The 230,686-nt window shown below is 70.1% G+C and carries 185 protein-coding genes, 1 tRNA gene and 22 pseudogenes (2 of these 208 only partly in view); 108 read left to right on the top strand and 100 right to left on the bottom strand.

The features are described 5' to 3' along the window. Positions 1-218 carry the final stretch of a potassium channel family protein gene (locus tag ACMXN5_RS31630; RefSeq protein ID WP_439678322.1) on the top strand. The gene continues 577 nt to the left of window position 1, outside the view, so 218 of the gene's 795 nt are visible here — the last part of the coding sequence; its start codon lies off the left edge, out of view; the stop codon is at positions 216-218. Between the two features lie 585 nt (positions 219-803). Here the strand turns inward: ACMXN5_RS31630 and ACMXN5_RS31625 are convergent. Then, positions 804-1,664: a hypothetical protein gene (locus ACMXN5_RS31625; RefSeq protein WP_439678321.1), complete on the bottom strand. Its 861-nt coding sequence runs from the start codon at positions 1,662-1,664 to the stop codon at positions 804-806. 777 nt (positions 1,665-2,441) lie between these two features. Continuing rightward, positions 2,442-2,753, bottom strand: coding sequence for a hypothetical protein (locus ACMXN5_RS31620; RefSeq protein ID WP_439678320.1), 312 nt, complete (start codon positions 2,751-2,753; stop codon positions 2,442-2,444). Positions 2,754-3,484: 731 nt separating this feature from the next. On the opposite strand from ACMXN5_RS31620, the gene ACMXN5_RS31615 reads away from it, so the two are divergent. After that, on the top strand, positions 3,485-4,399 hold the full coding sequence (locus ACMXN5_RS31615; RefSeq protein WP_439678319.1) for a hypothetical protein: 915 nt from the start codon (positions 3,485-3,487) through the stop codon (positions 4,397-4,399). 1,134 nt (positions 4,400-5,533) lie between these two features. Here ACMXN5_RS31615 and ACMXN5_RS31610 read toward each other — a convergent pair. The 3 genes from ACMXN5_RS31610 to ACMXN5_RS31600 form a co-directional block, all read right to left on the bottom strand. After that, on the bottom strand, positions 5,534-6,562 hold the full coding sequence (locus ACMXN5_RS31610; RefSeq protein ID WP_439678318.1) for an IS3 family transposase: 1,029 nt from the start codon (positions 6,560-6,562) through the stop codon (positions 5,534-5,536). Further along, positions 6,559-6,942 (bottom strand): hypothetical protein, encoded by a 384-nt coding sequence (locus ACMXN5_RS31605; protein ID WP_439678317.1) that lies wholly within the window; start codon positions 6,940-6,942, stop codon positions 6,559-6,561. The genes ACMXN5_RS31610 and ACMXN5_RS31605 overlap by 4 nt, the downstream gene beginning before the upstream one ends. Before the next feature lie 352 nt (positions 6,943-7,294). Further along, positions 7,295-8,110, bottom strand: coding sequence for an NAD(P)H-binding protein (locus tag ACMXN5_RS31600; protein ID WP_439678316.1), 816 nt, complete (start codon positions 8,108-8,110; stop codon positions 7,295-7,297). Between the two features lie 85 nt (positions 8,111-8,195). Here ACMXN5_RS31600 and ACMXN5_RS31595 point away from each other — a divergent pair, with 85 nt between their 5' ends. Beyond that, positions 8,196-8,618 (top strand): winged helix-turn-helix transcriptional regulator, encoded by a 423-nt coding sequence (locus ACMXN5_RS31595; protein WP_439678315.1) that lies wholly within the window; start codon positions 8,196-8,198, stop codon positions 8,616-8,618. 525 nt (positions 8,619-9,143) lie between these two features. Here ACMXN5_RS31595 and ACMXN5_RS31590 read toward each other — a convergent pair. Further along, a complete protein-coding gene (locus ACMXN5_RS31590) occupies positions 9,144-9,389 on the bottom strand; it encodes a hypothetical protein (protein ID WP_439678314.1) in 246 nt (81 codons plus the stop codon). A 152-nt stretch (positions 9,390-9,541) separates the two neighbouring features. On the opposite strand from ACMXN5_RS31590, the gene ACMXN5_RS31585 reads away from it, so the two are divergent. Further along, positions 9,542-10,168, top strand: coding sequence for a DUF7691 family protein (locus ACMXN5_RS31585; protein WP_439678313.1), 627 nt, complete (start codon positions 9,542-9,544; stop codon positions 10,166-10,168). A 455-nt stretch (positions 10,169-10,623) separates the two neighbouring features. Here the strand turns inward: ACMXN5_RS31585 and ACMXN5_RS31580 are convergent. Beyond that, a pseudogene (locus ACMXN5_RS31580) lies at positions 10,624-10,755 on the bottom strand (RNA polymerase subunit sigma-70); the annotation flags it as partial. 1,549 nt (positions 10,756-12,304) lie between these two features. Between ACMXN5_RS31580 and ACMXN5_RS31575 the strand changes: the two are divergent. After that, positions 12,305-12,529: pseudogene (locus ACMXN5_RS31575) on the top strand (ArsR/SmtB family transcription factor); the annotation flags it as partial. Positions 12,530-12,902: 373 nt separating this feature from the next. Here the strand turns inward: ACMXN5_RS31575 and ACMXN5_RS31570 are convergent. Then, entirely contained in the window at positions 12,903-13,319 is a 417-nt protein-coding gene (locus ACMXN5_RS31570; protein WP_439681449.1) for a hypothetical protein, read from the bottom strand. 356 nt (positions 13,320-13,675) lie between these two features. On the opposite strand from ACMXN5_RS31570, the gene ACMXN5_RS31565 reads away from it, so the two are divergent. After that, entirely contained in the window at positions 13,676-14,299 is a 624-nt protein-coding gene (locus tag ACMXN5_RS31565) for a hypothetical protein (RefSeq protein WP_439681448.1), read from the top strand. 213 nt (positions 14,300-14,512) lie between these two features. Here the strand turns inward: ACMXN5_RS31565 and ACMXN5_RS31560 are convergent. After that, positions 14,513-14,734: pseudogene (locus tag ACMXN5_RS31560) on the bottom strand (hypothetical protein); the annotation flags it as partial. An 84-nt stretch (positions 14,735-14,818) separates the two neighbouring features. Then, positions 14,819-16,069 (bottom strand): MFS transporter, encoded by a 1,251-nt coding sequence (locus ACMXN5_RS31555; RefSeq protein ID WP_439678312.1) that lies wholly within the window; start codon positions 16,067-16,069, stop codon positions 14,819-14,821. An 85-nt stretch (positions 16,070-16,154) separates the two neighbouring features. On the opposite strand from ACMXN5_RS31555, the gene ACMXN5_RS31550 reads away from it, so the two are divergent. Both ACMXN5_RS31550 and ACMXN5_RS31545 read left to right on the top strand, forming a co-directional pair. Then, complete coding sequence (locus ACMXN5_RS31550; protein WP_439678311.1) at positions 16,155-16,481, top strand: ArsR/SmtB family transcription factor; 327 nt, start codon at positions 16,155-16,157, stop codon at positions 16,479-16,481. A gap of 785 nt (positions 16,482-17,266) precedes the next feature. Then, complete coding sequence (locus ACMXN5_RS31545) at positions 17,267-17,761, top strand: TetR/AcrR family transcriptional regulator C-terminal domain-containing protein (protein ID WP_439678310.1); 495 nt, start codon at positions 17,267-17,269, stop codon at positions 17,759-17,761. A gap of 233 nt (positions 17,762-17,994) precedes the next feature. Here the strand turns inward: ACMXN5_RS31545 and ACMXN5_RS31540 are convergent, their stop codons facing one another. Then, positions 17,995-18,126 (bottom strand): hypothetical protein, encoded by a 132-nt coding sequence (locus ACMXN5_RS31540; RefSeq protein ID WP_439678309.1) that lies wholly within the window; start codon positions 18,124-18,126, stop codon positions 17,995-17,997. 547 nt (positions 18,127-18,673) lie between these two features. Further along, a pseudogene (locus tag ACMXN5_RS31535) lies at positions 18,674-18,823 on the bottom strand (SDR family oxidoreductase); the annotation flags it as partial. Between the two features lie 230 nt (positions 18,824-19,053). Here ACMXN5_RS31535 and ACMXN5_RS31530 point away from each other — a divergent pair. After that, the gene (locus tag ACMXN5_RS31530) at positions 19,054-20,481 is read left to right on the top strand and encodes a hypothetical protein (RefSeq protein WP_439678308.1); all 1,428 of its coding nucleotides are present in this window, start codon (positions 19,054-19,056) and stop codon (positions 20,479-20,481) included. 883 nt (positions 20,482-21,364) lie between these two features. Here ACMXN5_RS31530 and ACMXN5_RS31525 read toward each other — a convergent pair. Beyond that, entirely contained in the window at positions 21,365-22,567 is a 1,203-nt protein-coding gene (locus tag ACMXN5_RS31525) for a transposase (protein ID WP_439678307.1), read from the bottom strand. Positions 22,568-23,184: 617 nt separating this feature from the next. On the opposite strand from ACMXN5_RS31525, the gene ACMXN5_RS31520 reads away from it, so the two are divergent. Further along, positions 23,185-23,556, top strand: a complete 372-nt coding sequence (locus tag ACMXN5_RS31520) for a VOC family protein (RefSeq protein ID WP_439678306.1) — start codon at positions 23,185-23,187, stop codon at positions 23,554-23,556. A 43-nt stretch (positions 23,557-23,599) separates the two neighbouring features. Here the strand turns inward: ACMXN5_RS31520 and ACMXN5_RS31515 are convergent, their stop codons facing one another. Both ACMXN5_RS31515 and ACMXN5_RS31510 read right to left on the bottom strand, forming a co-directional pair. Next, positions 23,600-23,869: a hypothetical protein gene (locus ACMXN5_RS31515; protein WP_439678305.1), complete on the bottom strand. Its 270-nt coding sequence runs from the start codon at positions 23,867-23,869 to the stop codon at positions 23,600-23,602. A gap of 76 nt (positions 23,870-23,945) precedes the next feature. Further along, positions 23,946-25,151 carry a hypothetical protein gene (locus ACMXN5_RS31510; RefSeq protein ID WP_439678304.1) on the bottom strand — a complete coding sequence of 402 codons (1,206 nt, stop codon included), beginning with the start codon at positions 25,149-25,151 and terminating at the stop codon, positions 23,946-23,948. 580 nt (positions 25,152-25,731) lie between these two features. Here ACMXN5_RS31510 and ACMXN5_RS31505 point away from each other — a divergent pair. Together ACMXN5_RS31505 and ACMXN5_RS31500 are read left to right on the top strand one after the other, a co-directional pair. Continuing rightward, a protein-coding gene (locus tag ACMXN5_RS31505) for an IS3 family transposase (protein ID WP_439678303.1) occupies positions 25,732-26,981 on the top strand; the annotation gives its coding sequence in 2 pieces (ribosomal slippage) (positions 25,732-26,011 and positions 26,011-26,981; 1,251 coding nt in all). A gap of 843 nt (positions 26,982-27,824) precedes the next feature. Continuing rightward, positions 27,825-27,980 (top strand): hypothetical protein, encoded by a 156-nt coding sequence (locus ACMXN5_RS31500; protein WP_439678302.1) that lies wholly within the window; start codon positions 27,825-27,827, stop codon positions 27,978-27,980. Positions 27,981-28,109: 129 nt separating this feature from the next. Here ACMXN5_RS31500 and ACMXN5_RS31495 read toward each other — a convergent pair whose 3' ends face one another. The 3 genes from ACMXN5_RS31495 to ACMXN5_RS31485 form a co-directional block, all read right to left on the bottom strand. Next, positions 28,110-28,499: a hypothetical protein gene (locus ACMXN5_RS31495; RefSeq protein WP_439678301.1), complete on the bottom strand. Its 390-nt coding sequence runs from the start codon at positions 28,497-28,499 to the stop codon at positions 28,110-28,112. A 368-nt stretch (positions 28,500-28,867) separates the two neighbouring features. Continuing rightward, positions 28,868-29,179: a hypothetical protein gene (locus ACMXN5_RS31490; RefSeq protein ID WP_439678300.1), complete on the bottom strand. Its 312-nt coding sequence runs from the start codon at positions 29,177-29,179 to the stop codon at positions 28,868-28,870. A gap of 152 nt (positions 29,180-29,331) precedes the next feature. Further along, positions 29,332-29,649, bottom strand: a complete 318-nt coding sequence (locus tag ACMXN5_RS31485) for a hypothetical protein (RefSeq protein ID WP_439678299.1) — start codon at positions 29,647-29,649, stop codon at positions 29,332-29,334. Between the two features lie 220 nt (positions 29,650-29,869). Here ACMXN5_RS31485 and ACMXN5_RS31480 point away from each other — a divergent pair, with 220 nt between their 5' ends. Together ACMXN5_RS31480 and ACMXN5_RS31475 are read left to right on the top strand one after the other, a co-directional pair. After that, the gene (locus ACMXN5_RS31480; RefSeq protein WP_439678298.1) at positions 29,870-31,309 is read left to right on the top strand and encodes a hypothetical protein; all 1,440 of its coding nucleotides are present in this window, start codon (positions 29,870-29,872) and stop codon (positions 31,307-31,309) included. Positions 31,310-31,575: 266 nt separating this feature from the next. Continuing rightward, positions 31,576-32,269: pseudogene (locus ACMXN5_RS31475) on the top strand (IS5 family transposase); the annotation flags it as partial. 161 nt (positions 32,270-32,430) lie between these two features. On the opposite strand, the gene ACMXN5_RS31470 reads toward ACMXN5_RS31475, so the two are convergent. Then, positions 32,431-33,666: an IS701 family transposase gene (locus ACMXN5_RS31470; RefSeq protein WP_439678297.1), complete on the bottom strand. Its 1,236-nt coding sequence runs from the start codon at positions 33,664-33,666 to the stop codon at positions 32,431-32,433. Positions 33,667-33,800: 134 nt separating this feature from the next. On the opposite strand from ACMXN5_RS31470, the pseudogene ACMXN5_RS31465 reads away from it, so the two are divergent. From ACMXN5_RS31465 to ACMXN5_RS31440, 6 genes and pseudogenes are all read left to right on the top strand, one after another. Next, positions 33,801-34,804: pseudogene (locus ACMXN5_RS31465) on the top strand (IS5 family transposase). Positions 34,805-34,994: 190 nt separating this feature from the next. Continuing rightward, positions 34,995-35,384 carry an effector-associated constant component EACC1 gene (locus ACMXN5_RS31460; protein ID WP_439678296.1) on the top strand — a complete coding sequence of 130 codons (390 nt, stop codon included), beginning with the start codon at positions 34,995-34,997 and terminating at the stop codon, positions 35,382-35,384. Positions 35,385-35,393: 9 nt separating this feature from the next. Further along, a complete protein-coding gene (locus ACMXN5_RS31455) occupies positions 35,394-36,758 on the top strand; it encodes a caspase, EACC1-associated type (protein WP_439678295.1) in 1,365 nt (454 codons plus the stop codon). A 327-nt stretch (positions 36,759-37,085) separates the two neighbouring features. Next, entirely contained in the window at positions 37,086-37,298 is a 213-nt protein-coding gene (locus ACMXN5_RS31450; protein WP_439678294.1) for a hypothetical protein, read from the top strand. After that, positions 37,288-38,304: an ATP-grasp ribosomal peptide maturase gene (gene tgmB / locus ACMXN5_RS31445; RefSeq protein WP_439678293.1), complete on the top strand. Its 1,017-nt coding sequence runs from the start codon at positions 37,288-37,290 to the stop codon at positions 38,302-38,304. Before ACMXN5_RS31450 ends, tgmB begins: the two co-directional genes overlap by 11 nt. After that, a complete protein-coding gene (locus ACMXN5_RS31440) occupies positions 38,301-39,500 on the top strand; it encodes a methyltransferase domain-containing protein (RefSeq protein ID WP_439678292.1) in 1,200 nt (399 codons plus the stop codon). The genes tgmB and ACMXN5_RS31440 overlap by 4 nt, the downstream gene beginning before the upstream one ends. A gap of 218 nt (positions 39,501-39,718) precedes the next feature. On the opposite strand, the gene ACMXN5_RS31435 is transcribed toward ACMXN5_RS31440, so the two are convergent. From ACMXN5_RS31435 to ACMXN5_RS31425, 3 genes are all read right to left on the bottom strand, one after another. Next, a complete protein-coding gene (locus ACMXN5_RS31435) occupies positions 39,719-40,141 on the bottom strand; it encodes a hypothetical protein (protein WP_439678291.1) in 423 nt (140 codons plus the stop codon). Positions 40,142-40,371: 230 nt separating this feature from the next. Beyond that, positions 40,372-40,542, bottom strand: a complete 171-nt coding sequence (locus ACMXN5_RS31430) for a hypothetical protein (protein WP_439678290.1) — start codon at positions 40,540-40,542, stop codon at positions 40,372-40,374. Between the two features lie 668 nt (positions 40,543-41,210). After that, positions 41,211-41,813, bottom strand: coding sequence for a TetR family transcriptional regulator (locus ACMXN5_RS31425; RefSeq protein ID WP_439678289.1), 603 nt, complete (start codon positions 41,811-41,813; stop codon positions 41,211-41,213). 97 nt (positions 41,814-41,910) lie between these two features. Between ACMXN5_RS31425 and ACMXN5_RS31420 the strand changes: the two genes are divergently transcribed. Together ACMXN5_RS31420 and ACMXN5_RS31415 are read left to right on the top strand one after the other, a co-directional pair. After that, the gene (locus ACMXN5_RS31420) at positions 41,911-42,762 is read left to right on the top strand and encodes an SDR family oxidoreductase (RefSeq protein WP_439678288.1); all 852 of its coding nucleotides are present in this window, start codon (positions 41,911-41,913) and stop codon (positions 42,760-42,762) included. 1,344 nt (positions 42,763-44,106) lie between these two features. Next, on the top strand, positions 44,107-44,265 hold the full coding sequence (locus ACMXN5_RS31415; RefSeq protein WP_439678287.1) for a hypothetical protein: 159 nt from the start codon (positions 44,107-44,109) through the stop codon (positions 44,263-44,265). Between the two features lie 39 nt (positions 44,266-44,304). On the opposite strand, the gene ACMXN5_RS31410 is transcribed toward ACMXN5_RS31415, so the two are convergent. The 4 genes from ACMXN5_RS31410 to ACMXN5_RS31395 all read right to left on the bottom strand — a co-directional run bounded on the left by ACMXN5_RS31410 (position 44,305) and on the right by ACMXN5_RS31395 (position 48,293). After that, the gene (locus tag ACMXN5_RS31410) at positions 44,305-45,177 is read right to left on the bottom strand and encodes an IS3 family transposase (RefSeq protein WP_439681316.1); all 873 of its coding nucleotides are present in this window, start codon (positions 45,175-45,177) and stop codon (positions 44,305-44,307) included. A 129-nt stretch (positions 45,178-45,306) separates the two neighbouring features. Then, positions 45,307-46,560, bottom strand: a complete 1,254-nt coding sequence (gene ltrA / locus ACMXN5_RS31405) for a group II intron reverse transcriptase/maturase (RefSeq protein ID WP_439678286.1) — start codon at positions 46,558-46,560, stop codon at positions 45,307-45,309. 582 nt (positions 46,561-47,142) lie between these two features. After that, the gene (locus tag ACMXN5_RS31400) at positions 47,143-47,433 is read right to left on the bottom strand and encodes a transposase (protein WP_439678285.1); all 291 of its coding nucleotides are present in this window, start codon (positions 47,431-47,433) and stop codon (positions 47,143-47,145) included. Positions 47,434-47,801: 368 nt separating this feature from the next. After that, a complete protein-coding gene (locus tag ACMXN5_RS31395) occupies positions 47,802-48,293 on the bottom strand; it encodes a hypothetical protein (RefSeq protein WP_439678284.1) in 492 nt (163 codons plus the stop codon). A gap of 354 nt (positions 48,294-48,647) precedes the next feature. Here ACMXN5_RS31395 and ACMXN5_RS31390 point away from each other — a divergent pair, with 354 nt between their 5' ends. Next, the gene (locus ACMXN5_RS31390; protein ID WP_439678283.1) at positions 48,648-48,836 is read left to right on the top strand and encodes a hypothetical protein; all 189 of its coding nucleotides are present in this window, start codon (positions 48,648-48,650) and stop codon (positions 48,834-48,836) included. Between the two features lie 442 nt (positions 48,837-49,278). Beyond that, the gene (locus tag ACMXN5_RS31385) at positions 49,279-50,202 is read left to right on the top strand and encodes an NADP-dependent oxidoreductase (RefSeq protein ID WP_439678282.1); all 924 of its coding nucleotides are present in this window, start codon (positions 49,279-49,281) and stop codon (positions 50,200-50,202) included. 174 nt (positions 50,203-50,376) lie between these two features. Here the strand turns inward: ACMXN5_RS31385 and ACMXN5_RS31380 are convergent, their stop codons facing one another. The 3 genes from ACMXN5_RS31380 to ACMXN5_RS31370 are packed head-to-tail and all read right to left on the bottom strand — an operon-like array spanning position 50,377 to position 55,668. Then, a complete protein-coding gene (locus tag ACMXN5_RS31380; protein WP_439678281.1) occupies positions 50,377-53,232 on the bottom strand; it encodes an ATP-binding cassette domain-containing protein in 2,856 nt (951 codons plus the stop codon). Further along, the gene (locus tag ACMXN5_RS31375) at positions 53,229-54,275 is read right to left on the bottom strand and encodes an ABC transporter permease (RefSeq protein ID WP_439678280.1); all 1,047 of its coding nucleotides are present in this window, start codon (positions 54,273-54,275) and stop codon (positions 53,229-53,231) included. The genes ACMXN5_RS31380 and ACMXN5_RS31375 overlap by 4 nt, the downstream gene beginning before the upstream one ends. Positions 54,276-54,303: 28 nt before the next feature. Next, positions 54,304-55,668: an ABC transporter substrate-binding protein gene (locus ACMXN5_RS31370; RefSeq protein WP_439678279.1), complete on the bottom strand. Its 1,365-nt coding sequence runs from the start codon at positions 55,666-55,668 to the stop codon at positions 54,304-54,306. Between the two features lie 991 nt (positions 55,669-56,659). On the opposite strand from ACMXN5_RS31370, the pseudogene ACMXN5_RS31365 reads away from it, so the two are divergent. After that, a pseudogene (locus tag ACMXN5_RS31365) lies at positions 56,660-56,973 on the top strand (helix-turn-helix domain-containing protein); the annotation flags it as partial. A 461-nt stretch (positions 56,974-57,434) separates the two neighbouring features. Here ACMXN5_RS31365 and ACMXN5_RS31360 read toward each other — a convergent pair. Both ACMXN5_RS31360 and ACMXN5_RS31355 read right to left on the bottom strand, forming a co-directional pair. Beyond that, the gene (locus ACMXN5_RS31360) at positions 57,435-57,776 is read right to left on the bottom strand and encodes a hypothetical protein (RefSeq protein ID WP_439678278.1); all 342 of its coding nucleotides are present in this window, start codon (positions 57,774-57,776) and stop codon (positions 57,435-57,437) included. 77 nt (positions 57,777-57,853) lie between these two features. Next, complete coding sequence (locus ACMXN5_RS31355) at positions 57,854-58,087, bottom strand: hypothetical protein (RefSeq protein WP_439678277.1); 234 nt, start codon at positions 58,085-58,087, stop codon at positions 57,854-57,856. A 464-nt stretch (positions 58,088-58,551) separates the two neighbouring features. Here ACMXN5_RS31355 and istA point away from each other — a divergent pair. The 4 genes and pseudogenes from istA to ACMXN5_RS31335 form a co-directional block, all read left to right on the top strand. Further along, positions 58,552-60,179, top strand: a pseudogene (istA, locus tag ACMXN5_RS31350) (IS21 family transposase). Next, positions 60,176-60,976, top strand: a complete 801-nt coding sequence (istB, locus tag ACMXN5_RS31345) for an IS21-like element helper ATPase IstB (protein WP_439678276.1) — start codon at positions 60,176-60,178, stop codon at positions 60,974-60,976. Before istA ends, istB begins: the two are co-directional and overlap by 4 nt. 34 nt (positions 60,977-61,010) lie before the next feature. Next, positions 61,011-61,637: a helix-turn-helix domain-containing protein gene (locus ACMXN5_RS31340; protein WP_439678275.1), complete on the top strand. Its 627-nt coding sequence runs from the start codon at positions 61,011-61,013 to the stop codon at positions 61,635-61,637. A gap of 256 nt (positions 61,638-61,893) precedes the next feature. Further along, a pseudogene (locus ACMXN5_RS31335) lies at positions 61,894-62,430 on the top strand (transposase); the annotation flags it as partial. A 637-nt stretch (positions 62,431-63,067) separates the two neighbouring features. On the opposite strand, the gene ACMXN5_RS31330 reads toward ACMXN5_RS31335, so the two are convergent. Beyond that, positions 63,068-64,248 (bottom strand): IS3 family transposase gene (locus ACMXN5_RS31330; RefSeq protein ID WP_439678274.1). Its coding sequence is split into 2 segments (ribosomal slippage): positions 63,068-63,984 and positions 63,984-64,248, totalling 1,182 coding nucleotides; the frame shifts between segments, so codons are not numbered across the junction. A gap of 766 nt (positions 64,249-65,014) precedes the next feature. Here ACMXN5_RS31330 and ACMXN5_RS31325 point away from each other — a divergent pair. The 3 genes and pseudogenes from ACMXN5_RS31325 (at position 65,015) to ACMXN5_RS31315 (ending at position 66,915) form a co-directional block, all read left to right on the top strand. Further along, positions 65,015-65,410: a hypothetical protein gene (locus ACMXN5_RS31325; protein WP_439678273.1), complete on the top strand. Its 396-nt coding sequence runs from the start codon at positions 65,015-65,017 to the stop codon at positions 65,408-65,410. Positions 65,411-65,425: 15 nt separating this feature from the next. Further along, a pseudogene (locus ACMXN5_RS31320) lies at positions 65,426-65,979 on the top strand (DUF2716 domain-containing protein). 393 nt (positions 65,980-66,372) lie between these two features. Beyond that, positions 66,373-66,915: a hypothetical protein gene (locus tag ACMXN5_RS31315; RefSeq protein ID WP_439678272.1), complete on the top strand. Its 543-nt coding sequence runs from the start codon at positions 66,373-66,375 to the stop codon at positions 66,913-66,915. A gap of 300 nt (positions 66,916-67,215) precedes the next feature. Here the strand turns inward: ACMXN5_RS31315 and ACMXN5_RS31310 are convergent, their stop codons facing one another. Then, on the bottom strand, positions 67,216-67,353 hold the full coding sequence (locus ACMXN5_RS31310) for a hypothetical protein (RefSeq protein WP_439678271.1): 138 nt from the start codon (positions 67,351-67,353) through the stop codon (positions 67,216-67,218). Between the two features lie 1,458 nt (positions 67,354-68,811). On the opposite strand from ACMXN5_RS31310, the gene ACMXN5_RS31305 reads away from it, so the two are divergent. The 3 genes from ACMXN5_RS31305 (at position 68,812) to ACMXN5_RS31295 (ending at position 71,454) form a co-directional block, all read left to right on the top strand. After that, positions 68,812-69,672: a matrixin family metalloprotease gene (locus tag ACMXN5_RS31305; RefSeq protein WP_439678270.1), complete on the top strand. Its 861-nt coding sequence runs from the start codon at positions 68,812-68,814 to the stop codon at positions 69,670-69,672. Beyond that, entirely contained in the window at positions 69,650-70,396 is a 747-nt protein-coding gene (locus ACMXN5_RS31300; RefSeq protein ID WP_439678269.1) for a ricin-type beta-trefoil lectin domain protein, read from the top strand. Before ACMXN5_RS31305 ends, ACMXN5_RS31300 begins: the two co-directional genes overlap by 23 nt. Positions 70,397-71,076: 680 nt before the next feature. After that, complete coding sequence (locus ACMXN5_RS31295; RefSeq protein WP_439678268.1) at positions 71,077-71,454, top strand: hypothetical protein; 378 nt, start codon at positions 71,077-71,079, stop codon at positions 71,452-71,454. A 77-nt stretch (positions 71,455-71,531) separates the two neighbouring features. Here the strand turns inward: ACMXN5_RS31295 and ACMXN5_RS31290 are convergent, their stop codons facing one another. Together ACMXN5_RS31290 and ACMXN5_RS31285 are read right to left on the bottom strand one after the other, a co-directional pair. Further along, positions 71,532-72,077, bottom strand: a complete 546-nt coding sequence (locus ACMXN5_RS31290) for a phosphotransferase family protein (RefSeq protein WP_439681315.1) — start codon at positions 72,075-72,077, stop codon at positions 71,532-71,534. Between the two features lie 140 nt (positions 72,078-72,217). Further along, complete coding sequence (locus tag ACMXN5_RS31285) at positions 72,218-72,652, bottom strand: hypothetical protein (protein WP_439678267.1); 435 nt, start codon at positions 72,650-72,652, stop codon at positions 72,218-72,220. Positions 72,653-73,318: 666 nt separating this feature from the next. Between ACMXN5_RS31285 and ACMXN5_RS31280 the strand changes: the two genes are divergently transcribed. Together ACMXN5_RS31280 and ACMXN5_RS31275 are read left to right on the top strand one after the other, a co-directional pair. Further along, entirely contained in the window at positions 73,319-74,698 is a 1,380-nt protein-coding gene (locus tag ACMXN5_RS31280; RefSeq protein WP_439678266.1) for a replicative DNA helicase, read from the top strand. A gap of 356 nt (positions 74,699-75,054) precedes the next feature. Then, on the top strand, positions 75,055-75,255 hold the full coding sequence (locus tag ACMXN5_RS31275) for a hypothetical protein (protein WP_439678265.1): 201 nt from the start codon (positions 75,055-75,057) through the stop codon (positions 75,253-75,255). Positions 75,256-75,503: 248 nt separating this feature from the next. On the opposite strand, the gene ACMXN5_RS31270 is transcribed toward ACMXN5_RS31275, so the two are convergent. Beyond that, the gene (locus tag ACMXN5_RS31270) at positions 75,504-76,322 is read right to left on the bottom strand and encodes a hypothetical protein (RefSeq protein WP_439678264.1); all 819 of its coding nucleotides are present in this window, start codon (positions 76,320-76,322) and stop codon (positions 75,504-75,506) included. A gap of 1,198 nt (positions 76,323-77,520) precedes the next feature. On the opposite strand from ACMXN5_RS31270, the gene ACMXN5_RS31265 reads away from it, so the two are divergent. The 5 genes from ACMXN5_RS31265 to ACMXN5_RS31245 all read left to right on the top strand — a co-directional run bounded on the left by ACMXN5_RS31265 (position 77,521) and on the right by ACMXN5_RS31245 (position 89,832). Further along, complete coding sequence (locus ACMXN5_RS31265; RefSeq protein ID WP_439678263.1) at positions 77,521-77,793, top strand: hypothetical protein; 273 nt, start codon at positions 77,521-77,523, stop codon at positions 77,791-77,793. Between the two features lie 286 nt (positions 77,794-78,079). Beyond that, positions 78,080-79,387, top strand: coding sequence for a DNRLRE domain-containing protein (locus ACMXN5_RS31260; RefSeq protein ID WP_439678262.1), 1,308 nt, complete (start codon positions 78,080-78,082; stop codon positions 79,385-79,387). Then, positions 79,384-79,929: a hypothetical protein gene (locus ACMXN5_RS31255; RefSeq protein WP_439678261.1), complete on the top strand. Its 546-nt coding sequence runs from the start codon at positions 79,384-79,386 to the stop codon at positions 79,927-79,929. The genes ACMXN5_RS31260 and ACMXN5_RS31255 overlap by 4 nt, the downstream gene beginning before the upstream one ends. Before the next feature lie 222 nt (positions 79,930-80,151). Further along, entirely contained in the window at positions 80,152-89,235 is a 9,084-nt protein-coding gene (locus ACMXN5_RS31250) for a LamG-like jellyroll fold domain-containing protein (RefSeq protein WP_439678260.1), read from the top strand. Between the two features lie 15 nt (positions 89,236-89,250). Next, on the top strand, positions 89,251-89,832 hold the full coding sequence (locus tag ACMXN5_RS31245; protein WP_439678259.1) for a hypothetical protein: 582 nt from the start codon (positions 89,251-89,253) through the stop codon (positions 89,830-89,832). A gap of 126 nt (positions 89,833-89,958) precedes the next feature. Here the strand turns inward: ACMXN5_RS31245 and ACMXN5_RS31240 are convergent. The 3 genes and pseudogenes from ACMXN5_RS31240 to ACMXN5_RS31230 form a co-directional block, all read right to left on the bottom strand. After that, positions 89,959-90,042: pseudogene (locus tag ACMXN5_RS31240) on the bottom strand (IS5/IS1182 family transposase); the annotation flags it as partial. Between the two features lie 188 nt (positions 90,043-90,230). Beyond that, complete coding sequence (locus tag ACMXN5_RS31235; RefSeq protein ID WP_439678258.1) at positions 90,231-90,905, bottom strand: TniB family NTP-binding protein; 675 nt, start codon at positions 90,903-90,905, stop codon at positions 90,231-90,233. Positions 90,906-91,297: 392 nt separating this feature from the next. Continuing rightward, complete coding sequence (locus ACMXN5_RS31230) at positions 91,298-91,747, bottom strand: hypothetical protein (RefSeq protein ID WP_439678257.1); 450 nt, start codon at positions 91,745-91,747, stop codon at positions 91,298-91,300. 632 nt (positions 91,748-92,379) lie between these two features. Between ACMXN5_RS31230 and ACMXN5_RS31225 the strand changes: the two genes are divergently transcribed. The 4 genes from ACMXN5_RS31225 (at position 92,380) to ACMXN5_RS31210 (ending at position 98,426) form a co-directional block, all read left to right on the top strand. Next, positions 92,380-93,540, top strand: a complete 1,161-nt coding sequence (locus ACMXN5_RS31225) for a methyltransferase domain-containing protein (protein ID WP_439678256.1) — start codon at positions 92,380-92,382, stop codon at positions 93,538-93,540. A gap of 333 nt (positions 93,541-93,873) precedes the next feature. Continuing rightward, positions 93,874-94,491, top strand: coding sequence for a hypothetical protein (locus tag ACMXN5_RS31220; protein ID WP_439678255.1), 618 nt, complete (start codon positions 93,874-93,876; stop codon positions 94,489-94,491). Next, positions 94,488-96,419 (top strand): hypothetical protein, encoded by a 1,932-nt coding sequence (locus ACMXN5_RS31215; RefSeq protein ID WP_439678254.1) that lies wholly within the window; start codon positions 94,488-94,490, stop codon positions 96,417-96,419. The genes ACMXN5_RS31220 and ACMXN5_RS31215 overlap by 4 nt, the downstream gene beginning before the upstream one ends. A gap of 63 nt (positions 96,420-96,482) precedes the next feature. After that, a complete protein-coding gene (locus tag ACMXN5_RS31210; RefSeq protein ID WP_439678253.1) occupies positions 96,483-98,426 on the top strand; it encodes a hypothetical protein in 1,944 nt (647 codons plus the stop codon). 426 nt (positions 98,427-98,852) lie between these two features. On the opposite strand, the gene ACMXN5_RS31205 is transcribed toward ACMXN5_RS31210, so the two are convergent. The 7 genes and pseudogenes from ACMXN5_RS31205 to ACMXN5_RS31175 all read right to left on the bottom strand — a co-directional run bounded on the left by ACMXN5_RS31205 (position 98,853) and on the right by ACMXN5_RS31175 (position 107,311). Continuing rightward, entirely contained in the window at positions 98,853-99,689 is an 837-nt protein-coding gene (locus ACMXN5_RS31205) for a hypothetical protein (RefSeq protein WP_439678252.1), read from the bottom strand. A 235-nt stretch (positions 99,690-99,924) separates the two neighbouring features. Next, positions 99,925-100,692 carry a DUF559 domain-containing protein gene (locus tag ACMXN5_RS31200; protein ID WP_439678251.1) on the bottom strand — a complete coding sequence of 256 codons (768 nt, stop codon included), beginning with the start codon at positions 100,690-100,692 and terminating at the stop codon, positions 99,925-99,927. Between the two features lie 1,120 nt (positions 100,693-101,812). After that, positions 101,813-102,934, bottom strand: a complete 1,122-nt coding sequence (locus ACMXN5_RS31195; protein ID WP_439678250.1) for a methyltransferase domain-containing protein — start codon at positions 102,932-102,934, stop codon at positions 101,813-101,815. Then, entirely contained in the window at positions 102,934-103,065 is a 132-nt protein-coding gene (locus tag ACMXN5_RS31190) for a hypothetical protein (protein WP_439678249.1), read from the bottom strand. Before ACMXN5_RS31190 ends, ACMXN5_RS31195 begins: the two co-directional genes overlap by 1 nt. A gap of 877 nt (positions 103,066-103,942) precedes the next feature. Continuing rightward, positions 103,943-105,145 carry a protein kinase domain-containing protein gene (locus ACMXN5_RS31185; protein WP_439678248.1) on the bottom strand — a complete coding sequence of 401 codons (1,203 nt, stop codon included), beginning with the start codon at positions 105,143-105,145 and terminating at the stop codon, positions 103,943-103,945. 103 nt (positions 105,146-105,248) lie between these two features. Beyond that, positions 105,249-105,886, bottom strand: a pseudogene (locus ACMXN5_RS31180) (IS5 family transposase); the annotation flags it as partial. 21 nt (positions 105,887-105,907) lie between these two features. Continuing rightward, positions 105,908-107,311: a tetratricopeptide repeat protein gene (locus ACMXN5_RS31175; protein WP_439678247.1), complete on the bottom strand. Its 1,404-nt coding sequence runs from the start codon at positions 107,309-107,311 to the stop codon at positions 105,908-105,910. A gap of 225 nt (positions 107,312-107,536) precedes the next feature. Here ACMXN5_RS31175 and ACMXN5_RS31170 point away from each other — a divergent pair, with 225 nt between their 5' ends. From ACMXN5_RS31170 to ACMXN5_RS31160, 3 genes are read left to right on the top strand one after another with little or no spacing between them, the layout of a single operon-like run. Then, positions 107,537-107,737, top strand: coding sequence for a hypothetical protein (locus tag ACMXN5_RS31170; RefSeq protein WP_439678246.1), 201 nt, complete (start codon positions 107,537-107,539; stop codon positions 107,735-107,737). Then, positions 107,730-108,713: an ATP-grasp domain-containing protein gene (locus ACMXN5_RS31165; protein WP_439678245.1), complete on the top strand. Its 984-nt coding sequence runs from the start codon at positions 107,730-107,732 to the stop codon at positions 108,711-108,713. The genes ACMXN5_RS31170 and ACMXN5_RS31165 overlap by 8 nt, the downstream gene beginning before the upstream one ends. Then, positions 108,710-109,540 (top strand): hypothetical protein, encoded by an 831-nt coding sequence (locus tag ACMXN5_RS31160; RefSeq protein WP_439678244.1) that lies wholly within the window; start codon positions 108,710-108,712, stop codon positions 109,538-109,540. The genes ACMXN5_RS31165 and ACMXN5_RS31160 overlap by 4 nt, the downstream gene beginning before the upstream one ends. A 554-nt stretch (positions 109,541-110,094) precedes the next feature. On the opposite strand, the gene ACMXN5_RS31155 is transcribed toward ACMXN5_RS31160, so the two are convergent. Further along, positions 110,095-111,582 carry a S1 family peptidase gene (locus ACMXN5_RS31155; protein ID WP_439678243.1) on the bottom strand — a complete coding sequence of 496 codons (1,488 nt, stop codon included), beginning with the start codon at positions 111,580-111,582 and terminating at the stop codon, positions 110,095-110,097. Between the two features lie 32 nt (positions 111,583-111,614). After that, the gene (locus ACMXN5_RS31150; protein WP_439678242.1) at positions 111,615-111,902 is read right to left on the bottom strand and encodes a trypco2 family protein; all 288 of its coding nucleotides are present in this window, start codon (positions 111,900-111,902) and stop codon (positions 111,615-111,617) included. A 625-nt stretch (positions 111,903-112,527) separates the two neighbouring features. On the opposite strand from ACMXN5_RS31150, the gene ACMXN5_RS31145 reads away from it, so the two are divergent. Further along, on the top strand, positions 112,528-112,731 hold the full coding sequence (locus ACMXN5_RS31145) for a hypothetical protein (RefSeq protein WP_439678241.1): 204 nt from the start codon (positions 112,528-112,530) through the stop codon (positions 112,729-112,731). 40 nt (positions 112,732-112,771) lie between these two features. Here the strand turns inward: ACMXN5_RS31145 and ACMXN5_RS31140 are convergent. Further along, positions 112,772-113,952, bottom strand: a protein-coding gene (locus tag ACMXN5_RS31140) for an IS3 family transposase (RefSeq protein WP_439673378.1) whose coding sequence is annotated in 2 segments (ribosomal slippage) — positions 112,772-113,688 and positions 113,688-113,952 — 1,182 coding nt in all. Because the reading frame shifts where the segments join, the coding sequence is not laid out codon by codon here. Positions 113,953-114,062: 110 nt separating this feature from the next. Between ACMXN5_RS31140 and ACMXN5_RS31135 the strand changes: the two genes are divergently transcribed. The 4 genes from ACMXN5_RS31135 to ACMXN5_RS31120 all read left to right on the top strand — a co-directional run bounded on the left by ACMXN5_RS31135 (position 114,063) and on the right by ACMXN5_RS31120 (position 117,845). After that, on the top strand, positions 114,063-115,334 hold the full coding sequence (locus ACMXN5_RS31135) for an AAA family ATPase (protein WP_439678240.1): 1,272 nt from the start codon (positions 114,063-114,065) through the stop codon (positions 115,332-115,334). Then, a complete protein-coding gene (locus ACMXN5_RS31130) occupies positions 115,334-116,191 on the top strand; it encodes an HNH endonuclease (RefSeq protein ID WP_439678239.1) in 858 nt (285 codons plus the stop codon). Before ACMXN5_RS31135 ends, ACMXN5_RS31130 begins: the two co-directional genes overlap by 1 nt. 389 nt (positions 116,192-116,580) lie before the next feature. Beyond that, positions 116,581-116,745 carry a hypothetical protein gene (locus ACMXN5_RS31125; protein WP_439678238.1) on the top strand — a complete coding sequence of 55 codons (165 nt, stop codon included), beginning with the start codon at positions 116,581-116,583 and terminating at the stop codon, positions 116,743-116,745. A gap of 185 nt (positions 116,746-116,930) precedes the next feature. Further along, the gene (locus ACMXN5_RS31120) at positions 116,931-117,845 is read left to right on the top strand and encodes a protein-L-isoaspartate O-methyltransferase family protein (protein ID WP_439678237.1); all 915 of its coding nucleotides are present in this window, start codon (positions 116,931-116,933) and stop codon (positions 117,843-117,845) included. A 1,048-nt stretch (positions 117,846-118,893) separates the two neighbouring features. Here the strand turns inward: ACMXN5_RS31120 and ACMXN5_RS31115 are convergent. Both ACMXN5_RS31115 and ACMXN5_RS31110 read right to left on the bottom strand, forming a co-directional pair. Continuing rightward, entirely contained in the window at positions 118,894-120,216 is a 1,323-nt protein-coding gene (locus ACMXN5_RS31115) for an ATP-binding protein (protein WP_439678236.1), read from the bottom strand. A 1,207-nt stretch (positions 120,217-121,423) separates the two neighbouring features. Next, a pseudogene (locus ACMXN5_RS31110) lies at positions 121,424-121,516 on the bottom strand (helix-turn-helix domain-containing protein); the annotation flags it as partial. A gap of 8 nt (positions 121,517-121,524) precedes the next feature. Here ACMXN5_RS31110 and ACMXN5_RS31105 point away from each other — a divergent pair. Continuing rightward, a complete protein-coding gene (locus ACMXN5_RS31105; protein WP_439678235.1) occupies positions 121,525-121,839 on the top strand; it encodes a hypothetical protein in 315 nt (104 codons plus the stop codon). Between the two features lie 67 nt (positions 121,840-121,906). On the opposite strand, the gene ACMXN5_RS31100 is transcribed toward ACMXN5_RS31105, so the two are convergent. After that, positions 121,907-122,092: a hypothetical protein gene (locus ACMXN5_RS31100; RefSeq protein WP_439678234.1), complete on the bottom strand. Its 186-nt coding sequence runs from the start codon at positions 122,090-122,092 to the stop codon at positions 121,907-121,909. A gap of 315 nt (positions 122,093-122,407) precedes the next feature. Between ACMXN5_RS31100 and ACMXN5_RS31095 the strand changes: the two genes are divergently transcribed. The 3 genes from ACMXN5_RS31095 to ACMXN5_RS31085 all read left to right on the top strand — a co-directional run bounded on the left by ACMXN5_RS31095 (position 122,408) and on the right by ACMXN5_RS31085 (position 124,108). After that, positions 122,408-123,049, top strand: a complete 642-nt coding sequence (locus ACMXN5_RS31095) for a hypothetical protein (protein WP_439678233.1) — start codon at positions 122,408-122,410, stop codon at positions 123,047-123,049. 227 nt (positions 123,050-123,276) lie between these two features. Beyond that, positions 123,277-123,879, top strand: coding sequence for a DUF2716 domain-containing protein (locus tag ACMXN5_RS31090; protein WP_439678232.1), 603 nt, complete (start codon positions 123,277-123,279; stop codon positions 123,877-123,879). Further along, entirely contained in the window at positions 123,767-124,108 is a 342-nt protein-coding gene (locus tag ACMXN5_RS31085) for a hypothetical protein (RefSeq protein WP_439678231.1), read from the top strand. The genes ACMXN5_RS31090 and ACMXN5_RS31085 overlap by 113 nt, the downstream gene beginning before the upstream one ends. A gap of 11 nt (positions 124,109-124,119) precedes the next feature. On the opposite strand, the pseudogene ACMXN5_RS31080 reads toward ACMXN5_RS31085, so the two are convergent. Then, positions 124,120-124,260 (bottom strand): annotated as a pseudogene (locus ACMXN5_RS31080) (IS21-like element helper ATPase IstB); the annotation flags it as partial. Positions 124,261-124,274: 14 nt separating this feature from the next. On the opposite strand from ACMXN5_RS31080, the gene ACMXN5_RS31075 reads away from it, so the two are divergent. The 3 genes from ACMXN5_RS31075 to ACMXN5_RS31065 all read left to right on the top strand — a co-directional run bounded on the left by ACMXN5_RS31075 (position 124,275) and on the right by ACMXN5_RS31065 (position 126,459). Continuing rightward, complete coding sequence (locus ACMXN5_RS31075) at positions 124,275-124,445, top strand: hypothetical protein (protein WP_439681447.1); 171 nt, start codon at positions 124,275-124,277, stop codon at positions 124,443-124,445. Between the two features lie 366 nt (positions 124,446-124,811). Beyond that, positions 124,812-125,027, top strand: a complete 216-nt coding sequence (locus ACMXN5_RS31070; RefSeq protein ID WP_439678230.1) for a hypothetical protein — start codon at positions 124,812-124,814, stop codon at positions 125,025-125,027. Positions 125,028-126,057: 1,030 nt separating this feature from the next. Beyond that, entirely contained in the window at positions 126,058-126,459 is a 402-nt protein-coding gene (locus ACMXN5_RS31065) for a hypothetical protein (RefSeq protein WP_439678229.1), read from the top strand. Positions 126,460-126,517: 58 nt separating this feature from the next. On the opposite strand, the gene ACMXN5_RS31060 is transcribed toward ACMXN5_RS31065, so the two are convergent. Then, entirely contained in the window at positions 126,518-126,931 is a 414-nt protein-coding gene (locus tag ACMXN5_RS31060) for a hypothetical protein (RefSeq protein ID WP_439678228.1), read from the bottom strand. A 501-nt stretch (positions 126,932-127,432) separates the two neighbouring features. Here ACMXN5_RS31060 and ACMXN5_RS31055 point away from each other — a divergent pair. Together ACMXN5_RS31055 and ACMXN5_RS31050 are read left to right on the top strand one after the other, a co-directional pair. Beyond that, positions 127,433-130,267, top strand: coding sequence for a hypothetical protein (locus tag ACMXN5_RS31055; protein WP_439678227.1), 2,835 nt, complete (start codon positions 127,433-127,435; stop codon positions 130,265-130,267). Positions 130,268-130,777: 510 nt separating this feature from the next. Beyond that, positions 130,778-131,452 carry a DUF6000 family protein gene (locus tag ACMXN5_RS31050; RefSeq protein ID WP_439678226.1) on the top strand — a complete coding sequence of 225 codons (675 nt, stop codon included), beginning with the start codon at positions 130,778-130,780 and terminating at the stop codon, positions 131,450-131,452. Positions 131,453-131,608: 156 nt separating this feature from the next. Here ACMXN5_RS31050 and ACMXN5_RS31045 read toward each other — a convergent pair whose 3' ends face one another. The 14 genes from ACMXN5_RS31045 to ACMXN5_RS30980 all read right to left on the bottom strand — a co-directional run bounded on the left by ACMXN5_RS31045 (position 131,609) and on the right by ACMXN5_RS30980 (position 155,594). Continuing rightward, positions 131,609-132,442, bottom strand: coding sequence for a transposase family protein (locus ACMXN5_RS31045; RefSeq protein ID WP_439678225.1), 834 nt, complete (start codon positions 132,440-132,442; stop codon positions 131,609-131,611). Between the two features lie 73 nt (positions 132,443-132,515). Continuing rightward, complete coding sequence (locus tag ACMXN5_RS31040) at positions 132,516-132,689, bottom strand: hypothetical protein (protein WP_439678224.1); 174 nt, start codon at positions 132,687-132,689, stop codon at positions 132,516-132,518. A gap of 168 nt (positions 132,690-132,857) precedes the next feature. Next, positions 132,858-132,983 (bottom strand): hypothetical protein, encoded by a 126-nt coding sequence (locus tag ACMXN5_RS31035; protein WP_439678223.1) that lies wholly within the window; start codon positions 132,981-132,983, stop codon positions 132,858-132,860. A gap of 911 nt (positions 132,984-133,894) precedes the next feature. After that, a complete protein-coding gene (locus tag ACMXN5_RS31030) occupies positions 133,895-135,295 on the bottom strand; it encodes a hypothetical protein (RefSeq protein WP_439678222.1) in 1,401 nt (466 codons plus the stop codon). Positions 135,296-135,338: 43 nt separating this feature from the next. Then, positions 135,339-136,691, bottom strand: coding sequence for a hypothetical protein (locus ACMXN5_RS31025; protein ID WP_439678221.1), 1,353 nt, complete (start codon positions 136,689-136,691; stop codon positions 135,339-135,341). A 19-nt stretch (positions 136,692-136,710) separates the two neighbouring features. Continuing rightward, entirely contained in the window at positions 136,711-138,093 is a 1,383-nt protein-coding gene (locus ACMXN5_RS31020; protein ID WP_439678220.1) for a hypothetical protein, read from the bottom strand. 5 nt (positions 138,094-138,098) lie between these two features. Continuing rightward, complete coding sequence (locus ACMXN5_RS31015) at positions 138,099-141,746, bottom strand: hypothetical protein (RefSeq protein WP_439678219.1); 3,648 nt, start codon at positions 141,744-141,746, stop codon at positions 138,099-138,101. Continuing rightward, positions 141,743-144,142 (bottom strand): hypothetical protein, encoded by a 2,400-nt coding sequence (locus ACMXN5_RS31010; protein WP_439678218.1) that lies wholly within the window; start codon positions 144,140-144,142, stop codon positions 141,743-141,745. The genes ACMXN5_RS31015 and ACMXN5_RS31010 overlap by 4 nt, the downstream gene beginning before the upstream one ends. Then, complete coding sequence (locus ACMXN5_RS31005) at positions 144,139-148,497, bottom strand: DUF6603 domain-containing protein (protein WP_439678217.1); 4,359 nt, start codon at positions 148,495-148,497, stop codon at positions 144,139-144,141. Before ACMXN5_RS31005 ends, ACMXN5_RS31010 begins: the two co-directional genes overlap by 4 nt. 49 nt (positions 148,498-148,546) lie before the next feature. After that, complete coding sequence (locus ACMXN5_RS31000) at positions 148,547-150,052, bottom strand: hypothetical protein (protein WP_439678216.1); 1,506 nt, start codon at positions 150,050-150,052, stop codon at positions 148,547-148,549. 1,510 nt (positions 150,053-151,562) lie between these two features. Continuing rightward, positions 151,563-153,386: a TniQ family protein gene (locus ACMXN5_RS30995; protein WP_439678215.1), complete on the bottom strand. Its 1,824-nt coding sequence runs from the start codon at positions 153,384-153,386 to the stop codon at positions 151,563-151,565. Between the two features lie 5 nt (positions 153,387-153,391). Beyond that, positions 153,392-154,642, bottom strand: a complete 1,251-nt coding sequence (locus ACMXN5_RS30990; RefSeq protein ID WP_439678214.1) for an AAA family ATPase — start codon at positions 154,640-154,642, stop codon at positions 153,392-153,394. Continuing rightward, positions 154,639-154,962 (bottom strand): hypothetical protein, encoded by a 324-nt coding sequence (locus ACMXN5_RS30985; RefSeq protein WP_439678212.1) that lies wholly within the window; start codon positions 154,960-154,962, stop codon positions 154,639-154,641. The genes ACMXN5_RS30990 and ACMXN5_RS30985 overlap by 4 nt, the downstream gene beginning before the upstream one ends. After that, positions 154,959-155,594: a hypothetical protein gene (locus ACMXN5_RS30980; protein WP_439678211.1), complete on the bottom strand. Its 636-nt coding sequence runs from the start codon at positions 155,592-155,594 to the stop codon at positions 154,959-154,961. The genes ACMXN5_RS30985 and ACMXN5_RS30980 overlap by 4 nt, the downstream gene beginning before the upstream one ends. Between ACMXN5_RS30980 and ACMXN5_RS30975 the strand changes: the two genes are divergently transcribed. From ACMXN5_RS30975 to ACMXN5_RS30965, 3 genes are all read left to right on the top strand, one after another. Beyond that, the gene (locus ACMXN5_RS30975) at positions 155,587-155,733 is read left to right on the top strand and encodes a hypothetical protein (RefSeq protein WP_439678210.1); all 147 of its coding nucleotides are present in this window, start codon (positions 155,587-155,589) and stop codon (positions 155,731-155,733) included. The two genes, ACMXN5_RS30980 and ACMXN5_RS30975, sit on opposite strands and share 8 nt — an antisense overlap. A gap of 418 nt (positions 155,734-156,151) precedes the next feature. Further along, positions 156,152-156,643: a hypothetical protein gene (locus tag ACMXN5_RS30970; RefSeq protein WP_439678209.1), complete on the top strand. Its 492-nt coding sequence runs from the start codon at positions 156,152-156,154 to the stop codon at positions 156,641-156,643. A gap of 192 nt (positions 156,644-156,835) precedes the next feature. Next, positions 156,836-157,153, top strand: a complete 318-nt coding sequence (locus tag ACMXN5_RS30965) for a hypothetical protein (protein WP_439678208.1) — start codon at positions 156,836-156,838, stop codon at positions 157,151-157,153. A gap of 95 nt (positions 157,154-157,248) precedes the next feature. Here ACMXN5_RS30965 and ACMXN5_RS30960 read toward each other — a convergent pair whose 3' ends face one another. Continuing rightward, on the bottom strand, positions 157,249-157,773 hold the full coding sequence (locus tag ACMXN5_RS30960; RefSeq protein WP_439678206.1) for a DUF6283 family protein: 525 nt from the start codon (positions 157,771-157,773) through the stop codon (positions 157,249-157,251). A 760-nt stretch (positions 157,774-158,533) separates the two neighbouring features. Next, positions 158,534-158,659 (bottom strand): hypothetical protein, encoded by a 126-nt coding sequence (locus ACMXN5_RS30955; protein WP_439678205.1) that lies wholly within the window; start codon positions 158,657-158,659, stop codon positions 158,534-158,536. A gap of 155 nt (positions 158,660-158,814) precedes the next feature. Between ACMXN5_RS30955 and ACMXN5_RS30950 the strand changes: the two are divergent. Both ACMXN5_RS30950 and ACMXN5_RS30945 read left to right on the top strand, forming a co-directional pair. Beyond that, positions 158,815-159,033: pseudogene (locus ACMXN5_RS30950) on the top strand (DUF2716 domain-containing protein); the annotation flags it as partial. Beyond that, entirely contained in the window at positions 158,975-159,367 is a 393-nt protein-coding gene (locus ACMXN5_RS30945) for a DUF2716 domain-containing protein (protein ID WP_439681314.1), read from the top strand. The pseudogene ACMXN5_RS30950 and the gene ACMXN5_RS30945, both read left to right, overlap by 59 nt. Before the next feature lie 57 nt (positions 159,368-159,424). On the opposite strand, the gene ACMXN5_RS30940 is transcribed toward ACMXN5_RS30945, so the two are convergent. Then, positions 159,425-159,859 (bottom strand): hypothetical protein, encoded by a 435-nt coding sequence (locus ACMXN5_RS30940; protein WP_439678204.1) that lies wholly within the window; start codon positions 159,857-159,859, stop codon positions 159,425-159,427. Between the two features lie 313 nt (positions 159,860-160,172). On the opposite strand from ACMXN5_RS30940, the gene ACMXN5_RS30935 reads away from it, so the two are divergent. Then, a complete protein-coding gene (locus ACMXN5_RS30935; RefSeq protein ID WP_439678202.1) occupies positions 160,173-160,469 on the top strand; it encodes a hypothetical protein in 297 nt (98 codons plus the stop codon). A gap of 623 nt (positions 160,470-161,092) precedes the next feature. On the opposite strand, the pseudogene ACMXN5_RS30930 reads toward ACMXN5_RS30935, so the two are convergent. From ACMXN5_RS30930 to ACMXN5_RS30920, 3 genes and pseudogenes are all read right to left on the bottom strand, one after another. Next, positions 161,093-161,662 (bottom strand): annotated as a pseudogene (locus ACMXN5_RS30930) (DUF6368 family protein). A 736-nt stretch (positions 161,663-162,398) separates the two neighbouring features. Beyond that, positions 162,399-166,691 carry an nSTAND1 domain-containing NTPase gene (locus tag ACMXN5_RS30925; RefSeq protein WP_439678201.1) on the bottom strand — a complete coding sequence of 1,431 codons (4,293 nt, stop codon included), beginning with the start codon at positions 166,689-166,691 and terminating at the stop codon, positions 162,399-162,401. A 49-nt stretch (positions 166,692-166,740) separates the two neighbouring features. Continuing rightward, complete coding sequence (locus ACMXN5_RS30920) at positions 166,741-167,091, bottom strand: CU044_2847 family protein (RefSeq protein ID WP_439681313.1); 351 nt, start codon at positions 167,089-167,091, stop codon at positions 166,741-166,743. A 1,091-nt stretch (positions 167,092-168,182) separates the two neighbouring features. Here ACMXN5_RS30920 and tap point away from each other — a divergent pair. Together tap and tpg are read left to right on the top strand one after the other, a co-directional pair. Beyond that, positions 168,183-170,396, top strand: coding sequence for a telomere-associated protein Tap (tap, locus tag ACMXN5_RS30915; RefSeq protein WP_439678200.1), 2,214 nt, complete (start codon positions 168,183-168,185; stop codon positions 170,394-170,396). Position 170,397: 1 nt separating this feature from the next. Beyond that, positions 170,398-170,969 (top strand): annotated as a pseudogene (gene tpg / locus ACMXN5_RS30910) (telomere-protecting terminal protein Tpg). Between the two features lie 210 nt (positions 170,970-171,179). Here the strand turns inward: tpg and ACMXN5_RS30905 are convergent. Further along, the gene (locus ACMXN5_RS30905; RefSeq protein WP_439678199.1) at positions 171,180-171,449 is read right to left on the bottom strand and encodes a hypothetical protein; all 270 of its coding nucleotides are present in this window, start codon (positions 171,447-171,449) and stop codon (positions 171,180-171,182) included. Between the two features lie 72 nt (positions 171,450-171,521). Between ACMXN5_RS30905 and ACMXN5_RS30900 the strand changes: the two genes are divergently transcribed. From ACMXN5_RS30900 to ACMXN5_RS30890, 3 genes are read left to right on the top strand one after another with little or no spacing between them, the layout of a single operon-like run. Continuing rightward, complete coding sequence (locus ACMXN5_RS30900; RefSeq protein ID WP_439678198.1) at positions 171,522-171,728, top strand: hypothetical protein; 207 nt, start codon at positions 171,522-171,524, stop codon at positions 171,726-171,728. Beyond that, a complete protein-coding gene (locus ACMXN5_RS30895; protein ID WP_439678197.1) occupies positions 171,721-172,665 on the top strand; it encodes a hypothetical protein in 945 nt (314 codons plus the stop codon). The genes ACMXN5_RS30900 and ACMXN5_RS30895 overlap by 8 nt, the downstream gene beginning before the upstream one ends. Before the next feature lie 2 nt (positions 172,666-172,667). Then, positions 172,668-173,528 (top strand): hypothetical protein, encoded by an 861-nt coding sequence (locus tag ACMXN5_RS30890; protein ID WP_439678196.1) that lies wholly within the window; start codon positions 172,668-172,670, stop codon positions 173,526-173,528. Positions 173,529-173,711: 183 nt separating this feature from the next. Here ACMXN5_RS30890 and ACMXN5_RS30885 read toward each other — a convergent pair whose 3' ends face one another. Continuing rightward, a complete protein-coding gene (locus ACMXN5_RS30885; RefSeq protein ID WP_439678195.1) occupies positions 173,712-174,104 on the bottom strand; it encodes a hypothetical protein in 393 nt (130 codons plus the stop codon). A gap of 309 nt (positions 174,105-174,413) precedes the next feature. Here ACMXN5_RS30885 and ACMXN5_RS30880 point away from each other — a divergent pair, with 309 nt between their 5' ends. Then, entirely contained in the window at positions 174,414-174,938 is a 525-nt protein-coding gene (locus ACMXN5_RS30880; RefSeq protein ID WP_439678194.1) for a DUF1877 domain-containing protein, read from the top strand. Between the two features lie 225 nt (positions 174,939-175,163). Here the strand turns inward: ACMXN5_RS30880 and ACMXN5_RS30875 are convergent, their stop codons facing one another. Together ACMXN5_RS30875 and ACMXN5_RS30870 are read right to left on the bottom strand one after the other, a co-directional pair. Beyond that, the gene (locus tag ACMXN5_RS30875) at positions 175,164-176,069 is read right to left on the bottom strand and encodes a hypothetical protein (protein ID WP_439678193.1); all 906 of its coding nucleotides are present in this window, start codon (positions 176,067-176,069) and stop codon (positions 175,164-175,166) included. A gap of 399 nt (positions 176,070-176,468) precedes the next feature. Next, positions 176,469-176,945 (bottom strand): hypothetical protein, encoded by a 477-nt coding sequence (locus ACMXN5_RS30870; RefSeq protein ID WP_439678192.1) that lies wholly within the window; start codon positions 176,943-176,945, stop codon positions 176,469-176,471. A 78-nt stretch (positions 176,946-177,023) separates the two neighbouring features. On the opposite strand from ACMXN5_RS30870, the gene ACMXN5_RS30865 reads away from it, so the two are divergent. Then, positions 177,024-177,911 carry a hypothetical protein gene (locus tag ACMXN5_RS30865; RefSeq protein ID WP_439678191.1) on the top strand — a complete coding sequence of 296 codons (888 nt, stop codon included), beginning with the start codon at positions 177,024-177,026 and terminating at the stop codon, positions 177,909-177,911. A 94-nt stretch (positions 177,912-178,005) separates the two neighbouring features. Here ACMXN5_RS30865 and ACMXN5_RS30860 read toward each other — a convergent pair whose 3' ends face one another. The 3 genes from ACMXN5_RS30860 to ACMXN5_RS30850 all read right to left on the bottom strand — a co-directional run bounded on the left by ACMXN5_RS30860 (position 178,006) and on the right by ACMXN5_RS30850 (position 182,376). After that, positions 178,006-179,127: a methyltransferase domain-containing protein gene (locus tag ACMXN5_RS30860; RefSeq protein ID WP_439678190.1), complete on the bottom strand. Its 1,122-nt coding sequence runs from the start codon at positions 179,125-179,127 to the stop codon at positions 178,006-178,008. Positions 179,128-179,886: 759 nt separating this feature from the next. Then, positions 179,887-181,218 (bottom strand): cytochrome P450, encoded by a 1,332-nt coding sequence (locus ACMXN5_RS30855; RefSeq protein ID WP_439678189.1) that lies wholly within the window; start codon positions 181,216-181,218, stop codon positions 179,887-179,889. A 126-nt stretch (positions 181,219-181,344) separates the two neighbouring features. Then, a complete protein-coding gene (locus tag ACMXN5_RS30850) occupies positions 181,345-182,376 on the bottom strand; it encodes a polyprenyl synthetase family protein (RefSeq protein ID WP_439678188.1) in 1,032 nt (343 codons plus the stop codon). Positions 182,377-182,739: 363 nt separating this feature from the next. On the opposite strand from ACMXN5_RS30850, the gene ACMXN5_RS30845 reads away from it, so the two are divergent. The 4 genes from ACMXN5_RS30845 (at position 182,740) to ACMXN5_RS30830 (ending at position 184,659) form a co-directional block, all read left to right on the top strand. After that, positions 182,740-183,216 (top strand): DUF4259 domain-containing protein, encoded by a 477-nt coding sequence (locus tag ACMXN5_RS30845; RefSeq protein ID WP_439678187.1) that lies wholly within the window; start codon positions 182,740-182,742, stop codon positions 183,214-183,216. Between the two features lie 61 nt (positions 183,217-183,277). After that, entirely contained in the window at positions 183,278-183,487 is a 210-nt protein-coding gene (locus ACMXN5_RS30840) for a hypothetical protein (protein ID WP_439678186.1), read from the top strand. 2 nt (positions 183,488-183,489) lie between these two features. Continuing rightward, a complete protein-coding gene (locus tag ACMXN5_RS30835) occupies positions 183,490-184,290 on the top strand; it encodes a hypothetical protein (protein WP_439678185.1) in 801 nt (266 codons plus the stop codon). An 84-nt stretch (positions 184,291-184,374) separates the two neighbouring features. Beyond that, positions 184,375-184,659 carry a hypothetical protein gene (locus ACMXN5_RS30830; protein ID WP_439678184.1) on the top strand — a complete coding sequence of 95 codons (285 nt, stop codon included), beginning with the start codon at positions 184,375-184,377 and terminating at the stop codon, positions 184,657-184,659. Between the two features lie 223 nt (positions 184,660-184,882). Here the strand turns inward: ACMXN5_RS30830 and ACMXN5_RS30825 are convergent, their stop codons facing one another. Beyond that, entirely contained in the window at positions 184,883-185,185 is a 303-nt protein-coding gene (locus ACMXN5_RS30825) for a helicase associated domain-containing protein (RefSeq protein WP_439678183.1), read from the bottom strand. Positions 185,186-185,293: 108 nt separating this feature from the next. Here ACMXN5_RS30825 and ACMXN5_RS30820 point away from each other — a divergent pair, with 108 nt between their 5' ends. From ACMXN5_RS30820 to ACMXN5_RS30805, 4 genes are all read left to right on the top strand, one after another. Beyond that, positions 185,294-185,635: a hypothetical protein gene (locus ACMXN5_RS30820; protein ID WP_439678182.1), complete on the top strand. Its 342-nt coding sequence runs from the start codon at positions 185,294-185,296 to the stop codon at positions 185,633-185,635. A 65-nt stretch (positions 185,636-185,700) separates the two neighbouring features. Then, entirely contained in the window at positions 185,701-186,510 is an 810-nt protein-coding gene (locus tag ACMXN5_RS30815; RefSeq protein WP_439678181.1) for a hypothetical protein, read from the top strand. Between the two features lie 232 nt (positions 186,511-186,742). Beyond that, positions 186,743-187,288, top strand: coding sequence for a hypothetical protein (locus ACMXN5_RS30810; RefSeq protein ID WP_439681446.1), 546 nt, complete (start codon positions 186,743-186,745; stop codon positions 187,286-187,288). 139 nt (positions 187,289-187,427) lie between these two features. After that, positions 187,428-187,613: a hypothetical protein gene (locus ACMXN5_RS30805; RefSeq protein ID WP_439681445.1), complete on the top strand. Its 186-nt coding sequence runs from the start codon at positions 187,428-187,430 to the stop codon at positions 187,611-187,613. Positions 187,614-187,641: 28 nt separating this feature from the next. Here ACMXN5_RS30805 and ACMXN5_RS30800 read toward each other — a convergent pair. Continuing rightward, positions 187,642-188,037: pseudogene (locus ACMXN5_RS30800) on the bottom strand (DUF6283 family protein); the annotation flags it as partial. A 234-nt stretch (positions 188,038-188,271) separates the two neighbouring features. On the opposite strand from ACMXN5_RS30800, the gene ACMXN5_RS30795 reads away from it, so the two are divergent. Then, a complete protein-coding gene (locus ACMXN5_RS30795) occupies positions 188,272-189,009 on the top strand; it encodes a MerR family transcriptional regulator (protein WP_439678180.1) in 738 nt (245 codons plus the stop codon). A gap of 855 nt (positions 189,010-189,864) precedes the next feature. Here ACMXN5_RS30795 and ACMXN5_RS30790 read toward each other — a convergent pair. Together ACMXN5_RS30790 and ACMXN5_RS30785 are read right to left on the bottom strand one after the other, a co-directional pair. Then, on the bottom strand, positions 189,865-190,584 hold the full coding sequence (locus ACMXN5_RS30790; protein ID WP_439678179.1) for a hypothetical protein: 720 nt from the start codon (positions 190,582-190,584) through the stop codon (positions 189,865-189,867). A gap of 407 nt (positions 190,585-190,991) precedes the next feature. Next, positions 190,992-191,069, bottom strand: a tRNA-Met gene (locus ACMXN5_RS30785). A gap of 278 nt (positions 191,070-191,347) precedes the next feature. Here ACMXN5_RS30785 and ACMXN5_RS30780 point away from each other — a divergent pair. Further along, positions 191,348-192,661: a PIN domain-containing protein gene (locus ACMXN5_RS30780; protein WP_439678178.1), complete on the top strand. Its 1,314-nt coding sequence runs from the start codon at positions 191,348-191,350 to the stop codon at positions 192,659-192,661. On the opposite strand, the pseudogene ACMXN5_RS30775 reads toward ACMXN5_RS30780, so the two are convergent. Then, a pseudogene (locus ACMXN5_RS30775) lies at positions 192,615-192,929 on the bottom strand (hypothetical protein); the annotation flags it as partial. The gene ACMXN5_RS30780 and the pseudogene ACMXN5_RS30775 overlap by 47 nt on opposite strands. Between ACMXN5_RS30775 and ACMXN5_RS30770 the strand changes: the two are divergent. Next, positions 192,829-193,095, top strand: a complete 267-nt coding sequence (locus ACMXN5_RS30770; RefSeq protein WP_439681444.1) for a hypothetical protein — start codon at positions 192,829-192,831, stop codon at positions 193,093-193,095. The pseudogene ACMXN5_RS30775 and the gene ACMXN5_RS30770 overlap by 101 nt on opposite strands. Before the next feature lie 447 nt (positions 193,096-193,542). On the opposite strand, the gene ACMXN5_RS30765 is transcribed toward ACMXN5_RS30770, so the two are convergent. Then, on the bottom strand, positions 193,543-194,901 hold the full coding sequence (locus ACMXN5_RS30765) for a transcriptional regulator (RefSeq protein WP_439678177.1): 1,359 nt from the start codon (positions 194,899-194,901) through the stop codon (positions 193,543-193,545). Positions 194,902-195,118: 217 nt separating this feature from the next. Between ACMXN5_RS30765 and ACMXN5_RS30760 the strand changes: the two genes are divergently transcribed. From ACMXN5_RS30760 to ACMXN5_RS30730, 7 genes and pseudogenes are all read left to right on the top strand, one after another. Continuing rightward, the gene (locus ACMXN5_RS30760) at positions 195,119-196,060 is read left to right on the top strand and encodes a TauD/TfdA family dioxygenase (protein ID WP_439678176.1); all 942 of its coding nucleotides are present in this window, start codon (positions 195,119-195,121) and stop codon (positions 196,058-196,060) included. Then, positions 196,057-196,362, top strand: a pseudogene (locus ACMXN5_RS30755) (FAD-dependent oxidoreductase); the annotation flags it as partial. The gene ACMXN5_RS30760 and the pseudogene ACMXN5_RS30755, both read left to right, overlap by 4 nt. Next, positions 196,289-197,458, top strand: coding sequence for an NAD(P)/FAD-dependent oxidoreductase (locus ACMXN5_RS30750; RefSeq protein WP_439681312.1), 1,170 nt, complete (start codon positions 196,289-196,291; stop codon positions 197,456-197,458). The pseudogene ACMXN5_RS30755 and the gene ACMXN5_RS30750, both read left to right, overlap by 74 nt. Then, a complete protein-coding gene (locus ACMXN5_RS30745) occupies positions 197,455-198,414 on the top strand; it encodes a phosphopantetheine-binding protein (protein WP_439681311.1) in 960 nt (319 codons plus the stop codon). Before ACMXN5_RS30750 ends, ACMXN5_RS30745 begins: the two co-directional genes overlap by 4 nt. An 84-nt stretch (positions 198,415-198,498) precedes the next feature. Continuing rightward, on the top strand, positions 198,499-199,005 hold the full coding sequence (locus tag ACMXN5_RS30740) for an NUDIX domain-containing protein (protein WP_439678175.1): 507 nt from the start codon (positions 198,499-198,501) through the stop codon (positions 199,003-199,005). 48 nt (positions 199,006-199,053) lie between these two features. Beyond that, a complete protein-coding gene (locus tag ACMXN5_RS30735; RefSeq protein WP_439678174.1) occupies positions 199,054-200,157 on the top strand; it encodes a DegT/DnrJ/EryC1/StrS family aminotransferase in 1,104 nt (367 codons plus the stop codon). Next, on the top strand, positions 200,154-201,311 hold the full coding sequence (locus tag ACMXN5_RS30730) for a Gfo/Idh/MocA family protein (protein ID WP_439678173.1): 1,158 nt from the start codon (positions 200,154-200,156) through the stop codon (positions 201,309-201,311). Before ACMXN5_RS30735 ends, ACMXN5_RS30730 begins: the two co-directional genes overlap by 4 nt. 363 nt (positions 201,312-201,674) lie before the next feature. Here ACMXN5_RS30730 and ACMXN5_RS30725 read toward each other — a convergent pair whose 3' ends face one another. Then, on the bottom strand, positions 201,675-201,953 hold the full coding sequence (locus ACMXN5_RS30725) for a hypothetical protein (RefSeq protein WP_439678172.1): 279 nt from the start codon (positions 201,951-201,953) through the stop codon (positions 201,675-201,677). Between the two features lie 578 nt (positions 201,954-202,531). On the opposite strand from ACMXN5_RS30725, the gene ACMXN5_RS30720 reads away from it, so the two are divergent. Then, the gene (locus ACMXN5_RS30720) at positions 202,532-203,977 is read left to right on the top strand and encodes a replicative DNA helicase (protein ID WP_439678171.1); all 1,446 of its coding nucleotides are present in this window, start codon (positions 202,532-202,534) and stop codon (positions 203,975-203,977) included. Positions 203,978-204,623: 646 nt separating this feature from the next. Continuing rightward, positions 204,624-204,782 (top strand): hypothetical protein, encoded by a 159-nt coding sequence (locus tag ACMXN5_RS30715; protein WP_439678170.1) that lies wholly within the window; start codon positions 204,624-204,626, stop codon positions 204,780-204,782. Between the two features lie 320 nt (positions 204,783-205,102). Here ACMXN5_RS30715 and ACMXN5_RS30710 read toward each other — a convergent pair whose 3' ends face one another. From ACMXN5_RS30710 to ACMXN5_RS30690, 5 genes are read right to left on the bottom strand one after another with little or no spacing between them, the layout of a single operon-like run. Further along, a complete protein-coding gene (locus tag ACMXN5_RS30710; RefSeq protein ID WP_439678169.1) occupies positions 205,103-205,420 on the bottom strand; it encodes a transposase in 318 nt (105 codons plus the stop codon). Further along, positions 205,404-206,780 carry an IS30 family transposase gene (locus ACMXN5_RS30705; protein ID WP_439681310.1) on the bottom strand — a complete coding sequence of 459 codons (1,377 nt, stop codon included), beginning with the start codon at positions 206,778-206,780 and terminating at the stop codon, positions 205,404-205,406. The genes ACMXN5_RS30710 and ACMXN5_RS30705 overlap by 17 nt, the downstream gene beginning before the upstream one ends. Beyond that, positions 206,719-207,456 (bottom strand): IS3 family transposase, encoded by a 738-nt coding sequence (locus ACMXN5_RS30700; protein WP_439678168.1) that lies wholly within the window; start codon positions 207,454-207,456, stop codon positions 206,719-206,721. Before ACMXN5_RS30700 ends, ACMXN5_RS30705 begins: the two co-directional genes overlap by 62 nt. Then, entirely contained in the window at positions 207,453-207,794 is a 342-nt protein-coding gene (locus tag ACMXN5_RS30695) for a transposase (protein WP_439678167.1), read from the bottom strand. Before ACMXN5_RS30695 ends, ACMXN5_RS30700 begins: the two co-directional genes overlap by 4 nt. Before the next feature lie 53 nt (positions 207,795-207,847). Beyond that, on the bottom strand, positions 207,848-208,468 hold the full coding sequence (locus ACMXN5_RS30690) for a TetR/AcrR family transcriptional regulator (RefSeq protein WP_439678166.1): 621 nt from the start codon (positions 208,466-208,468) through the stop codon (positions 207,848-207,850). A 180-nt stretch (positions 208,469-208,648) separates the two neighbouring features. Between ACMXN5_RS30690 and ACMXN5_RS30685 the strand changes: the two genes are divergently transcribed. Both ACMXN5_RS30685 and ACMXN5_RS30680 read left to right on the top strand, forming a co-directional pair. Next, positions 208,649-210,097, top strand: a complete 1,449-nt coding sequence (locus tag ACMXN5_RS30685; protein ID WP_439678165.1) for a purine-cytosine permease family protein — start codon at positions 208,649-208,651, stop codon at positions 210,095-210,097. Further along, positions 210,094-210,954, top strand: coding sequence for an MBL fold metallo-hydrolase (locus ACMXN5_RS30680; protein ID WP_439678164.1), 861 nt, complete (start codon positions 210,094-210,096; stop codon positions 210,952-210,954). The genes ACMXN5_RS30685 and ACMXN5_RS30680 overlap by 4 nt, the downstream gene beginning before the upstream one ends. Positions 210,955-211,148: 194 nt before the next feature. Here the strand turns inward: ACMXN5_RS30680 and ACMXN5_RS30675 are convergent, their stop codons facing one another. Together ACMXN5_RS30675 and ACMXN5_RS30670 are read right to left on the bottom strand one after the other, a co-directional pair. Continuing rightward, the gene (locus tag ACMXN5_RS30675) at positions 211,149-212,348 is read right to left on the bottom strand and encodes a sensor histidine kinase (protein WP_439678163.1); all 1,200 of its coding nucleotides are present in this window, start codon (positions 212,346-212,348) and stop codon (positions 211,149-211,151) included. Positions 212,349-212,374: 26 nt separating this feature from the next. Beyond that, positions 212,375-213,031 (bottom strand): response regulator transcription factor, encoded by a 657-nt coding sequence (locus ACMXN5_RS30670; protein ID WP_439678162.1) that lies wholly within the window; start codon positions 213,029-213,031, stop codon positions 212,375-212,377. Positions 213,032-213,201: 170 nt separating this feature from the next. On the opposite strand from ACMXN5_RS30670, the gene ACMXN5_RS30665 reads away from it, so the two are divergent. From ACMXN5_RS30665 to ACMXN5_RS30640, 6 genes are all read left to right on the top strand, one after another. Further along, entirely contained in the window at positions 213,202-213,741 is a 540-nt protein-coding gene (locus ACMXN5_RS30665) for a hypothetical protein (RefSeq protein ID WP_439678161.1), read from the top strand. Positions 213,742-213,743: 2 nt separating this feature from the next. Next, complete coding sequence (locus ACMXN5_RS30660; protein ID WP_439678160.1) at positions 213,744-214,874, top strand: peptidoglycan-binding protein; 1,131 nt, start codon at positions 213,744-213,746, stop codon at positions 214,872-214,874. Next, a complete protein-coding gene (locus ACMXN5_RS30655) occupies positions 214,871-215,605 on the top strand; it encodes an ABC transporter ATP-binding protein (RefSeq protein WP_439678159.1) in 735 nt (244 codons plus the stop codon). Before ACMXN5_RS30660 ends, ACMXN5_RS30655 begins: the two co-directional genes overlap by 4 nt. After that, entirely contained in the window at positions 215,602-216,804 is a 1,203-nt protein-coding gene (locus ACMXN5_RS30650) for an ABC transporter permease (RefSeq protein ID WP_439678158.1), read from the top strand. The genes ACMXN5_RS30655 and ACMXN5_RS30650 overlap by 4 nt, the downstream gene beginning before the upstream one ends. Positions 216,805-217,215: 411 nt before the next feature. Continuing rightward, entirely contained in the window at positions 217,216-218,331 is a 1,116-nt protein-coding gene (locus tag ACMXN5_RS30645) for a PucR family transcriptional regulator ligand-binding domain-containing protein (RefSeq protein ID WP_439678157.1), read from the top strand. Beyond that, positions 218,270-218,899, top strand: a complete 630-nt coding sequence (locus tag ACMXN5_RS30640; RefSeq protein WP_439678156.1) for a PucR family transcriptional regulator — start codon at positions 218,270-218,272, stop codon at positions 218,897-218,899. The genes ACMXN5_RS30645 and ACMXN5_RS30640 overlap by 62 nt, the downstream gene beginning before the upstream one ends. Positions 218,900-218,965: 66 nt before the next feature. Here ACMXN5_RS30640 and ACMXN5_RS30635 read toward each other — a convergent pair. After that, positions 218,966-220,393 (bottom strand): annotated as a pseudogene (locus tag ACMXN5_RS30635) (4-aminobutyrate--2-oxoglutarate transaminase); the annotation flags it as partial. Positions 220,394-220,589: 196 nt separating this feature from the next. Between ACMXN5_RS30635 and ACMXN5_RS30630 the strand changes: the two are divergent. From ACMXN5_RS30630 to ACMXN5_RS30620, 3 genes and pseudogenes are all read left to right on the top strand, one after another. Then, entirely contained in the window at positions 220,590-222,095 is a 1,506-nt protein-coding gene (locus ACMXN5_RS30630) for an aldehyde dehydrogenase family protein (RefSeq protein ID WP_439678155.1), read from the top strand. Continuing rightward, complete coding sequence (locus ACMXN5_RS30625) at positions 222,092-223,270, top strand: CaiB/BaiF CoA transferase family protein (protein WP_439678154.1); 1,179 nt, start codon at positions 222,092-222,094, stop codon at positions 223,268-223,270. The genes ACMXN5_RS30630 and ACMXN5_RS30625 overlap by 4 nt, the downstream gene beginning before the upstream one ends. Positions 223,271-223,316: 46 nt before the next feature. Next, positions 223,317-224,491 (top strand): annotated as a pseudogene (locus ACMXN5_RS30620) (acyl-CoA dehydrogenase family protein); the annotation flags it as partial. 106 nt (positions 224,492-224,597) lie between these two features. On the opposite strand, the gene ACMXN5_RS30615 reads toward ACMXN5_RS30620, so the two are convergent. The 3 genes from ACMXN5_RS30615 to ACMXN5_RS30605 form a co-directional block, all read right to left on the bottom strand. Beyond that, positions 224,598-226,334, bottom strand: coding sequence for an amidase (locus ACMXN5_RS30615; RefSeq protein ID WP_439678153.1), 1,737 nt, complete (start codon positions 226,332-226,334; stop codon positions 224,598-224,600). A gap of 132 nt (positions 226,335-226,466) precedes the next feature. After that, positions 226,467-227,492: an agmatine deiminase family protein gene (locus ACMXN5_RS30610; RefSeq protein ID WP_439678152.1), complete on the bottom strand. Its 1,026-nt coding sequence runs from the start codon at positions 227,490-227,492 to the stop codon at positions 226,467-226,469. Positions 227,493-227,576: 84 nt separating this feature from the next. Continuing rightward, a complete protein-coding gene (locus ACMXN5_RS30605; protein WP_439678151.1) occupies positions 227,577-229,064 on the bottom strand; it encodes a purine-cytosine permease family protein in 1,488 nt (495 codons plus the stop codon). Between the two features lie 273 nt (positions 229,065-229,337). Between ACMXN5_RS30605 and ACMXN5_RS30600 the strand changes: the two genes are divergently transcribed. Next, on the top strand, positions 229,338-229,994 hold the full coding sequence (locus ACMXN5_RS30600) for a TetR/AcrR family transcriptional regulator (RefSeq protein ID WP_439678150.1): 657 nt from the start codon (positions 229,338-229,340) through the stop codon (positions 229,992-229,994). A gap of 440 nt (positions 229,995-230,434) precedes the next feature. On the opposite strand, the gene ACMXN5_RS30595 is transcribed toward ACMXN5_RS30600, so the two are convergent. Then, positions 230,435-230,686: the 3' portion of a hypothetical protein gene (locus tag ACMXN5_RS30595; RefSeq protein ID WP_439678149.1), read on the bottom strand. It continues 144 nt past the right edge of the window; 252 of the gene's 396 nt are visible here — the last part of the coding sequence; its start codon lies off the right edge, out of view; the stop codon is at positions 230,435-230,437.

Genomic DNA, 230,686 nt, shown 5'->3' with positions numbered 1-230,686 from the left:
TCGGCATGATGGGCGTGGTCACCGCCACCATCGCCACCCGGTTGATTCTCCCCGAGCAACAGGCCGAGGAACGTCTCGAATACGCCCGCCTGGAGAAACGCTTGCGGGGCATGGAAGAGCAACTGCGACGCCTGAACGATCGTTTGGATACACGTGCCGAGCCCGATTCCGTCGTCGACGTACCGGCCCGACGGTCGGACCACCCCTCCGGGCAGTGAAGGTGGGCGTCGAACCGCCTGTCGGTTGTCCCGCACCGGAAAGGCGCGGTCTGTTCGGGTGAACTCGCCGCTGCGCGTGGACGCAGCCGTCGGTCGATCGGTACGACTGGCCAAAGCCGACCGATTCGCGGATGGGGAGTCTCGAACTGTCCGAGCAGCCTGGAACGTCCGGGCGGGCTCGTGCCGCTGTCGCCGGTGCGGGGGGAGAGGGTCCGGACGGCGCCCCATCAAGCGGATGCCCAGGAAAGAGTGCCGGACCCGCGAGCGGCCCTCCACGGTTGCCCGCGTCCGTTCGTCGTCGCCGTCAGCGGGCCGCGCGTTCTCCGCGTCGGCCGATGCCGTGCAGCGCAGAGTCGCGTCCGCGGTGTTGGACGCCGACCAACCCTTCGTCGACTTGATCGCGCGTTTGGATCGGCTGCTGCGGTTGCCGTTGACGTCCACGACACGGCTCGCCTGGTATCCCCGGCTGACAGAACGTGCCCAGGAGGCGCGGCGATTCTCCGACTTGACGCCGCGTGAGCGGCAGTACGTTCGCCGGAGCGCGTTCGCGCGGGCGCGTTGACCGATCGGGGGACTCCTCGACAATCAGCGAGAGTGCTCGGACGGACGATGTCCGCGCACGGCACGCCACCGTGATCGGGTCTGCTCGACGATGTCGTCCCACTGGTGCCGGACCTCGTCCTGCGACGGGCGTCGGCCCTGGCGAATGCCCACGAGTTCGTCTCGTACCTCCCGCCCCAGGGCCGCCGAGGCGACAAGGACGAGCATGGCACCGAAGAGAAGCGTGGCCATCCCGAAGACCGCACCGGCCGCGCCGTGGCGGGAGACGTAGGAATCGAACAGGCGCGGCAGGTAGACGGTGGCGACCACCGAGTAGGCCGCGATCACGACGGCCGCGGAGACGGCGAACGGAAGCAGGGTCGCGGGGGCGAGCCGTTTCGCGGAGAGGATCCAGCCGCTCCAAACGAGGAACGCTGCGGACGGCGGCACCTCGCAGACGGCGGCCGCCAGTCCCAGGGGCGTCCCGCCCAGGACCACGTAGAGCCACCCGATGGCCGCGGTGTACAAGCTGAGCACGCAGATCCACCACAAACCGTTGCGCGTGTTGCGCACACCCAGCGGTTTCAGCTCCCAGGCCTGTTCGAACAACCGCTGCATCGTTCGGGAGAAGCTCAGCGCCGAGATCGCCACGAACATCGTTCCGAAGATGCCGACACCGGTTGTGGCATCGGTGGCGAACACCGACCGGACGGCGTCCGCACCTCCATCGGTGAGTCCGTAACGATTGACGATCCGGTCTCCGGCCTCACTGCCGAAGACCGTGCCGCTCATCACCGTGAGCGGGATCAGCGCGGTCAGCGCGCCGGAGGCCAAAGCCATCGAGCGGTCGAAACCCGCGATCTTTTGGAACCGGTTGACCACACGCAACATGAATGCCGGACGCAACCAGAACGTCAGCGTCCTGATGAGCCGCTCGCGGCTGTTCTCCGCCGTCCCGGCCTCCGGTAATCAAGGGTTGTATGTGGCTAAGCGAGCATAAATGGACTTTGCGAGTAAAACGGGTAGCGACACTGGAACGACGGGTCGGCGTTGACGGGCCGCCGTGATCGTCGGTCGACTGCGGCGCCCGAGGGCCGGTCCGTGGGCACGGCACCGCCCCACGCGCAGGCCGAAGCGAGTAGGCACGGGTGGGTGGGAACACGCGGACGAGGGTGTGCAGCGCGGCGGGACGAGGGGTGCACACGACCGGTGTGTGCAACGGCCGGTACGACTCGCCCCGTGAGATCGCCGGCCCCGGTCGCGTGCCGAGCCGCTCCACGATCGCTGACCAACCGACTGAAGCACGGCCGCGTGCGCGCGTGCCGCGATGCGGCCATCGCTACCCGCGCCGAACTTCGGTCCGAAGCCACCCACACCTTCGAACCCGCCGGAATCCGATTCGGCGACATCGACCAGCACCCGCGCCGCCGTCGCGACGCGCCGTCCAACCCGGTCCGGACAGGCATCCAGGGCTTGGCCCTGCTCTTTCGACCACTCTTGTCCGTCCGCGGCTGACGCTACCTTCGACACGAGGTCCTGGTCCGGGCCCGAGAGCGCCAAGACCGGCTTGGCATGGAAGGCCACGCCCGGGCCGGGTATGGGACGAGAGCGAGTCCGCGACATCGAGGGTCCCGATGTCGTGGGTCGCCGCCGTCGGCGGCGCACGGTCGAGTGGTCGGGGTATCAAACGGCGGCGAGCGTGGTCAGGAGTGTGTCGGTGCGCAGCCGGAGTTCGGGTGTGTCGGCCCCGGTGACCCTGACGGAGGTTTCCTCGCCGCCGACCGCGTGGGCGAGCGCGACGACGAGAGTGCCGTTCGCGCCCACGAGCGGGTACGTGTACCACCGATCCGATGCCTCGTCGTCGGTGTCCTCGACGCCGACCTCGACGGTTTCCCAATCCCTGCCGTCGAACGCGTAACCCACGTAATGCGACAGCAATTCCAGGAACGCGCGCAGATTGCGCCCCCAAATCCATCCACCGACCGGCTCGCCCACCCGTGCCCCCTCGTCCTGGAGAGAACAGCATGACAGGCGGGCCGGGGGCGGCACCGGCGACGACCGGGCGATACTCGCATGTCGTAGACGAACTCCTGTCGATCCGGTCGGACGGCGTCCGGCGTTTCCTGCGTCGCTGGTACGGCACCGCGCCGGGCGAGAGCGACCTTCCTGTCGACGCCGGCCCTCGTATACCGACCGAACTGGTCGAGTGGCACACGGGCGGCGGCACTCGGCGACGGCGCCGTGACGTTTCAGGACCGGCCCGTCGCGCCCGACGATCCGCGACGAAAACGTTGTGCGAACAGAAGAATGGGTTGAGACTCTCCTGATTGATGCCGGGCATCACCGTGCTGTGTGCTGTCGCTCGCGACCGACTTGCCGGCGTCCGTCCTGATCCAGGCTCGGGTGACGACGAGGAGCACGGAAGCCTCGCGGTCATGGGATGTGCCTCTGGGAAGCTTTGCGGGCTCCCTCCGGCCGTGGAAGGCTGCCCGACATGATCAAGAGAATCGAGTCCTCCGTCCGCCGATGAGCGAGATGGCCGGGACGCAACTGCCCGGATCGCAGATATCCCTGTTCGAACACGCGCTGCACCTCCACCGGCTAGCCCCGGACGTGCCACTACCGCGGGACGGGGGCCGTACCCCGACGACGCGTTGGACCGTCGCCGATCTCGGCCGGAGGCGCCGAGGGACCGGAGAACTGCCGGCGAGGACGCCGCGCTTGTCTTGGGCGCCTATTTCGCCCGGACCGCCGCACTTCCCAGCGAACTGGTCGGCGCCTTCCACGACGTCTACGTCCCCATTCACCCCAACGCCCACATCGCTGCCGCGGCTGAGCAGGCGGACAGGCGTCGTGTTCACGAAACGGGCCGATGGCTGGTCCGATACGGAACCGATCGAAACTCGGTCACCGTGGGGCTCGCCTTGGTCGCCGCCATCGGAACGGTCGAAGACGTACGACTGATCCAAACGATCGGCCTGCTGTCCAACCATTTCGGCCCCCTTGCAGCGCACGCCTTGGAACGACTGCCTGGAGGCACCGACGCCCTGCTCTGGCTCGCCGATCGCGTCGCCGGCTGGGGACGGGTCTACGTCGTAGAAGCCCTCTGCCGACTCGACGACCCCGTCGCCCAACCCTGGCTCCTCCGCAGGGCGTGCGACGGCGGTTTCCTCAACGCGAACTTCGTTGGCGAGGTCGCCCGGACCACGCGCCTTCACGAAGTCATCGCCGGAACCGACGTGGATGACGAAATCGTCGACCACGCCGGCAGGTTGCTCACGGTGATGACTTTCAGCCAAGGCATGGGCCTCACCCTCTCGGGCTACCCCCACGCCGAGGCGGTGCTGGCTGCACATCTGCGCCACCTTGAGCGGTTGGGGCCCTCCGCCACCCGGTACTGCACCGCTGCACGGCTGGCGAACAGCCTAGGGGAACACGGTGATGCCGGTTCGATAGGGCCAGTTCAGCGATGGCAGCCCTACCGGGACAACTATCTGGCTTTCCTCGCGCGTGATGACTGGTGCGAGGTGGCGAGGGATGCTCTCGCGGTCAAGGACCCAGACATCGCCCGCCTCGTAGAGACGGCGTCAGGCCGTCGGCTGCCGGCGTTCGCGAACTGGCCGCAACCCGATGGGGAATAGCGCACGTCAGGAATACCTACACTCCACCAGTACTCCGGGAGGACATGGCTCCGACTGACGTGCCCGCCTTCGGGGAACCGGACGGTCCCGCCGTTGGCTGAGGCGCCGGCGGCCCGTCGAACGGGTGCCTCTGTGACCGGGATGTCGGCCCTTCGCTTCGTCGGGTTCTCGGGTCGTGTCGGGCCACGGACGGCCGGTCGACGCGGTCAGGGAGGGTTTGTAGTTGCCGGCGAAGGTGCGGATACGTACAGGTTTCGACGAGGAGCCGGCGGCGAGTTGGGACCACATGACCGCGCTGTCGCCGGGGCGGATGTAGAAGGCGTGGAGATGCCCGGGGAGGGCTGCTGCTTCTGGCGCCCGACCTGACCGTCGTCGAACGATTCGTCATACCTCGGCACTTCGTGGAATCGGGCTGGTTCAATCACGACGTCAGTCCGGATGGCCGGTACGCCGCGTTCGCCGCCGAACGCAGTTCGGTGTGCGTGCGCGCCGACGGCAGCGCGGTGTGGGAGGCGAGCCACCCCGCGCTGGGCAATGTCGACGGGGAAGACGTCCCCGCGTGCGCGGTGTTCCCCCCGGAGGGAACCGAGCTGTGGGCTTTCGTACCCATCCCGGACGAGGACTGGCACGAGGACATCGACGTCACGTACACGGCGCAGCGTCAGGTGATCGCGCTTGCGGACGGGGCCGTGACCGGCACATCGCCGTCGTACTACGAAGGTCCGCACAAGGTACTGATTCACCCCGATGGACGGCGCGCCAGTTCCGACGCGTTCGACGGCGCGGGCAACGACGGTTGGTGGACACGCTGGGACGCGGACGGCCGGCCCACGATCACGGCCCGGGCTTCGGCGTACCGCTCGACGTGCATCCCGATGCCGGCACCTGGCTGGGCAACGCGTTCGGAACCCTGCAACTCCACGACTTCGGCCCGCCGACGACGATTCGGGCCGCGACCCCCGCGTCGAATCGACGGCCTCGACGTACCGGTGGGCCTGGTTCCTGGACCGGGAGAGAGTCCTCGCGCTCGGCGAACACGCCCCCAGGCACACGCTGCTGGACACGGACACCCTGCAGCCGCAAGCCCGCATCCGCTACCCGGAAGATTTCAAGTCAAATGAGACGGTTGTGATGCTATGAACTGCGTGGTTCGGGTTCCCTGCGTTTGGCGGGGTCGTTGATCCACGCGGTGGTGGGGATTTCGGGTGGTGTGGGGCGTCGTCCGAAACGTTCGGGGTGGGCGGCGTATGCCTGGGCGAGGGTGGTCGCGCGCTGGTCGCGAACCTGCCCGGCGGTGCCGAAATGCACGGACGCGGGTGTGTGGTAACCGATTCCGGAGTGTCGATGTTCGTGGTTGTAGTAGGCCACGAACGCCTCGAACCACTCGCGGGCGTGGGCGAGCGAATCGAAGGACGCCGGAAAATCACCCGTGTATTTGATCGTCTTGAAGTTCGCCTCGCTGTAGGGATTGTCGTTGGAGACCTTCGGCCGCGAGTGACTTCGGGCGACGCCGAGATCGATCAGGAGTTGGGAGACCTTCTTCGACGTCATCGACGTGCCGCGGTCGGCGTGGACGGCTGTGGGGACCAGGCCGTTGCGTTCGATGGCCTCGCCGACGAACTCCTTTGCCCTCTCGGCCGATTCGGTCTTCTCGACGGTGTGGCCGACCACGTAGCGGCTGAAGATGTCGATGATCACGTAGGCGTGGAACCACTCCCCCTTTCCCGGGCCTCTCACTTTGGTGATGTCCCAGGTGAACACCTGGGAGGGGGCGTCGGCGACGAGTTCGGGCACGACCTTGGCGGGGTGGGTGGCCTGGCGGCGGCGTTCACCGGCCTGGCCGGCCGCGCGTAGGAGGCGATACATCGTGGAGATCGAGCAGTGGTGACGGCCGGCATCCAACTCGCGGGCCCAGATCTGCGCGGGCGGCAGTTCCGCGTATTCGCCGGTGTTCATGAGCTCCAGGACCGCGGAGCGTTCGGCCGCGCTCAGTGCGGAGGCGGGTGCGGGGCGGGGTTTTCTCGGCCTCGGGGTGGCCGGATGGAGATGGCGGTGGTGGGTGGCGCGGGAGCGGCCGGTCAGCCGGCAGGCCGCCACGATTCCGACGTGTGGGGCCAACTCGTCGACGAGCAGGGCCAGTTGCGGACCCAGGGCGTGCGTCATTCCCCGCTCTCGGAGAGCATCTCCAAGAGCTTGACCCCTTTTCCCAGGATCTCCAGCGCGGCGTCGCGCTTGGCCACCTCCTTCTCCAGGCGCTCGACCTTGCGCCGCAATCTCTCGTTCTCGGTGTCCGCGGCGGGCTTCCTCGAGCGGGCCGGGCTTGTGCGTCGGTCGGTGAGTTTTGTCAGGGCGCCGGCGTCGCGCGCGGCCCGCCATTCCTGGATGTGCGAGTGGTAGAGACGCTCCCGGCGCAGGATCGCGCCACGCTCGGCGGCGCTCGCGGCCCGGTCGAACTCGGTGACGATCCGGAGCTTGTACTCCGGGGAGAACGTGCGGCGCTTGGGCTTCGGGGCCGGGTCGTCGCCGGGATTCGTGCTGGTCATGAAGAGGATGCTCCTGTCGTGCCCTCTCAGCCTAACCCGGATCAAACGGGCGTCTCACCACACACTGACAGAGAGGGACCCGGGCCACCACGACGCCGACGCTACCGACCTCTGCAGCGCCGGCGACGGCACCTGGGTGACAGTGACAGCAGCCGACACCGGCGCCGTACTTGGCGTACGTCGCCGGCGCCTCGCACGTGGGATACAAGGTGGGGAGCCCGAGTGAGCACCTGTGGCCGCGCCGGAGCACCGGGTGATTGGGCTGCTCGGAAACGTCAGTAAGTCCGAGGCTCATCGGTGGGGTAGGCCGAGGTGTTCGTGTACAGGGGCGCGTTGCGCTGAACCATCGATGTCAGCGGGCGTCGGGGCGCATCGCGGCCGCGATGTCGGTCGCGACGGTGAGCGGATCGGTGAGCGGTCGGCCGAGCAGTTGGACGAGGTCGGGGGTGGTGTCGCCGAGGAATCCGTGGCGGATGCCGGATGCGATCGAGACGAGCATCGGCGGCTGGAACGGCAGCAGGGCGTCATCGGCGAGGAGCCGGTCGCGGTACTCGCTGAGCCCTATCGAACGGTGCGCGACTCCGAGGTTTTCGGCGACGTCGGTCGCGGTGATCGGTTCACCGACCAGGTCGTAGATCTTGCCCGCGTGTACGGCCGGATTGCCCGCCACGACGGCTACGGCCGCGGCCAGGTCTGCGCGCGCGACCGCGGCGAGCGCGCCGTCGCCGAACGCTGATTCCACGCCGTCGGGGGTCCAAGTCAGCAGCGCGCCGAAGAGTTCGGCGTAGAGCCCGTTGCGCAGGATGGTCCAGTCGAGCCCGCCGGCCTTGATCAGGTGCTCGGTGGCCCGGTGGGCGATCGCGAAACCGAGGTGGTCACCGTCGCCGGTGAGGCTTGTGTAGACCACGTGGGTCACGCCGTCCCGCACGGCGGCGTCGAGAACGGACCGGTGACGAGCGACGACCCGGTCGTCCTCGGCATACCCTGCCGAGACGAGGACCAGCGTCGAAACGCTTGTGAGGTCGAGGGTTGCAGGGTCGTCGAAGTCGAGGAGCCGCTGTCCTTGGGCAGGCGATCGACTGCCGCTCAGGGCGGGCACGTTGTGCTCGGCCAACTCCTGGAGGGCGAGGGATGCGAGCTGTCCGTTCGCGCCGGTGACCATGATCATTGTGGTTCTGTCTCCTGTGGTTCTTTTCGGTAACTACAGTGAGGATCCTCAACCGACTGCGGTCGGCTCACAAGGAGGCAGTTTCATGTCACTGACGCACACCGGTGTAACCACTGGAGCCGCCGAGCTTGAGCCGTGTGGGCAGCCGGACCACCCCGACTGCGGGATCAGAGACGTCCTCGACCGGGTCGGTGACAAGTGGTCGGTCCTCGTCATCGTCGAACTCGCCAACGGCCCGCGACGCTTTCGGGAACTCCAGCGCGCCATCGATGGAATCTCCCAGCGAATGCTTACCCTGACGGTGCGCAGGTTGGAGCGAGACGGTCTGGCCCTTCGGACCGTCTATCCGACCGTGCCGGCCCAGGTCGACTATCGACTCACGGAGACCGGTGCGAGCCTCACCCACCTCGTCAAGGCGCTCGCCGACTGGTCCCTCGAACACCGCGCAGACATCGCACGGGCACGCGCGTCCTACGACAGCGACCACCCTGATAACGAGATCCGATGACCGGCGAAACGTCGTCAACCTCCTGACGGGCAACACCTGATACTCCAGCGGCACTTCGATATCTCTGCGGGTCATGGTCTACGTGAGTGGCGGCGCCGGGCGACGGCCCGGCGGCGTCCACGCCAGGCGGACCAATGGATGAGCGGCTCCATGGGGCGAAGTGTCGACGACGCGGCGTCCCACCGTTTCGGCGTGCCACGACGTGGGAGCGTCGCTCGCCGGTGGCGGCCGCCACATGAAGGAGTCGACAACGTACGAGAGTTGCGACCCACAGGAGATCGGCGCGTCTCAGGATGCGCGCACGGCCCTCAGTGGGCCGCTCGTAGAGGAAGGCGTAGCCGAGGAAGCACAGCGGAAGGAAGGACACGTACCCGACCACCGGCACCACGGTGCCGGCGATCACGATCGCGGTGCGCGAGCGGATGAACAGGGCGGTCACGAGCAGGACGATCACGCCGACGATGGTCGGCCCGGCGAGCATCGAGAGCAGGTTCGCGGGGCGAACTCCCGTCCGTCGCACCATCGTTACGCCGTTCGACACCAGCGTGCTGCGGCCGGCAAGAGCACGCCCACGGCCGGCAGGAACAGGAGCGGCAGCTTCACCACGTCGGCGAAGCGCTCAGGCATACGATGCAGTTCGCCGAGCAGCCCGACGACGAGGGCGAGGACGGACAGGCCGAGGAGAACGGCGTTGCCGAAGCGGCGTGGGTCGCGGACGACTCCGACGAGGCAGAACAGGAAGAACAGCGCGGTGAGAAGGTAGGCGAACACCGCCGAGGCCTACGGACGAGAGCGCCGCGTTCGCATCGCATGCCCACGGCGTGGCGCCGCCGCGATCGCGCAACCGTCGTGTACGTGCACCGTACGCTCCCGCCGCGGTGCCCCGACGGACACCGTGACAGTCGGCGTTGGCAAATGGCGGCGTGGCCGAACAGCATGTGTCCGCTTTCGCCGTCGATGCCGTCGTGTTTTTCGGCTTGGTCGGCTCGAACGACGAGGTCGCGGTGCGGAAGACCCTGGAAACGTTCGAGGATGCGAACGCCGCGGACCGGCTGCTTCGTGCCACCGACTCCGACGAAGTCGAGACGGCGCTGCGCGAGATCGTCGACGGCCGTCTCGATTCGGGGCGTGCGGGCGGTTACGGGTGGCTTCTGGAACTCCTCGGCCCGACCTTCGGTGTACCGCTGGGATCGGTGGTCCTGCCGGGGCGTGGCTGGGATCGCCTCGAAGGCGTCTTCCGCGGCTGGGACTTGACCACCCTCGCCGATGTATGGGCGCGTCCTTGGACGTTCGCGTGGGGATCCGACGCGGCTCCGGACCCGGATCCATGGCCGTTCCCCATGCTCGCGTCGAAGACCGAGTCGGAGCGGATCCACCGCGAACTCGCAGCCTTCGACACCGACAGGATCCACGCCGACAACGACCTCCTCCCGGACGAGGACGACGCCGACGACGTCGAGTGGCTGCTCGCCGACAACCTCCCCGAGTGGGTACGCGGCGCCCGCACCCGGGGCCTGGGACTGCTCCTGATTCGCGACGGCGGCAGGTAGCCGGCTCGAAAGCCCCGTCCCGAAGCAGTTCCCAAGCCGCCGACGGAAGGCTTGAACCAGTGGTGTCGGGCCCAGGTCTTCCATCGGGCGACACTCGGCCAGGCGGCCGCGCGGACGACCGGCCAGTCGGTGTGTGTCGGTGTCGGCGAGCCTGTTGAGGCAGTTGGTGGGGACCTTGAGGGCGACGTGGGCGACGACCTCGGCGATCTCGCCGTCGGTGAGGCCGACTTCGCGAGCCGCTTTCAGGTCGACCCCGCCGTGGGTGCGGACGACGGCGCCGGCCGGCGTGAGCGCGGCCCGGGCCTTGGGTCGGCGACTTTGCCGTGGCGGGCGTCCGCGGCCCGCGCGACGTCCAGCTTGGCGATGTTCGTCGTGATGTAGGTGTAGCCACAGCCGTTCTCCTCGGCGACCAGGTGCGCGAGCTGCTCGCGCACCGGCGCCGCGAGGGCACCGCCGTGGCTGTAGGAGAACGCTTCGCGCAGGATGTAGACGGCCCGCTCCACGGGTGAGAGCCGCTCCATCAGCGTCAGGACCGCCATTGAGACCCACTCGCGCTGCTCGAACGTCTCGGCCGGGCCGAGCATCGACGAGGAACGGCGTTCGGGGCAGCGGGACTTCCGCGCTGTTACACGTCGATGTCTCGCGGCGCTGCGCGTCGTCCGCGGCGGGTCGGGCCGGCCGTAGTCACCGGCCCGGGCTCTCGGCCCCGTGGTAGGGGTGCCGTTAACGAGCAGCGAACCAAGTGACAAGTAACCCGCTGGTAGCTTTCGGATCGTGTGCTCCCTCGCCGTCGACATGGCGAGAGGGCCGGGTGGTGTGCGCCGGCTTTCAGGCCGCGTCCGGCTCCGGTTCGGGCTCGCGGCCGGTGGGGGCAGGGGCCGCGAGTTGGAGGCGGCTGCCCATGTTCAATGGGACCTCGCCGTAGGGCTGGATGTGCATCCGGAACAGCGGAGTCGGGGCGCGTTCGTCCTCGTCGGTGGGCGTCGGTATAGAGCGCGTGCAGCACGGCCACCAACTCCCGCCGCCCGCCCGCCGGTAACTTGTGTTCGTCGGGTATCCCGATCGCCGGCCATGCCCCCCACAACGCGTACGCCAAGTTTCACCAACTCTCGTCCCGCACACGCCCTGCGCGCAGGCGGATCGGGTGGCACGCCCACGACGAATCCCGGGTATGGAACGTCTTTTCCCGTGCGATCCCCGTGTGCCCGCACGCCTTGCACACCCCCGACGCGCCCACGGTGGAACCAGGCGGCACCGTACGCCGCCGACCCATCCACCACGCAACGCCGGGAGACACGCATGACCATCACCACCCTCGACCACCCGACCTGCTCGCCCGCCCCGATCACCGCGCGGGCACGATTGGCCCGCGCCACACGTGCCTTGACCACGACCGCAGTGCGGGGCCTGTCACCGGCACGGGAACCGCCGTGTGGTGGATCACCCACCACTGAACCCCCGCGCTGATCCTCGCGACGCCGTCGACGGACGTCGGCATGGTTCCCACGCTCATCAAAGGAACTCGAACCGGCCCGGCAGAAGAACCGAGTACGACGCTCCGCGCCCGAGCTTCATCGAACGCGTCGCCCGACAAATGTTGTCGCCTGACGAACGTTTCCCGGCGCAAGCGCCGAGCAGCCGGGATGGAGAAGGGAGGGGAGGGCGCCTCTCCCGGCGTGGGTACACACCAGAGAGAGGTGTCGGCGTCTCGGTGCCCCCTTGACCAGGGACCTGAGCAGGCACGACACGGCCGGCCCCGCTCTCCACGTAGGCAATGCGGACGCCGGTGACCGCGGTCGAGGGCACGGGGTGGCCCTTGGCCGCGACGAGCTTGTTGCCGTTCTCGTGCACGAGGAAGTCGTTGTCGCTGCCCCGGGCCTGGCGCTTGTCGTTCCTGAAGAACCGCCCGGGATTGCCTTTGGCGTTCAGGAGCCACTCGCCCGACGGCGGCGTCCTCGCGCGCACATGAGTCCTTCCTGTGCACCAGCAGGTTCAACGGCCCGTAGACGACCGGCAGTTCGCTATCGCCCAGGTGCACCTCCCACGACCACACGGCGCCGTCACCGTCACCGACGTTGGTCGGGTACTGCCACTCGCTCGGGGTGTGCCCGAGCCGAGGTCCGGGCACACCCCGTGGTGCGTCTGCGCCTGCTGTCGATGATCGCCTTTCGGGTGGGCGGGGAGATCTGCGTGTGCGACCGCACCCCCGCGTTCGACGTGTCCCAGCGGACGATCTCCCACCACCTCAAACTCTTGCGCGAGGCCGGACTGATCGCCTCCGAGCTGCGCGGGACATAGGTGTACTACCGGCTCCTGCCGGCCATGACCGACCGCCTCTGCGCGCGCGTCGAGGCCCCGGCGGGGCTGGTGGCGGGGCGACTGTCGTTGCTACCCCGGCAGCATCGCCACGCCTACGCCGCAGACTTTCGGCGTGGCCTCCCCACCGATGCGTGGAGTCGGCTTCGGAGTCGACCATCGACGTGCGCTGGTGGTCGTGCACTGCGTCCGGCCCAGATCCGCCAGGTTCGAGCCGGTGTCGTAATTACGGGGCGTCAGGCACTGATTCCTCGCGTGCACCTTCTGTCTCTCTAGCCGGACCCGGGTCGTCTGGCAGTACCAACCCGTCCCGGCGTTGTCGGGGCTGCCTACCGCTCGGCTCGGCATCCCTCGGAGCCGAACTCCCCCCGGCTTCAACCGGATTGCTACGACAACCCGGTGGCGAAGGTCTCTCACCTCACGCGATTCCATGGCGCCTTGTGGCGCACCCACGCGCTTCGACCAACTCGCCGCCCGCTACACGGCGCGCGTCGTCCTGGCCTCGCTGATCCTGTGGCTCCGCGAACCACAACCATGATCGTTTTGTCGGACAGACCCCAGGTGTCCAGGAGGGCAGTTGCGCGCGCCGCAGCGGCGTGCGGGCGAGTGCGAGCCCGTGTTCGGCGTACGCCGGCGCGCTTTGGTGGCATCGGTCTGCACGGGCGACTATGGACACCGCGCCGTACGCCCACGCCCGCAGGTCGTGATCCCCGCACCGTTCGCCCAGCAACGTGGCGGCGGCCGGGTGCGCCTGGGCGCCGGTGTGGTCGCCCAGGTGGAACGCGAGGTTGCCGAGCAGCGCGGTGAGTCGGGCCGCGACCGACCGCAGACCCACCCTCGCGACGTCGGTCGGGGGGCGTTTCGACGAGCGGGAGGTCCGTGTAGGAGCACGCCCAGGCGGCGGTGCCCGACACGTTCAGGGCGTAGCAGTCGAAGAGACCGGGGATGTGGGCGCCGTCCGATGTCCGGGCGAGCCGGCCCGTGGCGCTCCAGCGGCGGATTCCGTCGGGGTTCTCGTCGAAGTCGAACCCGCGCTACTTGTGTGCAGGTGCAACACCGGCGCCATCGCGTAGTCGATCCGGTCCCCGCGGGGAGATCCCTGTCGAAACACTGGGAAGCATCCGGCGGTTGGTGCAGGATGTAGGCGGAAGGGTCCTGCGCTCCGGCGAGACTTTGCGAAGGTGTTGCACGGTGGCGAGACTGAACGAGACCGGGAAGATCATCAGCATCGGTTTGAGGCAGCTCGGTGCCAAGGCCGCCAAAAAGGTGCGCGGCGAAGCGGCCGCAGCGCCATCGGTGAGCGAGACGGTCGGCACGGCTGTGAACCGCCTCGCGGTGCGGCCCGAGCAGCGCATGGCCGAGGCGCGAAGGCAGGTCGCCGCCACGCACAACCAGCGGCGGTTTCCCCCGAATTCCGCGGCAAGGCCGGGCAAGGGGGTGGATCCCGCGAAGCTGATGCCTCCGAGGGGCGAGCTGTCGGTAGCCGAGGCTGCGCAGGCCATGCGGGAGGACCTCCGTGCGGACACCGCCAGGTTCAGGGATACGGAGTTGCTCGGGAAGCCCGCCCCCGGGACTGGGGCCGCGCGGCCGGTCGGCCCCGTCAAGGACACGAACGCGGCGACCTCGGCCGAGATCTCGGCCGAGGGCAAGTCACTGACGAAGACCATGGCTGCGGGCTTCACGCCCGTCGTGCGTGGCGGTGCGTCCGGCCGTTCGTCCGCCGCCGGGGAGGTCAATCGCGACGAACCGGCGCCCGGACTCGGCATGAGCAGGGACAGTTCCGGTATGGAGCTGAAGCAGAGCCTCGATATGTAGCGTCGGGTCCGAGGGTGGGTGTTCCCCCGGCGGCAATGATGCCCGGACGCAAGCGCGTTCGGCCCGCTCGACCGCCTCCCCCGCGAGGGCCGGTGCAGCCCACCGCGCGCTCCACGGCGTCGACGGCAACGCCCCGGTCGTAGTGCCGATCCTGGATCGTCCGCGCGGCGAAACGTGCATACGTACACGCGGGCCGATGGGTGACGGCCCGTACCGCTCGGGCGCGTCCCGCCACGGACTCCCCGTTTGGAAACGCCTCATCACCCCGTGAAGACAGCCCCGCAACCGCCCCGGGTACGGCCCGCGCTCCCCGATTGCAAGAGACGGCTCGATCAGCTCCCACTCGCCATCGGCCGGTAAGGGATTCCGCGTTTCCCGGATGCTTTGAGGAAGGGAGTTGCCTCCAGGCCAGGCCGCCGGGGCGGGCGCGGGCAACGGCCTCGGGGGCCGCCGTTCGCCATCGCCCGAAAGGTCTTGGGTGTAGCTCGTTCCGAGGCCGGGCAGCCATGGGATCGCCCGTCAGTCGACCTCGCTCATCCGGGAGACCTCGGCTGTCGACGCCCGCGCCGCCGTAGGGTGTCCTCCTCGACGCCCCAGCACGCGCTCGACGACCACGGCGGAGAGGCAGAGAAGGGCCGCGAGCACGGAGAAGACGGGGAAGATCACGGTGTCGCCCCAGAGGGTCGCGCCGATACCCACGAGGAGCGTGGGCGTGATGAGCGCGCCGTACGCGATCAGGTAGAACATCGACATGACGGCTCCGCGCCGCTCGGCGGGGATGTGGGCGGTCAGGTGGCGCAGAGAGCCGCCGAAGGCGAGTCCGTAGGCGCCGCCCTGGAGTGCGACGGTGACGATGATGACGGCGGCGTTGCCGGTCGCGAAGCCGCCCACTCCGGCCAGCATGAGCACGGCGAGCGCCGTGTCACCGACGAGCGCGACCGTGCGGGCCGGGTAGCGGGCACTTACTACCTGGGCGAACGCGGCGGAGAGAGTCACTGCCGCGATGACGACGCCGCCGAAGAACGGCCCGGCGACGTGCGCGGCGTGGGCGGCGATCGATGGCTCCAGCGAGAAGCAGACCCCGAGCACGGCCCAGGCGGCACCGGCACCGATCACGGCGAAGACGAAGCGCCCGCGGATCTCCCTGGGCACCTGCGGACGCGGGATCCCGAGGGGCGCGGCACCGGCCGAGGGGTGCGGTTCACGCATCACCACGAGGAGGACGAGCAGGACGAGGGCGATGAGCGCGTCGGCGAGATAGGGCAGGAGCAGGGGGTGGAAGTCGGTCTGGGCGAGGCCTGCGGCGCCGAGCGCGGCAACAGCGATGCCGACGTTGAACGCGATGGCGGTGAGTGTCCCGCTCCGCGCCGCCCGCTCCGGGCTCACGTCCAGCAGGGCGGCTCCGCCGACCACGACGACCGCGCCGATTCCCAGGCCGTTGAGCATCCGCGCCACGACGAGATAACCGGGCCCCGCAGCGAAGATGAAGACGACCAGCCCGGCAAGCAGCAGCAGGACGGCGACGATGAGTACGGGCCGACGGCCGTACCGGTCGGACAGGGCCCCGGAGACGAGGATCGCGACGACCGCCACGGCCCCGTACGCGGCGAAGATGACGGTAGTCAGAAAGGGCGGGTAGTCCCACTTCTCGGCGTACAGGGAGTAGAGCGGCGAGGGGATGGCGGAGGTCGCCTGCCCCAGCATGAGCAGGGCGAGGAGGGCCGCGTAGCTCCATGACTGCGGACGACGGCCCGGGGAGAGTGCCTTCACGAGGACTCCAGCAAGTATGATGTGGATCGTACTTCGAGGATGCTAGGGAGAAGTACGACGCACGTCAAACTTGTGGAGTTGTCTGATGCCGTCCTGGGAGACCCCGCCCGACCAGTTGCCGCCCGTCGCCCCCGTCCTGAAACTGCTGCGCGCACTCGCGGACCCCGCACGCCTGGAAATGGTCCGGCGCCTGGCGACACATCCCGCCGCCGAAGCCCCCTGCTCGGACCTCTACGAGGGCCTGAGCAAATCCACCGCGACCCACCACTTCAAGATTCTGGTCGAGGCAGGCGTCCTACACCCGGTCATGGTCGGCCCTTCCCGCGGACACCGCCTCCGCCGCACCACCCTCCAACAAGCGGCACCGGGCCTGCTGGACGCGTTGCTGGCGGCCATGGCGCGAGAGAGCTGACGGTCTCGGGACCCGGCGCGGCAGCCGGCGGGGTCGATGGTGACCGAGCCTGCGAGTGAGCGGGCAGCCGCAGCCTCACCAGCTACGCGGAGATCCGCCACCGACCGGTGCATCGGACGGGCTTTTCAACGCCCGTGCACGAAATGTGGCATCGACCCAGGGCAGTTCTTCCCCCAAGGGAGCTGGGTGCGGCTCTTCTCGGGGAGGACCGAGCTGGGAAGACGCTGATCCGTGGTGTCGGGGCGGCGGCTTGCTTTTACCGTGTCGAGGCGGAGGTGAGGCGCCGTGGCGTCTTCGCCGGAGGTGCTCGAGGCGCGAGAGTCTGCGGCCCGGCGTAGGAACCGCCGGCCGAAGCGGCGGAGTCGGCCCTCAGGCTGGAGGCTGCTCAAGAGGCCCTTCACGGTTGGAGATCACGCGGGAGACCGTCGCGAAGGTTCCGGCTTGGGCTGTCGGCTGCAGAGATGGACGCCGGGGTGGACGTGCCGGTGGGACCCGAGCGCGAGTTGCAGCCGCATGGGGCGGGGCGATGATGGTCCGCCTTGGCGGAAGGGCTTGGTGACATCGGTGCTGCCGGGGTGTGTACCGGGACATCACGGAGGTTCACTGCGCGCGATGGCTGTCCCGTTCACCCGCTTCGATCTCCCGGACGACACGCTCGAGCAGGCGCCGGCGCGTGGGCGGGTCGACCGCGCCCGAACCCAACGGCCACGTCCGCCGCGAGCAGATCGGGATCAGAACCCTCCCTCTACTACCACTTCCGGAACAAGAGCGAGTTGCTGGGTGCGATGGCCGAGGCCGCTATGGCACCGCATGCGGCGGCTCCGCTACCGCGGCCCGGTGACCACTGGCGGGACTGGTTCCTCGAGAACACGCGTGGCTTCCGTCGTACGCTGCTGATGCACCGCGACGGCGCACGACGCCATGCCGGAAGCGTGCCCGGCGGGGCGGACCTCGGCCGGATGCCCACAAGATGCAGTTTCTGCTTGCGTCCGGCCTTCCCGAAAAGGACGCCCGGATGGCAATGCCGGCCGCCGGCCGCTACACGGTCGGCAGCGTTCTGGAAGAGCAAGCGGACACCGCCCTCGTCGTCGAAGCGGACCACCCCGTCGTCCCGACGATCGACAACGAGTCCGCCTTCGAGGCCGGGCCGGCCCCCATGGTGGACGGTTTGGCGCAGCGCGTCGGGACGTGGCAACAGGACCCGCACCGAGCCCCACCACGCGCCCGACGCCGGTGTATCCAACCTTCCCGGTGCGACCCATACGCCGTCGCGACCGTGAACTCCGGGCAATGAAGACGGCCTTCGCGAACCCCGGCGAGGCACCGCGTCGCGGCCACGATGGTCGCGACACGGTGAGTTCCCAGGAACTGCCCTGCGTGGCCGCAGGGTCTCGGTACACCGTGTCGGGTGCGAACGCGGCTCGGGGCACGGTGAGCATGGCGTCGCGCACCCACGCTGTGGGGAAGGCGCCCTGGGCGTCAAGGGCGCCCACGATGTCGGCATCGTCGCGCACTACGGCTTGTCCTTCTTGCGCCGTCCCGGGCCCGGGTTCCCGATACCGGGCAGCGCGCCGTCCCGCTTCTGCTTGGGGTCGGGCTGCGGCGGATCGGGCCGGGGCGCCGGCGGCTTGCAGTGCTCACCCACGACAGGGCCTCCACGTCCTCGAAAGCGAGATGACGCTTCGAGCATGAAGCGCCACGGCGAGCAACGGCAAAACCGCGTTGCCGGAGGCCTCGTCCCGAGCGACCGGAGGCCCGAACTTCCCGGCGCATGGGTGGGGATGCGGTTGTGCGGGGTGTCGGCTACGGACTCGTTTCGTTCGCGGTGGGGAGGAGGTGCTCGGCGAGGTTCACGGAGGACGGCCGATCCGGTGCGGCCTGCTGCGGCTCTTCCATCGCGCCGTCCCCGGCACCGGTGTTCCGTCGGGCCGGTGGACCCTGCCCGAGAGTCGGTCCTGCGCATACTCGCGAAGCCGCTCATTCCGGGCCGTTTTGGCGGTCTTGGGGCGCCGCGCCACCAATTCCGCCTTCGACCGCGCAACCGGCGCCCGGTAGTCCGGCTTCCCAATGCGGGTGGCGGCGTTGCGGCGAAGCCCGCGAGACGGTAGACCGGTCGCGGCCCGGCCGGCGGGCAGTCTCCCCTACTCCTGACCGCAACCCGACGCTGCGAGCGCCCGCGACCGTGGCGCCCCTTACGCCCGTCGTGCGCCGTCCACCGACAGTGCGATCCCGGTGATGTACGAGGCGGCGTCCGAGCACAGCCAGACCGCGGCTGCGGCGGCCTCCTCCGGCGTGGCCATCCGGCCCAGCGGGGTGATCGCCTCCTGCATCGCGATCAGGTCGGGCGGCGGCACACCGTCCCCGCCCCTCGAAGCAGATGGCCGCAAAGCGTGGAGAAGGGGCGATCCCCGCGAACGTCCGCCGATCGCACGACAACGACCACGCGGCGCGCGCATACTGTTCCGCGCGGCCCCGCGTCGCGATCGCTCCCATCGGGAGCGCCGGCCGGCGGGGACCATCGCAGCCATCGAGATGATCGGGACCATCGGGACCTCCGAGACAGGGGACAACCGTGCAGACCTCCGCGCCGCGCGAACCCGACGCTCCTTCGTTGCTCACCGCGCCCACCCGGCGGTGGGGACCGGACCGCTGGTTCCCGGTCCGGGCCGTCGATTCGTACGCCGACCTGAGCGTTGCCCTGTACGACGTCGTGGCCGACTCGATGCCCGTGATCACCGTCGTGGGCGGCGCGGCCGGGGCCGGCGCGGCGACCGACGCCGACCGGGCCGTGTACGAGGAAATCCTGCTGAGCGCCGCGAGGTTCGGCGCCGCGGTGTTCTTCGGCGGCACCGACTCCGGCTGCCTCGCCGAGGTCGGCCGGGCCAAGCGCCGGTTGCTCGCCGAGGAGCGGCTCGGCCCGGCCGACGCCCCGCTCATCGGGGTCGTCGCCGAGGGCACGGTGGCCTACCCCGGAACCCGCTACGACCCGAACGAAAAGGCGCCGCTGCAGCCCGACCAGGACCTGATCCTCCTGGTCCCGGGCAAGAACTTCGGGGACGAGTCCTGGGCGCTCGCGCAGGCCGGGCGACTATTGTCGCGGGGACAGGGATCCGCCACCGTGCTCATCAACGGCGGCGGCATCACCGTCCAGGACGCGACGCATCGGGTCCGGGACATGACCGAGAACGGCCGGCCCGTGCAGGATGCGATCCTGCTGGCCTACCGGGGCTCCGGACGCGCGGCCGACGACATCATCGCGGCCAAGGAGAACGGCGGCGGACATCGCGATCCCCGGATCAACACCATCGCGGCCCACAGCGGGACGCGGGCCTTCGACTCGGCCGGCGACCTGCGTCGGCAGTTCCACGCGCACTTCACGGCCGTCGGACACACGGCCCGCGAACCCGGCGTGGCGAGAACGGCGCGCAGGGCGCCGGAGGTCACCGTCCCGCCCCTCTCCTTGCCGGCGCCGTCCATCGTCGCCGGCCTGACGCCGATGTGGGCCTACGACCTGGGTCGGATGACGGTCGGCGACACCGGACCGCGGCACCTGCGGCAAGCGCGTACCGATCCGGACCTGCACCGCGCGTGGCGCGAGGCCGGCAAGGCCTCTCGCGTGGCGGCGCTGAAGAAGCTGCGACAGGAGAACTCCGGCTATGCGCAGGACGATCGGACCGGCGACGTCTCCCGGAGCATCGCCGCCTTCCACGCGGGCGTGCGGGAAGCCTTCTGGCGCGCGCACGACGCGATCCGGGACGGCGATCTCGGCGCGCCGGGCCGCTTCTCCGGCATCACGGCCAAGGGCTTCGGTGCCTCCGCACATGCGTCGCCGCTGCGCCCCGGCGACGCGGAGCCGGTCAACGGCGGCAGCACCGACTGGTCCCGTGTGGTCATGCCGTCCCTCACCCCCGATCCGCCGGCCGGCGGTCGCGCGCAAGCCGCCCGCACGGGCCGAGACTCCGCCCTCGGCCGGGAGCCCACCTTCGGCCGGGAACCCTGACCCGCTCGCGCACTCGGGAAGTCCGCCGGGGCGGGTCAGCGCGGGTCTCGACCGATGATCTGCGTGACGTGGTCTCGCCGCCGGCGTCGACGAAGCGGTGCCCGAGGGAGGTCGGCTCGGTGTCGAGGCGCAGGACTCTCTCGGCACCCGCTTCCAGAGCGGGCGAAACCGCCGCCCTACGCGTTGATCCAACCCGCACGTATCCAACCGCACCCATCGCAAGCGCCGACCTGAGCGGCCGAGGACACGCGAAGCGCATCCACGGGCGTCCGCCGACCGTGGTGGACGCCACTTGCCTTTCCGCCATGGCGCAAGCCCACGCGACCGGCCGCACCATGATCGGTTCCCGGGCGTTCGCCCGCGCGGCCGAACGCGCCCCGGGGGCACACGCTGCGAAGCCGTCGGACACCGAGTCGGATCGACGCATCGCGGCGGCGGGCCCGCGGTGAGTGACGCACTGCACATCGTGCCGGACGAAAGCGCCATGGTGGCCGAGGGGTGCAGGAACGCCATGGCCTCCAGACCGAGGTCCGGCTTCGGCGAGTGCCGAACCGAGGAGTCGCGCCCCGCCCGCACGTTGCCGCTCCCCACCGCGTCCCGACCGTATGGGGTCGGCGTGGGTGGTCGCCCGGTTGAGCCCTGGATGAAGGACACGGAGATCCTCGGCGCCCCGGCCCGGCCCGGCCCCGCTTGGCTCGTGGAGTGGGCGGCCCCCGCTGTGAAGTTCACGGCGCAAAGCGCCACTCCCGGCGCGGCACCTCGTCCGCAGGTGTGTGCGTCGACGTCGAATCCCTGCCACGGATCCGACGAGCCGACGTCCTCGAAGCCACGCGCGGGTCCGGGGGTCAGGTCGTTTCGGCGGGTCGTTCGATTCCGTGTTCGATCATGTCGATGAGGTCGTCGGTGGAACTGCGGGTCTGGGCGGGGGTGAGGCCGCGCAGGGAGCCGTCGACGAGGAAGACGGCGGGTCTTCGGCGATTTCCGTGAAGGCGATCAATCCGCGAGGAGTATTCGGCGGCGTAGGAGGGCGAAGCTCGCGCGGCCGTAGGTCTGGCGTTTGAGGATTCTTCGTCCGGTTCACGTGCCCTTCGACCGGTCCCGAGTTCCGGTGGAGTGTCAGGCCGGCGGTGACCGCGTCGAGGTCTTTGCGCAGGCCCATGGCGAACGTGCGCAGTTCCTTGATGTCGGAGGCGTCCGCCCGGGTGAGCCATTCGGGGAGCCGGTGGTCGTGGCGCTGCCGGAGAGGGGTGGCGAAGCTGAGGGCGAGCGTGTTGATCTCGGCGAGGTGGTCGCAGCGCTCGCACAGTTCCTTGAGCTGCCGGCGGGCGGCCTCACTCTGTCGCTCCGCTCGGCCGACGATCCACCGGACGACGTCGCGGACGGGCGACGGCGGAGGCGGCTTCATGAGCGAAGTCTCTTTGACCGCGAGCTGGTTGAGGTATCGGCGAACGGTCTTGAGGCCGCCGGTGTGGCCGCGGGCGGCGATCTCGTCGCGGAGCGTCCGGGCGTTGTTGCAGCCTTCCGCCCATCGCGCGGCCGGGTAGGGCATGTGGGGTGCCCGGGCGCTGCCTCGGCGCGGTCGCACGGTGATCAGCTCGTCGACGGTGTCGGCGTGCGCGTGGCGCCGGACGGTCTTGCGGTCCGGCCCGGTCCGCTCGCTGATCGCGGTGATCGCCGTGCCTCGTTCGTAGAGGGTGTGGATCTCGGTCCAGCGGGTGCGTATCTGCTGGGCCGGGCCCTCCTCGTCTTCGGGGTCGAGCATGTCCTCGGGGAAGGTGCATTCGGGTTTCGGCGGGCTCAGGCAGGCGCGGTGTCTCCGGGCGGCCGTCTCCACCGCGGCGGCCAAGTTGTCGAGCAAGTGCGGGCGGTCCGCGACCTGCGGGACGCCGGGCAACGCACGTTCGGCGGCCTCGGCGAACGCGCCGCCGCGGTCACGGCAGACCATGCGGACCCCGGGGTGCTCGCGTAGCCGGGCGACGAAAGTGTCTGCGGTGTGGTCCGGCAGCACGTCGATGGGCCGGCGCGTCTCCATGTCGACCAGGATCGTCCCGAAGACCCGGCCGCGCCGCAGCGAGAACTCGTCCACGCCCGACATTTCCAAGAGGTGCGCGGTGGGTTCTCGGGTTTCTGTGTGGTCCTGGGTTGTGGTCGCGCAGGGTTTGGTCGGACGGATCCGTGTTGTCCTTTGTGTCGTTCGGCCCGCGGGGATCGCTGGACAACCGGTTTCGGTCGGGGGCCTGCGGCGTGGTGACGTGCGGTTCCGTGGTTCGGCTGGAATGCCGGGTGCATCGCGGAATCCACTGTCCGCCGATGAGGCGGCGGCGTTGAGTCGACGCGATACTGGGGCGGAGCGCGGCGTGCGGGGTGGCGTGTGCCGCTGGTCGTGGTGCACGGATCTGGAATCGGCAGCGGGGGCTGTCGTGGCGGCGGCCGAGGGGCTGGCGGAGCGGGTGCGGTCGCACGTGGGTGCCGGGTTGAGGGCCGCCGGTTTGGCGGACGTACCGGTGCCGGACGTGGTGATGGCGTACTACGCGCACCTGTTGTACGACGGCGCGCCCGAGGAACAGGCCGGGGGACGGGGCCGATCCGCAGGCGGGCTTTCCGAGCACGAGACGCAGTGCCTGTGGGCGTGGTTGCGGGCGGTGGGGGCCCGAGCCGACCGTCCAGTGCAAAGTGTCGTACCCGCCGTACATAATGCGGCGCATGACTCAGCCGTCTCCCCGACACCACGTCATCGACTACGTGGAGCTCACGGTGACCGACCTCGAGCAGGCCAAGCGTTTCTACACGGATGCGTTCGGTTGGCAATTCAACGACTACGGGCCGGGGTACGCCGGCATCCGGAGCCCGCAGGGTGAAGACTCGCCCGAAGTGGGCGGCCTGCGCCTGGGCCAGGGGGCGCAGGCGGGCGGCCCGCTGGTACTGCTCTACTCCACCGACCTGGACGGATCCGCAGAGGCTGTCAAGAGCGCGGGTGGCCACGTGACGGACGGGCCATACGAGTTCCCCGGCGGACGCCGGTTCCACTTCACTGATCCGAGCGGGAACGAACTGGGCGTCTGGGCCCAGACGTAAGCCGCAAGAGGGCGAACGTTGCCTGCCGCGGCCGACGGGCCCTTCAAGCCCCGCACAACCGCCGCGCGGACCGCGTCGGCGAGATCGAGCAGGGGATTAACCCCCCACTCGCGCCGACAGTGCGGTACGGCTTCGCGGCGAGGGCGAGGTTGATCATTGCCCAGGGCGAGCCGTTCTTGGTTACCCTGCGCTGGATGCCGGTGATCAACCCGGCGAGTTGCACGTTGCCCTCGACGCGGCCGGAGTTCTTCAACTGCGGTATACGCCTCGTCCTCCCGCCGCAGCCGATCTCGACGACGATCGGGACGGACACGGCCGGCCCCGGCTCGGCCCGGCCACCGGCGGACGGCGGACGGGCGAGTCGGGCGCCTTGCGTTCGGTTACCCGTGCTACAGGCGGCCGGTCAGGAGCATCGGCTTGGGGAATTGTGACTTGGGGTAGGTGAATGTGCCGCTGACGGACACTTCGCGACCGGTCGCGGACACCTTCCACGGCGCGTGCGATGTGCCGCCCGACGTCGGCGGAATTCCCAGAGACGTCACGCGTGTTCCGCTCACTCGCAGTCCGAAGCCGCTTTCCCGGTCGTGGGTCTGCCCGACGGCGACGATGCCGCCCGGGGTCTTGGCGACACCGGTCAGCGGGCCGCCCTCGGCGGGGGCGTCGAAGCGCTTCCAGGCCGCGCCGTCCCAGTGCATGACCAGCGCGTGGCCCCGGTCCTTGTCGTCGAGGAGCGTGCGCCCCACAGCCCACACGTCGCGCGGGCCGTTCGCCACGACATCGTTGAACTCGCCGTACAGGCCGCCGTACGGCGGAGTCGGCAGCGCCGTCCACGTGTGCCCGTCGAAGTGCACGACCACCGGCGCGTCGTCGTCCCCGTACCCGTTGCCGACGGCCCAGACGTCGTTCGGGCCGGTCGCCGAGATGGCGTTCAGCCCCCAACTCGCGTACGGCCGCGGCAGTGCGACGCGATTCCACGCCCGGCCGTCCCAGTGCTGCACGAGCCCTTCGTTGTGGTCGACGATCGTCGTCGGTCCGCCGTCGGGATCCGGGATGCGCTGATCGAGAACCTGTGTCCAGCCCGCGGCCCACACATCGTTCGGCGCGAGCGCGGAGATGCCCAGCAGGCCGCCGCTGATCGCGTTGTCCGGCATGGGGGCCGGCCGCAACTCCCAGGAACGGCCGTTCCAGTGCTGCGTGGTGACCGGACCGCCCTCGTGGTCGGCGTCGCCGACCAACCACGCGTCTCCCGGCGACGTCGCCGCCACGGCGTTGACCCGGCCCTCGATGCCGGGAAGAGTCGGCAGTTCCTTCCACGCCGGGCCGCGTCGGTCGTCATGTGTGTAGACGACGGGCACGAACCTCGTCACCGGGCCCTGCGGAACCAACCGGAATCCGGCCGCCCAGGTGGTGTGCGAGTCGACCCTGACCGACCCGCTGAGGACACCGTCGTCCCCGGGAATCTTGGCCGCGCTCCAATGCGGTGCGGCGGCCTCGGACCCCGTGCCCGCCACCGCGGTCACCGGCAGGACACCACCGAGGACGAGCGCGGTCGCGGCGCCGATCCACAGACTACGAGCGCGTAATACGACACCCATGTCGCGTTCTCCAGACTCGGGGCGCACACCCCGTCTCCTGAACGACGCTCTCCGCAGGGCTTCGCGTTGCGCCCCGGCACAATGTCGGCGGACGAAGGCGGTCGCACCTCGACGTCCGCACCCGGCAACTGCGCCGGGTGAACACGGCACCTCGATCAACGTCGGCGACGAGTGGGCCCGACGGCTCAGCCACATCGCCGCAGAACCGGTCGGCCGGGCAGTCCCGACTTCCGATCAACGCCGCGCGGCGGCCTTCCCAGAAGCCGCCGTGCTGGCAGAGCTCGTCCTCGATCCACCTGAACACAGCATCGAACCGAAGGACGTCTACCTGGCGACGACCGCAGAACTCAGCCGTCGACTCTCACGAAGCTCCACCACACTCGGAGCCCAGGACCCTCTCTTCCAGCACCTCTGCAACCCGCAGGCCGGTCTCCACACGAGCCAACGCACTGAGCGTGACACGACCTCATGAATCAGCACGGAGCGGGAACATGGCACTCAATCGCGGCAGCCGACGAGTTGCTTCTGAACCGCTCCGGGTTTGATCGAGACTCTCATTCTTGAGAGAATCGGACGAATCATGCCGAAGCACTATCCAAGGGACCTCAAAGAGCGGGCAGTGCGCCTGCTGCTGGAGTCCCGTGACCAGTACAAGTCCGAGCACGCGGCGATCCGCTCGATCGCCGCCAAGCTCGACGTGGGCCCCGAGTCGTTGCGCCATTGGGTGCGTCAGGCCGAGGTCGACGCGGGCAGCCGGCCCGGGACCACCACGGAGGAGTCCGCGCAACTGAAGGCATTGAAGAGGGAGAACGCCGAGCTCAAGCGCGCGAACGAGATCCTTAAGGCGGCGGCGTCCTTCTTCGCGGCCGAGCTCGACCGGCCACACACACGCTCGTAGCGTTCATCGACGAGCACCGGGACCGCTTCGGCGGAGTCGAGCCGATCTGCACCGTGCTCACCGCGCACGACTGCGGCATCCACCCGTCCACCCACTACGCCTTCAAGAAGCGCGTCCCCTCCGCGCGCTCCGTCCGCGACGCCGAACTGATCGCCCTGATCAGGGACGTCCACGAAACCAACTACGGCGTCCACGGCGTTCGCAAGGTCCGGGCCGAGTTGAAGCGCCGCGGGCACACCGACGTCGCCCGCCGCACCGTCGCCCGCCTGATGAAGGACGCCGGGCTCTCCGGCGCCGTCCGCGGCCGGACGGTCCGCACGACCCAGGCGGACCCGACCGCCACCCGGGCGCCGGACCTGTTGCGACGCGACTTCGTCGCGACGGCGCCGAACCGCGTGTGGGTGGCCGACTTCACCCACGTCGCCGCATGGGCCGGCACCGTCTACGTCGCGTTCGTCGTGGACACCTTCTCCCGCCGCGTCGTCGGCTGGTCGGCCGCCGGCAACAAACGCACCGACCTCGTACTCTCGGCGTTCGACATGGGCCTGTGGCAGCGCGACCGCACGCAACACCCCATCCGGCAAGGGGAGTTGATCCATCACAGCGACGCCGACTCGCAATACACCTCGTTCCGCCTCGCCGCCCACCTCGCGCGCGAAGGCACCGCCGGATCCATCGGCACCGTCGGCGACGCCCTCGACAACGCCCTGATGGAATCCACCATCGGCCTCTACAAGACCGAACTGATCAAACCCCGCGGCCCCTGGCGCACCCCGGCCACCGTCGAACTCGCCACCGCCGAGTGGATCGACTGGTACAACCACACCCGACTCCACGGTGAGATCGGCCACGTCCCACCCGCCGAACACGAAGCCAAGCACTACCAGAGACAACCAAAACCGCAGGTCATCGCCACAACCTCAAGTCTCTAACGAACCCGGAGCGGTTAAAGGTTCCGTTGGGAAAACCCGTGGGCGGTGGGCGAGGTCGCCTGTCGGTAGTTGCTCGGGTGCTCCGTCCCGGCTGTTTTGAAAGATCTTGTCGTTTGATCATGTGTTGACCGTTGGATTTGCAGGATCTGGGACTTTGGGTCTTGGCTGTGTGGCCTGGGTCTTGCTGTCTTGTTCGGCTTTGTCTGGCCTGTGGCCTGTGGTTTTGCAGGATCTGGGACGGATGGTCGGTTCCGTTGGGAAAACCCGTGGACGGGCGCGGGGTTCCCTCTCGTCGGCCGTTCGTGTCGTTCCTGATCGGTGTCCCTTCGAGGGCTGCCTCGGCGGGTGAGGTCTGGAACAGGGTCGGCAGTACATTGTGTACAGCCCGCCGTCGTGGGAGGCGAGGCCGATCTCGTCCATCGCGTCGGCTTGCGTGAAGAACCCCGACGACCAGCCGTCCGACTTCTTGACGGTGCCGAGGATGCTCTTGTTCGACAGGCGCAGGGCCATCCACAGGGTGCCGTCGTGGACGGCGAGCGCGACGGTGGGCCGCGCCGCTGCCCGGCCTCGACCCGTGGGCCGAGCAGCACCGCGACACTCTCCGGGACCTCGAAGCCCGCTGGCTCGCGGCGTTACGGCGCGGCGACCACATCGTCCACGGCGACCTGCGCGCCGACAACATCGTCATGGACCTTGCCCGCGGCCCCGTCCTGTCGACTGGCCCCGGGCCACCGCCGGAGCCGCCTACACCGACCTGGCCACCCTCGCCCCCAACTCGTCCTCGCCGGCCACGACCCCGCCGACGTTTCCCGGCTCCTCGACACCACACCCGTCACCGCCCACGTGTCCACGGGCGTCGCCGCGGTGCTCGCCGCGCTCTCCGGCTACTGGGAACGCAACAACCGCAACCCCGAACCCGCCAAAACGACAGGACTGCGCCGCTACCGGCAAGCCGCCGCAGCGGCAGGAAGAGAACCGCTGAAGATCCGCCTGCCGTAGGTGTATCGGATGGGCAGGAGTGCCGAGGCTGCTCGCTGAGGGCGTCCTGCGATGGGAGCGTCGCGTCCGGTGCGCGCGAGGTGATCGCGTACGAAGGCGACGACGCCCCACCCCGCTCCCGACCGACGATCACCACGCGCACTCCGGGTAGCCCGACCCATCCGGCACATATGTGTCGTAGAGCGCCATCAGCTCACACACAATGGCCACCACGTTGAGCCATCCGCTCACGGACGCGACCACCCCGAGCGGCATCCGGGTCAGCGCGAATCCGCAGTCGGCCCGGGCCCGACGAGCGGCCACGACCCATCCGAGCGCCGCCACCACACCGAACGTGATCCCACCCCATGCGGCGGCGTACTGGGTCCAGGGTGTCGGCAGCCACCCGCAGGCCCGCTCCTGCCGCGCGATTTGGTCGTGGTCGATCCGGACGTCGGCCCAGATGCAGAGCGCGCCCAAGACCGTGCACACGGGAACCAGGATCGCCACCGTGCGCCACCACGTCGGCAGCCTGCGCACGCAATCGGACGAGGGGGTAAGGGAGTTCATTCGTCGCCGTTCGGTTGGGTTGCACGGTCCGGTGCCTTTGTTCGTCCCTGTTGGCAGGGACTCGGAAGACGTTGCCACGGTTCCGGGGTTTCACTCGGGCCGCCATGATCGCGCCGGCCCGGATCGGGGCGGCACTGGGCGCGGCGTTGGCCGCCCAGGACGGGCTGGGTGTACGCGCGTTGGGGATGTTTCGGGACGCGCGGCGCTTCCTGACCGAGCCGCAGGGCCTGGAGTATCCGGCGGCCCACGCGGTGGCGAGTTGCCGGATGGCCATCGGTGATCCCGACCTCGACCCGCCCGCCGCCCCGTGGGTGGTGCGCGGTCGCGTGGCCGGGGCGTCAGATGGTGGCGAGGGCGGTCAGGAGGGTGTCGGTGCGCAGCCGGAGTTCGGGCGTGTCGGCCCCGGTGACCCGGACGGAGGTTTCCTCGCCGTCGACCGCGCGGGCGAGCGCGACGACGAGCGTGGCGTTCGTGCCGGTGAGGGGGTACGTGTACCACCCGTGTGGCGCCTCGTCGTCGGTGTCCTCGACGCCGACCTCGACGGTCTCCCAATCCGTGCCGTCGAACGCGTAGCCCGCGTAATGCGACAGCAGTTCCAGGAACGCGCGCAGATTGCGTCCCCAAATCCATCCACCGATCGGCTCGCCCACCCGCGTCCCCCCGTCCTGGAGAAAGCAGCATGACAGGCGGGCCTCGGGAAGGCGCCGGCGACGATCGGTGGTGCCCGAGCGTCGTGGGCGAACTCCTGTCGATCCGGTCGGCCGGCGGTACGTCCGGTGAACCGGGAACGTGGCGGCCGTGGCTACGTTGGCTGTCGGGCGGCGAGGCCCAGGGTACGGCCGTCGATGATCTCGATGTGGGTGACGGTCGTTGCCGTGGCGTCGAGCCACAGCCACATCACGACGTCCGCGTCACGTTCCAGCTCGGCGACGAAGGAGCAGGGCGAACTCCGCGGAGCGGTCAGCAGGCACGTCGGCGAGCACGTGCACCGTCCGAAGTACCGCAGGCCACCCACCACGCCGGCCAACGCGTCGTCGCCGCCGGCGCGCAACAACTCGACGATCTCGGCGACGAGTTCCGGAAATGCGTGCACCAACGTGGGGTACTCAGCCGCGGTCATGGCAGAACCGTACAGGCGGTGCATGGTCCCGCTTCGAGACCGAAGCCGATCGCGGGATCCACGGTGCGGCGCGGCCGCGGAAGGAGGCCGAAATCGCCGTTCGCCGAGCGCTGTTGCCGCCGGCCCCTGTCGGGACTCCTCTGCCCGGCCGGGATGGATGTGCGACGATCAGGACGTGGCCACACCTGTCCCTCCACTGTCCGACGCACCGTGCTCGCCCATGCGTCCCGGATCCGCGATGTCCGTCCTGGCGGCGCTGCTGGATCGTTCACTGGACCGGATGGCGGACGCCGCGGCGGATGTCCGCCGGTTCGACCGGGAAGCCATTCGCGAGGCGGCGGATGTGTGGGACAACAACCTGTTTCCACTGTTCTGGGCCGCGAGCACGTCCAACGCCGGTCGACGCGAGCGGCGGGCGTGGACCGTACTGGAGTGGATGGCCGGCTTCGGCGAGCGGCGGCGCGCATGGATGACCGAGCAGGCCGCGATCGCCGGGTACGACATCGAACCGCTCCTACCACCGGCCAGGACGCACACGCCGGGCCGCGACTATCGCGGACACGTGATGGCACCGCAACACCGGCTCACGCGCCCAAACGTGGACGAACTTTCCCCCGACTACGATCTGGCGGCGGCGTCGGTCCGCCACCTGCGGGTGGAGCGTGCCGGTACCCGCCTGACCGCCCATGTCCGACTCGTCGCCGACCGCAGGTTCGCCGTCGACGAGGCCGCGCCGCCCGCCCTGCTGGACGTGTGGCTGGACGACGTCACCGACATTGCCTTCGGCCTCGCCGACACGCGGGGAGTGATCCTGGACATCGGAGTGCGAGAGGTCGGGATCTCCCTGGGCCCCGGCGGTCGGCTCCGCGCCGCCGGCGGCGAGTATCGCCTGGACGACCACTCCTGGCACCTGTCGACCAGCGGCCGACGCGCCGACGCCACCACCCCTGCCCGAACCAGCCGATCGGGTCCACCGCTTCGGCCGCCGGGGGCAGACCTGGACCCCGACGCGCACGCCGCCGCCGCGCTGTTGCACCACGCCATGCTGGAACTGCGTTCCGTACGCTACGCCGCCCACGCGGACGACGTCCCCGTGACGAAGTTGTGCGAAGCCTTCTCGGGAGCGGGCGCAGCGATCCTGGCCGCCGGGTCGCAACGCGGCGCCCGCCGCCGCGAGGCGGCCTTCCGGGACGTGATCCGAGCCTGGGCCGACCGAGGCGACCCGGACATCACCCGTTGGATCGCCACCGTCCTCGGGGCACGCGCGGGCCGCACGGACATCATCGACACTCCCCATCCCGCACAACGAACAACTCCCGACCTCCACGACGGCTCGCCCGTGTCGCATACGCCGTCGCAGGCGGTTCTCGTCATGGCAGCCTGGACGGCGACACACACCGACTACGGGACAGAGCGTCCGGCCGCTGCGCAGCTCCACCTCGCCCTGCCGCCCCGCGGCGACGACACCTCTTCGGCCCCCTGGCGACTGCGCACCGTCGACTGCGCCGATCCGGACACCTTCCGCCTTTGCACCGATGCGTTCCAGGGACCCTGCAGGCTCGTCCGCGTGGGCAAGCCCAGCGCCGCCCGCGGTCTCGACCTGCACCAGGGTGCCCTGCACGTCACGACCGGAGCCGGCCGGAGCGTGCCGGTGAGCTGACCCTCTCCCGGCGTCGTCACCGCGCGTTCCCCATTTTTGACAGCGGGAGACGATGTCCACCTCAAGGGAAAGACGAACGGGGTCTGAGCCACGCACAGTTCCTCGCCGCTTGCCGCGTCGGCGGTTTCGACCGGTGGACGACGCAGTTCGCACCTCGACGTCGTTGCCCGCGACCGCGAGCAGACTGCGCCGGAGTGCCCCTTCGACGCCCACGGAACGCCCGACGATGGCGTTCATGACCTTGCCGCTGACGCTGTGGACACGCCGAACGGTGCCCGATGTGGGAGGCGGACGGGACGTGGGCCGCGCTGCTCGAACACGTGCGGGTGCGGGACGACGCGGTCGGCCGGGTCGACTGGTCGGTGTCGGTGGACTCCACGGTCGTCCGCGCCCACCAACACGCGGCCGGAGCACGCAAAAAGGGGCTGCGGACGGGGACGAACCGGGCGTCGTGGGGCGTGCGGCGCCGGGCCCGACGCCTGCGGGCCGCGAGGGTCTCGGCCGTTCGCGGGGCGGGTTGACGACGAAGTTGCATCTTGCGGTGGACGGGCGGGGGTTGCCGTTGTCGATCGTGGTCACCCCGGGGCAGGCGGGGGACGCGCCGGCGTTGGACGCGGTGCTCGCCGGGATTCGCGTGCCGCGGCTCGGTCCGGGTCGGCCGCGGGTGCGGCCGACCCGGTTGATCGCGGATCGGGCGTACTCCTCGCGGGCCATTCGTGCCCGGTTGCGGGCGGCGGGGGTGCGGGTGGTGATACCCGAACGGGCCGATCAGCGGGCGAATCGTCGCCCCCGGCGTTCGACCGGCAGGCGTACCGCGAACGCAACGTCGTGGAACGGTGTTTCGCCCGCCTGAGGCAGTTCCGGGCGATCGCCACGCGCTTCGACAAACTCGCCGCTCGCTACACGGCGGGCGTCGTCCTGGCCTCGCTGATCCTGTGGCTCCGCGAACCACAACCATGATCGTTTTGTCAGACAGACTCTAGTAGTACTTCGTTAGGTCGGGGTGGGTATTGGATTGTCGTGGGTGGATTCCGGCGTGGGGAGGGGGCGTTCGCAGGTGTGGCAGATGCCGGTCCAGCAGCTCAGGAGGTCCTGGAGTGCGTCGAGGACCTGGTAGAGCGTCAGGCCGGCGTGGAGGCTTTTGGGTCGAGCCGGTGGAGGGTCAGGAAGGCGTGCGCGGCGGTGACCAGGGCGAGGTGGTGGTGGAAGCCGCGCCAGGTTCGGCCCTCGAAGTGGTCCAGCCCGAGGCCGTGTTTCATCTCGCGGTAGTCGTGCTCGATTCGCCACCGCATCTTCGCGAGACGAACCAGCAGTCGCAGGGTGGTGTCGACGGGCAGGTTCGTCATCCAGTACTCGGTGGGTGCCTTCTCGCCGGTGGGCCATTCGGTGAGCAGGGTGAACGAGGGCAGGACCCCGTCCCAGGCGGCGGATCCGCCCGCGCCGGCGATGCTGTGGGCGCGGGCCTGTTTCCCGGCCGGCCGCACGGTCGTGGTCCGAAACCTGGACCGCATCGAGCCCTTGGAACCCCGGCGCCAGGTCGACCGCCGGTAGCCCCGGCGCCCGGGTTCGATCGCAACGGCCCTCAGGGAGGAGGCGCTCGTGCGGTAACGGGCGGCCGGTCGGCGACCGCGGCCGTTCCATGCGGGCGCGGTGGGGACCGCGTCGTGCGGATGGGCGCTCTCGTCGGCGCGGACCGCGACGACGAAGTCCAGGCCCCGCTCGACCAGACCCTGACGGAAAAGGTTGTTCTGTCCGTATCCGGCATCGGCCACGATCGTCCTCGGGGCCAGGCCCCGGGCGATCGCCTCGTCGATCAGGTCCAGGGCCAGACGCCACTTCTCGCGATGGCCGATCCCGTCCGGGACCCCCACTCTCGCCCGGCGGTCGGTGTCCCCGTCCCACTCCTCGGGGACGAACAGCCGCCAGGAGATCGGCACCGAGGCGTGATCCGAGGCGGCGTGCGGACTCACCGCGACCCGGCAGTTCGACTGTTTGCCCAGCGCCCCGCACCACTGCCGGGCCACCCCGACCGACATGCGCCCGTCCTTGGGGAAGGACACGTCGTCGATCACCCACACCTCGGGATCCACGATCGGAACCGTCCTGAGCGCGACCGCCCGCAACACCGCCGCGTGATCCCACGGCGACTGGTTCACGAACTGCTGCAACGACTGCATGTCCCCGTCCGGCAACCGATCCGCCATCGGCTGGATCGACTTCCGCCGCCCGTCCAACATCAACCCACGCAGATAGCAGTCGCCCCAACCCCGCGTGTCCTTCCGCGCAACCGAGGCGAACACCTCCGCCACGAACACGCCCAACTCGGACCGCAGTTCCTCGATCTCCCCCAAGTTCACACCGGCCAGCATGCCCGAACCACGACACCAAGACCAACTTGAGTTAACGAAGTACTACTAGGTCGTGTATCGGGTCGTGATCAATCTGTGGGATCCGTCGTCAAGGCGGTCCCGGTCTGGTAGATCGGCTTGGTGTGACGCGAGAGCAACTGACGGACGTGGAGTGGGAGTTCATCGGGCCGTACCTGCCGATCGGTGCGTACGGTCCGTATCCCGAGCGGCTGCGGCAGCAGTTCGAGGGTGTGATCTGGAAGTTTCGGACGGGCGCGCAGTGGCGTGAGGTGCCGGAGCGGTTCGGTGCGTGGCCGACCGTGCACAACCGTTTCCGGCAGTGGCGCGACGCCGGTGTCTTCGAGGCCCTGTTGGAGGGCCTGATCGCGGAGGCCGCGAGACGGGGCGGGGTGGACCTGTCGCTGGTGAGCGTGGATTCGACCACCGTCCGGGCGCACCACGACGCCGCCGGGATGCGTCTCGACCCCGACACGCTCACCGCTCTGGAGAAGGCCGCCGCGGAGGAGGAGAAGGCCCGGCAAAAGGGGGCGACCCGGGGGAACAGGACGGGAACGGGGCCGGAATCGACCCGGAGCGGGAGGAACGACGACGTGTCCGGCGCCGGCACCGGATCCGACTGAGGACCGCCCTGCTCGGGCGCTCGCGAGGCGGACAGACCTCGAAGATCCACCTCGCCGCGGACCGGAACTGCCGGCCGTTGGCGTTCGTCCTGACCGCGGGACAGGCCGCCGACAGCCCGCAGTTCGTCCCCGTCCTCGAGAAAATACGGGTCCGAGGGCCTGTCGGGCGTCCCCGCACCCGGCCCGACGCGGTCGCCGGGGACAAGGCCTACTCGTCCCGCGGCAACCGAGCCCACCTGCGCAGACGCCGCATCAGGGCGGTCATCCCGGAGAAGAGCGACCAGGCCGCCAACCGCAAGAGGAAAGGCAGCGGGGGCGGCCGACCCGTCCGCCACGACGCCGACCTCTACAAGGAACGGAACACCGTCGAGCGCCTGATCAACAGGCTCAAGGCCTGGCGCGGCATCGCCACCAGATACGACAAGACCCCTGAGAGCTACCTCGCCGGCCTCCACCTCCGCGCCGCGATGATCTGGGTCAAAGCCCTCAGCCGGAACACCCATTGATCACGACTGGATACGCGCCCTAGTGCAGGGAACCCGCATTGACGGTCCGTCTTTGGTGGAAACCCTGCGCGGGGTTCCGTTCAGATCCTACCGTGACAACGCAATACCAATACGACCCGTCGTCCCGGGCTCGATTCTCCGGATGCGCGGGCTCTGCCGAGGGCGGGTACGGCACTTTGGGGGTGGGGCGATGGAGTTTCGTATCAGGGTGGATTGCGCGGATGCCGAGCAGGCGAGGACGGCCGAGTTGACCGGGGAATTTGCCGACTGGTTGATCGAGGATCGCGCCGTCTCCACGTACGCCGAAATCCACAGGATCCGCCCGGCAACGGACCAGGGGGCGATGTCCGCGGACCTGGTGTCGTGGATCGCGCTTGCCACGTCGTCCGGATTCTCGCTGGGCTCGCTCGTCTACGCCCACCTGAGCTATCGCGCGTCGCTGCCGCATCGTCTCCGGGAGAGCACGCGGCTGATCGTGGAACGCGACGGTACCCGGGTGACCATCGAGGGCGATTCACCGGACGCCCTCGCCCGACTTGCCCAAGCCTTGGGGGCGACCGACGACACTCCGCTGGCGTAGGTGCCCGCGATGACCGTCCCCGACCCGGCGGCCAGCCGCGCGGTGTTGGTCGGCGTGCACGCGTACACCCGGCTGGATCCCCTGCCGCCGGTCGTCGCCGGCGTGACCCGACTGGCTGGACTGCTGTGCGACCCCACTGTGTGGGGACTGCCCGCCGACCACGTCACCGTGCTGGGATCCGACGCCTCCCGCGATACCATCCTGAGCAGTGTCCGGGACGCGGCGCGCGAATGCACCGACACCCTGCTGGTGTACTTCGCCGGACACGGCCTGCGCGACCGCAACGGCGAACAGCTCCGCCTCGCGCTGGCCGACGCCGATGACGAGCACCCGGAGATCGGCACTCTCGACTACACGTCGCTTCGCCGTGTCGTGAACCGGGTCGGGGGCCGGGCCCGACGCCGCATCACCGTACTCGACTGCTGCTACAGCGGCCTGGCCGGCGGTATGGGCGCACCACCGGCACTCACCCGCCCCCACCTGGCCCGCCTCCTCGAGCGGGACGACCTCGACGACGCAGAGGATCACGGCAGTTGCGTGCTGACCTCCGCGCCCGGGACGGGCCGGTCGTTCGCACCGCCCGGAGGCGAATATCCCGAGTTCACCGGTGCGCTGATCGATATCCTCGACAACGGCGTTGAGGGGGCAGGCCCGGCCCTGACCCCGTACCTGGTGTGGCGTCTGGTGCGTCATCGACTGCGCGCCCAAGGCAGCCCCGAGCCGCAGCAGTTCGGACACAATGCCGTCGTCCGACACGACTGGGTCCGCAACCGAGCCCACCATCGGACGACCGGCCGGCCCGAGACGCCCGACGCGCCCGTGAAAGGCGCATCACGCAAGACCCGGTCCGACCGCTCGGCGTTCCTCACACCGCCACCTTCCCGCCCACCCCGATCGAGTGGGCTTCCGTTTTCGGTCGCGGTGCCGCCGCCGTCGACACGCAAGGCGGGCGAACTCGCGACACTCGGCCGAAGATCCGTCGCGCTCCTGACCGATGTGGTGATGCTGGTCGTCATGTTCTTCGCCGTGGCCGAATTCTTTCGGTCGGTGGGCTTCTTGGACGACCTTGGCATCAGGGAGGGGCTCGTCGTCGGGCTCGCGTCCTGGTTGCTCGTCGCCACGGGCCCCGAGCTCTTCACCGGCGCCTCGTACGGGAAACTACTGTGCCGCCTACGGACCGTCGACTACCAAGGCACCCGGCTCACACTGCCGCGCAAGTTTGCCCGAGCCGCGCTTCGTCTGCTCGTCGGAGCCCCTGCGACGCTGACCGTACTCGGCGTGATCCTCATCGTGCGCCTCGCCATCGACGACACCCACAACCGCTGCCCCTGGGACCGGGCAACCGAGTCCATGGTGATCTTTCTGCCCCGCTGAGGGGAGGTGCGGTTGACCTGCGGTGCGGCAGGTTTTGAGAAGGCCGCGCAGCGTGATCGAGAATTCCCTGTGGTGGGTGGTGTGTTCGTCGGTCGGGACCGGTTTGGGCCGCTGTCCGCATCATCGCCTCGCGCCTCTTGTGGTGGCGGTGTGTGGGTGGGCATGCTCGTGGCGTTATCACCATGCGGGGAGGGGACGGCTGTGGCCGATACGGGTGCACGCGATCGACCAACGGTCGGATGGGGCTTGGACGCGCCGGAGTTGCGTCTGCCGGTGAACCCGTCGGGGGCGGAGCCGCTACCGGACCTGTCGGATCGACAAGGTCCCGTGCCGTTCGCGTTCCGGTTCCTGGTCCCGGTCACCGGCACCGGCGGCATCCTGCCTGCGGATCTGTCGTACGACGAGGACACGCAGACCGGGATCTATGAGGACCTACCGCCCGGCGTCTACATGACGAAGAACCCGCCCAAGACGTACGGCCCCACCCTACCGTCGGGCCAGATGGACGCCCCGGACGACCCCGGCCCCAGTGACGACTGAACCAAGCTCCCCACCACCAGCCCCAGCCCCACGCGCACCGCTGCGCCGTGAGGGCCGTGTTCTGGTCCTGTCGGGTCGTTTCGATCCGACGGCGGACCTGGTGGTGGAGGAGTTGAACAGGCGCGCCGTGCCGGTTTTTCGCGCCGATCCGGCCGAGTTCCCGTTGGAGTTGTCCTTGGCCGCGTCGTTCGACGGCGCGGCCTGGACGGGGTCGTTGCGCAATGACCGACGCAGCCTCGACCTGGCTGCCGTGCGTTCGGTCTACTACCGTCGTCCGACTCGGCCGCGTTTCCCGGCCGGCATGTCGGTGCCGGCGCGGCGGGTCGCGGAGCGCGAGGCCCGCCTGGGTTTCGGCGGGCTCCTGGCCGCGTTGCCGTGCCGGTGGTTGCCGCCTCCGGGTCGGGCGGCGGATGCCGAGTACAAGCCGTTGCAGTTGCGAGTGGCTGCCGAGTGCGGTCTGACGGTCCCGCGCACGCTGATCACCAATGACCCGGCGGCCGCGCGAGCGTTCGCGGTCGGGGTCGCGGGCCCGGTGGTGTACAAGCCCTTCGGCCCGGTCCGCGGCGTGGTCGACGGTGCCTCCGTCGCCGTGTACGCGAGCGTCGTCGACCCCACCGCGCTGGACGACCCCGCGATCGCCACCACCGCGCACCTGTTCCAGGAAGCGGTCCCCAAGGCGTACGAGTGTCGGCTCACGGTGGTGGCGGGTCGGGTGTTCGCGGCCGAGATCCACGCCGGCTCCGCCGCCGCCCGGGTCGACTGGCGGCGCGACTACGACAACCTCGCCTACAAGATCTGCGCCCCGCCCCCGACCGTGACCCGGAGTGTCCTGGCCATGCTCGACACGCTCGGTCTGCCGTACGGCGCGTTCGACTTCGTGATCACCCCGACCGGCGAGTGGGTGATGCTGGAGCTGAACCCGTCCGGCCAGTACGGATTCGTGGAACAGGCCACCGGACTGCGCATCACGGCGGCGATCGCCGACTACCTCGAAGGAGTTACGTGAGCGTCCTCGACGACGACCAAGCCCTGATTGCTGCCCGGGTGCGCCTGGTGGAGCGGATCGCTGCCGGCGACGTCGTGCTCTCGTCCCGAATCGCCGAGGCGTTCCTCAACGTCCCGCGACACGTCTTCACCCCGGTGTTCTACCGCCGCGAGAGCGGCGACCGCTTCGTTCCGTGGCGTGCCGACGACACGGACGAGAGCGGCGCCTACGGTGCCTGGTGGGACGCGGTGTACTCGGGGGAGTCGCTGATCACCGAGGTCGATGGCGTCCACGCCGAACACGCCCCGCTCAAGGGTGTGTCCGGGTTGCCGACATCTTCGTCGACCGCGCCGGACTTGATGGCCGACATGCTCGACGCCCTCGACCCCACTCCGGGCGCTCGCGTGCTGGAGATCGGCACCGGCAGCGGCTACAACGCCGCCCTGCTCTCCCGGCTCGTCGGGGTCGACAACGTCACCACGGTCGACCACACCCCGCACCTGGTCGACACCGCCCGCGAACGTCTCAATACCGTGGGATTCACCCCCGACGTCGTCCTGGCCGACGGCACCGGCGGCTGGGCCCCGAACGCCCCATACGACCGCCTGATCGCGACCGCCTCGGTCCCGCGCGTCCCGAAGACGTGGATCGAACAGTGCGCGCCGGGCGCGGTGTTGGTGGTTCCGCTCAAGGGCACCCTCGCCGGCGGATCGATCGCCTGGCTGAAGAAACTCCCCGACGACACCGCGTCGGGCCGCCTCATGCACACCCCCGCCGCCTTCATGCCCCTGCTGCCCGACACCGACCACGCCGACGGCCACCCTCCGCCCGCCCACCCGGAGGCCGGCCACGCCGCGGACCGGACCCGCACCTCGACGTTGACCCCCAGGATCCTGGACGACTGGACCTTCTCCTTCTTCGCCCAGCTCCACCTCGAACCCCACATCACCCGCACCTTCGCCCACGCCGAAGGCCTCCATGTCACCACCCTGCGTGCCCTCGACGGCTGCGCCGCCACCATTACCGAGACCGACGACGGTGCCAAGGTCACCCGGACCGGCCCGCGCGACCTATGGGCCCCGATCGAACACGCGCACCAACTGTGGCAGGACCTGAACCGGCCCCGCCGAGAATGGTTCACCCTCGACGCGGGCCCCGCCGGCCAACACGTCCGCCTCGCAGCCCCGGACGGGCGCATGTACACATGGGCGCTGTGAGACAGCCCCCGGAAAGGGCTGCAAAGCAGCGTGCGAGACCGGGTGGTCACCGAACCCGCACGTTCTCCGGAATGGATGAACGTCAGATGTCCGGGTTGATTTCGGTGACGATGCCGGGCGACCGTGCTCGACCAGGCCGCGTGACGCTCTCCCTCCACCGCTCCCGGCCTTCACCGAGATACGACGGGGAGAAGCTCGTGGCGGCGCTGAGGCCGGGGTCAGACTTCGGGCAGGGACCGGAGAGCGTGAACGATAGTCACGGCATGCCTACCGGCGGCGAGTACTTCCTCTGAGGTGGGGATTTTCCCTCCGTGCGCGGCGTTGTTCCTGATGTTCGCCAGTTGTGACGTGAGCTTGTTCTTGGTGACTCCCGGCTCGCCGCCCAGGCGTGTGCACAGCCCGTGCAGGTTCACCACACCGTTGACGTCCTTGATCATCTCGTCGATGAACTCGGACGCCAGACCCATCGTTCTGAGGTGGTCGGCGACGTAGGACGCGAGGGCGACCTCGGCTGCCGTCGCTGCATCGATGACTGCCTTACGAAAATCGCCGCCGATCTGCGCGTCCCTGGCAGACAGCAGCAGTTGATGTTCAACAGGAAGGTGTTCACCTCGGGAAGCACGGCGAAGTGCTCCGCTCACCTGGGCTCGACTCAACGGCTTCGAGACGAAGAGGGTTCGCATCCGTGTGGGGCTTCCGGTGATGTACCTGTCACCGTCGGGGATGTGGAGAGCCGATTCACGCGCATCGTCGAAGTTCCCGAGAGGCATTCCGGTCCAGACCGAAGCCCACTCCTGGACCGCTTTGACCAAGGGAAGAACGCCCTGCTCAAATTGGTGAACTCTTCCGATTCGTACATCTTTTCCTGGGGTCACAGCAGGACGGAGGCTGCCGCCGCCGTTACGCAGTAGATCCGGTCGGAACTGCGATATCCCCACTGGCGTTCGAACGCCTTGACCATGCGCGGGGGAAGCGGCCTGCCCGGGTAGCCCGATGGTGCCTCCAACGAGCCCATGGTGTCTCCGAGGAGCGGAAGCGTCATGGTTAGCGTGTGCTCGCCGATGCACACCTGTTCGACCATGCCCAAGGCATCTGCGACCACTGGCAGACTCCGAGGGAAGGACGCGATTCCCAAATACCTGCGACGCCGTTGCATATACGGATTGTTTCCCGCTGGCCCCTTTGATGTATGCACATCGTGGTGCGGAGGTGGTGCGTTCGGGTACTGGGAGGGACCTCAGCGCGCGGGCTTCAGGACGGGGTTGAGGGCGAGGCGGTTGTCGGTGGGGTGGTGGCCTTCGGGGCTGAAGGGCGGCACGGCGGCGGGGAGGCAGTCGGCGATGAGCAGGGTGTCGTGCTGGCGGTCTTCGGCGGTGGCGACGACCAGGGGTTCGCCGTCGGGGGCCCAGATGCCGGCGTTGCCCTGGTATTGCCAGGCGCCGGCGGGGTTGTTCCCAGCTGCGGCGGTTGGCGTAGGCGATGAACAGGCGCTAGATGCCGGCCACGGCGGGGATGATGTGGCGGGTGGCGTCGTGGTAGCGGACCTGGCCGGAGGATGCTCCTGTCGTGCCCTCTCAGCCTAACCCGGATCAAACGGGCGTCTCACCACACGCTGACAGAGAGGGGCCGGAGCCGCTCAGTTCCCAGCTGAAGTGCAAGCTAGTAGGACTGGTAGATGGTGTCGCGGCCGGATGTCCGCGCGGCCACGCCTTAGCCCTGGTCAACCTGGCCCGACGGCTCGGCAACGGCTTGCGGGGCGAGGATGGCGGCCACTGCGGTGGTGACGGTGCGCCTGCGCTCGGCAAGGGATGCACGGTCTTTCGTGTCGATGCCGGGGGGCGCCACGTCGGTGGCGAGGTGGGTGAGGCTGAGGATCATGCTCAAGAGGTCGGCGGCCGGGTAGGCGCTGGTGAGGCTGCCGGCGGCCTGGGCCTCCTCGATCCGGGCGATCTTGTCCTGCTGCGAGTTGCGGATTACTTGGGGCAGGGGGCGTTCGCCGTGCTCGAGCTGGTACCAGGCGGCGAGCCGGACCACCGCGGGGCGTTCGGCGTAGTAGTCGACGAGCTTCCCCGCGTAGGCGGGCAGGTCGTCCGCGGCAAAGGGGATCGCCTCGACGAGTTCGGTGGCCAGGGCGCCGAAGACGGTGTCGAACAGTTCGCTCTTGTTGCCGAAGTAGCGGTAGATCAGGGCGTTGTTCACTCCGGCGGTGGCGGTGATCCTTTCCACGCGCGCGCCGGCGATGCCGTAGGTCGCGAACTCGTCGACGGAGGCGTCGAAGATCTTGCGCCGGGTCTCTTCTGCGTTGCGTGCCATACCGAGAGTCTATGTAAGTAACTTCCTACTTGACAACTCGGGCTCCGCCTTCCATTCTCGTAAGTAAGAAGTTACCTACCTAGACCTGGAGCGCATCATGTCCTCGACCATCGTCATCACCGGCACCTCCAGCGGATTCGGCAAGCTCACCGTCGAGCGGTTCGCCTCCGAGGGCTGGAACGTCGTCGCGACCGTCCGCAAGGAGAGTGACCTCGACGTCCACGGCGACCTGCCGAACGTCCGCACCCTCCTGCTGGACGTCGACGACGAGGACGCCGACCTGGCCTTCGCCCACCTGGCCGTCAAGCAGTTCGGCCGCGTCGACGCCCTGGTCAACAACGCCGGCTACTACCAGGCCGGCCCGTTGGAGGCCACGACCATGGACCAGGTCCACCGCCAGTTCCAGACCAACGTCTTCGGTCTCATCGCCCTGAACAAGGCGTTCATCCCGCACTTCCGCGAGCAGGGCTCCGGCGTCATCGTCAACATCGGCTCCATCAGCGCCGACCAGGGCTACCCCTACACCTCCGTCTACGAGGCCTCCAAGGCGGCCGTCGTCTCGCTGAGCGAGGGCCTCAACCTCGAACTCGCCGAGTTCGGCGTCGCCGTCAAGGCCGTCCTGCCCGGCAACATGGACACCCGCATCTTCCACAAGATCGACCGGGCGACCGACGTCCCGGAGGCCTACCACGCCTCCGTCGAGTCCTTCTTCTCCGCCAACGTCGTCCGCTCCCACCCCCGTGTGACCGCCGACGTCATCCACGAGGCCGTCACCGACGGCAAGCTCGCCCAGGTCCGCTACTACTCCGGCCCCGACGGCACCGCCATCCCCCGTGCCAAGCAACTGCTCGGCCAGGACTGGTACTGGCAGGAATTCCGCGCCGCCAACACCGGCAGCCCCAGCCCCTTGTGGACGGCCCTCATGCCGGCCCCCGAAGCCGCCCGGTGACCCCCGAACAACAACACCCGCACACCGCAACACGCACCAACGGGTGACACCACGGAGCCCCGGCCGCGCAGGCCGGGGCTCACGCCTCGCACGAACTCGCCGCCCTGGCCCGCACCCGACTCGAACGCATGCAGTACCGACGCGACCCCACCTCCTCGACGGGTTCGTCACCGAAACCGGACTCACCCTCGCGGCTGTGCCGCCTTCTGTGGAAGTCGTTTCGCGGTGAGGCCGGGAGCCGCTTGGGGCATCGCCATATGAGCATTGTCGACGTGAATTGATGTCACTGTCGGCCGTCGGTTGGAGAACCCGCCGGGCCTGACGCCCGGCGGGTTCGGTGACGGTCAGGTGTCGCTGTACACAGGCCGGCCACGCGCAGGTGAGGCCGAGCGGACTACAGGGGCACGACGCTTCGTGGCGATGGCGACGGAGGAACTCCAGCGCCGCAGCCCGGACGTCCTTCGCCGGGTCGGTCGCTCGGTACCCCTGCGACCTGATGTGTTCGTGGAATTGCGGATCCGGCCCGTATCCGTATTCCTCCAAGTAGTAGGCGTGTGCCCGCGTCCACACCCAGGAACCGTCGGTGACCGTCGCGATCGGCACGACGTCGCCCTTCGACGCGTCGAGCCGATCCGGGGCCAATCCTGCGGCCCGCTCGATCGTCGCGCCACCGTGTGCCAGGAACTGGAGCAGGCGTTCGCGTTCGGCCTGATCGGTGATGCGGCGCCGGGATTCGTCGAAGTACGGTCCGGACTCCGGATCGGCGCCGTCGAACAACCGCGCACGTGTGAACTCCACTCGCCCCTTTGGCCGGTCCGTGTCGTCCGGCTGGACAGGTGCCTGCCGAAGACGCTTTCTCGGTGCCATGGTCGCACCGCAGGTTGCGCCGCCTGACTGGAACGACGGTGGTAGGACCACCTCGTGCGGCTTGTGGATGATTACCGGCGCGCGATCCCACCGGGACGGGCGGCAACGGCATCCGGAACCCGGGCCGGCGTCCGAACTCCTGGGCAAGACCTCCGGCCGTGCCGGACACGGCCCTTCGACCCTCGACGACTTCCCCATCCGGCCTCCCGGTGCGACGGTGGATTGCGCTCCAGCCGAGTTCTGCGCAGGCCGTGGGCGAGGACGCCTTCGGAGATGGTGCCCTCGACTCCGGCGTGGATCCTGTAGTGGGCCCTCCAGTCGTCGGTCTGCTGGAGAGCCCGGGCCCGATGGATGGTGTCGTACTCGTCGCGGGGCCGCAGGGGTGCCAGGTCCCGGACGACGGCGCGTTCGGTCCCCGCCGCCGTGTCGCTGCGGACGTCGGCGAAGCGGCGTTCGGCTGCGGTGCCGCGGGCCGGCATGAACGTGGCGAGCCCCTGGACCCACCCGGAGGTGGACGACCCGTCGTCGGCGACGGTCAACGCCACATGCCCCAGCCGCCCCCGCGGCGTGACCACCCGACCACCCGGTCGGGTCTGCGCGATCCAGGCTCAGGGCACCCGCTCGACCGCGTACTGAGGGGCCTCGCGTTTCTCGGACAGGGTCATGACTGTCGATTCACGCGGCGAGTCGCAACTCTTCGAACTCGGCATGCACCTCGCTAGGAGGGCGATATCCCACCGCCGAGTGGAGTCGTTTGCGATTGTACCAGAATTCTATATACCGAGTGATATCTCGTCGAGCTTCCTCGCGAGTCGAGTACTTCGTGCGGGAGACGCACTCGTTCTTCAAGGATGCGAAGAAAGACTCGGCCATTGCGTTATCGAAGCAGATCCCCGTACGACCGACGGAGCGACGCAGGCCGAGTCCGCCGAGCACCTGCGCGTACTCTGCCGACATGTAGTTGCTTCCGCGATCGGAGTGAAATATGGCATCCTCGGCAAGGGGGCGATTGCGTGCCGCGTTGCGAATCGCCCGTGATATCAGCGGCGTCTGGTAATGGTCGTCCATCGCGTAGCCGACGACCTCTTTCGTGCAGCAGTCGATCGCAGTCGCGAGATAAAGCCAACCCTCGGCCGTCGCAATGTACGTAATATCCCCGACGAGCTTTTCCCCGGGAGCGGCGGCGGTGAAGTCGCGGCCGACCAGGTCCGGCACAGGCGCGGACGTGGCGCGGGTGAGGGACAAGCGCTTCGGGCGGGGCTGGCAGGGCACCAGGCCCAGGTCGCGCATGATCCGCCGCACCAACTCCGGGCCGGCCGCCACGCCCCAGCGCAACATCTGCGCGCGGATGCGACGATATCCGTACGTGCCGTCGGACATCTCGAATGCCTTCGTGAGCAGCCGTTTCAATTCCTCGCGCCGCCCGGCGGTCGCGGATTCCGGGCGGCGCCGCCAGTCGTAGTAGCCGGATTTGGACACACCGAGGCGGTCGCACATGAATGCGACGGGATATGCGTACTCCACGGTATCGAGTCGCATCGTCTCGATGAACTCGTACTTGCTGCCTACCGGGGATCCTTCGCGAAGTACGCTGGTCGGGTGGCCCGGGGGAATCGCACCCCCGGGCTCCCACAGATCCCGGCGTGACAGTCTCCCGTCACCGGGCTCTTCTCGGTCTCACCAGAAAGCGTGGACCCATCGCCACTGCGCGAAGAAACGCGGGTATTGACGGGTGGTCCGTCTCCATGCCGCGTGCGCCTTGGCGAAGGTCCTCAGCCGTTTGTGTTTCTTTCTCAGCCAGCGCACCAGGTAGGCGTTGATGCGTCTGAGCAGGGGATACAACTCCGAACGGTGGTACCGCCCGTAGTAGTTCATCCATCCCGACACGACGGGGTTGATCCATCGTGCGATGTCCTGCGCCGAGAAGGTGGTGTAGTGGTGCAGTCGCCAGGACCTCACGCACCGACTCATCCTCTTCAGGGCGGTCTTGGCGACCGCCGGGCCGAAACCGGTGAACACCGTTCCGTGCCTGCTGCGTACGCCCCGGGCCCGGAACGTGAACCCGAGGAAGTCGAACGACGTGTGCTCGTACGAGCCTTGCCGTTTTCCGTCCTTGCAGTAAACGATTCGGGTCTTGTCCGGGTGCAGTCGCAGTCCGACCTGTTCCATTCGCTCACCGATCGCCCCGGCCACCATTCGGGCCTGGCTCTCGCTGTGGCAGTGCACCACCGCGTCGTCGACATACCGCTCGAACGGCAGGGTCGGGAACTTCCGTGCCATCCAGGCGTCGAACGCGTAGTGCAGAAACAGGTTGGCGAGCACGGGTGAAACGGCGGATCCCTGTGGAGTTCCGCAATTTCGTTCGGCATGCGAACCGTCGGGCATCCGTACGGGAGCGGCCAGCCACCGCTTCACGTAGAGGACGACCCAGGGCTGATCGGTGTTCGTCTCCACCGCCTTGACGACAAGATCCCAGGGCACGCTGTCGAAGAACTTCCGGATGTCGAGATCGATCACCCAGTCGAATTTCCAGCAACGTTCCCGGCACCTTCCCACCGCGTCCAGTGCCGACCGGTTCGGCCGATACCCGTAGGAGTCGTCGTGGAATCTCGGCTCCACGACCTCCTCCAGTCGGGCTGCCACAACGGTCTGCGCGATTCTGTCCGCGACGGTGGGCACTCCGAGAATCCGAGTACCCTCGCCGTGCGATTTCGGAATCTCCACCGCCAGTACCGGGGGCGGGAAGTAGCTGCCCGACGACATCCGATTCCAGATCCGATAAAGATTGTTCTTCAGATCCGCTTCGAACATCTCGATCGAGCAGCCGTCCACTCCCGGTGCGCCCTTGTTGGCTCGCACCTTCAGATAAGCCTCCCACACCTCCTGTTTCGAAATATCGAACGGCTTGCTCCGCGGTCTCTGCTCGTCCACGAGACTCCTCCCAGGATTCTTTTCCTGGTTGATCGAATGCACGAACCACGGCCGAGCCGGCCCCTTCGCTTCCCTCCCACCGCATCAAGCAGGAGAATCTTCGCTACTACGGGCCGGTCCGCCCGCGTGTCCCGCGACGGTACTCACCCCCTCGCGTTTCAAACGCTTGGGGAACTCCCTGTCGCCCCGCCCGTTTTCCGAGTCGGGATCGTGTCGGGACACGCGTTCCCACGTTCCGCACAGGAGCCGCAGATCAAGCTCGCGCCACCTCCACGCCGGGCACCGCCTGGCCAATACATCGGGCACCCGCCAGACTCTTCCCGGGCCAAGCCATAACACCCGGTTTCGATGCCACTTTTCTAAATAACGACGCTTCGACAGTGAATCCCGAACGGGATTTTCAATGCAACGCCTTCTTGATCCCCACCTGACACCTCGTGGATGCCTTTTCCCTCGTCGCTCACCACGACGGTCTTCAGCCAACGCAGCAGAGGGCGGTTTGGAGCCTCCCCCCGAAGGGCGGCTCCGAAGGGCCTACAATCCTTCATCTCCTGTGCAGCACCGCGTTCGGTCGCTCCTACTTCAGACGACCTCCAGCGTTCGTGGCACACCGGCTTTTTTCAGGAACGAGTTTTCCATCTCAAGCTCGCGATTGCGGCGTTCGAGTTCCTTCAACCTGGCGCGTTCGTCAACGGCAAGCGGCCCTTCGGCTTTTTCGTGCTTGCGCTGATGTTCTCGAACCCAGGCGCGGAGCGTTTCCGGGTGGACATCGAGCTCCCGCGCGGTCTGTGCGATCGCCCGGGGCGCGGACTTCAATGCCAGTTGAACCGCTTCCTCGCGGAACTCGGGCGTGTACGGGTTGGGGCGTGCCATCTTGCTGCTTTCCTCGGTTCCTTACAGGTCAACCTTATTGGATCTCTGTCCGAAACCTTCGAGGCACCCCAGGTGAAGCCGCCCTCGAACGCACGGTTCACCACGATCTCGGTGCCCTCTTCGGAAACCACGTGGAGTGCGTGTGCGGTGAAGGAGGTCACCCACTTCTTCTCCTTGGTGGTGAACCGATGGATACCGAGGCAGCGATGGGAACAGGTACTCATGCCACCCGGGACCTCGACCGGTCCCCGATGCGGAGTCGGCACGCACCCGAGGCGGTCGAGGCGTTCGCCGATGTTCGCCGGATCGTGCCGGCGACGGTCGTGGGGGGCGGTCCGACGTCGCGTCCGGTCCCCGGGGAACCGGGTTCAGGTGTGCCGGGCCGAGGCCACCGCTTCGTCGAGGCGCCGCCAGGTCCACACCCTTTCCGTGGGCAGGCGTTCGATGACGCGGGCAAGCCAGTCCGGATCGCCGAGCCGCTGTGTCTCGTGCGCCTCGGCGGTTTGCCCGAGCAGGTACCTCAGGAACAGGTACTCCTGCGCGCCGTATCGGCGGGCGTGCAGGTCGTAGCGCGCGTGGAAGGGCTCGTACGGGTGGCGCAGAGTCAGGTGTACCGAACCCAGGAAAGGAGGGCGCAACACCCCGAACTCCATGATCCTGCCCCAGGGAACCACCCGTCCCTCGCCACCCGATACATGCTCGTGCAACGCGTCCTCGCGAAATTCCAGCCAGTTCCAGTCGCCATGGGGACCCCGATCCCCGATCCCCCAGCGCCCGTCGACCCGCTCCAACGGACCCAACCGCGGTTCGTGGACACTCGTCCGCTTGATCGCCGACCACATGCCGGTTCGCCCCCTCAACGCCGATGCGGCCATCGTCGCCCGCCGCGCCGGTACACGCATTGTCCGTTCCCGGCAATGTCGAACGGGCTTCGCTGCCCGAAATCGCATACGGCCGGCTCATTCCGTTTCGCGCAGTGTCTGGGTGTAGTCGATCTCCCGCCGGTGACCGGGCACGGGCTGCGACATCGGCCAGGTCGGCCGCGTCACCGTGCTCGAACGAAACCCCGCCAACACGCCGCCGCGGGGATCCAGTCCTCGACGTGGGGAACGAGCATCGAGAACGCCTCGTCGGCGCGAGCGTGTCGGGCGAGCAGACGGGCACAGAACGCCAGTTCCGGCGACCCCCACGCCCGCGACGCCGTCACGCGGTGCATGGAGGAGGCCACCGTCGGCCGGTGGGGAGTCGTGCGCTCGCCGGGCGCCGTGGACGACTTCCTCGAGGACCTGGACATCGAACCGCCCGGCCTGACGGACGTCATCGACCGGCACTCCGACGCCGAACCCCGCATTCTGCAGCGCACCGACGTCATCGAATACGGCGGCCTCGCCCGCGTCCCCTGAATCCCGAGCACCCCCGCCGTCCGTCACCACCGATACGGCGGCAAGATTCCCGTCCAGGTGGTCGGCGGGCAACAACCCGGCCGTCGATTCCCCTCGTCCCGTGGCATCGAACGGTACGGACGGCCAGGCCAGGACGCTCCGCGAAAGTGTTACCGAAATCGAATGCGTGATGTCGGCTGCGCGGCATGGGCCATCGCGATCCGGCGACTCGGAGGTACGAATCGCCTCCGCGGACGAGATCGTCGTCCGGCCCACGCTCGCGTACGGCATCCGGGCTACCACGGTGTCCGGCACAGCATGTCCACAGGCGACAAGGTAGACAAAGATATACGTTTCGCATCGTACGACTTCATTGCGTCGAAGGGCGCCGCGGTACGCACCGGTGGGGACACGCACAACGACCCTGGTGCGCACGCGTTCACGAGCAGGAAAGGCGCGATCCATGCATGCCGACGCCATCGCCTTCGCCGAATACGGTTCCCCCGACGTCCTGAAGCCCGTCGCCACCGACGTGCCGGACCCCGGCCCCGGTCAAATTCGTGTTGCCGTACGCGCGGTCGGTGTCAACCCGCTCGACGCCAAACTCCGCAGCGGGGCGATGTCCGACTTCATGCCCTTGGACCTGCCGCACATCCCCGGCCTGGAACTCGCCGGCACCGTCGAAGCCGTCGGCCCCGACGTTCACCACCTCGCCACCGGAACAGCCGTCTTCGGCACCGCCGCCCGCACCTACGCCACCCACGCTCTGGCCGACGCCGCGAACCTCTCCACGATCCCGGAAGGCATGGACGACTCGAAGGCCGCAGCCCTGCCCGTCCCTGCCGAGGCCGCTTGGCGCGCGCTGGAAGAACTCGACGTCACCGCCGGCCAAACCCTGCTGGTCCACGGAGCGGCCGGCAGCGTCGGCAGCCTCGCCGTCCAGTTCGCCATCGCCCGCGGTGCCCGCGTCATCGGCACCGCCTCCGTCGCCGACCAGTCCTATGTCACCGCGCTGGGAGCCTCGGCCGTCGTCTACGGCGCGGGCGCCACCGACCGCATCCGGGCCCTGGCGACCGACGGCGTCGACAAGGCCCTGGACACCTCGGGTGCCGATGTCCTGGGCGACTCCGTCGAGCTGACCGGGGACCCCGCGCACGTGCTGACCCTCGTGGACCCGGTGGCCGCACAAACCCACGGTGCCCGCTTCTCCGCCGGAGGCGCAGCCGACAACCGCACCGCCGCCGCGCTGGAGGCCGTCCTCAACCTCCACGCCCAGGCAACCCTCGCCCAGCGCGTCCACGCCGTCATGCCCCTGGCCGAAGCGGCTCGAGCCCACTGCACCCTGGAAGCCGGCGGCCTGAACGGGAAGATCATCCTGTCCTCCTGACGTGTACTCGCCTGCGATGCCCGGGCTCGCCACCCCGGGAAGGTCCGGTACCGCCCGCGCCTGATCGACGGATGCCTCGTCCGGGCGGAGCCGCTGCCGGGTGCGGCCCGTGGTCGACCGTTGTGCCATCCGGCTCCGCAGGTCGCGCGGAACGGTTTCGCCCGGAACCGCGGACTACCTCGCTCCCGGCGAGGCGGCGCCGAGCAGAAGCCGGGTGTACGGCTCGCGCGGCGCCCCGAACACATCGGCCGCGGCGCCGACTTCGACGAGGCGACCGTGTCGCATTATCGCCACGTGGTCGCTGACGTGGCGGACGACCGCGAGGTCGTGGGAGATGAACAGCATGGTCAGCCCGAGATCGCGGCGCAGCGCCGTGAGGATGTCGAGCACCTCGGCCTGGACCGAGCAGTCGAGTGCCGAGGTGACCTCGTCGGCGATGATTAGCTCGGGTTCGACGGCGAGGGCACGGGCGATGGCGATGCGCTGCCGTTGGCCGCCGGAGAACTCGTGCGGATATCGGGTGGCGGCGTCCGCGCCCAGGGCTACCTGGGTGAGCCGCTGTTCGACCGCGTTGCGGTGCCGGGTCGCGCCGCCCCGGCGCGGGTCGATGGCCTCGGCGATCGTTTCGCCGACGGTCATGCGGGGGTTGAGCGAGGTGTACGGGTCCTGCGCGATCAGCTGTACCCGCCGCCGGCGCGCGAACAGTTGGGCACGGCCGCGCAAGCGCGTGACGTCGGTGCCGTCGAGCAGGAGGCGCCCACCGACGGGCCGGACGAGTCCGACCACCACCTTGGCGAGTGTGGATTTGCCGGAGCCCGATTCGCCCACCAGGCCGAGTGTCCGCCCGCGCGACACGGTCAGGTCGACGGCGTGCAGCACCGTCTTGCGCTGCGGCCCATGCCCGAAGGCGACGCTGACGCCGTCGAGGGTCAGAACCGGGGTGCCGGAGCCGGCCGAGCCGTCCCGCGTGGCGGTGGGCCCGTCGGGTGTGGTGGCGCTCATCGGGTGGTCTCCGGCGGCTTTTCCTCGGTCGCGGATCCGCGACCCGGCAGGTGGCACACGACGCCGAGCCCGGAAGCCGGAGCGTGCACGGGGGGCGGCGTGGTGTGGCAGATCGGCGACACGGCGGGGCAGCGCGGGGCGAACGCGCATCCCGGGGGCCGCTCGTCGGGTCGCGGCGGACGGCCCGAGATGGCGGCGAGCCCCCGAGCCCCGTCGGTGTCCCCCGGCGACGGGGTGTCGTCGAGGCGCGGCGTCGCCGCCAGCAGCGCCCGGGTGTACGGGTGTTCGGCGCGTCCGGCGCGCAGATTCGCGGCGGGCAGCTCCTCGACGAGCCGCCCCGGCGTACATCACCAGGACACGGTCGCACAGGTCGCCGACCACCCCGATGTCGTGCGAGACGAACAACATCGCCGTGCCGTCGCGTTCTTTCGCGGCGCGCAACAGGCCCAGCACCTCGGCCCGCACCACCACGTCCAGGGCGGTGGTCGGCTCGTCGGCGATGACGAGGCGAGGCCGGGTCAGCAGCGCCGAGGCGATCATCGCGCGCTGACGCATCCCGCCGGACAACTCGTGGGGATACTGTCGCAGCCGTGCCGGGGGATCGGTGATCCGCACGAACTCCAGTTGCTCGACGGCGCGTCGGGCGGCCTCGCGGCGTGAGACCCCCATGTGCACGCGCAGGGTCTCGGTCAACTGTCCGCCGAGCTTGAGCGCCGGGTTGAACGACGCCGACGGGTCCTGGTGGACGATGCCGATCTCGGTGGCGAGGCGGCGCCGGGTCGTCGCGGACTCGGATCCACTTGCCATCAGGTCCAGTTCGTCGGCTCCCGGAACGCGCAGTGCGGCGCGTCGCGCGGTGGCGTGCAGCCCGCCGGGCAGCAGTCGTGCGACGGCCATCGCCGTCAGGCTTTTGCCGGAGCCGGACTCGCCGAGCACACCCACGATCTCGCCGGCATCGATGTGGAACGTCACGCCGTCGACCAGTGCCGTGCCGTCGGCGCGCAGGACTCGCAGTCCATCGATCACCAGGACGGCATCGTCCGGGACTTCGACGGTACGCACCGGCGTGGCGGGGTTCGCTCGATGCGGAAGGGCCGGGACCGGATCCGAACCCGTTGCCACCTCCGGCTCCGCCCCCGACGCCGCTCCCGACACCTTCGCCTTCATCGCCGGCGCCGAGGAGCGTCCCGCCGCCGCGGCCAGTCCGTCGCCGACGAAACTCGCGCTCAGCCCGGCCAGCACGACGGCGACGGCGGGGCCGACCGCCTCGACCGGATTGGTGTACAGGTTCTGGAGTCCGACGGCCAGCATCCCGCCCCAGTCGTAGTCGGGAAGTTGCACGCCCAGGCCGAGGAAGGACAGGGCGGAGAGCGCCATCAGGGTATGTGCGTACGACACCGACAGCAGGACCAGCAGCGGTTCGGCGATGTTGGGCAGGATGTGTCGCCGCATCAGGCGCAGCGGTCCGACGCCGAGCAGGCGTGCCGAGCCGACGAAGTCCCGCCCCGCCACCGACGCCGTGAGATTCGCGGTCAGCCGGGCGAAGGCGGGGCCGGCCGCCGCGCCGATGGCGATGACGCATGCCTTCGGCCCGGGGTCCAGGATCGCGGCGATCACGAGGGCGAGGATGACGGCCGGGTAGGAGATCATCACGTCGATGACCCACAGGCCGACGGCCCGTACGCCCGGTCCACAGACCCAGACGAGGCTGCCCAGCGTGATGCCGACCGTCGCGGCGATGAGCGTTGCCAGGGCCGACAGTTCGAGGGTCGGCCGCGTGGCGACGAGGGTGCGCGCGAAGATGTCGCGGCCCAGCGCGTCGGTGCCGAGCCAGTGTTCGCCCGACGAGCCGAGGTGTCCGTCGGGACCCAGCCTGTCGGCGTCGTCGCCCCAGATCCACGGGGCGACGACGGCGAGCAGTACCAGCAGGCCCAACCCGATGAGGCCGATCACGAGCATCGCACCGAGGCGCTTGCGTGGCGGTCGGGTGGCCGCGCGGTCGCGGCGCGGGGACGGAACGGCGGTCACGACGCGGCTCTCCCCGTCAGGGTGCGCGGGTCGAGGAGACCGAGCACGACGTCGACGAGCAGGTTGAGCAGGCACGCCAGGATGCCGAGGACGAGTACGACGCCCTGGATGACCGGCAGGTCCCGCAAGGTGACGGCCTCCACGACCCGGGTGCCGACGCCCGGCCAGGCGAACACGCTCTCGACGACGACCGTGCCGCCGAGCAGTCCGGTGAGCAGGAGGCCCGCGACGGTGAGTGTGCCGGTCAGCAGGTTGGGCAGGGCGTGCCGCAGATAGAGGCGGCGGGCCGGGAGGCGGCGCCCGCGGGCCGTGCGCATGTAGTCCTGGGCGAGGACGACGGCGGTTTCGCGGCGTACGATCCGGGCGATGGTGCACACCGGCCCGAGTGCCACGGCGATCACCGGGAGGACGAGTGCGTCCGCCGTGGCGGCTCCGGCGACCGGCAGCCAACCGAGTTCGATGCCGACCACGAGCACGAGGAGCGTGCCGAGGATGTATTCGGGTGTGGAACCGATGATGCCGGTCGCCAGGGTGAAGCCGCCGTCCAGATGTCGCCGTCGGCCGTCGTGGCACGCGACCGCGACGACCATGCCCAGCGGTACGCCGACCAGCAACACCACCAGGACGCCCAGCAGCGCGAGTTCGGAGGTGTAGGGCAGGCGATCCGCGATGATGTCGGAGACCTTCTCCTCGGTGGTGTAGCTGGTGCCGAGGTCGCCTCGGAGGAGGCCGCCGACATAGTCGCCGAACTGCGCGGCCACCGACTGGTCGAGGCCGAGGTCGTGTCGCATCCGGGTGATCTGCTCCGGCGTCGCGTTGTTGCCGGCTGCCACACGGGCCGGGTCGCCGGGCATCGACTGCACCATGCAGAGAGTCAGTCCGACCAGGACGGCGAGGACGAGCGCAATGCAGAAGAGACGGCGCAGCGCGAAGCCGAGCCATGGCGACGCGAGGACACGCCGCGGCCCCGTCGCCGGGCCGGGCTCCTCGGACCCGACCGGCCCGACGTCCGCGGCGGCTTCCTCGCGCAACGCCGCGGGCACCCTGTCGGTTCCTTGCGTCACGGCTCGGTCAGCCCTTGATCCACAGGAGGGTCGGGTCGGAGTAGCCACCGGGGGTGACTGCGGAGATGCGCTTGCCGTAGATGCTCCTCTCCGGCACGGTCGACAGCGGGACCGTGTCGAAACGGGTGATCAGCGCGTTCTGCGCCGCCTCCCACTTGGCGCAGTGTTCGGCCATGTCGGTGGTGCCGAGCGCGTCGAGGAAGTTCCGCGAGTACTCGGGATTTTGGGTACCGCCGATGTTGCGGCCCTTCGGCGGGTCCTCACCGTGCATGAAGCTGCCGGGTGTGGTCAGCGTCGCCGACAGGTTGATGTTGACCATCACGCCGAGGTCCCACTGGCCGGTGTTGCCGATGAACTCGGTCGACCAGGTGGCGAAGCCGACATTGCGCAGTTCGACGTCCGCGCCCGCCTCCTTCAGGACCGCCTGGAGGTACTCGGTGCCCGCGCCGCCGGACAGGACGTTGACGCCGAGGACGCGGATCTTCTTGCCGGCCAGGATCTGCCTGGCGGTGGCCTTGTCCATGCCGGCCCCGGCGTACTCCTGGCGCAGGACGCACAGGCTGCTCTTGTCGGTGATGCTGGTGAGCAGCTCGCCCTTGCCGCGGGTGGAGGCGTTGTTGTACGCGGTGCGGTCGATCATCGCGGCGATGGCCTGCCGGATCCGCTGGTCGGCGCCGGGGTGCCCGGGGCGCTCGTTGAAGACCACGAACTGGTTCGGGCCGGGGAGAGTGCTGCTCGTCCAGTCGCTGCCGAAGCGGTCCATGTCGGGGCCGGTGAGCGCGACGTGGTCGAGCGCGCCGGTCTGCAGCTGGTTGGCCTGCGTGCTCTCGTTCGTGACGACGGATGCGGTCAGCGTGCTGGGAGGCCTGCCCTCCGGCATCTTCGCGAAGACCGGGCCCCAGGTGTAGTCGGTGCGGCGGGAGAAGGTGTAGCCGGCGCCGCGCCGGCTGCTCTGGAGGGTGAACGGTCCGGTGCCGGGAGTCTTGCCGGCGGCCAGCGCCGCCGGGTCCTTGATTCCCGCGGCGCACACGATGCCGGTCTGCGGCATCGCCAGGCCGAACATCATGTCGGCCCAGGAGTGGTCGAGCTCGATGCGCACGGTGCTTGCGGCGTTGTCGCCGGTCGCGGTCATCGTGCCGGTGCCGAACACCTGCTTGGCGGCGGGGGCCTTGGTCTCCGGGGCGGCGAAGTAGGTGAGCGACGCCGCGACGTCGGTCGCGGTGAGCGGGCTGCCGTCCGAGCAGGTGACGCCCGACCTGATCTTGAGATCGACCGTGGTGGCCGTGGCCTTCCACGACTCGGCGATGCCCGGGATCAGCTTGCCGCCGTCGTCACGGCGCACGAGCGTGTCGTACAGGACGCGCGCGGACATGTAGTCGTTGTTGTTGTCGCCCTTGGCGGGTCGAAGCTTTTCGGGTCGGAGGTGAACGTCGTGCGTACGACGCTCTCGCCGCCCTCCGACGCGTTGCCGCTCCCGCCTCCGCCGCCCGACGAGCCGGAGTTCCCGGTCGTACACGCGGGAACCAGCATGATCAGAGCGGCGGCCGAAACGCCCGCCGACCAAAGCCGGTTGACTCGTCTCATGGGTTTTCTTCCACGCGGAACACGCCGCCCGCGCCGCGGGAGCCGGATGATGTGAAGAGCTGTCGTACTGGCGAGAACAAGGCGGGTGGGCCGGGGAGCGTCCTGCGTGCTGCGACGTGCGCGATGCTAGCAAGCGTGTTCGGAAGGGTGGTTTCCAGACCATCGGGGTGGTCGGTTCCGTCTCCGTGAGCACGAGCGGTGACTACCGAGCAAGAGGCGGGACAGGCCGCCGGGGCCGGGCCGAGAGCGGTAGCCGACGCGTGTGGATACGGGGTCCGGCCGGGTTGCCGAGGCGCTGAACGGTACGACCGCCGACGCGGTCGCCGCGTCATCGGCCGCCCCGAGCACACGACGAGATGCCGCCGAGCCCGCGGCGGAGCGATGCCGGGCAGGGCGAACGGCGTGTCGTGGTCCCCGTGCGGTCGGCGCGCCGGGGCGGGCCCGGGCACGGCGGGGCGACCGGGGCGCCGGCAGGGCCGGGGCCGGGGGTACCGGGGGGTCCACCCGGGTTTCCACGGGCGCGCCCGGGGCCCGCCGAGGACGACGGTGGCTGGAGATCAAGCCGGGACCCATTCGGGTGACGAGTCGTTCCCGGCGGTCCGAATCATCGGGAGCGAGGGGATCGTCATGCGCTTGTCCGGCATCGACGTCGTAGCGGAGTCGCGCCTGTCGCGCGGAGACACACCGGCGGACACAGCAGATCCGTCCGGACTAACGAAATATGTCCCACCAGGGACTGGCCGGGCCCGCAGGATGATCAAAGATGAGACGATCTCGCTGTGCCTGGTGTGATCACGGCTTCGGAGCCGTCCTGGATAGCCCGTTCACCGGGCTGAGCTCGCGGCAGTTCGGGAAGCTGGTGACGATTCTGCGGCGCAAGGGTGCGGATGCGATCCGCAGGGGCCGACCGTGGGGTCTGCCGCTGGAGGACCGGGCCCTACTGGCCGCGGCCTACTGGCGCATGAACCTGGGTCCACTGTTCGGGGTTTCCAAGTCGACGGCGGACCGGATCATCGATCGCCTCGGGCCGATGCTCGCTCTCCGGCTCCGCAAGCGGTTCGCGAACGCCACCGTGCTGATCGTTGACGGTACCCCCTGGTGCCCACCGTCACTGCTGGTCGACGCTGTCGGCCGTTGTGCTGAGAGGGTTGCGCGAAGATTCGGGAACGCCGGTAGTAAAACGGTGTCTTTCACCGGTGTCGCGAAACTCGACGGCGGCCAGGGGACCCGTTCGGTGGTCTGTGGGGGTAGTTGCCGACCGGCGGGGGTGAAGGAGAAGGACTCTCGAAAGGGGGCGTCGTCACAGCGCACCGCGAGAAGGAGGGGTTCCGTGTGCTCGGGCGGCCACGACGACGCGGCCCCTGCGGCGCTGCCGTTCCACAGATGGAAGACCACCGGTGGTGCCCCGGAGTCTGCGCTCACGTAGCCGAGTGCCTTGCCGTACAGCGGGTTGGTCCCGCCGAACAGTACGGACGGGATGCCGAACTCGGCGACGACGTCTGCCCACACACGATCCCGGGACGCCCAACGGCGCACCGTGCCGCGCAGCACGCCCTACTCGTCCGCGGTGAGGACACGGTCGGGATTGAGCCAGCCACGACGGTGCGCGAACTCGGCGTAGACCGAGGCCACGGAGTACGAACGGCAGTCCCTCGGCAGGAGGTCGCCGAAAGCTCCGGCGATTCCCTGCGAGGTCCAGGCCCCGCGCTCCTCCCACTGGCGCTGCTGTGTGGTCCAGGCATCGGGCCGGCCCTCCGTGAACAACAGGTGGTCCACCAAAAGCCGCAGCGCCACCTCGTCCCCGTACATACCAGGACGGCGAAGGGCCAGGTTCACCTGGCCCCTCAGGTAGGCGCGTATCTCGTCGCCGCTCGCGAGCGCGCTGGTGGCCTGCATCCCACGATTCTCACCTACACCGTCAGCGTCCGCGCCCCTCAAGAGCGCCCGGTTAAAACTCAAACTCAGCTTGTGCTTTACCCTCCTTCGTTGTCATGCGGCGACAGGGGGATGCTGTAGGCGGCGTCAAGCCTGTTGATGATCTTCCGGAGTTCGCGGGCGCCCCGAGGTGACATCGCGTTCATCACCGTGTCGAGGAGGGCGCGCGCCTCGAAGGGGTTGCCGCAGCAGTACCAGTGCACGTTGCCCCGCTCGTAGTCGTGCCACTGCTGCCGCTTGGAGCGGCGAACGTGGTCCCGCCACAGGCGCATAGCTACGGTGACATCCCCTGGTTGCAGGTAGTTCCGGGAGCGTTCGAGGCGGGCTGCCTCGGAGAGTGCACGCGAGGAGACACCGTCGATCGCGGGTCTCGAAGTCTGTGTCCGGTGTGGGGGAGAAGCTGGTCCGGACGTCCGTCGGCCGTCTACGCGGCATGGACCTTTCGGTTCGTCGTCACGCGGCCCATGGTGTCACGATCACGCGCGCTTCTCGAACGAGTTCACTCATCCGGGAGTTCGCCGGACATGGGCAAGGCCTTCGTCTGACCATGTGCTCCGACCAACGACCCACCTGAATGGCTGTGACGTTGTTTAGCGGCTCCACCATGTCGGCTTGCTGCGGCCCCAGTTGGTGGGGCGCTCGGGAGCGTTCGGGGGTGGTGACGGGGTGAAGTGGCCCCACCGGGAGCCTTGCGGTGAGACGGTGGTTGTGGTGTCCGGCAGGGGCGGTGTTGCGGATGTCGCTGTCCAAGCAACAGCTGTTCGACCGGATCCGTCGGGACAGCTGGCAGCAGCAACTGTCGGTCAGGGCGTTGTCGAGGAAGTACGGCGTACACCGTCGGTTGGTCCGCGAAGCGCTGTCCTCACCGGTGCCCCGGCCTCGTCGCCGGCCGGTACGCACATCGCCGCGGATGGAGCCCTACAAGCAGACCGTGGATGGTTGGCTGCGCGCTGACCTGGATGCTCCGCGCAAGCAGCGCCACACCGTGCGGCGGATCGTCGCGCGGATCGAGGAGGAGTTCGGCGCGGCCGTCCCGTATCCGACGGTGCGGGACTTCGTCGCGGCCAGGCGCAAGGAGATCGCCGCGGCGGTCGGGGCTCCGGTCGAGGCGTTCGTCACCCGGCACAACGCGCTCGGCGCGGACGCGGAGGTCGATTTCGGCGAGGACTGGGTGGATCTCGCGGGCGAGCGGACGCGCTGCTACCTGTTCGCGTTCCGGCTGGCGTTCTCCGGCAAGGCGGTCCACCGCGTGTCGCGTTCTTGCGGCCAGCAGGCGTTCCTCGAAGGGCATGTGCACGCGCTGACCACGCTGGGAGGCGTCCCGGCGGGTCAGGTGCGTTACGACAACCTGACCCCGGCGGTGAAGCGCGTGGTCTTCCACAGCCGCTCGCGGGAGGAGAACCCGAAGTGGACGAACTTTAGGGAGTACTACGGGTTCGCCCCGTTCTACTGCGAGCCGGGACTGCGCGGCGCGCACGAGAAGGGCGGCGTCGAGGGCCAGGTCGGCTACTTCCGCCGCAACTACCTCACCCCGGTCCCGCGCGTCGACAGCCTGGACGAACTCAACGAGCAGATCACCCGGTTCGAAGCCAGGGAGGACGCGCGCAGGATCGGCGCGCGGATGCGGACCATCGGCCAGGACTTCGCCCGCGAGGCCAGCCACCTACTCCCGCTGCCGGACGACCCGTTCGCGACCGCGATCACCCTGACCCCGAGGGTCGACCGCTACGGCATGGTGACGGTTCGGATGAGCCGCTACTCGGTCCCGGTCCGGTTCATCGACCGCAAGGTCACCGTCACATTGACCTGCGACGAGGTGACCGCCTACGACGGCCGCCGGCAGATCGCCCGGCACAAGCGCCTGACCGAACGCGGCGCCGAGCACCTGGTGCTCGACCACTACCTGGAAGCGCTGCCAAGCCCGGCGCACTGGAACGCTCCGAAGCCCTGCACCAGGCCCGCGCCGAGGGAACGTTCACCGCCGCCCACGAAGCGTTCTGGGCCGCCGCGAAGAAGACCCTCGGGGACACCGACGGGACCAAGGCCCTGATCAAGGTGCTGCTCCTGCACCGGCACCAGCAGCACGCCGACGTCGTGGCCGGGCTTCGCGCGGCGCTGGCGGCCGGCACCGTCAACACCGACGTGGTCGCCCTGGAGGCGCGCAAGGCCGCCCAGCAGGCCGGACGCGCTCCGACCGTGTCCGCGGACCGCCCCGCGCCGCGCCCGCCGGAACCGGTCTTGCCGCAGGTCACGCCACTGACGCCGCGTCGGCTGGCGCGCGACCTGCCGGTCGACCAGCGCCCCCTGCCCCGGCTGGAGCAGTGGGACGAACTCCTCAAACTCCGCCGGAAGGACTCGCCATGACCGCCGTCCACCACTCGCTCACCGCGCAGGCGTCCGACGCCGCGATCGACACCGCCTGCCGGGTGCTGCGCCTGCCGACCATGCGCGCCCAGGCCGCCGACACGATCGCCCGGGCCGAGCGCGAGGGCCTGTCCTACGCGGGGTTCCTCGCCGAACTGCTCATGGCCGAATGCGAGGACCGGGACCGCCGACGCGCCGAACGCCGGATCCGGGCCGCCCACTTCCCCCGCGACAAGTCGCTGCGCGAGTTCGACTACAAGGCCAACCCGAACGTCGACCCGGTCGTGATCCACAACCTGGCGACCTGCGATTGGATCGCCAAGGGCTACCCGCTCTGCCTGATCGGGAACTCCGGCACCGGCAAGTCCCACCTGCTCATCGGGCTCGGCACCGCCGCCGCGATGGCCGGCTACCGCGTCCGCTACACCACCGCCGCGGCCCTGGTGAACGAACTGGTCGAGGCCGCCGACGACAAGCAGCTGGGCAAGACCATCGCCCGCTACGGCCGCGTCGACCTCCTCGAAATCGACGAGCTCGGCTACCTCGAACTCGACCGCCGCGGCGCGGAGATGCTCTTCCAGGTTCTCACCGAACGCGAGGAGAAGAACAGTATCGCCGTCGCCTCCAACGAAGCCTTCACAGGCTGGAGCCGCACCTTCACCGACCCGCGGCTCTGCGCGGCGATCGTGGATCGGCTCACCTTCAACGCCACCCTGATCGAGACCGGCACCGAGTCCTACCGCTTGGCCCGCTCCAAGGCACGCAGCAACGGCGAGCCTCCGCGACAACCCGAGTGAACGGCGCCATTACGTCGGGTGGGAGGGTGCGGCCATGGAGCTTGCCAACCGCACGCTGACGGTGGACGTGATCGCGGCACTGAAGTACTGGCCTGGCGTCATCTGGGGAGGTCAGAAGAACCCTCCCGACCCGGTGGACCTCACCGTTCTTCCTCCCTTCTTCAACGAGGTTCTGCAGGAGCTTCCCTGGTGGAACAGCGACTGGAAGGTCAGCCACGTCGAGCCGGGAATTCCCCTGGAAATCGAGAGTGACCACCACGGTCACCCGTCAAGATTCACTGAGGTGTCGGTCCCAGGCACGGTCGGTTCCGTCAGTGGCGCCAGCTTGCCATTCGTCGCGAAGGTCGGGTTTGCAGGTGACCAACTGATCCGATTTCAAGCCAAGGTCGGCGACGTGGTCCTCGGTCCTGCCCTTGCGCCTGCCGGGCAGCTGGAGCCGCATCCCTTCGCAAGGGTGCTCACCGGATTGATGGAGCTGCGCGGGATTCCGGTCAAGGCCATGGCAAGGCAGACCGCACGATCGATGTCCACCATCCACATGCTTCGCAGCGGAAGGCACAACCCGGAGCCGATTCTCGCCCAGGAGATCGCCCGCGTTCTGGGCCTGTCCGAAGCGGACGTCAGGGTCATTGCCGGACTCGACGACGGCAGTACGCAGTAGTTGACACGCAGCGGCGTCACGACACCTAACCGAACGGCGCGTCACACAGGGTGAACGTCGCCTGATGCGGCACGATCACGCCTCCCCACGATCCTTCGCGGTTCAACGGTGGTCCCGGAACAAGCCAACATCCGGGGCCACTTCAAGGCGTCCGCAACTCCCAGAAGCTTCACCTGCCGGGGCCGGCGCAAGCCGACGCGGTGGAGCCGCACAACAACGTCACAGCCACACCTGAACTCGACGAAGGCCGTGGGGGATGAGCCTGCTGTACCGCAATGTCCAGCGAGAGCCGTTCGCTGAAGCGTCTCACTTCCGGGAGGACTTCTACGGATGCCCGACCGCGCGGCGTGACGAACTGTACGCGCTCGCGGACGCGTTGCTGTGCGCGGACGGGCCGGTGACGTCGCCGGTGAAGCTGACGCTGGTGGCCGAGCACCGGCGTGGGCACGGCGCGCTGGACGGCGCTCTCAACCGCGGCCGCCTCGATGCCGGACGGCTGTGGCGGACGCCGGCCGCGCTACCCCAGCCGAAGGCCGCCGACGACCGCCTCGTCCCGGCCGTGGACGTGAGCAACTGGCCGCGGCCGGAAGCCGAGTGCAGCGCGGACCGGCTGTTCTGCCACACCTATGGCCGCAGTACGGATCAGCACCTGATGATCCCGGGCCGGCCGTACTCCTTCGTTGCCGCTCTCGAAACGGGCCGCACCTCCTGGTGCCGGCTGTTGGACACCGTGCGGCTGGGCCTCGAGGACGATGTCGCCGAGGTCACCGCCGTCCAGGTGCGCCGGGTGCTCGAGGGAGCAGCCGCAGCGAGGTTCACGTCGAATGATGTTGCTGAGACCCACTTGTCGGAGCGAGGGCAACCTCGGGGAGGGAAGCGCATGCTCTTGTCAGTGAACGGGGATTCGGGTTCGCCATGTTGGTGTGATGAGTGATCGTGCGAGTGCCAGCGGCCAACCATCCTCGTCCCGATCGAGCGAGAACCACTCAACAGGAGTCCCACGGAGGCACCTCCGAAATGCGGAGGGCGGGTGAAGCCCTGTGCTCGGGGCAGGGACGCGAGACGGCCTACGACAGTTGGCGGCTCCTCGACAACGGAGTGTTTTCTCGGAGCGTGATTACATTGCGAGACGGCGATGCAAACTTGGTGAGGGCGCGCTTGAGGTGCGTACGAAGAGCGCGACGTCGGCACCGAGGCCAACAACCAGTTGCCCCTGGTCCCCAACTGCGAGCGTGCTGCACCAGCCTGGGAGGGGGATGCAGTCGATGGGTCGCCGGGTGGTCAGGTCCCAGGTTCTCAGGGTGCTGTCGGAGCGGTCAGCGTGTGAGGCCGCGGTCACGGCGACGGGGCGCCCGTTCAGGGTCGTGCACAGCACAGCGGTCACGATGTGAGGGGCCTCGCGTTTCTCGGACAGGGTCATGACTGTCGATTCACGCGGCGAGTCGCAACTCTTCGAACTCGGCATGCACCTCGCTAGGAGGGCGATATCCCACCGCCGAGTGGAGTCGTTTGCGATTGTACCAGAATTCTATATACCGAGTGATATCTCGTCGAGCTTCCTCGCGAGTCGAGTACTTCGTGCGGGAGACGCACTCGTTCTTCAAGGATGCGAAGAAAGACTCGGCCATTGCGTTATCGAAGCAGATCCCCGTACGACCGACGGAGCGACGCAGGCCGAGTCCGCCGAGCACCTGCGCGTACTCTGCCGACATGTAGTTGCTTCCGCGATCGGAGTGAAATATGGCATCCTCGGCAAGGGGGCGATTGCGTGCCGCGTTGCGAATCGCCCGTGATATCAGCGGCCTCTGGTAATGGTCGTCCATCGCGTAGCCGACGACCTCTTTCGTGCAGCAGTCGATCGCAGTCGCGAGATAAAGCCAACCCTCGGCCGTCGCAATGTACGTAATATCCCCGACGAGCTTTTCCCCGGGAGCGGCGGCGGTGAGGTCGCGGCCGACCAGGTCCGGCACAGGCGCGGACGTGGCGCGGGTGAGGGACAAGCGCTTCGGGCGGGGCTGGCAGGGCACCAGGCCCAGGTCGCGCATGATCCGCCACACCAACTCCGGGCCGGCCGCCACGCCCCAGCGCAACATCTGCGCGCGGATGCGACGATATCCGTACGTGCCGTCGGACATCTCGAATGCCTTCGTGACCAGCCGTTTCAATTCCTCGCGCCGCCCGGCGGTTGCGGATTCCGGGCGGCGCCGCCAGTCGTAGTAGCCGGATTTGGACACACCGAGGCGGTCGCACATGAATGCGACGGGATATGCGTACTCCACAGTATCGAGTCGCATCGTCTCGATGAACTCGTACTTGCTGCCTACCGGGGATCCTTCGCGAAGTACGCTGCGGCTTTCTTCAGGAACGAGTTTTCCATCTCGAGCTCGCGATTGCGGCGTTCGAGTTCCTTCAACCTGGCGCGTTCGTCAACGGCAAGCGGCCCTTCGGCTTTTTCGTGCTTGCGCTGATGTTCTCGAACCCAGGCGCGGAGCGTTTCCGGGTGGACATCGAGCTCCCGCGCGGTCTGTGCGATCGCCCGGGGCGCGGACTTCAATGCCAGTTGAACCGCTTCCTCGCGGAACTCGGGCGTGTACGGGTTGGGGCGTGCCATCTTGCTGCTTTCCTCGGTTCCTTACAGGTCAACCTTATTGGATCTCTGTCCGAAACCTTCGAGGCACCCCAACCACCCATCGGCCGCGTATCGGGACGCGAAGACATGCCCCCATCGTGGCCCGCAACCGCGCCCGCATCGGCGGCCGTTGCACACTCGCAACCCACCCCGCCGCGCACATCCCCTCGGTACGCCACGACGCGGCACGCCCCGCCCCGGCACGTGGTGCCCGGCCCCGCCCGGTGTCCACTGTCGAGGCCGTGACCGACGACAACTCCACTGCAGACCACCGGCGTTGACACGGAGCCGATCGGGGCGATCCTCCGCCCCGGCGCGCTCGGTGTCGAGCCGGTGGGCACTGCGGTGCCCGTCGTTCGGGTCGAAGCCATCCGGATCGACAACGGTGCCCGGTTCCGGTCCGTCTTTCACCGGCCCCTTCGACACAGGCATCGTCCACACCCACGTCAATCCCCGCCCCCGCGCCTCGAGGGCAGGGTCGAGCGCTGCCACGGCATCGACGCCGAGGAGTTCCACCGCCTGCTCGATGGTGTCGTCATCGACGACGCCCGGGTGCTCGACGACGGGTTGCGCGAGTGGGAGGCCTACTGCGACCCCCCTTGGCCTCACGGCGGCCGAACCCCTACGAGCGCCTCGAGCGGAAGACCGCATCCCGGACGTGAGCGCTCATCGGCGGTTGCATGTGTCGTGTGGTGCGGTGGATCGGCTGTGCGGACGCGGGGTCGGTGCCGGATGTCATGCTCGCGCGGTGGTCTGTGACGTGTGCGGGACGCCGATGGTGTCGGAGCGGGCGGGGTCCGGTTCCGGGGAGGAGGTGTGGTGTTGCCCGTGGTGTTTCGCGTTCACCTACGTGGGTGGTGAGTACTTCGAGGTGTGTCGGCCTCCGTACCTGCCGGTGCGCATGCGGTGGGAGCGGGCGGTTGCGGACGGTCTCGCCGACCGGCCCGTGCACGCCTACGGCGCGTTCCGGGCGACACTGTGCGGAATCACCCGGATGGATCTGTCGGCGTCCGCGTATCCGTGGCCCCATCGGTGGGAGTCGGCCTGCGTGGCCTGTCGGGAAGCGGCCGAGGCCGTCGACGCCCGCTGGCCGGCGGGCATGCGTCACGGAGAGGCACGGGCAAGCGTCCGCAACAGCGCGTGACGATAGGTTCGCCGGGTGACGGTCGAACGCCTGCGCCTGCTGTCCGGCCCCGAATACTCCGATGTCTGGGACCGTTTCGATGCCCGCTTCGCCTTCAGACCCAGCGTGTGCGAGTTTCCCGGGATCGCGGAGCCCTCGCCGTCGATCACGTGGAGCCTGGACGCCTTGCGCGACGACCCCGGCGACCGCAACCTCGACCGTCTGGTCGACCTCGTCCAGGACGGGCTCGCCGACCGCTGCGCGCCGGGGGAGTCGCTGTGGCTCCTGGACTGGCAACACACCTGCCACCGGCTCCGCCCGGACTTCCCGGAGACCGACATGTTCCTGCCGCGCGTGCTCGAAGGACGCTCGCGCGAGGGCCGGCCGATCGGCCCCTACCCCGACGGCGACTACCACGTCTTCCTGCGCAGGACCTGCGATTCGGCACCTTCGGACACCCCTGGGAACACACCTTCCGCGTGTTCGGCGCGGAACTCCTGGACGCGATCGAACAGGACATGCACCACATCCTGGGACGACCCCTGCGCCGGGACGGGGTACCCGTCGATCGACCCGCCCCGCGGCGGTGACGCGTGCTCGTGCCGTTCGTTCGGCCGCCCGGCCCGTGGCGCGTCGGCCGATGCCGTCGATGGCGGGCGCGGGCACCGGCCCCGGATCCGGCGCGAGGGTCGCGTTGGCGGTGTGCCGGGACCGGTGTCGCGGCACCCGGTGAAGTCCTCGGCGCGGACGCGGGCGGTGGTCTCCGTCCCGGGCGCCGACACCCGGTCGGACGGCGCCCGCCGTTCCCCGGAGGGAGTCCCCGGAGCGGGGATGGTCGTGGCCGCCGCGATGCGTTCGGTGGTCTCGGGCCGCCCCGAGCGGTTGCCGGGGCGGGGGTGGTCGTGGGGCTCCACCCCCGTCTCCACCTGTTGTTCCACCCGTGGGTCCAGGTGCGGAAAACGCGGCGGCGACAGTCTGAGGACATGACAAACGCCGACTGGATCACCGACATCGTCCTCGTCCTCGTCGTCTTCCGGCAGCTGCGGGAAGGCCGGCTGGACGGCAAGACGTTCCTCATCCCGCTGGGCATCGTGGCCTTCGTGGGGTACAAGTACCTCCACTCGATCCCCACCGCCGGCAACGACCTGGTGTTGATCGGTGCGTTGACGGCGATCGGCGCGGTGCTCGGCGTCGCCGGCGGCGTCTTCACCCGGATTCGTTCCGCGGGCGGGCATCTGCTGATCAAGGCCGGTGCGGTCTCGGCGGTGTTGTGGGTGCTGGGCATGGGCGCGCGGATGGGCTTCCAGGTCTGGGTCGACCACGGCGGTGCCGACCACGTCGCGCGCCTCAGCCTCGCCCACGACATCACCACCGGACAGGCGTGGGTCGCGGCGTTCGTGCTGATGGCGCTCACCGAGGTCGTCACGCGGGTGGCCACGATCTTCGTGCGGAGCCGCATGGTGGCCGCCGGCCGGCCGGCGACCGCGGCGGCGCGTCCGGTGTCGTCCCTCGAGCACGCGGCCTGACCGCAGGATGCGGCCGCGCCGTTCCCGTCGCCGGGGGTGTTCCCGTTCCCGGGCCGTCCCGGGGGCGGGAGCCCGGCGCGCGGGCGACGGCCCGCCGCGATCCTCGGGTGCGGTACGCCATGGGCCCGGACATCCCCGTCCCGGGGATCCCCGGACCGCGCGCTGAGCCCGACGATTCCGGTCGCCCGCGCGGTGTGCCACGCCGGCCCCGCCGACGGGCCGGACGGCTTCGCCGGCCTCGCGTTCATGTTCGAGGCGTGGTCGGTATCGGACGCGGCGCTCGACGAGGCGATGGAGGAGTCACGGGCCGCCGGAGAGCGGCTGTTCCACGAGCGCGACGACCGGATCGAGCTGCGCACGATCGTGGCGGTGGACATCAACGGCAACGGGTACCAGGTTGCCCGCCTCCGTGGAGCCCGGCCCGTCCTCGAGGGTCACCGACGCGCTCGAACCCACCACCGGATTGCACTCTCCGGCGACCTGATCGGCCCCCTCCACCGCCTGGTCGACGCCGTCCGTCTCGGACCGTCCACCTGGGCTGACACGCCCCGGCCCCCGAGCCCACCTGCCGGTATCTGTCCGCCGCAGGCCCTGTGCTGCCGACCGCCCCCGACGGGTGTTCCCCGACTGTGGGCCGGCTTCGTCGGGTCCTCGAACAGCTCCCGCGACCACGCGAGGACGTCGCGAAGGTCCGCCTCGCCGTGGGGAACGTCCACGCGAGGGGCGAGAGTCCACAGCGGGTCGAGTTCGTCCGCGCACTCTCGTACGGCCCGCCCGATGTCGGCCTCGGCGTCGAATCGCCTCTCCAGGTCCTCCAGACGTGTGAGGTACGCGTCGACCGGCTTCTTGATCCGGGAGGCGTTCCCGCGGTTCTCCATGCACGCGCGTACGTCAGGAGTTCGGCGTCGGCGCGTGCCAACAGGGCGTCGAGGGTGTCGTCGTCGAGCCCGTGGGTGTCGATGCTCACGAGGTCCTCCCGTTGTCCGGCCCGGTCGGGGCGGCGAGTTGCCGGCGCAGGCGTTTGCGAGCCTGCTTGAGCAGGTCCCGGCCCGTTGCGTCGGCAGCCATCGGCGTGCGGAGCGTCGGTCCGCACCTGCGTCGTTGTGGCGTCGTGCCGTCGACACGGGCGTGGGCGCGGCCGGATGGGACTTCGGGTCGACCGGTCCAAGTCCTGTGGAATGCGCGATTCCGGGGTTGTGTGGGATGTCCTGAACTGTTCTGGTGACGGTGTTTCGGATCCGTCTACGGTGCAGGGGCCGTCGTCGATGGCGGACCGGTGGGAGGGAGACCCGCGATGCGGGGCCCACGGGTCGGGGAGGGGATGCGGCATGGCGAATCACGGCCCGCGTCGGGCTGGGGACGATCCGGCAGCGTGTGTCGGGGGCGGGTGTGGGGGCCCGGTTCGTGTGCTCGGGCCCGGCGGCGGGCTCCGAACGGCACGGAGGCCGTGAGCGGCGGATGGTCGGATCCGCGTTCGCGGTTCGTCCGGTGCCTTCGGTGACCGTCTTCCGGTTCGCTCGGGTCGTCTCGCCGTGGGTGGGCGCGAGCCTGTCGCCGCCGGCTGTGCGTGGTGTTCGGTTCACCGGTGCCCGCTCGAGCACAGGGCGTGGCGTGACGGACGCCGATGGTCGCGGGGGCGCCGCCGCCGGTTCCGGACCCGCCGACCACCGGCATCGAACCGGACGGCGGTGGCCCCGACCACATACCCGCGGTCGATGCGGTGCGCCCGCGGCCGGCGCGGCGCCGGTGAGGGGTACACGCGGTGCGCCGCTCACGCAGCCGCTCGGACCCGACGGAAGGGATACGCGCTCGCGGTACGCCGGAACGGGCTGCCGGCCCAAGCACGACAGGTCCTACTTCGGAGGGAAGATGCACAGGAAGTTGGAACGAGTCCTCGTGGCAATCGTCGGCGCCTTGGCCCTGATGGTGGGGCCCATGGTGTTCGCGCCACCGGCCACGGCCCTGCCCAACCCCTTCATGGACACCGCGGTGGCGGACAAGTACTACGCGGCCATGCACGCGCCACTGGACCCCGACAAGCTCGCCCAGGGTACGAAACTGATCACCGTCTACCGGGACGACATCATACGTCGCGGCAAGAAGTGGGATCGGGCGCTCAGGGCCGCGCTCGACGCGTGGAGCAACGCCCTGGTGGGCAACACGCAGTTGTTCGAGATCGGCGGGACGCAACGGGACCTGAACGGCGAGAACCCGGACGCCGACAAGGCCGCCGCCATCAGGATGGAGATGGTGTCGACCGACGTGATACGCAGCAAGAATCCCAACCCCACGCCGAACACGGTGACCTTGGGCATCAATGACGCTGTGCGCTGCCGCGGCGGCTGTCCGGCCGGGGCGAACCAGAACATCTTCTTCAACTGGGACGAAATGAGCACTCGGAGTCAGGAGGCGGCGACATACGTCTTCACACACGAGATCGGCCACGCTCTCGGGCTCGACCACTCGAAAGCGCCCCTGGAATGCGAAGTCATGATCCACGGCGCCACGAACCCACAGGACCGTCCCGCGAACTGCGAGTGGGGGAAGCCCCTGACGCCCACCGCCGGCGAGGCGAACATGGTCAAGGACATCTACCGGCAGGGGGGGCACCCCGCTCACGCTCGCGCCGGCGCGCGCCCAGACGCCGGTCGCGCCGGATCGGGCGCCGGCGATGCTCACCGATCCCGGGCGCGGCGTCGCGACCGGGGAGATCAGGGGGTGGGGCGGAAAGTGCATGGACGTCGCGGGGAACAATGACGGGAACGGCACGAAGGTGCAGTTGTACACCTGCAACAACGGCGACGCCCAGAAGTGGACGTACGACGAAAGCACCAAATACCTTCAGGCGAAGGGCAAGTGCCTCGCCACCGACGGTGGCGGAATCGACGAGGGCGCCAAGCTGCTGATCTGGGACTGCAACGGCGGGGCCAACGAGTGGTGGAGGTTCAACTCCGACGGGACGTTGTTCAACACCACGTCCCACGTCTGCGTCGACACTCCCGGCCTCAGCGCCCAGGACAGCACCCAGTTGCAGCTCTGGTACTGCACCGGTGACGCGAACCAGCGCTGGGACCCGCCTCGGACCGGACCGGTCGTCCACCCCCCGTCCGGCAAGTGCATGGACATCAGCGGCAACAGCAGCAGCAACGGCGCGACCGTGCAACTGTATGACTGCAACGGCAGCAGCGCCCAGCAGTGGACCTTCGCCGTCGGCACGATTCAGGCCAACAACAAGTGCCTCGACGCCGCAGACCAGCAGAACGGCACGAAGCTCGTCATCTGGGACTGCAACGGCAATCCCCAGCAACAGTGGAGGAACGGCGGCGACGGACACCTGTACACCCGCACCGCCGCCGGTGCCTACCGCTGCATCGACGATCCCGCCGGCAACCCGGCGAGCGGCACCCCTCTCGGCGTCTGGGACTGCACCCAAACGCCCAACGTGACCTGGCGAACCCCCGCCGGCATCCTGAGCGCCTGACCGCACCGCGAACCCGCGGCCGACGCCGCCGGGCGGAACCTCGTCCGGCGGCGTCGGCCGCGCCGTGCCCATCCCGGAGGGCCCGCACGGTGCGGACCGAACACGCGCGCGGCAACGCCGCGGCGCATCGAGCCACGGGGACGACCGCGCGCGAGCGGACCCGCTTCGTGTCCTGCAGTCGCTCGTGAGACCGCCCGGACCACGCGTACCGCGGCCACTCCGACCGGACGTGGGGTGTGCGGGGCGGGCGGACCGGGAGCAACCGACGGATCGGGAGGCGTGATGACGCGGGACGGCAGGGCCGGGGACGATCGCGAAGTCCCGTGAGCGGCCGGGCCCGCAGGACCGTGCGGAGTTCGAGGAGCAGCTCGCGAACCCCGCAGTTGTGCGGGTTCCGAAAAGGCCGCGCTTTGCGGCGTCCCCATGCAAACCCCATCTTTGGGGTCGTCGAGGACTGGGAGATCGAAATCAGGGGTTCGGAGCGTGTGTCCCTGCACGACGCTGCCTCGAGTTGTCGGTGGGCGAATCGCTCGCGGCCGTGCCCGACCGGGTCGGTGCCACCCCGGCGGCCGACTTGCTGGCGCGCCAACTTCGACGGCGACGGGCTTCGCCTGGAGGTCCCCGACACGAACCACCCCGCCTGGAAGACCGTGCACCGGCTCCGGATCACGCGACCACCCGTGTACACAGGAGAGTTCCCGGCGCGACACCGCGACGTCGTCGTGGCCGCGCTGGGCGACGCGTTCGGCAGGGACGGGCTCACCCCCATCTCCCACGTAGACGTCGACCTGCGGCTGGACGCGGCCGACCCGCAGATCGGGACGAGTCTCCACTGGGCCGGCACGCCGCTCGCCGCCACCGCCCCGGACAGCCCGGATGCGAGGCTTCTCGGCGGCACCACCGTCGTCACCGGCGCGGAGTCCGTGAAGGGCCGGGGCACCGCGAAACGCATCGCGTGGGAGCCGGGAACGCGTCGGGGCCGTTCACCTGGGCTGACCGACGCCGGTCCCCGATCCCACCTGCGCCCGGCCCACGTCGACAGGGCCCGCACGTCGTGAGCTCCGCAGGCCGGGCACGGTCTCCACCATCGCTCGGAGAGGCAGGTCGGGCGTGCGTGATCGGGATCGCCGAGCCGTTAGAGCGCGCGGTACGCGGCCCACGCGCGGGCGGCCTCCGCCAACGCGCGGGACCAGGGCGCCGGTCTGCGTCTCGTGATGCCGGCCCAGTAGCGGGCGTCGGCTTCGGCGAAGTCGGTGAGCACCCGATCGGGCACGCCGCGCCAGCCGGGCAGTCGCGTCGCCCACGCCTGCGCGGCGGCGGGCGACTGTCCGCCCGTGGTGATCAGGCGCACGACCACAAGCGCCGGGTCCAACCAGGCCGGCCCCCGCACGGCCCACCCCCAGTCCACGAGCACCGCCCTGTCGGGCTCCACGAGGACGTTCTCGGGGTTGAAGTCCGTGTGGCACAACGTCGACCCCGCCAGCGCCTCGCCGAGACCGGCGGGAGCACACCGCGCCCACCGCTCTCCGCCGGGATCACCCCGGCGCGCCCGCGCCCCGGGCGATCGCACAGACCGCGCGGGAGCTCTACCCCTGGTTGTCCCGTCTGCAGACCGGCTATCGGATCGAGGGCTCCGCGACCCATGGTTTTCTGCGGATCGTGCGCGAGGAGCCCGCTCCAGGACTGCTAGGCACCGTCACGCGAACGGCGCCCACAAGGCCGAACGGGTGTGGACGAGCTGCGGCCGTTCCCGCGCGACGCCGATCGCAGAGCCTTCCGCAGAAGGCCCCGCGGATAGGAACCGCTCGGAGTCGACCGGGTTCAGCGGGCGTCTTGTCCGGTGTCGGTGTCCGGCGTGCGGAGGACGTGATCGAGCGATCGGGCGTCGTCGTGGGTCCCGCCGGGGGGAGTCGAGTTGGTGATCCCGATGTAGACCGGTCCGCGGGTGGTGCGGGTCTCCAGCGCGGTCCACTGGTCGAGTTCGTGTTCGGCGTACGCGTGGAGCAGGACGGCGAGTCGGATCTCGTGGGCGGGGGTGAAGCGGTTCTCCCGCGCGCCGAGCGGCGGCAGCAGAGGGTCGATCGAGTGGAAGACGCCGTCGGTGGTGCCCGGGGGGAACGTACGGAACATCTCGAGGTACACGTCCCCGTACTTCGTCCGCACCCGCAGCAGGGCCGACTCGTCCAGGACGTGCTCGGCGTACTCGTGTAACACCAGGGCGAGTTGCCGTCGGTCGGTGTCGTCGAACCCGGTCATCGCCCCAGCGTATCGGTGCCCCCGGGGCCCTCACCTGGGCGGTTCCGGTTTCCGGCGCGCGACGCACGGTCGGCGTGGCCTCGCGGATCGCGAGGTTTTCACCGGGAAGGGCGAGTCCGGTCGCCTGCGCCAGTCGCGGGTGTACACCGCCGACGCGGGGCGACCGGTCCGGGCCGGCCCGGCGCGAGGACGACGTCGGGGCCACGGTCGGTCCTGTCGAGCGGGCTGGGCGACTGCGCCGCGGTGGTGTCCGCGGGTCCCGTCGTCGCGCCGCCGACTGGCGGCGCGTTCCGAGCCAGCGCGTGGCGCACCAGCCCGACAGTCGCCGGCACAGTGGTGTGCTCGTCCACGCCGACCGAGTCGAGCGTGGAGTTCGCGCGCCGAACCCTCACGACCTCGGCCGCGGTGACGTGCGGGCCACCGGGAGTCGGGCCGCGCTGCCCGTTGCGGCGACACCCGGACCGGCCTTCGACACGTCCGGGTGTACCCGGCCGATTCTCCTGCGGCGGGATGGGAACTGCGTCATGCTCGGTGCCGCCGCAACCCTCGCGGCCCGCACCTTCCGGTCGTTCTCCCGGACGACACCACGCGCCGGACGCCTGGCCACGGGTACCGCCGTGTCCATTGCGCCGGATCAGGAGAACGGCGTCCCCCCGAGGAGTCTCGATGACGACACCGCCCACGGGCCACCCGAAGGTCGGTGGCGGCGGAGCCGCCGTCGACGCACCGGCGCCGGGTGCTCCGGCGGACCTCCGCGCCGAGCAGCGCCTGCTGGGCGCGATGATGCTTTCCGGCGCCGCGATCGCCGATTGTGTGGAACTCGTCCATCCCGACGACTTCTACCGTCCCGCCCACAGCCTCGTCTACGGGGCGATCCTGGACCTGTACGCACGCGGCGTCGACGTCGACGCCGCGTGCGTGGAGGCCGAACTCGCCGGCACGGGCGACCTGGATCGGGTGTCAGCCGGCTACCTGAGCACGCTCACCGCCGCCGCGACCGTGCCGGCGGACGGCGAACGTCATGCCCGCATCGTCGTCGACCGCGCGCGGCGCCGCGCCCTGGTCTGCGCCGGCCTGTACATCGCCGAACTGGGCGGGGACGACGGCATCGAACTCGTTGACGCGACCGCCGGATCCGAGGCCGCCCTCCGCAGGGCCCTGTCCACACCGAACGCCTCCGGAACCTCCGAAATCGGCGATTCGATCGACGAACTGATCGACGACCTCGACCTCGGCCCGGCCAGCCGCACGGGTGTCCCCACCGGCCTGGTCGACCTCGACCGCCTCACCGGCGGTCTGCGCCCGGGACAACTCGTCGTGATCGCCTCGCGGCCGGCCCACGGCAAGAGCACCCTGGCGATCAACCTCGCGCGCTCCTGCGCCGTTGCCGAGGGCCGCCCCGTACTGCTCTTCTCCCCGCAGATGAGCCGTCTGGACATCCAGCGGCGCGTGATGTCCGCAGAGGGCCGCATCCCCCTGCACCACCTCACCTACCGGCGACCGACCGACGACGACTGGCAGGCCCTCACCGAAGTCATGCCCCGGGTCGCCAAGGCCCCGCTGACCATCGACACGACGGCCCGACCCGACGTGGACGCGATCCGCTCCCAATGCCACGGGATGCGCTCCTGCGGCGGTGTGGACCTGCTGATCGTCGACACCGTCCACGAACTCGCCCCCACCCGCTCGCACGACAACCGGTACGGCGAACTCGAGGAGATCAGCCGCTCCCTCAAACGCGTCGCCCGAGAACTGGGCATCCCCGTGGTCGTCACCGCCCAGCTCAACCGCGATCCCGAGACCCGGCCGGGCCGGGAACCCAAGCCGAGCGACATCCGGGATTGCGGGGCTTTCGAGGAGGACGCGGACCTGGTCGTGCTGATCAACCGCGACGACGTGCACGATCCGCGATCCCCGCGTGCGGGTGAGGCCGACCTCATCGTGGCCAAACATCGCAACGGCCCCATCGGCCGCCTCACCGTCGCCTTCCAGGGACACCTGGCGCGCTTCATCGACCTCGCCCCCGACCCCAAGACGCATGTGTAGGGTTCGCGATTCGTGGCGGGGCCTCGTGGATCTTGGCTGATATCCGGCGGATCGCGAGAACTCGTCGTTTCGCGAGCCACATCGGCTGGCGTCGCCAACGGGCTGCCGACGATATACGTGGGCCCGGCGAACCATGATGGACGTTGATGTTCGCGGCTCCGCGTGCCTCACCGACCCCGAACCCGGCCGTGTCGAGTCGCCGTATGAACCGCCGCTGTTCCGGATCTGGAGGATTCGGACTCGTCGAGGCGAAGAACGCAGGCCCGCCCAACTCCTTCCTGGGCCGCGGGGCATCGGATCATGCCGTCTCGGGGAAACCGCGCGATCGCGGCGTCTCATGGCCGTAGGGTGCCCGCGTGGCGGTCATCTTCTTTGATTCGAACATCCTCTACGCGGACATCGACAGCGATCGGTACGACGTGATCCGCGCGATCGCCCGAACCGAGCACCGGGTGTGCATCCCCGCGGTGGTGCGGGACGAGTTGGTGGCCAGGAAGGTGATCGCGTACCGGGCCGTGCACACCACACTCTCGGCTGCTCCGTCCCGGCTGCTTTGAAAGATCTTGTCGATCGCCCAGGTGTTGACCAGTGGGAATGCAGAATCTGGGACTTGGGATCGTGACTGAGTGACCTGTGGTTTTGCTGTCTTGTTCGACTCTTTCCGGCCTGTGACCTGCGGTTTTGCGGGATCCGGGACGGATGGTCGGTTCCATTGGGAAAATCTGTGGGTGGTTGCTCTCGTTCTGCGCCAGCCTCGCGGGGGCGGCGGCGGTCGGGGGTGATGGCGATCGTGTGTTGGGTCGGTTCAGACGTGGCACTTGAGTGTGACGAGGAGTGTGTCGTCGGGGAGTGTTTCCAGGTAGGTGACCGGGTCGGTCAGGCACAGGGGGTCGTGCGGTGCGTGCTTGCATGGCACCGGTTCGGTACAGGGGCCGTGGACGCCGGGGTCGTTTCGTCTTCCCGTCTCGATCCACCAGCCGTCGAGGGTGAGGAGGTCCCCGAAGTGCCGGAGCGCCCTGGGGGCCTCGCGTTGGACGAATTCCTCGCGGTCGCCCGCGAACCAGGCATCCAGATCCCTGATGGTGGAGTACCCGAAGTTGAGCATCCCGGGGATGTCCTTCATCCGGCTCCAGCGGTCGTGGAACTCCCTGACCTCCGGTTGGGCGGCGTAATCCCAATGCGCCTCCGGGCCGGGACACACCGCGTGCTCCGGTTCGTACCGGGTCTCGAACCGGGACAGCGGCCGAACGGGCCGCCCGTCCGCGCGGATCCGACGCCACAGCTCCCACCCGGCGCCGAGGGCCGCCCTCGCCCTGGTGCGCGGCTGCGTGAAGTCGAGCGTCTCCCGGGGGCCTCCGGCCGACATGCCCGGCAGACTCGGCAGTTCCTCTCCGTCGGACCGCGGCGTGTCGTGGATCAGACGCGGGTCGTCGGCATGGCCGGGGGCGACGAAGTAGCCGCAGCCGTCGCTGCCGCCGCGAACGGTCCACGAGTCCCAGATGTCGCGCGCCTCGTCCGAGGTGTGGTCCTCCTCGAACGGAGCCATCGCCGCGCCGATCGCCGCCGCGAGGTCACCGCCTCCTGCCTTCGCGGGCAGACACACCGTCACACGCAACCCCGCCACGACACCCCACCCATCCCCCGGACGATCGGCTGCACACCGTACCGGGCGAGACGACCACGCGCACCGCGAATACTTCCGCGCGTAGGCGTTTCCGGAATCGGCGACCGGGCGGTAGAGGCGTTGGGCGCCTTCCCGCCTCCCGCTCCCTCAGCCGCATGGCCAGGCGCATCAGTACGCCGGCGTCTTCGGTGTCGGCGTCGACGCATCCGCGACGGCCCCGGAAACGTCGGACCCGTCCCGGATGCGTACCGACACCGGCCCGGGTGCGTCGCGCATTTCGACACGGGCGAGACCGAATTTCGACGAGGCCCGGAAGGTGGAAATTCGGGTCTGCGTCGAGGACGCCTGGTTCGACCCGTGCAGCAACTGGGAGACCGGTTACGCATAAGGCACGGCCGACTTCGCGCCTACTCCGACACAGGGCTCACCCATGCCCGAGATCGATGGACGAGCGGGCCCGCCGGACACTTCAAAGGAGCGCCGGTGGGCTCGGGTGGTACCGAACGTCCGACGCCGGGGGCCGGAGCACCGTCGCCGTGCCCGCGCTCGACTGTGTGCGGGTGGGTCGTCGTCCGGGACGACTTCGATCACGCCTTGCGCGGTCAGCGGGTGCGCCCGCCTGTCGTGGACGAACATCAGGATCAACGGCTTGAGGAGCAGCCACCAGTGCGTGCGTAGCCCTTCTCGGTGAGGATCGCCGCCAGGGGCAGGAGCACGGGTATCGGGCCGAGTGACGATCGGCCCTCGGCTCCGCGTCGGATAGGCGGCGAGCCTTGTCGTGGTACCGCCCTTCACGTGTGCGTGCAGGACGGCGGGATCGTTCCGTGCGGGTGCTGGGGCACACCGGGATCACCTTCCCCGGTGATACCGGCGATTATCCAGGCGTTGGTGGGGAGTTGCCGGCGACGAGCCGCTGCCCGGACAGCGGCTCGGCCGTGCTCGCCTGGACGTCCTGCATGCCGTGTCTGGCGATGCCCGGGCGTCCGCGCTGCCTCTCACCGGGGGTCGTAATCCGATCAAATACTCGTGTCTGCACGCCTGTTGGTGCCCCATCGACTCCTGAAGGGGCTGCAAGGTTGTAGCGATTTCGTAGGACGTGAATCATCTGTCGACAAGTATCTACATACATTGCCGTGGGTTTTCACCAGCCGTTTGGATGTGCGCCTGTCGTTTCTCTATATCCCGGGGGAGCAGTCCCGTGCTCGGTGGGCTGTTGTGGCTGCGTGCGCAGCGTCCGACCGCGATCGTCGCCGCGATGGCGATGACCGTGGGTCTCGTCGTCGGTGGCGCGACCGCCGTATCCGCCGCCACCCCGGGGGAGACGAGGTACGGCAAGCCGACCCAGGAGTGGGGATCGGCCGCTGGCCGCTCGCACCAGGTCGACACGGCGCAGACGCGCGCGGGATCGGACGGCAGTGGGCGTCCGGCCGGCAAGGCCCCGGGTGAACTCGGCCCCGACCAGAGCCGTTGACGCCGCTTCCGGTCGAATCCACGCCCGAGCGGCCGCTCTCGGGCGCCACCACGCAGCAGGTCCAGTCGCCGCCGCAGGCCGGCGGCACGACGATCACCGCCGCCCCGACGGAACCCGCGAAGCCTGCTGCGGGCTCGTCCTTCGACGAGCGGACCAGTCGCGAACTCCCGGCCGAGCGGGACTCCCACACCAGCGTCTACGAGAACGTCGACGGCAGCCGTACCCTCAAGGTCTCTACCGTCTCCCGGACGGGTCATGGGCGAAGGTCGACAACACCCTCGCCCCGATGGGCGGCAACCCCGCCGACCCGGCGTGGTGGCGTACCCGCGCCGCCGCCAACCCGGTCGACGTCGCCACCAAGGCCGACGCGGCGCGGCTGGCGACCCTGCACACGGGCAACGGAACGAGCGTCGGCTTCGGCCTCGACAACGCGACCCCCACGGTCGGCCGCACGGCGTCGGACAGCATCACCTTCACCGGTGCCCGTCCCCAGTCGGACGTCAACCTCAAGGCCGGCGACGGCGAGATCAAGGAGACGATCCTCCTCAACTCGCCGTCCGCGCCCGACACCTGGGACTTCCCGCTGCACCTGGCGGGCCTGACCCCCACGTTGGACGAGAACGGCAACGTCGTGTTGACCGACGCCGCGGGCGCGGTCCAGGCGATGGTCCCGCACGGGTGGATGATGGACTCCGCCGTCGCCCCCTCCTCCGGCGAGGGCGCCACGTCGGGCGGGGTGACCTACGAACTCCTCACCCGCGACGACGGCACCCGAGTCCTGCGCGTCAAGCTCGACCGCGCGTGGCTGAACGACCCGAGTCGCGTGTACCCGGTCAAGGTCGACCCCACCGTCGCGGTCACGCCCGCGTCGAACTCGGTGAGCATCGTCCAGGGCCGCAACTTCTTCCAGACCGACGTCTACCGCTTCGGCTACAACTGCGACAGCGGCTGCGCCAACGCCGCGATCCTGCTCAACACCTCGGCGGTCTCCGCCCAGTTGCAGAACAATACGATCACCGGCGCCCGCCTCGCGCTGTGGAACGTGCACTCGTGGGACTGCCAGGCCCCGCGCGCGGTGACGGTCCACGGCAACACCGCCGCCTGGAACCCCAGTTCGGTGCGCTGGCCGGGCCCCTCCTACGGCCCCGCCCTCGGTTCGGCCTCCTTCGCCCTCGGCAACGAGTCGGACGGCTGCAACGACGGCTGGGGCGTCGTCGACCTCGGCTCGGGCGGGCGCGACCTCATCCAGGGCTGGGTCACGGGAGCTGCGAACAACGGCCTGACCGTGCGCACCGCCGAGGGCGACCCGAAGACCTGGAAGAAGTTCGACACCGCCCCCAACGGCGGCGTCAAGCTCGACATCGACTACACCCCCTACCGGGCCGCGTACCGGTTCAACAACCTCGTGCGCGAGGTGACCGCGACCCAGGACGGCATCGCCAACGTCACCGTCACCAACAACGGCGCCGTCGGCTGGACCAAGGGGATCCACACGCTGAGTTACCGGCTGTTCGACGCGAGCGGCACGGAGGTGAACGCCGTGGCCTGGACGCAGCTGCCCAACGACGTCCCCCGGGCCAGTCGGTCACGGTGAACGCGACCATCGTCAAACTGCCCCCGGGTACGTACACCCTCGCCTGGGACATGGACAACGCCAACGGCTCCAGGTTCTCCCACATGGGCGTCCCGCCCCTGCCGATGGCGCTCGGTACGGCCAACAGATGGCCCGTCATCACCTCGATGACCCCCGGCAACGGCTACGAGTCCGACACCACCACCCCCACGTTCACCGTCGCGGGCAACGACCCGGACAACTACCCCCGCGCGTCCCTCGACTACTACTTCGAGGTCTGCACGGTCGACGGCCAGGACTACCGCAAGGACTGCAAGAACTCGACCTGGCAGACGTCCGCGTCGTTCACCGTTCCGCCGAGTTGGGGACTGGCCAAGGGCGGCAAGTACGCCTGGTACGCCTACATCGGCGACGGCGAGAGCCCGTCGGTGCGCCCGAACCCGGCCGTGTTCACCATCCCCAACCGCCCGCCGGCCGTCGACACCGCCTGGCCGCCCAGCGGCTACACCTTCTCGACCCTGACCCCCATGCTCCACGTCACCGGGCACGACCGCGACGCGTGACCCGCCAACCAGCCGCTGCGCTACAAATTCGAGGTCTGCGAGGTCGACGGCGCGAACACCCGCAAGGACTGCCACACCTCCGACTGGCAACCCCAGTCGCCGTGGACGGTCCCCAAGGAGTGGAACCTCACCTGGGGCAAGACCTACGCCTGGTACGGCACCGTCGGCGACGCCGGCAACGCCGACGGCACGTTCGCACGCGCCGCCACGTTCTCCACCCAGGTGCCGCAGCCGGCCATCACCAGCCGGCTCTCGGCCGGCTCCGCGGGCAAGGAGTTCAGCGAACAGGTCGGCAACTACACCACCGCCGCCACCGACGCCTCGGTGAGCGCGGTCGGCCCCGACCTGACCGTCGCGCGCACCTACAACTCGCTCGACCCGCGCACCGACACCGCGTTCGGCGCCGGCTGGGCATCGCGCTGGGACATGCGGGCCATCCCCGACAACGACGGCTCCGGCAACGTCGTCGTGGTCCTGGCCACCGGCGGACAGGTCCGCTTCGGCCGCAACCCCGACGGCACCTACGCCGCACCCTCCGGCGGCTTCGCCACCTTCACCGCCGTGCCCGGCGGCGGCTGGCAACTCGCCGACAAGTCCGGCACCCGCCAGATCTTCGACACGAACGGCCGCCTTCTCTCCGTCGCCGACTACGCCGGCCGTACCCAACAGATCATCTACGGCGCCGACGGCCGCATCTCCCGCGCCACCGACGTCACCTCGGGCCGCTACCTGACCTTCACCTGGACCGGCGCCCACGTCACCCAGGCCGGCACCAACCCGATCGACGCGAACACCCCCGGCCCGATATGGACGTACGGCTACGACGGCGACCGACTGACCACCGTCTGCCCGCCCGCCCCCACCGGCACCACCCCTCCCTGCACCCGCTACGACTACACCACCGGATCGCACTACCGCTCCGTCGTGATGGACGCCGCCCCCCGCTCCTACTGGCGCCTCGGCGAGGCGGGCCCCACCACCACCGCGGCCGACACCGTCCCCACCGCGACCGCCCGCGAGGGCGCCGAATACCGCAACGTCACTCTCGGCCGGCCCGGCGCGCTCGCCGGATCCCCCGACCAGGCCGCCGGTTTCGACGGCACCACCTCCCACATCCGCCTGCCCGCGGACATCGTCGGCAAGTCCACGTTCCTCAGCATCGAGATGTGGTTCAAGACCACCCGCCCCGGCGTCCTGTTCAGCCAACAGACCCGCACCCTCGACGACCCCGCGGGCGTCGGCGGCGACTTCAACCCCGCCCTGTACATCGACACCAACGGCAAACTCCGCAGCCGCTTCCTCACCCGGGGCGCCACCCCCGACCCCATCACCTCCACCGCGAACGTCACCGACGACCAGTGGCACCACGCCGTCCTGTCCGCCACCGGAACCGCCCAAACCCTCTACCTCGACGGCCAGGCCGCAGGCACCCTCACCGGCGAGGTCTACCACCCGGCCGCAAGCAACACCGTGATCGGCGCCGGCTTCGCCCAGGGCGCGCCCCAATCGCCCGGGAACATCTCGTACTTCGCCGGCAGCATCGACGACGTCGCCCTGTACGAACGCCCCCTGGGCGCCACCGGCGCGGCCGAGCACCACGCCGCGCGCGCCGCGGCCACCCAACTGACCAAGGTCACGCTGCCGTCGGGCCGCACCCACGCCGAGGTCGCCTACGACGCGCGCACCGACCGCGTCACGCAGGTCACCGACGTCAACGGCGGCGCGTGGAAGCTGTCTCAGCCCACCTACACGGCATCCTCCGCCGCCTACGCGGCCGCGATCACCGCCTCCACCCCGGTCGCCTACTACCGCCTCGGCGAGCAGAACGGCACCACCGCGCGCAACACCATCGGCACCGCCGGATCCGGTACCTACCACGAGGTGATCCCCGGCCGCGCGGGCGCGTTCGCGGGCGGTGACGACACGGCGGCCGAGTTCAACGGAACCACCTCCTGGGTCGAACTGCCGCAGAACCTGCTGCGGACGCTGCCCCGCCTCTCCCTCGAACTGTGGTTCAAGACCGACAAGCCCGGAGTGATCCTCGGACACCAGTCCAACACGATCGACGACCCCGCCGGGGTCGGCGGCAACTACACACCCGCGCTCTACGTCGACACCAACGGCAAACTCCGCGGAAAGTTCGTCCAGGCCGACGCCCCCGGACAGCCACCGATCGCCTCCACCGCGTCGGTCACCGACAGCCGCTGGCACCACGCGGTACTCACCGCCGACGGAACCGTACAGACGCTCTACCTGGACGGCACCAAGACGGGCACCGTCAACGGAGCTGTCAACCACGAGGCCTCGAGCCGCGTGTACCTGGGCGCGGGTTTCGCCACCGGCTGGCCGGAAGCCCCCGGCACCGGCAGCCGGTTCGACGGATCGATCGACGAAGTGGCGGTCTACGACCGCGCGATCGACGCGAGTGCGGTGACCGAACACTTCGCGGCACGAAGCGGGGCCGTCCCGAACAGCGCCCCCGCGTACCGGGCGGCGGTTACGTCTTCGGGCCCGTGGTCGTATTACCGACTCAACGAGACCTCCGGAGCCCGCGTCGACTCCGAGCAGGGCACCCGCGGCACCAACGGTGCCGGACGTGCCCACGACACGACCGGCTACCCCGTGGGCACCACGGAGGACGAGGGGTCCGCGGACTTCAATGGCACCACGTCCTACATCGAACTGCCGCAGGGCCTGATCCACGGCTCCTCCCAGGCCACCATCGAGTTGTCCTTCCGCACGTCGACGCCGGGCGTGTTGTTCGCGTACCAATCCGCCGGGATCGGCGAGCCCCAGGCGACCTACACGCCCGCCCTGTACGTCGACACCGATGGGAAGCTCCGCGGCAAGTTCTTCACGACCAGCGGAACCGCCCTACCGCAGATTGTCACCGAGGCATCGGTGACCGACGGCGACTGGCATCACGTCGTTCTGACCACCGACGGCCTCGTACAGACCCTCTACCTCGACGGCGTGGCGGCCGGCACGATCAGCGGCGCGGTCTTCCACGAGAAGAGCCTGCGCAACTTCATCGGCGCCGGAACCACGCTCGGATACGAGAAGGCCCCGCCGGGCGACGGACACTTCTACGGGCAGATCGACGAAGTCGCCGTCTACCGCAAGAGCCTGGACGCGGCCACCGCCGCCGCGCACGCGAGCGCGGCCCAGGACCTGGCGGCGGACTACCGCAGGACGATCCTCGCTTCCGGCCCGACCGGATACTGGCCGCTCACGCTCACCGACAGCGCCACCGCGCCGATCGACCTCGTGCCCGGACCGGCCACCGACGCCGCCGGTGCCTGGAACGTCCGCCAGGGCGTCGTGGGCGCCTTCGGCCCCGGTGGCGACCGAGCGGCGGGCTTCGACGGCACCGCGTCGAACATCCGCCTGCCCAAGGACCAACTGACGGGCGTTCCACAATTCACGGTGGAAATGTGGTTCCAAGCCGAGGGCCCAGGCGTGCTGATGGGCTACTCCACCCAGGAACTCCCGTACACGAACCCCGACACCCCGGCCACACCGATGCTCTACGTGGGCACCGACGGCCAACTGCGCGGCGAGGTCTGGAACGGCACGCCAGCGCCGATCACCTCACCGGAATCGGTCCTCGACGGCCGCTGGCACCACCTCGCGCTCAGCGTCGACACCCCGGGCAAGTCACAAAAGCTCTACCTCGACGGCAACCTCGTCGGCACCCCCCTCGACGCGACGTCCGTCGTCGTGGACCCGTACATCACCATCGGCGCGGGATCGGTGAACAACCTCGCCTGGCCCGCCAAGCCCACCGACATTCGCGGCTACTTCAAGGGCGCCATCGACGAAGTCGCCATCCACCACCAGGCACTCGGCGCCGACACCATCGGCACGCACTACGCGAGCGGCTCGACCACCGACCCGGCCACGCTCACCACCACGACCACCGTCACCGACCCGAACAACCGCCAGGAAACACGCACCTACGACGCGTTCCGCGGCCGCGCGCTCAGCGTCACCGACGTCGAGGGCGCCACCACCACCTACGGCTACGACAGCGGCGGCTTCCGACACACCGTCACCGACGCCAACGGCAACTCCGTCATCAGCGGCCACGACGCGCGCGGCAACGAGATATCCCGCACCACCTGCCGCACCACCACCCAATGCTGGACCGGGTACCAAGAGTTCCATCTCGACAAGGACAATCCGCTCGACCCGCGCAACGACCAACTCGTCGCGATCCGCGACCCACGCACCGCCGACGTCGGCGACAACACGTACAAGACCACATACACGTACACCCCCACCGGCCACCCAGCCGGCGAGACACGACCCGACGGATCCACCACCCAACGCGCCTACACCACCGGAACCGAGCCCGCCGTCGGCGGCGGCACCGCCCCGGCCGGACTGCTCGCCTCCACCACCGAACCCGGCGACCGCATCACGACCTTCACCTACTACGCCAACGGCGACCTGGCCTCCACCACCGACCCGGTCGGCCTGATCACCCGCCAGACCTACGACGGACTCGGCCGCAAGATCACCACCACCGAGGTCTCGGACAGCGTCCCCGCCGGCGTCACCACGACCACCTCCTACGACTTCGCGTCGCGGCCGACGACCGCGACCGGCCCGGGCGTCCGCAACGAGATCACCGGCGTCACCCACACGATTCGCGGCACCACCGTCTACGACGTCGACGGCCGCGTCGTCGAACAATCCACCGCCGACCTCACCGGCGGCGACACCACCCGCACCAACACCTACACCTACGACACCAAGGGCCGACCCGAAACAGCCACCGACCCCGAGGGTGGGGTGACCCGCACCGCCTACGACGCCTTCGGGCGCCTGACCTCCACCATCGACCCGGTCGGCACCGAAACCCGCCACACCTACACACCGAGCGGGCAACCGGCGGAGACCGTGCTCGTCGCCTGGGACGGCGACCCCTCCGGAACCCCACGCGACCTCGTCGTACAGTCCCGCGCCTACGACCCCGCCGGCCGCCTCGCCTCGATCACCGACGCCATGGGCGCCACCACCTCCTACACCTACTACGACGACGACACCAAGGCCGAAACCATCGCCCGCGCCGTACGGCAACCCAACGGCACGACCCGGGACATCGTCCTCGAACGCCTCGGCTACGACGGAGCCGGCAACGTCACACGCAGCACCACCGGCGGCACCACGATCACCGAGATCACCTACGACACACTGAACCGCCCGACCAGGACCGTCCTCGACCCCGGCGGCCTGAACCGCGAAAGCACCACGCAATACGACACCGCCGGCTTCGTCGCCCGCACCCTGCGCACCGGCGCCGGCATCACCACCCCCGAGGCCACCGACTTCACCTACGACAAGGCCGGACGCGTCCTGCGCCAGACCGCCCACAACGAGACCGCCGCCCCACGCGTCGACGACGTCCTCGTCGGCACCTGGAAGCGCGACCAACGCGGCCTGGTCCTGGAAGAGGTCTCACCCAACGGCAACGCCACCGGCGCGACCCCGAGCGCGCACACGACCACCCACACCTACGACGTCCTGGGCCGGGAGATCTCAACGGCGTCCCCGACCGTCGAGGTCACGGTGGCCGGCGCCCCGCCGACGAACACCCGCCCCACCACCACCGTCGGCTACAACACCTTCGGCGAACCGGTCGTCTCCCGCGACGCGAACGGCCGGGTGACCACGAGCGTCACCGACCGCACGGGCCGCACCACCGCCACGACCCTGCCCCCGTACACCCCCGCGGGCGCCGGCCAGCCGATCACCGCCACCTCCCAGGTCCGCTACGACAAGGCCGGCCGCGCCATCGAGTCCACCGACCCCCTCGGCAGGACCAGCAAGGCGCGCTACGACCGCATGGGCAACGTCGTCGAAAAGACGGCCCCCCAAGCACCCACCCAGCCGAGCGCGTTGGCCACCCCGGGCACCAACCAGGGCCCGCTGCTGAACCAGACCTTCACGGACACCCCGCCCACGCCCCCCACCTGGCACTACACCTACGACGCCAACGGCCGCCAACTGTCCGCGGTCGACCCCGAAGGCGCCCGCACCGAGGCCACCTACGACCAACTCGGCCGCCAACTCACCACCACCCGGGTCGAACGCTTCCCGACGGCCAACAACTTCACGACGACGATGACGTACGACGACGCGGGCCGCGTGGTCGCGACCACGTCGCCCACGGGCAGCGAGGCATTCCAGGTCTACAACCCGGCGGGAGAGCCGACCCGCCGCTGGGGCGACACCGACGAAGTCACCGCCGACTACGACGGGTTGGGGCGTCAGGTCCGCGCCTATGACGGGCAGGGACGGGGCAACCGATGGACCTACAGCCCGCTGGGCCGGGCGGACAAGGTCGAGGACATCGTCATGCGCTACAACGGCGACGTCCTGGGCGAGGTATCTCTGCGCACGTCGTCCCAGTCGTACGACCCCAACGGCAACCAGACCTCGACCGTGACCCCCGCCGGTGGTCGCACCGACCTGGCCTACGACGCGGCCGGTCGCCTGACCCGCCAGACCGAGAAGACCAACGCGACGGAGTCGATCGTCTCCTCCTTCGGATACGACGCGATGGGCAACCGCACGCGCTTCACCGACGGCAAGGGCAACTCCACGATCTACACCCACACCGCCTGGGACCAGCCCGAAAGCGTGATCGAGCCCGCCACCACCGCACACCCCAACCCCGCCGACCGCACCTGGACCACCACATACGACGCCGTGGGCCAGGCCACGATCCAATCGGCACCGGGCGGCGTGCGCTCGAACAACACCTACGACCACCTCGGCCGCCTGATCGAACAAACCGGCACCGGTGCCGAAGCCCCCACCGACAAACGCGTGTTCGCCTACGACAACTCCGGACGCCTGACCAAGGCACAAACCCTCGGCGCGGCCGCCCCCAAGTCCACGAACACCTACACCTACAACGACCGCGGCCTCCTGCTGACCACCACCGGCACCTCGGGCAACTCGCACTACACCTGGGACGCCGAAGGCCAGATGGCCGGACGCACGGACGCAGCCGGCACCGCCCGCTTCGCGTACAACCAGCGGGGACGTCCCTACCTCGCATCGGATCCGCAGACCGGCCACACCGTGGAATACGCCTACGACGGCTCCGGCAACGTCGTGGGGCAGACGTACTGGGATCACTGGCCCGTTTTCGAATGGCCACGAACCAACACGGCAGCGGCCCGCTTCGCCGTTCGAGCCGACCGTGCATTCGACTACGACGACCTCGGCCGATTGACGACGGACGAAGTACGAGGAGGGGACGACCTGCCGAGGATCTCCACCTCCTACACCTACGACGCCGACGACCACATGACCGGCAAGGACGACTCCACCACCGGCGGCCGCAACAACACCTACACCTACGACCTGGCCGGCCGCCTCACCCAGTGGAACGACGGCACCACCGCCACCCCCTACACCTGGGACGCCGCCGGCAACCGCACCACCGCCGGCCCCAAAGCCGCCACCTACGACGAACGCAACCGCCTTCTCACCGCAGGCGACACCACCTACACCTACACCCCACGCGGCACCCGCTCCACGATCACGGTCCCCGGCCTGACCAGGTCGCTGCAATTCGACGCCTTCGAACAACTCGCCCAGGACAACGCCACATACGGCTACGACGCCCAGGGCCGCATGATCACTCGCAACGGCCAATCCGCCTTCGCCTACGACGGCACCACCAACAACCTCGTAGCCGACGGCACCACCAAATTCACCCGAGGCGCGGGCGGCGACCTGATCGCCACCGGCAACGGCACCACCGCCACCTTGGCCATCACCGACCAACACGGCGACGTCACGGCCGCGATCGACCCCAGCACCCTGGACCGCACAAGCTCCACCACATACGACCCCTTCGGCCAGATCACCACCCAAACCGGCCCCAAGCCCGGCCTCGGCTATCAGGGCGCCTGGACCGACCCCACCACCGGCCAGGCCAACATGTCCGCAAGGTGGTACGACCCCTCAACCGGCGGCTTCGACTCCCGAGACACCTGGACTCTCGACCCGACCCCTTCCGGCAACGCCAACCGGTACGCGTACGGGGACGGAGATCCGCTCGACACCGTCGACCCGAGTGGCCACTGTGGCGAACTGAACCCGACCATGCGAAAGCTGCTGGGGGTGGGAAAGAAGCTCGGACGCGGGTACTTCGCAAGCAAGTGTGTCGACGAAGACTTGATGGAAAACATCGCCAGGAAGTACTGGGGGCCGTGCGTTACGGGCTGTGGAGATATTACGTGGGCCCCGAAGGTTGCGGACCCTCCTGTTTCCAAAATGGGCGTCGGGCACCGCCGGACCGTATTGGACGGCTTTGGCGTCAGCCGTTGGGCTCCGCCGCGCGTGAACGGGCCGTACCAGGGACCCACGGGAGGCCCGGGTGGAGGCGGGAAACGAAAAAACCCCAATCCCAAGGTCCCCATCAAGCCGAAGCCGAAGATCCCATACCGTCCCACTGCCCCCAAGGACCGCCCTCCGACGATTTCCACACCGATCGTCGACCCGATGATCGCCATCATCAAGGGAGTTCTGGACGGAACGCGAATCCTTGCCGCGATCCAGAATGCGGCTCCTGGCGGGGGTGTATTCGATCCAATTTCAGAAGTGAACTCGAATACCTCGGATCTCGGGCTCGACCCAGGCGGCCAAGACGGTCAGGTTACAGTTGCGCAGGATGAGACGGAAGATTCTTGCCTGAACGGCGGGAGGGGATGGAAACACTATGAGAAACGCGATGCAAACAATGGAAATCGTGCAGTGGGGGTCACTGCCTGCCTGACATCGGACTCGATTTCAGGAGGAACAAAAACCGAAGACGTAAGGCCGCCCGGTTATAAGTGGGCCCAACAAGAGGCATGGAAGACAGGGGGGCGTAAATCGTGGGATGCGATCAACAACTGTCACCTTCTGGCTAAAGCATTGGGAGGAGATGGCTTGAATCTCGACAATCTTTCCACCTGCAGTCGGGAAGTGAATGCAAGTCCCATGGATGGTTCTCCGAAGATCTCACCGAATATGTTCCATTATGAGGATTTGGTCGGTAAGGCAGTAGCTGCTAAGCAGGTGGTGTATTATACGGTGACGCCTAAATATGCCGGAAACAGGACCGTTCCCTACGGATACCACATGACCGCTCGAGGTATAAACAAGGACGGAAGCCCCGGGATTTCGTTCGATGATACGGTGTATAACCTCATGTATGATCGAAAATACAAATGGGCTTTCAATCTGGGATACAGGATGGACAGTAATCTCAATCCGGTGCCTGTTGCTGGCATGCCTTGATCGAATGGAACTTCGATGTCCAATGAGCGCGACTGGTTCAAGCTTCTCCTTGAGTTGATGCCCCCTCGTCCTGGGTCGGGCGAGGTTGTCGAAGAAGGAGATGTCAACCTACAAGGCAGATTTCCGAGCGATTTCATACGCTTTCAAGAGACCTATGGAGGCGTGACGATCGAGGACTGGGTCGGGGTATTGATTCCGGACGAAATTATGCCTCCCGACGGTCCTTGGGGAGGGGTCAACGCTGCGACGGAGACTGCTCGCGAGCTGTGGACTACAAGAAGTCCAGAATCATCGGCGTACAATTCTTCAGTTTCGGCTGTCGCCTGGGGAGGGACTTCAGGAGGAGATCTCCTCTGCTGGGTCGCCGACAGCGACGATGCCGATGCATGGCCGATTGCCGTCTGGCACGAGGAGGGCTGTTGGGAGATCTATCGATGCGGCATGGTTGAGTTTCTGTGTCGACTTCTGCTAGTTGCTACGGAGAATCCCTTGAATGTTCCCACCTATTTTCGAAATGCAACCCAGGCGAGGGCGCTGCATTGGAGAGAGGAGAATGCACTCAGATCACAAGACTTGGATCCCTGGTCGGTGATTTAATATCGAGTTTTCGGTGGACTTGTGCATGGGTTTGTTACGATATGTGCGGGAGTACCGGGGTAAGGGCTGTCCCGCAAATGATCTCCGGGTCACCTCGGGCATGGCCGGTCGTTGTGTGTCGCTCGCCTATCCGGCGGGTGTGAGGTTGTGCATTCGTGCGATGCCGAGCATGGCGTGGTGAACGCCGTCGCCTTTGAGGCTGTGATTTCGGGGGTGGTGGTTGGTGTGTGGAGGGTGGCGTGAGCTGGGGTGTTGCAGGTCGGATGAGAACATTTCGGGGCTGTCCGGGTGGGGGTTGTGGGGGCCCTGGCCTGGGGGTTTCGCGTTTTTGTTGAGAATGCGCGGGTGTGTTGCACATAGCCGGGTGCGTCTAAAGGCCCGGATTGTGTTTGTGCTGGTCACGGCGTTTTGGCGTGGGCCGCAGGGCGGTCTACCGTCCGGACGTGCGTGATCGCGGCTGGTGCCGGGTTTCGGCGAGGTGGTCCAAGCGGATCCGGTCGAGGCTGGTTTTGGTGATGCGTTCGGTGCCGTCGTCGATGGCGGTGATGGCGGCTTGGCGGATGAGGCGGGTGAGGCTGCCGATCCGGCCGGCGGTGCGTTGGTGGAGATAGGCGGCGAGGCGGGGGAGTGTCCCCGCGCGGTGTGCGCTTCGGGTCGAGGGCGGTTTCCACTCCGGTGATCAACTCTTTGAACGGTTCGCGTGTGCCGAGCCGTGCGGGGAATGCCCCGCACTCGACCAACGAGGCCCGTCCGGCGAGCCCGGCCCCGCGTACCCCGGCGAACGACGGTGTGGCGGTCACGTCGATGCCCGCGTACACGAACGTCGCCCCGATGCGTTCGGTGAGGTCTTTCAACAGATCCGCGGTCTCCGCACCGGTGGTGGTGCGCGGGTTGAGGCGGTGGATCTCGTCGATGAGGACCAGGCGGACCCCTGCCCGGTTGTAGGTGTGGCAGACGGCTTCGGTGATCTGTGCCTGCGTCATCCGGGCCGTGAAGGGGATGCCGAGGCAGCGGGCGAACTCGGTGGCGAGGGCCTTGGCGGTCGCGCCGGGCGGTACGAGGACGTACGCCACCGACACGCCCTCCGCCCTCCCGCCCCGTCGGGCGGCCTGCGCGAGGTGGCAGGCGCGTCCGACGCGGGTGCAGGGCGGTGGTCTTCCCGGCCGCGGCGGGGCCGGTGACGATCAACGCCGGTCGGGCGGTGGTCCGTTGGTGGCGGCCCAGGATCATCAGGGTGCGTATGTTCGCCGCGAGGGTGTCGATGGTCGGGGTGCGGACGCCCGCGAACGCGGAGTGGTAGGCCAGGCGTTCCTCCCGACTGCGTGGCGGTGCATCGGGCTCGGGCGGCGTCGGGGGCGCCTTGGCCACGAAGTCCTGCCGGCCCTGCCAGGTGGTGACGGCCGGGACTGTTGCGTTGCGTCCACACCCTCACCGCTCGGGGCGTCGCCCGACTGCGCACCGGGGGTCACCATTTCATGGCCTCCTCGTGTGCGTCGTAGAGCCCGTACCCCGTGTACGGCGGTGTGGGGGAGTCGAGTTCGGCTTCGCAGGGGCCCGGCAGCGGCGACTCGTCGACGCCGTCGTCGAGTTCGTCGAGGCTGTCCTCGCGTGTCCCCGGGACGGTGCCGCCGAGGTCCTGCTCCCGCCTCACGGGGCGTCCCGGTGGGGGAATCCGGGTGGGTGTGCCGCGGGCGAGGAGGCGTTGTTCGGTGCGGGTGGCTCCTCCGCTGCGGGCACGGCGCATGAGCTGGTCGAAGGCTTCCGCGAGTTCCGCCTCGTGGATGTCGGCGTCGGTGTGGGGGATGACGGTGGCACGCACGTATTGCCAGGTGCGTTCGTCGAACGGGTGGTGGGCGTGGTCGCGGTGGATCCACGGGATCTCGGTCGACTCGCCGTCGGGCAGGCGGATCCACACCTGGCGGCCGTCGTGGGGGTTGTGGTGGACCTCCCATTTCCCGCCTCGGGCGGCGACGCCGGAGGACTGCCCGCGAAGCGGGCCCAGGATCTCGTGGTCGTAGGTGAATACGCCGATGACCTACGACCCCGACCGACTACCCGTCATACCGGGTGTCGCCCGAGTGCGCCTGCCCCGTCGCGCCGAGAAACGACGGGCCCGACGCCGGTGTCCAGGCCGGTCGGAAGCGGAAGGGCACCCGCGCACGCAACCTCGGGACAAGTGGGCGCCGATCGAACAGGCCCGCCGCCTGTGGCCGGCCCTGAGCCGGCCCCGCCGGGAATGGCTCACCCTCGAGGTGGGCCCCACCGGCCAACACGTTCGCCTCGTCGCCCCGGACGGACGCACGCACTCCTGGACGCTGTGAGAGGACCGGGTTTCCCGTCGAGTTTCGAGATCGGGGTCTCCCGGTTCCGGTCGGAGAGCGCCATGATGGCCCCTGGGGAGTGACCACACGTGACTTCGGAGGTCGGTATGGGTGATCACAGCAGGCCGAGCCCGGACCCGTCGAAAGGCAAGGCCCCACCGGACAATTCCGACGGCCAGGTGCCGCCGGAGCCGGACCCGGACGGCAAGCACAAGAAACCGAAGCCGTGACCGACCCCGCCGACCTCGGCGAATACCGGCGGGCCTCCACAGCGGCGATGGACGCCCACCGGGCGTGGCCCGCCGACACCCCGTGGCTGCGGGAAGCCTTCGAACACCTGCCCCGTGACGCCTTCGCCCCGGACCGCCTGTGGGACTGGGACGGCCACGCGTACGTGCCCGTCGACCGCGCCGCCGACCCGGACCGGTGGGCGCGTCTGGTGTACGCCGGGCCCTACGACGCGGCGATCACCGAGGTCACCCACGGCCGCCCCACCTCGAGCCTGTCGTGCACCTCGGTGGTGGCCGACATGCTCGACTCCCTCGACCTCGCACCCGGACACCGCGTCCTGGAACTGGGCACCGGCACCGGCTGGAACGCCGCCCTGATCGCCCACCACGTCGGCCCCACCGGCACCGTCACCAGCGTCGAGGTCGACCCCACCCTCGCCAACCTGGCACGAACCACCCTCACCCGCGCGGGAATCGACGTCGACATACGCGTGGGTGACGGCGCCAAGGGATGCCCCGACAACGTCCCCTACCAACGGATCATCGCCACCTACGCCGTCGACCGCGTCCCCAACGCCTGGATCGAACAACTCGAACCCGGCGGCGACCTCGTCTTCCCCTGGGGCAGACTCGGCCACTTCGCCCTGACCCTCGACCCCACCGGCACCACCGCCACCGGCTGGTGCCAGGGCCTCGCCCAATTCATGAGCGCCCGCGACACCACCCCCACCCCCACCTTCGACGACATCCACACCCACCACCCCACCATCGATCACGAACACGAGATCACCCGCGACTTGGCCCCGCTGCGCACGAACAACGTGATGTGGGCGCTGCGCGTGGCCCTGCCCGACGTCCGCTACACCATCACGGCGCCCGGGTCGGACGGCACGACGGTGCGTGTGCACGACGGGGCCGCGTCCTGGGCGACCCTGACCACCACACGCGGCGACGACCGCGTCCTCGTCCGCGAAGGCGGCCCCCGACGCTTCGTCGGCGAACTCCTTGCCGCCTGGGACCGATGGACCGACGACGGGCGGATCCGGTTGTACGACTACGGCATGACCGTCACGCCCACCGAGCAGTACGTGTGGGCGGGCGATCCCGACACCGGACGCCGATGGCCGATCCGGGACCCCGCGCCGATCGGGAGTTGATTCCGCGGCGAGCGGCGACCGAACACGAGTCTCCGAGCGGCCGGATCAGTCACTCATCCGCCTCACGCGTCCGGAACGTGCCTTGCCTCGTCCGCCGAGATCACCGCGTCGAACACCGTGCGCTGCCTGGGCCCGTGTGCCCATTCGTTTCCGCGTCGGGCCGAGGTGTCCAAGGTCTCGTGTGGGTGTCATTCGTGCGAGTGGTGGATGATCCCTCTCGCGTGGCTTCGCAGGTGTGCTAGTCGTGGTCCTCTGTCATCTCGGGTGGGGAGGGCTATGGCCGGGACAGGACAAGCAGCACGGCGGGCTTCGCGGGTTCAGGACGCGGTGCGGGTGCTGTTTCTGCTGGATCACTGCCGGGGGACGGTCGCGGACGGGGAGCCGCCCGGGGCCGTTGCGGTGGTTCGGGGGCAAAAGAGGTTGCAGGCCCTGGATTTCTGGTTGCGCAGCCCCGACTACCTCGCGGACGAGCTGCTCAACCTGCACGAGGGCGGAGGGCTCGCGGGGGTCGACCTGGTGGAGCGCGCCGCCGGCTTGCTGGAGGGGGACGAGCCGGACCTGGCCTCGTATCCGATGGTTCGGTGGCGGTTCGGTGCCTTCGAAGCCCTCGACGACGCCCTCGCGCTGCTGTTCTCGCACGGCATGGTCGCCATCGAGGCCGTCGGTCAACCTCCACAGGTCGATCGGTGGGACTACTACCTGATGCCGCCCGGCCGGCGGACCGCGCAGGAACTGCGGGACGAGGAGCCGGATCTGCGCTGGTACGACGAACGCGCCGCCCTCGTCCTCCTGGTGGCCGGCGATCGCAGCGGCAGCAGCCTCAAGGAGATCCAGTACCGGCAGGCCGAGTACGAACGCACCCACATGGGGGAGAGCATCGACCGCATCACGGACCGGGTCCGCGCACGACTGGCGAACATCACGAACGACGTCCGGGGAGCGGCCTCGTGAGCGACTTCACCGACGCCGTGGCCAAACGCGCCGGCGCCTCGACCGAGGACGTTGCCCGGACCCTGGAACACCACAACGTCCGCGAGAGCGGACTCCTGCCCCGACCCCGCCGATTGTCGCTGTCCTCAGTGCGGTTTCGCGGGGAGAAGTCCGGCAAGGCCACCGGCACTTTCGATTTCGACTGGACCCTCGACGACGGCCTGTGGTGCCTGGCCGCCGACAACCTCAAAGGCAAGAGCACCGTCCTGGACGTGATCTGGTGGTGTCTGCGCGGACGCAACAGCAGACTCCAGACCGGCGTCCGCGCCTGGATTACCGACGCCCGCCTCGCGGGACGCATCGACGACGAACCGTTCGTCGTGACGATCTCCCAAAGCGAGGGCCGACTCACCGGCAGTCTGCAGACCGGAGACCGCGAACACACCGTGACGTTCGACGGGGACGCCCAGTTCGAAGCGGTGATGAACGAGTTCATGATGGACCGCCTCGGCCTGGAGATCCTCCGCAGCTGGCGCAAGGACGACCCGAAGGACGGTGACGACGGCAAAGCCGTCGTCACCACCTGGCCCTCCTTCAGCCACGCCCTGATGTGTCGAAACCGCAAACCCGGAATCCTCCTCGGCGAATCCGTCCAGGACGGCGGCGTCGTCAGCCTCCTGCAAATGTTCATCGGCCTGCCCTGGACCACCACGCGCCGCGACGCCGACGCCGCCCTGAACGCCGTCCGCCAACAGTCACGCGGCGAAACCCGACGCGCCACCCAGGACGCCCAGGCCCGCACCGAATCCCTCCGACAACTCCGCGAGACACTCGCGGCCGCCGAACAAGCCCTCGACAACGCCCAACAGGAACCCTCCCTCGAAGACCGCGTCACCAGCCTCGAAAAAGCCGGCACCCAACTGGCCGAAGCAACCACACTGCACACCAGGGCCACCCACGAACACACCACCGCACAAAGCCGCGCCGAAGAGATTCACCAGGCCCTCCTCGACGACCAGAAAGCACTGCGCGACCTCCGCGAAAACGCGGCGGCCCGACGCCACTTCGGATCACTCACCCCCACCTGCTGCCCTCGCTGCGCCACCGCGGTCACGGACCTTCCCCACGCACACGACACCGACCAATGCGAGGTCTGCGGCACCGCCTCGCCCCCGACAGTCCCTGCCGATGCCACCGCCGTCGAACAACTGACGGCCGGCATCGCGACCCTGCGCGACGCCGACCGCCAAGCCCGGGAAGCGGTGCGCCTGGCACAGGCGAAGCGAGACGCGACGGAGGCCGCCCTCGCCTCCGCGCGCCGGGACTTCGACGCCGCACGGATCGCCATGCCCGGGAAGTCCCATCTACGTCTGCACCTGGACGTGGAACGCCTGCGCGGCGCCCTGGACGAACGCGCCAAAAGCCAGGCCCACGAGGACCGACCGCCGCAGGCGACCCTCGAGGAACGCATCCTCGAAGCAGCCCAGAAAGAAGCGGACAAGCGAGTACAAACCCAGAGCAAACCCCTGTTGGGGCGCATCAACGAGGAGATCAAGACGCTCGCCCAACGCCTGGGCTACACCGCGCTCCAAGGGGTCCGACTCCAAGGCAACGCGACGATGCGGCTCAAGAAGGACGACGGGGACACCAGCTTCAGCGCGGTCTCCGACGGCGAACAGCTCCGACTGCGCATCGCCACCCTCCTGGCCCTCCTCCGCGTGGGCAGAACCGACGGCGGCCGACACCCCGGACTCCTTCTCCTGGACTCCGTGGGCGCGCAGGAGGTCAACCCCGCAGACCTCGCCGAGACCCTCCAACACCTCAAGACCATCTGCGCCGAGACCCCGGGCCTACAGATCATCGCCGCCACCGCGAACCGCGACCTCGCCCGCAGCGTCGTCCCGCAAGACCGACTCAGGTACGCCCCACCGGGGCAGTACATGTGGTAGCGGAACCCTCCTGGAACACTCAGCGACCGCCGTCCGCGTTCGACCACCGAGAAAGGTCCCGCCGTGAGCCCGCTGCAGACGCTCCTCACCCGCCCGGGGGACGCGCCGACACTCGGCGAACTCGGCGGCGAGGAAAACCTGTGGCAGGCATGGGAACGCACCGACGAACCCACGGCGGCGCGGCTGTGGTTCCGCGTGGCCGAGACGCTTTTCAACCACTGGGGAGACCTCGACCACCCGCAACGCGCCGCCGCCTTCATCACCGACCACCTCACCACCGACAACCGCCCGGCCGTCACCGACGACATCCTCGACCGACTCTGCGAACACCCCCAGTACCTCGAACACGAAGCCGCGCGACTCAACACCCTGGCCCTCGAACGCAGCAACAACCACCGTGACCCGCTGCGCGCGGAACTCGCCGGGATCTACCTGGAAACAGCCCTCCGCCTCGCCCTGAACGGCACCACCACGCGCTACGCCCTTCTGGCCCGCCTCGTGGACCCCGCAGCCGCCGCGGCCCCCGCCGGCTACGCCCGCCGGGTCGTACGAGCCCTCGGCGCGGCCTACGAGCACTGGCGCGACGCCGAACTCGCCGACGCCCTGCCCGCCTTCCTGACGACCCCGCACATTCGCGCGGACACGGCGTACGAAATCGCCATGTGCCGCCTGTCCGACGCCTTCAACGCCCCCGACCGCCCGAGACTGCTCGACCACCTGGACGCCGCGCGCATCCATCTGCGCATCGCCGTCGACGCCGACGAGGACCGCCCCGACGCGCAGGCGTACCTCGCCGCCATCGAAGGCATCCTGGCCTTCGAAGCCGGCCAAAGCCACGCGCTGCGCGACGCGGCCGGGCGATTGCGCCGTCATGTGAGCGAACACCGAACCTGGCTCACCGGCCTGCGCACCCATTGGCGGGACGGCCGCTACGACGCGGAAGCGGCCTGGTACACGCTCACCGAAACCCTCGAACACGTCGACGCCCACCTCGACGAGCACACCAACCAGTGGCCCAGCCGCACGATCGACCAGATCCTGACCGCCTACTCCGCCGGCCGGGCCCTGCGCCTGCTCCGATCCCAGGACGACGCACCCGGCGTGAGCGTCCTGGTGACCCCACGGATCGAGGAGGCATTCGCCCGGCGCAACAGCCTGGGCCTCCACTTGCAGGCCTACATTGCCGATGCCGCACCCGACCTGGACATCGACACCGCACGACAGCTCCAGGAGGCCGTGACCGCAGGGGCGGACCCCCCGGACGACCCACCGGACGATTCGGGAAAAGACCTGGCGGCTGCATTCCCCAATCTGGCCGCCAGAATCGGACACGGTGTGCTCGCGGACCTGCCACTCAGCTTCCGTGACAACCTTCCCGATCTCGAACAGGAGATCGTCGATCACGAAAGCGCGACCGCCGCCCGGCTCCCCGTCGCCGAACAGGAAGTCTTCAACAGCGCCATCGAGATCCTCCGGGAGTGTCCGGACTTTCGCGGCCCGGTCCGAGAGTCCTACGTACAACTACTCGTTCAATTGATCCGCTTCCTTGCCAATCGCACGAATCGTGCACAAGCCCACCACTCGGGCAGATTCTTCTATCTCTTCGACCCTGAAGCGAAGGAAGAAGCACTACAGGAGGACCTCGCCGACTACCTGGACGGCCTCTGCCACGAGGTAGATATCGAAGTCACCGATCGAGCCGGAGGGCGTGCGGACATCGTCGTGCGCTTCCAAGGATTCGAGACCGTGATCGAGTGCAAGCAACGAAAGCACAAAACAACCAAAGAGGGACTGGCCAGATACCTCCGTCAAACCTCTGCCTATCAGGCCACCGGAGTCGGACTGGGCGGGCTTGCCATTCTCGACAAGACACCCAAACTCGACTGGATCCCCAGCATTGCCAACAACCTTTGGGCGCAACACGTTTCCGCGCCGAACAAGGATCGAGACCGCTGGGTTCTCATCATGCGGGTTCCCGGCAATCGAGTCAGACCAAGCGACATGTAGGCGAACCCAACTCAGGCCGGACCTTCCCGTCGTTCGGCTTCGAATGCTCACCCATGGCAACCCCCTTGCCTACCGACAGTCATCGCTCGTTCGAGGATGGCGGCCCGCACCCGCCGAAGCAATACCGCGGTCATTCGAACCGCACGCGGCCGCCGACCGGGCCTCCCGCCGCGCCACCCGGTACGTCACCGCGACACCACTTTGCCGGGACCATCCGGTCCGGCCCACCCGGCCCTCGGCTGGCCCGCTTCCACGCACACGGATTCCACAGGGAACTGCGCGAATCACGCCGGATGTCGGATCCGACGCCAACCAGGTCGCGGCTGTCGCCCACACGCCGAGCGGGCGACGCCCGGCATAGGTACAGCTCAGCGACACTGAACACTGCGCGGGAAGCTCTCACGGCTGCTCCGGCTCGGGCACCCGTCAGGCCCACTCCGCCGCGCGCATCATGCTCAGCAACGCGCGCTCGGCCGCCTCCTCCTCGTCCCGGTCCACCTGAACGAACTCCCAGCCCTTGGCGTACCTCAGCACGTTGGACAGCGTCTTGCGGTCGGCGGCGCCGAGCGGGCCCTTGAAGGGAGAGTGCAAAACTGTCGACAGCGCGGCCCGTACCCAGCGGGCGACGGTGGCTTCGTCCCCTTCGGGCATCCACGGGTAGTAGGGCACTCGCCCGATTTCGCCCAGCGCCTCCCTGAGCGCTTCGAACTCCGGGCCGGGACGCGGGCGGGCCGCGCGGTCGAGCGCGTCGGCGAATGCGGCGAGGAGCACGAGGTCCGCCTCGGCCACCTCGACGGAGGTCAGGTACACCAAGCTCCCGCCGTCGGATTCGATCAGCAGCAGGACATCGGGCGTGGGCGGAAGGATCTCATCCACCCCCCCGTTCGCGAACTCCTCGGTCCCCTCGGGCAGCGCTTCGCGCACCCGGTAGTACGCGTCTTCGACGTCCTCGATCGGCGCGCCGGGGATCGGCACCCCTCCGCTGTCCCGATACCCCACCAGCTCCCCCTCGTGGTCCAAGACCATCTCCAATCGGAGCCTCAGAAGCAGCCCGTCCAGTTCGTACAGGCCCAGCAGGGCCTCCTCGACGAGGGGCAACACCAAGGTGCGGGTCGGGGTGAGGCGCGGCGGCGACTGTTGGTCGTCGGCTCGGGTACGGTCATTGGCCCGCAGCGCCGCGGTGAACCTCGTGCCGGTGGCTCGGCTCTGTTCACGGATCTCCCGCGTGCGCTTCCGCGACTTCCGGGGCCGGCTCGTAGGCATGTCTGACTCCATACAGCGGCGCACCCACGCGAACGCCGCTCTGAAGGCAGGCAGGTTCAGGTGCACGATGCGTCGAAGGACGGCTTGGCCTACCAACGAGGACTCCTGCGTGGCGGAAGGCCCCTTCAGCGGTCGGCGGTCGTGGCCGCCTGCCCCGGCAGCATACCGGCCCGGCTGCAACGGCATACTCGTCGTTCTCCCGCAGGACGGGTGCCGCCCCTCCCGGACGAGGAGCTCAAGCTTGAACCGTCCCGTCGGAGGTCGGTTCGGCGCGCGGACTCCCGGCGCCGCGCAGTTCGGTGACCCGGGGGCGTCGGGCCCCGGCCCCAACCTGCCGTTCGTAGACACCTCGCCCCGCCACGACCCGGCGTCGGATGCGGTGACGCGGCTGGGGTCCGCCGGCGAGTTGGTGCCGGCGGGTGTCGACGGCCCGGGTGAGGCGGTCCGCGCAGTCGGGCAGGCGCCTGATCAGGTCGGTCTCCCAAAAGCGCAGCACCTGCCAGCCCGCCTCGGCGAGTTTGCGGTCCTGGTAGGCGTCATTGGCCATGTTTGCGGCGACGCGGGGGTCTCGGTGGTCCTTCTCGTGGAGTCCGTGCCAGTAGTCGCCGTCGGCCTGGAGGACCAACCGCAGATCGGGGATGGCGGCGTCGACCGTCCACCGGTCCAGCAGCCGCAGTTGCCGTGCCCAGGCCGTGCCCGGGGCGAGTTCGGGGACGAGTCGGTCGAGGAGGGCGTACAGGATCCGCTCCGGCCGGGTCTCGGCTCGGGTCGTGAGCATCGCGTGGCGCGCGGCGGCGAGGACGGCGCGCATGTGCGGGTCCTCGGCGAGTCCGCGGGCCCAACAGGCGCGCGAGCAGGTGCGCCGGCCTCGGGCGGCGGCGGAGGCGGGCATGCTGAACACCCGGCCGCACTCGGTGCAGGGCCGCTCGACGCGGTTGCGATGCCCCAGGTGACGGCAGGCGTTGCCGCAGTACCGGGCGCGACCGTCGTCGACCACCGACATCTCGGCAGTGAACGCGGCGCCGCACCACGAACATACGCGCCGCACTTGCCGTGCGACGCACTCCCGTGAGCAGTAGGTGCCCCATCCGCGTGCGACGACGCTCAACGGCGCCCGGAAGGCCGTACCGCACCTGCGGCACACCCGAACGACGGTGGACGCCGCGGTGTGGCAGTCCTTCGAGCAATACAGGCCCCGGCCGGTGTCCGCCCGGGAGGCTCTGATCTCGAACTCGGCGCGGCAGTGGCGGCAGGCCTGCCTCGTCCGGTTGCGGCGCGCCAGTCCCGAGCACCCCCTCGAGCAGTACCGCCCGGCCATGGAGTCGTCCGAGGCGCCCGCGGGATTCCCGGGCACGAAGTCGCCTCCGCACCAGGCGCATTGGCGCGGAGGTTGCCGCTTCGCGGCCACGGCGCAGGTGACCGAGCAATACCGCGCCGGGCGTTTGGCCGCTTCCTTGCCCCGGATCCGGAAGGCGCCGCCGCACTGTTCGCACTCCCGGTTGATCCAGTCCGTGGCCTCCGTCTGGGTGATGCGGAAGCAGGCGGTCGAACAGTACGAGCGACGGGCCGACGGTGGAGCCGAGAAGATCCGGTTGCAGCGCGCGCAGGTGAGCGTGACGGGCATGGCGCAGTGTGGCAGCCCTCTCCGACATCGACGGTGGCCAACGCTCCGCCCCGGCCGGCCGACGTGGCGGGACGCAGCGCGCGGTCGACATCCGCACCCGCCGCGGCGGACGCATCACCGACACCGAACACACCGCCGACCCGTAACCGGCCGCAGCCACCCCCTCGGGGCGCCGCCGCTCAACCCGGTCGGCCCGCCCGCAGCCAGCCCCCGCTTCAGCGTTCGGCCCCGACACCGCGCCCAGCTGTTCGAGCCGGGTCGTCAGCGGCTCCCACCCCGGCCCCCGGCCGGCTCCACGTTGAGTCCGACCACCGCGCGGACGCAGGCCCGCGCCAGGCCCCGAAGGCATCAGCGGCATACCGACACAACCCCACGGGTGCGCGCGTCCCGACACCCACACCGCGACCGCCGTGCCCTGCACCCGGCGGACCAGGAATCCCGCCGCTGCGCCGCACTCGAACCTGCAGCCTCGGTGGTTCACGCGTTCGGGAGCCGCCGGCTACATCTCCCAGCGCCGATCAGGCTGCCGCGCCCAGGCCCATTGTCGACCACGTTCGACGGTGATGCCGAAGTCGTAGCCGTGCACTCGGTGTTCGTCCTGCCATCGCAGGACGGCGTCGACCTCGTCCCACAGCCGGCGCGGCCCGCCCTGGACGGCCTTGCCGATCCCGGGCCGGTCGTCGACCAGCGCCCAGGAACGGCCACCGTCCCACAGCCGCCACACGGCCCCACCTCCGAGCGTCTCCAGCCGTACGTCGGGCAGTCTCAACGCGACGGCGTGGGTGAAGTTCCCGTCCCGGTACAGCGACTCCAACACCCACTCCACCTCGACCTCGCCCGTGGCCGGCTCGGCCTCGCGCGTAGCCTCGAACCCGGCGCCGTCGTCGCCGCGTTGGCCGCGCAACTCCATGAACGCCACGCTGCGCACGAGTTTCCCCGACGCCGTGCCGTCGTCGCCCGCGACCAGGCGCAGGAGGGCGCCGGTGCCGAACCGGGGCGACCACGGGGCGACGATCACCGCGCCCGGGCGGGCCTGCGCGATCCATGCGTAGGGCACCCGGTGGGTGAAGGCGGCGGTGATGTGGACCCGGTCGAAGGGCGCGTGGTCGGGTGCGCCGAGGGTTCCGTCGCCGGCGATCACGGTGGGTGCGAGGCCGAGTCGGGCGTGTGCGGCGCGGGCGGCGTCCGCGAGTGCGGGGTCAATCTCGATCGAGACGACGTTCCCGTCGCCGACGCGCCGGGCGAGCAGGGCGGCGGTCCAGCCGGGTCCGGTGCCGATCTCCAGGACGCGTTGGCCGGGGTGGACGTCGAGTTCGGTGAGGAAGGAGGCGACCGCGCGGTAGTCGCTGAGCGAGCTGCTCGCCACACTCCCCGCCGTGTCGGCGGTGCCGTCGTCGACCTGGATGACCACCGGTTCCGGCCGCAGGACCACCTCGTCCCACGCGTCGGGGTCCGCGCGCCGGTCGACCGCGGTGTAGCGGCCGTTGGCGGGGTGGGCGCGCCAGACCGTGTCGGGCGCGAACGCCGCGCGCGGCACGGCGAGCATTGCCTCGCGTACCCACTCGGTGGGGAAGGCGCCCTCGGCGTCGAGGGCGCCCACGATCTCGGCATCGTCGCGCACTACGGCTTGTCCTTCTTGCGCCGACCCGGCCCAGGGTCCCCGATACCGGGCAGCGCGCCGTCCTGCTTCTGCTGGGGATCGGGCTGCGGCGGATCCGGTGGGGGCGCCGGCGGCTTGCTGTGATCACCCACGATGGGGCCTCCAGGCCCTCGGAAGCGCGATGACGTTCCGAGCATGACGCGATACGACGAGCGACGGCAAGACCGCGACGGTCGGTGGTCGGCCGCACCCGCGATCGAGCACCCGAAAGGCCCGCCGACCGCCCCGCGCACAACTCCTCGCCGTGGCCACCACGTTCCGAACGGCGCCTCATCGAAACGGCGAACACTCGGTGCGCCGGCGTGCGGTGCCTCATCGCAGGTGTGGCGGTTCCTGTGGGTTGCGATCCATGGCCGGCCCGAAAGCCGGCAGCCACGCCGCGCATGCGGTGCCCGGAGCGAACGCAGGGCCCCGTTCGGTCGTGCGGTAATGCAGCGGCGGTCGTCCGGTCTCCGTCGGCCCGGTCGGATCCGGTGCCGAGCGGGCCGGACCGGACCACAGTGCCCACCGGTGACCGCGCGGAAACCGGACCCAGGGCGCGAGCGGATCGAGGAGGTGTCCGAGACGATCCAGCACTCGCCCGGCTCCGGACTCCGACCGCACGACGGGCAACTCGGCGCGGCCAGCAGCACGTCGAGGTCTCCGCGGGTCATCTCCGGCAGATCTTCACGAGCCATGAACCCTCATCGGGGCGAACGCGATCAACACGACACGGCTGTCGTCGTCTTCTGTTGGGGTTTGATTTGCGTCGCGCACTGTCGTGCTGGGCAGGGCCACACGGTCGAGTGAGACGGGGTCGGTAGGGGCGTCGTGCACCTCAGGGGTGTCGTTAACAACTCGCCGACCGCGACGACGATCTCGATGTCGCCCGCGCCGCGAACCGCCAGCTCATGGCTGGCCTCAACACCTCGAAGGGCAAGCCCTGAGAAGCAGAATCCCGGTGTTCGCGCACCGACATGCCATACAGGATCAGAAGTTGAGGTATCGCTCAAGCCTCAAAGGCTCCTGCCGGCCTTGCACATGGACATCTGCCGTCATCGTGAACTGTCCCCATGCCAACATCCTCAGTTCAAACCCTGTCGCCCGGTCCGTGACGACACGATCCGGCTCGGGGAAGGTCGGATGTAGGTGGTAGACGACTTTGGTGACGCGATCGAGATCGCCGTCATCGTCCCCTTCGAGGAAGACGCGGATTCGGTGGTAGCTGTAGCTTCCTCGGTTCCGCGAGCTGTCTCGACGCGCCACGTGGGCCACGTGGATCCTGGGAGCTGCCTTGGCGCTCGTGGATTCCGACGGTGCCACGATGGTCGGCGGAGTCAGACTGCCCGCATCTCTCGGATCGAGGGCCGACCGCACCTGTTGGAGACGGTCGTAGACCTGCCGCGCCGACTGGGGGCGCTGTCCGGGGTTGCGTCGCAAAAGCTCGGCGACGAGTTCGGTCACTTCGGGCAGCAGGTCAGGGCGGAGTGTGTCGAGGCGTGGGGCTTCTTCTTCAGCTTTGCGCCGGATGACCGCGAGCCAGTTGTGACCGGTGAAGGGAGGTCGACCGGCAAGCAAGGTGAACAGCACCCCACCGAGTGCATACAGGTCAGAACGTTCATCCCCGCGCTCGGAGAGGAACTGTTCCGGCGCACCGTACTCCACGGTGCCGGCGGGTTGCAGCTGAGTGGAGCGCGCCACGGAGAACGCGGTCTGGACGAACCCCGCGATCCCGAAGTCGACGACCTTGACCTGCCCGTCCGGGGTGATCATGACGTTGTGGGGCTTGATGTCGTAGTGAATGACCTGGGCCCGGTGCGCGGCGATCAGCGCCGCGCAAATCTCGCTGCCTATCTCCAGGGCGCGGGCCAGAGTCATGGAGCTCGCGGCATGGAGGTGATCGGTGAGCGTCGTACCATCGACCTTCTCCATGACCAGGAAGAGGATGTCCAGGTGAACGCCCCGGTCGTAGAGAGCAGCCACGTTCGGGTGGTTGATCTGCGCGGCGGCTACCGCCTCGCGTTCGAACCGCTGAGGCAGGTCCGGGTGGACAGCCCCGCCGAGGTCGAGCAGCTTGAGCGCGACGTCACGGTGGAGACTACGGTCCCGCGCAGCCCACACCTCGCCCATCCCGCCCCGCCCAAGCTTCTTGACCAGCTCGTACCGACCCGCGATTAGTTCCCCTGGCTTCACTGCCCACCCCCGCTGATTCTTGGAAATGCCAAGGGTACGGCGACCGCAACGCCGATATCAGCGAGTCTGCTTGACGGTTCAGCTGCAGCGTCAGACGGGCGCATATCGCGCGCGAGGAGTACGCCCGATCCGCGATCAGCCGGGTCGGCCGCACCCGCGGCCGACCCGGACCGAGCCGCAGCACGCGAATTCCGGTGAGCACGGCGTCCAACGCCGGCGCGTCCCGCGCCTGCCCCGGGGTGACCACGATCGACAACGGCAACCCCCGCCCGTCCACCGCGAGATGCAGCTTGGTGGTCAGGCCGCCCCGCGAGCGGTCCAGGCCCTCGCGTCCCGCAGGCGTCGGGCCCGGCGCTGCACGCTCCACGTCGCCCGGTTCGTCCCCGTCCGCAGCCCCCTTTTTGCGTGCCCCGGCGCATGTTGGTGGGCGCGGACGACGGCGGAGTCCACCGACACCGACCAGTTGACCCGGCCGACCGCGTCGTCCCGCACCCGCACGTGTTCGAGCAGCGCGGCCCACGTCCCGTCCGCCTCCCACCGCACGAACCGCTCGTACACCGTCTGCCAGGGCCCGTACCGCGCCGGAACGTCCCGCCACGGAGCACCGGTGCGCAACCGCCACAACACCCCGTCGATCACCTGCCGATGATCACCCCACGGCCGACCACGACCATCCACCACCGGCAACAACGGCTCGATCCGAACCCACGCCGCATCCGTCAACCCACCCCGAGACACCACAAGATCATTATCAGACAGGCCTTAGGCGTTGTCGGGTGTCCAGGTGTGGTGGGCGCGGTGTTCGAGTTCGTCGGCGCCGGGGACGCGATCGGTGCGCAGGCGGTGCAGGCGGGCGCGCATGTCCTGGCCGGCGGTGTCGACCTTGAGGGAACGCACGCCACCGGCGCAGGTGACGAACTCGTTCCAGGTGGCGATCGCGGTGTCGGGGTCGCCGGCGCGCAGGTGGAGTTCGCCGAGGTCGGCCAGGACGATCGCGCGGCTGCGCCTGCGGTCGAGGCCGTGGACGTCGAGGGCATACCGCAGATAGGCCCGCGCTTCGTCGAGTTCGCCGAGGCGGGCGAGGACCATTCCGCTCTCGTGGGCCCAGCGGCCGATGCTGTAGTGGCTCGCCCAGGACGTTCCCGAGGTGTGGACGGGCGCGGTTTCGATCCGGGTCTGCGAGGAGGCCAGGCATCGGGTGGCGGTGGCACGGTCCTGGTCGAGGGCCGCGGCCTGCGCCAGGGTCGTCTCGTAGTAGGCGTGCGCGCGCGGGTCGGCGAGCCCTTGCGCGTGCCGCACACACTCCTCGGCCAGGCGCACCGCGGTGGCGCGGTGTCCGGCGTCGATCGCCTGCACGGCCATGCCGCGCAGCGCGGTGGAGGCGAGTTCGCGATCCGCCCCGAGGGTGCCGAGCCGGTGGGCGTGCGCGAAGTACCGTTGCGCGAGGCCGGGGGCGCCCTCGTCCTGGGCCATCCACGCGATCAGGTGCGCGAGTTCCCCGACGGCGGCGTGGAGTTCGCGGCCGGTGGCGTCGGTGTAGGTGCCGTCCAACAGTGGCGACGCCTCGCCGGACAGGTACTGCGCGGCCACCGTTCGCGCGACACCGCCGCCGAGTTCGGCCGCCGCGTCGCCCAACGCCGTGGTCATCGTCCGCACGCGGGCGACATCGCCCGCACCGACCCGGACGGTGCCGGTGTGCGCGAGCGGCATCGCGGACGCGGCGGGCGCGTCCGCGAGGGACAACAGACCCAGGACCGCGCCCGTCGCGGTCAGGAATTCCCGCCGTTCCACGTCCGAGCCTCCCGCCGCCGGCGACACCGCCACGATATCCGCGCCGTCGCTCCCGCCGAAGTCCCTCGCGAAACCGGTGATCGCCGTCGTGTCGGCGCACATGGGCGAGACGAAACCGAGGACGACGCAGGGGAGCCCGAAGATCCGTTCCAGCGCCAGGCGGTGCGCACGTTGGGGCCACCGGCTGTGCCCCGACAGCCAGCGCCGCACGGTGCGCTCGTCGAACACGACACCCAGGCCCGGGCGCCGCGCCTCCGCGTCCAAACCCGCGGCGAACTCCCGGGCCGAGGCCCACCCGCGCGCACCGGCCTCGCGGCGCAAGCGTGTGTTCCCGACCCGTTCGATGCCTCGTGTGGTCGCGGTGGTGCTGCCCATGGGCGCTCCCCTGCAGCTGCGGCGAACCCGACCTCCACGGTAGGACCCATCCGACCGGCCGTCACCGCCTTCGCGGCCGAGCGAAGGAATGTCCGCGCGATGTCCGTGAAGTGTCCGCCGGTTTGACCTCCCCGGCCCGCCGCGCGCGGGTGGACCGTGGATCCGGGGCCCTGCGGCATCGGCCCCCCGGCAGGCCCGACCAGCACGGACAAGGAGAACCCTCACATGACTCGACCGTTGATCCTCGACCGCGCGCTCACCGCCCCCACCGGCGCGGTGCGGCCGCTGCCCGAGCACCACTTCGACCCCGACCTCGCCGTGAACGTGACCGCGGACGGGGTCTTGCTGATCCACGCCGCCGACCCGGCCCTGGTCGCCGACTACACCGGCACGCAGGAGCCGAAGGGCATCAAGACGGATGACTGACCGACCCTCGGTCGTGGTCGTGGCCGCCGAGCACGATTTCACCGCCGACTTGGTGGTGGATCTGCTCGGCGCTCGCGCCACCGTCGTGCGCTTGGACCCCGCGCGCATGCGCGAGGACCTCGAGGTCGAAGGGCGGTTCCGCGCGGGCCGCTGGTACGGCGCCCTGCGCCACGGTGACCGTGTCGCGCCGATGGACCGCACGTGCGCGGTGTACTGGCGCAAACCCACCCAGCCGGAGACGATCGATCCCGGCGTCGACCGGTGGCGGGCCCACGAGAACACCACCGTGCTGCTCGGACTCCTGAAGGCGAACCCCCTGAAGGTGTGGTGCAACGACCCGATCGCCGTCGCCGCGGCCGCGCTCAAACCCCCGCAGCTCGCGTCCGCCCACCACAGGGGTCTCACCGTGCCCGACACCCTGTTCACCAGCGTCCCCGACGGTGCCCGCGCGTTCATCCGCGACCACCGCGACCGGGTCGTGGTCAAGGCGCTGACCCAGCGGGACATCCCCCTCGTGCCGACCACCCGCGTCAGACTCGACGACGACCTGCACCGTGTCGCCGGCACCGTCCACTACCTCCAGGCCCTGATCGAGGACCGCGTCTTCGACGCCCGGGTGACCGTGGTCGACAACGCCGTGTTCGGCGCGCGGATCACCACCGACGACGGCGCCCTCGACTGGCGCGCGACCCCGCGCGGACGCTGTCACTACGCACCGCTCGCGGTGCCCGCAGCCATCGCCCGCGCGTGCGTGGCACACGTGCGCGACCTTCGACTCGCCTACGCCGCACTTGACTTCGTCGTCACTGTGGCGGGCTGGTCGTATCTGGAGACGAACCCCAACGGCGAGTTCGGGTTCGTCCAGGCCTTGGCCGACCAGCCGATCGCGCAGGCGATCGCCGACCTGCTGATCCACGGCCGCGCCGGGCGAAACGACACCGACATCCCGTTCCCGCACGCCAGGATGGAGCCATGAACCCGCTGCTCGCCGCCGCGATCGAAACCCTCGACCTCGCCGACACCCCCGAACCGCTGACCGAACACCACACCCTCGCGTGGCGCGTCGGCGACTGGAAGATCAAGGCCGCCACCGAACCCGTCCCGGCCGCCAACCTCCTGCACGAGATCCGCGTCGTGGACCGCCTGCACGCCCAGGGCCTCCACCCGGCGGCCGGCGCGAGCGGGCGGGTCGGCGACGGAGTGTGGACCGCGCTCCCATGGTGCGCGGGAACCACCCTGTGGATGTGGTGCCTGCCGACCCGCGAGGGCCGCGCCGCCCCGGACGCGGGCCCGCGCCTGCGCGCGATCACCCACCGCGCGTTCGACGCGCTCCACGCGCTGCACGCCGCCGGATGGCACCACGGCGACATCCAACCGACCAACATCCTCGTCGGCGACGACGAGACGAGCATCGCGTTCATCGACCACGACCTCGCCCAACACGCCGACCTGGCGCCGACCGTGCCCTACCGCGGCGGCATGGACCAGCCCACCGCACCCGAGATCGCCCGGCGGATCCTCGACACCCCACCCGACACCCACATCGAACTCACCGACGCCGCCGAGCAGTACAGCCTCGCCGCGGCGATCCGCTGGGCCTGGACCGGCAGCCCACCCGCCACCACCCGCGCCATCGGACCCGGCGTCACGGTCACCGACCTGTACGAGGACATCGCCACCGGCCGCCGGCGCCCCACCTGGACCGACACCCGCCCCTGGCCCGAGCCCGAACTCGAAGCCCTCCTGGACACACGCATGTCACTCGATCCCGCCACCCGCGCCGTGAACGCCCCCACAGCGTGACGTCCGTTCCGGATTCGTCCGGCAGGACCGGCAGCCCCGCCGGCGTCGTTGTGTGACCATCAAGCACATCGCCCGTTCCAGATGCTCGGCGAGCCATCGATCGTGTGCTGCGAAGAGTGCTGATCGATGCCCGACCTGCCCGACCGCCGGTCGGGCATCGCGCCGCCCGGGTGGCCCCGAGGCGTGCGCCCGCCCGGCGACCCGGGACCAACGCGCCCGCGGAAGGAACGGAACCCACGCCGGCCGGGGCGCACTCCACCCTCACCCGGGCCACCCGACCACCGCAGTTCACGCCCCCGAAGTCGATCGCCCGCCCTTGCCGGCCGACGGGCGAGCAGATCCAGGCCCGGTACGGCCGCGGCGAGGTGCCCGGACTGCCACGACGCGCGGAGGCGGCGATGCGCTGGTCGCGCGCCGAGGGCGACGGAGGCTACACCGGGGTCCTCCAACGCTGCGGAGGGGCCGCCGTAGTCGGTTCCGACGGTGCGCCGGACGATGGCCGCGCCCGCGAAGTCCCCGCTCCCGCCGTTTGATGGCACTGGGCCTGCACCCGCTCACGCGGATGGGACGGGGGTGGGGACGATCCAGGTCTGCATGGAGGGGACTGCTGCGATGCCGTGCAACAGACGTGCGGTGGCCCCGTCTTGCTGCCGTATCAGCGCGGTCAGGTGGTCGCGGCGGGCGTCGAGGTCGTCGCATCGGTCGATGACGTCACCGACGACGTCGGCGGCGCGTTGCAGCGCCGGAGCCAGCTTCCGCAGTTGCGTGATGCCGTTGCGGATGCTCTTGGCGACCGCGTCCGCGTCTCCCTCCGTACGCAATGTCGGGTAGGTCTCGACGAGGGCGGACACCAGCTTGAGAGCCGCCTTGCGGACCTTGACCAGGTGCTCACAGGACTGTGCGAGGAATCGCGCGAGGACCCGGAAGGCCGCGAAGCTGTCGTCCGCCGGCATGCCCAGCGGGGTGGGTCCGAGGGAGAGGTCGTGCAGGGGCAGGCCGTGGCCGATCGTGGGGAGGTGGACGAAGAAGTCCGGCCCACGGCCGTAACCGGGGTCGAAGTTCTCGGCGTGGTCCTGGCACAGCCGTTCCAACGTGCGCACCGCCCGGCGCACGGGCAGCGGTGCCGGTTCCGCGAAGTCGCCCAGCGCCGCCCGCAGTTCCACGGCACTGTGACCGAGGGAGCGCGCCACGGCGACCGCCCGGCTCGTGTTGAGGCTCGCGAGAGCGTCGGTGACCAGATCCGAGGGATGGTCCTGGATCGCGGGACTGTGGACGAGCCGGTGATCGCCGTGGGAGAACGCCCTCCTAGACCACAAAGTTTCGAGAAGCGTCCACGCCCCACCCGGCGCCTCGAGGTTGTGCACGTCCTTTCGCGAGGGCAGCGTCGACAGGGCGTGCCCGCCACCCAGCAGGCCCCAGACACGGCCCCGAACGGAGTCGGCAAGTTCGTCCAGCGCGGTGAACGGCAGCACGGTCAACGAACCGGGCCCTTCGGCGAGGCCGTGTTCGACGACGATACCGAGCGCAACCGCATGCCAGTCGCGATCCCTGGCGAACACGACAGCGCCCGACATCCCCTCCCACGGGGACTCCCGGGCAAGGTCCGACGGAGGACTCGTCACCGACAGACGCAAATGCCCGGACACCAGGCCCGAACCCGGCGCGATGGTGCCGAACGCCTGCGCGGTATCCCGCAACGGCCGACCCTGCGCGCGCTGTTCCATGAACCGCGGAAAGCCCGTCGCCCAACATCCGTGCAACAGTTCGACGGACTCCCGATCCACCCGCGCGAAGCGTGTGACTGCGTGCGCCTCCCGCAACCCGTCCACGTCCAGGACGGCGAGATCGAGCCCGTCCTGCCGCCCGTCGTAGACCACCGTGAACGGGTACTCCACACCCCCGGCGCGCACCGACCGATCACCGGCGCCGATGTTGTGACCCGCGGTCACCACGATCCCCGGCCGGACCACGTTCCCGGACCCGGCCAGCCACACCGGTCCGTCGACACCACCCCGGGCGATCGTCAGGACCGGACGCAACATGTCGCGTGCACGCTCCGTTGCCGGCCCGGTCGTCACGGACGCTCATCGAGTTCGCGACCGACCCGAATCCTGTGACCGTGACGATCGACGGGAGGATCCAGATTCACCGTCACCTTCTGCACCGCCTGGTGAGACACCGCGCCACCACCGGCGAGATCGACCACCCAGAGCTTCACGCCGCCCTTCGCGTCGGCACTCTTGGTGACCCCGACCTGCAACTCGATCTGCACCGAACCCACCGGGAAATGCACACCCGCACCCGCTGCCCGACCGGCCGCATCGATCAACTCGGCCCGAATCCGATCGATCACCTCTGCCAACGGAATATGATCACCCACCGAACACCCCCATCCACTCGACCATCCACAAGCGACCAGACGAACTGCGATGAACATACGACCACATCGCACCCGACCGCGCTGCGAAACCGACCCGCTCGAAGCCGTCCCCGAACGCACGCAGACCACCTGCTGAAGACACGACGGGCACCCGGGCCGATCCCGCCCCGGCCGGCGCCGACGGAGGTGGGGTCGGGGCCATCCGTCTCGTACGGGTCGCCCCGGCGCGGCATCCACCCCAGGCCCGCTCCCGCCGCGCCGCGAACCGGTGTGCCGGTGCTCCGCCGCAGTGTGGACCTCGACTGCGGTCGGCGGCAGCACCGGCACGACGTCCCTTGGCCGCGACCGCGGTCGACCAGCACGACCCGCAGCGCCCCGGGGCCCGATGGGCCCGGCGGCGAGTCCTGCGCAGGCGCCACTTCACAGTGATCCTGTTCCTCTCCCGAGCCACACGCCGCCCCAGGTACCAACCCCTGACGTCCTTAAGCCCGTTGACCGGGACTCCGATGCCCGACATGCCGTTGCCGCGGTCGTACCATCAGCTGGGCCGCGTGCGGTCCCGACACGGCAAACGACGCAGACGACCGGGAGAAACACTGTGCGGTTCGTGGTGATCGATCGCAATGCGCCCCCACCGACGAATCCACAGATCACGGTGGTCCTCGAACGCGACGGATGGAACGACTTCGGGTACTACACGATGTTCCACCTGAGCATCCGCGAAGGCGCGGAGCGCACGGATGTCGGCACGGTCAAGGTCGGCCGCACGGGTATGGGGCCGGGTGGACCCGCCCGCGTTCCCCTGCACTGAGGGGCCTCGCGTTTCTCGGACAGGGTCATGACTGTCGAGTTCACGCGGCGAGTCGCAACTCTTCGAACTCGGCATGCACCTCGCCAGGAGGGCGATATCCCACCGCCGAGTGGAGTCGTTTGCGATTGTACCAGAATTCTATATACCGAGTGATATCTCGTCGAGCTTCCTCGCGAGTCGAGTACTTCGTGCGGGAGACGCACTCGTTCTTCAAGGATGCGAAGAAAGACTCGGCCATTGCGTTATCGAAGCAGATCCCCGTACGACCGACGGAGCGACGCAGGCCGAGTCCGCCGAGCACCTGCGCGTACTCTGCCGACATGTAGTTGCTTCCGCGATCGGAGTGAAATATGGCATCCTCGGCAAGGGGGCGATTGCGTGCCGCGTTGCGAATCGCCCGTGATATCAGCGGCGTCTGGTAATGGTCGTCCATCGCGTAGCCGACGACCTCTTTCGTGCAGCAGTCGATCGCAGTCGCGAGATAAAGCCAACCCTCGGCCGTCGCAATGTACGTAATATCCCCGACGAGCTTTTCCCCGGGAGCGGCGGCGGTGAAGTCGCGGCCGACCAGGTCCGGCACAGGCGCGGACGTGGCGCGGGTGAGGGACAAGCGCTTCGGGCGGGGCTGGCAGGGCACCAGGCCCAGGTCGCGCATGATCCGCCGCACCAACTCCGGGCCGGCCGCCACGCCCCAGCGCAACATCTGCGCGCGGATGCGACGATATCCGTACGTGCCGTCGGACATCTCGAATGCCTTCGTGACCAGCCGTTTCAATTCCTCGCGCCGCCCGGCGGTCGCGGATTCCGGGCGGCGCCGCCAGTCGTAGTAGCCGGATTTGGACACACCGAGGCGGTCGCACATGAATGCGACGGGATATGCGTACTCCACGGTATCGAGTCGCATCGTCTCGATGAACTCGTACTTGCTGCCTACCGGGGATCCTTCGCGAAGTACGCTGCGGCTTTTTTCAGGAACGAGTTTTCCATCTCGAGCTCGCGATTGCGGCGTTCGAGTTCCTTCAACCTGGCGCGTTCGTCAACGGCAAGCGGCCCTTCGGCTTTTTCGTGCCTGCGCTGATGTTCTCGAACCCAGGCGCGGAGCGTTTCCGGGTGGACATCGAGCTCCCGCGCGGTCTGTGCGATCGCCCGGGGCGCGGACTTCAATGCCAGTTGAACCGCTTCCTCGCGGAACTCGGGCGTGTACGGGTTGGGGCGTGCCATCTTGCTGCTTTCCTCGGTTCCTTACAGGTCAACCTTATTGGATCTCTGTCCGAAACCTTCGAGGCACCCCACACCCCGCGTTCGAGGAACTGGGACCCGAGTACTTCTCGGTGGGGCAGGACGACACGTACTACGAGCGGCTGAACGGCTTCGACCCCCTCGTTCGACGCGCGGTACTCAAGGGTCTGAGGGACATGGCGTTCGACGAAGACGCCTACGCCGTCGCCGAACGCGAAGCCGTCACGAACGAGTCGCTCCTGAGGTTCGTCGAGGCCGCCGTTGTCCGGGAGCAGTTCCGTCGCATCGCCCGCGGCGGCGATCGGCTCAAGGCATTCGAGGTCACCTACCAGGCACCGGCATCGGGAGAAGACCGACTCGAACTGTCGTTCGCGGTCGACCCCGACACGTTGCCGCCCAGCAACGTTCACGTGCTGACCGGACGCAACGGGGTCGGCAAGTCGCTGCTGCTCCACCACCTGGCATGGGCCTCCCTCGGTGACGAGGTGAGCCCGTCCCGGGAACCGGTGGGACGGATCGGCGAGGTCGACCGCGATGGGCCTCGCTCCTTCAACACGCTCGTCAGCGTCTCCTTCAGCGTCTTCGACCACCGGCCGTTCCCGGACTCCAAGAAGCTCGCCGCCTATCGCGTCGGCCTCGTGCACCCCACCACGACGGGTCAGCCTCGAACGAAGTCACAGTCGGAACTGGCCCAGGAGTTCGCGGAAAGCATGGAGGCGTGTCTGAACGGCGCGCAGGCCGAACGATGGCTCGCCGCGCTGAGGACGCTCTGCTACTCCGGCAGCGGACTGCTGGAACCCGGTTGGCTGGACGACTTCGAGGCGACGGCCGAAGCCGATCAGCGCCGGATCAAGGCCCGGCTGCTCTTCGCTTCGTTGAGTTCCGGCCACAAGGCGGTGCTCCTGGCCGTGACCCACCTGGTGCACCACGTCGGGGAGCGCACGCTCGTACTCGTCGACGAACCCGAGACCCACCTTCACCCGCCACTCCTGTCCGCGTTCGTGCGCGTGCTGTCCGACCTGTTCAACGACCGCAACGGCCTGGCGATCCTGGCCACCCACTCACCGGTCGTCCTCCAGGAAGTCCCGAGACACTGCGTATACAAGCTGCGCCGCCAGGGGACGCACGTCGCCGCGGAACGCCCCCGCATGGAGACATACGGGGAGAACGTCGGCATCCTGACGCACGAGGTCTTCGGACTGGAGATCACCGACACCGGCTTCCACCGCGACCTGAACCGCCTCGTGGAACAAGGGCTTTCCTTCGACGCTCTCGTACGCCGCTTCGGCGGCCGGCTCGGCGCGGAGGCACGCATCATCGCCCGCTCCCTCATCGCCACCCGCGATACGGGAGGCAACTCCTGATGCTGTCCGTTCCCCCGCCCGCTCTCGACGCCCGCACCGTCTACAGGACGTGCCTGTCCAAGGCCAGACCCGCGGCCAAGGCCCTCCTTTCGTCGTACGAGGAGGCCGTCGTATCCGCGGCCGCCGACTACGAGACGGCGGCGCGCGCCGCCCGTCTTCACACGCTCTCGGGTCTTCGACACGAACCCGGCGGCACAACCCCTGATCCGAGCGGGATCAACGACGAACTCGTCGGCACCTACACGTCCCGCATGGCCGGCAAGAACGGCCCCGGGCGCGATGTGTACAACAAACTGCTGAAGGCCGCCCCCGGCGGCCGGTGTCCGCTGTGCCACCACGGCCTGGCGGACACCCTCGATCACCAACTCCCCAAGTCGGACTTCCCCCTGCTGGCCGTCACACCCGCGAACCTGGTGCCCGTGTGCCAACGGTGCAACCACAACAAACTCGACCAGATACCGAGGACCGCCGAAGAGCAGGCCCTGCACCCGTACTTCGACGACGCCGTCAACGACCACATCTGGCTGTTCGCCCGCATCACCGGCCCACCGACGCCGGCGGTCACCTTCGACGTCGCTCCGCCACCGGACATGCCGGATCCATGGGCGACGCGGGTGAGCAACCACTTCGACAGACTCGACCTCGCGACGCTCTACGCCGCGCAAGCCGGCCCCGAACTGCGCGTGCGGAGCAGATCCTGGACCGGCCTGACCGCCCAGGACATACTCGGCGAACTCCGTCACCAGGAGAGCCTCTGGGGCGCCGAACACCTCAACTGCTGGCAGGCGGCGCTGTACCGGGCCCTGGCGGAGAACCCGTGGTACATCGAGGCCGGACACCACGAACTCGGACACTGAAACCGGACTCTACTTCGTCGCCGACACCCACCGCCGGCACCACCTCGAGACCGACAACGTCGGCGGATTCGGCTGCCCGCAACGACCTGCCGATTGCCCCGGCCACGGCCGAACCGCTGCTCCGAGGCCGCGCTCGCTGGTTCGTCGTCGATCCGCCGCCGATCGCCGCGAGGCTGGGGTGGTGAACCCGCTCCTGGCCCGCCGTGCGCGCGCTGGATCTCGACGTGGCCCCCGTGCCCTCACCCGTCTGCACGTTGCGGGGTAGCGCCATGGGGACGTCCGGCCGGCGAACCTCGTCGTTACGGCGGAGGGCGACGTCGAGGTTGACGAACTCGACGTCGCCCACCACCCCGACCTGTTGCCGCTGCCGCACCCGCTACCGGGATGGCATGGACCACGTCACCGCCCCCGGGACCGCCGACTGCGGCCCCACGGCGGCGGACGTGCACATCGAGCTCGCCGACACGGCCGAGATCTACGGCCTCGGCAGGGTGCTGCGGCCGACGACCCCGACCGGGTGCCGTCAGGACTTGACGCAGGGTGACATTCGGTGAACGCTCGGAGGAAGTCCGCCCCGGGCGGCCGCGGCTTTCGCGGTTCGAGGTCGGACGGTCGCTCTGCCGACGGGAAGGGGATTGTGATGGCGGATCATCGGGGAAGCCGGACAAGGACAGCCGTCCTTCGGATCGGAGCCCGAAACCGCCGAGCAACCCGAACCCGGACGGGAGCGACCCCGGTGGTGGCGGCGACCACCGCAAGGACGATCAATGACACGACCCCCACGAGGCCGACGATCGTCGACACCCTCAAGGCGGCGGACGCCCTACCCCCGGGCTGGGAGGAGGCGTTCACCACGGTGGACCGCGCGGCGTTCGTCCCGGACCGCGTCTGGCCGTTCGACCTCGCCACCGGCACCTACGCCCCCGTCGTCGACCGCACCCGCGACCCCCGGGCGTGGCACCGAGCCGCGACCGGGCCGGACCCGCTGGTGACGCAGTGGGACGACGGCGCCCACACCGGCGACGCCCCCGGCACCCTCGCCTCCTCGTCCGTGTCCGCGCCGGCCGCGGTCGCCGCCCTGCTGGGCGACCTCGACGCCGCCCCCGGCATGCGGGTCCTGGACGTGGGCACCGGCACCGGATACACCGCCGAGCTGCTGGCCGCCCGCGGCTGCACGGTTACCACCGTCGAGATTGACCCTGACCTCGCCGACCGCGCCCGCGCCAACCTGACCCGCGCCGGATACGCCGACCGCGTCACCGTGATCACCGCCGACGCCACCACCGAACACCCCGCCACCGCCCCGTTCGACCGGATCCACATCACCGCCGGCGTACGCCGCATCCCACCCACCTGGCTCGCCCGCACCCGACCCGGCGGCATCGTCGTCATGCCCTGGGGCACCGACTACAGCCCTCACGACTGGGCCCTGCGCCTGACCGTCACCGACCCCCACCACGCCGCCGGACCGTTCACCCGGGCCTTGTCGTTCATGAAATCCCGACGGCCGCACGCTTTCCGCGTCCCCGCACGACGCGAACGGTCCGGCGGATCCGCCGAACTGCCGCCAGGCGATGCGTTGGACACCGGGCGGTTGAGCCTGGGGGCTGATTGGTTGGTGTGTGGGGTGGGCTGGGGCGTTGCAGTTGGTTGACAACGGTTCATGGCCGTCCGGGCGAGGGCCGTGGCGGGCCCGGCCTGGGGGTTTCGCGGTTTCGCTGAGAACGCGCGGGTGCGTTGCACATACCTTCTCCGCCTAAAGGCCCGGATCATGTTTGTGCCGTTCACGGCGTTGTGAGCTGGGTTGCAGGGGTGGGGGTGGCGGTCTACCGCCCGGGTGTGCGTGGCCGGGTGGTGGGGCGGTGATGTGTCTCGGCGGTGCGGTCGAGGCGGATTGCGTCGAGGCCGGTTTTGGTGATGATTTCGGAGCTGTCGTCGATGGCGGTAGCGGCCTGGCGGAAGAGGCGGTGAGGCTGCCGATCCGGCCGGCGGTGCGTCGGTGGAGATAGGGCGCGAGGCGGGGGAGTGTCCCGGTGCGGTATGCGTTCAGGTCGAGCGCGGTTTCCACGCCGGTGATCAACTCTTCGAACGGTTCGCGTGTGCCGAGCCGTTCGGGGAACGCCCCGCATTCGACGAGTGAGGCGCGCCCGGCGAGTTGTGCCCCGCGTGCCCGGTGAACAACGCGGTCGCCACCACGTCGATGCCCGCGTACACGAACGTCGCGCCGATGCGTTCGGCGAGGTCCTACAACAGGCCGTCGGCCTCCGCCCCGAACAAACCCGAACCAACCAACGCCTACCCGTCGTTCTCGTCCTGGCCGGCCATGAGCACATCCGTCCGCTGCGCCGCCGACCTGCGCGCCGCGCAACCCGACCAGCTGCTCCTCCGCCTCCTGCTGGTGACCGTCGTCCGCATGGTTCCGCTCTGATCCGCCCGTTCACCACTTCATGCCGAGTTCGGTCAACAGCCCCGTGCGGTGTCCGTGCGCGCAGCGACCGCCGCCACCAAGGCGGCGGCCCACGCTTGCGACGAAGTCGACGAGTATGCGCCCCCAGGCCGCCCGGTCAGCCCCGGACGGTGGTCCTGGGTGCCGTGCGGCCCATACGCTGTCGTCGGGTTCGCGACGGCGGATGGCCGACCGAGACGTCTCGACCTTGACGTCCTGGGATCGTGCCGCGCTCGCGTTGAGACGTGATGGCCAATCAGACCGAACGCCTTGGCTTCGTGCCTCCGTCGCGGCACAGTTCCGTGTGTCGTTGCGCGGCGGCGTACCAAATTTCGTCGCTCGCGTACGCAGGGTCGCCCCGGTGGAAGGCGCGACCCCATTCTCGTGCCGCATTGGCGAGGGACGTTCGTCCGTCTCCAGGGAAGAGGTAACGCAGTCCGGGATCGGTGCGCCGGTAGGCGCCGAAGATGATTCCGAGGGGGCTCAGGTTGGGTGGGTAGCCGAACTGCTTGGACCGTAAGACGCCCAAGGGACCGTCACCGCGAACAGCGCGTACGACCTGTTGCCATTCGGGACTTTCGTAGTCGAACGCGTTCTTGGAGTAGGCCACGGGCACGTGGTCGCAGTGAACCTCGCCCACAATTCGGCCGACCCTCATCTCTGGGTACTCGAGGATTTCGGTGTCGTCATCAGGGCTGCGCCATGTGAAGAGTGACTTGTCGCGTGTGAGGATCTTTCGCCCGTTTCGAAGAAAGTCGATCCCGTAGTCGGTGTCATCCGTGTAGCGTTGAACGCCGATCCAGCCCGTGATTCGGCGATCGACGTAAGTGAATCGTTCCCCACCGCACCGGGCGCAGAGTTCCTGCGGCTCAGTGGCCGCATGCCGGCAGTCGGCGCAGACGCCTGAGGTCGGCAGCGGCACGTCGATAGGTTGGACGGCGTTGACGTCGCGGTTGCCCATGCGCACGGTACGGTTTTCCGCCCAGACGCAATGCAGGCGCGGTGGCACCGGGCGACCGTTCACCGAGAGTCGGAGTTTGCCTTCCCTGAGTAGATATCCGAACTTGTCGCCCAGCATGCGCCTCAGGGGTGGCCCCATACTCTGTTGCCAGGGCTCGCGCAGACCGCGAATGGTGATCTCGGTTCCGTGATCGCCTGCCTCCGCTTTCCTCTCCGTCCACACCGCAGCAGCCCAGTTCGGTTGGCCGGCCTCGCTTAGATCCCAGGCGATCACGGTCCAACACAGGTCGAGGGCCCGGGTGCTTCGCAGGGTGATGTGACGGCCGAGCCTCGCCGTGGCCACAGTGAGGCCGATACCGATCTCGTGATGCCGCGCCTCGCGGTCTGTCCAGCCTGCGGCGAAGGCACGTTCGAGGGAGAGGCCATCCATTCCGGGGCCGTTGTCGCGGACGACGACCGAGCTCTGTCGGCGATGCTCCGTCCCCGCTTCGAAGTCGATCAGCACGAGTTGGGCCCCGTTCGCTTCTTCGCCGGCGTCCTCGAGCCTGTGCAAGGCATTGTCGATCAGCTCCGCCAGGCATTCCGACCTGCCCATGGGGATATCGGCCAGGACGCTCAAAATTCGAGGTGATGGTACGAGATGCACCGGCTCGGACGCCGTCCTGTCCCCAGAGGCCTCGTGGACGGCGGTCTGCAGAGCCGCGAGCCAAGCCGATGTCTGCTCTCCTCGGCCCAAGGTCTCCACGAAAGCACGCAGGAGAACGTCGCTGGGTGCCCCGGGGCCCCGGATTGCCCGGCTTACTGTGCTTCTCGGCAGCATGCCGACCCCTGCGGCTTCCTCGAGCCGGCGCAGGGTGAGCCCCGAGCAGTCCAACATTCGCCGCATGGCCGTTCTGAGCCCCTCGAGCGTATGGATCGACTCCGGAGCCGGAATTGCTGCAGGGAATCGCACAACGTCGTATTCCGCCTCCCAAAGCGCCCTGATCTCGCTCACATCGGATCCACATGCGTCTGCGACGGCCTTGGCTACGCTCCACGAACAAGAGCCATTGCGTAGGGCCCGATGCAAGGTGGACTTGGCGTATCCCGTGGCCATCGCCAACCGCCCGAAGGAAAGACGCGCCCGGCCGCGCGACAGCTCCAGCCATCGCGCGACCTCGCTGGGCTGCTGATGCCGTGGGCTCGGAACCTGACGCTCGTCCCCTGACGGCTTCGGGTCAGACGGCATCGAGACGGCGCCTGGTAACGGTTACCCCGACAAGCCCCACCACGGCCGTGGCCAGTTCCGTGAGGGGCACAGCCATGGCAGGCGTCCTCCACGCAAGAGCGCCCAGGACGACAATCAGTACGACCACGAGGAGCCCCCAAGCACGGCGACGGCGCGGCCTGGGGCTTTCGCAGGGAGAGGTTGCACTCATGAGGATGCCTTCCATGGATCAGGGATCTCGGACGCCAACACGGCAGACCTGCTGTGGGTTTGGAGCCCGCAGGCGTTGCTCGATCTTCGAATCCTGCCGCACGGGTCGCGAGCAGAACCAACCGGAATAGACCCTTCCGATCGGTGTTCCACGCCTGTCCCAAAGCGGTGATGACCGTATACTGCCCGGTCAGCACGATCACGCGTTGGAGCCACACCTCATACCGGCATGCCGTTCCACCCTGTCCAGACTTCGAATTGCAAAACGTGGGAGACACCGGCGAAGGTATGGATGGGATTTCGGCTCTCGGACGCCACCGTGCCACGGATCCTCGACGGGCGTATTTGGAGTACGCCGGTCACCTGTGTGCAGGCCCTCGGCCACGGTCGAGGGCCTGCACACCCCCTACGCCCGGCAGTCCGGCCTCCCATTGCGCGTTGGGGCGTTGCGGCGAAGCTCCCGCGAGAGGGTCGACGGGTCGCGGCCCAGCCGGCGGGCGACGGCTCCTGGTGATCGCGCAACTGGCCCGGGAACACCGGCACGAGGACACGGCCGCGTTCACCCGCGCCCTGTGGTCGGACGCGACCCGCTCCCCGGAGGTGCGGGTGTGCCGCGTTGGGGTGGCTGTGCCTGGTCGACGACCCCGCGACACGCTGCGCACGATGATCGAGGAGACCGTCACCCCCGAACTCCACCGACTGCTGTCCCCGACGCCCTGGCTGACGCAGGTCGACGACTTGGGCGCCGACGGCTTGTCCCACACCCTGTGGCGGATGCTCGACCCCGACACCTGGCCCGGCCCCCCGACGGAGCCCTGCTTCTGACGTCCCGCGCCCGAACCGCGGTGGGCCGAGGCCCGGGCCGACGGACTCCCGGGCGCGGCCGGGGCGTTCATGTTCCCGGGAGTTTGGGCGTGCCGTCGGATGCGACGCGTTTCTCGAACGCGGAGGCGATCGCGAACGCGCCCCCGCAGGGCGGGCATTGCGCCGTCCCGAAGACGTACGGCAGGCCGCGGGCGAGCGAGGCCTGCCCGTCACGGATCGCGATCGCGCGCAGCCGCGCACCCAGCGGGGACATCTCCTCGGGCGTGCTCGCGCACAGGGGACGGCGGTCGATGTCACCGCGATGCCAGTCCCGGATCGCGGAGTAGTCGCCGTGAGATGCGCGCGGTGGATGCTGTCGAATCGGGTTCGAAGGTGTGGCGGTTCCTTCTGCGTGGATGGAGGCCGAGGCCGGTCGGTGGTGGCGGTGGCCGGGCGTCGGTCCGGGTCCACCGGGGTGTCTCCCCGGGGGGTGGGCGGTCGAAGTCCGGGAGTTGCCCTTCGGATGGGGGGTGGGGCTGGCAGGCTGGGGCCGTCGTGTTCGTCCCGTCCCACAGGTGGGAGATCGATCATGCGCAACGGACTGGTGTCCGCGGGTGTCGCCGCGGGGCTCTTACTGGCGTCGGCCTGTGGTGGGAACGGTGACGATCCGCCCCCTCGCGCCTCGTCGGCCTCGACGGCCCCGGCCGAGGGCGCAGAGCGCCGACCCGATCCGCGACCCGCGGACGAGACGATCGAGTTGACCGACTGGGAGGGTTTCCGGTATCGCACGCCTCTGCCGATCCTCGGCAGTGGGCCCCAGGCGCGGAAGGAGGCGGCACCCCCGGGGAAGGTGTTCCTCCATGTCGACCTCACCCTGGAGAATCTCCAGAGGGATCGGACCGCCGAACCGAGCAAACTCGTCGAGGAACTCGTTTTCGCCGCGGATCCGGGCTCGGGAGCCGGCAGAGCGGTCTGCGAACAACCGCCCGGCCCCGGATGCATTTACGCGTGGCCGGTCTGCGAGCACCGGGACCGGACCTTCGAGGGGGACCCCGAGGAACTCGACGACTCCGGGGAGCCCATGCCGGCCGGAACGACATACAAGCTCCGTTGCTACCTCCGGGAGCCGGTGCCAGCGTCGGTCGACCCGAAGCGGATCCACATCTTCCAGTTTCGGTACGACGCCCCCGACCGTTCCAAACCTCGTCACATCGAGATACCCCACACCTGAGACTTCCGAGGAGTCCGGACCGCCCGGGACCGTTGGAGCTCGCGTCGAGGGAGCCAGCGAATGGGCCGGTCGCTCCGTTCCGGCTGTCTTCTCAATGGCGGGTTTGGGGCGCGGGGCTCTGACCTGGGGTGCGGCACTGATTGAGAAGGTTGGTCTGTGCTTGGTGACCTGGGGCTTTGGTCTGTGGTGGCGCGGGTGTCGTTCGGTGATGGGTCGGTTGACCTGCGGTGTCGCAGGGTTTGAGAAGGCCGCGCGACGCGATCGAGAATTCCCTGTGGCGGGCGGTGTGTTCGTGTGTCGGAACCCTGCTCGCTGCGCCGGGTGTTCCGAACCGTTTCGACGCCCGCTTCGCGTTCAGGGCCGGCGTGTGCGAGTTCCCGGGGATCACGGAGCCCTCGCCGTCGATCACGTGGAGCCCGGACGCGTTGCGCGAGGACCCCGGCGGTCGGAATCTCGACCGTCCGGTGGACGTCGTCCAGGACGGGCTCGCCGACCGCTGCGGGCCGGGGGAGTGGCTGTGGCTCCTGGACCGGCAACACACCTGCCACAGGCTGCGTCCGGACGTCCCGGAGTCGACATGTTCCTGCCGCGGGTGCTCGAGGGGCGCTCGCGCGAGGGCCGGCCGTTCGGCCCCTAGCCGGACGGGGTCAGTGGGCGCCGACGTGTCTGCGGTGGCTTTGTCCCGCAGAGCCGGGTTGGTGAGGCATGATCTCGAGCATGAGCGAATCGGAACCGGACCTGCTCTCACGGCTGTGGGAAGAACACCTGCGTGCGCCGTTCCCACCCCATGTTCGCGGTCGGGAGTTCGAGCACGAAGACAGATTGTTTGACATGGTGTTGCTGGACGCGGACATCGCCGGCTGTGTCTCCTCGTCGCTTTCGGGCCCCCTTGACGAGCAGCGCCGGAGACTCTTGCTCGTGTGCCTCGCGGCCGTTGAGAAGGTCCTGCCGTCGATCGATGACGAGGCCGGCGCGATCGAGTACTACGAGCGCTTGCGGAAGATGGCCGCGCTGGCGGTCGGAATCGGAAACGCCAACGCCAACGCCAACGCCCGTTAGCGGGCAGTGGATCAACCGGCGGCTTGCTGTTCGGCGCGGGCACGGGTGGTGGCGAGACGGTAGGAGTTCGAGGCTGCCGACGAGAAGCAGCGGCGGTCGAGTTCCATGTATCCGAGTTCGTCGATCGCGAGAAGGTCAACGCGGCCGTAGCGGGTGCACCGCCCGCTTGGACCTACGCGACGCGGTGCCCCCGCACGCCATGGACGGCGTGCTGCGGATGTACGAGTACGAGGGATCCCGCATCGCCGCGACGGAGCGCGCCGTCGACCTGGTGGCGCGCGCGTTGGCCGGTGAGCGGTGGCACCCCCGGTCACGTACACCCGATCCGCCCGATTAGCGATCGGACGCTGTGGCCGCCGCGCACACCCGACCACGCCCCGCGTCGCCCGAACGACGCCTCCCGGGCGTTCGGCCCGCCTCGGCTCGTCTCCCGAACGGACGAACCCGGGCGGGCCGTTGTCGGACCCGTCGTGTGCGCGGCGGTCCCGACGCCCCGGTGCCTCGCGGGGTCCAGGCGCGAGACTCGGGGCCGCCGCCCCGCGGGGACGCCTCCCGGGGCCCTCGAAACCCAATGAGACGGATGCCCACGGGGATCGGGTGGCGCGGCGATTCGCTCGAACGAGTGCCGCCCCGAGCGTGACCCTCGCCGACCCGGCGGCATGTGGCGTGGTTTTCCCCGGGGGCCCCGGATAGCCTGCGGCCTGTGCCCACCACGCAACACGAGGTCTTGCGCGCGGCGATCCTGGACGCCCGCGACGCGCTGGCCGCCCACCCGAACGACCCGCCCGCCCCGACGTTGGCCGCGCTGATCGGGGCGGCGGAGCCGTTCGCCAACTTCACCCAGGCGGTGCCTCCGCCGGAACGCCGCCCGCTGCCGGCGGATCCCACGCATACGATCCCCGACGACGCCGGGCCGTAGAACCACCCGACCACCCGCCCCCCGGTGCGGCCGTGGTCGGTGTTCGTGCCGAGGCGCCGCGACGTTCGGCGGCACGCGGTCGGGTCGATTCGCGACTACGGCGTGATGCCCGGTCCGCCCCCCGGGGGGCGGAACTCGCCGAGTACACAAGGCATTCGGAGCATTGCCTTGTGTGACGGTGGGGTAGTGGTGTGGGTGTGTCGGCTTCCCCGTGGTCGGCGCCCGCGCGGCCCGACGCCGGCCACCCCCCTCCGGTGATCGGGCCGTGCGCCCGGGGACGCGACGGGTCGCCGGGCCGGGGGTCAGTGCGGGCCGGCCAGGCCCAGGAGGCCCACCAGCGTGTCGAGCGCGGTGTTCGCCGCGGCGCGGGACGGCTACGGGACCGCGCGCCTGGATCTGCGCGACGCGATCCCGGTGCACGCCCTGGACGGTGTCCTGCGGATGTACGAGTACGAGGGATCCCCGCCGCGGCGACCGAGCGCGCCGTGGTCCTGGTCGAACGCGCGCTCGCGGGTGAACGATGGCCGGCCCGGCCGCCTCGAACGGGGGGCGATTTTTGAAACCGGCGGCCCCCGGACCGGGGTTGCCTACCGTGTTGCCGTACCTGTTGCCCACCGTGTTGCGTTTCGTATTGCCTACCGTGTTGCTCACCGTGTTGCCTACGCGTCCGACCCCACGGGACCGTTTCCCCTGGTCACAACCCCCGAACAGCCGGAGGCGGATGTGGACTTCTTCACTGGGCGACCCCTCGGCCGGGTCGTCCCGCTCGAACACCGCCCACACCCGGCGCCCCGGTACCACCGACCCGAGCACCCTCCGAGCAGGCCCGGCTGGGGCCTGTCTCTCAGATACGTCTGTGACATCGTCGTGCTCATGATCGAGTCATGGTCGACTCGGCGACTTCTAGGGTCAGCATCGCTTGGCACAGGGGGAAGGCATGCTTCACAGTTCATTCAACGATTCTTCGGCACATGACCAGAGCATGCGCTGGAAGCTCGGCGGGCCCGGGTGGGCCAGGTGGTCGTGGTCGGTGAACGATGCCGAACAGAAGGTGCACGCCTCGTACGTAGGGGCTGAGGTCCTGGCCGGGTTCATGAACGGTGTCCGGGCTCTGCTCCTCGGTTGCAGTGCGACCTTCGTGACGTTCGTCGACGAGCCGAACGGGACGAGAGTCTTCTTCAACCAGACAGAGAAGGAGGTCTTCGTTCAGATAGTGGAGTTTGCGGACTTGAGCGAGCCGTCGTCCTGGTGGTCGGACGCGAGGCTGGTCTGGGCAGGTCGGGTACCAACAGAGGCGTTCGTCAGGGCCTTCATGGCCATGATCGAGGAGCTTCTCTCCGAGCATGGGACAGACGGGTACCGGAGGCGCTGGGGCTACGAGTTCCCCGTCCTGGAATGGGCGGCCCTCCAAGCAGCGCACAGCTCCCGCTGACTCGAACCTGGCTCCGCGTCCGGATGCGGCTCGATCCGGTCCCACATCGCATCAGTGATCACTGACCGAACAGGCACATCCGCTCAACCGACCAGCCGATCAGAGAGACACGCTCTGGCGGCTCGGGTCGTCCCCGCGCCGCGCGCACCGCCCGCACCAGCTCGTCCCGCGCGGCCGGACGGGGCAACACCTCGTCGTTGGCCGGGCCGGGAGCCACGATCCACCGCCCCTCGGCGACCTCGGCCGCGATCCGCTCGGCCGCCGACGCCACCGCCGCGGTGTCGTCGGGTGAGCCGTGTGACGAGATGCCGTGCCACTGCCCGGGATCCCACACCACCAGCACCTCACCCAAGTGCACCGCGCAGCCGAGCACGCCGTCCTCGGCGCCGCCGCACGCGGCCACCCACCCCAGCAACAGCTCGTCCGCGTCGTCGGTCGGCCCGTCGCAGGCGTGCGCCGACCGCGTACCCAACGGACACCGACCCTCCACCGCCCGGCCGGGTCTCGTCGTGCTCCCGGTCCTCGATGTGCTCGGCCACGCCGGCCCCTCCCGTAGTAGACGGAGCCCACATCCCGACCCGGGCAACGCCGCCGTCGCGGCGGTTCGCGCAAACCGCCGCGACGAGCGGCCCGGCCGACCACTCACCGGGCGCCGCCGCGGGCCGGCGCCGTGGTCGATGGTCCGGTTCACCGCCTCCGCCCGTGCCTTCGATCGGGCCCGCCGGCTGTGACCGCTGGCGATAGGTGGCCGGACCCGCTCGAAGCGATGCTGGTCAGCGGTGTGGTGGTCATCGACTGTTGGCCATTCTGGTCAGGGGTAGTTGGCCATCAGTGCCGTTGGCGAACCTTCGTCTCGACGTCCGCGAGCCAAGGTCGACTGGCGCCGGGCTCCGGTAATCGTTGGACGATGCTCAATGGCTGCCCCGTGACCTGGACCTGCCCTACACCCCAACAGGTCCGTGCAATTGGGGGGGTGGGCGGCGTGTCGGCGGGGCACGATCCCAATCGTCTGCGCAATGGCGTCACGGCCGTTGCCGGGGCGCCCGGCTCCGCGTTGCGGACGATGCGCACGACCTTTCGGGCGGTGCCATGGGGTGAAAGGGGACCGTTCGTCCCCGGCAAGGCGCCGAGCCGAACGCAACCGTCGAAGGATCGCGCCGCAGCCGGTTCCGGCGACGCGGCCAAGGAGAGAGGGGGACGTGTGATGGGCGAGGAATCCGGGGACGGCGTCGCAGGCGGGGAGCAGGTCCGGGCGGACGGGGAGGCCGCGCGGGCGCCGGGCGGCGCAGGCGTCGAGGACGCCGGGACGGAGGCGCCGCGCAGGGAGAGGCCGCCGTTCCGGACGGGGGCCGAGCGCGCCGCGTTGTTGCGGGAGCAGTTGTCGGCGGCCGGGTCCCACACCCGGTCCGGGCGGCGGCTGGCGGAAAGCCGTGCGGCGAACGTCCTGGTGGCCGTGGCGTTACACGGTGCCGCTCGGCGGGGGTCGGGTGCGGCGTTGACGGATCTGGAACAACGGTTGACTGACCAATTGGTGGCCTTGTTCGGCGAGGAGGAGGTTGCGGGGTTCGGCCGCATTTACCGGGAGCCCGCCTCGCAGGCCGGTATCGCGTCGCTGTTCCCGCAGCTGGTGGCCGAGCGCTCCCTGGAAGAGGGGGTGGCCGCCCAGGAGTTGCGGGCGTGGCTGCCCTCGGCTGTTGGGGAGATCGACGCGCTGCCCACCGCGCGGCGGATAGGCGTCGAGGAGTTCGGGCAGGGGGTGCTGACGGGGCTGGAAGAAGTGGTGACGGTGACGGCCCCGCCGACCGACGCCACCGAGTACGCGATCGACGCGATCCACGAAACACGGTTGAGGTTCGCGAAGTTCCGGTGCGACCGCGAGTCGGGCGAGTCGGGCCACGACGAGATCTACTGGGCCAGCGGCTCAGCCAGCGAAGCCGGCGCCCAGCCCCAGATCGTGATGGTCACGCGGGTGTACGGGTCGATCAGCACAGGGACCGTGACCTCGTTCGATCCCGACGCCTGGTTCTTCAAGGGGCCGGCCGAGCACTTCGTGGTCGGGCACATCCAGTGCTGGGAGTCCGACCCCGGCGGGAACGACGTCAACAAGCTGCGCCAGGGACTGGCGGACGTGGCCCGCAACAGCGCCTGGGCGGCGCTCGAGGCAACGCTGACGGGCGACTTTACCGAGGCCATCGCGCACGTGCTGACCGTCGCCGTGGCAAAGCTGATCGACTGGATCTTGGGGTTCAACAGGGACGACCTGGTCAAGGAACTGACCATCAACTTCAACCGTGACGCGCTGGTGCGCATGGCTCAGTCCAACGGCGGGATGTCCGATCTGGTCTTCGACGGGGGCGGCGGCAAATACACCCTGACCATCCACACCACGTTCGGGCCGGTCATCGCGGACGCCCTGCGCCACTCCATCTACTACGCGGGTCGTTGGTCCAAGCAGGTGGAGATCCCCCAGCTGGTCAGCGGCTCGACGCGCCCGTCCATGGCCGTGCGAAGCGAGACCGTCACGGGCGACGACATCCGCGACGTGCGTGACGTGCTGTACGCGGTGTACCGCAGGTACGACGGGGCGGTCCAGTTGGGCAGGTACAACGGTGAGCACTGGAGCCTGCCGCGCACGGTCACGAACGCCCACAACGCCCAGGTCGTGTACACGATGTTCGACCCGTCCATCGTGAACCTCAACGACAAACTGCTCCTGCTGTGGTTCGCGCCCAGCAACTCGCCGAACTACGCGAACTACATGCTGACGCAGGAGCTCGATCCCGCGACAGCCCGGATCCGGGGCCAAGACCTCATCGAAGGAGGTCCGAACGTAGGTATCTACGGTCAGGGGGATCTCGTCGTTCACAACGGGTCTCTCTACCGATTTCACCTGGCCATGTATTATGGGCTCAGAGCCATCAACGTCCACCGATACGTTGAGGGTGCGCAGCCGTCCTGGACGCTGCTCGCCGAGATGCCGCCGAACTCCGACAGTTTTCGGCGCACGGACTACGCAGTCGCAGGGGCGTCGTTCCAAGGCCGGTTGTGGATGTTCTACTGGAGCACGCCCCAGAGGCATGCGTCCGGTCTGCGGGCCATGTCGAGTACGGACGGGGTGACCTGGCGGGACGAGACGCTGCCGGAGGAGATGGTCCGCCAAGCCGATGCCAGGCTCGCGCCGTCGGCGACCGTGGCCACACACGGCCTCTATGAGAACCCGCAGCCACGGCTGTTCGTGGCCTTCGCGTCGACGTGGCTGCCCCGCATGGCGGTCTGGTCCTACGACGGACGGGACTGGGCCCAGTCCGAGGTCGCGATCAACTCCAAGAGACTCGCCGACTGGTCCCCGTTCATCCGTGAACACGGGGGCAACCTGCACATGCTGTTCAACATGGACCCGGAAGTCACCACGAAAAGCGTCCTGACCATGAGCAGCAACGGTGCCGTCACCGGCGAACTGCAGTCGGGGAACGCCTGGCAGAGCTTCACCGTCAGCATCGGCCTCCAGCCCGGCTTCAGGTGCATCCGCAACACGTACCACGGCTTGGCACTGACCATGGGATCCGACGGCGTGGTGAGCGGGCAGCCGTACACCGCAGGGCGGCCGGACCAGCAATTCGTCTTCGTCGACCAGAGCGACGGCTCCAAGGGCATCAGGAACCCCCAGTCCGGTCGGGTCCTGCACATGGATATCAACACCGGCCGGGTCAGCGGCGAACCTTACGCGGGCTATGCGGCCCAATCCTTCAAGCTCGTGCCGCAGGCAGACGGCAGCACCGGGATCCGCAACATCTACGGCGAGTGGTAGACCCCGATCCCGTGACCTGCCGGGCACGACCGACGCCCGCCGTGCGCGCGGCGGGATCGGGCAACCGACCACGCTGACCACCGAGGACCGGCCGCACCCTGGAGTAGGGGGTCCGGGACTCCAGGGCAGGAAGGTCCGCCCCCGAATTCCCAGGGGCGGACCTTCGGCGCGTACGGATGGTGGCGCTGCTCGGGCCGCTGCGTGGCGAGGCGACCCCCGCGAAGTCCGACGGATACCTCGGCGCGAAGGTCAGCTCGGATCCCGAGCCCCTGCGGGACCGCGCCGAAATGACCGAACTACATGAGGGATGGCGCTCGGGAGCACCGAACACAAGAACTTGCCAGGGAACACCCGCTACGGCCACACCAGCCTCGGAAGCGCCGGATAGCAGCCGGTGCTTCCGCCGTACGCGAACCGGAACGCCGCCACCGAGCACCGTCGGCCAGCGCGCACGGTCGTGACGGGGGAAACCGCCTCGACCCGACGTGAGTACCCGGCCATGATGCGGCCATGAGCCTTCAGCCGCCGCTTCCCGACCCCGGCACCGAGATCATCCGCCGCTACGTGATCGGCGGCGCCAGGCGCGGCCGCTATCTGAAACTGCTCGGCGGCAATTTCGTTCGCCTGGCGGCCGAGGAACGCGCCACGTTCGTCCACGAGCTCGGCCGCGACGCGCGGCAGGTCACCGACGCCGAACTGGAGTTCCTCCTCCAAGAACCGAACTGGCGCCCGCGCATCGCCGCGGGCTGGCTGATCGGCTCCGGCCGCCGCGAGCAATTCCGCGAACGCCTCGGCACTCTCCTCATGGCCAGCGAGTACACGTATGCCTGCCAGAGCTACTGCATCGCACTCGCCATGCTCGGAACCCGGGAAGACGCCGAAGTGCTGACGGCATACCTGGACCACTACCTCCGACGGCCCGAATGCCGCTACGACCAACCCTGGGCGCTCGGAGCGCTCCTCCACCTCGACGACGCCCTCGGAAGCAACCACGCCGAAGCCTTCCTCGAACCCGGTGGCCTCTGGGAAAGCTGGACGAACGACCACTCCTCCGAGCCCACACAGGTGAAGGAGCGCATCACAGAAATGCGCGACCTCACAGACCGCTACGCGCACAGCGCAGATGAGCCACCCTCGGCGTCGTGGAGCGCGTGTTCGGCCTCGCGCGCGACCGAGGCCTCCTGAACGACATCTCCCTGCCCGTCCACACCGTCCGCGGCACCCCCCGCCCAACGTCCATTGAGCATCGTCCAACCTGAAGTTGCTGGTCACGGGGCTGGTGGGGCGGGGTTGGGGTGCTCGGGCTGGTCGGGGGCGTGATCGGTAGCAGGTGATCATCTGTCAGCGGGCGACCTCGGCGTTCGTCAGGACCATGAGTGCCCGCAGCAGCGTGGTGGCGTGTGCGGCGTTCATGCGGACCTTGGTGAGGATGCGCCAGTTCTTCAGGTCCGCGAAGCCGTGTTCGACGGCCGCCCGTTCGCGGTTGACCAGCCGGTTCGCCTGCTTGTGGGGGTCAGTGAGCGGGTGTCCGCGCGTCGCCCTGCGGCCGGTGACGACCACCGGGTCCTCGGGGTTGTCGTCCAGGCCGACGAAGCCGAGGTCGGCCAGGGCCCCGAGCCCCGCCTCCCGAAGGCGGGCGGTGATCTTGTCGTGACGGGCGGTGGTGATCTCGCTGGACCGCCCCGGCTTCGCCGCCGAGATCCAGACCAGATTGCCTCTCCCGTCGGTGAGCGCGAGGAACAGCAGGCCGTGGGCCTTGTGCTTGCCCGAGTAGTTCGGCCGGTTCTGATCCCCGGTGCGTCGGCGGGTGCGGACCAAGGTGCCGTCCAGCAGCACGACTTCGCCACCCGATCGGGTGATCTTCTTCAGCGCGCGATCCAGGCGCGGAGCGCGGGCCGCGAGCAGTTCGATCACTTCCAGCAGCCACCGGCGCACCGTGGACGCGGACACCTCGTTGCCGCCGGCCATGTCGCAAAGCCGCTGGTCGTGCCGCAGCACCGCGAGCACGATCACCGCGATCCGGCCGGGCGGCAGCTTCCGCCACCGCGAGCCGATCCGTTTCAGCCGGCCGCGGATCAGGTCGGCGACCATGCCGACCGTAGTGCTCGACAGCGGCAGCCGGCACTGGTAGACAAATCCGTCAGGGCCCTCGGCGGGCCGGGTGTTTCGTCGCATGGAATCCCCAACTCCCGTCGGGGGCCCCCGCGTTACGCCCGGAACCAGCCGTCCCGCAGACCGGCGCGCGAGCTCAGCGCGCGGCGAACCGCCCGGCCGGGGTCTGGTGCAGCCAGCCCCGCGCGGCCAGCCGCTTGAGCTTGCCGCGCATCGCCTCGACCTTCCCGGGCAGCACACCGGTGCCGAGCGCCGCGCACACATCCTTGGCCGGGACCGGTTCCGCCGCCCCCACCACCACCCGCACCACCCACCGCCTGGTAGTCCGCGGGCAGCACGCCCGCGTCCATGCCCTCCTCGCGGTGCGGGACCAGGAGCATGCCACCCGCCCCCGGTGCGGCGGCGACCCGCTCGAACTCATCCGCCCAGGCCGGGTCATCGACCTGTCCGCTCTGCTCGGCCTCGATGAACTGGCCGATCACCACCTCCGCGGCCCCAGCCGGGCCAGCTCGGCCTCGATCCCGGCGAGTTCCTTGCGCAACCGCTCGGCACGGTCGGCGAGCACCACCCGCCGCTCCATCACCCACACCAGCACATCCGCCACAACGCGCCCCTCGCCACGCCGACTTGACCCGGATCGTACGAGGCACCCGCCGCCCGACACCACGATTGCGGCGAACGGGGCACACGACAGATGATCACCTGCTACCGATCACGCCCCCGACCAGCCCGAGCACCCCAACCCCACCCCACACCAGCCCCGTGACCAGCAACTTCAGGTTGGACGATGCTCATTGATGACGCTGTGAAAGTGACGCATGTGTTATTGCCGGACGAGTGGTTCGAAACGGCCCGCGTCCCGAATCTCGAGATCGCCGGCGTCGTCGGTGACGGCCCGCGGAAGTTCCTCGCGGGGTTTCAGCGGGTCCCACGGCCTCCCGCTGTCTGGACGGGGCACGGCGAAGTCCCGAGTCCCTGACGGTTTCGGGAACCGGACGGGCCGGTCGCCCCACCGTCTCGGGCGTCACGTCGTCGATGGGGCTCAGGTGTTCCCGAAGGGATGGAAGACGAACTGCCTCTTGCCGAACGACGCGTCGGTCCTGCCTCGACAGCGGTTGTTGCGGTGGATGGGGCAGGGCTGCGGTCGGCCTGTTGAACGCGTCGTACCCGCGGGCGTTGGCGGCGTCGAGGTTGACGTTCCCGCTCTCGCAGCAGCCGACGAGGAGTCCGTCGGTGCCGGCGGTCTCGTCGACGTTGGTGTCGTAGACGAGTGGTGTGCCCAGGATCCGTACGCGTCCCCGGGTGTGCGTCGAGGGTCCGGCTGCTTTGCAGTTTGCCGGAAGCCGTCAGTTGGGCGGCGGTAATCCTGGGGTCGGTACCGGTGATCGGGCCGGGGCGTGGTGAGGGTCGGTGTCGATGGCGGTCGCCTCGAGGTCGACGGTGCACGTCTTCTCGGCTTTGACCGGTGCCGACGCGGTGAGCGTGTCGGGCAGGCGCGGGTTCGGGAGGGTGGGATCAGACGTTGCCCAACGGATAGAAGACGAATTGTGCGGTGCCGTTCTGGGGGTGTACGACTTCCCCGTCGTATCGGTCGCCGCCGTGTACGGGAAGGCCCGCGCTGCCGCCGCCGATGTCGATGCCGGCGTCATACGCCTTGGCGCCTTTGGAGTCCAGTTTGATCTTCACGCCACCGCCGGCGCCGCTGAGGAATCCGTCGGTCGGGGCGGTGGCGCCGACCTTGTTGGTGTTGGTGGTCACGATCGGCGTTCCCAGGAGCTGTACTTTGCCGCTCGTCGCGTCGAGGGTGGCGTCGCTTTGGAGGGTGCCGGTGACCAGCAGTTTGTCGGCGGCGAGTACGGGGTTCGGTCCGGTCGCCGTGACGGCTCCGGTGGAGGTCAGTGTCGTGGTGCGGACGTCGGCGGCGGTGACGGCGAGGTCGAAAGTGCATGTCTTCTCGGTTTGGATCAGGGCTGTCGCCTCCAGGGTCCGGGTGCAGGTCACCGAGCTCGCGTCCAGGGTCAGCGCGGGGGCGCCGACCACGGAGCCGGCGCGCATGCCGCCGTCCAGGAGGGGGGTGCTGACGGCGACGGTGAGGCTGTCGTAGCGGTCCAGGCCGTCGGCGCTGGTCTTGACGACGAACGTCTCGTCGCGCAGGAGGGGGAAGGTGGCGTGGGGAAAGGTGACGGCGATCCCGTTCGGGTCGGGTGTGGAGTAGAGGGTGTGCCGGCCGGGCGGGCCCTCCCAGGTGAGGATGACGGGGGTGGATTCGGGGACGAGGGTCGCCGGTTTCGGGTCGGGGTTGCTCACGGTTCCCAGGCGTGCTGCGAGATTCGCCGTGCTGGTGACCTCTCCGTCGCCGGGATCGGCCCTCGTGTCGGCTGCGGATGTCGGGTCGGTCCCGGCGGAGCCCGAGTCTCGCCGCCGGCGGAGGTCGACCTTGGTGATCTCCCGGAGGAGGACACGGTCGGTCACGGGTTCCTGGGGGCGGGAACTGCTGCTCTCGACGATGCGTAGGCGGGCGGTGCCCGCTTTGCGGGCGACTTTGACGCCGGTGAGTTCGATGGCCAGGCTCGGGGTGGGCTGGTCCTCTTGGGAGTGCTCGGATGCGGGGAATTCGGCGGTGCCGTTTTGAGGCAGGGCGATCAGGACGTCCTCCTGGATCGCGACCACCGACCACGTGTGCGGGGTGGCGGTGGCGACGATGCCGACGCCGGTCGCGGCGAGGTCGGCGGCGATGGTGCCCACGGGCAGCACGAGGGTGATCCGGTCGCACCGGACGGGCTCGCGCGTCGGGTTGGAGATCACCAGGCGCAGCCGGGCCAGGTGTGGTTCGCCGGTCTGTGGGCTGGGGATCAGCGGGTGCGGGGTGGTCTCGATGCCGTAGGTGAGCAGCGGTGCGGGTGGTGTGGTCGTCATGGCGTCTTCCTCGCTGCGGGGGTGTGGGGGTGGGCGGCGGGGTTCAGAGGCCGAATGGGTACCAGTGGAAGGTGTAGCCGGTGCCGCTACCGCCCCAGGTGACGGTTTGTCCGGCCTTGACGGGCGCGATGAATGTCCCGTAGCCGTGCCACGAGTTGTTCTTGAACGTGTGGGTGGGGGTGGTCACCCACAGTTCGAGGTCCGGGTGGTCGTGGCCGTTGGCGAGGATGAGGCCGTCCGTGGTGAACGTTCGTTGACCGGAGGCGCCCAGGAGAGTGTGGGTGGGGTTGAGGATGTTGACGCGTCCGGTGGCGGCCAGGCCTTTGGTGGTCACCGTGCCGGCGGTGAGGTTGTTCGCCTTGAACGTCGCGGCCACCGCGAGTGTGCCGCTGTATCGGGTGGTGGCCGCCTTGATCGTCGGGGCCGTCAGGGTGGGGCCGATCTGGGCCGTGTTGGTGCCGCGCATGGGTTCCTTGACGGTGAGGAGCTTGGCGGTCTTCACGGGTGCGGTGATTCTGAGGCCGGCCGAGTCCACGTCGCCCAGGGTTCCGTTGGGCAAGGTCACGCGTGGGTATTCGGGCGCGTCGACCTGGAGGGTGAACGTGTCGTGGCGGTTGACGGGTTGGCCGCCGATCTGGGAGACGGTCTGCAGGGTGAACGTCGTCTCGCGGTACAGCGGGCCGCACACCATCTGGGCATGCCCGGGATCGTTCGGGTCGATCGGGACGGGCGTGCCGGTCTCGTGGTCCGTCCAGTGCAGGTGCCGCGTGACGCCCTGCAGGGGGTTCCATGCGACGGTGACGCGGCTGCCGTGCGGCACGCGTACCGCGGGCGGGCGGCCGTCGATGGGCTCCTGTCCCGCGTACACGCGCAGGTTGGTGCCGACGGGGAAGGAGGTGGTGGTGCCGGTGGGGAACTTGGGCAGGCGCACGTACCTTTCCCGGGGTTCGGGGGTGTTCTGGCCGGTAGCGGAGGTTTCGACGACGCGGGGGTAGGCGACGCCGACGGCGCTGTTGACGGGTATGCGGGTGAGTTTGAACGACACGGGGTCGGTTGTGATCACCGCTTCGCCCGCGGTCGGCGTGAACTCGAAGCGGGCCCGGGTGGGGCTGGTGTCCTCGTTGGTCAGGGCCCACCCCGGGGTCGTGGTCGTGGCCGTGATGCCCGCGCCGGTGGCGGCGAGGTCGCGGGGGCGGGTGCCGACCGGGAGTTCGATCACGATGGACGTGCAACGCACGGCGACGTGGCCGCCGTTGGAGACGGTCACCGCGAGGTCGGCGTTCGACGGCTGCGACAGGTCGGCGAGCAGGCGCTCCGGGTTGGTGCGTACGGCGTGGTCGAGGAGCGGTTCGGTGGCCGCCTGCGGGGGGCGCGCGGCCGACGGGGCAAGGGTCATCGCGGTGCCTTCCGGAGCGTCAGGAGGAGACGGGCCTGCCGAGGACGGCCACGGCGAAGAACACGTAGTCGCCGGAGGTCGCGCTGTCGTGGGTGAGTCTTTCCCCGGCCCGGATCGGCAGGAAGATCGCGTCGGCCTCGTGGCTTCGGGTCTTGGCCTTGGTCCTGACGATGCGGTCCGCGACGGTCGCGTCGACGCGGCCGAGGTTCGGCATCCCGATTCCCTCCACCACGTAGCCCAGGAGAAGAACGTCGGTGTCGGGAAGGGCAGCGGAGAGATTCCTCCACCGCGCGACGGTGGTGAGGAGCTTCACGGTGCCTTTTGCGGTCAGGTTCGTGGTGGTGGTGCCTGCGGCAACCGTGACCTGGCCGCCCGGCACCGTCGAGCTCCCGCCGGCTTCGGCCGATCCGGTGACGGTGATCCCTGCGGTTGCGGCCAGTTCCTGTTTGGCCTCGAACGTGCCCAGGGCCGTCAGGCCCGCTCGTGCGGTCACCGTGCCCTGGACGGCCAGGCCCTTGTTCACCGTCACCGCGTCCGGGAACACCACCGCGCTCCCGTCGCGCGGTCCGGCGAGTGGTCCCTTCAGGCGCAGTCCCGCGAACGTGGGGGAGTCGACGGTGACGGTGACGGTGTCGTACATGACCTCGCCGGTGGCGGTGACCTTGGTGCGCAGGGTGAAGGTCGTCGGGCGTACCAGGGGCGCGGAGTCGAAGCGGGTGTCCAGGGAGACGTCGCGTCCGGGGTCGGCGACGGCGGCGTTCAGCGGCTGGGTGAACAACCGGCGTTCGACGCCGGTGCGGTGTTGCCAGGTCAGGGTGACCTTTTGGCCCGCCGCCACCTGTGTCGCGGGGGTGGGGCTGACGCTGCCGGTGCCCGCCCAGCGCCTGGCGGAGAGGCGGTTGGGGGACCCGGCCGGGATCGGCGGCCGGTAGGGCCCCTTGGTGATGTCGCAGTCGAGTGTGGTCGGCGTCTGGCCGACGACGTGCTCCACGATCCTGATCTTCGCGTTGCCGGGGGTCGTGTTGACGCGCAGGCCCTCGACGGCGAGTTCGGCTCCGTCCTGGTCGAACTCGAACTCGCCTCCGGGCGGGGTGAAGGTGACCGTGGCGGTGCTCGGGGTGGAGGCGATCGCCTGCTGCCATCCGGCGGGTGGTGTGGCGGTGATTCCGGTGGCGGTGTCCACCAGGGACGTGGCGCTGGTGCCGATCGGGATCTCGACGACGAGTTTCGAGCAGCGGACCGGGTCGCCCGGCGGGGCCGAGACCACCAAACCCAGGCGTGCGGACGTCGGGCCCCCGGTCGGCGGGCTCGCCTGGAGCGGGAACGGGTTCGTGAGCAACGCGTGGTCCAGGGCACCCGAGACGATCGAGTAGGGCGGGTACTCCGGGAAGTCCTCGGTCATGGCGTTCACCCTTCGTCGGACGGGTGGAGTTGGAGATACCCGGTGCGCAGGACCGGCCGGGCGAACGGCAGGGCCGGGGCCGCGTCGGCCGGGTGGGTGGGGTGCCGGCTCCAGGCGCCGGCGGGCTCGGGCTGGGCCCACGTCCAGGTGCCGTGCCGGTCGGCGGGGCGCGGCAGGACCAGCGCGCCGTCCTCGGGGGCGTCGACGGTGAACATCGGATCGAAGCGGAATCCGGCGGAGATCGCGCCGAGGGATTCCTCGAACGCCCGCCCCGCGACGCGCAGTTGCGCGGTGGGGAGGATGCCGGTGGTGGCGTGCACGGTGCCGTAGGGGTCGAGCAGCAGCGTCACGTGCGCCGCGCTGGTCGCGTCGTGGTCGCGCGACGGGCGCGCCGGCACCGCGAGGCCGTGGCCGGCGGCGATCGGGCGCAGGTAGTCGGGCTCGTCCTCCAGGTCGGCGAGGTCGTCCTCGTCGAGGACGATGTGCAGGCGCGTGTAGTCGCGTTCCTGGTAGTAGCCGACGAGGCCGTCGCCGAGTTCGTCGCGCTCCCCCAGGCGCACAGGCCACCGGTAGCGCGGGTATTCGGGGTTGGGTGGGTCCAGCAGATGCTTCCACGACGGGTCGCGGTACGGCGGCCCGTCCAGGTCGATGCGCACTCGTGCGCGTACCAGGGCGAGCGGACGCCCCAGGAGGCGGCCCACCGTGGTGGGCGGGTCCTGGTCTCCGGTCGGCGCGATCGTGGTCAGCGCGCGGTCGATGCCGCGCAGGAGACTGCGCAGCGTCGCGCGGTCCAGGGCGAGGAGACCGGTGACCAGGTGGTGCAGGTGCGCGTGGTCGTCCTCGAGGTCGCCCGCGGTGGGGTAGGTCGAGTCCGGGAGCGGCTGCCAGCGCGCCGCCGTGCTCCCGTCGGGCATGACGCTCATCGCGACCGAACCCAGCGCGCTCCCGTCCGGCGCGTAGCAGAGCACGGCTTGGTCGAGGTGGTTGGGCACGAGCCAGGCGCAGATCGCCCCGGCTGCGGCCTCCTCGTCCAGGACGTGTGTGTCGTCGGTGGCGGAGAGCAGGTTCAGCCGGGTGCGGGCGGGTTGCGGCAGGCGGGGTTTGGTCTCCACGAAGCGGCCCCGGTCGTGGTCGACGACCGTGACCGGTTCGCCGTCCTCGTCGACGCCCGGGCTCAGGTCGTCGGGCAGGCCGGGGCGGAACGCGTGGGCGGGGGTGCCTTGACCGATGCCGTCGCGCAGGTCGATCTCGTCCGGGATCACCACCGGCAGGGCGCGCCCGAACCGGTCCACGACGTTGAGGCGGGTGAACGCGAACTGCCCCGACCGCACCTGCTGGAACCGGGAGGCGGCCCATGCGAACGGGCTCGGCAACGGCCCCGGATCCGGCGGCGCACCCCGCGCGACCTGAGTACCGAGCGCGTTGTCGCGCACCCGTGAACCGCTGCCCAGGTGTACGGCCGCGTTGCTGCTGCGGGCGAGGAGCTGATCGTTGAAACCGTCCAGGGTCTGCGAGATCAGATCGGCCTCGGCCGCCTGCGCGGCCAACGCACGCAGCAGATCGGCGTATTCGCCGTCCCGGTCGTCCGCGGCGTGCCGCAGGCCGTCGGCCAGCGCCTGCGCGGGGGTGGGCGTCAGGAACTGCCGGCCGCGCAGGGTCAGGGGCTCGTGGTCGGCGCCGCGGCCCGTCCAGCGGTAGTGGTCGCCGTCGAACGTCCAGTTCGCCCGCTCGGGATTCCCGACGCCTTCGTCGTCGGCGTAGGTGATCGGGTAGTAGTCGACTTCCCACTGGAAGAAGAGCGGCGACCACGCCTGCCGCCAGGGCGCCGCGCCCAGCGCGGGGGGTACGCCGTCGGCGCGCGCGGCGGGGTCGGCCATCGCCGCGCGCAAGCCGGCCACGTCCGTGCCGGGGCGTCCCGCCGCCGCGGCCAGGGCCGCGGCGTTGGCAGGGTCCAGGTGGAAGAACTCGGCCAACAGGAGGGGAAGTTCGACCGGTGTCGCGGGCAGGTTCGAAGGTCTCGGGATCGTGTTCGTGGGGGCGGTGACGAGGTCGGTGCGGGCCGCGTCCAGGTACACCCCGCGCACCAGCTCCGCCGGTCGCCTGCACAACAGGCCCTGATCGGCGGCGAGCCGCGCCTGCTGATCCTCCTCGGTACAACGAAGCAGCACGAGAGGCTCCGCCGGCCGGTACAGGTCGGGCAACACGTTCCGCTTGAGCACGAACCCGTCCGGAAGAGCAGCGGAGTACTCGGCGACGGACTGCGCGAGCTCGGCCTGGGTGCGGCCCCACGGGATGCGGGAGCGCGCCTGGTCGCGCGCCTGCTCGCAGCGCGCGGCATCCTGTTCGGCCGCGTGCAGCCGAATGCCCACCTCATTGCGGTAGGTGCCTTCGGGCGGCGGCTCGTTGGGGGGGTCGAACTCGGGGGCCATAGGCAGCTCTTGGGCCCACCACAGGTCGTACACCCGGCGCTGCGCGGCGGCGAGGTCGCGCTCCGCCTCGTCGTACGCGGTCTGGTCGGCGTTGAGCGTGGCCAACACGTCGACGAGGGCACGGCGGGCCCGGCGGCGAACGGGCTCGGGCTGGTCGGGGGCGTCCGGGGCGATCTCCAGGGTCCAGGTGTGGCCCGAGGGGGTGGGCGTGAACCAGGAGGTGAAGATCGCGCGGGCCGCGACGAACGCGCCGTCGGGTTCGTCGGCCGCCTCCAGCAGGCCGCGTTGGCAGGCGCTCAGCAGCGCGGCCAGGCCCGGCGCGTCCTCGGGCTCGGCATCCTCCAGCGGCACGGTGGAGGCGTGCGCGCTGTTGTGGCCGACCGCCACCGCCACCAGGTCGGGGCGGGGCGACTCCGGCAGGGGGCCGGTCCGGTGCCAGCGCAGGTCCAGGACGGTGCCGTGGAAGATCCCGCGCGAGGCGGGCTCGGGAGCGTCGGGCTCGGCGTCGGGATCGGGGGTGAGGGACCACTCGAAGTCGGTCAGCAGGGACCCGAGTCCGGTGCCCGCTGCGGTGATCGGGTCGGAGGCGGTGTCGCTGTACCAGCCCGCGACGAGGTAGCCGACCGTCCATTCCCGGGCGGGGTCGAGTCCTTCCATCGTGTCGTGGATGGAGAACACGTTCTCGTTGTACGGCTGGTACACCGCGAACGTCGGCACCCCGGGCCCCACCGCCGTCAGGAACAGGCCACCGTCGGGCGGCCCCGGTTCGGCCCACGGGCGGTCGAGGGCGATCCGGCGGCCGATCCGGGTGATCGTCGCGTTCGACGTGGCGTAGGAGCTGGTCCCGGTAACGGGGTCCAAGTGATCGCTCTCGACGAGCCACGCGGTCTGCGTCCGGGCCTCGTCGCCCGGCACCCCGTGGGTGCGCACGACGAGCCACCGGTTGGGCACGAGCGGGAACGCGACGTCGGCGTCGGGGTGTTCCTGGGTGCCGTCGGTGAGCGCCTGCGGCAACTGCCATTGCAGGTAGACGCCGCCGCGGTCGGGAGCGATCGCGAAGTCGGTGTCGATGTTCCCGAACGGCGGTGGTTCGGGCGACAGGCGCAACCGGGTCAGGGCGTAGTTGGCCTGCCAGCGCTGGAAGTTCTCGCCGACGCGTACCTGGTCGTTGACGGCCAGGGCGTCGAGGGTGATCGGGACGAACAGTGGGCCGGGTGCGGTCATGACGGGCTTCCCCCCGAGGGCAGGTCGGTCAGGATCATCTGCCGAAACGGCGCGTTGACCAGTTGCAGGGCCAGCCCCGCGGGCGACAGGGGTCGGGTCTGCCCGACCTGCGTCAGCCGCGCGTCCAGCGACCGGACCAGGCCGTCGGCGCGGTCCGGTCGCAGATCCAGAACGCGTCGTCCGGATGCGTCGGGGCGCAGGTGGGCGCCGATGCCGGCCTCTCCGGGATCTGCGGGGAAGTAGGCGTTCTTGAGGGTCGTCCCGATCGGGACGCCGCCGTCGCCGAGACCGCGGAGATTGAGGACGGGTACGCCGGACTCGGGGTGCGGATCGATGCCGAAGGACAGTCCCTCGGGCGGCTCGGACAACTCGACCGCGTCGGGCACCAGATCGAAGAGCACGAGCAGCACGTCGTGTTCCAGGACGCTGCGGCGCAGCAGTCGGGCGCTCTTGTCGCCGTGCCAGGCGCGCACGATCAGTTCGGGGCATTCGCGGGTCAACGCGGAGCGGATGAGCAGTCCCGCGCGCGGGAGGGGGTGGTCGGGGTCGCGGGTGTGTGCGGCCCAGGGTGCGGCGAGGGCGGCGAGTCGGATGTCGGTGGTGCCGGTGACGCCCAGGCTCTCGGCGCCGGCTTGGAGGGCGGTGAGCCAGCCCTGGTCGACGTGGAAGAAGCGCAGCGACTCGGGCGGCAACATGGCCTCGTCGGGCACCAGGTGCGCGAACGGCACGTCGTGGAGCAGCCGCAGCCGCTCGAACCATGCCGTGACGGGCTCGGCGTCGGTATCGAGCGCGGAGCGCAGTTCCTTGCGCAGCACGGCCTGTACGCGCTCCTCGGCGAGGACGCGGTGTACGGCCCGCGCGGGTGGTGCGGGTTCGGTGCGGGTGGTGCGTGCGACGGGTTCGCGGGGCGGATCGTTCAATGCCTGGATCAGCCGCCCGGCCGCACCTGCCGCGGCGAGGCCTCGCAGGGCCCGGTCGCCGGCGTGGCGGCGGGCCAGGGCCGCCAGTTGCGCGTCGTCGGCGTCGGGGCCGGCCGCGGCCAGGCGTTGGGCGATGACGGCGCTGCGGTGGCGGGCGCGGCTGCGCCAGGCGCTCAGGCCGGCGGCGAAGTCGTCGTCGGCCAGTGCCAGTGCGCGGCCCAGGGTCCAGGCCGCCGCCCGGTCGGTGTCGTACACGCCCCAGGCGGGGTCGTAGCCCAGGAGTTGCCCGGCGTCCGTCCAACCGTCGGGCGGCGCGGCGGGCAGGGGCTGCGCCGGGGCGGGGGTGAAGGGGCCTCGGTACCAGGCGTAGGTGCGTTCGCCGGACGCCACGTGGTGGGGCAGCGGTGTCCAGCCTTCGCGGAGCCTTTCGCGTGCTCGCCCTTCGGCGGAGTCCGCCGTGGCGGATGACGTGGCGACGGGCAGGCGCAGGAGGGTGTCTCGGGGTTTCCCGCCGTCGGCGTCGTCGTAGAGCAGGTCGTGCACGCGTGGTGCGAAGCCGGCTCCGTCGGCGGGGACGCATGCGAAGGACCAGCGGTGCAGCGACACCAGGCGCACGTCCTGCGTGAGCGTGCCGGCGGCGAGTGCGGCGAGTGCCTGGCGGCATCCTTCGAGGGAGACCAGGTGGACGACGTGGCGGCCGTCGGCGGCGTTGGGCAGGCGGTTGGCGACGATCACGGAGAAGTCGCCCTCGGCGAGTTCCTCGCCGCGCAGCGCGGTGTCGGCGCGGACGGTGCGGATGTGGGCGAGGTGGAGGAGTTCGTCCTCGCGCGGGCACACCGCCGCGAACACCGCCGCCGGGATCCGGATCGTGGCGCACTCGTCGTCGGGGTTCCCCAGGACCTGCTTCTCGAGGATGTCGGGTGCCAGGGCTCCCGGTTCGGGGGTGGCGGGCCACAGGAGGTCGCGCACGCGCATTCTCTCCACGTCGCCGATCGCGGCCGGGTCCGCGGGCAGTTCCTTCGCTGCGAACACCAACAGCGCCAGCCACGGGGGACGGGGTTCGACGGGGCCGGTGTCCACGGCGTCGGGGTCGATGCCCCGCAGCCACGGCAGCGGACGGCTGTCGAGGGTGACGTGCGGCAGCGTCAGGGCCAGGTCACCGGACGATTCCGGAGCCGGGTTGACCGCGTGGACCAGACCGGGCGGGAAGGCGAATTGCGGCGCGCGGACCTCGAACGCGCGGATGGCGTCCTTGAGGTAGCCGCCGGTGTCGACGCCGTCGATGCTCTGGCTCGCGGTGATCCAGTAGCTGCCGGCCTGCACCGCGGGGATCAGGTCGTCGGCGAGGTGGAGGCTGAACGAGGTGTCGCGGTTGCGCGCGCGGGGCGGTGCGGCGTCCGGCCCCTCGCCTGCGGGCGCGGCCGGTGGGGTTTCGGTGGCGCCCATGGCGTGTTCCTCCTTGTCGGCGTCGCTCATGCCGAGCCTTGGGGGCGCGGTTGCGTCGTCTCGTCGTCTCCGCCGCCGCCTCCGCCGGCTGCTGCTGCGGCGGCGGCGGGTTCGACCAAGAGCGGGTCGGCGGGCAGACCGTACGCGCGTACGCGCGTGACGAAGTCGGCGAGCGGGGCGTTCGGCAGCGGGTCGAGCAGGCCCGCCAGCGCGTCCGCCAGGCGGGTGCGCGCGCTTACGGTGGTCGGGGTCGCGATCGTGTCGGCGACGATGCCCGCGCCGGTGCCGATCGCGGAGCGCGACCGGTCCCCGGTGGGCGGGTCGGCGGGGTCCAACGGCCCGTCGGCGTCGGGCAGGTCCTCGTAGGCGAGCGAGGCCTCCCGGATCGGCCCCAGTGGGGTGCCCGTCGACACCGGCGGCGGCACGGTGACCCGCAGGCCGGTGCGCCGGCCCGACAGTAGACGCCGATCGGGGTCGAGGATCTCGTCCTTGCTCGGCTTCGGCGGCCCCCACAGTGCGGTCGGCACCGCGCCCAGGATCGGGTCCGCCTGCCACGAACCGTCGTTGTCGAGGGGCTCCCACCGGGGCGCGGCGCCGCGCGCCGCGGTGTTTCGGGTGATGCGAACGGTGAACGGACTCGTTTTCCCGCGTTCCTGCATGGGCCGGATGTCCAGGGCGGTGCCCGCGTCCGGGGTCCGGTTCTGGAAGCGGACCGAGGACGCGGGCACCGACGTCTCGGCGACGAAGGTGAACCCGCTCGCGTCCACCAGCCACGGCCCGTCGGGATCCGCCGCATCCCGCCCGGGAGGCGGTTCGGAATCGGCCAGGATGCCCTCGGCGGCGCCGATGCGCAGCACCTTGTCGGTGGGCGGCAACAACTCGGTGAACTCGGGCCACGTCAACACCTTCGCCCCGGTGTTGCCGGGTCCGAAGGTGACGGTGACCTTGACGAACACGAACTTCGCGGTCACCCTGCCTCCGGTCGGCGGCCCCCACAGGTTCAGCGTCGCGCTCAACTCGCCCTTGAGCGTGACGAACACGACCTTGAGCGAGGCCCCGATCGTGATGCCCACGCCCAGCGCGAAGTGGAACGGCTTCCAACTGATCAACAGGTGCGCGTAGGCGCTCAACCACGCCTTCAACGGCCCCGACGAGTAGCGGACGTCGAGGGTGCCGCCGGCCATCACCGCCGAGGGGGTGAGCGCGAAGAACGACGTCCCGCTGATGTCCACCGCGCCCAGCGACCACGTGAACCCCAGCCTGGGGACCTGCGGGTAGTGCCCGGGCGCGGTGAAACCGGGGTGGTAGCCGCCCGCGGTGAGCGCGAAGTCGCCCGCGTGGGCGCTCCCGTCGAACCACATGTGGAACGCGAACCCGCCGGTGAGCACACACGAGGGGTCGAGCACGTACGAGTCGTAGAGCATCGCGGTGGCGGCGAACTCGGCGCGCGCCGAGCTGTAGACGATCCGCAGTTGCAGTTGTACCTGGGCGAACGCCCTACCTTTGGGCGGGAACGCGGCGCGGGCGGTGCCGACCAGGGCGAGGGTCAGGTCGTTCCCGGCCTCCAGGATCAGCAGCAGGCGGCCCTTGATGAACTCGAACGAGGTGAAGTCCAGGCCCGCGGCCAGCCACAGGCTGCCCTGGCGGGCCCTCACCCAGTCCCGGGTCAGGCTGTCGAGCATCTCCAGGGGCGCGCTCGGCGGGTGCGCGTCCACCTCGCCCACCAGCGGGAAATCCGCCACCTCGGTGGGCCCGGGAACCCGCAGTCCGCTGTTGAAGCCGAACCCGGCCGCGACGCCGGTGACCCGGAACGGCGGCGGCCCGCCGAGTGCGCCGGTGCCGCGGCCGAACACGAACAACGACGTCATCCCGCCGCGACGCTGGTAGGCGCCCACCGCGGTCACCCCGAACCTGGGCATCTGCACGATCAGGGTGCCCGCGACGAACAGGTCGCCGTCGGGCGGTGTCCGGTCGAGCAGCGCGCCGGCGATCCGCAGCGGTGGCCGCTCGAACTCCACGGCCAGGCCGGACAGCCGCGTCCGCGCGGGGAAGCCCTCGGCGTCCAGGTCCACCCCGACCGCCAACCCGTCGACGGCCATCGTGAACCCGGCCGCGGTCAGCGCGCCGTCGACCATGAGCCACACCACGCCGTCGCGATAGTCCAGGCCCACCCGGCGCACCAGCAGCGGCCCGAAAGCCCGCCCGATGTCCACCCAGCTGCCCGCCCGCCCCGGCGCGGCCGGCGCGGGGCCGGCGCCCGGCGCGAGCACCACACCCTCCAGGACCCCGTCCCGGCCCGGCGGCCGGGGTTTGCGCTCGCCGATCGGGAAGGTCAGCAGCGCCGGGTCCTGCCCGGGCACCGTGTACTCCAGCGCCAGCCACGCGCCGCCGGGCAGGCCCCCCTGTCGGGCGTCGACGACGGGCAGCATCGGGCCGCCGTCGCGCAGGGCCGCGTTGAACCGGTCCAAAAGCGCACGCGAGACCGGGCGTGCGGACACCACCACGCCCGCGCCGGACAACCCCAGGTCCGCGCCGGGCGGGATCGTCCCGCGCAGCAGCGGTACCTGCGACAGGCCGACCGCCACCGCGACGGACACGTACGCCGCCCACGCTCTCGTCCCGCCCTCGTCGAGGCCCGACGCCAGCACGATCGACACCGCGTCGCTGCGGGCCCGCACGACGGTCAGGCCCGCGCCCGCGTCGTACTCGATCGCCAACTCGCGCAACCCGGGAGACAACGCGGCGGGAAGCGCGTCCTCGAGGTCCCCGAACTCCGACAGACCCAGTGCCTCCAGGACCGGCAGCAGGGGCACCGCCCGGTCGTTGGGGCCCCACGAGGCACGGAACCGCGTCGCACCGGGCCCCTGTTGCAGGTCCACCTCGAAGGGCATCGCATACGGCGAGCCCTCCAGCAGCACGTCGAGATCGAGCCTGGCGGTGAACAAGGCCCCGGTCGGGCTGATACCGGCGTGCAGGGTGAACGCGCCGCCCGCGCCGGAATCGCCCAGCGCCAGCGTCCCGGCGCACGTGACCGACCCCGAGGGCCTCGAGTCCAGGTCCAGACGGACCTGCGACAGGGCCAGGCCCGCCACCGCCTCGGGAAGCCGTTGATCGAACGACGCCTCGAACCAGGCGGCCAGGACCGCCGCGTCGAGTCCGTACGCCGCGCCCGCCACACTCCACACACCGTCGGCGCGACGGCCGACCACCTCGGCGCTCGCCCCGCCGCCCAGGTCGACCACCCCACGCAACTCCGCGCCGGCGGCCACCCCGCCCTGCCCGGACAGCACGAGTTCCAGGCCGGTCACCACCACGTGGTCGGCGAACTCCCACCGCGTGTCCAGGCCCAGCCCCAGGCTGTACGCCTTCGTCGCAAGATCCAGGTCCACGGCCAGGTACGCAAGGTCCACCGACGGCTCGATCCCCGTACCCTCCAGTTCACCGCCGATCAGATCGGCCGCGCCCCCGGGGCGGGACACCGACGCGGTCAACCGTCCGCGCGGCAGCGACACCGACGCCTCCAGGACGTACCGGCCGGCGAGCGTGCAGCGGGCGTTGACCACCGCGGTCACCGACCACGTGCCGGTGGGATCGCTGCGGCGCTCGGCGATCAACACGAACGGGTCGATCCGATCCAGGACGAGCCAACCGGGTATCACGTCCCAGGGATCGGCCGGTGCGATCCGCAGCGCACACCAGACCCGCTCCACACGCCGTGCGGCCAGGTCCACCTCGATGCCGACGCTGCGCAGCGTCACCGCGGACAGGACCTCACGCAGCGGGGCCGGAACGTCGAGTCCGGTGGCAAAGTCGGCTTCCAGGAAGGGCAGATCGGCCAGATCAACGAGGTCGACGGCTGGGCCGTCGACCGGGAGGTCGCCGTACAGGCCGATGTGCCGGTCGCCGCCGGAGCCGCGCAGCCATCCGGTGTGCGCGCTGCCCGGCGGCGCGAACCCGACGGCGATATCGATGACGACGCCGGTCGGGGCCCCCTCCGCGGGGGACGGCAGCGCCTCCAGGAGCACGTCCAGGGCCGTGAAGCCCAGCTCCGAGAGCACGCTCAGGTCGGTCGCCAGGAACGGAGCGTCGACGACCCACGCGTCGCACCCCACGCGTAACGCCACGCCGGTCAGCGACTTGTTGTCCGTGTCCGCGGTGAACCGGACCCGGGCGGGACGCGCGTCCCCGAGGCCGGGCACCGAGACTAGGCCGGTGACGGCCAGCGCCTCCGGGGCGAACTCGGGCGTCGCGACGACGAGGTCGCCGTCGAGCGCCCCGGAGAAGATCGGCCGTGCGAACTCCAGCCCCAGGGTGTCGGCCGACAACGTGAAGGTGTCCGTCGAGGCGTCGAAGATATCCAGCAGTTCGGCAACTGACAGCGGCATACCCTGCTCCAACTCCAGGCATCGGTCGGTGTGTCCGACACGGGACGGATCACGGGTGCACGGGGATGAGGACGCTGTCCGCGCGCAGCGCGAACGCGGGCGCGTCGGCCGGCGGGTTGCGGACCAGGCGCGCGTGGTACCGCGTCGACAACTGGTCGCTTCGGTAAAAGAGCTCCAGGGACTGACCGGCGAAATCCTCCAGGGGCAGAAGGATCCTGAAGACCGGCTTTCCCGACACGGTGGCCGTATCGGGGGCCCATGCGACGGAACCCGCGAGCGCGCCGTCGATGTCGAATGCCTTGCCCTTGATGATCGGTGGCGTGGGCGACTGGGAAATCCAGGATGCCTGGACCGTGGGGCGCCGGCCGGCGAGCCATGCGGCGATCACCGCGACCTCCCCGCGGTTCGCACCAGGCAGGTATCCGAACGGAGTGTCCTGCGCTTGAAGTTCGCCCGTGATCAGCTCGAACCGCGGCGTGCGATCGACGGCCTTGACCTCGGTGACGAGATGCATCCAATAACGCGTCTCGGAGGCATCCGAGCGGTAGTAGAAGTTCGCCACCTTCCCGGGGAACCCCGCGACGCGTCGCAGGTCGAGGGAGAACACCGGCTTTCCTCCGGGCGCGGAGTCCACCCAGTCCCCGCGACCGGCCAGAGCCCCATCGAGATATATCGGCTCCTTCGGTTTCACCGGCGGATCCGGCAACTCACGCACCCAGGTGGCCGAGGTCTCCTGGGAGAACCCCGCGCGCCATGCGGCGATCTCCTCGACCTCCCCGCGGTTCGCACCCGGCAGATAATCGGGCGGAATTGCCTGCGCATGTAGCTCGCCCGTGATGAGCTCGAACGGCGGCGTGCGATCGGCGGCCTTCACCTTGTCCACGAGGTGCATCGAATAGCGCGTCTCGGAGGCATCCGAGCGGTAGTAGAAGTTCGCCACCTTCCCGGGGAACCCCGCGACGCGTCGCAGGTCGAGGGAGAACACCGGCTTTCCTCCGGGCGCGGAGTCCACCCAGTCCCCGCGACCGGCCAGAGCCCCATCGAGATATATCGGCTCCTTCGGTTTCACCGGCGGATCCGGCAACTCACGCACCCAGGTGGCCGAGGTCTCCTGGGAGAACCCCGCGCGCCATGCGGCGATCTCCTCGACCTCCCCGCGGTTCGCACCCGGCAGATAATCGGGCGGAATTGCCTGCGCATGTAGCTCGCCCGTGATGAGCTCGAACGGCGGCGTGCGATCGGCGGCCTTCACCTTGTCCACGAGGTGCATCGAATAGCGCGTCTCGAAGGCATCCGAGCGGTAGTAGAAGTTCGCCACCTTCCCGGGGAACCCCGCGACGCGTCGCAGGTCGAGGGAGAACACCGGCTTTCCTCCGGGCGCGGAGTCCACCCAGTCCCCGCGACCGGCCAGAGCCCCATCGAGATATATCGGCTCCTTCGGTTTCACCGGCGGATCCGGCAACTCACGCACCCAGGTCAGAGCGACCGAGGCCCGATGGCAGGCCATCAGTCTCGCTATTGCCCGCACTGCCGTCGCGGTCGCGTTGTCCGTCACGCCGGCCCCCGTTCAGATCCGAGTCGGATTCGAGCATCGAGCAGAACCCCTTTCCGGCCCCCGAGGCCGCGCCGTCTCGACGACCCGACCCCCCACGCCGGCGTCGCAGCGAGGACGCCACGAAGAACCGAGCCGGCCACGCGGCCCCGTCCACTCGCCACCAGCGAGACCAAGACGTGCGCGTGTGCCACTTCCGAGGCCTTGTCCGGATTCGGCCCGTGCCACCGTTCCCCGACCGGCCCACGCAACGTCGTCGGACGCGCGCCCCGGCCACGCGCGTGCACGGAGGCCGGCCTCGCCCGCAACTCCTCCGGTACGAACCGCAGCCCTGCGTCGAGACGGTGGTCGTCCGTTCCCAAGCGAACACTTCCTCCCGGTCGACAGTGATCGCTCCTGCCCGCCTCGCATCCACCAATCAGCGCACCCGAACGGCGGCGGTACGCACAGGACATCGGTGTGAGGACCGGTGTTTGCACACCGACGAACCCCGGGGTCGCCACAGACTCCCGCCGGGGCTCCACCGAGCCCGTGCCCGCTCCGCCCTCGCCTGCGATCTCGCTCCCGTTTCCCGGCGACGGCCGACCCGCATGATCGTGACACGCGGCCAACCAGGCGGGAACCCATCCGCCGAAGCTGACCGGAACTCTCCGGGCCCTGTCCGAATCGATCTGCGCAGCACGGTCCGAACCACCCAATTCGGCACACCGATCGACGAAGACGAACACGACGACACCCGTACCGCTGCCATCATGGATGCGGGCCTCGAGGCGACGGCGAATGCAGGTTTGGGGGCACCCGGCGGGCCACCCGAGCGGCGCGGGCACGCGGGACCATTCCGCCCCGGGTACGAAGGTGCCCGCGGGCCGGCTTCGTCGCGTTCCGGATTCGGACGGCGACGGGCCATCGGGGAGCGATATCACGATTACCCGCCGGGCCGAACCATTCGACGTCGGCGGTGATCGTCACGCCGTGGTCGTATTGGCCGACCGCACCGCCTGCGATCCGCCCGCACCACAAGTCCTCGAGATCGTCGATACAGGCACAGGAGGTCGCCCCGGAAGGCGACGGCCGGCCGTCGGGCGGCGCGGAGATCGTGCCCAGGATTCCGCGCCGTCGTCCTACCAGGACCGATGCTGCGCAGGGGCGGCTCGTTCGGCGTGGAACTTCACCGCCGGCCCGGTTCGGCCCCCGCGGTTTGACCTCGTCGAGGTTCGCCTCGCCGTCCGGGCGATGGGCGCTCCCCTTTCGGGAACGCCCTTCGGCGAGATCCGGCGCCCCGACGATCGATACCCCCGGTGCCCCGCCGCGCTGCCGACCGATCTCGGCGGCCCCGGGCGCGGACGCTCCACGAGCCCGAAGGCCTCCGGCGCGAGCCGGACAAGGCGGTTCGCCCGATGCCGGACACGACCATGTCCTGCGGGTCGCGCGCACGCCGCGCGGTCTCGGCGTCGGTCCGTCCCGAGACGGATCCCGCCTGCGTGCGCGTGCCGGCGAGGGGGTGGACGAGGGTTCACCTGCGATGGGCGGGGTTCGGGGAGCGGGCCTGGTCGATGCGTAGGGCCAGGCGCGTGGCGTAGCTGTCCAGGAGTCGTCGCATGACGAGGTAGTGGGGAGACGGCGGTCCGGCGGTGGTGCCCGCGAGGTTGCGGCGGAACCATGGACTGTGGTCGATCACGTGCGGGATGCGTGGTGCCAGGTCGGGTTCGCTGTGGGTGACCCTCGACCAGACGAATTCCGACGCCGCCTGGCGTTTGCGTGTGTCGTAGGCGGCGTCGACGCGGTGTCGCAGCGGCGGCAGCCGTCGGTGAATCGCGCGCCATTCCTCCCCGGGAAGCGTCCAGCCGTCCAGGCTCGTTCGTCGGTGGCGGTAGTCGGTGGGGGCGGGCACGGCGTCCAGGAGGGTCGCGAGCCGCGCGAGGGCGTCGTCCTGTTCGAACAGGTTCCGGGGAAGGCGTCGGCCCGAGTGGGGCCTGCGGTCGTCGATGCGCCACCACGACTCGGGAATGCCGAGGTAGCGGGCTGCTTCGCCCAGGTCCATGTCCGAGGCCATCTGGACGAGTCGGATCGCGGCGAGCCTTCGCGCGCGATGGTTCGCGGGTCTCGAGGACAGATGGATCGTCCACGCGTCGGGCAGCCATTGCGGGACGTGTTCGGGTGGATGGCGGGCCTGGTGACGGCGGATCCCGGGGCCTCGGACGAGCGTTCGGGTGAGGGTGGTGTTCGTCAGCACCGCACGGAATTCACGACGCAGACGGTCGGGGGCGTGGCGTTGGAGATGAAGCCGGGTGCGGCCCCATCGTCCGGCGGCGGTTCGGGGTCGGGTGTGCAGCATGGAGCCGAGGACGCCGCGCAACTCCGCCCGGGCGAGGGCGAGTATCGCGTCCGCCGTTTCGAGCAGAGTCGCGGTGGCGAGGGCGGAGCGCGGCGGCGTGTCCCATCTGACCCTGGTGGGGTCGTTCGCGTCGACGGCCCGCCGCCGCAGGTCGCCCACGTACTCCTCGAGCGCGTCGGACGAAGCCGCGAAGCCGAAGTCCCGGCCCACCGGCCAGGTGGCCACGACGACGGCGGACAGGACACGCAGGCCGGTGAAGTGGTGGATCGCCTCTGTCGTGTTCGTGGGTGCGTCGAGCAGGCGGTGGATCCGGTCCTGGAGGGCCCATTGGGAGGGGGTGACCGCGGGCAGGGCGGGGAGGGTGTCGATGTCCAGTCGTGTGCGGCAGATCCGCGCGGGTGCGGTGAGTCCTCCGTCGGGGTTGCGGCACTGGGCGGGGTGCAGTCCGCCCACGGTCGCCCTGGGCAACAGCCGGCACGCGGCCCGGTCGAAGGCGTGTGCGGGTCGTTCGCAGGTGGGGCAGGTGTCGTGCAGGAATGTCCGGTGTTCGGGGCAGGCGAAGACGACGGGCAGTCGCCAACGGATCTTCCAGGGGCCGCCGTGGCGTTGTTGGATCGCGGAGCCGTCGCCGGCCAGACAGCGCGGGCAGTAGCGGGTGAAGTTGGTGAACACCCAGGCGTCGTAGGGGAAGGACGGGGATGCGCGTCCGGTGAGGGACTCGGTGATCGCCGGGTAGCGGGCGGTGTCCGGCGCGAGGGTCAGGCGGGCGGCTTCGGCGGCGGTGAGTCGTGTGACGTCGGCGAACGTGGTCAGCCGTTCGCCCATGCTCAGCAGGAGTCGGCTCGGGGCGTAGGAGGTGAGGGGGTCTTGCAGTCCGGTTCGGGTCAGGAGCATGGCCGGGGTCAGGTCGAGGCGGTGCGCGAGGCGCAGGAGGAGCCCGGGCAGTCCCTCCCCGGGCAGCGGCGTCAGGGTCCGGGGCAGGGGCTCGGCCGGCCGGGGCACGCGGGTCAGCCGTCCGCGGCGGCCGCGGGGCCCCGGTCGTCGAGGACGGTGTTCCTGCCCGCGGTCCTGCGGGCCGGTGCTGGCGGGGAGGACCCGGGGATCGCGGGGACTTCGCCGGCTCGTGGGTCCCGGTCGGGATCGTCGAGGCTGAGGACGATCTCGTCGAGGAGGTCCTCGTCGAGCGTTTCCCTGCCGCTGTCGATCGCTTCCTGGCAGCCGTCCTCGACGAGTCGCTCGAGTAGGCCGATCACGCCGTCGGTGCGGCGCATGAGGTATTCCGGCATGGTGCCACCGGTGAGCATCGCGGTCGGGGCCTTGAGCAGACGCAGGTTGGTCTCCAGGCCGGCGAGGTGGTCGTGGAACGCGGTGATCTGGGGCGGTGTCGTGTACCGGAAGCGGTCGAGTTCGACCAGGTCGAAGCGGCGTTCGGTCTGTGTGGCTTCGAGGCCGTGGACGCGGGCCTGCCGCGCGGACGGCAGCACCCACTGCCGGGATCGGGCGTCCCACCGGCCGTGTCGCAGGAGCCCGGAGCCGACGATGTCGACGCCGACCAGCACGAGGGTGACGTTCATGCTCATCAGGGCGCGGACCAGGTCCAGGGTGTCCTGGTCGTCGGCCCGGTGCATGCGCAGGCGGGTGATGTCGTCGAGGATCAGGGCCTGGGTTCCGTGGTCGTCCAGGGAGTCGGCGACCTGGCGGATCAGTTGCGGAAGGGTCAGCCGACGGGTCTCGGCGCCGAAGAAGTCCAGGATCGCCTGGCACAGGCCCTTGGGTTTCGCGGTGACCGGTGTCTGCACGTAGGCGACGGGCGCGTGCAGACCCCTCGTCCCGTCCGGCGCGTTCGGGTTGAGGTGGTCGTGCAGGTCCAGCCAGGCGTCCTCGAAGGCGGCGGCGACCTCGCAGACCGTCTCGGTCTTGCCCTGGTAGCCCCAGCCGGTGACCATCACCCCGGCCCGTGTCGACGGCCGCGTCTTCAGCGCGTTGTTGCGGATGCGTCGGCTCACCGAACGGGACACCTTCAGGGACATCGGGGTCTCCTGCAGCGGCAGGTTCACGTGCGTCGCGGTGCGGTGCAGGTCGTAGTGGGACCGCTCGCGCTCGCTCATCGTCCGCCATTCGGTGATGGCCAGGCGGGGCGCGGGCGTGAACAGGCCCCGGTTGGTACGCCAGCGCTGCCAGCCCGCGAACGTGTCCCGCCGCGGGGAGGCCCGGGTGAGGAGAGCGGCGAGATCGCCGTGGCTCGGGACCTGGTTCACGCGGGCTCCCCGTGTTCGTCGTCCGGATCCGGCGGCAGCAGGAAGAGGGACCGCCGCCGTACCGCCTCACCCAGCCGCGGCGGCAGCACGGGCCGGTCCGTGTCCCGGACGGCTTCCTCGCGACGGCGCCGCCGGTCCAGGTCGACGGCGTCCTGCACCGTGCGGGCCTGCTCGGCCTGGCGGGCACGGCCGGTCCGTTCCTTCCTGGGCATCCGGGTGGGCCACTGGTCCACGGGGATCTGTCCCGCCTGGACGGTCGCGGAACTCGGGCGCGAACCCGCCCGGCCGGGCGGGCGCGGGCTGAGGCCGTCGCGGGTCACAGGCAGCTCCATGGGCGGTGGCCGCCGGCGCAGGTGGCGGGGGGTTGGGGGAACATCGGGGTGCGGGACGGGGTGGGCTTCGGCTTGGTGCGTTCGGTCCGGTATTGGATCGTCACCGATGCGCGGACGACGAACGCGTGCTCGGTGTAGGCCTGTTGCCAGCGCACGGGTTTGGCATACGTGCCGGTTTCCCCGCGCGGGCTGTACTGCTCGCCCGCTCCCGGCGGTGGCGTCGGATCCGGGAAGCGCACGTCCGGAACCGGTTGTGGTCTCGCCCAGGTCGCCGTGTCCGGCGTCGACCCGAGCCTGTGCGCCTCGCGCTCGAACTGGGCCGTCGACGTCGTGGGATCGTCCGCACCGTAGAAGTGCACGGCCGTGGTCGTGCAGATCACGCCCACCATGCCCGCCTGCGGCTTCGGCCGGGGCGTGGTGTCGCGCCAACACCTGTCGAAAGCGAAACGCTCGAACTCCGCAATCGCCGGCCGGCCGAACACCCAAGTCGCCGGGTTGCTCGTTTGCGACGTGATGAAACCGTCTCGTCGTCCGATGGTGGAATCTAGGCCGTTGACGTGTTCGGGGGAGCAATGCCGTTGTCCGTAATGCCGTAGGCAGGCCCCGCCGGCGATGGCCACCGGATCGAACCACACGGACGCCTCGGACGACACCGTCCCGACGGCGACCGCCCTCGCGGTGGTGGCCGGCGCCGTACTCCTCACCGCCGGCGTCGTGGTGCTCCGGCTCGCCCGTCGAAACCGCCACCGAGGTAACTGATCACCGGCCCCACCCGGGGACGCGGGCCGCCGACGCGTCACGTCGTGGGCCGGGCATCGTGCGGCGATCTCGATCGTCGCCCCGTATTCGTCGATGCGGACCGACGCCTCGTCCCGACAGGCCCAGTTGCTCGACCCGGGCGACCCGACCGGCGACGCAGGCGCGGGCGGACTGCATACGGGGAACGCTGCAACCCTGAAGGGACTTGTGTCCGGGTACATACCCTTCGTGTGCCGAGGCTCGCCGGTTGCCACATCGGCACGATCGCGTTCACCGGACGACCGGCGGGTGGAGCGCTGCTCGACCGAAGGCGTCGGCAGACAGGACGCAGGTCGGAGCGATCGGGTCGCCGACGATGCGTATGCTCTGGGCCCGGCGCACGGGTTGCCTTCGTCGTGTCGTCGGTACGCTTGCCGGTGTGGGGGAGGACCTGGCGACGTGGCGGCCGGTGCTTCCACGCGGGAACGGGGCGTGGATCGGGATTCTGGTGTCCGGTCGGATCGGCGTCGGTGTCGCCGGCGAGGGGCGGGCGAGCCTCGAGGGCTCGGGTTTCGTGCCGATGTGGCCGTTCATGGAGCGCGGACTGTCGGAGTGTCTGGGCGAGTTCCGGGGCCGGTGGGACGTGCTCGCGGACGGTGGGATCGCCTCCCCGGAGCGCCTGTTCGAGCTGACGGTTTCCTCGGCGGTCGAGTCCCGCCGCCCGTACTGGATGCAGGCGGCGGCGTCATGGCTCGTCGAGATGCAGGCCACGCCGGGCTTCGACCGGGCACTCGTGCATACCCTGATCCGGCGCCTGTCCGCGTCGCCCGAGATGTCCCAGCAGTGGAGGCATCGGTTGAGGAAGGCCCTCAAAGGGACCGAGGTCGAGCAAGAAAGCCGGTCCGGGAACCCGAGGAAGCCACCCTCGTGACAACGCAAGCCTGAACGTGCGGGCGGCATCCGACGGCAGGACCGGGCACCGAGGTGGACGACCCCGTTGCCCAAGCTGCGAGAGCACCGCCCCCGGCGGGCACGAGGACACCGCAACACCGGCGCGTCATTCCGATGGCGACCGGCACCCCGTCACACCGTGAGAGCTTTGCGGGGAGCCTTCCGTCGAGGTGTGGTTCCCCATCGGCCCCGGCTGTTCCAAGGCGCCTACACCCCGCGCCCGCCGTCGCTGAGCATCCGCATCTGCGACGCCCGCGCCGCCGCCGAGGCGCGGACCACCCGGTTCCTTCCGCAGCTCCCCGCACACGTCACGAGCGTCGTCTTCAACACCGAGGATGGAGTCGAGAACAGCATCTCGCCCATGGGCACCGACAGTCCGGTGCCCGCGTCGGCCTTCAACTGGCGCGGCACCGCCACCGTGCCGGTCGTCGACGGCGCCAGCTCCCCGGTCGACGTCGGCCCCATCGGTAGCGCCGGCCAAGGCGGCTGACCCACACGACGCGCCGGAGCGGCAAAGGCCTCGGGCGGCAATGTCGAGGAGGGCACCGGTCACCCGTCGATCGATCGGCATACCGCAGCCGACGCTCACGCCTGAGCCGAACCGGGCTGTTCCTTCGAGAGCGCGGTTCGGGGCGGGCGTTGCGTCCGCGTGATCTTGTCGATCGCCGCGCGGGCCGCCGCGCCGGGGCGATCGATGTTCGCCAGGCCGTGTGCCGCGGCTTCCGCACCGGAGCCGAAGAGCGGTATCGGGGACGTGTACTCGATCGCCGCCCATCGGGTGTCGGCGTCGATGCGACCGTCGAGCAGGGCCAATCGCAGCGCCGGGAGGTCGTCACCGCCGTGGCAGCCCACCCACCCGGCACAGACGCGGGCGCCCGGCGCGTCGCGGTCGATCACGTGGCATTGCCACAGTGCCGCCGGCTGAGCGGGCGTCGGCGCATCGTACGGAGGGAGCTTGGCGTACTGCTCGGGCGCCCAAATGCCCGAAGGCACGTCGCGCCGATACGGGCAGGTGCCGCAGGGACGGGACGCGGGCGGGCCGTGAGTGGGCGCGACACCACGCCCGGTGTCGTCGGGTTCGGGGGTCGGGTGCCTGTACGAATGCGACATGTTTCGGCCGTTGTCCTCTGTGACGGGTGCGGGTGCGTCGATGCGAGCCGGGATCACGATGGCACGCGGCGCACGGTCGGGGTTCCGCCGAGGAGCCGGCCGGGCTCCCGGATGTCGGATGGCAGCGCGTGGTCCGCCAACCGGATGCCACCTCGATCCATCCCCGGTTCCTGTGGGGATCGCGCAGCACATGTCGTCGTCGACGACGTAGCTGATTCCGGCCGGTGCCCGCGATGCGGAGTCGGCGGGCAACACCGGTGTGGGGGTGACGGGTTGCTCGATCGCGCCGCGGCCGGGATCGCATCATCCAAGCAGACGGTCTCTTCCGTGACCCGGGTCCTGTCGGGGGCGATGACGATCAGCTGCCACCGGCATTCGCGGAGGCCGATCTCCACCGCGAACGGATCGGGAGAGCCTTCGTGCCCGGGAGTCCTCATGAGGCGTGAGCCTGCCACGTTGTTCTTCGTACATTTCACCCGAGAGAATTCGATGCGCAATGTCGGTCGTCAGACGCTGACGTATTTCGACACCGACCGGAAAATGCGTGGGTAGACCACGCTCGACTACGTCGCCGAGTCGAAACCCGGTGTCCAGCGCGAGCTGCGCAACCGATGTGAAGGCGAGCTCCGTTCGCCGGACCGGATCGACGACCAACAGCTCACAGTCCAGGGAGTCCACGCAGGAATCGTAGGTCCGCAGCCGGAGTTGGCGACCGTCTTTCGTGGTCCACCGGGCAGATGCCGGCGCCGATATCGGCGACCTACCCGCCGGTGCTCTCGTCCTTCAGCCTGCCGTGGTCCCAGCGGCTGACCCGCCCGTGCGCGGTCCACGCGTCCCAGGCGGTCCCGCGCGTCGAACAGGCGCCGGACTCCGCCCTGTTCGGCACGGACGCCTCCGTCGGGGAGGATGGTGACGACGGCCCAGGACGAGGTCCCGTCGTGGATCCAGGCGTTGACGCCGTCCTCGTCCTCGTCCTCGTCGGCGTCGGGTCGGGGCGCCGGCACCACCGGCGAACGAGCCACGCGACGATAGGCTCGCCCGGTGACCGTCGAACGCCTGCGCCACCTGTCCCGTCCCGAATACACGGCCGTCTGGGACCGGTTCGACGCCCGGTTCGCCTTCCGGCCCTGCGTACGCGAGTTCCCGGGCATCACCGAGCCCGCGCCGTCGATCACGTGGAGCCTGGACGCGTTGCGCGACGATCCCGGCGAACGCAACCTCGACCGCCTGGTCGACGTCGTCCAGGACGGGCTCGCCGCCTGCTGCGCGCCCGGGGGAGTCGCTGTGGCTCCTGGACTGGCAGCACACCTGCTACCGGCTGCGCCCGGACGTCCCGGAGACCGACATGTTCCTGCCGCGCGTGCTCGAGGGGCGCTCGCGCGAGGGTTGGCCGTTCGGCCCGTACCCGGCCGGGGACTACCACGTCTTCCTTGCGCAGGATCTGCGGTTCGGCACCTTCGGTCACCCCTGGGAACACACCTTCTGTGTGTTCGGCGCACGACTCCTGGACGCGATCGAACAGGACGTGCAACGCCTGCTGGGACGACCCCTGCGCCGGGACGGGGCACCCGCCGACCGACCCGCCCCGCGGTGACGATCACGTTCTCCAATCCGCACGCGAGCCCACGGGATCCGCCTCGTTCCCGCAGGTTCAGCGGGTGTCGATTCGCCGCCCGGTGGCCGGTGTGGGGAGGAGGTGGTCGAGCGGCAGTGCGTCGTCGTGGGTCCCGCTGTAAGGGGTCGAGTTGGTGATTCCGATGTGGACCGGCCCGCGGGTGGTGCGGGTCTCCAGCGCGGTCCACTGGTCGAGTTCGTGTTCGGCGTACGCGTGGAGCAGGACGGCGAGTCGGATCTCGTGAGCGGGGGTGAACCGGTTCTCCCGCGCGCCGAGCGGCGGCAGCAAAGGGTCGATCGAGTGGAAGTAGCCTTCGGTGGTGCCCGGGGGGAACGTACGGAACATCTCGAGGTAGACGTCCCCGTACTTCGTCCGCACCCGCAGTATGGCCACCTCGTCCAGGACGTGCTCGGCGTACTCGTGCAACACCAGGGCGAGTTGCCGTCGGTCGGTGTCGTCGAACCCGGTCACCGCCCCAGCGTATCGACGCCCCCGGGAGCCCGACCCGGGCGGGTCCGGTCGCCTCCGCCGGTCGCGGGTGTACACCGCCGACGCGGGACGAGCCGTCCGGGCCGGCCCGGCACGGCCGACCTGGTCGTGAGCCGCCTCGACCGCGACGCGTTCTCGTCGAGGACCGCCTGTTCGACGCCCGCGTGACCGTCGTCGGCGATCGGGTGTTCGCCGCGTCGATCACCACGGCACCTCCGCGATCACCGCGGGAACCGCCAGTGCCGCCACAACCACTTGCCAGTTCCGGAGGGCGGTCAATGTCGCGGGAGTCGACTTGAAGCCCGGCATCTGCATCACCAGCAACCAGTCTGCCGGAACGGTGGACATGGCCGGTGGCGCCTCGCAGACCCCCAGCGGCGCGGACGTCATCTTTGCCATGAACAAGGTCGTCAACGGCCAGGCGATTCCGCAGTTCTATTCCCACGTGGGGGGCTGTAGCACTTCCTGTTCCTGGTCACCCTGGTCTGGAGCCGTTCAGCCGGGCAACTACTACAACGTTTCGATGAGCTGGATAGGAGGAGATGGCGTCTGGCACGGCAACGTTCAGTCGCCGACCTACTGGCTCTCCTGAGCCGAGGCCGGCGTGGCCGGCCCCATTCGGGGTTGCAGCAGGGGCCGGCCGCGCTACGCAAGTCCGCCACGAGACCGATTTCCCAGATGGACGATGCGCCCGTCGAGAGGCCCGCCGGGTCATGCCAAGGGCCTCTGGTTGCTGCATTGCTCGGTGGCGAGCCGAACAGCCACGGCCTACGGCCCAGAACCACCAGGTCTGTGGGCGGCTTCGCCGCCCTTGAGCGTTGGACGCTCTGCCCTGCGGCGCCCGAAAGGGCGCCTTCGGCATCTTTATAACCTCCTGCCTCGGCTCCGTCGCCGCCGACAGGCGGCCCCATTGCCGGCTTCAAGTCTTCCGTGACGGGCGCCACAGCAGATGCATCCTGACTCCAGGCTCGCGGGAGCCGCCCGAGAACCCGCGCCTTCAGGGGCCGGGTCGGACTGCCCAGGGTGGCGCAGCCATCGCGTGAGCGATGCCGAAGGCGCCCTTGACCGGCCGGCGCGGCCCTGACTCTCAACTGTCAGGCGGCTCGCGATCTTTGCTGAGCGTTCAAGCAAGTGGGGAACAAAGAGCAGGTCCGGCCGAATCCGGAGATTCTCATCAATGGCGACCTGCTCGCCGAGAAGTCCGCCACCGGGGCGCTAGTTGATCAAGTGGAAGTCGGGATGCCGCAGCCAGGCGTCCAGAAACTCCGGGTCTCCGACGTGTCGAAGCCACCGGCCGCCGCCCCCGGTGTCATAGGACACTTCGACGAGCCTTCCCGGGAGGGCCGACGCCAACGCTCTCGCGCGGGCCGACACCGCCTCGTCTCCCGCGGCGGGGCGACTACCCAGGAGACCATCGAAGTCGACCAGCGCATCGAGACGGTGGGCGAGAGCGAGCACAAGGTGGCCGAGCAGCACGTGGTTCACCGAGCCCTAGCAACCGGCACCGACGATCAGCCCCTGCACCGGAGGACGCGAGAAGGCCGAGTAGTCCTCGTCACCGGCAGGCATTTCCTCGTCCTCGGACAGGAAGAACACGCCGGCGCCGGCCGGGTCGAAGGCACGCAGACCCAAGGCCGAAGCGTCTCGCACCCGGAAGTCCACGTCGCCGCCGACCCTGGGCTCCACCGGGTCGCAGAAGGTCTCCAACCACGGGACCACATCGGCCACGATGTCCGCGAACCCGCGTGGTTCGAACAGCCACAGTCCGACTGCCGGTCCCGACATAACGCCCCCAGACCCTCGTGGCCCACATACCGCAGGGACCCGGTTCTACCAGGCCCCGGCGGCGGACGTCCGATCATTTCGGGGCACGGCCCAAGCTCAAGATCGGCCGGAACGCTCAGGATCCACCAACCATGACCGGGTTCCGACCCACGTGTCACGGCTCAACGGTTCGGCAGAGGCACGGCGAGAGGCCGGCCAACTATTGATCGACATGACCATCTATCGGTCGGCATCCCACAACTCTGTGACCGCCGGCGATAGGTGGCCACACGCGCTCGGAGCGTCGCTGGTCAACGGTGGGGTGGTCATCGACTGTTGGCCACTTTGGTCAGATCCGGTTGGCCATCCGCGTCGACGCCAGACCGGGGTTGAAGGCGGGGCGTGGCGTTCAGGGCCCCGCCGCCGAGGGCCGGCACGGCGGACGCCCCGAGGTCGACGACCACATGCTCGTCTTCGCTCCCGCCCTGCGCGACAAGGGCGTACCCGTTTTCGACGTCCCCGCCGGACTCGTCCTCAAGTCCTGCAGGAACGCCAGCCCTCAGCCGTCGCTCGCGTCGGTGTACCGCGCACTCTCCGCAGCCCACCAAGCGGCACCCGATACGACACCGACGACGACTTCGCTGACGTTTCTTCGCGCCCGACAGGCGAATGCTCACCGGGATCGAACGGATCGAGCGCGACCTTCCTTACGCGTGGAGCGTGGCACGGATTTCGGGGCGTCGGCACGGTCGCGAGGTCATCCGGAGCAGATATTCAGCCCAACGTTCTGTTGGGGCAGGTACCTGTCCTTCTCGTAGGGGGTGAGGTCACGGGCAACGGCCTTGCAGAGCACGTCGGCCGCGGCGTCCGGCAGGGTGAAGGGCCACAGGCGTACGGTGCGGTCGTTGCCCGTGCTGGCGACGGTGTGTCCGTCGGGGCTGAACGCCACCGAGTTCACGCCCTCGGTGTGTCCGATGAGGGTGGCGAAGTTCTTTGCGGTCGCCACGTCCCACAGCCGTACGGTCTTGTCGGCGCTGCCGGTGGCGAGGGTGTGTCCGTCGGGGCTGAACGCCACCGAGATCCCGGCATGGGTGAGAGTGGCGAGGGTCCTTGCGGTTGCCACGTCCCAGAGGCGAACGGTGTCGTCGTAGATGCTGCCGGTGGCGAGGGTGTGTCCGTCGGGGCTGAACGCGACCGACGTCACGGCCGCGGTGTGTCCGGTGAGGGTGGCGAAGTTCTTTGCGGTCGCCACGTCCCACAGCCGTACGGTTTTGTCGAAGCCGCCGGCGGCGAGGGTGTGCCCGTCGGGGCTGAACGCCACCGAGTCCACGGCCCCGTCGTTCGGGTTGTCCCCGGTGTAGGTGGTGAGGGTGGCGAGGGGTTTGCCGGTCGCCACGTCCCACAATTGCGTGCCGTCGCGGGTGCCGATGGCCAGGGTGTGTCCATCGGGGCTGAACGCCACCGAGTCCACGGCTCCCCTGATCTGTCCGGGGAGGGGTTTGCCGGTCGCCACGTCCCACAATCGCGTGCCGTCGCGGGTGCCGGCGGCGAGGGTGTGCCCGTCGGGGCTGAACGCCACCGAGTCCACGGCCCCGTCGTTCGGGTTGTCCCCAGTGTAGGTGGTGAGGGTGATGAGGGTTTTGCCGGTCGCCACGTCCCACAGCCGTACGGTTTTGTCGAGGCCGCCGCTGGTGGCGAGGGTGTGTCCGTCGGGGCTGAACGCCACCGAGTTCACGTCGGAGGCGTGTCCGGTGAGGGTGGTGGGGGTTTTGCCGGTCACGTCCCACAGCCGCACGGTGAAGTCCTTGCCCAGGGAGGCGAGGGTGCGTCCGTCCGGGCTGAACGCCACCGAGAACACGAAGTCGAGGTGTCCGGCGCGGGTGCCGAGGAGCTTTCCGGTCGCCACGTCCCACAGCCGTACGGTCTTGTCGGCGCTGCCGGTGGCGAGGGTGTGTCCGTCGGGGCTGAACGCCACCGAGAACACGCCGTCGGTGTGTTCGTCGTGCCCGGCTTCGGTGTGTGGGGTGAGGGTGGTGAGGGTTATGCCGGTCGCCACGTCCCACAGCCGTACGGTGCCGTCGCCGCTGCCGGTGGCGAGGGTGTGCCCGTCGGGGCCGAACGCCACCGACTTCACGGCGGTGTGTCCGGTCAGGGTGGTGAGGGGTCTGCCGGTCGCGTCCCACAATCGCACGGTGCCGTCGTCGCTTGCGGTGGCGAGGGTGTGCCCGTCGGGGCCGAACTCCACCGGGCGCGTGACGTCGGTGAAGGTGGTGAGGGATTTGCCGGTCGCCGCGTCCCACAGCCGTGCGGTGTGGTCGTCGCCATTGGTGGCGAGGGTGCGTCCGTCGGGGCCGAACTCCACCGAGTACACGGCGTTGGTGTGGCCGGTGAGGGTGGTGAGGGTTTTGCCGGTCGCCACGTCCCACAGCCGTACGGTTTTGTCGAGGCCGCCGCTGGTGGCGAGGGTGTGCCCGTCGGGGCTGAACGCCACCGAGGCCACGGTGTTGGTGTGGCCGGTGAGGGTGGTGAGGAGGTTGCGGGTCGCCACGTCCCACAGCCGCACGGTTTTGTCGAAGCCGCCGGTGGCGAGGGTGCGTCCGTCGGGGCTGAACGCCACCGACTCCACGTCCTTGGTGTCTCCGGCGAGGGGCGTGAGGGGGTTGCCGGTCGCCACGTCCCACAGCCGCACGGTGTCGTCGTGGGCGCTCGTGACGAGGGTGTGTCCGTCGGGGCTGAACACCATCGAGTTCATGGCGTCGCCGTGGCTGGCGAGACGGCGACGCAGGGGAAGTTGCACGGCGGTTTGGAGGCTGCCGATCGCCTCCGTGGTGGGGCTGGTGCGGTAGGCGCCGATCGCGAGGAGGGACGCGAGGTCGGGGTTGGTGTCGATCAGGGAGGCGGACTGGGCGGCGAGTTGCCGGGACTGGGCGACTCGCCGTTGGGTGTCGGCGGCGTGGCGTTGGGCGTCGGCCGTGTGCCGTGCGGTGATCGCCGTCTGTCGTTGCCACAGGGCCAGCCCGGAGGCGATGAGCGCGAGGGCCAGGACGCTCGCCAGGATGACGTTCAGGCGCCTGCTGCGCCGAATGGCGGCCTGCTGGTGGCGTCGTCCGGCCTCGAGGAAGGTCTTCAGGTCGGTCGGCAGTCGGCGCTGATGCGACCAGTCGTTGCCTTCGGTGAGGAGGGTTCCGGCGGGCAGGTCCTGGGGGTGGCGGGACTCCTGCCAGCGGGCGTGCTGGGTGCGGGCGCGGTGGAGCCAGTCGTGGAAGCGGGCGTCCTGGCCGACCCATCTGCGCAGTGTGTCCCAGTCGCGGATGAGCGCGTCGTGGATGAGGTCCGCCACCGGGACCCCGGTCGGGTCGCCCGCCCGACCGGGGACGTGCGCCCGGTCGGTGGCGACGAGGCGGTGACGGGCGAGTACGGCCACGACCTCGTCGACGGCGTCGAAACCGGCGGGTGTGTCGCTGTCGGCGGCGAGATCGCGCAGTTCGTCGAGCGGGAGCTGTTGGCGCACCGCCGGGATGTGCCGGGCGTCGTCGGCCGGGCGGACCAGCGCGGTCAGGACGCGCTGTGCGATGCGTCGCCGGGGTTCGTCGAGTTCACCGAGCGCGGTGTCGCACCAGTCGGCCAGGGCTCCGGTCACGGCCCCGAGGCGGCGGTAGGCGTCGTGGGCGAGGCGGCCGTCGTGGTCGCGGCGGCGCTCCCACAGCCGGCTGAGGGTGACCTCGAGCAGCGGCAGTACCGTGACCGGGGCCTCGAGGCCCGCGGCCGTGCGGGGGTTGAGGGCGAGGACGTCGGAGATGATCCGTTGCGCCAGCCCCGGCTCGAAAGGTGCGCCCAGGTCGTCGGCGGGCCCGGTGACGATCTCCTCCAACTCCCCGCCGTTCAAGGTGGTGGGCACGTTGAGCAGGCCGGGCAACGCGGCCCGCAACAGATCCGGAGCCGACGCGGACAGCCGGGAGTAGAAGTCGTCGCGCATCACCAGGACCACGCCGAGCCTCGCGTCGGATCGGATCGCCGCGGTGATCCGGTCGAGCGACTCCAGGGCTCGCGTCCCGGCGGAGGAGGCGAGGAGTTCCTCGAACTGGTCGACGACCAACACGACGCGGTCGTGGTCGGGGTCGACGGCGAGCAGGTCGGAGACGGCCGCGCCGATGCCCGCGGTGGCGGCTCCGGTCAGGCCCGCCTGTTCGAGGGCGGCCGGCAGGTCCCGTCCCGGCCGCACGACCACCGGGCGCCAGCGGTCGCTGCCCGGCAGCCGTCCCGCGGCCAGCGCCGGGAGCACCCCCGCCTGGACCAGGGACGACTTGCCCGATCCGGAGGGCCCGAGCAGCAGCACCACCCGCCGCCGGCCGCCCAGGGCCGTCAACACCTGACGCACCGCCTCCGCGCGACCGCGGAACCAGCGGGCGTGCTCGGCCGTGAACGGCTCCAGAGCCCGATAGGGCGACACGTCCCGCTCGTCGAGTACGGGCCACACCTGTCGCAGCACCGTCGTCGGCGTGACGTAGGCGATGCCCTGGCCCCGGTCGTGAACGTCCGGGGCCGTGATGGCCGTGAGCATGCCCACCACCAGGCCGCTCACCTCGTCCAGCACCGGCCCGCCGCTGAACCCCGTGGTCAGATCGTTGGCCCCGGTCAGCTGCAACAGATCACCACTGTCGTCGACGGCCGGCAGCAGCTCGCCGGCCGTGGCGAACCCGAAGTGACCGCCCGGCGGGGCCTGTTGCGGGAAACCGAACGAGCGCACCCGGTGCCCGCGGCAGCCCGCCGCCGATCCCAGCGACAGCGGGGCCACTCCCACCGAGCGTTCCAGCGCCACCAGGGCGACGTCCTGTTCCCGCGGCCCACGCCACGGCTCCTCCAGCACCCGGCCCGCGACCGCCGGGGCACCGGGCGCGTGGGGGAACACCAGCCCCACCACCGCACCGGGGCCGTAGCCGCCGTCCACCAGGACGTGCGCACAGGTGACCAGCAGGTCCTCCGCGATCAGGAAACCCGCCCCCACCACCGTCCCGACCCCGTCGCGGACCTGGGCGACGGCCCCAGGCACACCGGGCACAGTCCCGGCCCGGAAGACGACGTCCTCGGCGTCCACCGGATCAGCTCGACGGCGCGCCGGCCACCGGGGGAGCGTCGTCGTCCTTGCGCCACACCACCCTCACCGTCAGATGGCAGTTGGCCGCGGTCTTGGTGATCACCACCCCCGCCTCCGTGCCGAGATCGATCCCGAACTCGATCTCCACCTCGGACGGCCCCGCATCCCGCACCCGCCTCAGCACGGTACGCGCCAGATCGGTGACCGGACTCAGAGCCGCGTTCAACGCCACCGGCAGGTCACGAATCGCATCGCCGACCCGGCCCGCCTTCACCGGCCCGACCGCCCCCTCCGCGGCCTCGACCAGAATCGAGCCCCCGCCCTCCAACGGAACCCGCGCAAGCTGCTGTGCCATGCCCACCCCTCCCCCGACCGTCACCACACGGCAACCGCAAGCCACCACACCGTACCCGCGCATGCGCGCCCATCACAGGCGAAACGTTCGACAAGACAAGGCGACAACCCGCAACCACCCGACGCGGCCCGATCGTCAACGGCGGAGGTGCCGGGCGAAGACCGAGACGGGGTGCGAAGTCGCGAATCGCCCCCTCACGACCTACCCCCACCGGCCTTCGCTCCCCGCCCACACCGGCGGGGAATCCCCCAACGGCTCGGCCAGGTACACGGCCAAGCGCCCGTGCCAGATCAGGTGCAGCGCACGGGCACGAGCCACCACCGGACACGCTGTCGCCGGGACCAACTCCCCGAATACCCAAGACCCTTCCCCCACCGCCTCGATCAGCGGCCCCTGCACGCCCAGGAGATCCTCCAAGGGCCGGCGTCGAGCCGAAAGGGCATCCGGCAACCCCGCACGCGTGTCTGCGCCATCCGGTCACCACCACGTAGCGCCACCCACAGGCAGCGGCCGCCTCCAACCGCCGTCGGATCCCGGACCGGCCACACCACCTCGCCGCCCCCGAACCACACCACCGTCCACCCCCGCACGAGCAGAGCACGCACCGCGTCGGGCATCGCGTACGAAACGACGAGCTGATCCAGCCCGCACACATCCGACCGCACCCCGGCTACACGTGCCCGAATGCGACTTTTCGAGATACCCGACACCAGATTCGCGGCTGACCTGGGCTTCCACGGCGTGGTTTTCGAGCTTCTTGACACTAGAAGGTCGAGTTTATTGGCACTTGCTCCGAGTTTCATCGCAGTTGTCACCGACGGCGGGACGTCTTCGCTGGTCACCAAGCCGAGGACCGCCAGGCACCGTCCGCGCGTGCGGGATGCTGTCGGTCCGCTCGATCAGAAGTCGTCAAGCGCGAAAAGTCACACCGAACGGGCACCGACCGACCTAAGTGGCCAACTACCGCTGCCCATGGCCAACTAGCGCTGACCGTCGCAAACTCCGGAAGCCATGTCGGGTTCAGAGCTGATTCGAATGTCGGATTCAAAGTACGGAAGATGTTAGATTCGTGGAGTGGAGGTGACAAGCGGATGAGGGACGAGACCCTGTTCGAGGCGGTGGACGCGTTGTTGGCGCAGGTGGCGCAGGGAGATCTGCCGCCACCCGCCGAGCGCTCGCGTCTGCGCACGGCTGCGGGCCTGACGCAGCAGCGGGTGGCGGACGCGCTCGGGGTGCGGCGGGACACGATCGTGTCGTGGGAGGCCGGCCGGACCGAGCCGCGCCCGCCGCAGCGCCAGGCGTACGCGCGGCTGCTGCGCGGCCTGGCCGAGCGTTACCCCGCCCCGGCCGCCACGCCCGACACCGCACCGACGCCCGAAGACCCACCCGCCGTGTCGGTCGCCGACGTCGAGGCGTCGCCGGCCGCGCGGTCGGCCGCCGCGCCCTGGACCCGCCCGTCCGCCGCGCCTGCGGCACTGCCCGCTGTGCCCGCAGATCAAGCACCCGCACCCGCGCCGGCTCCCGGGCCCGCGCGGTCGGGCGGGCCGACCGCGCCTCGGCCGCCGGCTTCTCGTGCGCCTGCCCGGTCGGGACGGGCCGCACGGCCGGCGACCGACACCCCTGCCGCGGCCGCCACCGCCTCCGATGCCGACCGGTTCGCGGCGGGTCCGCTCGCGGTGCTCGATCGCGCGCCGCGTGGGTTCGTGGCCCACCTGACGGGCGGGCGTACCGTGCCCTGCCCGGCGAAGACGTTGCCGGATGTGGTCGCGTGGGCGTTGGCCGCCGGGTTGGGCGCGCCGCGTCTGCACCGCGCCGGCCGTGACGCGGACCCGCTGGTGGTGGTCACCGCGGCGGCGGCCGAACGCCTCGGTGTGCCGCCCGACTTGGAGGATCGCCGGAACCTGCGCCTGCCCGACGACCACAAGGTCGTGAAGCAGGTCACCAAGGACGGGTGGCGCCTGACGCGGCGCGGGTTCGCTCCGTGGACCAAGGTCTACCGCCCGCCCGCCGAGGGCGGCCGGCGGGAGTGTGTGCAGTTCGCGTTCCTCGGCTGGGACGCGCTCGACGCCCGTTCCTGGGCCGGCGCCGCCACCCTGCCCCCCGGCGAACTGGCCGACCTGCTCGGTGCCTACGCCGCCCGGGTGATCACCCCGCGCGGTTCCACCGCCGTCGCCGGCCTGACCCTGATGACCGAGGTGCGCCCGCCGACGCAGGCCGTCAAGGACCCGACCACCGGCAACTGGCGTTCCGGCCCGGTCCCGGGTTCGCTGACCGAGGCGGTCGATCCCGCGCCGCCCGAGGCCCCGGACGAGCACCCCGTCGCGCAGACGCGCGCCGCGCACGAGGTCCTGGTGGAGGAGGCGTACGACTGGCACCGCCCGATCCACCTGATCGACGACGCCGAGGCCGACCGGGAGTACGCGGTGGGCCTGGACGTGAACACCGCGTTCCTCGCCGCCGCCTCCCGCCTGCCCGTGGGCCTGGGCGCCCCGGTCCACGTCGAGGCCCCCACGTTCGATCCGAAGCTCCCCGGCTGCTGGTACGTCGACCTCTCCACCCTCGACCTGGACCCGCGTCTGCCGTCCCCGTTCACCCCCACCGGCATCGCCCCGACCGGGCCCGGCTGGTACGCCACCCCCACCGTCGCCTACGCCCTCGAACTCGGCGCGAGTGTGGACCCGTTCGAGGCGTGGATCCGCCCCGACCACGGCCCCTACCTGGACCCCTGGTACACCCGCCTGCGCGACGCCTATCTGGCCACGATGGCCGACCTCGGCGTCACCCCCGACCTGACCGACGCCGCGTTCCTGACGGCGATGGAGCACCACAAGCAGGCCGACCCGGCACGGGCGATCGTGCTGTCCGCGATCAAGGCCACCGTCAAGGGCGGCATCGGCAAGCTTCGCGAACGCCCCCAGGGAGCCCACTACCGCCCCGGCGACCGCTGGTCGGCCCTCGAACGGCCCACCTGGCGCCCGGACATCCGCGCCGCCGTCATCGCCAACGCCCGGATCGGCATGCACCGCAAGATCCGCAAACTCGCCCAGGCCGCCGACCTGTACCCGATCGCCGTGCTCTCGGACTGCGTCGTCTACCCCGCCACCGGCCCGTCCCCCGTGGACGTCCTCCCGCGCACCCCCGACGGCAAGCCCCTGCCCGGCGCGTTCCGCCTCGGCGCAAGCCCCGGCATGGTCAAACACGAGGGAACCCGCCCCATGATGGACATCCTCGAAATGCTCGCCCAGGGCACCAACCCCGCACGCTTCATCAAACCCGGCACCGACGCCGCCGCCCAAGGGGAGTGACGTGGGCAGGATCGAGGACGCCCTGACCGAGGCCGATCGCGCCCTGTACACCCGCCGACCCCCGGTGAGCACCCGCGCCCGCACCCGCACCCGCTTCCTCCTCGGCCGACACAAGAGCACCCGGGCCCTGGCCGCCGTCCTCGGCGTCACCCAACGCACCATCGAGCGCTACCTCAAAGGCGACCGCAAACACCCACCCCCGGAAGTCGCCGCCCGCATCGACGCCGAACTCGCCCGACTGTGGCAACCCAAGGTCCGCCGCGACGCCCGACAACGCGCCGCCGCGGCAGGGGCGGTCACGATCGAGACCGCGCCAAATTCGGGTTCTCCGCCGCCGCCGGCTCCACCGACGACCCCCGCCGACGCCTGCTCACCCAAGCCCTGCCCCCCGCCCACGCCCAAGCACTGTTCGACGCCTATCGCGCGGGCGCCCCCGAACGCGAACTGGAGCGCATCATCGCCGGTTCCCTCCAGGAGACCTACTTCCGGGACGGCGGCACCCGCGCCGGCGATCTCGCGGTGGAGTTCACCGACGTCGACTACATCCTCATCGGCGGCATCAGCGGTCGATGACGTCGGGAGCGGACACACCCCGCTGCGACCGTGCACGCCGGATGGGGGTGCGCGCCGTGGCCGGTGGGCTCCGTCGAGGATCGATGGGCTTCGTCTCGACCCGGTTCGTCGGGTCGGATCCCGCGCGGGGGCGGCCCCGCCCGGCGTGCGAGCGGAGCCGTGCGGCTGGTCGCCGGACCGAAAGCGTGCTCGCGGTTGGGGGTGTGGATTTCATCCGTCTGCCCGGTCGGTGGCGGATCGGTTCAGGAGGGCGGCTGCGGCGGGGATGCGGGCGTGGGGGCGCAGTCGGGCGCGCATGAGGGTGATCGCGGTGTCGGCGCGTCCGCAGCGCAGGTGCGTGTGGTCGTCCACGAGCGTGTTCCAGGCCTGGCACGCCTCGTCGAGGCGGCCGAGGTCGAGCAGTGTCTCGGCGAGGATCCCGCAGGAGACGGCGCGGTGGCTGCGTTCGTGGGCGGGGCGGGCCCGGTTGCTGCGGGCCATGGCGGCGGCCGCAGTCTCGAGGTCGCCGAGGCCGCGGTGGGTCAGGGCGGCGGTGTGTTCCAGGGAGGCGGCGTGGAAGCCGCCGCTGGGGCCGGGGGCCTGCGCAGGGCCGCCGTCACCGACGGCGCCGGCCGACCGCTGCCGGAGTACCGGTACGACCCGCTCGCCTGCGCGAACGTGGTCGCGTCCGGCGAGTTGCTGGTCCGCGCGGTCGCGCCCGCTCTGATCGCCGAGTACACGCAGACCCAGGAGCCCTCCGGATTGAAGACGGATGACTGACCGACCCCGAGTGGTGGTCGTGGCCGCCGAGGAGGATTTCACCGCGGACCTCGTGGTGGAGCGCCTCGGCGGTCACGCCGCTGTCGTGCTGCGGCTGGACCCGGGCCGGTTGCGCGAGGACCTGCGCGTCGACGGGCGCTTCGCCCGGGGACGATGGCGCACGGTCCTGGGCCGGGGGGAGCGGTCCGTGGCCCTGGACGAGGACTGCGCGGTGTACTGGCGCAAGCCCACCCGACCGGAGACGCACTCCGACGCCGACGAGCGGTGGCGTGCCCACGAGAACACCACCGCCCTGCTGGGCCTGCTCAGAGCCGCCCGGTTGAAGGCGTGGATCGACGATCCCACCGTCGTCGGCGCCGCCCGCCTCAAACCGACGCAGCTCGCGTCCGCGGCCCGGGTCGGATTTGCCGTGCCGGACACGTTGTCGACGTCGGATCCGGCCGCGGCCCGCGCGTTCGTCGTCGAGCACCGCGACCTGGTCGTGGTCAAGGCGCTGACCCAGCGGCACACCACGTTCATCCCGACCACCCGCCTGTACGCGAGCCAGGACCTGTCCGCCGTCGCCGGGACCGTGCACTACCTGCAGGCCCTGGTCGAGGAGCGCGCGTTCGACGCGCGGGTGACGGTGGTGGGCGATCGGGTCTTCGCCGCCGCGATCGAGCACGACGAACTGGACTGCCGCAACGCGCCCGTCGACCGCCACGCACCGACCCTTGTGCCGGAGAGCGTCGAGCGGGCGTGCGTCGCACACGTGCGGGACCTGCGACTGGCCTACGCCGCCCTGGACTTCGTGGTCGACCGCCGGCTGAGGTGGCACTACCTGGAGACCAATCCCGTCGGCGAGTTCGGCGCCATCGAGATGAACACGCACCTGCCCATCTCCGCCGAGATCGCCCGGTTCCTCGTCCACGGCCCCAGCACGCCCGCGAGGATGTGAGCATGGACCCGCTCCTCGCCGCCGCGCTCGACACTCTCGACGTCACCGAGCCCCCGCAGCCCCTGAGCCCCCACCACACCAGCGCCTGGCGCACCACCGCCTGGAAGATCAAGACCGCCACCGAACCGGCCGCCGTCGCCTCCCTCCTGCACGAGGCACGCGCCGTCGCGCTCCTCAACGACGCCGGCCTGACCCCGATGAGCACCGCACACGGCCACACCGACCGGGGAGCCTGGGCCGCGTTCGGGTGGCTCGACGGCGCCACCCTGTGGCAGTGGTGCCGACCCGCGCGCGAACACACCGCCGCGCCGGACTTCGCCGAGCGCCTGCGCGCCGTCGCCTCGGCCGCGTTCACCACGCTGGAGCGCTGGCACACGGCCGGATGGCACCACGGCGACATCCACCCCGACAACATCCTGATCGGCCCCGACGAGCACACGGTGGACCTGATCGATCTCGATCTCGCCCACCACCCGACCCTGTTGCCCCTACCGACCCCGTACCGCGGCGGCGGTGACCAGGCCACCGCCCCCGAGATCGCCCGCCGACTCCTGACCACCGCCCCCGAGATCCATCTCGACCTCACCGACGCCGCCGAGACCTACAGTCTCGGCGCGGCCATCCGCTGGGCCTGGACCGGCACCACCCCCGCCACCACCCGCATGGCCGGACCCGACGCCACACCCGCCGACGTCCTGGAGGACATCGCCACCGCCCGCCGCCGCCCGCCCCTGGCCGAAGTGCGCCCCTGGGCCGACGCCCGACTGGAGACACTGATCGACGCCGCCATGACCCTCGACCCCGCCGCACGGCCCGCCCACGCAGGGATTCTCCGCAGCGTCTCGACACCGATGACGAAGTAATGATCGGTGGCGGCGCTCCCACGGGGGTTGCTGTGGGCGCGCGGCCGGCAGGCGTTCCCGGCTGTGAGCCGTAGGTGATGAAACGCTCCAAGTCACCGTCGTGGGTGGCGGGCAGACCTGTGCGATCCGCCGGCAGGGACGGAACGAGGGCATCGGGAGGAGAGTTTCGCGATCGGCGGTGGCTCAGCCCTCGAGCCACGCCCCTCCCGGTGTGTTGCGGTGGCCGCGCCACGCCGGGAGGCTGTAGCGGTTGACCAGGATCCACGCGGTGCGGGTCGCGTCCTCCACCCAGGCGTGGCCGGCGGCCGGAAGGGCGCCCACACCCCGCAGGTTCTCGGTGATCTGCTCCTCGGTGATGTGGCCGTTGCCGCGGCCGAGGTACTCGAGGATGTACACCGCGAGGTAGTCCACATCGTGCGTGGTGCCCTGCCCGGCGAGGATGAGTCGGAGCCGGTAGCCGATCTTATCGTCCAGATCGCCCCAGAAACTCCGCGTTCTCGGGTCGGGGAGCATGTCGATCAGATCGACCAGGTGGGCAAGGTCGGCGTCGTCGGCCAAGGTGATGGTTCCGCGCATGAAGTCCCCTCCCTCGTCGGCGGCCGCACCGCCGGGCTCGGCGCCCAGTCTCGTACCCCTGCTTCCCCTATGGAGGCGAAACGGCGAAGGGGCCCTCGACTCCCGGAAGAGCGACGGCCCGGTGATCGAGTCGCCCGCCCGCCAACTCGGCCGACTCCCGGAGGGCGTCGATCGTGACCTCGCCGACTTCGTCGCCCCGGCGGCCGACTGGGCATTCCCCGACCACCCCACGCCTGTGGTGGCCGCCCCGTCCCGCCTGCCCCACCTGCCGTCCGGGAAGTCGTTGCGCGTCGTCGGGATACTGTCGTGGTGGCTGTCACCCGGCAACTCGCCCGCGTCCCGGCGGAATACCTCGCCGCCTGCCGCCGGTCCGCCGGCACGTCCGCGGACGGCGATCCGCACTGGGATCCGCCGACGGCGGATGTGCTGGATCTGGACTGGGCACCTCCCTTGCTGCGGCGGGTCGGCGAGTTGGCCGGGCTCGACCGCGTCCGCCTGGACGCGCTTCGCCGGGCCACCGACGGCGACACCGCCGTCGACGTGAGCTTCCTCGACACGCACCCGCACGAAATCGGCCCCCTCGGGCCGACGCCCACCGCCCTGTCCGCTGCCCAGGTGGCCGACATCGCGCAACTGCTCGCACGGATCGACATCCCGGCTCTCCTCGCCCTCCTGCCGGCCGACGATCGAGAGGCCGGTTCCCTGATCGGCCACGGCGCCGACCGGATCATCGGCGGCCCCAAGAAGTATTTGAGGACACACTTCGACGCCCTGCGCGAGTTCTACCTCGACGCGGCCCGGCGGCAACTGTTCATCGTGCTTTGGTGTGACTGACCGACACCCTCGCCCCGAGCAAGCTCCCGAGGAGGATTCACCTCCTCCGGAGGTCCGCGCGACGCACGGGAACGGCCCCGCACCGCACCCGAAAAGGGGCGGTAGCGGGGCTGTTCCACGTCATCCGCCACGGAGGCACAGCCCGCGCACCACGGCGCGAGGCGACGATGTGGATCCCGCTTCCGAAGCACGCACCGCCGAAAGGAACATCGCTGCCATCGGGCATCAGCTCCCGCGTCGTCGTGCGAGCAGGTCGTGGAACGACTCGGACTGGAGCTGGACGGGCAAAGCCATGTCGCCGAAGGCGCCGGCGAACGCCCGCGGCGAGCACTGCGGTTCCATGAGCACCTGCTCTGCCGTGTCGTCGCCGGCGAGGTCGGGGGCCAGGGCCGCGCAGGCCCGGACGCCCGCATGCGCATCGGTGAGCCAGGGGCGCGTGTCGCCGCCGAGGTGGCCGATGGCGATGACGATCGTCGCCAGGTCGTACGGGGAGTCGGCGGCCCCGGCCGTCGACGTCAACCGTTCGAGCAGCCGCGGACGTTGCGCGTGGGCCGCGGGATGCCGTGCCAGGGACCCGACGGCCGCGGCGGCACAGGCCCTGCGTCTGGCGCGTTCCGACGTGAGGTGGGGCAGTGTGCGCCGCAGGAGCTCGGGAACCGCGTCGAGGCAGGCGAGCGCCGCCCGGTCGAGGACGAGTTCCCCCAGCCCCGTGCCGTCCCGCCACATCCGGGTCCTGCCGTCCGCGTCGGCCGACACGTACTCGGCGGTCCAGGCCCGCAATTTCGGCGCGTGGTCCCGGACTCGGGTACGGATCTCCGCGGCCCGGACGCCGAGGTCGGCGGCGACGCCGACCTCGTACAGATAGGCGAGCATGGCATCGGGCAGCGTGGGATCGTCGCGCCCGAGCAGCGGATTGTCCAGGAGTTCGGTGACAAGCCGCGCCGTGGGCGCCGTCGCGGGCCAGGCCCCGCCCTCGCGGCGAAGCGTCTGCGACCACAGGTGCGAGTACCCGTCGACGAGGGCCCACGCGTCGGCGCCGAGAAGGGCCGCCAGGCGCCGCGGCGTGTCGTCGGCGGCGCCCGAGGCATGGAACAGGCCGGACCAGTCCACGTCATGCGCACGGTCATCCACGACGGGGATGCTGCCACAACACCTCGACGGGCTCACATCGACCGGACGAAACCGACAAGGCCCAAACGGAGGAGCATTTCGTCGTCACTCCCTGGGGACTGCCGGAAATTCCCGAAACCCCGGAACGTGAGCGTCAAGACACTGCATGAATCCGACAACGATCGCTCGACTCCGCACCTGGACCGGCGGATTCCGACATCAACCACGCGGTCCAGGAGCGGACCACCCCGGAATGCGGGACCTGGCGCGACTCGCGGACGGCGACCGCAGCGCGGCATCGCGAGTGGGAACCCGACCGTCGGCGCGTTGCCGTCGGGTCCGCCGGCGGAGGCCGCGGGCCCGCGTCGGGTTCCCGCTGAGCAAGAACCGCGGCAGCACCCGCAAGCCGGGCGCGTGGCGTCACGCGTTCCGTGCGACGGGCACGCCGAACACCTCGTCGAATCGGTGTGCCCGGGCGGTGCCGACCAGGTGATAGGAACCACCGGGCGCACGCCACGAGTCGGCGGTGTAGTGCGCGACCTCCGCGGGGGTGAGCACGCGCAGGTCGCCGAAGACGTAGAACAGCGGCATCGGGGCGTTCGCCCCGGCGAAGACCAACCCGGCCCGCACGCACGCCCGCGAGACGGCGTACCGATCGGAGGTGACACTCGGCAGCGACGTCTTCGCGTCGACGGCCACCAGATCCGGGCCGCGCGAGGCGATCAGGTCGGGAAACTGTCGCAGCGCCGTGTCGGAGCGCCGCAGGGCCTCCCGGATCGCCGGGGGGAACGTGCCCTGTCCGCAACGGTGCGCGGTCCAGCCGCGGAGTTCCAACTCCCGCATGACGCGGGCCTCGTGCCGGTCGCCGACGGTCTTGCGGGTATGCCAGTCCGACATCGATCTCTCCCCGAGAAAGTGTCCGTAGTACCAAGACGAACGGTTCCGTCCCACGACGGTACCGGCTACCATGCCGCCATGACGGCATACGTTGACCCACGCTTTCGTCCCACGCTCTGGCCGGGCGTCGTCGTCCCCACACCGCCGATCCAGCCGTTCGGCGACGTCTGGGTCGACGGCGACTGGATCCGCTGGGGCGTCGGGGGGCTCACGAAACGGCCGGAACCGGCCCAGCTTCCCGAGGACTTCTACCTGCGGGAACTCCTGGAGACCCCGGCCGACGACCTGGACGCCGCAGCCCAACTCTTCGTCGACCACGGATTGCTGTTCGACCCCGATTGCCGCGACCTGAGCCTGGTCAACCTCGCCCAGGAGGAAATCGACCGGATCGACGCCATCCCCCAACCCGGATGTGACGACGACGGCCGCTACCGGCTGGGCGTCCACCGCGACCTGGTCCGCCTCCACCTGGAAACCGCCCACGAAGCGATCACGACCTGGCTCGCCTGCCAGCGCGAAGGAGGCCTTGAGGAACTCGTGGAACCCCGGGTCAACGACGCCGAACTCGCCGCGGTACGCGCACAAAACCCCACCCGGGACCCACCGTGGCCGGCCTCCCTCGACGAACTGCGCGCCGTGGACATCGCGATCCGCGTGGACAACCTCGAAGACGCCCTCGCCGGGGCCTTGAGCCGGTTCAGCATCGGACCCCGCGACCTCGCCGACCGCAACCCCAGCGTCTACTCCGTCGCGTTCCTCCAGCTGTACAACCACATCGCCGAACAAGCGACCACACGACGCTGCGCCAACGAGAACTGCGAACGACACTTCGTACGCCAACGCGGACGCGCGACCTACGGCCAACACCGCACCAGCGGCGTCCTGTACTGCTCCCGCGAATGCGCCCGCGCCCAAGCCCAACGCAATCTCCGTCGACGGCGCCGACAAGAAGCCGATGGCTCGTGACCCGAACAGCCGAGACGGTATCGGTGGTGCTTCCCGGACCCGACTTCGCGCGTGACCGTCGCCCTCACGGGGCGGCAGGGCCGCGTGGAGCGGGTCAGGCGTTGGTGGGCCATCGGGGTCCGGTGTCGGGGTGGTGGGCCCACACGTACTGCGCGTCGGGTGTGACGGTCATGCCGTGGTCGTACAACCCCGGCCCGCCCTCGGCGATCCACCGGTCCCAGGCCGTTTCCAACTCGTCGCCCAGGCGCCGTGTCCCGCCCTGATACAGCGTGGTCCCGCCGCCGGTCGAGGCGGAGTACACGGCCCAGGAGGCGTGGCCGTCGTGGATCCAGGCGTTGACGCCGTCGGCATCACGCGCGGCCTGTATACGCAGTTCGGGGAGGGCGACGCGTAACGCGAAGAGCAGGTCCGGGTCGTCGCACAACGGCGCCAGGGCCCGTGTCGCGCCGCGTTCGTCCTCGGCCGGCGCGTCGCCGCGGACGTCGGTGAAGCGGGGTTCGGCGCGGGTGCCGCGGGCGGGCATGAACGTGGCAAGTCCCTGGACCCAGCCGGAGGCGGACAGCCCGTCGTCGGCGACGGTCAACGCGACATGCCCCAACCGCCCCCACGGTGTGACCAGGCGACCTCCGGGGCGGGTGTGGGCGATCCACGCCCACGGCACCCGCTCCACCGCGTACGTCGAGACCACCCGATCCCACGCCGGCTGCGCCGGGAGGCCGTGCGCGCCGTCCCCGACCTCGACGCGCACGTTGACCCCCGCCGCGGCGAGGGCCTTGCGGGCCCCCTCGGCCAGGTCGGGGTCGACCTCGACACTGACGACGTTGCCCGCCCCGGCGCGGCGGGCGAGCAGGGCCGCGTTCCACCCGGTCCCGGTGCCTAACTCCAGAACCCGGTGCCCGGGCTCCAGGAGCAGCGAGTCGAGCATGTCCACCACCACCGCCTGGCACGACAGGCTCGAGGTGGGCACTCCGTCCACGACCTGCGTCACCGCGGCGTCGTCCGGTCCGGCGTAGACCAACGACAGCCACGCGTGTTCGTCGACCGCGCGATCCACCGCGACGTAGCCGGTGCCGTCCCAACGCCAGAGCCGATCGGGCGCGAACGCGTCCCGCGGCGTTGCCTCCACCGCGTCACGGATCCACGGCGCGCGCCCGGGCCAGTCCCCACGCCGTTCCATCTCGCCCGCCAGGCGCGACCGCGCCTCGATCGGGTCCACGGCGGTTACTCGTCCTTCTTGTGCCGGCCGTTGGACGGCGGGGGAGGGGGGACGCGCCCGTCGGCGTTGTCCGGCGGGGGAGTGCCCTTCGACGGATCCGGCGGCGGCTTCTCGTGTTGTCCCATGAACGCCTCCTCGGTCACGCACAGAGACCCCATGATGACGCGGCAACACATCCACGCGGAAGACGTATCGCACTGCGAGGACCACGTGAGTGCGGCTGTTCGCCGCCTACCTGTGTCTCGCGGCCGCAGTCGTCGACCGAGGCAGAGCAGGTGCCCGGCCCTTATTGCTGACATTCTGCCCCCAACCCACCACCCGCCGACACGCGTCGAGGTCGTTGGCGTACGCCTGGCGTTCGGCGGCGGTCCATGCTGCGGCGCCGGGTGGCGGGGCGCGCTCTTGGGTGTGAGCGGTATAGCGGCGGGCGCGTTGGCACCATCGGTTGGCTGTCTTCGGATGCATGCCGAGGAGGTCGGCGAGGACTGCGGCGGGGATGTCCTGGGCGGGTTGGACCAGGGTGGTGACTCGGGCGGATCGGATTGTCGGCCGAGGCGTCCCGCCCGAGGTGGATGACGGTGACGCGGGCCTGCCGCTCGTTGATCTCGTGCATCACCCGGTAGGGCCCGACGTGGATCCGCAGCAGGTCGGTGCTTCCGAAGCGGTCCCGGCCCGGCCGCCCGGGGCGGGTTGCATCGTTGCCTGGTTCCAGTGAGGCCGGGGGCTTTGGAGAGTGTGCGTCGAGTCCGGTGGTCCGGGTCATCGTGGAACAGCCGTCCTTCGTCGGGGGTGGGGTGTGAGCAGGGTTCTGAAGCGTGGGCGGGTGGTCTCTCCCGGGTTCAGGGGTCGCAGTTGCCAGCGGGGGATGAGAGCGGACAGGGCGATTGCGGTTTCGGCGAGGGCGAAGGTGTCGCCGATGCACTTGCGGTGGCCGGCGGCGAAGGCGGTGAATGCCTGGCGGGTGGTGTGGTTGGCGGGGGCGTTCCAGCGGTCTGGGTCGAAGGCCTCGGGCTGGGGGAAGGCGGCGGGGTCGTGCTGGAGCTGGTAGGGGCTGAAGACGAAGTCGGTTCCGGCGACGAAGCGGTGGCCTCCCAGGACGGTGGCGGCGGTGCTGGTGCGCGTGGTCACCCACAGCGGCGGGTAGAGGCGCACGGCCTCGGTGATGACGTTGCGTGTGTGGGGCAGTTGGGGGAAGTCCGCCGGTGTCGCGAGGCGGCCGCGGAGGACGGTGTCCAGCTCTGCGTGCAGTCGGTTCTCGATGTCCGGGTGGTCGGCGAGCAGGTGGAGGATCCAGGCGAGAGTTGCTGCGGTGGTCTCGGTTCCGGCGCCGAACATGGTGAGGATCTGAGCGCGGAGGCTTTCGTCGCCGAGGAGGTCGCCGTCGGCGTCCGGGTTCATGAGCGCGGTGATCAGGCGACTGCTGTCCGGGTTGGCTCGGGAGGCGTCGACGGTCTGTTCGGCGGCTGCCCGGATTTTGTGCAGCGCCCGCCGAAAGCGCCGGTTTCCGGGGGTGGGCAAGGTGCCCGTCCATGGGGCGAGGGTGTTGAGGGCGACTCCGTCCGAGACCGCCTTGATCCGCCGGGCGAGCCAGGTTCCGTCGGGAACAGGGGCGGTGGGGAGCAGGACCCGGCGCAGGACCCCCGCGGTGAAGCCGTAGGCGGCGTCGAGGACATCGACTTCCCGGTGAGCGCGCCAGCTGTCGGCCAGTGCACGTGCCTCGTCCTGCATGGCCTGGGCGTAGGTATCGATGTGGGCCGGGGAGAACGCGGGTTGGACGAGGCGGCGCTGGCGCCGGTGTTCCTGGCCCGTGGCGGTGAACAGGCCGTCGCCGAGGATGTCCGCGGCCCGCTCGTACAGAGGCCCTCCTTTGTCGAAGCAGCTGCTCTGGGCGACGAGGACTTCGTTGACGAGTTGCGGTGCGCACAGGAGGTGGAGGCGTCGGGGTCCGAGGTCGACCCGGACGATGTCTCCGGTTCTGCGGCAGGCCGTCAGCCACTTCGCGGGGTCGCGCACGAGCGCGGGGGTGTGGCCGAGGACAGGCCATGCCCCGGGCGCCAGGGGTGGTCGCGGGTGGGCGGGGGGCTGTCCCAACGGGGTTCACCACCAGTCGGCCGAACGGGCGTGCTGGGAAGTCGTCGTCGTGGCCGGCCGGGCCCTGCCCGGGCGGTTCGGGTGCGCGGCGGGCCTGCGGGCGGGCCGCGCGCAGGCTTCAGCGCGTCACGCCAGGTAGATGTCGGCGAGGGTGGCCGCATCGCGGTGGAGGGCGGGCGGCGGGTCGGCTTCCTGGAGGTTGCGGAGGGCTGTGCGCATGTGCTGGTGGTTCTGTTCGCGGGTCCAGGCGCGGCCGCCGCACCGGTCGATCATGCCTGCGATGGCGGCCAGTTGGTCTTCGGTGGGCTCGCCGTCGCCGCGGTAGAACGCGGCCAGGCGCTCACTGTCGGGGTGCCCTGATTCCAGGCACGCCGCGACCATGGGCGTGATCTTCCGGCGGCGGACGTCACCGTACAGGGCCCGGTTCAGGGGTTCCGCGGGCCACAGGTCCGACAGGTCGTTGTGGTACTGCACCGCCATGCCCAGGTGGAACCCGAACCGGCCGACGGCCTCCACTTGTGCGCTGGAGGCGTCGGTCAGCAGGGCCGGCAGGCAGCACACTGCGCGCACGCCTGCGGCGGTCTTGGCCTCCTGCACGGAGACGGCCTGGTCGAGGCTGGTCTCGCAGCGGCCCTCGTGCTCTTCGTCGCGGACTTGCCCCGCGCACAGTCGGCCCCAGCCCTCGCGCATGACCTGCAGGGCCTGCCGGGTGCGGGGGTGCGGGTGCTCGCCCAGGTGGGCGAAGGCCAGGGCCAGCAAGGCGTCTCCGGCCATGATGGCGTGCCCGGTGGTGTACGCGGCCAGCACGGTGGGGCGGCCGCGGCGCTGGGCTTCCAGGTCGATGATGTCGTCGTGGAGGGTCGCGACGTTCATGAGGAGGTTCCCGGCGACGACGGCGGGCAGACCGCGTTCGACCGGGCCGCCGTCGACACCCGCGCACAGCAGGGTGAAGGCGATGCCCTTGCGTCCGGTTCCGCCGCGGACACCGGTCGCCGGTCCGCCTTCCTTCCCGGCCCAGCCGTAGTGGTAGTACACGCTCTCCCGCAACGGCGCCGGCAGGCTGTCCACCACGTCCATGAGCGCCGGATCGGTGATCCGTTCGGTGTCGGCGAGGATCTGCGCGGCCGTGCGGCCGAGTCCGGGCGGGGCGACAGGCATGCTGGGAAGCTCCGTTCTCCCCCGCGGCTGTGGCCATGGCCGGCCACGGTGTACCGATTCACACCCTATGAAGCGAGCGCTCGGTCACCGCCCTGTTCGGGCACGGCCGAATGGATGATCAGCCGGACCACCGGCAGCCGGCTTTGTTCATGGTGGCTTTGTTCAGGAGAAGTCGGCTCTCGGGTTCTGGCTCAAGTTCTGTGGACCGCGCACGCCAAGTCACAACCCTGGGTCGTCTGGCCTGAACGCCAGATGTTCGGACGAGCGGGCTTCGAGCTCCCGCGCGTGCCGTTTGCCCCATGACAGCCATGTCGCCGCCCGGTGTCATGATCACACCGAACCCGGATATGAGGAGATGCAACCTTGGGCACCTGGGACATCGGCCCGTTCGACAACGACATGGCCGCGGACTTCGCCGGCACCCTTGACGAAACACCCCACGACCAGCGCGTGGGCGTGGTGCGTTCAGTGCTCATGCAAGCCGTCCAGGCCCAGGACTACCTGGAAGGCTCGGAAGGAGACGAGGCGGTCGCCGCCGCGGCACTCGTCGCGGCACAGTGCCCAGGTGGCGAACCCGTCTGCACGAGCTACGGACCCGACGAACCCGTTCCAATCCTCCCCGATGACCTGCGGTCGTTGGCCGTCGCCGCACTCGACCGAGTCGTTGCCGAGAACTCCGAGCTCGCCGAACTCTGGGACGACACGGCCTACGGCCCGGCCTGGCGCGACAGTGTTCGTCGCCTGCGCGCCGTCCTGGACCCGGAGCCGGAACGGCTGAAGTCTGAACCCACAACACAGCACTACCGATCACAAAACTTGAGCCAGAGCCCGTTGTCGTGAACATCGCCCCGTCGGCGCGGGAGGCGCCTCCTGAACCCGTGAACAACCGCTGTCGGGACTGGTGAACAAAGCCAACCTCGGGCTGATCTACGCCGCGTCGGACTTCGTCGTCACCGCCGAGGATTGGACGTATCTGGAGACCAACTGCGCCGGCGAGTTCGGCTGGATCGAGGCCCTGACCGGTGCGCCCATATCCGCCGCGATCGCCCGCATCCTCACCGGCGAAACCCCCGACGCCCGACACACGACCCGCGGACGGGCGAGGATGTGACGATGGACCCGCTGCTGGACGCCGCCGTACGCGCTCTCGACGTCGCCGACGAACCGCGTCCGTTGACCGCGCACCACGACACCGCCTGGCGGGCCGGCCCCTGGAAGATCAAGACCGCGACCGCGCCGGCCGCCCGCGCGGCACTGCTGCACGAGGCCCGCGCCGTGCGACTCCTCCACGCCCAGGGCCTGCACCCGGCCGACGGCAGGTACGGACATGTCGGCGAAGACGTATGGACCGTCGTGGAGTTCCTCCCGGGCGTCGACCTGTGGCAATGGTGCGCCCCGGGTCGCACCACCCCCGGACCGGGCTCGGACTTCGCGCCGCGCCTGCTCGATATCGCGCATCGGGCGTTCGCCGTGCTGGGGCGCCTGCACGCCGCCGGGTGGCGCCACGGCGACATCCAACCGTGGAACATCCTGGTCGGCCCGACCGACGACGTCGCGTTCATCGACCACGAATACGCCCACCACCGAGATCTGCTGCCGCTCGCGGGCCCGTACCGGGGCGGGATGGACCACGCCACCGTCCCCGACGTTGCCCGCCGACTCCTGGCCACCACCCCCGACGTCCACATCCACCTCAGCCCCGCCGACGAACACCACGCCCTCGCCGCGGCCCTGCGCTGGGCATGGACCGGCATCACCCTCGAAGACCTCCTCGAGGACATCGCCACCGGCCGGCACCGCATCTCCCTGACCGACGCGCGACCATGGCCCCACCCATCCCTCGAAGCACTCATCGAGGACGCCATGGCGCCCAACCGAGCCACGCGAGCCGGCGCGACCGCCCATCCGGCCTGATCGCCGAGGTGCTCCGACCCCCTCCGGATGCGATCCACGTCGAACGACCGCGCTCGCGTCCTCCCCGATGCAAGGATGCGGACCATGGACGACGACCAGCAGAGCAAGCTGCACGAAGAGATCGAGGCGGAACTCTCCTACTTGATGGGGGCGATGCACGGGATCTCCGACCGCTACCGCGAACTCGGCTCCGGCACCGGCCGAGGCTTCGGCATCAACGCCGCGTACCGCCAGAACAACCTCAACAGCGGCGAACCCCTGGCCCGATGGGCGACGGATCTCGCCGCCGAGGCCGCCGAGATCGCCGATCGCTGCTCGGCGATCGACGCCAAACGGGCCCTGCTGAAACAGCCCGACGACGCCCGCTGACGAACCGCCCCCACCCCTGCGGCGCAACGCGACCGGCTCCGACCAGCAGGTCGGAGCCGGTCCAGCCCGAACGTCGTCGTCACCGTCGTCCAGGTCGTCGCCCCCTTCGGCTGATCCGAACCCGCATCCGGACACCCCACCGCCCCAAGTCCCGGCCCGGACACGGTCGATGGCGGATCAGCCCTTCGGATCACACATGGACCCGACACGAGCCACACATTCGTCATGTCCAGCGCATGCCCAACACGTCCAACTCCGCGATCCGTTCGCCGGACAGCTTCGCCCGCCTGCTCCTGGTCGTGGTCACCCACACGCCCAGCCGGACGTCCTCCGGCCATCCGTCGAACGCCACCACCGTCTCGACGTGCCCACGCGGCACTTCCAGGTTTCCGACGCGGGCCCGGTAGGCCGCCGCCGCGCTCACCGCGATCGTCCACGCCTGTTCGCGCGTGCGCTTCGGTTTGGGCCCGTCCGGCATCGGCACCGGCGTCGAGTCGGCCCCGGCCTCGGCCGCCGTGTCGGTCACGGCGGGTGATGTGAGCCCGAGCGCGTGCAGTTGTTCGCGTTGTGCCTGATTGAGTTTGTCCCATCCGGCTTTTTGTCGTGCGATCCATCGTCCGATACCGGTCCCGCGGTGGATCACGTTCGGACCGACGTCGTCCAACCGGCCTGCCCCGTCACCGCGTTCGCCGCGTTGGGCATGTTGGGTTTCGACGCCCACCGCGCCGGCGCCCCCGAACATGAACTCGAGCACATCATCGCCGGCTCCCTCCAGGAGACGTACTTCCGGGACGGCGGCATCCGCGCCGGCGACCTCGCGGTCGAGTTCACCGACGTCGACTACATCCTCATCGGCGGCATCCGAATACCGACACATCAACGAGCGGCGTGGATCCGGCCCGATCGTGCCGGATCCACGCCGCTCGTTGGTCGACCGCGTCACCTGCTTCGAGGCCGAGCCGGAGGTCGTCGGTGAGCGGATCGGTCCCGTCGGAGGAGCGGGTCCGTTCGCGGCGGTGTCCGCGGGCGCCTGTAGGTTCCGTGTTCGTGTTCGAGGGGTGGTGGCATGTGGTGCCGGACGAAGAGCGGCGGATGTGGGTGCTGGAGCCGTTCGTGGGTGTGGGGCCGCTGCGTTTCGGCATGGGCCCCGGCGAGGTGGCGGACGCGATGGGCGACGTCACCGCGGAAACCGAGCGATACCTGCGCGGTTGTCCGGCGGACGCCCACGTCTACACGGTCGAGGAGGGTCGGTATCCGGAGTTCGGTCTGCACCTGTACTACCGACACGAGCGGCTCGCGGGTGTGGTGGTCGACGCCTTGTGCGGACCACAGGTCCTCGCGGACGGCACCGCGCTGGTCGGCCGCGTGCCCTCCGTCCTGGAGCGGTGGCTGCTCGACCGCGCCGAGACCCGCCCGCCGTACACCGAACTCGCCTACATGAGCGCGGGCGTTCCCTCCTCCCAGTCGTTGGGCGTGACGATCAACGTCAACGGGAGGGCGACCGCCTCCTCACCCGCCCGATCTTCTACCCCGCCGAGGCACTCGACGACCTCTCCCACTGGCTGCCGCAGGAGGCCTGGGCGATCCACGACTGAGCGCCGCGGTGCGCCGTGCGCGCGGGAATCGACGAATGATCCCCTGACGCGTGGCACCGCCGCCCCGGCAGACGTGGACACCCGCCCGGCGTATGGAGCCATGGCGTGTCTGCCCGACGGCGAACACCCTTCTCGAGCCGCAATACCTCGAACCCAACCCGCGGTACCCGAACCCCCGGCCCACGAAGGGCACACGCCCGGACGTCGTGCTCCTCGGATCGCCGGCGTGTGCCGACGCCTCCTCTGCCCCGTGTGAGCGCTGTGCCCGAGCGCACGCGACCGGGCGGGCCCACCGCGACCGCCGAGCCACACTCCCGTACACCCTCCCGCCGTCACGCCCGCCAACCACCACGTTGCGGCGCCGCGCACACGGCTTCACCAGGAAGCGGTGGGCAGAGGCGGCACGGCGTATCGAGCGCCTTCGCAGGCGGGAAACCGAACGATTACGGAGAGTACGTTTGCGAATACGTGAGATGGAAGGCGGTGCGATGGCCGACAAGAGGACTCCCTCGATGCGACAGGCCCGCGACGCCACCGGCCGCGTGATCTCCGCCCGGGAGATCGACGACACCGCCGAGCGCTTCGTCCGCCCGCTGCGCTGCGCCTACTGCGACCACGAGGTCCACACGACGAGGTCCTACCCGAGTACCTCCGCCAAGGGCACGGTGTTCACCGTCGCCGCCCACTTCCGGCCGGCCCACCACAAGGGCGCGGGCCCCGCCGCACACCTGCCCGGCTGTGCCCTGCGCACGGACGAGGCGATCGCGTCGATCGCCCGCGGCGCGACGGGACTTGCCGAAGTCCGGGACGAGACCCTGACGCTGCGCCCGGTCGTTCCCGCCACCACCGACACCGGCCACGCGTCGCAACCTCCCGTCGGTACGCCGGTCCGGACGCCTCCCGTCGAGCGGATCGCCCATCGCGTGTATACCGTGGGGGACGGCGACGTCCGCGAGGCAGTCGACGAACTCGCCACCCGGCTCCACGAAACCCGAACCCACCCGGGCCGAGGCATCGTGGGCTTCCTGTCCTGACGCCGGAGCGAATGGCGACACTGACGTTGTGCGGGCCGAGCCGGTGGCGGCACACCCCGCCTGAAATCACGCGGCAGCACAGATCGTTCGCGGTCCTGCGGGCGACGACGCCATCGTTCGAGGCAGTGAGGAGCCGTCGATGAGCCACGCCGAGACGCGCTATGCCGCGCGTCTGGCCGCCTATGTGGCGGTGGCCACCCGCCTGTCCCTGTTGAGCGATCGGCGGCTCGGTGAAATCGGCATACCGCAGCCGACGCTCGCGTCCGAACCGAACCGGGCTGTTCCTTCGAGAGCGCGGTTCGGGGCGGGCGTCGCGTCCGCGTGATCTTGTCGATCGCCGCGCGGGCCGCCGGGCCGGGGCGATCGATGTTCGCCAGGCCGTGTGCCGCGGCTTCCGCACCGGAGCCGAAGAGCGGTATCGGGGACGTGTACTCGATCGCCGCCCATCGGGTGTCGGCGTCGATGCGACCGTCGAGCAGGGCCAATCGCAGCGCCGGGAGGTCGTCACCGCCGTGGCAGCCCACCCACCCGGCACAGACGCGGGCGCCCGGCGCGTCGCGGTCGATCACGTGGCATTGCCACAGTGCCGCCGGCTGAGCGGGCGTCGGCGCATCGTACGGGGGAAGCTTGGCGTACTGCTCGGGCGCCCAAATGCCCGAAGGCACGTCGCGCCGATACGGGCAGGTGCCGCAGGGACGGGACGCGGGCGGGCCGTGAGTGGGCGCGACACCACGCCTGGCTCTGTTCACGAGAGACGACAGCGTTTCTACGGCGGTTCGGGAGGCACCGGGGCTCTGGGCCGGGGTCGGATGTTCACGAGTTTCGGCAGCAATCGGAGGCTGTTCCGGCTGGGTTGTGGACCGTGCGCGTTCGATTGCGAGGATCTTGGGTCTCGGGGTTGAAGTTGCCGTTGCGGCAGCTCCTACCGTCGTGACCAGGGCCGGAGAAACCGGCCCGGCGACAACACATGTGCGGGAGTCGTGATGGACTGGCCGATCTCGGAGGTGGCCCGTATGTCGGGCGTGACCGCCCGGACACTGCGTCACTACGACGAGACGGGTTTGCTGCCGCCGGCCCGGATCGGAGCCAACGGGCACCGCTACTACGAGGAGCGTCAGCTGCTGCGGCTGCAACAGATCCTCGTGTTGCGGGCGCTGGACGTCGGGCTGCCGGAGATCGGCCGGATCCTGTCGGACGAGGTCGACGAGGTGAACGCCCTGCGGGGCCACCACCGACGCCTCCTCGCGGAACGGGACCGCCTCGACACACTGGCCGGCACCGTCTCCCGCACGATCGCCGAACTGGAACAGTCCAGGAAGGACGGCAACCCCATGACCATCAACCGACCGGAGAACCTCTTCGAAGGCGTGGCGCCCTCCCAGTACGAGGAGAACATGCGCGACTTCCCCGAACTCGCCGAAGAGGTCGCACGCCGCGCCGACGCGATGAGCCTGGCCGACGCCGACACCGCGCACCGTGAGCGCACCGCGCAGATGATCCGGCTGGCCGAACTCATGACCGCAGGCCACCGGGCCGACGCCGACCCGGTCCTGGCCGAAATCGACACCCAGTACCGGGCACTGACCGCACTGCGCGCAGCCACCGCCGAGGACTACCGGGCCATCGGACGCTCCGTCGTCGACAACGAGACGTGGCGCGCCGCGTACGAGGCCATCGCTACCGGCCTGGCCGCGTACCAGCGCGACGCCATCGAGGCCTAGACCACCACCCGACTGAACTGAGACACGACGCGACCGCCATCGGGGGAAGAACCGCGATGGCGGTCGCGTGACGTCACGGGCGGTCCGACGATGTTCGATCCCGATGACCGACTGGGGGCGCCTCGACACGACGCCGCCCATTCCCGTGAACAACGACTTCCCCCACGAAAGACCGCCTCCCGACGCGCTGAACAATCGCTGTCGGAAGTCGTGAACAAAGCCACCACGCCCGGTGTCGTCGGGTTCGGGGGTCGGGTGCCTGTACGAATGCGACATGTTTCGGCCGTTGTCCTCTGTGACGGGTGCGGGTGCGTCGATGCGAGCCGGGATCACGATGGCACGCGGCGTACGGTCGGGTTCCGCCGAGGAGCCGGCCGGGTCACGGCCTCGGATGGCAGCGCGTGGTCACAACCGGACGCCACCTCGATCCATGAGGTTTTCGTCGCGTCGAACAGCACGAACCTCGCCGTGGTGGCGCCGGGGCGGATGCCGGACGAGCGCGGTTGTCGCGACCTCCTGGGCACCCGGGGCACGGCCGCGGCCAATCGGGTCGGGCGCGACAGCGTGTTGTGCGTGTGCACCGACAGCAATCGTGTCGCCCGTATCGACACCGCTCGTTTCCCCACCGGCAAGGGGATCCTGGTCCACGTCACGGTGTGGCCGCTCCCGGGCCGAGGCATGGGTCCTCGTCCTCGGCGACGGCCCACGGGTTCAGCGCATCCCGCGCCGTCGGCGGCGGCGTCGCGGCTCGGGTGATCTGCGGCGGCCCCGGGAGGCGCCTCGCCGGGATGGTTACGAAGTTCGGGCGCCAACATGCCGGGCCGGATGGGTGGGCGCGGGAGAGGCCGTCGCGGGTCACAGGCAGCTCCACGGGCGGTTGCCGCCTGCGCAGGTCGCGGGTGGTTGGGGGAACATCGGGGTGCGCGGCGGGGTGGGCTTCGGCCTGGTGCGTTCGGCCCGGTAGTGGATCGTCACGGATGCGCGGACGACGAACGGGTGCTCGGTGTAGGCGTGTTGCCAACGCACGGGCTTGGCGTCCGGGCTGCTTCCGTTCCCTCCGAGCGGGCCGTATTGCTCGTCCGCCCCCGGCGGGGACGTCGGGTCCGGTGGGCGCAGGTCCGGAACCGGTTGTGGCCGCGCCCAGGTCGCCGTGTCCGGCGTCGACCCGAGCCTTCGTGCCTCGCGCTCGAACTGGGCCGTCGCCGTGGTGGGATCATCCGTACCGTAGAAGTACACGACCGTGGACGTGCATGTCACGCCCATCATGCCCGCCTGGGGCTTCATCCGGGGTGTGGTGTCGCGCCAACACCGGTCGAAGACGAAACGCTCGAGCTCCGCACTCGCCGGCCCCACGAAGACCCGGAAAGGCACCTCCACGTCGACCCGGGCACGCCGCTCCTCCGCGCGATGGCTCTCGTGTGCCTCCCGCTCTCTCTCGGCCGCCGCGAACTGCCGTTGGCACGCGTACAGCCCGCCGAGGACGGTCACGACGGCCAGGGTGATCACGGCCAGGACGAACCGGCCGAGCCATAACAGGCAACCACCCATCGGCCGCGTATCGGGACGCGCAGACATGTGACCATCGTGGCCCGCAACCGCGCCCGTATCGGCGGTCGTTGCGCACTCGCAACCCACCCGGCCGCGCACATTCGCTTGGCGCGCCAGACGCGGCAAGCCCCCGTCCCGGCGCGTGACGTACAGACGGGCCCGTCGGCCATGGTTGAGGCCGCTACCGACGACAACTCCATTACACGCCGACGGCGTTGGTACAGAGCCGATCAGGGCGATCCTCCGCCTCGGCGCTCTCGGTATCGAACCGGCCGGCACTCCGGTGCCACCCGTTCGGGTCGAAGTCACCGGGATCGACAACGGTGCCCGGTTCCGGTCCGCATTCCACCGGCGTCTTCGACAAAGCCATCGCCCACTGACGACCCGAGCACACAAAAAGCAGAAGCCCGGCCACCGGCCGGGCTCCTGAACACTGGTAGCGGGGGCAGGATTCGAACCATGCGACCTCTGGGTTATGAGCCCAGCGAGCTACCGAGCTGCTCCACCCCGCGTCGGTACGACAAGCCTACGGATTCCCGGCGGTGAGCGCGTCCCTTTTTTCTCCGTGGCGGGCCGTCGCCCCCGGGGGGGCTCGCCACCCGTGTCCGATCCCCGATCCTGTGGATCGCCTGTCCGTATGAACCGCCGCTGTTCCGGATCTCGAGGATTCGGACTCCTCGAGGCGAGGAACGCAGGCCTGCCCGACTCCTTCCTGGGCCGCGGGGCATCGGTTCATGCCGTCTCGGGGAAACCGCGCGACCGTGGCGCCTGGTGGCCGTAGGGTGCCCGCGTGGCGGTCATCTTCTTTGATTCGAACATTCTCTACGCGGACATCGACAGCGATAGGTACGACGTGATCCGCGCGATCGCTCGAACCGAGCACCGGGTGTGCATCCCCGCGGTGGTGCGGGACGAGCTGGTCGCCAGGAAGGTGATCGCGTACCGGGCCACGCACACCGCACTCTCGACCGCCGCCGCGAAGTTCGCCAGGAGCGCTCCGTGGATCCAGGCACCACCGTCGCCGACGACCGTCGACGAGTCCGCCGCGCGGGAGTACTGGAAGGGTGTCTACGCCGACGTCTTCGAGATCGTTCCCACGCCCGCGGGAGCCGCGGACGCGGCGCTCGAACGCGAGGCCTACTGTGACAAGCCGGCCAAGCCGGACGAGAACGCCAAGGGCGGCGCGCGGGACGTGGCGATCTGGCTGACGGTGGTCGACTTCCTGCACCGGAACCCGCGCGACGAGGTGTACTTCGTGAGCGCGAACAGGAAGGACTTCGGCGACGGCACGTCGTTCGCGCCGCTGCTGGAACGGGATCTGTCCCACCACCGCCACCGTTTCACGCTGTTGGCCTCGTTGGAGTCGGCCATCGAAGCGGTGACGAAGCCGGTCGAGGCCTCGGACGAGGGAACCGCATTCGCGGATCCGCTGGTGTCCGACGAGACCTCGGTGAAGGTCGCCGGTGCCGCGGTGCACGACCGCCGCTTCCGCAACGGCTGGCCCGCGGTCGACCTCGACCATCCCGGTGGCACCCGATACCCCCGGGTGTTCGCGCGCGAATGGGTCGGCACGCCCGTGGCGAGGCTCATCGACGTGACGAACGCAACCGCGCACCGGATCGGTGAGGACACCTGGCACATCGCGACCGCACGGTGGGCACTGGCCGGCCTCGCCGCACACGACCCGGCATCCGATCCCGGGGCACCGACCGTGACCATGACGGGCGCGGTGTGGCGCACCCGCATGCTCATCGGCACCGTCCCCGGCGAGATCCCCGGCGTCCTCAAGAGCGAGGCGATCGAGGACCCGGGCCACGGCGACGGCCCCTGCAACGACACTCTCAAACAGGCCGCCGCCCTGTGGCGCGAGTCCCACTCCAGCGGTGAAGTCCTTCTCCGAGCCCGAATGGAACAGCAACTGCGCTGGCGGCGACTACACGCATTCATCGACACGTTGCCGGGCCAACCGGCCGCGCCCAACGGAGACATCCCGCCGTTCACCACAGACACCGCCCTGGACGCCGCCACGACGGTGGTCCGGTGGCTGTCTCCCCAGATCAACGCGCAGTTGAACGCCGACCTGACCGCGGCCGAGGAAGACTGAGAACCACTGGGTTGCCGCTACGGGAATGAGCTCCTCGAGGGACCACCTCAAGGGGAAGAGCCGTTCCGATCCGGCCGCTCCGGACCGGTACCGCCCTCGGCCGCGTCAGCGCGGCCCCGGGGCCGTGGTCGCGGCGGACGGCGGCAATCCCGTCGAGGTCCCAAGCCATGGCGGCGACGATCGTGCGGCGGCGGCCGCGGACCTGGACCTTCCCGCGGATCAGCAGCAGTCCGGAATGGAAGACGGTGTGGGCGCAGGCGGGGTGGGACCTGCTCGGCGCGCCCGCCCCGCACCCCACCCCCGCCCAACCACGGCGCGTCCTGGTCCACGGCACCGGCGCCCGCCGCCACCCCTACGCCGACCTTCAACCCCCGGGTCGGCGTTCTGCGGACCTGAGCCGCTACGGGCACCGAAGCCGGGGGAGCGCCGGCTGAGCCCTGGGAGACATCTCGCGCTGTCGAGGGCGGAGGCCAGGCGTATTTCGGTCGTCGACACAGGCCGTGCCTCGCGGATGAGACGGTCGAGGTGCCGCGCGCGGATCCACGAGACACGGCATGTGGCGTCGTGGCTCTCGGGTTCACGACGGCTGCACCGGCCACGGCGGTTGGCGTGCGTCCGGGCGCCGCCGGCACCTCGGCGGTGAACCCATGATCGACCGAGCTCCCAACGGGCGTAGGCCTCATGGGCTTCGACGTCGCCGGGGGTCTCCGGAGCGACGACGTCGTGGCCCGGCTTCCGTGGGCGTCCGGCGAGAGCGACCCGCCCGGCTCGGCTCGTGCGGGTCCTCACCGGCGTGTGACGGGCGTGGTGGGAGGTGAGCCTTTGCGCGTCCTTGTGACTGTTACGGGCTCCGACGTTCTCGTCCTCTCGCCGTCGGTCGTTCAGGCCGTGGACGCGAGGAATTCTTGGACGAGGGGCACCTTGCTGTGGTGGGCGAGTCGGGTGCGCAGGTCGGTGAGGGTGGTGCTTCCGCGTGCGGAGGTGACTCCGCCCATGTGGTCCAGGGCCCTGCGGGCGGTGTCGACGGCACCGTCGACGTCGGCGAGGGCGAGGCGGGCCTCGGCTTCGCGGGCGAGGTAGATGACCGCGCCCCGGGGGAACGCGGTGTCGTCGTATGCGTCCCGGTGGTGGGTGGTTGCGGGGGCGGTTTGGAAGTGGCGTAGGGCGCGTGCGGGGTCGTTGAGGTTGAGGGCGCTGGATCCGGCGAGTTGGTGGAGTTCGCCGCGGTTGACCCAGTAGACGCATCCCGGTTCCGGGTCGTCGCCCTCACGGATGCGGTCGTAGGCGTCGAACGCGGCGCCGGCCGCGCGGTCGCTGGCGTTCTTGTCGCCGGCTTTCGCGTGGGCGCGGGCGAGGCGGGCATGGAGCATGGCGGTCATGCGGGGCGATCCGATCGCCGGGGCCTTGCCCAGGGCGGCTTCGACGAGGTGGATCGCGCCGCGGGGGTCGCCGGTGCTGTAGTGCTGGATCGCCCAGAACGCGAGGGTGTTCGCGCCGACGATCTCGTCGCCGGCGCTCGCGGCGGCGCGCAGCGCGGCGACGTAGAAGTGTTGGGCCTGGGCGTGCCGGCCGGAGTCGTACGCGGTCCAGCCGCAGATGCGTGCGGCCTCGGCCGCCGCCGCGTACAGGCGCCGTCCGGTGTCCTGGGTGTAGGAGGCGTGGGCGAGGGTGTCGGTGATCATGCGTAGTTCGGTGCGGGCGGCGGCGTGGACCTCGCCGGATCCGACCTGGTCGTCGAGCAGGCGCAGGGCCTCCAGGCGAGTCTCGTGCAGGCTGGCGACGGCGGTGCCGACGCGTCGGCCGTTTCCGTGGCTGGAGGCTTCCGCGGGTGGGGCGCCGGTCCATTGGGCGGTGATCGCGCCGAGTGCGCCGATGACGAGGAAATCGCGGCGGTCCATGAGCCCTCCGGCCGTCTTGTCGAGGATGTCGATCGTGTGCGCGGTACACCAGGTGGGGTCCAACAGCGCCGCGTCGTCGTGCCCGACACACGCCAGCCAGGCGGGCCAGGGGTGGTCGTACAAGTGCTGTGTGGGCACGTGGTGGAGGTCGGCCATGGCCAGTTGCGCGGTCCACTCGGGGACGGTGCCGCGGTTGATCCACCGCGAGACGCGTTTCTTGTCGACGGGCATGACACCGAATCCACGCGCCTGGTGGCGGGCCGCGACCCGGCGCAGGTAGTCCGTTCCGGACCAGCCGTTGTCGTGCAGGATCCGTGCGAGCGGGTGGAGTTCGTGATCCACCGACGCCACCTCCTCGGATGTTCTCCTACCGCGATGGTGACGCACCCCGGGCCCAAGCGGCAGGGGCGCGGGGTCGGTGGGACCGCGTGGGCACCGGTGGTAACCCGCGGGCCCCCGGGCGTCCTTACCCACGACGCCCCTCGGGGGCTCTCCTGGAATTCACGGCGCTGCACCACCCGCCGGCGCCGCGAAGTCCCCTCGACACCAAGGAGATCCGGTGACGACACGATTCACGGACCCCGTACGCGTGGTGATACCCCACGCGTTGGCCCTGCGACTGGCAGACGCCTGCGACGAGAGCACCGACGCCCACCTGTGGAGCACGCGCAACATCGCCGCGGCCCGCGCGATCTGGACCGGTGACACCGGCCGCGCCGTGCTGACCGCGCTGGCCCGCCACAGCGCCCGCACCCACCCCGAAGCCTGCGGCTGGGCCGTCCTGGCGCTGCCCGCACGTCTGGACGACCGCACGCTGCTGCGCGTGGGCGCCGCCGCCTTGAGCGCCCTGGGCACGCCGTTCACCTCCATCGACGCCGGCACCGGACTGTGGATCGGCGGCGAAACGCGACCCGATGCCGACACCGCCTCCTTCGGCGGCACCGGCGCGCAAGGCCCGCACATCGACGCCCCCAACGTGGAACACGTCCCCGACTACACCGCCCTGCTGATCCTGCGGCCCGACCCCGCCGGCGGGGGAGCGTCCCTGATCGGCGACCTGCACGCCGCCCTCGCCGACACCCCCGAGCGCGACCGCGAACTCCTGCGCCGACCCGACTACTTCGAGGGCCGCGCCGACGACCTCCTCGGCGTGGGCGCGCCCCGGCTGCCGTTTCCGATCCTCGAACACGCCCACCCGGGCGGGCGGGAGCGGGTGCGGTGGGCCGCCAAGGCGGTCACCGACCCCCGCAACACCGCCCACCGGGCGGTGCTGGAGCGATTCCACGCGACGCTCGCCCGGCACACCCGCGCCGTCACGTTGGGGCGGGGCCAGTTGCTGGTGTGCGACCAGACGCGGATTGCACACGGCCGCACCGCCCTGGGGGACCAGACCGGCCTCGCGGACGGCACCCGCCGGGTGCTGATGCAGACCAAGGTTGCCTACGACGCGTCCGCGCCCGCCCACACCCTCCTCACCGCGCAGACAGGTGACCCCTCGTGACTGACGCCGACGTGACGGTGGTGGGCACCGGTGTGATCGGCTTGGCGACCGCCGTGGAACTCCTGGATCGCGGCCTGACGGTGGCCGTGGTGGGTCCCCGGGCCGGCGGGCACGCCGGGCAGGCGACCCGCGCGGCCGGTGCGATGCTGTCCACGTTCTCCGAGGTCGAACCGCACCACCGCCCGGACCGGGTCCGCGTGGAGACCGCCGAACGCCTGGCCGCCCACGATCTGTACCCGCCCTGGCTGGACCGGTTGCGCACGAGCACCGGCACAGCCGTGCACGCCGGGCGCGGCACCTGGGTCCTGGCACCCCCCCGGAGATCAGGCGCACCTGGACGCCATCGCCCGCACCGCCCGCGCGGCCGGGCACCCGGCCGAGGAACACCCACCCACCACGATCACGGGGGTCCGCGCGCCCGTCGCCGGCGGCACAGCGCTGTGGCTGCCCACCGAAGCATGGCTCGACAGCGCGGAGCTGATGGACGCCCTCACCGCCGCCGTCCTCTGTCACGCCTCGGCCACCTGGCACGACAACCCGGCGCGAACCGTCGCCCACGACACCGTCGTGTGCGCGGACGGCACGCGGATCCGGGCGCCACGCGCCGTGCTGGCGGCCGGCACCGCCATCCCCTCGCTCCTCCCGGAAGCGGGTACCGAACTGGGGGTCCCGTTGATCCTGGCCGGACGCGGCGCCGGCGTCACCCTGCGCCGGCCCCGGGGAGAGGAGCTGCGCCACGTCGTGCGTACCCCGAACGCGGCGTTCGCGTGCGGTGTCCACCTGGTCCCACGCGCCGACGACACGCTCTATCTGGGCGGCACCAACCGACTCACCACCCGAGCCGACCCCACCGTCCCCGCCACCCTGGACGAACTCTCCGTCCTCACCCACGGCGCCGCCACCCTCCTGGACCCGGCCTTGGCATCCGCCCGCCTGCTGTCCGCCCGGGTGGGCCTGCGCCCCTACACCGTGGACCACCTGCCCCTGATCGGCCCCACCCGCGACCCGAACATCCTGCTGGCGAGTGCGACCTACCGGTGCGGAATCCTCCTCGCCCCCCGCATCTCCCGCCTGATCGCCGACGAGATCACCACCCCCGGCACCCTCGACGACCACCCCTACCGGGCCACCCGCCCCATGCCCACCCCCGACCTGGCCACGATCCTCGACGACGGCGCGGGAGAGGCCCTCGTCGAACACCTCACCCAGGACGGGACGTTCCTGCCGCCCGCCACCGCCCACGAGTTCTCCGCGTTCGCCGTCGCCGGCCTGCGCGCCCTCGCCGAACACGACAGCCCCCACGGCCGCGCGGTACGCCGCCTGTGGGCCGGCGCACCCGTCATCGAGGCGATGCCCTCCCTCTACTCGCTCGCCCGACGCCTGGAGAACACGCGATGACCCCCGACCGCGACCACCTGCGTGCCCTGGTCCTGACCACCGCCCGCACGCTGCACCCCGCCCGGGAATTCGACGCGTCCACCGCCCTGGACGAACTCGGAGTCGACTCGCTCGACCGCCTCGCCCTGGCCGTCGACGTCGAACACGCCACCGGCCTGGAACTGCCTGACCGCGTACTCACCGACGCCGCCACGCTCGACGACCTCGTCACCCACCTGGCACACGCACCACGCGGCCCGGCCACCCGATCCCGCCCGACCACCGAACCCACTCCCGAGGACCCGACCGCCGACATCGATCGCAGCGCCGACGTCGATCGGACCGGCCGCCCGCAGCAACAGCAACCTCAGCCGCAGGACCGGTCCGACACGGGTGCCGGCTTTCACGGGCCCGGCCACGCGGACCCCGGCTCCATGGTCGGGGAGAACACCCGCTTGTGGCACCAGGCGCAGGTCGCCACCGGCGCCCGCGTCGGCGCCGAATGCGTCATCGGCAAGGGCGCCTACATCGGCACCGGCAGCGTCCTGGGCGACCGCGTCAAGATCGGCAACCACGCGAGCGTGTTCGGTGCCCGCGTCGCCGACGCGGTCATGATCTGCCCCGGAGCGCTCCTGCTCGAAGACACCGCAGCCCGCGCCACCACCCCCGACGGCCGCCGCAAAGGCCCCGACGACTTCGATCGCACCCCCGTCACCGTCGACCACGGCGCCACCATCGGCGCCGGCGCCACCATCGCCCCCGGCGTCCGCATCGGCCGGCACGCCATGATCGCCCTCGGCGCCGTCGTCGCCCGCGACGTGCCCGCCCACGCCCTCGTCGCCGGCAACCCCGCCCGCACCTGCGGCTGGGCCTGCGCCTGCGGCCACACCCTCGACCCCGACCTCACCTGCCCGCACTGCGCCCGCACCCACCGCCGTGACGGAACCGGCCTGATCGAGGCCACCCCACGGCAGTGATCACCGCACCGGTTTGTCACACGCTCGTCGCAACAGGCCGTGCCGCCGCACCCCGGCGGCGACACGGCACTAGCGTCACCCGGCATGACCCACCTGCCTCCCGCCGAGTACTACGCCACGCTGCCCAAACACATCGGCGGCGCCGGAGCGATCCTCCACGACACCCACGGCCGGATCCTGTTGGTCGAACCCGCCTACGGCGACGGCCACTGGGAGATCCCCGGCGGCGCCATGGACGAGGGCGAATACCCCTGGGACACCGCCCGCCGCGAGATCAAGGAGGAACTCGGCCTCGACCTCACCCCCGGCCGGCTCCTGGCCGTCGACTGGGTACCGCCCCAACCCGACGGCCGCCCCGCCCTGGCGAACCACCTCTTCGACGGCGGCCCCATCACCGAGACCCACGCCCGCGCACACATCCGCCTCGCCACCGACGAACTCACCGCCTGGCGCCTGGCCACCCCCGCCGAGTGGGACACCCTCATGGCCCCCCACATGGCCCGCCGCCTCCACGCCTGCGCCCACGCCCTCGCCACCGGCACCACCGCCTACCTCCACCACGGCAACACCCCCACCCCCAGCCCCCGCTGACCCGGAACCCCTTCCGTGTCGGCACACCCGACACGGAAGGACACCGTCGTGCACCCCACCATCCCCATCGCCCACACCCACCTGCACGAGGACGACATCACCGCCGCCACCCGCGTCCTGCGCAGCGGCCGACTGGCCCAAGGCCCCGAAGTCGAGGCTTTCGAAACCGAGTTCGGCGCCTGGGTCGACGGCCGCCACTGCGTCGCCGTCAACTCCGGAACCAGCGCCCTGTGGCTGACCGCCCTGGCCCTGGGCATCGGCCCCGGCGACGAGGTGATCCTGCCGTCGTTCACCTTCGCCGCCACCGCCGCCGCGATCCGCCTGACCGGCGCCACCTGCGTCTTCGCCGACATCGACCCCTACACCCACACCCTGGACCCCGACGCCACAGCCGCCGCCATCACCCGACGCACCGCGGCGCTGCTGCCCGTCCACCTCTACGGCCACCCCGCCGACACCACCCGCCTGGGCGCCCTCGCACAACACCACGGCCTCGCCCTGATCGAAGACGCCGCCCAAGCCCACGGAGCCACCCACCACCACACCCCCGCCGGTGCACTGGGCACCGCAGCGACCTTCAGCTTCTACCCCACCAAGAACATGCAGGCCATCGAAGGCGGCATGATCACCACCGCCGACACCAATCTCGCCCACACCCTGCGCCTACTGCGCAACCACGGAACCGCGACCCGCTACCACCACGAAATCGTCGGCACCAACGCCCGCATGAACGACGTCAACGCCGCCATCGCCCGAACCCAACTCACCCGCCTGCCCCAGGCCATCACCGCCCGCCGCCGCAATGCGGCCCGCCTGACCGCCGCCCTCGCCACCCTGCCCGGCATCACCACCCCGACCACGACACCCGACACCGGCCACGCCCACCACCAATACACGATCCGCGTCCACCGCCACCGCGACACCCTCGCCCGCGACCTCACCACCCACGGCATCGGCAACGCCGTCCACTATCCCGTCCCCCTGCACCGCTCACCCGCGTTCCACACCCCCGTCGACCTGCCCCACACCGACCGTGCCGCGGCCCAAGTCCTCTCCCTGCCCGTCCACCCCGCCCTCACCACCACCGACCTGGACCACATCACCACCACCCTCACCCACCTGATCCACGCAACGATCGAGGCCCCGCGGTGACCCGACCCCGACTGCGCGTTGCCCTGATCGGCCTCGGCCGCATGGGCCGCCACCACGCCCGCGTCCTGCGCGGACTGGACGGCGTCAACCTCATCGCCGCCGCAGACCCCAACGGCGACCCCCACCACGCCGCCGACGGACTCCCCATCGTCCACGACATCGACCAACTCCTGCGCCACCGACCCGACTACGCCGTCCTGGCCTGCCCCACCCTCCTGCACGAGGCCCTCGGCCTGCAGCTCGCCCACGCAGGCATCCCCACCCTGATCGAAAAGCCCCTCGCCACCACCCCCGACGCCGCCCGACGACTGCGCGACGCCTTCCATACCGCCGGCATCCCCGCCGCCGTCGGCTACATCGAACGCTTCAACCCCGCCCTCATCGCCTTGCGAGCCCGCCTCGAAAACGGCGACCTCGGCGACGTGTTCGAAATCGGCACCCGACGCACCGGCCCCTACCCCGACCGCATCACCGACGTCGGCGTCATCCACGACCTCGCCACCCACGACCTCGACCTCACCGCCTGGATCACCCACCACGCCTACACCTCCATCGCCGCCCGCACCGCACACCGCAGCGGGCGCCCCCACGAAGACCTCCTCGCCGCCCTCGGCCAACTCGACGACGGCACCATCACCCACCACCAGGTCAACTGGGTCACCCCCCGAAAGGCCCGCACCACCACCGTCACCGGCGAACACGGATGCCTGGTCGCCGACACCCTCACCGCCGACCTCACCCACTGGGCCAACGGCCACACCCCCCACCGCTGGGACGCCCTCACCACCTTCCGTGGCGTCACCGAAGGCGACGTAACCCGCTACGCCCTCGACAAGAAGGAACCCCTCCACGCCGAACACGAGGCATTCCGCGACCTCGTCCGAGGAACCGGCCCCGGCCCCGCCGACCTCACCGAGGGTCTGCGCACCGTTCTGGTCACCCACATCACCGCCCGAGCGGCGCACTCCGGCACCACAGAGCCGGTCCCCGACGAGACCCGCGCTGGGACAACGGCCACGATGGCGACCGCATGGGGACACTCCTCTGGACCGCGCACCTCCAAGCCCGCACCGACATGCCCCGCCCGGCACGAGCCGATCGAGTCCGGGAACGGCTCTGCCCTGCCGTGGACTCGGAGATCGCGAGGCAGGTAGGTGCCGGTGCCGGGGCAGGCCGGTCGTGCGGGGTTCGGTCGGTGACGGGTAGGACGGGGCTGGGGGACGCCGAGAACGCGCTTTGCGTGCGGGTGCGTTATCACCGCGCTGGTGGCTGCCGGCTGAGGCGGATGGCGCGGTCGTCCGCGTCCCGGGCGGCGTGGGCGGGGGCGTAGCGGAGGGTGTCGTGTTCGACCCAGTCCTGGTAGCCGTGCATTCAGTGCTGCATGCCACTGCCAGGACCCGCCGGGCGCCCACAAGGCCGGACGGGTGTGGACGAGCCCGGCCGGTCCCGGGCGGCGCCGACCGCAGAGCCTTCCACAAAGGGCCCCGCGGAAGGGCACCGCTCGGAGTCGACCGGGTTCAGCGGGCGTCCTGTTGGTTGTCGGTGGCCGGATGATCGAGGATCGCGGCGACGAACCGCGCGACGGGCACGGTGGCTTCGTAGATGGTGTTCTGATGCCCGATCAGCGCCTCCTCCGCGGCGGCCGCCCGGACCGCGGGGTCGACGTCGAGGAGTCGCATCAGCGCCCCGGGCAGGAAACCACCGCTCCCCTGCGGGGCCATCAGGGAAGCCCAGTCGGTGTTCTCCAGGATCACCCGATGTTCGGGCAACGCCTCGGGCAGCGGACTGGGGGTCACCGGTGGAGGCTACCGCGCCCGGGAGACACGCACCCCGGCCGCAGGAAGGCAGTGGCGGCGCGGTCCGACCGTGCAAGAAGGCGGGCCGACCTGGGGGGCCGCCGAACGTGACGGCCCCGCGCCTTGTCCGGGCCGTAACGCCACGCGCTCCAGGAAGATCGGCTCTGGGAAGACCCGGCCCCGCCCGCTCGCGTCGATGTGACAAGCGCACCGGTGTGCCGGATCACGCCGAACCCTCACCGTCCGGTGATACCGAGTCATCATCACGTGACCCTCCGCGTGATCGCCAGTACCCGACACGACCCCGCCCGCAGAGATGTACGGGGCCGCCGGGAGTCGGGCCGCGTTGCCCGCTGGAGCGACACCCGGACCGGCCTTCGACACGTCCGGGTGCACCCGGCCGATCCTCCTGCGGAAGGACGGGAACCGCGTCATGCTCGGTGCCGCCGCAACCCTCGCGGCCCGCACCTCCGGCCCGGCCCTCGAGACGCCACCACACGCCGAATAGCACGGCCACGGGCAACGTCCGAGCTCACAAAGGACCCGGACAGGCGCGGCGTTCGGCCCGGGAGGCCCCGATGACGACACCGCCCCACGACCACTCCGGCCCTGACCACAACCCTGCGGGCCACGACGCCACCCCAGCGGTAACGCCCCACACCACCACGTCCAACGACGCCGAGCACCCGCCATGGGCCGATATCGCGCCGACGCGCGTCCCGGTGGACCTCCGGGCCGAACAGCGCCTGCTCGGCACGATGATGCTCTCGACCCCCACCGTCGCCGACTGCGTGGAACTCGTCCACCCCGACGACTTCCACCACCCCGCCCACAGCCTCGTCTACACCGCCATCCTGCACGTGTACGCCCGCGGCCTCACCGTCGACACGACGACCGTGGAAGCCGAACTCGCCCGCACGGGCCACCTGGACCGCGTGTCCGCCGGATACCTGCGCACACTCACCGCGACCACGACCGCGACCACCGACGGCGAACGACACGCCCACACGGTCGTCGACCGCGCCCGACGCCGCGAACTGGTCCGCGCCGGCCTGACCATCGCCCGACTCGGCGGAGACGACGACATCGAACTCGCCGCCGCGACCAACACAGCCGCGACCATCCTCCACAACGCCCTGTCCACACCGAACACCCGCGCCACCGCCCACATCGGCGACTCCATCAACGAACTGATCGACGACCTCGACCCCCTCGGCCCGGCGAACCGTGACGTCCTCACGGGCCTGGTCGACCTGGACCGCCTCACCGGCGGCCTGCGCCCGGGACAACTCATCGTGATCGCCTCCCGCCCGGCCCACGGCAAGAGCACCCTGGCCCTCAACCTCGCCCGACACTGCGCCGTCACCGAGGACCGCCCGGTATTGCTGTTCTCCCTGCAGGTGAGCAACCTGGACATCCAACGTCGGGTGATGTCCGCCGAGGGCCGTATCCCCTTGCACCGCCTCGCCCACCGGCGAACGACCGACGACGATTGGCGGGCCCTGACCGAAGCCCTGCCCCGGGTCACCGGGGCGCCGTTGACCGTCGCCACCATGTCCCGACCCGACGTGGACGTGATCCGCGCCCATTGTTACCGGACGCGCACGCGCGGCGGCCTGGATCTGTTGATCGTGGACACCATCCACGAACTCGCCCCACTGCGCCGGCACGACAGCCGGTACGGCGAACTCGAGGAGATCAGCCGCTCTCTCAAGCGCGTCGCGCGGGAATTGGGGATTCCCGTGGTCGTCACGGCCCAACTCAATCGCGATCCCGAGGCCCGGCCGGGCGGGGAACCCAGGCCGAGCGACGTCCGGGACTGCGGGGCGCCCGAGGAGGACGCGGATCTGGTCGTGCTGATCAACCGCGACGACGTGCGCGACCCGCGATCCGCCCGCGCGGGTGAAGCCGACCTGATCGTGGCCAAGCACCGCAACGGTCCCACCGGTCGCTTCGTCGTCGCCTTCCAAGGACATTTCGCCCGATTCATCGACCTCGCCACAGCCGACGACAACGATGTGTAGCGTCTCAAATCCCGTGTCATTCTCTCCGGCTTAGTCTCACGCCCGTGTCATGTCGCAGGTCAGCGGCTTGCATCGAACGGGAGTCCTGAGGATTTGGACACGGTCGTGAGACTGAGCGGCTGGACTCGGCGCGAGACTCCACGAGAAGCCGCAGGTCACGGCATCGGCCTCGGACACGAGCCGCGAGGTTCTAAACGATGTGTAGGTTCTGCCGTCGCGGCACGCCGGCATGGGGCGGAGGTGTCGGCGGGTCAGCCCGCGGGGGTGGCATGGCGCGTGTCCGGCCCTCTCACACCTCGCTGCGTCACACCTCGATCGACCTTTGGCCAAGAAGTACAGCGGCCCTGCGACCCCATCGACATGCCGGCATGGCCCTGGAGCTGTGGGACGGGAACTCGCCTCGCCGAGAAGGACACGGGGTCGCCCCGGGGCGGCATACTCGGTCGATGCGCGATTGCCACATTCGGACAACTCCGATACCTCATCCGTCCAGACGTGACAGATCGGGCGAGACGGTATGCGGACACGAGCCGCAGAACTTGCAGGCACGACTGCACTCCACCGCAAACAGCCTTGACCGACCGGGCTGCGGCACCGGGTCGAGCGGCCAACAGTCCTGTCCGAACGCGCTCATATGATCTCCGGCATGCAGATTGCAGAGCCTTTCCACCTGCTTCACCACCCCTCCGACGACACATGGAGCCTGACCCTGTCGGACATGGACTGGCGTCATCTCCATTCGCTGTTCGACGCACTCGGCTTCGAGTGCGCCGTCTCGGCTGCTTTGAAAGATTTTGTCGATTGATCATGTGTTGACCAGTGGATTTGCAGGATCTGGGATTTTGGATCTTGGCTGCGTGGCCTGGATTTTGCTGTCTTCTCGACTGTGTGTCTGGCCTGTGGCCTGTGGATTTGCAGAATCTGGGACGGATGTTCAAGTTCCGTTGGGAAAACCTGTGGACGGAGGACGAATTCGCTGTCGGTGGCCGTTCGTGTCGTTCCTGATCGGTGTCCTTTCCGAGGGCCGCCCCGGCGGGTGCGGCCTGGGACGCCCGGTCGACGGATCTTGGCGCCGTTGAGCTTGTCGTTTAACTGAGGTTTCCCCCGGATCATGGACACGGGGTTTCATGCGGCCAGTGACACCATATCCGTCTTGACTGTTTGTTCCTCGAAGGCGGCCGGGCTGACGTAGCCCAGGGTGCTGTGTCGTCTGCGGTGGTTGTAGAACGCGATCCAGCGAAACACGTCCAGCCGGGCCTGCTGCTCCGTCAACCACCGTTTGTCGTGGAGGACTTCGCGTTTGCATGTCGCGAAGAAGCTCTCCGCGGCGGCGTTGTCGTAGCTCGATCCGACCTTCCCCGTCGACCGGCGGATTCCGTGCCGCCCGCAGGCCTTCGCGAAGTCCGCGGACGTGTATTGCTTGAGTTCAAGGGGTCGTGGCAACACCGCTTCCTTGCAGTGAGCGTAGATGATCGTTGAGGGCCTCGGCGGGAGTTCGCCAGTTGAGTGTCTTGCGGGGACGGCTGTTGAGTGCGGAGGCAACGGCCTCGAGCTCGTCGACGTTCCAGCGGGACAGATCCGTGCCCTTGGGAAAGTACTGACGCAGCAGTCCGTTGGTGTTCTCGTTCGTGCCGCGCTGCCACGGGCTGTGCGGGTCGGCGAAGTAGACCAACAGCCCTGTCTCACAACGCAGTTCAACATGTCGGGCGAGTTCCTTGCCGCGGTCCCAGGTCAGCGATCGACGTAGTTGCGCGGGCAACTCGATGATCCTGGCCGCAATCGCATTCTTCATCGCCTCGGCGCCGTAGCCGGCCAACGCCGGACCGTTCTTCACCCGCGGGTGGACGCCGTAGCCTTCCATACGGGGCAGGTGCAACAGCACGGTGAACCGCGTCGTGCGTTCCACGAGCGTGCCGATCGCGGACCGGTCCGCGCCGATGATCAGGTCGCCCTCCCAATGACCCGGAACCGCGCGGTCGGCGACCTCGGAGGGCCGCTCGCCGATCATCACGTCGGAGGTGACGTGCCCCGCGGGGCGTCGTCGGGAACGGGCTCGCGGAACACGAAGTGCCCGCCCGGTGCGCAGGCAGGCGACCAGCTCGCGCCGCAGTGCTCCGCGCCCTTCGACGAACAGGGCCTGATAGATCGCTTCGTGCGATATCCGCATGGACTCGTCCTCCGGGAAGTCGACCTCGAGCCGGTGGGCGATCTGCTCCGGGCTCCACGCCGTCGCCCACCGACGGTCCTGCCGGTGCGGCTTGTTGCGGCCCTTCCACCGCGCCGTCCCCGGCCCCGGCACCGGTGTTCCGTCGGGCCGGCGGACCAGGCCCGAAAGCCGGTCCTGCACGTACTCGCGAAGCCGCTCGTTCCCGGCCAACTTTGCGATCTTGGGGCGCCGCGCCACCAGTTCGGCCTTCCACTGCGCGACCGACGCCCGGTAGTCCAGCCTCCCACCGCGGGTGGCGGCGTTGCGGCGGAGCTCCCGCGAGACGGTCGACGGGTCGCGGCCCAGCCTGCGGGCAGTCTCCCGGACCCCGACGCCCCGGGCTTTCAGCAGCGCGATCTCCTCCCGTTCCTCGAACGACAGGTAGCGGCCCGACAGCGGGGTGACCATGTGTGTCGGCATGCCGCCACGTTCCCGGAACCACCGGCTGCCGGCCGCCTGCGACGCGCCGACCGCGATCGCGGCGTCCTCGCTGGTCAGCCCCTTGGCGATCTCACGCCAGAACAACCGCTCGACGTCACGACGAAGTGAGGGCTTTCCCGGCGACTTCATCGCGGCCCTGCCCGTCAACTCCCGCATCCATCCCGCCGGCCTGCCCATCCACACCTCCACCTTCGAGGTGTTGCGACGACCAGTTGAATCCGCCTTGCGATCCGCGGTCCGAGTGGAAGACCACCCCAACCACGCTCCCGCCCCGGGTTCGCACCGCCGCCTCGATCGCGTCGACGACCAACGAGGCTCGCATGTGGTCGGCGATCGACCAGCCGATCAGCCGCCGCGAGTGCAGGTCGATCACCGTCGCGAGGTAGACCCACCCGTCGCCGACCGGGAGATGGGTGATGTCGCCCACCCACTTCACGTCCCGGGCGGACGCGGTGAAGTCCCGCTCCACCAGGTCCGGCGCCGGCACGGCGGCACGGTCACGCACGGTCGTGCGCACGCGTCGCCGCAGGTGGCGGCCCACGATGCCCGCCCCACGCATCAACCGGGCGGTGCGCTTGTGATTCACCCCGTGCCCGTCCGCCCGCAGTTCCGCGGTGATCCGGGGAACCCCGTAGGTTTCGTGCGACGCGGCGTGCACGACCCGGATGCGTTCGGTGAGTTCGGCGTCCGCCGCCGCGTGGGCCCGCCGGGCCGGCGCGGCCGCCTCGTGGGCGTGGAACGAGGACCTGGACAGGCCCAGGACCCGACACAGCCGCTTCACGCCGAACTCGGCGCGGTGGGTGGAGACGAAGTCCCGGAGGAGGGTCCTCACTTCATCTCCCGTGCGAAATACGCGGCTGCCCGGCGCAGGATCTCGCGTTCCCGGTGCCACTCGCGTTCGGCCTTGCGCAGGCGGGCGAGTTCCTCGCGTTCGACGGTGCTCAGCCGGTCGTCGCGCTCGCCCGCGTCCGCCTCGGCCTGGCGCACCCAGGCCCGCAACGTCTCCGCGTTGACCCCCAACTCCGTCGCCACCGAGCTGAATGTTCGACTTCCACCCGAAAGGCGATACAACGCGACCGCGTCGCGCTTGAACTCATCCGTGAACTTCGACGGACGTCCCGCGTGGACTCCCCTTCCTGGACCCAACGATCCAAGTGTCAGGGTGTCCACTACCAAGGGGAAACCTCAATCGGACAGGTTCTCGGTGAAACTGTTGCGCCGGGTCAGTCCCCGCCCGCCCACAGGCTCCCCGCAGGGAGTCCTACTTCGCGTTCCACGGTGTCCCAGACGAGGCTGTGCACGTCGCCGTAGGTGGTCTCGGCCCGCATCGACACCTGGACCAAGACGCCGTCGACGAGGACGAGGATGCGCAGTGCGCTCGTGGCCGGGTCAGGGACGCGGAATACGCCCGCGTCGTGTCCGGTGCGCAGCAGGTCGGCGAGGACGTCAAGTCCGGCGATCATCTGCCGGTCGACTTCGCGGGCCAGTTCGGGGCGGCGTGGGGCGGCGACCCATGCGCTCATCCAGATGCGGGCGTTGGCGCCGCCCATGCCGAGTGATCGTCGGACCACCGCGCGCAAGGCGTGGATCGGTGGCAAATCCCGGGCCGCTTGCCGGTCTTGCTCGTTCTGAGCGGCAGCGGCCTGGGCGAACGCGGCCACGACAAGGTCGTCGACCGTCGGGAAGTAGTGGTGGATCAGGCCCGAAGTAACGCCGAGCGCGTTGGCGACATCGCGTGAGGTGATGCGGTCCAGCCCCAGGCTGTCGGCCAGGCCCAGCGCCACGTCGACGATCTCCTGACGGCGCTGTTCGGGTGGCCGGCGCATCGTGGGTTTCTTCGGCATGCCCGCAGTCTATTGACCGTCCGCTCAATCACTTGGGCCTGCCGGCGTCCCGCGCCGACGGCGGTCGACGGTGGACGCACCTGCCCGGAATGTGCCCGCGCAGATCTTGACGCCCGCCGACCCCATCTATTGAATACATGCTCAACACACCATTGAGTATTTGTTCAACAAGGAGTCTGCGTGAGTCACCCCCCGGACACCGCGCCCGTGCCGGCGCGCTCCCCCGGCCCCGCGGCCCAGCCTGCGGCCCAGGACGCGTTCGGCAGGATCGAGACCCGCGGCATCGACCACGTCCCGCACGACGAACGGCACGGCCGCCCGGCCGAGCTGTTCCCGGTGTGGCTGTCGTCGAACGTCGGCTACCTGTACCTGATGCTCGGCGGCAGCCTGTCCGTCCTGGGCCTGTCCGTCGCGCAGGCCTTCCTCGTCCTGGTCCTCGGCAGCCTCTTCTGGGGCCTGGTCGGTTTCCTCGCGGTGAGCGGCCCGTCGTCCGGAACACCCAGCCAGGTCGTCACCCGCGCGATGTTCGGCATCCGCGGCAACCGCCTGTTCGGCGCCGGCTTGGGCTGGCTGATCGCCGTGGTCTACGAGGGCCTCAACCTCGCCATGGGTGCCCTTGCGGGGTTCGCGCTGCTGGGCTCGTTCGGCGTGCACCCGAACGCCCCCGCCAAGGTCGCCATCACCGTCGCAACCGGGGTCGCCGCCTTTGCGCTGAGCCTGTACGGCCATGCCACGATCGTCCGCTTCAGCGTGCTGTTCTCCGTCGTCCTGGGCGCTGGCGCACTCGTCCTCGGCGGGTTCGTCACCTGGCATGCCGACCTCAGCCCGGCGGGCTTCACCCCGCTGCACGGCCGGGACCTCTGGGTGGCTTCCTTCATCGGTTTCACCGTGATCGCGTCGGCGCCCCTGTCCTGGGCCAACGGCGCCGACTACGCCCGCTACCTGCCCGCCGACAGCGTCGCGTGGAAGGTCATGCTCAGCACCGCGGCCGGCGGCTTCATCCCGTCCGTCCTCATGGGCGGCATCGGCATCCTGGCCGGCACCGCGGTCGACATGAGCGACCCTCAGGACGCGATGCGCGCGATCGTGCCCGGCTGGTTCTACGCGCTCTTCCTCGGCCTGATCGTGGTCTCCTCGATCACGAACAACGTGATGACCACCTACTCCTCCGGCCTGTCCCTCCAAGCCCTCGGCGTACGCATGAGCCGCACCCGCTCGGTCGTCATCGACGCCCTGCTCGGCGGCGCACTGTGCGCCTACGCCCTGCTGTCCCCCAGCTTCCTGACCTCCGTCAACAACATCCTGGCCCTGACCGTCACGTTCCTCGGCCCGATGATGGCCATCTACGCCGCCGACATCATCCTGCGCCGCAACCGGTACGACGGAATCGCCCTGCACGACGAACAACCCGGCAGCCCGTTCTGGTACCGCGGAGGATTCAGCACGGCCGGCACCGCCGCGCTCTTCGCCGGGACCGCCGCGGCCCTGCTGTTCGTAAACACCACCGTCCTGGTCGGACCGGGCACCGACGCGCTCGGCGGTGTGGACCTGTCCGCGCTCCTCGGGCCCGTAGTGGCCGCCGCCGTGTACATACCCCTCGCATACCCCCGGAAGGCGACCCGGCCGTGACCCACCCCCGACGCGACACATCAACCCCGGCTTCCGCCCGCACACTGCCCGTCGCCGACAACTGGTTCACCGCCACTCCCATCGACGACACGATCACCCGCATCCACGAACCGCACGTCCACGAGTTCCTCCAGGCCAACATCTGGCACCTCCGCGGGACCCGGCGCAGCCTCGTCGTCGACGCAGGGCTCGGCGTGGCCCCGCTGCGCCCGGCATTCCCCGACCTCTTCACGGATGAACCGATCCTCGTCCTGACCCACGCGCACCTCGACCACATGGGCGGCGCCCACGAGTTCGCCGACCGCCGCGCCCACCGCGCGGAGAACGCCGGGGATCCCCCGCCGGGTGCGCTGGTGTCCGCAGCCCTGTTCGCCGAACTAGGCCTTGCCGCTTACGACGACGCCCCCGACATGCTGATCTCCGCTCTGCCGCAGCGGCATTACGACCCGGACTCCTACCGGCTGCGCCCGGCGCACATCACCCGCCACCTCGCCGACGGCGACACGGTGGACCTGGGCGATCGGCAACTCACGGTGCTGCACGTGCCCGGCCACAGCCCCGGTGGCATCGCGCTCTACGACCCCCGGGCCAGGACGCTGTTCTCCGGCGACACCGTCTACGATGACGAACTCCTCGACGACATCCACGGCGCCGACCGCGACGCCTACGCCGCCACCATGTCCCGGCTGCGCGACCTCCCGGTCACCCTCGTCCACCCCGGACACGGCCCCTCCTTCGACGGCGCACGGCTGCGTGAGATCGCCGACGCCTACCTCACCGCCCACACCGCGCGCGCCGACCGGGCGGCGGACAGGCCGGACGCCCCGTCCGGGGGGTCGTCAGGGCGGGCACTTTGACCGCGCGGATATCTCCCGGTCCACGGCGCCTTCACCGATGCCCGCAGGCCATCGTCCGACGATCAGGGCGATGCCGGCTTGGACCTTTCCCGACCGCAGTCCCCGCACCCTGAAGCCACGGCCACGACATCCGGGCATCGGGCTTCGCCGTTCCGCCGACCCGTTGTCTCGTCCGTGTGCTCGCGGCGGCCGACTCAGCGCGCACGGCCTGCGGCAGGTGGGTCGCTGTGCTGCGCGGCGGGTAGCTGGACGCGCACGGTCAACCCGCCGCCGGCGCGGGCGGTCGCGGTGACGGTGCCGCAGTGTGTGGCGGTGATGGCCTCGACTACGGCGAGTCCGAGGCCGAGTCCGGTCCCGCGTTCACGGCCCTGGTGGAACGGGGTGAAGAGGGCGGGGACTTCGTCCGGGTCCAGGGTCGGCCCGGTGTTGGCGACCTCCAGGTACGCCTTGTCACCGGCGGTGCCGGTGGTCAGGTTCACGGTGCCGCCTGGGTGGTTGTGGCGGACGGCGTTGGCCAGCAGGTTGAGTGCGACCTGTCGCAGCAGTGCGGGATCGCCCTCGACCCGGGCGGAGACGGTCGTGAGTGTGACCTGGATGTCGGTGTGCCGGGCTTCGTCGGCGAGATCGCGCGTCGCCGACTGTGCGATGTCCGCCAAGTCGGTCGGACGGCGGTTCAAGGTGCCGGTTTCTCCGCGGGCGAGGGTGAGCAGGGCGGAGATCAGGCGCTCGGTCTGGGCGTTGGCGTCGAGGGCGCGTTCGATGGCGGGGCGGAGTTCGTCGGGGACTTTGCCTTGGGCGAGCGGGATCTCCAGGGCGGTGCGTTGCACGGTGAGCGGGGTGCGGAGCTCGTGGGAGGCGTGGGCGGTGAAGCGCCGTTGTGCGGTGAAGCTGCGGTCGAGGCGGTCGAGCATGGCGTCGAAGGTGTCGCCGAGTTCGCGGATCTCGTCGTAGGGCCCGTCTAGGGCGAGCCGTTCGCCGAGGCTGCGGTCGGCGCTGATGCGTCGTGCGGCGGCGGTGACTTGGTGGAGCCGGTGGAGTGAGCGGCGGCCGGCCCACCAGGCCAGCAGCGCGGCGAGGACGGCGAAAACGGCCAGCAGCAGCAGGGAGCGGGTCAGCAGGTCGCCGAGGGTGGTGTCCTGGAAGTCGTCGAAGCCTTGGACGGGAAGAGTGGGGACCGCCGGGGTCGCGTCCTGCAGCGCCTGGCCGGGGACCGTCGCCGGAGCTGTCGGCGCGAGGGGCGGGGAGGAGGTGACGAGATCGCGGTTGGCGTGGATGAGCTGTCTGGCGCTGAGCCAGTTCAGGGCGAGCATCCCGCATCCGAGGACGGTGAACACCGCCGTGGTGACCAGGGTCAGTCGCCCGCGCAGCGGCAGCCGGTCGGTGAGTCGGGACACCGGGCGGGGTGTGCGGCCCGGCCGGCTCACAGCCGGTATCCGTAGCCGGGGTCGTGGACGATGAGCGGCGGCGTGCCGAGTTTGCGGCGCAGCGCGTGGACGGTGACGCGGACCGCTGTGCTCGCCGGGTCGGCGGCTGTGTCCCACAGGCGGTCGCGGAGTTCCTCGGTGGCGACGGGGGCGCCGTCGGCTGCGAGCAGCAGTTCGAGGACGCCGAGTTCTTTCGGGGTCAGGTTCAGCGGGCGGCCGTCGCGTTCGGCGACGCGCCGTACCGTGTCCAGGCTGACGCCGCGTCTGCTGAGGACGACCGCGGCCCGGTTCGTCGTGGCGCGGCGGCCGAGCGCGCGCAGCCGGGCGACGAGTTCGAGGTAGGAGAACGGCTTGGCCATGTAGTCGTCGGCGCCGTGGCCGAGGCCTTCGACGAGGTCGGAGAGGCTGTCGGCGGCGGTGAGCATCAGGATGCGCGCCGGGTAGCCGGTGGAGGACAGGGTCCGGCACACGGCGTCGCCGCCGAGCCCGGGCAGGTCCCGGTCGAGGACGAGGACGTCGTAGTCGGCGGCGGCGGTGCGCTGGAGTGCTTCGTGGCCGTCGTGCGCGACGTCGCAGAGCATGCCCTCGTCGCGCAGTCCCTCGGCGAGCATGGCCGCCAGGCTCTGCTCGTCCTCGACGATGAGTACCCGCATGTGCTTCCGCCTCCGCTTCCTGGCCCCGTCGTGGTGCCGCGTGGGCGGCCTGCCGGGCCCAGCCTGCCGGGGCGGGTGTTAGCCGCCGGTTAGGCGCGCTGTCACCGGTGGCTAACGGCGGGCTCCGTAGAACTTGTGAACGTCACCGACGTCCACAAGGGAGATCGAGAATGCGTACTTCACCACTGCGCCGCAGTCCGGTAGGCGTCGCGTTGGCCGCCGTCGCCGCGGGGATGGTCCTGGCGGTCGCGGGCTGCTCGTCCGGCGATTCGGCGCCCAAGGTCGCCGGGGACGAAGGCGGCGGGAAGGCCAAGGCACAGGACGACAACGCCGTGCGCAAGGCCTGGGTGGACTGCATGCACAAGCAGGGGCAGAACAGCGTCTCGCAGGACAAGGACGGCAACATCACCTTCGAGGCCGCGAGCACTGGCACAGGCCTGCCGCCGGGCTTCGAGACCGCGAGCAGGCTGTGCGACGAGAAGGTCCCCGGCATCAACCAGGTCAAGCATGCCGACAACGCCAAGTGGGTCGAGATGTCCCGCAAGTGGGTCGAGTGCGCGCGCAAGAACGGCTACACCGACATGCCCGACCCGGACCCCAAGTCGGGGCTCCTCGCCATCCCGAAAGCGATGTTCGACGACGCCAAGTGGGGTGCGGCCGAGCGTGCGTGCGTGCAGTTCCCGCTGGCCGGCTACCGGATCGGCGAGTGACCATGACCCGTACCGTGCAATCGCCCGCACCCGTCGACGGCGAGAACGGACCGGTCCGCAGGAAGAAGCGCGCCAAGGTCGTCGTTGCGCTGCTGGTGTTCGCCGTGGCGGCCGGCGGCGGCGTGGCCGCGGTGGCCCGCCCCTGGGACAGCGGCAGCGGACCGGCCAAGCAGTCCGCCGCCCCCTACGACCTGGTCGCGGTGGAGCGGGGGTCGCTGTCCAGCAGCATCCAGCTCACCGGCTCGCTCGTCTTCGACACGCCCACGCCCATCGTGGCCGCCGGCAAAGGCACCCTCACCGCGCTGCCCGCCGCCGGTGCCGTCGTCAAAGCAGGCGGCAAGCTGTACGAGATCGACGGGCAGCCGGTCGTCCTGATGACCGGCGACCGGCCGATGTGGCGCGACCTAGGCCCCGACGTCCCCGAAGGGCCCGACGTCGAACAGCTCAAACGCAACCTCATCAAGCTCGGCCACGCCAACGGCCTCGGCCTGTCCGCCGACCGGAAGTTCACGCCCGGCACCGCCACGGCCGTCAAGCGCTGGCAGAAGGCGCTGGGCGTCAAGGAGACCGGGACCGTCCCGCTGGGCAGCGTCGTGATGCTGCCGCAGGAATCCGTGCGCGTACAGCAGGTGGGCGCCAAGCTCGGCTCGGCGGTGGGCGGCGACGCCGTCGTCACGGTCACCCGGACCGACCTCGTCGTCACCGCGCAGCCCGCCGAGAACCAGGTGTCCCGGTTCAAGCCCAACGGGAAGGTCCGCGTCAAACTGTCCGACGGCACCACCGTGGACGGGCGCATCCGCTCCCTGGTCCGGGGCACCTCGGGCGATGACAAACCCGGCGCAGACGGCTCCGGGAGCAAGACGACGGTCACCGTGGTCCTGGACAGCCAGGACAAGGCCCAGGAAGCCGGGCCGTCGCCGGTCACCGTCAACGTGGTCGGCGACACCGCGGACAACGCCCTGATCGTCCCGGTCACGGCGCTGCTCGCCCTGGACGGCGGCGGCTACGGCATCCGTGTCGCCGACGGCCCCGCCCCGCGGCTCGTCAAAGTCCAGCTCGGGCTGATCGCCGACGCCAAGGCCCAGATCACCGGTGACGTCCAGCCCGGCGCGCAGGTGGTGATCCCCAAGTGACGAAGGCACCACCGACACCGGAGACGGGCGTCCCCATCCTGGAATTGTTCGGCATCGTCAAGGAATATCCGGGATCGCCGCCACTGCGCATTCTGCACGGTATCGACCTGACCATCGAGGCCGGTGAACTCCTCGCCGTCGTCGGCCCGTCCGGCTCGGGCAAGTCCACCCTGCTCGCCCTGCTCGGCTCCCTGGACCGGCCCACCTCGGGCCGACTGCGGTTCGAAGGCCGTGAGGTGTCCGGCTTGTCGGACCCCGACCTGGCGGCGCTGCGGGCGCACCGGATCGGCTTCGTGTTCCAGCAGTTCTTCCTCCTGCCCGGACTCACCACGGTCGAGAACGTCACCACCGGCCTGCTGTACAGCGGGGCGCCGTTCGCCGAGCGCCGGGCGCGGGCCGCGGACGCGCTGCGCTCCGTCGGCCTCGGCCACCGCCTCGGCCACCATCCCGACCAGCTCTCCGGCGGTGAGAAGCAACGCGTCGCGATCGCCCGCGCGCTGATCGGCCGCCCCGCCCTGCTGCTCGCCGACGAACCCACCGGCGCGCTGGACAGCGTCTCCGGGCAGTCCGTCGTCGATCTGCTCCGCACCCTGAACGCCGACGGCACCACGGTCGTGGTCATCACCCACGACCGCGAGCTGGCCGCCTCGTTCCCGAGGCGGGTCGGCATCCACGACGGCCGCATCGAATTCGACGAACGCCACCCGCATACCGCCGGAGCCGGCCGATGAGCGCCACATCGACGAAACCGCGCCGCACCCGGCTGCGCCCGACCGACCTGCTGCGGCTGGGCATGATCGGGCCGCGCACCCGCAAGATGCGCACCGCGCTGTCCGCGCTCGGCATCGCCCTGGGCATCGCCGCGGTCGTCGCGGTCACCGGCATCTCCAACTCCAACCAGCAACACCTGCTGGCCCGTCTGGACGAGCTCGGCTCCAACCTGATCACCGTGGCACCCGGCAAAGGCGTGGACCAAAAACCGGTGCCGCTGCCGCCCACCGCCGAGAAGATGCTCGCGGCCATCGGCCCCGTCCAACAGGTCACCGCGACCGGCGCCACCCACGCCGACGTCTACCGCAACGACCTGGTGCCCGCGCAGCAGAACGGCAGCATCACCGTGCTGGCCGCCCGCCTCAACCTGCTCGACGTCCTGCGCGCCACGCTGCAGAGCGGACAATGGCTGGACGCCGCGAGCGAGAACCTTCCGGTGACCGTCCTCGGCGATCAGACCGCGCAGCGCCTCGGCGTCACCGCACCCGGCGAACGGGTGTGGCTCGGCGGCCAGTGGTACAAGGTCGCCGGCATCCTCAAAGCGAACGAACTCGCCCCGGAGCTGAGCACCGCGGCGCTGGTCGGCTGGCCCCAGGCGGTCACCCACCTGGGCGCCGACGGCACCGCCGCGAACATCTACCTGCGGTCCTACTCCGAACGCGTCCCGCAGGTGCAGTCCGTGGCCGCCGCCAGCGCGAACCCCGGCAGCCCCAACATGGTCGCCGTCAGCCGGCCCTCCGATCTCCTCGCCGCGCGCGCCGAAACGGAAGACACCCTCACCGGGCTCGTCCTCGCCCTGGCCGGCGTCGCTCTGCTGGTGGGCGGCGTAGGCATCGCCAACACCATGGTCGTGGGCGTGATGGAACGCCGCGGCGAGATCGGACTCCGCCGCGCCCTGGGCGCCCGAGGCGGCCAGATCGCCGCGCAGTTCCTCCTGGAAGCCGTCCTCATGGGCTTCATCGGCGGCATGGGCGGACTGCTCATCGGCAGCCTGACCGTCTACGGGTACGCGCTCGTCCAGGGGTGGCCGGCCGCCATCCCGCTCTACACATTGTTCGTTGGCCCCGCGGTGTCGGTCGCCGTGGCCGCCGTCGCCGGAATCTACCCCGCCCTGCGCGCCTCGAAGGCATCCCCCACCGAGGCACTGCGCTCCGCGTGACAACGACCGGCCGCCTTGGGGCGGTGTCTCGGCCCGCGGTCGAGGCACCGCCCCAAGGTCACGCGGACGGCTGGAGATCCCTCACAGGCGCGGCGGGGAGAGGGGCACGCCTGCGCCCTCTCGTTCGCGCCGGCGACGATCGACCGGGAACCCCCGGCACGGCGCCCCGCGGTGGCGCTGCCGACGCCGCAACCGCACTGGCCGCCGGCACCGGCGCTTCCTCGACCGCGCTGGCCGCCTTCGGCCTGCCTCCCCGGGCCGGCGAGGCCGGGCGCGCAGCCGAATCACTCGTCCGCAGGGGAATTCACCCGGGCAAACGGCAGCGACAGTCCCTTCGGAGGCTCCTGTGCCAAGCGCCGTGCGGTCCCCGCCGAAAGATGCTGCGCTCCGATTCCTGCTTGACAACGCGGTATGAGCACGCAGGCTGCCCGGATCCATGCCGGGCGTGTTCAGGGGGTGTGCCAGGATCGGCGTCGTGAGCAACGCAGCGGGCGCCGGGTCGGCGCGGGGGCCGGTGGGCCGGGCGACTCCGCATGGTCGGCATCGCGCTGTGCGGGGCTGACGCGCATGGGCATTCCGATCCGGTGGTTGATCGGGCAGCGCGCGCTGGGGCTGCGGGTGCTGGCCTGCCGCGAGGGGCTCGACCGGGATGTCGCCTGGGCGCACAGTATCGAGTTGGCCGATCCCACGCCGTGGCTCGACGGCGGCGAACTGCTGCTCACGACCGGGCTGCGGCTGCCCGCGACCGACGACGCGTGTGCCGCGTACGTGCGGCGCTTGACCGATGCAGGCGTGGCCGCGCTCGGTTTCGGCAGCGGGCTGACGCACCCGCAGGTCCCGCAGGCCATCGTGGCCGCCGCCGAGACGGCCGGGCTGCCGGTGTTGGAGGTGCCCCTTCCCACCCCGTTCGCGGCGATCACGAAGGCGGTGATGCAGCGCCTGGCCGAGCTCGAGTACGAAGACGTGGTCCAGGCGTCGCGGACCCAGCCCCGGATGACGCGCGCCGCGCTGCACGGTGGCGCACAGGCCGTCGTCCGGGAACTCGCCGTCTCGACGGGCTCCGCAGTGCTCCTGCTGGACGCGGCGGGCGTGGTGCGCGCGGCGCATCCGCCCGGTGCCGCGCCGCCCGCACCGGATCTGCTCGCCGAACTGCCGCTCGGGACCAGGTGGCGTCGGCCGCCGGCTCGGGGCCGCGCGGGGTGCTGGCCGTGCAACGCGTCCGGGTGGGGCCCGTGCCCACGGCAGGCTCGTGCTGGCCGGCGAGCGGCCGCTGACTCCCGTCGACCATCTGCTGCTCGGTCACGCGGCGTCGCTGGTCGCGCTGGAGGCGGAGAAGCCGGTGCGCCTGCGCGACGAGCAGAACCGCGTGAACGGACTGTTCCTGCGCATGCTGCTGGACGGAGTCGTCACCGCACAGGTCGCCCGCACCCACCTCGCCGATGCCGGCTTCCCGGTCGGGGGCGGGGTGCGTGTCCTTCTCCTGTCCGGTGGCTCGCCGCAGCGGGCGTTGGAGGTCGTCGGCCATGAGCTGGCCGAGCGCGGGCTGCCGGTGTTCGGCGCGGTCCGCGCCCGCAGCGCGGCGGTGCTGCTGCCGGGCGACTCGGCGACGACGGCCGAGGCCGTCGCGAACAGCGTCGCGGGTGGCGGCAGGTCGCGTTGCTGGGCCGGCCTCAGCGCCGTCCACCAGCCCGCGGACGGCCCGATCGCCCTGCGCGAGGCGGTCAACGCCGCCGCCGTCGCACAGGCGCGCGGTGGGAACGAGCTGGTCGGGTTCGAGTCGCTGGCGGGACAGGTGCTCGTGACGGCCCTGGCGAGCCGTGCGGTTCTCGAGGAGATCTCGGCGGCCAAACTGGCCTCGCTGGGCGACTACGACCGTGCGCACGGCGCGGAACTGCTCGCCTCGCTGCGCGTGTTCCTGGAGTACCACGGCCAGTGGGAGGCGGCCTCGACGGCGGTCGGCGTGCACCGCCACACCTTGCGCAGCCGGATGGACCGGATCCAGGCGGTGCTCGGCGCCGACCTGGACTCCGCGCATGTCCGCGCCGAGCTTCTGCTGGCGCTGGCCGTGTGGCCGGGGACGGCGCACGCTCGCTGACGCATTCGTCGGCAGCGGGTCGGCGGACGCCGTCCCCGGACCCCGGCCTCGGGCGGTCGCGCCGGTCTCCTCCGCGATGGCGTCGGCGAGGATGTCCAGGCATTCGTGCGGCAAGGCGTTCGGGATCGACAGCGGGGGCAGGAACCGCAGCACGTTGCCGTGGCTTCCGGCGGTCAGCACCAGCAGTCCCGCGGTATGGCACCGCTTGGCGATCCGGGTGGCGAGCCACGGGTCGGGCATCCGGTCGGCGACCACGCCGACGGCTGCTTCCCGCTGGTCCTCCGCCACGGCCTCCCGACGCGGCTCGTCATCCCTGCCGCGGTCGGTCGCGATCAGTTCGACGGCGGTCATCGCGCCCCGGCCGCGGACGTCGCCGATCGCCGAGTGCGCGGTCTGGAGCTTGCCGAGCCGGGCCAGCATGAGGTCGCCGATCTCCCGGGCCCGCCGCAGCAGATCGTGCTCGCGGATCTCCTCGAAGACTCCGAGCGCGGCTTCGCAGGCGACCGGGTTGCCGCTGTACGTGCCGCCGAGCCCGCCGGCCGGGACCGCGTCCATCAGTTCGGCGCGGCCGGTGACGGCGCCGAGCGGCAGCCCGCCGCCGAGTCCCTTGGCGGTGGCCAGCAGGTCGGGCTCGATGCCCTCGTGCTCGCACGCGAACATCCGGCCGGTGCGCGCGATGCCGGTCTGCACCTCGTCCGCGATCAGCAGGATCCCGCGCACCCGGCAGATCGTGGCGACCCTGGCCAGGAAGCCGGGGGCGGGCACGATGAAGCCGCCCTCGCCCTGGATCGGCTCGACCAGGGCGGCGGCCACGTTCTCCGCGCCGATCTGGCGGTCGAGCAGGTCGATCAGGGCCTCGGCGGCCTCCTCCGCGCAGCGTTCCGGGCCGGAGCGCCAGCGGTAGGGGTAGGCCATCGGGGCGCGGTAGACCTCCGGGGCGAAAGGTCCGAAGCCCTGCTTGTACGGCCGGTTCTTCGAGGTCAGCGTCATCGTCAGCAGCGTGCGGCCGTGGTACGCGTGGTCGAACGCCACGACGGCGGGCCGCCCGGTGGCCGCCCGGGCGATCTTGACGGCGTTCTCCACCGCCTCGGCGCCGGTGTTGACCAGGAAGGTACGCCGCTCGTCCGGCACCGGGGCAAGCTTGGTGAGCTTCTCGCACACGTCCAGGTAGGACGCGTACGGATTGACCAGGAAGCACGTGTGCGTGAACCGGTCCAGCTGGGCGGCCGCGCGCCGCACCACCCGCGGGGCGGAGTTGCCCACCGTGGTCGCCGCGATGCCGCTGCCGAAGTCGATGAATGAGTTGCCGTCCGCGTCGACGATCACGCCGCCCGCGGCCTTGACGAACACCGGGAGCGTGGCACCGACTCCGGCGGGGACCAGGCGGCGCTGCCGGGCGAGCAGTTCCCGGGACCGCGGGCCGGGGATCTCGGTGACGATCCGCCGGGCCTGCGGGAGCGACGGTCCGCCGGCCGGTCGGGTGGCTTCGGGCACGGCACATCCTCGGGTGGGTCGGGAAGGCGACGTCCGAAACAACCACCGCGGCGATCGGCGCGGCCATCGACGAATCGGCGTGCTCCCGGCGCCGAGTGCGCGACATATCGTCGGGCGTGCCGCCGCCTGCGGCGCGCCCACAATGTCGGCCTCACCCACCGGCGTGCCCCTGCGGCACGCGTCGAAAGGCAGGCCGATGCCGCACCTCTGGGACCGCTCCGCAGCGCCCGACGGGTCTCGCCCGGTGCGGGAGCTGCGCCATCTGGTGGCCGGCCGCTGGCGTACCGGGGACGGCGCCGAACTTGTCGACCGCAACCCGGCGCGCCCCGCCGAGATCGTGGCCGTCGGCGGCCTGGCCGGGCCGCGCGACCTGGACCGGGCGGTCGCGGCGGCGCGGGACGCGTTCCCCCGTTGGGCGGCGACCCCGCATCATGCGCGCGCCCGGATCTTGGCCCGGGCCGCGGACGTCGTCGACGCGCGGGCCGAGCAGTGGGGCGGGGAACTCGCCTGGGAGGAGGGGAAGATCCGCGCCGAGGCGGTGGGTGAGGTGCGCCGGGCGGCGGAGATCCTCCGCTACTGCGCGGGCGAGGCCGCCCGGCCGGTCGGCGAGGTCTTCGCGTCGCCGCGGCCCGGCGAGCAGATCCAGGTGGTCCACCGGCCGGTGGGCGTGGTCGCCGTCGTGACGCCGTTCAACTTCCCCGTCGCCATCCCGGCGTGGAAGATCGCACCCGCGCTCGGCTACGGCAACACCGTGGTGTGGAAGCCCGCGAGTACGGTGCCGCTGCTGGCGATGCGACTCGCGGAAGCGCTCGTCGAGGCGGGCTTGCCCGACGGTGTGCTGTCGCTGCTGATCGGCGACGGTGGTCTCGGTGGGCGGCTCGTGGCGCACCCCGGGATCGACGCCGTCACCTTCACCGGGTCGACGTCGGTGGGGCGCAGGCTGATCGCCGCCTGCGGTGCGCTCGCCCGGCCGATCCAGACCGAGATGGGCGGCAAGAACGCCGCCGCCGTGCTGGCCGACGCCGATCTGGACCTGGCCGCACGCGAAGTGCTGGCGGGCACGTTGGCCTCGACCGGGCAGAAGTGCACCGCCACGTCCCGGCTCGTCGTGGCCGAGTCGGTCGCCGACGTGTTCCTGGAGGCGATCGTGCAGCGGGCGTCGGCGCTGCGGGTCGGCGATCCTCTCCAGGCCGGCGTGCAGATGGGGCCGGTCGCCTCGACGCAGGCGCGGGACGGGATCCAGGCCGCGGTGGACGCCGCCGCCGGGCGTCCCGGCGTGCACGTCCTCGCCGGCCGTCAGCCGTACCGGGACGCTCGTGCCGAGGGCGCGTTCCTGCCGCCCACCGTGGTCGAGCTGTCCGGCGACGACCCGCTGTGGCGCGACGAACTGTTCGGTCCCGTGCTGGCCGTGCACCGGGCCCGGAACGACGACGAGGCACTGGATCTCGTCAACGGCAGCGTGTTCGGGCTGTCCGCGGCCGTGTTCACCGACGACCTGCGGGCCGTGGGGGACGCGATGGAGCGGTTGGACGTCGGCGTGCTGCACGTCAAATCCGAGACCGCGGGCGCCGACCCGCACGTGCCGTTCGGCGGGGCCAGGCAAAGCGGCTACGGTCCGAAGGAACAAGGGCGCGCCGCACGGGAGTTCTTCACCACCACCAAGACGGTGTACGTGCGCAGCTCGCGGGCGGCGGCCCAGTGACCGCCGACTTCCCGCTCCCGCTGTCCGGGATCCTGGTCGCGGATTTCGGCCGCGTGCTGGCCGCGCCGTACGCCACCATGCTCCTGGCCGACCTGGCCGACCTGGCCGACCTGGCCGACCTGGGCGCGGACGTGGTCAAGGTCGAGCACCCGGTCGGCGGCGACGACACGCGCGCCTGGCGTCCACCGCACGTCGACGGCGAGTCCACGTACTTCCTCTCCGTGAACCGCAACAAGCGCTCCTTCGCCGTCGACCTGGCCGACGACGAAGGGCGCCGCCAGGCGGTGGAGCTGGACCGCCGGGCGGACGTGCTGTTCGAGAACTTCCGGCCCGGCACCATGGCCAAGTACGGGTGGTCGTACGAGGATGCGCGGGCGGTCAACCCGCGGCTCGTCTACTGCTCGGTCACCGGCTTCGGCGCGGACAAAGGCGCCGCCCTGCCCGGCAACGACCTGCTGGTGCAGGCCGTCGGCGGGCTGATGAGCGTGACCGGCCCGGAACCGGGGGCACCGGTGAAGACCGGCGTTGCCCTGGTGGACGTCGTCACCGGCCTGCACGCCGCCATCGGCGTCCTCGCCGCGCTGCGCCACCGCGACGCCGCCGGCGAGGGGCAGCACGTCGAGGTCGACCTGCTGTCGTGCCTGCTGTCCGGCATGGTCAACCAGGCGGGCGGGTACACCCTCGCGGGCGCGGTCCCGGGGATCCTGGGCAACCGGCACCCCTCCATCGCCCCGTACGAGGTGTTCCCCACCGCCGACCGGCCGATGGTGGTCGCGGTCGGCAACGACCGGCAGTTCGCCGCCCTGTGCCCGGGCGTCGCGCTGCCCGGGCTCGCCACCGACCCCCGGTTCGCGACGAACGCCGACCGGGTCGCCCACGTCGACGAACTGGCCGAGCTGCTCACCCGGCGTCTGGTGCACCGTACCGCCGCCGAATGGTTCGACCTTCTCACCCCGGCGGGCGTGCCCTGCGGACCCGTGAACGACATCGCGGAGGCCTTCGCCCTGGCCGAAGGGCTGGGCCTCGGTCCGCGCGCCACGATCGTCGACGGCGGACCGCCGCTGGACCTGGTCGCCAATCCCATCGGCCTGTCCCGTACACCGGCGCGCTACGAGCGGCGCCCGCCGCAGCTCGGCGAGCACACCGACGCGATCCGGGACTGGCTGGGCACGTGAGCCGGATGTCCCGACCACCCTTCCCCCACCGCTACTGGAGCACACGATGAACGGCGCCAAGGCCCTCACCGACCCCCTCGACCTGCTGGACATCGACGGCGTCCTCACCGACGAGGAACGCGAAATCCAGACCACCGTCGCGAAGTTCCTCGCTTCACGGGTCCGCCCGTACATCGGCGAGTGGTTCGAGAACGCGCACTTCGCCCGCGAACTCGCGCCCGAACTCGGAAGGCTCGGCGTCCTCGGCATGCATCTGGACGGCTACGGCTGCGCCGGGGTCAACGCGGTCGCGTACGGCCTGGCCTGCCTCGAACTGGAGGCCGTCGACTCGGGCTTCCGCAGCTTCGTGTCGGTGCAGGGCTCGCTGTCGATGTTCTCCATCTGGAAGTGGGGCTCGGAGAAACAGAAGCAGGAGTGGCTGCCGCGGCTCGCGGCCGGCGAGGCGATCGGCTGCTTCGGCCTGACCGAGCCGGACTTCGGCAGCGACGCGTCCGGGATGCGCACGCGGGCGGTCCGCGACGGCGGGGACTGGATCCTGAACGGCGCCAAGATGTGGATCACCAACGGCGGCATCGCCGACGTCGCCACCGTGTGGGCGCAGACCGAGGAAGGCGTCCGCGGTTTCCTCGTGCCGCGCGGAACCCCGGGCTTCACGACCCGCGACATCAAGCACAAGACGTCGCTGCGCGCGTCCGTGACGTCCGAGCTGTACTTCGACGACGTTCGGCTGCCGGATTCGGCTCGCCTGCCCGAGGCGACCAGCCTGCGCGGCCCGCTGTCCTGCCGCAACGAGGCGCGCTTCGGCATCCTGTTCGGCGCGGTCGGCGCGGCACGCGACTCCCTGCAGACCGCCATCCAGTACGCCGACACCCGCGTCCAGTTCGGCAAGCCGATCGGCGCCTTCCAGCTCACCCAGAAGAAGCTCGCCGACATGGCCGTGTCCGTGGGCACGTCCCGCTGCTCGCCCTGCACCTGGGGTGCCTCAAGGAGCACGGCCGGATCCGCCCCGAACAGGTCAGCGTCGGCAAGCTCAACAACGTACGGGAGGCCATTGCGATCGCCCGCGAATGCCGCACCGTTCTGGGAGCCAACGGGATCTCCCTGGAGTACTCGCCGCTGCGGCACGCCAGCAACCTCGAATCGGTCCTGACCTACGAGGGAACCAGCGAGATCCACACTCTCGCCATCGGCCAGGCCCTCACCGGCCACGCCGCCTACCGCGGACCCGGATCACCCCCTGATCCCCGGTTCCGGGCGCACACACCAGCCGGCCCGTGCGCCCGGAACCGGACCTCGAAGCCCGCTCCGGGCACACAGGGGCGTCGGGTCAGCTCACCGCCAGCCTCGGGGTGCGCGACGGCTCGGTGCGCCGGTCGCCAGTGGCCTCGAAGGCGGCGGCCAGGCCGAGCAGGGCGTTGTCGTCGTAGGCCCGCCCCGCGAACGTCAGACCGACCGGCATGCCGATGTCGGCCATGGTGCCCATGGGCACCGTGACGGTGGGGATGCCGAGGTGCCGGGGGACGAGGTTGCCGTTGGCGACCCAGACGCCGTTGCGCCAGCCGAGGTCGGCGGACTCCTCGCGCACGTCCATGTCGGCCGGGCCGACGTCCGCGACCGTGGGGAACACCACCGCGTCCAGGGCGAGTGCGTCCATCCACTGTTCGAGGTCGACCCGGCGGGTCTCCTCCAGGCCGTAGAGCCCGTCTTCGATGTGGGGGATCTCGGTGAACGCCCCGTACGGATGGTCGCGCACCAGCTTCGGGTACTGGCCGACCACGTCCTCCAGGCCCGCGTAGCGGTCCGGTAGTTCACCGCTCCGGTCGGGCCAGATCCGCGCGGCGTCCACGTCGGCCAACGCAGGCAACGAGGGGTCTCCGTTGGCCCGCAGGAAGTCGTCCCACGCCCAGGCCGAGAGGTCGAGGATCTCGCGGGTGAGGAACTCGGGGCTCACCAGTCCACGCGTCGGCAGCGATGGGGCGCCGGGTCGGTCGGACTCGTAGTTCGACACGATGGGGAAGTCGACCTCGACGACCTCGGCGCCTGCGGCCTCCAGGTCGCGGCGAGCGGCGTCCCACAGGGCGATCACCGAGGGCCGCGTGTCGATCCGCTGCCCGGTCTGGCCGCCGATGCCGCCGTCGGGATTGGTCCCGGCGTCGGGGTCGGCGTTGATGTACATGCGCGGTACGCCGACCCTCTTGCCGACGAGTGCGGCGCCGGCCTCTGCGGCGTCTGCGGGAGCCAGCGCCGGGTAGGAGACGGGGCGCACCTCGGAAGGCCTGGGCAGCGCGATCCACGGCTGGCACCGCCACAGGTCGCCGCGCGTGTCGGGGTCGTCGACGACGATCACGTCGAGCAGTTCGAGCAGGTCGGCCATGGTGCGGGTGTGCGGGACCACGACGTCCATGGTCGGCACGAGCGGCCAGTTGCCGCGCACCGAGATCACCCCGCGGCTGGGCGTGTACGCGCACAGCGCGTTGTTGGAGGCGGGCGCCCGGCCCGAGGACCAGGTCTCCTCGCCCAGGCCGAACGCGGCGAACGACGCCGCCGTCGCGGTGCCCGACCCGTTGGAGGAGCCGGAACCGTAGGCGCTGGTCAGCCAGTCGGCGCTGTAAGGGCTCTCGGCGCGGCCGTACACGCCGCGCTGCATGCCGCCGTTGGCCATCGGCGGCATGTTGGTCAGGCCGATCAGCACCGCGCCCGCCGCCCGTAGCCGCTCGATGGCGAAGGCGTCGCGCTGCGCGACCAGGTGCTCGAATGCCGGCGAACCGGCAGCTGCGGTCAGGCCATTGGCGAGGTAGCTGTCCTTGGCGGTGTACGGGATGCCGTCGAGCGGGCCGAGCGTCTCGCCGCAGGCGCGGCGGGCGTCCGAGGCCTCCGCGTCGCCGCGCGCGTCCGGGTTCATCACGACCATCGCGTTGAGCGCGGTCAACGTGCCGGGCCGGTCGTACGCCTCGATCCGCGCCAGGTAGGCCTCAAGGAGCCCCACCGCGGTGGCCTCGCCTTTCTCCAGCGCGGCGCGAAGGTCGGCGATGCTCGCTTCCACCACGTCGAAGGTGTCAGTCATGTGTGTCTCCAGGATGGCTTGATCGGATGATGCCGGGCGGCGTCGGGAGGAGCGTGGGTGCCGGGGCGGCAACGCGAAGCGTCCCCGCCCGGTGGGCGGGGACGCGACGTGCGGACGTTTCCCGGAGCCGGGTCAGGCCGGCACGGACGGCTGCTGCTGGGTGATGCAGTGGATGCCGCCGCCGCGCGTGAAGATGGGCACCGCGTCGATGGTGACGATCCGACGGCCCGGGTAGGCGGCTGCGAGGATGTCCCGTGCTTCGGCGTCGGCCGCCTCGTCGCGGAAGCCGCAGGCGAGGACGCCGCCGTTCACGACGAGGTGGTTGACGTAGCTGTAGTCGACGAAGCCGACCTCGTCCGTCAGGACGGACGGAGCGGGCAAGTCGATGATGTTCCAGCTCCGGCCCTTCGCGTCGTGCGTGCCGGCCAGGAACTCCTTGATCATCCTGGTGATTTCGCAGTCGGGGTGCGCGGGGTCGCGCTGCTGGTGCACGAGCAGCGTGCCGGGCGACGGGATCGTGGCCAGGATGTCGACGTGGCCGCGTGTGCCGGTGTTGCTGTAGTCGCGTTCGAGCCCGCGCGGCAGCCAGATGACGTGCGTGGCGCCGATCGTGCGCGCGAGTTCGGCTTCGACGCGTGCCTTGTCGGCGAAGGGGTTGCGGTGCGGGTCGAGTTGGACGGTCTCGGTGACCAGGACGGTGCCTTCGCCGTCGACGTGGATGCCGCCGCCTTCGTTGACCAGCACGGACGAGATCACGGGGACGTCGGCTTGGGCCGCGACGAAGCGGGCGATCTCGGCGTCCTTGGCCCAGGTGGCTCCGGCGGCCGTGCCCCAGGCGTTGAACGTCCAGTCCACTGCCGCCAGTCCGTCCTCGCCGAGGACGAACGTGGGGCCGAAGTCGCGCATCCAGAAGTCGTCGAGCGGGGCCTCGACCACGTCGACCTCGGACGACAGCAGCCGAGCCGCGTGTGCGCGCGCGGACGGGTCGACGACCATCGTCACGGGTTCGAACTCGGCTGCCGTGTTGGCGACTTCGGCCCATGCGCGGCGCGCTTCCTCAGCCGAGTCGGGATCGTCGCCCAGGGTGTAGCCCTCGACCGGGAAGGCCATCCAGACGCGGTCCTGCGGATCGGTCTCCGCGGGCATGATCCAGTTCATGGCTGTTCTCTCGTCTCTGTCGTCTTGCGGGTTGGAGCGGTCGGGCCAGGCCGCACAGGCAGCGCCCCGGGCCCGGCCGGCACGTCACACCACGGTGCGGTCGGCCGGTGCGGGCCGCGCCGGTGCGGGGTTTCGGGAGAAGCCGCCGTACAGGCGCTTCACGAGCACGGCATACAGGGCGGAGGCGACGGCGGGGCCGACGATCAACGAGGTGTCCGCCCCCCCGAGCCACTCCGCCACCGGCCCGGTGAACTCGGTGGAGTTGATGCACAAGGCCGCGGACACCGTCCCGGCCAGCAGGGCGACGGCCCCGGCGATGTTGACGCCGCCGTGGTACCAGAACGTGCCGCCCGGTGAGGCGTCGTGGAGCGCGATGCCGTCGTACGCGTTGCGGCGGGCCAGGATGTCGACGACGTAGATCGCCATGGTTGGCCCCAGGACGGCGACGGTCAGTTGGAGGATGCTGCTCAGCGTGTCGGTGAAGTCGGCGATGAAGAGCGCGTAGCACGCCAGCGCGACGCCCAACGCTCCGTCGATGAACACGCTGAGCGAACGCCGGATCGGGAAGCCGATGGCCTGGAGCGCCAGTCCCGAGCTGTACATGGTCAGGATGTTGTTGGTCATCGAGCCCAGGACGACGACGACCAGGAAGACCGGGTAGAACCAGCCCGGCACGACGTTCCTGAGCGAGGACTGCGGGTCGGTCATGTCGACGACGGTGCCGGCGAGCGCGCCGATGACGCCCAGGAGTACGGAGGGGACGAATCCGCCGAGTGCGGTGAACGCCGCGACGCGCGTCTTGGAACTGTCGGCGGGCAGGTAGCGCGCGTAGTCGGCGCTGATACCCCACGCGACGGGATTCGCGGCGACGATCGCGACGCCGGACAGGAAAGCCGCCCAGAACGCGGTGCCGGTCGGGGCGGTCGCCGGGTCCACGGTGTAGTGGAAGTCCGCCTTGGCCACGACGAAGCCGCCCAGCACGACCATCACGACCGCGAGGACGGCGGTGAAGTACCCACTGAGCTTCACGATGGTTGCGTGGCCGTACACGCTGACAGTGAGCGTGATCGCCGAGATGGCCACCACGATGAGGATCTCCGTCGGCCTGTTGTCGGAGATCCCGCCCAAGTCGATCAGTGCGAACGCGGCGAGCGCGCCGAGCGACAGGTTGACCGCCTCGTACGCGATGTACGCGGGCCAGCTCGCGAGCGCGACGTAGCCGCGGTTGCCGCGGACTCCGAACATCGCCCTGGTGATGATGCTGCTCGGCGTCCCGGACGCGGGTCCGCTGATCGCGAGGATGCCGACGGGAATCCAGAACAGGTTGCCGAGCAGGACCGCGGCCAGCGCCTGCCACATGCCGAGGCCCAGCAGCGTGAGCATGCCGCCGACCAGGAGTGACAGGTAGGTGGTGTTCGAGCCAGCCCAGACCTTGAAGAGCTCCCGGGGGTCGCCGTGCCGTTCGCCCTCGGGGATCCGGTCGATCCCTCGCGCCTCGACCTGGCCGAAACGATCGTGGGTCGAACCGGTCGGCGTGGCTGCGGGATCCGGTGCGCCGTGCGCGATTGCCATGTGCCGTCTCCTCAGGAAAGGACGCCGGGACTGGTGGCGGCGCAGTCCTGGCCGTTCGAGTGGTGCCGCTGGTGGTGGGGCGCCGGCGGCTCCCCGGTCGGGGCAGGTCCCGGGAATCGCCCCGCACGGTGCGACGACTCCGGACTCGATCAACAATCTAGATAAGTAATCTAGATTCCGGGAATCTAGGATGGCGTCATGCCGACGTCAAGGGCTGGGGTCGAACAACCGCAATACCCGTCTCAGCAGCACACACGGAGGGGAGAGCCGGGGATGAGTCCGACGGAACACGCCAACCGGCTCCCCGCGCGTACCGCGGTGGACCGGAAGCGTCAGCCCAGCGGCGACGACGCGCGCGAGCGGGCCATGCGGGCCGCGATGGCTGCCATCGCCGAGAAAGGCGCCGCCAAGGTACGCATGTCCGACATCGCCGAGCGGGCGGGCATGAGCACCGGGCACATCCTGTACCACTTCGGCAAGAAGGACCGCCTGCTGCTCGAGGTCCTGGTGTGGAGCGAGGCCGACCTCGGAGGCATGTTCGTCCGCGAAGCCGGGCTGGCCCCGTCGCCAGCCGAGAAGCTGGCGAAGTTCGTCGAGGTCTACCTTCCGGACCACGAAGGCGACGAGCGCTGGGCCCTGTGGACCCAGGTACTGTCACAGCGCCACGACGACGAAGGCAAGCAACTCCTCGCCGAGCTGACCGCCGTCTGGGCGAAGCACCTCGACGCCATCGTCACCGAGGGCCGGGCCCTCGGCCGCTTCGCCGCCGTCGACACCCCCGAATTCGTCGTCCGCACCATGGCCATGCTCGACGGCCTCGCCATCGACACCATGTTCGGCCACCCGCGCTGGAAGACCGCCTCCGCGCAGTCCTTCGCCCTGACCGCGATCACCCGCGAACTCCGCCCCACACCCCTTGAGCACCCCTGAAGGCACCGAGAACCTCATCCGCCCAGGTCAAGCTGCATGGTGATGCTCGTGGACGCCCCGCGTGCCGCCTGCCGCCACGTTTGCCGAACGCAGGGGCACAACGGGGTCGCGGGCCTTGCATGTGGTGACGGTTGAACGCGGACACCGCACCACGCGCAAGGGCGACGTCCAGCCCCACCGGGCCCGGTACCGCCCGACGCAGCGGCAGGCACTGGCCTTGCCCACTCTGTGCCCAGTTCCACGAAGAGATGTACTACGCGGACTCCCAGCCCTCGCGGAGACGGGGTACCCGGCCACCCACCGATGCCTTCGGTGGGGCCCGGACGCCCGATCGCGCCCGCGGCGGTGATCCGCGACGGGAAGTAACCGAACTGGACATCGTCGCTTCACGGCCCGTCAGCGCTTGGGCATGTTCTCCCCGCACCGGCCCGAGCCATGTGTTACACGTCTCGTTCTTTCTCCTCGAGCAGAACCACCTGTCCGGTCAGGTGTGCCGAGGCAGGGCGCGGACGATTCCGCCAGGGTGAGCGGCCTCGCCACGCAGCTGCCGATTCTCCAGCTCCAAGACGTTGACGACGCGGATCAAGGCCACGTTGTCCGCGCGCAGCTGCCGCAGTTCCTCTTGGTCGGCTTGGGCCGTCGCGCTTGAAGATCTCGGCCATGACGTACGTTCCGCGCCGCACGAAGAAGAA

This window comes from Embleya australiensis (genome assembly GCF_051903075.1).
In the GTDB taxonomy this organism is placed as follows: Bacteria; Actinomycetota; Actinomycetes; order Streptomycetales; family Streptomycetaceae; genus Embleya.
This window is presented reverse-complemented; position numbering and strand designations above follow the sequence as displayed.

Excerpts from the sequence above, each read along its gene's own strand:
- ACMXN5_RS31280 (WP_439678266.1), top strand. The coding sequence starts at position 73,319 with ATGACGACACCGCCCACGGGCCACCCGAAGGTCGGTGGCGGCGGAGCC.
- ACMXN5_RS31460 (WP_439678296.1), top strand. The coding sequence starts at position 34,995 with ATGGAGTTTCGTATCAGGGTGGATTGCGCGGATGCCGAGCAGGCGAGG.
- ACMXN5_RS31485 (WP_439678299.1), bottom strand. The coding sequence starts at position 29,649 with ATGACCGCGGCTGAGTACCCCACGTTGGTGCACGCATTTCCGGAACTC.
- ACMXN5_RS31245 (WP_439678259.1), top strand. The coding sequence starts at position 89,251 with ATGTCCAATGAGCGCGACTGGTTCAAGCTTCTCCTTGAGTTGATGCCC.
- ACMXN5_RS31360 (WP_439678278.1), bottom strand. The coding sequence starts at position 57,776 with ATGCAGGCCACCAGCGCGCTCGCGAGCGGCGACGAGATACGCGCCTAC.
- ACMXN5_RS31605 (WP_439678317.1), bottom strand. The coding sequence starts at position 6,942 with ATGACCAGCACGAATCCCGGCGACGACCCGGCCCCGAAGCCCAAGCGC.
- ACMXN5_RS31095 (WP_439678233.1), top strand. The coding sequence starts at position 122,408 with ATGCGCAACGGACTGGTGTCCGCGGGTGTCGCCGCGGGGCTCTTACTG.
- ACMXN5_RS30830 (WP_439678184.1), top strand. The coding sequence starts at position 184,375 with ATGGACGACGACCAGCAGAGCAAGCTGCACGAAGAGATCGAGGCGGAA.
- ACMXN5_RS31170 (WP_439678246.1), top strand. The coding sequence starts at position 107,537 with ATGACTCGACCGTTGATCCTCGACCGCGCGCTCACCGCCCCCACCGGC.
- ACMXN5_RS30770 (WP_439681444.1), top strand. The coding sequence starts at position 192,829 with ATGGCGGCGACGATCGTGCGGCGGCGGCCGCGGACCTGGACCTTCCCG.
- ACMXN5_RS31155 (WP_439678243.1), bottom strand. The coding sequence starts at position 111,582 with ATGTTGCGTCCGGTCCTGACGATCGCCCGGGGTGGTGTCGACGGACCG.
- ACMXN5_RS31020 (WP_439678220.1), bottom strand. The coding sequence starts at position 138,093 with ATGACCGAGGACTTCCCGGAGTACCCGCCCTACTCGATCGTCTCGGGT.
- ACMXN5_RS30690 (WP_439678166.1), bottom strand. The coding sequence starts at position 208,468 with ATGCCGAAGAAACCCACGATGCGCCGGCCACCCGAACAGCGCCGTCAG.
- ACMXN5_RS31355 (WP_439678277.1), bottom strand. The coding sequence starts at position 58,087 with ATGCGCCTGTGGCGGGACCACGTTCGCCGCTCCAAGCGGCAGCAGTGG.
- ACMXN5_RS30645 (WP_439678157.1), top strand. The coding sequence starts at position 217,216 with ATGAGCACGCAGGCTGCCCGGATCCATGCCGGGCGTGTTCAGGGGGTG.
- ACMXN5_RS30835 (WP_439678185.1), top strand. The coding sequence starts at position 183,490 with ATGGACCCGCTGCTGGACGCCGCCGTACGCGCTCTCGACGTCGCCGAC.
- ACMXN5_RS30660 (WP_439678160.1), top strand. The coding sequence starts at position 213,744 with ATGACCCGTACCGTGCAATCGCCCGCACCCGTCGACGGCGAGAACGGA.
- ACMXN5_RS30630 (WP_439678155.1), top strand. The coding sequence starts at position 220,590 with ATGCCGCACCTCTGGGACCGCTCCGCAGCGCCCGACGGGTCTCGCCCG.
- ACMXN5_RS31085 (WP_439678231.1), top strand. The coding sequence starts at position 123,767 with ATGAGCGAATCGGAACCGGACCTGCTCTCACGGCTGTGGGAAGAACAC.
- ACMXN5_RS31165 (WP_439678245.1), top strand. The coding sequence starts at position 107,730 with ATGACTGACCGACCCTCGGTCGTGGTCGTGGCCGCCGAGCACGATTTC.
- ACMXN5_RS31010 (WP_439678218.1), bottom strand. The coding sequence starts at position 144,142 with ATGAGCGACGCCGACAAGGAGGAACACGCCATGGGCGCCACCGAAACC.
- ACMXN5_RS30705 (WP_439681310.1), bottom strand. The coding sequence starts at position 206,780 with ATGCGGGAGTTGACGGGCAGGGCCGCGATGAAGTCGCCGGGAAAGCCC.
- ACMXN5_RS31125 (WP_439678238.1), top strand. The coding sequence starts at position 116,581 with ATGGACCACGTCACCGCCCCCGGGACCGCCGACTGCGGCCCCACGGCG.
- ACMXN5_RS31390 (WP_439678283.1), top strand. The coding sequence starts at position 48,648 with ATGGAGGAGGCCACCGTCGGCCGGTGGGGAGTCGTGCGCTCGCCGGGC.
- ACMXN5_RS30865 (WP_439678191.1), top strand. The coding sequence starts at position 177,024 with ATGACGGCATACGTTGACCCACGCTTTCGTCCCACGCTCTGGCCGGGC.
- ACMXN5_RS31315 (WP_439678272.1), top strand. The coding sequence starts at position 66,373 with ATGACAAACGCCGACTGGATCACCGACATCGTCCTCGTCCTCGTCGTC.
- ACMXN5_RS31425 (WP_439678289.1), bottom strand. The coding sequence starts at position 41,813 with ATGGCACGCAACGCAGAAGAGACCCGGCGCAAGATCTTCGACGCCTCC.
- ACMXN5_RS31520 (WP_439678306.1), top strand. The coding sequence starts at position 23,185 with ATGACTCAGCCGTCTCCCCGACACCACGTCATCGACTACGTGGAGCTC.
- ACMXN5_RS30895 (WP_439678197.1), top strand. The coding sequence starts at position 171,721 with ATGACTGACCGACCCCGAGTGGTGGTCGTGGCCGCCGAGGAGGATTTC.
- ACMXN5_RS31480 (WP_439678298.1), top strand. The coding sequence starts at position 29,870 with ATGCGTCCCGGATCCGCGATGTCCGTCCTGGCGGCGCTGCTGGATCGT.
- ACMXN5_RS31420 (WP_439678288.1), top strand. The coding sequence starts at position 41,911 with ATGTCCTCGACCATCGTCATCACCGGCACCTCCAGCGGATTCGGCAAG.
- ACMXN5_RS30960 (WP_439678206.1), bottom strand. The coding sequence starts at position 157,773 with ATGTCGCATTCGTACAGGCACCCGACCCCCGAACCCGACGACACCGGG.
- ACMXN5_RS30870 (WP_439678192.1), bottom strand. The coding sequence starts at position 176,945 with ATGTCGGACTGGCATACCCGCAAGACCGTCGGCGACCGGCACGAGGCC.
- ACMXN5_RS30890 (WP_439678196.1), top strand. The coding sequence starts at position 172,668 with ATGGACCCGCTCCTCGCCGCCGCGCTCGACACTCTCGACGTCACCGAG.
- ACMXN5_RS30975 (WP_439678210.1), top strand. The coding sequence starts at position 155,587 with ATGGCCACCGGATCGAACCACACGGACGCCTCGGACGACACCGTCCCG.
- ACMXN5_RS31260 (WP_439678262.1), top strand. The coding sequence starts at position 78,080 with ATGGGCGGCAACCCCGCCGACCCGGCGTGGTGGCGTACCCGCGCCGCC.
- ACMXN5_RS31205 (WP_439678252.1), bottom strand. The coding sequence starts at position 99,689 with ATGCCTACGAGCCGGCCCCGGAAGTCGCGGAAGCGCACGCGGGAGATC.
- ACMXN5_RS31385 (WP_439678282.1), top strand. The coding sequence starts at position 49,279 with ATGCATGCCGACGCCATCGCCTTCGCCGAATACGGTTCCCCCGACGTC.
- ACMXN5_RS30665 (WP_439678161.1), top strand. The coding sequence starts at position 213,202 with ATGCGTACTTCACCACTGCGCCGCAGTCCGGTAGGCGTCGCGTTGGCC.
- ACMXN5_RS30790 (WP_439678179.1), bottom strand. The coding sequence starts at position 190,584 with ATGTCTGCGCGTCCCGATACGCGGCCGATGGGTGGTTGCCTGTTATGG.
- ACMXN5_RS31050 (WP_439678226.1), top strand. The coding sequence starts at position 130,778 with ATGAGCCTTCAGCCGCCGCTTCCCGACCCCGGCACCGAGATCATCCGC.
- ACMXN5_RS30670 (WP_439678162.1), bottom strand. The coding sequence starts at position 213,031 with ATGCGGGTACTCATCGTCGAGGACGAGCAGAGCCTGGCGGCCATGCTC.
- ACMXN5_RS31600 (WP_439678316.1), bottom strand. The coding sequence starts at position 8,110 with ATGATCATGGTCACCGGCGCGAACGGACAGCTCGCATCCCTCGCCCTC.
- ACMXN5_RS31300 (WP_439678269.1), top strand. The coding sequence starts at position 69,650 with ATGGACGTCGCGGGGAACAATGACGGGAACGGCACGAAGGTGCAGTTG.
- ACMXN5_RS30605 (WP_439678151.1), bottom strand. The coding sequence starts at position 229,064 with ATGGCAATCGCGCACGGCGCACCGGATCCCGCAGCCACGCCGACCGGT.
- ACMXN5_RS31100 (WP_439678234.1), bottom strand. The coding sequence starts at position 122,092 with ATGTCCCCGCTGGGTGCGCGGCTGCGCGCGATCGCGATCCGTGACGGG.
- ACMXN5_RS30720 (WP_439678171.1), top strand. The coding sequence starts at position 202,532 with ATGACGACACCGCCCCACGACCACTCCGGCCCTGACCACAACCCTGCG.
- ACMXN5_RS31455 (WP_439678295.1), top strand. The coding sequence starts at position 35,394 with ATGACCGTCCCCGACCCGGCGGCCAGCCGCGCGGTGTTGGTCGGCGTG.
- ACMXN5_RS30805 (WP_439681445.1), top strand. The coding sequence starts at position 187,428 with ATGAGCCACGCCGAGACGCGCTATGCCGCGCGTCTGGCCGCCTATGTG.
- ACMXN5_RS30905 (WP_439678199.1), bottom strand. The coding sequence starts at position 171,449 with ATGGCCCGCAGCAACCGGGCCCGCCCCGCCCACGAACGCAGCCACCGC.
- ACMXN5_RS30850 (WP_439678188.1), bottom strand. The coding sequence starts at position 182,376 with ATGCCTGTCGCCCCGCCCGGACTCGGCCGCACGGCCGCGCAGATCCTC.
- ACMXN5_RS31400 (WP_439678285.1), bottom strand. The coding sequence starts at position 47,433 with ATGGCACGCCCCAACCCGTACACGCCCGAGTTCCGCGAGGAAGCGGTT.
- ACMXN5_RS30920 (WP_439681313.1), bottom strand. The coding sequence starts at position 167,091 with ATGGCACAGCAGCTTGCGCGGGTTCCGTTGGAGGGCGGGGGCTCGATT.
- istB (WP_439678276.1), top strand. The coding sequence starts at position 60,176 with ATGACCGCCGTCCACCACTCGCTCACCGCGCAGGCGTCCGACGCCGCG.
- ACMXN5_RS31430 (WP_439678290.1), bottom strand. The coding sequence starts at position 40,542 with ATGACGCTTCCGCTCCTCGGAGACACCATGGGCTCGTTGGAGGCACCA.
- ACMXN5_RS31030 (WP_439678222.1), bottom strand. The coding sequence starts at position 135,295 with ATGACGACCACACCACCCGCACCGCTGCTCACCTACGGCATCGAGACC.
- ACMXN5_RS31545 (WP_439678310.1), top strand. The coding sequence starts at position 17,267 with ATGGCCGAGGCCGCTATGGCACCGCATGCGGCGGCTCCGCTACCGCGG.
- ACMXN5_RS31285 (WP_439678267.1), bottom strand. The coding sequence starts at position 72,652 with ATGACCGGGTTCGACGACACCGACCGACGGCAACTCGCCCTGGTGTTA.
- ACMXN5_RS31045 (WP_439678225.1), bottom strand. The coding sequence starts at position 132,442 with ATGCGACGAAACACCCGGCCCGCCGAGGGCCCTGACGGATTTGTCTAC.
- tap (WP_439678200.1), top strand. The coding sequence starts at position 168,183 with ATGAGGGACGAGACCCTGTTCGAGGCGGTGGACGCGTTGTTGGCGCAG.
- ACMXN5_RS30650 (WP_439678158.1), top strand. The coding sequence starts at position 215,602 with ATGAGCGCCACATCGACGAAACCGCGCCGCACCCGGCTGCGCCCGACC.
- ACMXN5_RS31370 (WP_439678279.1), bottom strand. The coding sequence starts at position 55,668 with ATGTCCGCGCGCGTCCTGTACGACACGCTCGTGCGCCGTGACGACGGC.
- ACMXN5_RS31175 (WP_439678247.1), bottom strand. The coding sequence starts at position 107,311 with ATGGGCAGCACCACCGCGACCACACGAGGCATCGAACGGGTCGGGAAC.
- ACMXN5_RS31160 (WP_439678244.1), top strand. The coding sequence starts at position 108,710 with ATGAACCCGCTGCTCGCCGCCGCGATCGAAACCCTCGACCTCGCCGAC.
- ACMXN5_RS31610 (WP_439678318.1), bottom strand. The coding sequence starts at position 6,562 with ATGACGCACGCCCTGGGTCCGCAACTGGCCCTGCTCGTCGACGAGTTG.
- ACMXN5_RS31595 (WP_439678315.1), top strand. The coding sequence starts at position 8,196 with ATGTCACTGACGCACACCGGTGTAACCACTGGAGCCGCCGAGCTTGAG.
- ACMXN5_RS30745 (WP_439681311.1), top strand. The coding sequence starts at position 197,455 with ATGACCCCCGACCGCGACCACCTGCGTGCCCTGGTCCTGACCACCGCC.
- ACMXN5_RS30740 (WP_439678175.1), top strand. The coding sequence starts at position 198,499 with ATGACCCACCTGCCTCCCGCCGAGTACTACGCCACGCTGCCCAAACAC.
- ACMXN5_RS30600 (WP_439678150.1), top strand. The coding sequence starts at position 229,338 with ATGAGTCCGACGGAACACGCCAACCGGCTCCCCGCGCGTACCGCGGTG.
- ACMXN5_RS31005 (WP_439678217.1), bottom strand. The coding sequence starts at position 148,497 with ATGCCGCTGTCAGTTGCCGAACTGCTGGATATCTTCGACGCCTCGACG.
- ACMXN5_RS31550 (WP_439678311.1), top strand. The coding sequence starts at position 16,155 with ATGCCGTCCTGGGAGACCCCGCCCGACCAGTTGCCGCCCGTCGCCCCC.
- ACMXN5_RS30795 (WP_439678180.1), top strand. The coding sequence starts at position 188,272 with ATGGACTGGCCGATCTCGGAGGTGGCCCGTATGTCGGGCGTGACCGCC.
- ACMXN5_RS31200 (WP_439678251.1), bottom strand. The coding sequence starts at position 100,692 with ATGTCGGTGGTCGACGACGGTCGCGCCCGGTACTGCGGCAACGCCTGC.
- ACMXN5_RS30715 (WP_439678170.1), top strand. The coding sequence starts at position 204,624 with ATGCAGATTGCAGAGCCTTTCCACCTGCTTCACCACCCCTCCGACGAC.
- ACMXN5_RS31025 (WP_439678221.1), bottom strand. The coding sequence starts at position 136,691 with ATGACCCTTGCCCCGTCGGCCGCGCGCCCCCCGCAGGCGGCCACCGAA.
- ACMXN5_RS31510 (WP_439678304.1), bottom strand. The coding sequence starts at position 25,151 with ATGGGTGTCGTATTACGCGCTCGTAGTCTGTGGATCGGCGCCGCGACC.
- ACMXN5_RS31130 (WP_439678239.1), top strand. The coding sequence starts at position 115,334 with ATGCTGTCCGTTCCCCCGCCCGCTCTCGACGCCCGCACCGTCTACAGG.
- ACMXN5_RS31340 (WP_439678275.1), top strand. The coding sequence starts at position 61,011 with ATGGAGCTTGCCAACCGCACGCTGACGGTGGACGTGATCGCGGCACTG.
- ACMXN5_RS31415 (WP_439678287.1), top strand. The coding sequence starts at position 44,107 with ATGAACGTGGCGAGCCCCTGGACCCACCCGGAGGTGGACGACCCGTCG.
- ACMXN5_RS31015 (WP_439678219.1), bottom strand. The coding sequence starts at position 141,746 with ATGACCGCACCCGGCCCACTGTTCGTCCCGATCACCCTCGACGCCCTG.
- ACMXN5_RS30615 (WP_439678153.1), bottom strand. The coding sequence starts at position 226,334 with ATGACTGACACCTTCGACGTGGTGGAAGCGAGCATCGCCGACCTTCGC.
- ACMXN5_RS30610 (WP_439678152.1), bottom strand. The coding sequence starts at position 227,492 with ATGAACTGGATCATGCCCGCGGAGACCGATCCGCAGGACCGCGTCTGG.
- ACMXN5_RS30885 (WP_439678195.1), bottom strand. The coding sequence starts at position 174,104 with ATGCGCGGAACCATCACCTTGGCCGACGACGCCGACCTTGCCCACCTG.
- ACMXN5_RS30810 (WP_439681446.1), top strand. The coding sequence starts at position 186,743 with ATGGCCGACAAGAGGACTCCCTCGATGCGACAGGCCCGCGACGCCACC.